Annotated in this window: 164 protein-coding genes, 24 pseudogenes and 1 riboswitch (2 of these 189 cut by a window edge); of the genes and pseudogenes, 119 read left to right on the top strand and 69 right to left on the bottom strand. The window is 33.7% G+C overall.

What is annotated here, in order from left to right; translation table 11 throughout:
• The 5 genes from MKO96_RS16185 to MKO96_RS16165 all read left to right on the top strand — a co-directional run.
• Positions 1 to 273 carry the 3' portion of a hypothetical protein gene (locus MKO96_RS16185; protein WP_240588075.1) on the top strand. Its footprint begins 126 nt before the window's first position, so the window shows 273 of its 399 coding nt (coding positions 127-399); the start codon falls outside the window, past its left edge; the stop codon is at positions 271 to 273.
• 158 nt (positions 274 to 431) lie between these two features.
• Complete coding sequence (locus tag MKO96_RS16180) at positions 432 to 680, top strand: DUF1294 domain-containing protein (RefSeq protein WP_240588074.1); 249 nt, start codon at positions 432 to 434, stop codon at positions 678 to 680.
• Between the two features lie 91 nt (positions 681 to 771).
• Positions 772 to 1,713 carry an EamA family transporter RarD gene (rarD, locus tag MKO96_RS16175; RefSeq protein ID WP_087981461.1) on the top strand — a complete coding sequence of 314 codons (942 nt, stop codon included), beginning with the start codon at positions 772 to 774 and terminating at the stop codon, positions 1,711 to 1,713.
• Between the two features lie 78 nt (positions 1,714 to 1,791).
• On the top strand, positions 1,792 to 2,217 hold the full coding sequence (locus MKO96_RS16170; protein ID WP_000447816.1) for a divergent PAP2 family protein: 426 nt from the start codon (positions 1,792 to 1,794) through the stop codon (positions 2,215 to 2,217).
• Positions 2,218 to 2,316: 99 nt separating this feature from the next.
• Positions 2,317 to 4,170, top strand: coding sequence for a terpene cyclase/mutase family protein (locus MKO96_RS16165; RefSeq protein ID WP_240588073.1), 1,854 nt, complete (start codon positions 2,317 to 2,319; stop codon positions 4,168 to 4,170).
• Positions 4,171 to 4,243: 73 nt separating this feature from the next.
• Here the strand turns inward: MKO96_RS16165 and MKO96_RS16160 are convergent, their stop codons facing one another.
• Entirely contained in the window at positions 4,244 to 4,393 is a 150-nt protein-coding gene (locus MKO96_RS16160; RefSeq protein ID WP_001035808.1) for a YfhD family protein, read from the bottom strand.
• Positions 4,394 to 4,526: 133 nt separating this feature from the next.
• Here MKO96_RS16160 and fabG point away from each other — a divergent pair, with 133 nt between their 5' ends.
• Positions 4,527 to 5,267 (top strand): 3-oxoacyl-ACP reductase FabG, encoded by a 741-nt coding sequence (fabG, locus tag MKO96_RS16155; protein WP_000395031.1) that lies wholly within the window; start codon positions 4,527 to 4,529, stop codon positions 5,265 to 5,267.
• 51 nt (positions 5,268 to 5,318) lie between these two features.
• On the opposite strand, the gene dhaS is transcribed toward fabG, so the two are convergent.
• Positions 5,319 to 6,803 (bottom strand): aldehyde dehydrogenase DhaS, encoded by a 1,485-nt coding sequence (dhaS, locus tag MKO96_RS16150; protein ID WP_000080300.1) that lies wholly within the window; start codon positions 6,801 to 6,803, stop codon positions 5,319 to 5,321.
• Between the two features lie 273 nt (positions 6,804 to 7,076).
• On the opposite strand from dhaS, the gene MKO96_RS16145 reads away from it, so the two are divergent.
• From MKO96_RS16145 to MKO96_RS16120, 6 genes are all read left to right on the top strand, one after another.
• The gene (locus tag MKO96_RS16145; RefSeq protein WP_000656242.1) at positions 7,077 to 7,355 is read left to right on the top strand and encodes a YhdT family protein; all 279 of its coding nucleotides are present in this window, start codon (positions 7,077 to 7,079) and stop codon (positions 7,353 to 7,355) included.
• A gap of 3 nt (positions 7,356 to 7,358) precedes the next feature.
• Positions 7,359 to 8,798 (top strand): sodium/pantothenate symporter, encoded by a 1,440-nt coding sequence (gene panF, locus MKO96_RS16140; protein ID WP_087981458.1) that lies wholly within the window; start codon positions 7,359 to 7,361, stop codon positions 8,796 to 8,798.
• A 119-nt stretch (positions 8,799 to 8,917) separates the two neighbouring features.
• Entirely contained in the window at positions 8,918 to 9,850 is a 933-nt protein-coding gene (locus MKO96_RS16135) for a nucleoside hydrolase (RefSeq protein WP_076539323.1), read from the top strand.
• A gap of 117 nt (positions 9,851 to 9,967) precedes the next feature.
• Complete coding sequence (locus tag MKO96_RS16130) at positions 9,968 to 11,077, top strand: serine hydrolase (protein WP_000751362.1); 1,110 nt, start codon at positions 9,968 to 9,970, stop codon at positions 11,075 to 11,077.
• 83 nt (positions 11,078 to 11,160) lie between these two features.
• Positions 11,161 to 12,687 carry an argininosuccinate lyase gene (gene argH, locus MKO96_RS16125; protein WP_369294520.1) on the top strand — a complete coding sequence of 509 codons (1,527 nt, stop codon included), beginning with the start codon at positions 11,161 to 11,163 and terminating at the stop codon, positions 12,685 to 12,687.
• 66 nt (positions 12,688 to 12,753) lie between these two features.
• The gene (locus tag MKO96_RS16120; protein ID WP_240588071.1) at positions 12,754 to 13,587 is read left to right on the top strand and encodes a GNAT family N-acetyltransferase; all 834 of its coding nucleotides are present in this window, start codon (positions 12,754 to 12,756) and stop codon (positions 13,585 to 13,587) included.
• A 35-nt stretch (positions 13,588 to 13,622) separates the two neighbouring features.
• Here MKO96_RS16120 and MKO96_RS16115 read toward each other — a convergent pair whose 3' ends face one another.
• Positions 13,623 to 14,372 carry a (S)-benzoin forming benzil reductase gene (locus MKO96_RS16115; RefSeq protein ID WP_240588070.1) on the bottom strand — a complete coding sequence of 250 codons (750 nt, stop codon included), beginning with the start codon at positions 14,370 to 14,372 and terminating at the stop codon, positions 13,623 to 13,625.
• A gap of 116 nt (positions 14,373 to 14,488) precedes the next feature.
• Between MKO96_RS16115 and MKO96_RS16110 the strand changes: the two genes are divergently transcribed.
• Positions 14,489 to 21,961 (top strand): DUF7507 domain-containing protein, encoded by a 7,473-nt coding sequence (locus MKO96_RS16110; protein ID WP_240588069.1) that lies wholly within the window; start codon positions 14,489 to 14,491, stop codon positions 21,959 to 21,961.
• A 47-nt stretch (positions 21,962 to 22,008) separates the two neighbouring features.
• Here MKO96_RS16110 and MKO96_RS16105 read toward each other — a convergent pair whose 3' ends face one another.
• A complete protein-coding gene (locus tag MKO96_RS16105; RefSeq protein WP_240588068.1) occupies positions 22,009 to 22,566 on the bottom strand; it encodes a CatB-related O-acetyltransferase in 558 nt (185 codons plus the stop codon).
• Positions 22,567 to 22,706: 140 nt separating this feature from the next.
• Between MKO96_RS16105 and MKO96_RS16100 the strand changes: the two genes are divergently transcribed.
• The 9 genes from MKO96_RS16100 to MKO96_RS16060 all read left to right on the top strand — a co-directional run bounded on the left by MKO96_RS16100 (position 22,707) and on the right by MKO96_RS16060 (position 27,833).
• A complete protein-coding gene (locus MKO96_RS16100) occupies positions 22,707 to 23,048 on the top strand; it encodes an ASCH domain-containing protein (protein ID WP_240588067.1) in 342 nt (113 codons plus the stop codon).
• Positions 23,045 to 23,440 (top strand): NUDIX hydrolase, encoded by a 396-nt coding sequence (locus MKO96_RS16095; protein ID WP_240588066.1) that lies wholly within the window; start codon positions 23,045 to 23,047, stop codon positions 23,438 to 23,440. The genes MKO96_RS16100 and MKO96_RS16095 overlap by 4 nt, the downstream gene beginning before the upstream one ends.
• Before the next feature lie 86 nt (positions 23,441 to 23,526).
• A complete protein-coding gene (locus tag MKO96_RS16090) occupies positions 23,527 to 24,147 on the top strand; it encodes an acetate uptake transporter (protein ID WP_000070936.1) in 621 nt (206 codons plus the stop codon).
• A gap of 139 nt (positions 24,148 to 24,286) precedes the next feature.
• Positions 24,287 to 24,730, top strand: coding sequence for a flavodoxin (locus MKO96_RS16085; protein ID WP_001062763.1), 444 nt, complete (start codon positions 24,287 to 24,289; stop codon positions 24,728 to 24,730).
• 16 nt (positions 24,731 to 24,746) lie between these two features.
• Positions 24,747 to 25,646 (top strand): WD40/YVTN/BNR-like repeat-containing protein, encoded by a 900-nt coding sequence (locus tag MKO96_RS16080; RefSeq protein ID WP_240588065.1) that lies wholly within the window; start codon positions 24,747 to 24,749, stop codon positions 25,644 to 25,646.
• A gap of 216 nt (positions 25,647 to 25,862) precedes the next feature.
• Positions 25,863 to 26,063 carry a cold shock-like protein CspB gene (cspB, locus tag MKO96_RS16075; protein WP_001179147.1) on the top strand — a complete coding sequence of 67 codons (201 nt, stop codon included), beginning with the start codon at positions 25,863 to 25,865 and terminating at the stop codon, positions 26,061 to 26,063.
• 192 nt (positions 26,064 to 26,255) lie between these two features.
• The gene (locus MKO96_RS16070; RefSeq protein WP_240588064.1) at positions 26,256 to 27,101 is read left to right on the top strand and encodes an exonuclease; all 846 of its coding nucleotides are present in this window, start codon (positions 26,256 to 26,258) and stop codon (positions 27,099 to 27,101) included.
• A gap of 192 nt (positions 27,102 to 27,293) precedes the next feature.
• The gene (locus MKO96_RS16065; RefSeq protein WP_000387289.1) at positions 27,294 to 27,455 is read left to right on the top strand and encodes a hypothetical protein; all 162 of its coding nucleotides are present in this window, start codon (positions 27,294 to 27,296) and stop codon (positions 27,453 to 27,455) included.
• Positions 27,456 to 27,485: 30 nt separating this feature from the next.
• The gene (locus MKO96_RS16060) at positions 27,486 to 27,833 is read left to right on the top strand and encodes a hypothetical protein (protein ID WP_140386849.1); all 348 of its coding nucleotides are present in this window, start codon (positions 27,486 to 27,488) and stop codon (positions 27,831 to 27,833) included.
• Positions 27,834 to 28,072: 239 nt separating this feature from the next.
• Here MKO96_RS16060 and MKO96_RS16055 read toward each other — a convergent pair whose 3' ends face one another.
• Both MKO96_RS16055 and MKO96_RS16050 read right to left on the bottom strand, forming a co-directional pair.
• Positions 28,073 to 29,164, bottom strand: a complete 1,092-nt coding sequence (locus MKO96_RS16055; protein WP_000345047.1) for a DUF3900 domain-containing protein — start codon at positions 29,162 to 29,164, stop codon at positions 28,073 to 28,075.
• A gap of 117 nt (positions 29,165 to 29,281) precedes the next feature.
• Positions 29,282 to 29,623, bottom strand: coding sequence for a hypothetical protein (locus MKO96_RS16050; RefSeq protein WP_098761138.1), 342 nt, complete (start codon positions 29,621 to 29,623; stop codon positions 29,282 to 29,284).
• A gap of 362 nt (positions 29,624 to 29,985) precedes the next feature.
• Here MKO96_RS16050 and MKO96_RS16045 point away from each other — a divergent pair, with 362 nt between their 5' ends.
• The 5 genes from MKO96_RS16045 (at position 29,986) to MKO96_RS16025 (ending at position 34,536) form a co-directional block, all read left to right on the top strand.
• On the top strand, positions 29,986 to 30,897 hold the full coding sequence (locus tag MKO96_RS16045; protein ID WP_240588063.1) for a VanW family protein: 912 nt from the start codon (positions 29,986 to 29,988) through the stop codon (positions 30,895 to 30,897).
• 227 nt (positions 30,898 to 31,124) lie between these two features.
• Positions 31,125 to 31,231: riboswitch (SAM riboswitch) on the top strand.
• 69 nt (positions 31,232 to 31,300) lie between these two features.
• Positions 31,301 to 31,969 carry an amino acid ABC transporter permease gene (locus MKO96_RS16040; protein WP_000667175.1) on the top strand — a complete coding sequence of 223 codons (669 nt, stop codon included), beginning with the start codon at positions 31,301 to 31,303 and terminating at the stop codon, positions 31,967 to 31,969.
• Between the two features lie 19 nt (positions 31,970 to 31,988).
• Positions 31,989 to 32,750, top strand: a complete 762-nt coding sequence (locus MKO96_RS16035) for an amino acid ABC transporter ATP-binding protein (protein ID WP_240588062.1) — start codon at positions 31,989 to 31,991, stop codon at positions 32,748 to 32,750.
• An 11-nt stretch (positions 32,751 to 32,761) separates the two neighbouring features.
• Positions 32,762 to 33,553, top strand: coding sequence for an amino acid ABC transporter substrate-binding protein (locus MKO96_RS16030; protein WP_240588061.1), 792 nt, complete (start codon positions 32,762 to 32,764; stop codon positions 33,551 to 33,553).
• Positions 33,554 to 33,627: 74 nt separating this feature from the next.
• Positions 33,628 to 34,536: a VOC family protein gene (locus MKO96_RS16025; protein WP_240588060.1), complete on the top strand. Its 909-nt coding sequence runs from the start codon at positions 33,628 to 33,630 to the stop codon at positions 34,534 to 34,536.
• A gap of 51 nt (positions 34,537 to 34,587) precedes the next feature.
• On the opposite strand, the gene MKO96_RS16020 is transcribed toward MKO96_RS16025, so the two are convergent.
• Complete coding sequence (locus MKO96_RS16020; RefSeq protein ID WP_240588059.1) at positions 34,588 to 35,106, bottom strand: GNAT family N-acetyltransferase; 519 nt, start codon at positions 35,104 to 35,106, stop codon at positions 34,588 to 34,590.
• A gap of 290 nt (positions 35,107 to 35,396) precedes the next feature.
• On the opposite strand from MKO96_RS16020, the gene MKO96_RS16015 reads away from it, so the two are divergent.
• Positions 35,397 to 36,074 (top strand): MgtC/SapB family protein, encoded by a 678-nt coding sequence (locus MKO96_RS16015; protein ID WP_240588058.1) that lies wholly within the window; start codon positions 35,397 to 35,399, stop codon positions 36,072 to 36,074.
• Between the two features lie 203 nt (positions 36,075 to 36,277).
• The gene (colA, locus tag MKO96_RS16010; RefSeq protein ID WP_240588057.1) at positions 36,278 to 39,193 is read left to right on the top strand and encodes a collagenase ColA; all 2,916 of its coding nucleotides are present in this window, start codon (positions 36,278 to 36,280) and stop codon (positions 39,191 to 39,193) included.
• Between the two features lie 458 nt (positions 39,194 to 39,651).
• Here colA and MKO96_RS16005 read toward each other — a convergent pair whose 3' ends face one another.
• Complete coding sequence (locus MKO96_RS16005; RefSeq protein WP_240588056.1) at positions 39,652 to 40,905, bottom strand: ATP-binding protein; 1,254 nt, start codon at positions 40,903 to 40,905, stop codon at positions 39,652 to 39,654.
• Positions 40,906 to 41,544: 639 nt separating this feature from the next.
• Between MKO96_RS16005 and MKO96_RS16000 the strand changes: the two genes are divergently transcribed.
• Positions 41,545 to 41,985 (top strand): hypothetical protein, encoded by a 441-nt coding sequence (locus tag MKO96_RS16000; RefSeq protein ID WP_087984033.1) that lies wholly within the window; start codon positions 41,545 to 41,547, stop codon positions 41,983 to 41,985.
• A gap of 379 nt (positions 41,986 to 42,364) precedes the next feature.
• On the opposite strand, the gene MKO96_RS15995 is transcribed toward MKO96_RS16000, so the two are convergent.
• Positions 42,365 to 42,718, bottom strand: coding sequence for a hypothetical protein (locus MKO96_RS15995; RefSeq protein ID WP_240588055.1), 354 nt, complete (start codon positions 42,716 to 42,718; stop codon positions 42,365 to 42,367).
• 713 nt (positions 42,719 to 43,431) lie between these two features.
• Between MKO96_RS15995 and MKO96_RS15990 the strand changes: the two genes are divergently transcribed.
• The 4 genes from MKO96_RS15990 (at position 43,432) to hlyIIR (ending at position 48,022) form a co-directional block, all read left to right on the top strand.
• On the top strand, positions 43,432 to 43,725 hold the full coding sequence (locus tag MKO96_RS15990; protein WP_087981433.1) for an ArsR/SmtB family transcription factor: 294 nt from the start codon (positions 43,432 to 43,434) through the stop codon (positions 43,723 to 43,725).
• Positions 43,726 to 44,177: 452 nt separating this feature from the next.
• Positions 44,178 to 45,413 (top strand): N-acetylmuramoyl-L-alanine amidase, encoded by a 1,236-nt coding sequence (locus tag MKO96_RS15985; protein ID WP_087981432.1) that lies wholly within the window; start codon positions 44,178 to 44,180, stop codon positions 45,411 to 45,413.
• A gap of 302 nt (positions 45,414 to 45,715) precedes the next feature.
• Positions 45,716 to 46,954: a hemolysin II HlyII gene (hlyII, locus tag MKO96_RS15980; RefSeq protein WP_240588054.1), complete on the top strand. Its 1,239-nt coding sequence runs from the start codon at positions 45,716 to 45,718 to the stop codon at positions 46,952 to 46,954.
• 462 nt (positions 46,955 to 47,416) lie between these two features.
• Positions 47,417 to 48,022, top strand: a complete 606-nt coding sequence (hlyIIR, locus tag MKO96_RS15975; RefSeq protein WP_240588053.1) for a hemolysin II regulator HlyIIR — start codon at positions 47,417 to 47,419, stop codon at positions 48,020 to 48,022.
• Positions 48,023 to 48,164: 142 nt separating this feature from the next.
• Here the strand turns inward: hlyIIR and MKO96_RS15970 are convergent, their stop codons facing one another.
• The gene (locus tag MKO96_RS15970) at positions 48,165 to 49,643 is read right to left on the bottom strand and encodes an Lsa family ABC-F type ribosomal protection protein (RefSeq protein WP_237982000.1); all 1,479 of its coding nucleotides are present in this window, start codon (positions 49,641 to 49,643) and stop codon (positions 48,165 to 48,167) included.
• A 1,010-nt stretch (positions 49,644 to 50,653) separates the two neighbouring features.
• Between MKO96_RS15970 and MKO96_RS15965 the strand changes: the two genes are divergently transcribed.
• From MKO96_RS15965 to MKO96_RS15930, 8 genes and pseudogenes are all read left to right on the top strand, one after another.
• Positions 50,654 to 53,383 (top strand): sensor domain-containing protein, encoded by a 2,730-nt coding sequence (locus MKO96_RS15965; protein ID WP_240588052.1) that lies wholly within the window; start codon positions 50,654 to 50,656, stop codon positions 53,381 to 53,383.
• A 1,052-nt stretch (positions 53,384 to 54,435) separates the two neighbouring features.
• Positions 54,436 to 55,099: pseudogene (locus MKO96_RS15960) on the top strand (transposase).
• Positions 55,100 to 55,426: 327 nt separating this feature from the next.
• Positions 55,427 to 56,056: a hypothetical protein gene (locus tag MKO96_RS15955; RefSeq protein WP_240588051.1), complete on the top strand. Its 630-nt coding sequence runs from the start codon at positions 55,427 to 55,429 to the stop codon at positions 56,054 to 56,056.
• Positions 56,056 to 56,691 (top strand): hypothetical protein, encoded by a 636-nt coding sequence (locus MKO96_RS15950; protein ID WP_240588050.1) that lies wholly within the window; start codon positions 56,056 to 56,058, stop codon positions 56,689 to 56,691. The genes MKO96_RS15955 and MKO96_RS15950 overlap by 1 nt, the downstream gene beginning before the upstream one ends.
• Positions 56,692 to 56,804: 113 nt before the next feature.
• Positions 56,805 to 56,978 carry a hypothetical protein gene (locus tag MKO96_RS15945; RefSeq protein WP_016135885.1) on the top strand — a complete coding sequence of 58 codons (174 nt, stop codon included), beginning with the start codon at positions 56,805 to 56,807 and terminating at the stop codon, positions 56,976 to 56,978.
• Positions 56,979 to 57,028: 50 nt separating this feature from the next.
• On the top strand, positions 57,029 to 57,412 hold the full coding sequence (locus MKO96_RS15940; RefSeq protein ID WP_016135886.1) for a hypothetical protein: 384 nt from the start codon (positions 57,029 to 57,031) through the stop codon (positions 57,410 to 57,412).
• A gap of 16 nt (positions 57,413 to 57,428) precedes the next feature.
• The gene (locus tag MKO96_RS15935) at positions 57,429 to 58,067 is read left to right on the top strand and encodes a nuclease-related domain-containing protein (RefSeq protein ID WP_240588049.1); all 639 of its coding nucleotides are present in this window, start codon (positions 57,429 to 57,431) and stop codon (positions 58,065 to 58,067) included.
• Positions 58,068 to 58,360: 293 nt separating this feature from the next.
• Positions 58,361 to 59,101, top strand: coding sequence for an epoxyqueuosine reductase QueH (locus tag MKO96_RS15930; RefSeq protein WP_483298328.1), 741 nt, complete (start codon positions 58,361 to 58,363; stop codon positions 59,099 to 59,101).
• 151 nt (positions 59,102 to 59,252) lie between these two features.
• Here the strand turns inward: MKO96_RS15930 and MKO96_RS15925 are convergent, their stop codons facing one another.
• Positions 59,253 to 59,411, bottom strand: coding sequence for a hypothetical protein (locus MKO96_RS15925; protein ID WP_176553824.1), 159 nt, complete (start codon positions 59,409 to 59,411; stop codon positions 59,253 to 59,255).
• Between the two features lie 201 nt (positions 59,412 to 59,612).
• On the opposite strand from MKO96_RS15925, the pseudogene MKO96_RS15920 reads away from it, so the two are divergent.
• The 21 genes and pseudogenes from MKO96_RS15920 to MKO96_RS15820 all read left to right on the top strand — a co-directional run.
• A pseudogene (locus MKO96_RS15920) lies at positions 59,613 to 59,756 on the top strand (helix-turn-helix domain-containing protein); the annotation flags it as partial.
• 63 nt (positions 59,757 to 59,819) lie between these two features.
• Positions 59,820 to 60,254 carry a MarR family winged helix-turn-helix transcriptional regulator gene (locus MKO96_RS15915; RefSeq protein ID WP_000061083.1) on the top strand — a complete coding sequence of 145 codons (435 nt, stop codon included), beginning with the start codon at positions 59,820 to 59,822 and terminating at the stop codon, positions 60,252 to 60,254.
• A 54-nt stretch (positions 60,255 to 60,308) separates the two neighbouring features.
• Positions 60,309 to 61,505 carry a serine hydrolase domain-containing protein gene (locus tag MKO96_RS15910; RefSeq protein ID WP_240588048.1) on the top strand — a complete coding sequence of 399 codons (1,197 nt, stop codon included), beginning with the start codon at positions 60,309 to 60,311 and terminating at the stop codon, positions 61,503 to 61,505.
• Positions 61,506 to 61,925: 420 nt separating this feature from the next.
• Positions 61,926 to 62,360, top strand: a complete 435-nt coding sequence (locus MKO96_RS15905) for a MarR family winged helix-turn-helix transcriptional regulator (protein ID WP_240588047.1) — start codon at positions 61,926 to 61,928, stop codon at positions 62,358 to 62,360.
• A gap of 736 nt (positions 62,361 to 63,096) precedes the next feature.
• Positions 63,097 to 63,522 (top strand): annotated as a pseudogene (locus MKO96_RS15900) (RNA-guided endonuclease TnpB family protein); the annotation flags it as partial.
• A 991-nt stretch (positions 63,523 to 64,513) separates the two neighbouring features.
• Positions 64,514 to 65,695, top strand: coding sequence for an aldehyde dehydrogenase family protein (locus MKO96_RS15895; protein WP_240588046.1), 1,182 nt, complete (start codon positions 64,514 to 64,516; stop codon positions 65,693 to 65,695).
• A gap of 19 nt (positions 65,696 to 65,714) precedes the next feature.
• The gene (locus MKO96_RS15890; protein WP_240588045.1) at positions 65,715 to 67,367 is read left to right on the top strand and encodes a thiamine pyrophosphate-binding protein; all 1,653 of its coding nucleotides are present in this window, start codon (positions 65,715 to 65,717) and stop codon (positions 67,365 to 67,367) included.
• Between the two features lie 3 nt (positions 67,368 to 67,370).
• Entirely contained in the window at positions 67,371 to 68,738 is a 1,368-nt protein-coding gene (locus MKO96_RS15885) for a class I adenylate-forming enzyme family protein (RefSeq protein WP_240588044.1), read from the top strand.
• The gene (locus MKO96_RS15880; protein WP_088083721.1) at positions 68,735 to 69,439 is read left to right on the top strand and encodes a hypothetical protein; all 705 of its coding nucleotides are present in this window, start codon (positions 68,735 to 68,737) and stop codon (positions 69,437 to 69,439) included. The genes MKO96_RS15885 and MKO96_RS15880 overlap by 4 nt, the downstream gene beginning before the upstream one ends.
• Positions 69,440 to 69,462: 23 nt before the next feature.
• A complete protein-coding gene (locus tag MKO96_RS15875) occupies positions 69,463 to 70,617 on the top strand; it encodes a beta-ketoacyl-[acyl-carrier-protein] synthase family protein (RefSeq protein ID WP_088083722.1) in 1,155 nt (384 codons plus the stop codon).
• Positions 70,618 to 70,938: 321 nt separating this feature from the next.
• Positions 70,939 to 72,876, top strand: coding sequence for a cyclic peptide export ABC transporter (locus tag MKO96_RS15870; RefSeq protein WP_240588043.1), 1,938 nt, complete (start codon positions 70,939 to 70,941; stop codon positions 72,874 to 72,876).
• A 14-nt stretch (positions 72,877 to 72,890) separates the two neighbouring features.
• On the top strand, positions 72,891 to 80,507 hold the full coding sequence (locus MKO96_RS15865; RefSeq protein WP_240588042.1) for a non-ribosomal peptide synthetase: 7,617 nt from the start codon (positions 72,891 to 72,893) through the stop codon (positions 80,505 to 80,507).
• Between the two features lie 45 nt (positions 80,508 to 80,552).
• A complete protein-coding gene (locus MKO96_RS15860) occupies positions 80,553 to 91,007 on the top strand; it encodes a non-ribosomal peptide synthetase (protein WP_240588041.1) in 10,455 nt (3,484 codons plus the stop codon).
• A gap of 67 nt (positions 91,008 to 91,074) precedes the next feature.
• A complete protein-coding gene (gene abc-f, locus MKO96_RS15855; protein ID WP_176553826.1) occupies positions 91,075 to 92,928 on the top strand; it encodes a ribosomal protection-like ABC-F family protein in 1,854 nt (617 codons plus the stop codon).
• Positions 92,929 to 93,025: 97 nt separating this feature from the next.
• Positions 93,026 to 93,754, top strand: a complete 729-nt coding sequence (locus tag MKO96_RS15850; RefSeq protein ID WP_240588040.1) for a thioesterase II family protein — start codon at positions 93,026 to 93,028, stop codon at positions 93,752 to 93,754.
• Between the two features lie 216 nt (positions 93,755 to 93,970).
• Positions 93,971 to 95,092: pseudogene (gene tnpB / locus MKO96_RS15845) on the top strand (IS200/IS605 family element RNA-guided endonuclease TnpB).
• 219 nt (positions 95,093 to 95,311) lie between these two features.
• Complete coding sequence (locus MKO96_RS15840) at positions 95,312 to 96,019, top strand: 4'-phosphopantetheinyl transferase family protein (protein WP_240588039.1); 708 nt, start codon at positions 95,312 to 95,314, stop codon at positions 96,017 to 96,019.
• A 971-nt stretch (positions 96,020 to 96,990) separates the two neighbouring features.
• Positions 96,991 to 97,191: a hypothetical protein gene (locus MKO96_RS15835; protein WP_088083729.1), complete on the top strand. Its 201-nt coding sequence runs from the start codon at positions 96,991 to 96,993 to the stop codon at positions 97,189 to 97,191.
• Between the two features lie 75 nt (positions 97,192 to 97,266).
• Entirely contained in the window at positions 97,267 to 97,554 is a 288-nt protein-coding gene (locus MKO96_RS15830; RefSeq protein ID WP_240588038.1) for a hypothetical protein, read from the top strand.
• 44 nt (positions 97,555 to 97,598) lie between these two features.
• Positions 97,599 to 98,030: a disulfide bond formation protein B gene (locus MKO96_RS15825; RefSeq protein WP_240588037.1), complete on the top strand. Its 432-nt coding sequence runs from the start codon at positions 97,599 to 97,601 to the stop codon at positions 98,028 to 98,030.
• A gap of 88 nt (positions 98,031 to 98,118) precedes the next feature.
• Positions 98,119 to 98,412 (top strand): ArsR/SmtB family transcription factor, encoded by a 294-nt coding sequence (locus tag MKO96_RS15820; RefSeq protein ID WP_240588036.1) that lies wholly within the window; start codon positions 98,119 to 98,121, stop codon positions 98,410 to 98,412.
• Positions 98,413 to 98,896: 484 nt separating this feature from the next.
• On the opposite strand, the gene hfq is transcribed toward MKO96_RS15820, so the two are convergent.
• On the bottom strand, positions 98,897 to 99,082 hold the full coding sequence (gene hfq / locus MKO96_RS15815) for an RNA chaperone Hfq (protein ID WP_240588035.1): 186 nt from the start codon (positions 99,080 to 99,082) through the stop codon (positions 98,897 to 98,899).
• Between the two features lie 271 nt (positions 99,083 to 99,353).
• Here hfq and MKO96_RS15810 point away from each other — a divergent pair.
• The 8 genes and pseudogenes from MKO96_RS15810 to MKO96_RS15775 all read left to right on the top strand — a co-directional run.
• Positions 99,354 to 99,564, top strand: a pseudogene (locus MKO96_RS15810) (ABC transporter ATP-binding protein); the annotation flags it as partial.
• A gap of 260 nt (positions 99,565 to 99,824) precedes the next feature.
• Positions 99,825 to 100,331, top strand: coding sequence for a GNAT family N-acetyltransferase (locus MKO96_RS15805; RefSeq protein WP_046955297.1), 507 nt, complete (start codon positions 99,825 to 99,827; stop codon positions 100,329 to 100,331).
• Positions 100,332 to 100,966: 635 nt separating this feature from the next.
• On the top strand, positions 100,967 to 101,320 hold the full coding sequence (locus MKO96_RS15800; protein WP_016135900.1) for an ArsR/SmtB family transcription factor: 354 nt from the start codon (positions 100,967 to 100,969) through the stop codon (positions 101,318 to 101,320).
• A gap of 1 nt (position 101,321) precedes the next feature.
• Positions 101,322 to 101,762: pseudogene (locus tag MKO96_RS15795) on the top strand (DNA mismatch repair protein).
• Between the two features lie 137 nt (positions 101,763 to 101,899).
• Positions 101,900 to 103,663, top strand: coding sequence for a SulP family inorganic anion transporter (locus MKO96_RS15790; protein ID WP_240588034.1), 1,764 nt, complete (start codon positions 101,900 to 101,902; stop codon positions 103,661 to 103,663).
• Between the two features lie 351 nt (positions 103,664 to 104,014).
• Positions 104,015 to 104,254: a D-alanine--poly(phosphoribitol) ligase subunit DltC gene (gene dltC, locus MKO96_RS15785; RefSeq protein WP_046955295.1), complete on the top strand. Its 240-nt coding sequence runs from the start codon at positions 104,015 to 104,017 to the stop codon at positions 104,252 to 104,254.
• Between the two features lie 132 nt (positions 104,255 to 104,386).
• On the top strand, positions 104,387 to 104,728 hold the full coding sequence (locus tag MKO96_RS15780; protein WP_240588033.1) for a zinc ribbon domain-containing protein YjdM: 342 nt from the start codon (positions 104,387 to 104,389) through the stop codon (positions 104,726 to 104,728).
• A gap of 1,361 nt (positions 104,729 to 106,089) precedes the next feature.
• Positions 106,090 to 108,072, top strand: a complete 1,983-nt coding sequence (locus MKO96_RS15775) for a methyl-accepting chemotaxis protein (RefSeq protein ID WP_240588032.1) — start codon at positions 106,090 to 106,092, stop codon at positions 108,070 to 108,072.
• A 289-nt stretch (positions 108,073 to 108,361) separates the two neighbouring features.
• Here the strand turns inward: MKO96_RS15775 and MKO96_RS15770 are convergent, their stop codons facing one another.
• A complete protein-coding gene (locus tag MKO96_RS15770; protein ID WP_064474032.1) occupies positions 108,362 to 108,583 on the bottom strand; it encodes a helix-turn-helix domain-containing protein in 222 nt (73 codons plus the stop codon).
• A 293-nt stretch (positions 108,584 to 108,876) separates the two neighbouring features.
• Between MKO96_RS15770 and MKO96_RS15765 the strand changes: the two genes are divergently transcribed.
• The 5 genes from MKO96_RS15765 (at position 108,877) to MKO96_RS15745 (ending at position 114,035) form a co-directional block, all read left to right on the top strand.
• The gene (locus MKO96_RS15765; protein WP_240588031.1) at positions 108,877 to 109,197 is read left to right on the top strand and encodes a hypothetical protein; all 321 of its coding nucleotides are present in this window, start codon (positions 108,877 to 108,879) and stop codon (positions 109,195 to 109,197) included.
• A gap of 15 nt (positions 109,198 to 109,212) precedes the next feature.
• Complete coding sequence (locus MKO96_RS15760; protein ID WP_240588030.1) at positions 109,213 to 110,379, top strand: FtsK/SpoIIIE domain-containing protein; 1,167 nt, start codon at positions 109,213 to 109,215, stop codon at positions 110,377 to 110,379.
• A 22-nt stretch (positions 110,380 to 110,401) separates the two neighbouring features.
• Positions 110,402 to 110,977, top strand: a complete 576-nt coding sequence (locus MKO96_RS15755; RefSeq protein WP_016090027.1) for a replication-relaxation family protein — start codon at positions 110,402 to 110,404, stop codon at positions 110,975 to 110,977.
• A gap of 524 nt (positions 110,978 to 111,501) precedes the next feature.
• Positions 111,502 to 112,809 (top strand): glutamate-1-semialdehyde 2,1-aminomutase, encoded by a 1,308-nt coding sequence (gene hemL / locus MKO96_RS15750; protein WP_240588029.1) that lies wholly within the window; start codon positions 111,502 to 111,504, stop codon positions 112,807 to 112,809.
• A gap of 2 nt (positions 112,810 to 112,811) precedes the next feature.
• Positions 112,812 to 114,035: a cysteine desulfurase gene (locus MKO96_RS15745; RefSeq protein WP_240588028.1), complete on the top strand. Its 1,224-nt coding sequence runs from the start codon at positions 112,812 to 112,814 to the stop codon at positions 114,033 to 114,035.
• A 214-nt stretch (positions 114,036 to 114,249) separates the two neighbouring features.
• Here the strand turns inward: MKO96_RS15745 and MKO96_RS15740 are convergent, their stop codons facing one another.
• A complete protein-coding gene (locus MKO96_RS15740; protein ID WP_240588027.1) occupies positions 114,250 to 115,146 on the bottom strand; it encodes a LysR family transcriptional regulator in 897 nt (298 codons plus the stop codon).
• A gap of 485 nt (positions 115,147 to 115,631) precedes the next feature.
• Between MKO96_RS15740 and MKO96_RS15735 the strand changes: the two genes are divergently transcribed.
• From MKO96_RS15735 to MKO96_RS15710, 6 genes and pseudogenes are all read left to right on the top strand, one after another.
• Positions 115,632 to 116,282 carry a DUF3841 domain-containing protein gene (locus MKO96_RS15735; protein WP_240588026.1) on the top strand — a complete coding sequence of 217 codons (651 nt, stop codon included), beginning with the start codon at positions 115,632 to 115,634 and terminating at the stop codon, positions 116,280 to 116,282.
• A 580-nt stretch (positions 116,283 to 116,862) separates the two neighbouring features.
• Positions 116,863 to 117,450 carry a type 1 glutamine amidotransferase gene (locus tag MKO96_RS15730; protein ID WP_369294522.1) on the top strand — a complete coding sequence of 196 codons (588 nt, stop codon included), beginning with the start codon at positions 116,863 to 116,865 and terminating at the stop codon, positions 117,448 to 117,450.
• Between the two features lie 136 nt (positions 117,451 to 117,586).
• Complete coding sequence (locus MKO96_RS15725; RefSeq protein WP_240588159.1) at positions 117,587 to 118,747, top strand: aminotransferase A; 1,161 nt, start codon at positions 117,587 to 117,589, stop codon at positions 118,745 to 118,747.
• A 58-nt stretch (positions 118,748 to 118,805) separates the two neighbouring features.
• Positions 118,806 to 119,675, top strand: a complete 870-nt coding sequence (gene pdxK / locus MKO96_RS15720; RefSeq protein ID WP_226545919.1) for a pyridoxine/pyridoxal/pyridoxamine kinase — start codon at positions 118,806 to 118,808, stop codon at positions 119,673 to 119,675.
• On the top strand, positions 119,638 to 120,906 hold the full coding sequence (locus MKO96_RS15715; RefSeq protein ID WP_240588024.1) for a serine hydroxymethyltransferase: 1,269 nt from the start codon (positions 119,638 to 119,640) through the stop codon (positions 120,904 to 120,906). Before pdxK ends, MKO96_RS15715 begins: the two co-directional genes overlap by 38 nt.
• A 39-nt stretch (positions 120,907 to 120,945) precedes the next feature.
• Positions 120,946 to 121,189 (top strand): annotated as a pseudogene (locus tag MKO96_RS15710) (D-alanyl-D-alanine carboxypeptidase family protein); the annotation flags it as partial.
• Between the two features lie 35 nt (positions 121,190 to 121,224).
• Here MKO96_RS15710 and MKO96_RS15705 read toward each other — a convergent pair.
• From MKO96_RS15705 to MKO96_RS15695, 3 genes are read right to left on the bottom strand one after another with little or no spacing between them, the layout of a single operon-like run.
• Positions 121,225 to 121,599 (bottom strand): hypothetical protein, encoded by a 375-nt coding sequence (locus MKO96_RS15705; protein ID WP_240588023.1) that lies wholly within the window; start codon positions 121,597 to 121,599, stop codon positions 121,225 to 121,227.
• A 48-nt stretch (positions 121,600 to 121,647) separates the two neighbouring features.
• Positions 121,648 to 121,989: a YolD-like family protein gene (locus tag MKO96_RS15700; RefSeq protein WP_240588022.1), complete on the bottom strand. Its 342-nt coding sequence runs from the start codon at positions 121,987 to 121,989 to the stop codon at positions 121,648 to 121,650.
• Positions 121,986 to 123,251, bottom strand: coding sequence for a Y-family DNA polymerase (locus MKO96_RS15695; RefSeq protein ID WP_240588021.1), 1,266 nt, complete (start codon positions 123,249 to 123,251; stop codon positions 121,986 to 121,988). The genes MKO96_RS15700 and MKO96_RS15695 overlap by 4 nt, the downstream gene beginning before the upstream one ends.
• Before the next feature lie 342 nt (positions 123,252 to 123,593).
• Here MKO96_RS15695 and MKO96_RS15690 point away from each other — a divergent pair, with 342 nt between their 5' ends.
• From MKO96_RS15690 to MKO96_RS15675, 4 genes and pseudogenes are all read left to right on the top strand, one after another.
• Entirely contained in the window at positions 123,594 to 123,821 is a 228-nt protein-coding gene (locus MKO96_RS15690) for a hypothetical protein (protein ID WP_000438639.1), read from the top strand.
• A gap of 289 nt (positions 123,822 to 124,110) precedes the next feature.
• Positions 124,111 to 125,386, top strand: a pseudogene (locus MKO96_RS15685) (glycoside hydrolase family 5 protein).
• A gap of 564 nt (positions 125,387 to 125,950) precedes the next feature.
• Positions 125,951 to 128,554 (top strand): putative mucin/carbohydrate-binding domain-containing protein, encoded by a 2,604-nt coding sequence (locus MKO96_RS15680; RefSeq protein WP_240588019.1) that lies wholly within the window; start codon positions 125,951 to 125,953, stop codon positions 128,552 to 128,554.
• 255 nt (positions 128,555 to 128,809) lie between these two features.
• On the top strand, positions 128,810 to 129,358 hold the full coding sequence (locus MKO96_RS15675; protein ID WP_240588018.1) for a fascin domain-containing protein: 549 nt from the start codon (positions 128,810 to 128,812) through the stop codon (positions 129,356 to 129,358).
• A 1,110-nt stretch (positions 129,359 to 130,468) separates the two neighbouring features.
• Here the strand turns inward: MKO96_RS15675 and tnpB (MKO96_RS15670) are convergent.
• Complete coding sequence (gene tnpB / locus MKO96_RS15670; protein ID WP_240588017.1) at positions 130,469 to 131,590, bottom strand: IS200/IS605 family element RNA-guided endonuclease TnpB; 1,122 nt, start codon at positions 131,588 to 131,590, stop codon at positions 130,469 to 130,471.
• A 711-nt stretch (positions 131,591 to 132,301) separates the two neighbouring features.
• Between tnpB (MKO96_RS15670) and MKO96_RS15665 the strand changes: the two genes are divergently transcribed.
• Positions 132,302 to 132,637 (top strand): hypothetical protein, encoded by a 336-nt coding sequence (locus tag MKO96_RS15665; RefSeq protein ID WP_240588158.1) that lies wholly within the window; start codon positions 132,302 to 132,304, stop codon positions 132,635 to 132,637.
• 485 nt (positions 132,638 to 133,122) lie between these two features.
• On the opposite strand, the gene MKO96_RS15660 is transcribed toward MKO96_RS15665, so the two are convergent.
• The 3 genes from MKO96_RS15660 to MKO96_RS15650 all read right to left on the bottom strand — a co-directional run bounded on the left by MKO96_RS15660 (position 133,123) and on the right by MKO96_RS15650 (position 135,496).
• Positions 133,123 to 133,497: a hypothetical protein gene (locus tag MKO96_RS15660; protein WP_098344042.1), complete on the bottom strand. Its 375-nt coding sequence runs from the start codon at positions 133,495 to 133,497 to the stop codon at positions 133,123 to 133,125.
• 722 nt (positions 133,498 to 134,219) lie between these two features.
• Positions 134,220 to 134,381: a transcriptional regulator gene (locus MKO96_RS15655; RefSeq protein WP_016090048.1), complete on the bottom strand. Its 162-nt coding sequence runs from the start codon at positions 134,379 to 134,381 to the stop codon at positions 134,220 to 134,222.
• On the bottom strand, positions 134,381 to 135,496 hold the full coding sequence (locus MKO96_RS15650; protein ID WP_088083746.1) for a response regulator aspartate phosphatase: 1,116 nt from the start codon (positions 135,494 to 135,496) through the stop codon (positions 134,381 to 134,383). The genes MKO96_RS15655 and MKO96_RS15650 overlap by 1 nt, the downstream gene beginning before the upstream one ends.
• Positions 135,497 to 135,965: 469 nt before the next feature.
• On the opposite strand from MKO96_RS15650, the gene MKO96_RS15645 reads away from it, so the two are divergent.
• Positions 135,966 to 136,106 (top strand): PrpF domain-containing protein, encoded by a 141-nt coding sequence (locus tag MKO96_RS15645; protein WP_369294519.1) that lies wholly within the window; start codon positions 135,966 to 135,968, stop codon positions 136,104 to 136,106.
• Complete coding sequence (locus tag MKO96_RS15640) at positions 136,057 to 136,194, top strand: PrpF domain-containing protein (RefSeq protein WP_240588016.1); 138 nt, start codon at positions 136,057 to 136,059, stop codon at positions 136,192 to 136,194. Before MKO96_RS15645 ends, MKO96_RS15640 begins: the two co-directional genes overlap by 50 nt.
• Before the next feature lie 196 nt (positions 136,195 to 136,390).
• Here MKO96_RS15640 and MKO96_RS15635 read toward each other — a convergent pair whose 3' ends face one another.
• Both MKO96_RS15635 and MKO96_RS15630 read right to left on the bottom strand, forming a co-directional pair.
• Positions 136,391 to 136,816 carry a hypothetical protein gene (locus tag MKO96_RS15635; protein ID WP_240588015.1) on the bottom strand — a complete coding sequence of 142 codons (426 nt, stop codon included), beginning with the start codon at positions 136,814 to 136,816 and terminating at the stop codon, positions 136,391 to 136,393.
• Positions 136,817 to 137,096: 280 nt separating this feature from the next.
• Positions 137,097 to 138,086 carry a LacI family DNA-binding transcriptional regulator gene (locus MKO96_RS15630; protein WP_016090053.1) on the bottom strand — a complete coding sequence of 330 codons (990 nt, stop codon included), beginning with the start codon at positions 138,084 to 138,086 and terminating at the stop codon, positions 137,097 to 137,099.
• Positions 138,087 to 138,184: 98 nt separating this feature from the next.
• Here MKO96_RS15630 and MKO96_RS15625 point away from each other — a divergent pair, with 98 nt between their 5' ends.
• The 11 genes and pseudogenes from MKO96_RS15625 to MKO96_RS15575 all read left to right on the top strand — a co-directional run bounded on the left by MKO96_RS15625 (position 138,185) and on the right by MKO96_RS15575 (position 151,413).
• A complete protein-coding gene (locus tag MKO96_RS15625; RefSeq protein ID WP_240588014.1) occupies positions 138,185 to 139,510 on the top strand; it encodes a DegT/DnrJ/EryC1/StrS aminotransferase family protein in 1,326 nt (441 codons plus the stop codon).
• Positions 139,497 to 140,357, top strand: coding sequence for an HAD-IIB family hydrolase (locus MKO96_RS15620; RefSeq protein ID WP_240588013.1), 861 nt, complete (start codon positions 139,497 to 139,499; stop codon positions 140,355 to 140,357). The genes MKO96_RS15625 and MKO96_RS15620 overlap by 14 nt, the downstream gene beginning before the upstream one ends.
• A 17-nt stretch (positions 140,358 to 140,374) precedes the next feature.
• A complete protein-coding gene (locus MKO96_RS15615; protein WP_240588012.1) occupies positions 140,375 to 141,424 on the top strand; it encodes a Gfo/Idh/MocA family protein in 1,050 nt (349 codons plus the stop codon).
• 74 nt (positions 141,425 to 141,498) lie between these two features.
• A complete protein-coding gene (locus MKO96_RS15610; protein WP_240588011.1) occupies positions 141,499 to 142,701 on the top strand; it encodes an MFS transporter in 1,203 nt (400 codons plus the stop codon).
• Between the two features lie 303 nt (positions 142,702 to 143,004).
• Positions 143,005 to 143,217 (top strand): DUF2164 family protein, encoded by a 213-nt coding sequence (locus MKO96_RS15605; protein ID WP_197229704.1) that lies wholly within the window; start codon positions 143,005 to 143,007, stop codon positions 143,215 to 143,217.
• 396 nt (positions 143,218 to 143,613) lie between these two features.
• The gene (locus MKO96_RS15600; protein WP_369294521.1) at positions 143,614 to 145,596 is read left to right on the top strand and encodes a serine hydrolase domain-containing protein; all 1,983 of its coding nucleotides are present in this window, start codon (positions 143,614 to 143,616) and stop codon (positions 145,594 to 145,596) included.
• Positions 145,597 to 146,227: 631 nt separating this feature from the next.
• On the top strand, positions 146,228 to 146,815 hold the full coding sequence (locus MKO96_RS15595; RefSeq protein WP_237982270.1) for a TetR/AcrR family transcriptional regulator: 588 nt from the start codon (positions 146,228 to 146,230) through the stop codon (positions 146,813 to 146,815).
• A gap of 17 nt (positions 146,816 to 146,832) precedes the next feature.
• On the top strand, positions 146,833 to 147,468 hold the full coding sequence (locus MKO96_RS15590; RefSeq protein WP_016135574.1) for an HXXEE domain-containing protein: 636 nt from the start codon (positions 146,833 to 146,835) through the stop codon (positions 147,466 to 147,468).
• A 275-nt stretch (positions 147,469 to 147,743) separates the two neighbouring features.
• Positions 147,744 to 148,069 (top strand): annotated as a pseudogene (locus MKO96_RS15585) (GntR family transcriptional regulator).
• Between the two features lie 641 nt (positions 148,070 to 148,710).
• Positions 148,711 to 149,910 (top strand): FAD/NAD(P)-binding oxidoreductase, encoded by a 1,200-nt coding sequence (locus MKO96_RS15580; RefSeq protein ID WP_240588009.1) that lies wholly within the window; start codon positions 148,711 to 148,713, stop codon positions 149,908 to 149,910.
• Positions 149,911 to 149,976: 66 nt separating this feature from the next.
• On the top strand, positions 149,977 to 151,413 hold the full coding sequence (locus MKO96_RS15575) for an MBL fold metallo-hydrolase (protein ID WP_240588008.1): 1,437 nt from the start codon (positions 149,977 to 149,979) through the stop codon (positions 151,411 to 151,413).
• Between the two features lie 639 nt (positions 151,414 to 152,052).
• Here the strand turns inward: MKO96_RS15575 and MKO96_RS15570 are convergent.
• Positions 152,053 to 152,271 (bottom strand): annotated as a pseudogene (locus MKO96_RS15570) (hypothetical protein); the annotation flags it as partial.
• Positions 152,272 to 152,403: 132 nt separating this feature from the next.
• Positions 152,404 to 152,586 (bottom strand): hypothetical protein, encoded by a 183-nt coding sequence (locus MKO96_RS15565; RefSeq protein WP_016090064.1) that lies wholly within the window; start codon positions 152,584 to 152,586, stop codon positions 152,404 to 152,406.
• A 679-nt stretch (positions 152,587 to 153,265) separates the two neighbouring features.
• Between MKO96_RS15565 and MKO96_RS15560 the strand changes: the two genes are divergently transcribed.
• Positions 153,266 to 153,691, top strand: coding sequence for a DUF4879 domain-containing protein (locus tag MKO96_RS15560; protein ID WP_240588007.1), 426 nt, complete (start codon positions 153,266 to 153,268; stop codon positions 153,689 to 153,691).
• Between the two features lie 235 nt (positions 153,692 to 153,926).
• Here MKO96_RS15560 and MKO96_RS29615 read toward each other — a convergent pair.
• Positions 153,927 to 154,163, bottom strand: a pseudogene (locus MKO96_RS29615) (hypothetical protein); the annotation flags it as partial.
• 437 nt (positions 154,164 to 154,600) lie between these two features.
• Positions 154,601 to 154,933 carry a hypothetical protein gene (locus MKO96_RS15555; protein ID WP_016136290.1) on the bottom strand — a complete coding sequence of 111 codons (333 nt, stop codon included), beginning with the start codon at positions 154,931 to 154,933 and terminating at the stop codon, positions 154,601 to 154,603.
• Positions 154,934 to 155,056: 123 nt separating this feature from the next.
• On the opposite strand from MKO96_RS15555, the gene MKO96_RS15550 reads away from it, so the two are divergent.
• Positions 155,057 to 156,109 carry an amidase domain-containing protein gene (locus MKO96_RS15550; protein ID WP_240588006.1) on the top strand — a complete coding sequence of 351 codons (1,053 nt, stop codon included), beginning with the start codon at positions 155,057 to 155,059 and terminating at the stop codon, positions 156,107 to 156,109.
• A 202-nt stretch (positions 156,110 to 156,311) separates the two neighbouring features.
• On the opposite strand, the pseudogene MKO96_RS15545 reads toward MKO96_RS15550, so the two are convergent.
• Positions 156,312 to 157,671 (bottom strand): annotated as a pseudogene (locus MKO96_RS15545) (alpha/beta hydrolase family protein).
• Between the two features lie 486 nt (positions 157,672 to 158,157).
• Between MKO96_RS15545 and MKO96_RS15540 the strand changes: the two are divergent.
• The 8 genes and pseudogenes from MKO96_RS15540 to xerS all read left to right on the top strand — a co-directional run bounded on the left by MKO96_RS15540 (position 158,158) and on the right by xerS (position 163,856).
• Positions 158,158 to 158,532 (top strand): collagen-like protein, encoded by a 375-nt coding sequence (locus MKO96_RS15540; RefSeq protein ID WP_240588005.1) that lies wholly within the window; start codon positions 158,158 to 158,160, stop codon positions 158,530 to 158,532.
• Between the two features lie 53 nt (positions 158,533 to 158,585).
• A complete protein-coding gene (locus MKO96_RS15535) occupies positions 158,586 to 159,080 on the top strand; it encodes a hypothetical protein (protein WP_016090072.1) in 495 nt (164 codons plus the stop codon).
• Between the two features lie 8 nt (positions 159,081 to 159,088).
• A pseudogene (locus MKO96_RS15530) lies at positions 159,089 to 159,316 on the top strand (IS6 family transposase); the annotation flags it as partial.
• A gap of 282 nt (positions 159,317 to 159,598) precedes the next feature.
• A pseudogene (locus MKO96_RS15525) lies at positions 159,599 to 159,976 on the top strand (DnaD domain-containing protein); the annotation flags it as partial.
• A pseudogene (locus MKO96_RS15520) lies at positions 159,960 to 160,576 on the top strand (ATP-binding protein); the annotation flags it as partial. The pseudogenes MKO96_RS15525 and MKO96_RS15520, both read left to right, overlap by 17 nt.
• A gap of 49 nt (positions 160,577 to 160,625) precedes the next feature.
• A pseudogene (locus MKO96_RS15515) lies at positions 160,626 to 160,907 on the top strand (hypothetical protein).
• A 113-nt stretch (positions 160,908 to 161,020) separates the two neighbouring features.
• Positions 161,021 to 161,149 (top strand): annotated as a pseudogene (locus tag MKO96_RS15510) (dUTP diphosphatase); the annotation flags it as partial.
• 1,633 nt (positions 161,150 to 162,782) lie between these two features.
• A complete protein-coding gene (gene xerS / locus MKO96_RS15505; RefSeq protein WP_240588004.1) occupies positions 162,783 to 163,856 on the top strand; it encodes a tyrosine recombinase XerS in 1,074 nt (357 codons plus the stop codon).
• Positions 163,857 to 164,066: 210 nt separating this feature from the next.
• On the opposite strand, the gene MKO96_RS15500 is transcribed toward xerS, so the two are convergent.
• From MKO96_RS15500 to MKO96_RS15450, 11 genes and pseudogenes are all read right to left on the bottom strand, one after another.
• Positions 164,067 to 164,900 (bottom strand): hypothetical protein, encoded by an 834-nt coding sequence (locus MKO96_RS15500; RefSeq protein WP_240588003.1) that lies wholly within the window; start codon positions 164,898 to 164,900, stop codon positions 164,067 to 164,069.
• Positions 164,901 to 165,255: 355 nt separating this feature from the next.
• Positions 165,256 to 166,248 carry a hypothetical protein gene (locus MKO96_RS15495; RefSeq protein WP_240588002.1) on the bottom strand — a complete coding sequence of 331 codons (993 nt, stop codon included), beginning with the start codon at positions 166,246 to 166,248 and terminating at the stop codon, positions 165,256 to 165,258.
• A 328-nt stretch (positions 166,249 to 166,576) separates the two neighbouring features.
• Positions 166,577 to 167,714, bottom strand: a pseudogene (locus MKO96_RS15490) (ribonuclease).
• Positions 167,715 to 168,045: 331 nt separating this feature from the next.
• On the bottom strand, positions 168,046 to 168,255 hold the full coding sequence (locus tag MKO96_RS29510; RefSeq protein WP_240588001.1) for a hypothetical protein: 210 nt from the start codon (positions 168,253 to 168,255) through the stop codon (positions 168,046 to 168,048).
• A 986-nt stretch (positions 168,256 to 169,241) separates the two neighbouring features.
• Entirely contained in the window at positions 169,242 to 169,784 is a 543-nt protein-coding gene (locus MKO96_RS15480) for a hypothetical protein (RefSeq protein ID WP_240588000.1), read from the bottom strand.
• 32 nt (positions 169,785 to 169,816) lie between these two features.
• Positions 169,817 to 170,725 (bottom strand): hypothetical protein, encoded by a 909-nt coding sequence (locus tag MKO96_RS15475; protein ID WP_240587999.1) that lies wholly within the window; start codon positions 170,723 to 170,725, stop codon positions 169,817 to 169,819.
• A 403-nt stretch (positions 170,726 to 171,128) separates the two neighbouring features.
• The gene (locus MKO96_RS15470) at positions 171,129 to 172,562 is read right to left on the bottom strand and encodes a HEPN domain-containing protein (RefSeq protein WP_240587998.1); all 1,434 of its coding nucleotides are present in this window, start codon (positions 172,560 to 172,562) and stop codon (positions 171,129 to 171,131) included.
• A gap of 432 nt (positions 172,563 to 172,994) precedes the next feature.
• A pseudogene (locus tag MKO96_RS15465) lies at positions 172,995 to 173,843 on the bottom strand (AraC family transcriptional regulator).
• Between the two features lie 143 nt (positions 173,844 to 173,986).
• Complete coding sequence (locus MKO96_RS15460; protein ID WP_240587997.1) at positions 173,987 to 174,439, bottom strand: SMI1/KNR4 family protein; 453 nt, start codon at positions 174,437 to 174,439, stop codon at positions 173,987 to 173,989.
• 14 nt (positions 174,440 to 174,453) lie between these two features.
• Positions 174,454 to 175,692 (bottom strand): WXG100 family type VII secretion target, encoded by a 1,239-nt coding sequence (locus tag MKO96_RS15455; protein WP_240587996.1) that lies wholly within the window; start codon positions 175,690 to 175,692, stop codon positions 174,454 to 174,456.
• A gap of 381 nt (positions 175,693 to 176,073) precedes the next feature.
• Positions 176,074 to 178,935 (bottom strand): ATP-dependent DNA helicase, encoded by a 2,862-nt coding sequence (locus MKO96_RS15450; protein ID WP_240587995.1) that lies wholly within the window; start codon positions 178,933 to 178,935, stop codon positions 176,074 to 176,076.
• Positions 178,936 to 179,803: 868 nt separating this feature from the next.
• Here MKO96_RS15450 and MKO96_RS15445 point away from each other — a divergent pair.
• Positions 179,804 to 180,976: a serine hydrolase domain-containing protein gene (locus MKO96_RS15445; protein ID WP_240587994.1), complete on the top strand. Its 1,173-nt coding sequence runs from the start codon at positions 179,804 to 179,806 to the stop codon at positions 180,974 to 180,976.
• 691 nt (positions 180,977 to 181,667) lie between these two features.
• Here the strand turns inward: MKO96_RS15445 and MKO96_RS15440 are convergent.
• The 10 genes from MKO96_RS15440 to MKO96_RS15395 form a co-directional block, all read right to left on the bottom strand.
• Positions 181,668 to 181,868 (bottom strand): helix-turn-helix transcriptional regulator, encoded by a 201-nt coding sequence (locus MKO96_RS15440; RefSeq protein WP_001128818.1) that lies wholly within the window; start codon positions 181,866 to 181,868, stop codon positions 181,668 to 181,670.
• On the bottom strand, positions 181,858 to 182,217 hold the full coding sequence (locus MKO96_RS15435) for a DUF3796 domain-containing protein (protein WP_240587993.1): 360 nt from the start codon (positions 182,215 to 182,217) through the stop codon (positions 181,858 to 181,860). The genes MKO96_RS15440 and MKO96_RS15435 overlap by 11 nt, the downstream gene beginning before the upstream one ends.
• Positions 182,218 to 182,680: 463 nt before the next feature.
• The gene (locus tag MKO96_RS15430) at positions 182,681 to 184,000 is read right to left on the bottom strand and encodes an aromatic amino acid transport family protein (protein WP_240587992.1); all 1,320 of its coding nucleotides are present in this window, start codon (positions 183,998 to 184,000) and stop codon (positions 182,681 to 182,683) included.
• Between the two features lie 307 nt (positions 184,001 to 184,307).
• The gene (sdaAA, locus tag MKO96_RS15425) at positions 184,308 to 185,183 is read right to left on the bottom strand and encodes an L-serine ammonia-lyase, iron-sulfur-dependent, subunit alpha (RefSeq protein ID WP_240587991.1); all 876 of its coding nucleotides are present in this window, start codon (positions 185,181 to 185,183) and stop codon (positions 184,308 to 184,310) included.
• Positions 185,184 to 185,205: 22 nt separating this feature from the next.
• The gene (gene sdaAB, locus MKO96_RS15420; RefSeq protein WP_240587990.1) at positions 185,206 to 185,904 is read right to left on the bottom strand and encodes an L-serine ammonia-lyase, iron-sulfur-dependent subunit beta; all 699 of its coding nucleotides are present in this window, start codon (positions 185,902 to 185,904) and stop codon (positions 185,206 to 185,208) included.
• Between the two features lie 1,153 nt (positions 185,905 to 187,057).
• Positions 187,058 to 188,323 carry a diaminobutyrate--2-oxoglutarate transaminase gene (gene ectB / locus MKO96_RS15415; protein ID WP_237982512.1) on the bottom strand — a complete coding sequence of 422 codons (1,266 nt, stop codon included), beginning with the start codon at positions 188,321 to 188,323 and terminating at the stop codon, positions 187,058 to 187,060.
• A gap of 78 nt (positions 188,324 to 188,401) precedes the next feature.
• Complete coding sequence (hypF, locus tag MKO96_RS15410; RefSeq protein WP_240587989.1) at positions 188,402 to 190,732, bottom strand: carbamoyltransferase HypF; 2,331 nt, start codon at positions 190,730 to 190,732, stop codon at positions 188,402 to 188,404.
• A gap of 10 nt (positions 190,733 to 190,742) precedes the next feature.
• Complete coding sequence (gene hypE / locus MKO96_RS15405) at positions 190,743 to 191,771, bottom strand: hydrogenase expression/formation protein HypE (protein WP_098344001.1); 1,029 nt, start codon at positions 191,769 to 191,771, stop codon at positions 190,743 to 190,745.
• A gap of 82 nt (positions 191,772 to 191,853) precedes the next feature.
• Positions 191,854 to 192,435, bottom strand: a complete 582-nt coding sequence (locus MKO96_RS15400; RefSeq protein ID WP_098344000.1) for a cysteine hydrolase family protein — start codon at positions 192,433 to 192,435, stop codon at positions 191,854 to 191,856.
• 203 nt (positions 192,436 to 192,638) lie between these two features.
• Positions 192,639 to 193,079, bottom strand: coding sequence for an Lrp/AsnC family transcriptional regulator (locus tag MKO96_RS15395; protein WP_240587988.1), 441 nt, complete (start codon positions 193,077 to 193,079; stop codon positions 192,639 to 192,641).
• 150 nt (positions 193,080 to 193,229) lie between these two features.
• On the opposite strand from MKO96_RS15395, the gene MKO96_RS15390 reads away from it, so the two are divergent.
• Positions 193,230 to 194,525, top strand: coding sequence for an APC family permease (locus MKO96_RS15390; RefSeq protein ID WP_240587987.1), 1,296 nt, complete (start codon positions 193,230 to 193,232; stop codon positions 194,523 to 194,525).
• Positions 194,526 to 194,923: 398 nt separating this feature from the next.
• On the opposite strand, the gene MKO96_RS15385 is transcribed toward MKO96_RS15390, so the two are convergent.
• Positions 194,924 to 196,096 carry a tyrosine-type recombinase/integrase gene (locus MKO96_RS15385; RefSeq protein WP_240587986.1) on the bottom strand — a complete coding sequence of 391 codons (1,173 nt, stop codon included), beginning with the start codon at positions 196,094 to 196,096 and terminating at the stop codon, positions 194,924 to 194,926.
• A gap of 403 nt (positions 196,097 to 196,499) precedes the next feature.
• On the opposite strand from MKO96_RS15385, the gene MKO96_RS15380 reads away from it, so the two are divergent.
• Positions 196,500 to 197,501: a helix-turn-helix domain-containing protein gene (locus MKO96_RS15380; RefSeq protein WP_240587985.1), complete on the top strand. Its 1,002-nt coding sequence runs from the start codon at positions 196,500 to 196,502 to the stop codon at positions 197,499 to 197,501.
• Between the two features lie 145 nt (positions 197,502 to 197,646).
• Here MKO96_RS15380 and MKO96_RS29610 read toward each other — a convergent pair.
• The 13 genes and pseudogenes from MKO96_RS29610 to MKO96_RS15325 all read right to left on the bottom strand — a co-directional run.
• Positions 197,647 to 197,782 (bottom strand): annotated as a pseudogene (locus MKO96_RS29610) (hypothetical protein); the annotation flags it as partial.
• Between the two features lie 277 nt (positions 197,783 to 198,059).
• A pseudogene (locus MKO96_RS29505) lies at positions 198,060 to 198,394 on the bottom strand (hypothetical protein).
• 147 nt (positions 198,395 to 198,541) lie between these two features.
• Positions 198,542 to 199,705, bottom strand: a complete 1,164-nt coding sequence (locus MKO96_RS15375; protein ID WP_240587984.1) for a hypothetical protein — start codon at positions 199,703 to 199,705, stop codon at positions 198,542 to 198,544.
• A gap of 202 nt (positions 199,706 to 199,907) precedes the next feature.
• Complete coding sequence (locus MKO96_RS15370) at positions 199,908 to 202,361, bottom strand: transglycosylase domain-containing protein (RefSeq protein ID WP_240587983.1); 2,454 nt, start codon at positions 202,359 to 202,361, stop codon at positions 199,908 to 199,910.
• A 714-nt stretch (positions 202,362 to 203,075) separates the two neighbouring features.
• On the bottom strand, positions 203,076 to 203,819 hold the full coding sequence (locus MKO96_RS15365; RefSeq protein ID WP_240587982.1) for a lipoprotein BA_5634 family protein: 744 nt from the start codon (positions 203,817 to 203,819) through the stop codon (positions 203,076 to 203,078).
• A 32-nt stretch (positions 203,820 to 203,851) separates the two neighbouring features.
• Positions 203,852 to 205,822, bottom strand: a complete 1,971-nt coding sequence (locus MKO96_RS15360) for an FtsX-like permease family protein (protein WP_240587981.1) — start codon at positions 205,820 to 205,822, stop codon at positions 203,852 to 203,854.
• Positions 205,797 to 206,567: an ABC transporter ATP-binding protein gene (locus tag MKO96_RS15355; RefSeq protein ID WP_369294518.1), complete on the bottom strand. Its 771-nt coding sequence runs from the start codon at positions 206,565 to 206,567 to the stop codon at positions 205,797 to 205,799. The genes MKO96_RS15360 and MKO96_RS15355 overlap by 26 nt, the downstream gene beginning before the upstream one ends.
• 142 nt (positions 206,568 to 206,709) lie before the next feature.
• Entirely contained in the window at positions 206,710 to 207,696 is a 987-nt protein-coding gene (locus tag MKO96_RS15350) for a sensor histidine kinase (protein WP_240587979.1), read from the bottom strand.
• On the bottom strand, positions 207,696 to 208,400 hold the full coding sequence (locus tag MKO96_RS15345; protein WP_098343973.1) for a response regulator transcription factor: 705 nt from the start codon (positions 208,398 to 208,400) through the stop codon (positions 207,696 to 207,698). The genes MKO96_RS15350 and MKO96_RS15345 overlap by 1 nt, the downstream gene beginning before the upstream one ends.
• A 402-nt stretch (positions 208,401 to 208,802) precedes the next feature.
• Positions 208,803 to 209,032 (bottom strand): annotated as a pseudogene (locus tag MKO96_RS15340) (response regulator); the annotation flags it as partial.
• A 182-nt stretch (positions 209,033 to 209,214) separates the two neighbouring features.
• The gene (locus MKO96_RS15335; protein ID WP_240588155.1) at positions 209,215 to 209,427 is read right to left on the bottom strand and encodes a DUF2187 domain-containing protein; all 213 of its coding nucleotides are present in this window, start codon (positions 209,425 to 209,427) and stop codon (positions 209,215 to 209,217) included.
• Between the two features lie 269 nt (positions 209,428 to 209,696).
• A complete protein-coding gene (locus MKO96_RS15330; protein WP_240587978.1) occupies positions 209,697 to 211,943 on the bottom strand; it encodes a putative mucin/carbohydrate-binding domain-containing protein in 2,247 nt (748 codons plus the stop codon).
• A gap of 83 nt (positions 211,944 to 212,026) precedes the next feature.
• Positions 212,027 to 214,393 carry a putative mucin/carbohydrate-binding domain-containing protein gene (locus MKO96_RS15325; protein ID WP_240587977.1) on the bottom strand — a complete coding sequence of 789 codons (2,367 nt, stop codon included), beginning with the start codon at positions 214,391 to 214,393 and terminating at the stop codon, positions 212,027 to 212,029.
• Positions 214,394 to 216,250: 1,857 nt separating this feature from the next.
• Here MKO96_RS15325 and MKO96_RS15320 point away from each other — a divergent pair.
• The 3 genes and pseudogenes from MKO96_RS15320 to MKO96_RS29605 all read left to right on the top strand — a co-directional run.
• Complete coding sequence (locus MKO96_RS15320) at positions 216,251 to 216,916, top strand: response regulator transcription factor (protein WP_240587976.1); 666 nt, start codon at positions 216,251 to 216,253, stop codon at positions 216,914 to 216,916.
• A 13-nt stretch (positions 216,917 to 216,929) separates the two neighbouring features.
• Entirely contained in the window at positions 216,930 to 218,363 is a 1,434-nt protein-coding gene (locus tag MKO96_RS15315) for a sensor histidine kinase (protein ID WP_240587975.1), read from the top strand.
• Between the two features lie 201 nt (positions 218,364 to 218,564).
• Positions 218,565 to 218,633, top strand: a pseudogene (locus MKO96_RS29605) (IS6 family transposase); the annotation flags it as partial.
• A gap of 180 nt (positions 218,634 to 218,813) precedes the next feature.
• On the opposite strand, the gene MKO96_RS15310 reads toward MKO96_RS29605, so the two are convergent.
• Positions 218,814 to 220,757, bottom strand: a complete 1,944-nt coding sequence (locus tag MKO96_RS15310; protein ID WP_240587974.1) for an FtsX-like permease family protein — start codon at positions 220,755 to 220,757, stop codon at positions 218,814 to 218,816.
• Positions 220,747 to 221,502, bottom strand: coding sequence for an ABC transporter ATP-binding protein (locus tag MKO96_RS15305; protein WP_226546315.1), 756 nt, complete (start codon positions 221,500 to 221,502; stop codon positions 220,747 to 220,749). The genes MKO96_RS15310 and MKO96_RS15305 overlap by 11 nt, the downstream gene beginning before the upstream one ends.
• A gap of 83 nt (positions 221,503 to 221,585) precedes the next feature.
• Here MKO96_RS15305 and MKO96_RS29600 point away from each other — a divergent pair.
• Positions 221,586 to 221,681: pseudogene (locus MKO96_RS29600) on the top strand (IS6 family transposase); the annotation flags it as partial.
• Positions 221,682 to 221,719: 38 nt separating this feature from the next.
• On the opposite strand, the gene MKO96_RS15300 reads toward MKO96_RS29600, so the two are convergent.
• The 4 genes from MKO96_RS15300 to MKO96_RS15285 all read right to left on the bottom strand — a co-directional run bounded on the left by MKO96_RS15300 (position 221,720) and on the right by MKO96_RS15285 (position 227,562).
• Positions 221,720 to 222,721: a VanZ family protein gene (locus tag MKO96_RS15300; RefSeq protein WP_226546314.1), complete on the bottom strand. Its 1,002-nt coding sequence runs from the start codon at positions 222,719 to 222,721 to the stop codon at positions 221,720 to 221,722.
• 475 nt (positions 222,722 to 223,196) lie between these two features.
• Positions 223,197 to 225,560 carry a putative mucin/carbohydrate-binding domain-containing protein gene (locus tag MKO96_RS15295; RefSeq protein ID WP_240587973.1) on the bottom strand — a complete coding sequence of 788 codons (2,364 nt, stop codon included), beginning with the start codon at positions 225,558 to 225,560 and terminating at the stop codon, positions 223,197 to 223,199.
• Between the two features lie 491 nt (positions 225,561 to 226,051).
• Positions 226,052 to 226,537, bottom strand: coding sequence for a DUF4879 domain-containing protein (locus MKO96_RS15290; RefSeq protein ID WP_002001753.1), 486 nt, complete (start codon positions 226,535 to 226,537; stop codon positions 226,052 to 226,054).
• Positions 226,538 to 226,797: 260 nt separating this feature from the next.
• Positions 226,798 to 227,562 (bottom strand): SDR family oxidoreductase, encoded by a 765-nt coding sequence (locus MKO96_RS15285; RefSeq protein WP_240587972.1) that lies wholly within the window; start codon positions 227,560 to 227,562, stop codon positions 226,798 to 226,800.
• Between the two features lie 332 nt (positions 227,563 to 227,894).
• Between MKO96_RS15285 and MKO96_RS15280 the strand changes: the two genes are divergently transcribed.
• Together MKO96_RS15280 and MKO96_RS15275 are read left to right on the top strand one after the other, a co-directional pair.
• Positions 227,895 to 229,043, top strand: a complete 1,149-nt coding sequence (locus MKO96_RS15280) for a tyrosine-type recombinase/integrase (protein WP_240587971.1) — start codon at positions 227,895 to 227,897, stop codon at positions 229,041 to 229,043.
• Positions 229,030 to 230,686 carry the 5' portion of a tyrosine-type recombinase/integrase gene (locus tag MKO96_RS15275; RefSeq protein ID WP_240587970.1) on the top strand. 458 nt of this gene lie beyond the right edge of the window, so the window shows 1,657 of its 2,115 coding nt (coding positions 1-1,657); it begins with the start codon at positions 229,030 to 229,032; its stop codon lies off the right edge, out of view. Before MKO96_RS15280 ends, MKO96_RS15275 begins: the two co-directional genes overlap by 14 nt.

Here is a 230,686-nt window from a genome sequence, read left to right as displayed (position 1 = left end):
GAGCTATTAAAATATATTTTATCATTATCCGTGCAGCTGAACCTACATTTCGTATTGAAATATTTTGGTGTGTGCCCGGTTGTTGCTGCAGATGAACGTATGCAATTTCAAGAGATATTTAAATGTTTAGCTAAGAAAGATGATAGTGGGGAATGGTTTCTAAATTTCGTTTCTTTATATGTAGGACTAATTGTAGTTCTGCATTTTGATGAAAAAGAGATTGAGAGAAGTTTTTTCGATGATATGGTAGTGGATGAAGGGAATGCAATATAAGATTCTGCTCATAATATCTTTCTATTTAATTGCTTTAACTGCGATTTTAGTTGGTTATTTAAATATAAAGGTAACTAATTAATAAAAAGTGTTCTTCAGTTGTTTCCATCGTTTTTTCATGTTACCATTAAGCGAATTTTTCATAGGGAGAAAAAGCAATGAAATGGATTTATTTTATTATTATTAACGTTATAGCTTTTAGCATTATGGGGCTTGATAAACGAAAAGCGAAGAAGAAACAGTGGAGAACGCCAGAAAGTACTTTGTTTTTATCAGCGGTAGCTGGAGGCGCAGTTGGTGCTTGGATTGGTATGTATATGTTTCACCATAAAACACATAAAAAGAAATTTGTTTTCGGTATACCGTTACTTGTCGTTATAACAGTATGTTTACTTTTTACTGTATGAGAAATGTCGAAAGAATTGCAGATTGATTATTGGTAAAGTGAGCATGCGGGACCGTATAATGGAGAAAAATGAGAAGAGGAGAAAAGGGAAGATGGGGAGTCAATCAGCACAGCAAAAAAAAGGGATTATATATGCGGCTGGTGCTTATACGATGTGGGGAATCCTACCAATCTATTGGAAATGGGTTGAGGAAGTTCCAGCAGATGAAATATTAGCACACCGCATCGTTTGGGCGTTCGTTTTTATGTTACTTGTGTTAGGTGTTACGAAGAGGTTTCGTCAGTTTATTGGGGAGTTCGTGAATCTTTTTAAACGACCTAAATTATTAATGTCATTAACAATAGCTTCAGTCTTGATTAGCGGAAACTGGTTTGTCTACATATGGGCCGTTAATCATAATCATGTCATTGAAGCAAGTCTTGGATATTATATTAATCCGCTTATTAGTATTTTACTTGGTACAGTCGTTTTAAAGGAAAAGTTAAACTTTTGGCAATATGTTGCAGTTGGTTTAGCTGGAATAGGGGTTATCATTTTAACAGTCCGTTTTGGATCTATTCCGTGGGTTTCTTTATCACTTGCCTTTTCATTTGGATTATACGGATTAACAAAAAAATTGTTAAACTATGATGCGACAATTGGTCTTACGATGGAAACGATGTTAGTGACGCCGTTTGCGATTATCTATCTCGTTATGACAGGAGCGCATGGATTCGGTTCATTTGGATCTATTTCCATGTTATCGACGTTACTATTAATAGGAGCAGGCATTGTTACAGCTTTACCACTTTTTTATTTTGCAAAAGGAGCACAACTTATTCCGCTCTATATGGTAGGATTTTTACAATATATTGCACCAACGATTAGTTTAATTTTAGGTGTATTCGTATTTGGTGAACATTTCACATCTACTCATATGATGGCATTTTTCTGTATATGGGTTGCATTATTTGTGTTTTCAATAGCGAAAACAAAGTTTTTAGTGCAGAAACAACCGAAATTTATAAAAAATAAATCAGCAAAAGTATCATAATGCGTAGTATTTTCTACGCATTTTTCTTTATACTGATACTATATAGATTTCCATTATAGTCAGTAGGGAGCTGAGAACGTGGAAACAATTTTACATAATGATCCGCTTATGGCCGCTGTAATTTCATGGTTTCTAGCACAATTAACGAAAGTAGTCTTTAAATTATTCAAAACGGGTGAATTTGATTTTGCAAAGTTTTTCGCTTCAGGTGGGATGCCGAGTTCTCATGCTTCAACTGTTACAGCACTTGCGACAGGTGTTGGCGTTGTGGAAGGTGTGGAAAGTACCTTATTTGCTATTGCTGCTATCTTTGCAATAATTGTGATGTATGATGCTTCAGGAGTAAGACTTGCAGTTAGTAAACAAGCGAAAATATTGAATGAGTTCTTTCACGGTAGACAAACAGAATATAAGAAGTTAAATGAACTTGTCGGGCATACACCGTATGAAGTAGTGGTCGGTGCTTTAGTAGGGATTATTGTCGGAGTAGGATATTGCTTATGAGCAGAACATTTTATATGTTCTGTTTTTCTTTGTTTTCATACATATTTAGCTACCTTTTTGAATATCGTTATACGGATTTCGAAAGGGTGGGTGAGTAACTTGTTATTATATGAAAAAGTGCATGAAGAAATAGCGAGAAGAACAACTGCGCTTCAAACGATGCAACGGCAAGATGGTACGTGGCAGTTTTGTTTTGAAGGAGCACCATTAACAGATTGCCATATGATTTTTTTATTAAAATTATTAGGTAGAGATAAAGAGATAGAACCGTTTGTAAAAAGATTAGCATCACTTCAAACGAATGAAGGAACATGGAAATTGTATGAAGATGAAGTGGGTGGCAATTTATCTGCTACAATTCAATCTTATGCTGCCTTACTAGCTTCAAAAAAATATACAAAAGAAGATGCGAATATGAGGCGAGCCGAAATGTTTATTAAGGAACGTGGAGGCGTGGCCCGTGCTCATTTTATGACGAAGTTTTTATTAGCAATTCATGGAGAATATGAATACCCTTCGCTCTTTCATTTGCCAACACCGATTATGTTTCTGCAAAATGATTCACCCCTCAGTATATTTGAATTGAGTAGCTCAGCACGTATCCATTTAATTCCGATGATGGTTTGTTTAAATAAAAGATTTCGAGTAGGAAAAAAGTTACTGCCAAATTTAAATCATATCGCAGGCGGGGGAGGGGAATGGTTTCGGGAGGAGCGGTCTCCGTTGTTTCAAACGTTATTAAGTGATGTAAAACAAATAATATCGTATCCACTTTCTTTACACCATAAAGGATATGAGGAAGTCGAACGTTTTATGAAAGAGCGTATTGATGAAAATGGAACGTTATATAGTTACGCAACTGCCTCGTTTTATATGATTTATGCTTTACTCGCGTTAGGACATTCTCTTCAATCATCGATGATTCAAAAAGCTATAGCAGGGATAACATCTTATATATGGAAGATGGAAAGAGGGAGTCATTTGCAAAACTCTCCTTCAACTGTATGGGATACGGCTTTACTCTGCTATACGTTACAAGAGGCCCACGCTTCGAAAGATAATAAGATGATTCAACATGCAGCAGCGTATGTATTAAAAAAACAGCATACAAAAAAATCTGATTGGAGCGTACATGCTCCGGCGCTGACTCCAGGCGGTTGGGGTTTTTCGGATGTGAATACGACAATTCCGGATGTCGATGATACAACAGCTGTGCTAAGAGCGTTGGCAAGAAGTAGAGGGACCGAAAATGTAGATAATGCTTGGAAGAAAGGGGTTAATTGGGTTAAAGGATTACAAAATAATGATGGTGGCTGGGGAGCGTTTGAAAAAGGTGTGACGAGCAATTTATTAACAAATTTACCAATCGAAAATGCAAGCGATATGATTACAGATCCCTCTACACCAGATATTACAGGAAGAGTGTTAGAGCTTTTCGGGACATACGCGCAAAATGAATTGCCTGAGAAACAAAAACAAAGTGCGATAAATTGGTTAATGAATGTGCAAGAGGAAAATGGATCATGGTATGGGAAATGGGGGATTTGTTATATATATGGTACGTGGGCTGTTATGACTGGTTTACGGTCACTCGGAATTCCATCTAGCAATCCATCAATGAAACGAGCAGCTTTATGGTTGGAACATATACAGCATGAAGATGGTGGGTGGGGGGAATCGTGCCACAGTAGTGTGGGAAAAAGGTTCGTTACTTTACCATTTAGTACACCATCCCAAACAGCATGGGCGTTAGATGCTCTCATTTCTTACCATGATAAAGAAACACCAACTATTCGAAAAGGTATTTCATATTTGCTTGCGAATCCTTATGTGAATGAAAAATATCCTACTGGAACAGGTTTACCAGGTGGATTTTATATTCGTTATCATAGCTATGCATATATATATCCGCTACTTACTTTGGCACATTATATAAAAAAATATAGAAAATAAACCGAGAGGATATCTCTCGGTTTATTTTGTTGGGTAGTAGGTCCCTGTTGAAAAGAATAAGGCTGTGCGTTCCTTATTTTTCTGTTGACTGGCGTTTTTGACGTGCATCAGCGGCATTTGCACGTGCGTTTGCTTCTAAGTCATTGTGGTCAGCGAGTTCACGAGAGAACTCAACATCAATGCCATCAGTAGCTTTGTTTTGCTTGAAATTTTTTTTGTTCATTCGACACAATCTCCTTGTGTTTTATGCGACGTTGCAAAGTTAGTTTGACACAAATAGACTTTTTTATACAAAGAGGAATTGGGAAGTAAAGAGCCGAAATATACAGTATAAGTAATAGAAATGAGGGATAGGGATGGAGTTTTTAAATGGGAAAACAGCTGTAGTAACAGGAGCTGCACAGGGAATTGGAAAAGAGATTGCAAGGGTTTATGCAAAACTAGGGGCTAAAGTATTAATTAGCGATGTAAATGAAGAGAAGCTACAAAAAACGACACGTGAATTATCAGATGAAGGATATGAAGTGAAGCAGTATCGTTGTGATGTGAGTAATCAAAATGATGCGAAATCCTTAATTGAATACGCTGTCCAAACATTTGGTACACTGCACATTTTAGTAAATAATGCAGGAATTACGCGAGATGCAATGTTACATAAAATGGAGAAACCTGCATGGGAACAAGTACTGCAAGTAAATTTAACAGGTGTTTTTTATTGTATGCAGCCAGCGCTTCTTTACATGAGACAACAAGGGTATGGACGCATTATTAATATATCTTCAATTAGCAGGGAAGGAAACATAGGTCAAGCGAATTATGCTGCTACAAAGGCAGGAGTTGTAGGTTTAACGAAAACAGCGGCGAAAGAAGTTGGAAGCTTTGGTATTACTTGTAATGCTATTTGTCCAGGGTTTATGGATACAGATATGACAAAAACGATACCAGATAAAGTGAAAGAAAAGATGGTTGGCGCGATTCCGGTTGGTAGAATTGGAACGCCAGAAGATATTGCGAACGCAGCGGCCTTTTTAGCGTCAGAATACGCATCCTATATTACAGGAGAAGTATTGAATGTGAGCGGAGGACTACAAGTTTAAAGGAATACATAATGAAGAGAACCTGACCGGATAGGCCAGGTTCTTTTTTCGTTAATTTAAGTTGAGCCAAACGCTCTTCACTTCTGTATAGTTATTTAATGCGTAAGATCCCATTTCACGGCCAAGACCAGATTGTTTAAATCCTCCGAATGGAGATGCTGCATCAAAGACGTTATAACAGTTTACCCATACTGTACCAGCACGTACTTTACTTGCAACATAGTGTGCTGTTTTAACATTTTCTGTCCACACACCAGCCGCTAAGCCGAACTGTGATTTATTTGCACGTTCAATTACTTCATCAATATCGTTAAAAGGTATTGCAGAAATAACTGGACCGAAAATTTCTTCTTTTGCGATCGTCATTTCGTCATTTACGTCAGCGAATACTGTAGGAGAAACGAAGTAGCCTTGATCGAATGGATTGCTTCCTCCGCAAAGTACTTCAGCGCCTTCTTCAATCCCTTTTTCAATGTAGCCCATTACACGTTTTTGTTGTTCTTCAGAAACGAGAGGACCGATTGTTGTTTCAGGGTTAAGACCGACACCTTGATTTAGTTTTTTAGAATAGAGGACGAGATCAGCCATGACATTATCATACATTTTCTTCGGAACAAATAAGCGTGATCCAGCAGAGCATACTTGTCCTTGGTTAAACATAACACCAGAAAGTGCACCAGGAATCGCGCGAGATAAGTCGGCGTCTGGTAAAATAATGTTCGGTGATTTACCGCCAAGCTCTAAAGTAACACGTTTCAATGATTCAGATGCTTGTCGCATAATTTGTTTACCGACTGGAGTAGAACCAGTAAATGCAATTTTATCAACGAGTGGATGATTAACAAGAGCTTGTCCAGCTGATTCACCGAATCCAGGAACGATATTAATAACACCTTTCGGGAATCCAGCTTCTTCAATTAATTCAGCTAAGTATAGAGCGGATAGTGGCGTTTGCTCTGCAGGTTTTAAAACGATTGTACATCCTGTAGCGAGCGCAGCTCCCATTTTCCACATTGCCATAAGAAGTGGGAAGTTCCAAGGAATAATTTGACCGACGACACCAACAGCTTCATGGCGTGTATAGTTAAAGTAATTACCGGAAACAGGAATTGTTTGACCAACGATTTTCGTCGCCCAGCCAGCATAATAGCGCATATGTTCAATTGCAAGTGGTATATCTGCCGCCATTGTTTCACGGATTGGCTTTCCGTTATCTAACGTTTCGAGCTGTGCAAGCTCTTCTTTATGTTCTTCCATTAAATCAGCTAACTTGTACATAAGACGGCTTCGCTCAGCAGTGCTCATGCGAGACCAAGGACCTTCGTCAAAAGCCATGCGAGCTGCAACGACAGCTTTATGAATATCTTCTCGACCAGCCTCAGAAACGACGGCAAGTGTTTCGCCGGTTGCTGGGTTAGGTGTTTTAAATGTTTTACCGGAAGCGCTTTCAACGAAAGATCCATTCACATATAACTTTTTTGTACCTTGAAGAAACTTTTCTACCTTTTCATGAAGATTTACAGCTAGTTGACTCATTGTATAACCCCCTTGAAAGTATAATGTAAACGCAGTACGAGACGGCGTTTATTCCGAAATCAAGGATGTGGGAACTAGATGGAAAGCCTCTAATTTAAATCATAATTAACAAATGCTGAAAATTCAAATTTCATTTGTGTTACAATTGTAAAAAATATGTAATGTAAGAGGGTCTTCTATATGATTATAAAAAATCCTGCTTGTTTTTGCTTTCTAGTAGGAAAAACTAGAAGAACAATGGTACAATAATACATCGTGAGAGGAGGGAGAAAAATGAAGGATTATCATGATGATCCACGCTTTCGAATCGCCCATAGAGAAGCGTTAATTGGTCTTGGACTTGCTATTATTAATTTTATAATATGGTACGGATTTGCTTATGGGCTTGGTAGTAAAAATCCAAGTGAATATACATATGTATTCGGTTTTCCAGCATGGTTTTTTTATAGCTGTATCGTTGGGTTTGTCGTTATGGTTATTTTACTTAGTTTAGTTGTTCGTTTTGTATTTCAAGATATTTCACTCGATGAGGAAGAAAAAAGTGAGGAATAATAGATGAATTGGTATGTAATCATTCCAATGATAATTTCATTTATCGTTGTGTTTTTAATTGGTGTATATGCTTCAAGACGCGTACAAGCGACTGCTAATAATAAATTTTTACAAGAATATTTTCTTGGTGGGCGTGAACTTGGCGGTTTATTATTAGCGATGACAATGATTGCTACGTACGGTAGTGCTAGTAGCTTTATTGGTGGTCCAGGTATTGCGTACAATATGGGCCTCGGATGGGTATTATTATCTGCGATTCAAGTTGTAACAGGGTATATCGTTTTAACGGTTATCGGTAAAAAGTTTGCAATTATCGCTAGGAAGATGGAAGCCATTACTCTTATCGATTATTTAAAGGGAAGATACAATAATAAAGCAGTTGTTATACTTTCAGCGTTATGTATTATTATCTTCTTATTTTCAGCAACAGTAGCTCAATGGGTCGGCGGTGGCCGATTAATTGAATCACTAACGGGTTTATCTTATACAACAGCACTATTTTTATTTACTTTTTCTGTACTTGTGTACGTATTAATTGGTGGATTTCGTGCAGTTGCTTTATCAGATACGTTATTAGGAATTATTATGTTAGTTGGAACGACAATCATTTTAATTGCTACTGTCATTGCTGGTGGTGGAATTGAAAAGATTATGCAGGAGCTTATTCAAATCAATCCAAATTTAATTACACCATTCGGAGCGGATGGTAGTTTAACGAAATCATATGTGACATCATTTTGGATTTTAATTGGAATTGGTGTTGTTGGATTACCGCAAATTAGCGTGCGTGCCATGTCTTATAAAAATTCAAAAGCTATGCACCAAGCGTTAATAATTGGAACGGTTGTTGTAGGTACAATTATGATTGGTATGCATTTAACGGGTGTGTTTGCACGAGTCGTACTTCCAGGTATAACGGTACCAGATAAAGTAATGCCGCTACTCGCGATGGAAGTGTTGCCACCTTGGTTAGCTGGAGTTTTCTTAGCTGCACCAATGGCAGCAATTATGTCTACAGTAAACTCGTTATTGTTACTTGTAAGTTCATCAATTATTAAAGACATATACGTAAATTACATAAATAAAGATGCAGCAGACAGTACGATTAGAAAAGGAAGTTTGTGGATTACTGGTATCGTAGGGCTACTCGTTTATGCAGCAGCAATTAAACCACCAGATTTTTTAATATGGTTAAATTTATTTTCTTTCGGTGGATTAGAAGCAGCATTTATTTGGCCAATCGTATTAGGGTTATATTGGAGAAAAGGGAATGCAACAGGAGCGCTTGCCTCTATTTTTGTTGGGGTAGGCTCATATATGTGTATTCATCTTTTCTATCCAAATCCGTTCGGTATACATACAGTTGTCTTCCCAATTTGTTTTGCGTTTATCGCTTATATTATTGGAAGTATGAGTGCTGTGAAGAAGAACAGTATAGGTTAGAGGAAGAACGTAGTCCTTATAGAGGACTACGTTTTTTTGTGTGAATTTATTCTTTTTTATTCTGTATATGTAAGGTTATTCATAAATTAATAACAATTGAGGGGATGGAGTTGAGGTCGATGAAAAAAGTATTATTTTTGGGAGACCCAGGAATTGATGACTCTTTAGCCATCATGTACGGAATTATGCATCCTGATATTGATATCGTTGGTGTTGTAACCGGATATGGAAATGTAACGCAAGAAAAGGCGACGAGTAATGCAGCATATTTGCTGCAAATGGCGGGGCGGGAAGATATACCTGTTATAAATGGTGCAAAGATCCCTTTATCCGGGGATGTTACAACGTATTATCCAGAAATTCATGGGGCAGATGGATTAGGACCAATTAAACCTCCAAAAGCTTTTTCGCCAAATATAAAACCTTTTTGTGCTTTTTTTGATATTCTTGAAAAGTATAAAGGAGAATTAATCATTGTTGATGCTGGTAGGTCAACGACACTAGCGACAGCGTTTATTTTAGAAAAGCCGATGATGAAGTATGTGAAAGAATATTATATAATGGGCGGTGCTTTTTTAATGCCCGGCAATGTGACACCAGTCGCAGAGGCGAATTTTCATGGTGATCCGATTGCGTCACAATTAGTTATGCAAAATGCCAAGAATGTGACATTAGTGCCACTTAACGTTACATCTGAAGCAATTATTACGCCAGAAATGGTGAAATATATTACGAAACACTCTAAAACGAATTTTAATAAATTAATTGAACCGATATTTACGTATTATTATAAAGCGTATAAAAAGTTAAATCCGAAAATAACAGGTAGCCCAGTACATGACGTTGTTACAATGATGGTAGCGGCGAATCCGTCTATTTTGGATTATGTGTACCGTCGTGTCGATGTAGATACAGTGGGGATTGCAAAGGGAGAAAGTATTGCTGATTTCCGTCCACAACCTGATGCAAAATCCTTAAAGAATTGGGTGCGAATTGGTTGGTCATTACATTATAAAAAATTTCTCGAAGACTTCGTGAAAATTATGACGTAGACATAATAGGAGAATACAAGTTAAAATAATGGAGATGATTACTAAAATAATCGTCTCCATTATTTTGTTTGAAAGAGATAGATAGAGAAGAGTTATACAATAGGAGAGGAATTTTACTTGAAAAAAACTATAGTATGCGCAGTGATTGTGGGTATTTTCGTTTTGCTAATATCGGGTAATTTTTTAGTGAAAAAAGTGTGGAGTTCAAATAATGATGATGCACAGTATATCGCATCCTTTATTGAAGAACATAAAGATGAAAAAAATAGTGCGCTTCTCGTGAAGAGAAATGATAAAGTTGTTTATTCTGTAAATCCAAATGTTGTATTGCCAGTTGCTAGTACGATGAAGTTAATTGTGGCGCTTGAATATACGAAACAAGTTACGGAAGGGAAAATTGATCCGTCTAGTTTCGTTTCCATTAATGATATAAATCGTTATTATGTGCCGAATACAGATGGCGGTGCACAAGATAGATGGCAAAGGTATTTGCAAAAGACAGACAAGATAACAGAAGGGGCAGTTTCTTTAGAAGAAGTGGCAAAAGGAATGGTTAAGTTTAGTTCGAATGCGAATGCTGAATATTTGATGGAAGTGTTAGGATTAGATAATATTAATCGTAATTTACAAAGTTTATCGCTTCCAGCGCATCAGCCGCTATTTCCGATTGTTTCATCTTTATACATCCCGGGATATTTGCATAAAGAATTACATGTTCCGAAATATAAAATAGAGAAAAAATTAAAAGAAATGTCTCAAGAGCAATATCGTGAATATGCGATGATTATTCATGAACGCTTAAAAAAGAAGGGACCATTATTACAGAAGGAAATACCTCTTTATTTAGAGGAACGTTACGATAAAATTTGGTCAGATCGATTACCAGCAGCTTCTGCAAACGATTATATGGTACTGCTTCAAAAGGCAAATCATAAAGGTGGCCTAACAGACGCAGAAGAAAAAGTGTGGGCTAATATTGTTGAAACGGATATGAGTGCTAAGAAATACCGTAAAACATTTAGACATGCAGGGCAAAAGAATGGCTATACGCCATGGACAGTTACAAAAGCAGTTTATGCGATGGATAAACGTGGGAACTGTACAGAAATAGTGTTCTTAGCAAATGATTTAAATGAAGACGACAGTGCAGAAATACGGAAACATTTAGCAAACTTACATTTCCAAGTGTTGCAAAGTGATAAGTATGATGCGACTTTTATTAAGTAAACTCGGTGCAGAGAGCACCGAGTTTATTTTTATGTACAAGCACTTTTTTTCTATCTCTGGGTATGATGGGTAGTAATACTTAGGTGAGAGGGGAAAAGGTGATGAAACAAAGTAAAGAAGATTTTATAAAGAGTGAAGGCGCTGATTTCCCTGGAAAAACATATGTGGATTGCGTATTACAACATGTATTTCATTTTCAGCGAAATTACTTATTGAAAGATATGTTTCAAGTGCATAAAGCGCATATTGTGATGCTAACAGAAGAAAATCTAATGAAAAAGGAAGAAGCTAAAGTTATATTAAACGCTCTTAAAAAGGTAGAGGGAATTCCAAAAGATCAATTGCTATATACAGAGCAGCATGAAGATCTCTTTTTTCTAGTCGAACATTTAATTTCTCAAGAAGCGAAATGCGATTTTGTAAGTAATATGCATATTGGTAGAAGTAGAAATGATATGGGGGTAACGATGTATCGTATGAGTTTAAGGCGATATGTACTACGATTAATGGAGCATCATTTGTTATTGCAAGAAAGTATACTACAACTTGCTGCTGATCATAAGGAAACGATTATGCCAGCTTATACACATACACAACCAGCACAGCCAACAACATTTGGTCATTATACGTTAGCGATTTATGATACGATGCAGAGAGATTTAGAACGAATGAAACGAACGTACAAACTTTTAAATCAGTCTCCAATGGGAGCAGCAGCTCTTTCTACAACAAGTTTCCCAATTAAACGAGAGCGAGTTGCCAATTTACTTGGGTTTACAAATGTAATTGAGAACTCATATGATGCTGTTGCTGGAGCGGATTATTTATTAGAAGTTAGCTCGTTACTTATGGTAATTATGACGAATACGAGCAGATGGATTCATGACTTCTTACTATTAGCGACGAAAGAATATGATGGTATTACTGTTGCGAAGCCATATGTACAAATTAGTAGTATTATGCCGCAAAAGCGAAATCCAGTTTCCATTGAACACGCCCGTGCGATTACGAGTAGCGCTTTAGGAGAAGCATTTACAGTATTTCAAATGATTCATAATACACCATTTGGTGATATTGTCGATACGGAAGATGACCTGCAGCCGTATTTATATAAAGGAATTGAAAAGACCATTCGTGTTTTTTGTATTATGAATGCAGTGATTCGAACGATGAAAGTAGAAGAAGAAACGTTGAAAAGTCGTTCTTATAAACATGCAATTACGATAACTGATTTCGCAGATGTTTTAACAAAAAACTATAGCATTCCATTCCGGCATGCGCATCATGCAGCGAGTGTTATTGCGAATATGTCATTGGAGCAGCAAAAGGAGCTGCATGAATTACATTTAAAAGATGTAAATATATACTTACAAGAAAAATTTAAAATACATTTATTAAAAAAAGAGTGGAATGAAATTATATCGCCAGAAGCATTTATTCAAAAAAGAAATGTATACGGTGGACCGAGTAAAAAAGAAATGGAGCGTATGATTAAAAATCGAAAAGAGTCATTTCAAAAAGAAGAAGAGGTATTTGAAAAAGAAAAGCAGAGAATTTTACAAGCTGAAACTGATTTGAATACGTTAACTTCGAATAATACTGAATCGTAAAAGAGGGATTTAATGGATTAATCGCCAATACTAAATGAAACTATAAATAGAGAGAAGAGATTGTCGATGATTCAATTACATGTATATGAAGAGATTCTTACTTTTAAAGAAGAGGTTACGCCATTTTTAGAAAAGAATGAGCAGGAAAATAATCTCATATTAGGTGTATTACAAATGGTCCAACAACCGATATTTATGGGAGTAGCAAAACAAAGAGAAGAAATTACAGTTGTATTTCTTCAAACAGAAGAGAAGAAACAAATCATTGTTGCTACGTCTGAAATTGCGGAAGAGGATATCGTGGAACTTGCAAAAAAATTCACGAAAGTATATTCAAATGTTCCTGGATTGATTGGTAATAAGAAAATTGTACAGAAATTAGCGGAAGAGATTGCCGTGTTAGAAAATAAGAAAACGAATGTTGCAATGGAACAAGGTGTGTATGCATTACAACAAGTTAAGAAGAAGTGGAACGAGGATGGGGCTTTTCGAGAAATAGGTAGTGATGAGCTACCATTAATAGAACAGTGGATATATCAATTTTGCGAAGATGTAAGGCTTCCTACTACGAAAGAAGAAGCGAAACAAACCGCTCATACATTAATTACGAACCGTCGACTATTTGGTTTAGATGTAGATGGGCAGCTTGTATCTGTAGCTGCAAAAACGAGACCGACTACAAATAATATAACAGTTAATTTCGTATATACACCGAAAGAAGGGCGGAAAAAAGGGTACGCATCTAGTTGTGTTGCTGCACTTAGTCAACGTATGTTAGATGAAGGATATAAGACGACTACGTTATATACTGATCTAGCGAACCCTACGTCTAATAAAATTTATCAAGAAATTGGTTATGAACAAATTGCGGAGTCTGTACTTATATTTTTAGAGAAATAAAATGAAAAGGCACGCTATTATAGCGTGCCTTTTTGTTATTCATCAATTCTAATAACCTCGCCTTGAGGGAAGTCTTCGGTTTCTAGTAAGCTACGAATTGCTTTCGCAACGTATTCAGGTGACAGTAGTTTTCCTTCTTCTTTTAGTGCGATGAAGCGGTCTAAATTTATGAAGTCTTCTTTATTTGTTTCACGAATTTGCGCTTGCATATTTGTATCAACAACACCAGGTGCGAAAGCGACGATTTTTACTGGGTATTCTTTTTCCACCTCTTCAGTCGCTACGCACTGTGTAAACATATTTACACCTGCTTTCGTTGTACAATAAGCACCCCATCCGAAATAAGGATTTTTTCCTGCACCAGATGAAATGTTAATAACGCGTTTATCTACTTTCCATTCTTTCGTATGTTTCATGAAAGTAGATGTAAGAATGATAGGTGCAAGTAAATTAATGTGAACGTTCGTAATGAATTGTTCACTTTCTGCTTTTTCAATTGGCTTCATAGGAGCAACTGTACTCGCATTATTAATTAAATGAATAGAGGATACAGTGTCTTCTTGAATAGATGAAATGATTTCGTTAAAGTTCATTTCTAAATTATGTACATCTTGAAGATCTAAGGAGTGGAAAACACAATTGCTGTTATATTGTTCTGCGAGTTTCGTAAGTTCTTTATTTTCTCTTCTAGAAATAGAGATGATACTCGTGTTTTCTTCTAACAATTGCGTGGCGATTGCCTCACCTAAACCTTGTGAAGTTCCTGTTACGATAACATAACGCATAGTGTAGTAAACTCCTCTCGTATGTGCGGAATTTTGTTGGACAAAGTACATTGCATAGTTTGTCTACATTTTATAGTATAGAGCACTTTTTACTATAATTGAAATGAGATGATTGTGTGCCTTTTATAAATCGTTTTACAACAACAGTACCTGGTGCCGTCACGTTCACTGGGAATACGTTGGGACTTAGTCCTACATCGCCTGCACCAGGAAATATTTTTGGTACACTTGCTGTGTTCACGACAGTAAATACAGCGTTGCAAGTACCAGGGTTCCCCGCAGGGACAACAGATGAATGGCAATTGAATTCTTCAAGTGCAATTTTAAATCTTCCATCGGGAAGCAGTGTGTTATATGCAGAATTAGTTTGGGCTGGTACTTTCCGGACTGATACGGAAGATGTTTTACCATTTTTAAATGATAACATTACATTTACAACGCCAGCAGGGACTTTTTCTGTTACGCCAGATCCTGCTACTGCGCAGCAAGGTTCTGTAGGAAATCAGTTTTATTATGCTCGCTCTGCTAATGTAACGAATCTTGTTAGTGCAGGTGGGGCAGGCGCATATACAACGGGGGCCGTGCCAGCTGCAAGAACTTCAGCCGATCCAACAATTAGCCGTTCAGCTGGATGGACGCTTGAAGTTGTGTATCAAAATGCCAGTTTACCACTTCGAAATTTGTCAGTATATGCAGGTCAAGAAATTATTGATGCTTCATCACCACCAGTTGATGCTACTATTTCAGGATTTGCTACTCCAGCTACAGGAGCTGTAACAGGAAGGGTACTTGTAACTGCCCAAGAAGGTGATTCTAACATTGTTGGAGATCAACTTCGTTTTGGACCGAATGCAAATGCTACAGTTGCATTATTCGGACCGAGAAACCCTGCAAATAATTTCTTCCAGTCTCAAATTTGTAATGACAGCGGAAATTTAGATACGAGCGGTACATTCGGAGATTTAAATCAGCCGTTAGGAGTAGCTTTGGCCGTCCGAAGACAGGGGTGGGATATTACGAATGTAGATGCCTCTTCATCTTTAATAAACAATCAAACGTCAGCAACGGTTCGCTTCGTTACAAATGGAGATGGATACGCTGCAGCTGGTTTTGGTGTTCAAATTGATGCAACAGGCCCAATTATTAATCCTGTTAAATCGGTTAATAGAACAGTCGCAGGGGTAGGGGATACTCTCACTTATACGATTACGGTCCCGAACACAGGAACAGGAAGCGCAGAAAACGTTGTATTACGTGATAGTATTCCGAACGGAACGACATTTTTAGCAGGTAGTGTAACGGTAGGTGGAGTAACACAACCGAGTGCGAATCCCGCGAATGGAATTAATTTAGGTACAATCCCAAATAACACGCAAAGAATTGTTACATTTCAAGTTCGAATAACATCGTTCCCGAACCCAAATCCTATTCCAAATCGTGCAATGGTGTCATATCAATTCCGTCCTTTTGTCAGTAGTCCACCTATTACAAGTACCTCTTCTTCCAATACAGTACAAACGACAGTGAATCAAGCAACTATAAGTATGCAAAAATCTGTAGATCTACAGACGGCAACGCTTAATGATGTATTAACGTACACGGTTAATGTGACGAATAATGGAAACGTTACTGCAAATAATGTTATTTTTGTTGATAGCATTCCTGCAGGAACAACATTTGTCGCAAACAGCGTTACGGTAAATGGAGTAGCACGTCCAGGAGCAAATCCAGCAAGTAGTATTAATCTTGGAAGTATTAATGCTTTGCAAACGACTGTAGTGCGATTTCAAGTTCGCGTAACATCTAATCCTCTTGTCAATCCGATTCCGAATCGTGCAAGTGCAACATTTACCTTTACCCCAGTGCCTGGTCAACAACCAGTTTCAGGGCAAGTGACAAGTAATACTGTAGTTACGACAATTAATATAGCTGATATAAGAACGAGAAAAACAGTGGATAGAGCTTTTGCGACAGTGAATGACGTTCTCACGTACACTGTTACAATTGAAAATACAGGGAATGTACTTGCAACGAATGTTATTTTTCAAGATCCAATCCCAATTGGAACGACTTTCATTCCAAATAGTGTAACTGTAGATGGGGTTTCACAACCTGGAGCAAATCCAGCGACTGGGTTTACAGTAGCAAATATTTCTCCAGGTGGAAGTAGGACGGTTACATTTCAAGTCCGGGTGACATCTACGCCATCAGGAGGTACGATTGCGAATCGCGGAAATGTATCTGCTAATTTCGTCGTTAAACCGAATCAACCACCAGTAACGATTAATAGACAAACGAATACAGTTGTGACACAAGTGAATACAGGTGGTTTAAATGTAATAAAAGAAGTGAATACAACGCAAGCAGCAGTCGGTGACACTTTAACGTACACGATTGCCGTTCAAAATACAGGAAACGTTCCGTTAACAAATGTATTTTTCCAAGACACTATTTCTTCCGCTGTTTCTTTCGTTGCAAATTCTGTAACAATTAATGGAGTACCGCAAAGTGGACTGAATCCGAATACAGGATTTACTCTTCCAAATATTCCTGCGGCTCAAACAGTTGTAGTGACATTTGACGTATTAATTGTACAGGATCCAGAAAATGAAGATATTTTAAATCAAGCAAATGTAACAGCAAGTTTTCAAGTGAATCCGAGCGAACCGCCAGTAACAATCAATGTTCCGAGTAATATTGTGAATACAACTGTACAATCAGGGAACTTTGAAGTTGTGAAAGCAGTGAATACGGATGTTGCAACTGTAGGGGATGTTTTAGTATATACAATCGAAATCATAAATGCAGGTAGTGTACCAGCTACAAATGTATTTTTCCAAGATTCAATTCCACAAGGGACATTATTTATTGAAAATAGTGTAGTTGTTAATGGTGTTTTACTAGAAGGGGCAGATCCAGAACTTGGATTCCAATTAAATAATTTGCCTACTGGCGCGAGTGTAATTGTTACGTTTGAAGTATTAATTGATGAAATTCCCCAAGGAAATAATGTCGTAAATAATGCGAATGTAACTGGTGATTTCCTTGTAAATCCAACAGAGCCACCGATTACTGTAACAGTACCAAGTAATACTGTTATGACAGTCGTGAATTCTTCAGGATTAAATGTAATGAAAAGTGTAAGTGCTACTGAAGCAGGAGTAGGAGATACGTTAACGTATACAGTTCGTATACAGAATAGTGGAACAGTAGCAGCAACAAATGTATCATTCCTTGATCCGATTCCTACTGGAACAACGTTTGTAGCAAATAGTGTAACGATAAATGGAGCGCCACAACCAGGTTTAAACCCAACAACTGGATTTCCACTTGCTAATATTCCAGTAGGAGGGATGGTAACAGTTACTTTTCAAGTGACAATCACGAGTGTACCACCAAATAGAGTTCTTCCGAATAATGCGAATGTAACTGCGGATTTCCAAGTAAGTCCTCTCCAGCCGCCAATTACAATCGTAACGATTAGTAATATTGTTGTGACGCGAGTGAATGTAGGATCACTTAATGTAATGAAGAGTGTAAATACACCACAAGCAGGAGTAGGAGATACGTTAACGTATACGATTCTTATTCAAAATACAGGAACTGTTCCTGCAACGAATATTATTTTTCAAGATCCAATTCCGTCTGGTACTGCGTTTGTAGCAAATAGTGTGACGATAAATGGAGTTGTTCAACAAGGCGCGAATCCTATGGCAGGTTTCCCAGTACCTAATATTCCAGTTGGGCAAACTGCTACAATTACGTTTCAAGTTACAGTGACGAGCGTGCCGAGTGGTGGGAATATAAGAAATCAATCGAATGTAACTGCAAGTTTTCTTATAAATCCGGCTGGTCCTCCTATAACGACTGTTACGAATAGTAACTTTGTAGTGACGCAAGTAAACACAGCTCGGTTAAATATACAAAAATCTTCATCTGTACAACAAGCAGCACTTGGAGAAACTTACACGTATTCTATTGTCATTCGAAATAACGGCACAGTAACAGCAACGAATGTCTCTTTTATTGATCCAATTGCTTTAGAAACAATATTTGTAGTAAATAGTGTAACGATAAATGGAGCGCCACAACCTGGATTTGACCCAAATATTGGTTTCCCGCTTCCTAATATTGCAGCTGGAACATCATTGACAGTAACGTTCCAAGTTACGGTAGTTGCACCGTCTACACGTGGGGCAGTATTAAATACAGCATCTGTTACAGGCACTTTCTTATTAAATCCTTTACAACCACCTGTAACAACAACGAACTCAAGTAATACAACGGTAGTTACAATCCCGTTACCTCCTCCTGGTGAAGTAACAGCAACAAAAACAGTTGATGTTGCAACTGGGGCTGTTGGGGATGTATTAACGTATACTGTGCTAATAACGAATGTAGGGATTATCCCTGTTACAGATGTGTTCTTCCAAGATGTCATTCCAGAAGGAACAACATTTGTAGCAAATAGTGTAACGATAGGTGGAGTGCAGCAACTTGGTTTAAATCCAGAAATAGGATTTACAGTTACTCCATTATTAATTGCTGGTGGAAATATTGAGGTAACGTTCCAAGTGACGATTACAGAAATTCCAGATAATGAAGTCATATTAAATGATGCAGACGTTACGTTTACTTCACAACCAAATCCTCAGGAACCACCGATTACGGAAACGATATTAACGAATTTAGTCGTTACGACAATTAATATAGCTTCGATTTTTCCATTAAAACTAGTAGATAAAGAAGTAGCCACTGTAGGAGAAATATTAACGTATGATGTATTGATTTTTAACTTTGGAACAGTGGCAGCGACGAATGTTGAATTTATCGATACTACTTCCACTGGTGTAGCATTTGTACCAGGAAGTGTGAGCGTAAACGGGGTACCGGCACCAGGATTAGATCCTTTCATAGGTTTTACAATTCCAGATATACCTGTAGATGATTTTGTACTTGTCACATATCAGGAAGCGGTTACAAGCATACCAGAAGGTGGAACGATTGTTAACTTTGTAGACGTTACAGCTACATTTGCTGTAAGTGAAACAGAACCACCTATTACAGAGACGACGACAAGTAACACGACATTAACAGAAATAAATGAACCTGGTCTGAATGTATTAAAATCAGTGAGTCAGCCGGTTGTTGCAGTAGGCGATACAATCACATATACAACAGTAGTTCAAAATACAGGTACAGTGGTAGCGACAAATGTTCAATATAGTGATGTATTACCGTCCTCGATCACATTTGTACCAGATAGTGTAACGATAGATGGTGTGCTACAACCTGGATTCAATCCTAATAATGGATTCCCACTTCCAGATATAAATCCAGGTGAAAGTGTAGAAGTTACATTCCAAGTAACAGTTGTCAGTGTTCCATCAAACGGAACAATTGCTAATACCGCGAACGTTACGGGAAGCTTTATATTAGTACCAGGAGAACCGCCAGTTGTAGTAAACCAACCGAGCAATACAACACTTACAACTGTAAATAGAGGACGATTTAATGTTATTAAACAAGTAAATAGAGCAGCTACTCTCGTTGGAGATGTATTAACGTATACAGTTCAAATAACGAATACGGGAACAGTAACAGCAAATGATGTTCAGTTTATTGATACGATTTCAGTAGGAGCGTCATTTGTCCTAAATAGTGTAACGATAAATGGAATTTCGCAACCGAATTTAAATCCAATTACTGGATTTGGAGTTGGGGATATACTCGTTGGGGAAACGGTTATCGTGACGTTTCAAGCGACAGTTACAAACATCCCGTCATCAGGAACCATTACGAACGCTGCAAATATAACGGGAAACTTTACTTTAGTACCAGGAGAGCCACCAGTTGTAGTAACAGAGCCGAGTAATACGACAATAACAAGGGTAAATAGAGGACGATTTAATGTTATAAAAACCGTAAATAAAGAAGCAACACGATTAGGGGATACGTTAACTTATAGTGTGCAAGTTACAAATACGGGAACGGTAACAGCGATGAATGTTCAGTTTATCGATGTTCCGTCACCTAGTTTAGAATTCGTTCCTGGAAGTGTGCAAATAAATGGAATTCCGCAAGTAGGTTTAGATCCATTTGTAGGCTTTTCATTACCAGATCTTGCAGTAGGGGATAGCTTATTAATTACATTTGAAGTAAATGTAATCGCGGTTCCACCTTCTAGTAGCATTATGAATACCGCGAGAGTAACTGGTGATTTCGAATTGATTCCAGGAGAACCACCGTTTACAATTACGAACTCAAGTAATACGACAGTCACACCAGTAAATAGAGGCAGTTTAGATATGTTGAAAGAAGTAGATCATCCGATTGTTGGAGTAGGAGAAACGGTAACGTATACTGTTCGTATATTAAATACAGGTACTGCTGATGCGATGAATGTTCAATTTATAGACGTGTTATCTCAGGAAGCTGAATTTGTTCCAAATAGTGTAACGATAAATGGAGTTCCGCAGCCAGGGTTAAATCCACAGGCTGGATTTACGATACCAGACATCCCAGTCGGTGAGACGGCACTTGTAACATATGAAGCTACAATTACAAGTTTTCCAGATGGTGGTACAGTAGTGAACGTTGCTGGGGCGTTAGCAGAGTATATTTTAGTACCAGGAGAGCCGCCGGTTACAGTAATGGACACGAGTAATACTGTTATTGTAACAGTAAATACTGCAATTTTATTTGTTGCAAAAGGAGCGGATTTTGAAGTAGCGATGGTAGGAGATGTTGTCACTTACGGAATTGCTGTTATAAATGATAGTACAGTTCCTGTGACGAATATTGTTTTAACGGATATCATTGATCCGAATACGTTATTTATAAATGGAACGGTAACGGTAAATGATGTACCTCTTCCGTTTGCCAATCCGAATACTGGTATTCCGTTAGGGGATTTTCAGCCAAATGATGCGGCAATTATTAATTTCCAAGTTGTAATAACAGGCGGGCAAATAAATAATTTAGTTACAAATACTGCTACAGCGAATGGGCTCGCAACTGTAAATCCGAATGAGCCGCCAGTAGTAGTTGAAGGTGATAGTAATACAGTTGTTATCCCGTTTATTCCTCAAAATGTCTCAACGACAGTCGTAAAAACGGCAGATCTTCAAACGGCAACGATTGGAGATGTCATTACGTTTACGACAGTCATTACAAATACGGGAGATACAGCGATACAAAATATTCGTTTTCAAGATATGTTAGATAGTAGTGTTCAATTTGTTCTTGGAAGTGTAACTGTTGATAATACGCCAGTGCCAAATGTAAACCCAGTATCAGGATTTCTTATAGGAAGTTTAAATCCAGGTGAAGCACGGACAGTTTCGTTCCAAGTAGTAGTTCAGAGCGCACCAAGTGGTTCAGGGAATTATATTAATCAAGCGAGTATTCGTTTCGAACATCAAGTAGGAACAGTATTGCCACCTGTTACACAAATAATAGAAAGTAATATAGTTGTTATTCCGTTTGTTCCAACAATTGAACAAATTTGTGAAACAAACTTTAATTGCTTAGATAAAATTCCATTCCAATGTTCTCCATGTAATCATTTGCACGAACATAAAAAATAAAACAAAAAAGAGCATCCTGAAAGAATAGGATGCTCTTTTTGTATTAATCACATAGATTCATTTTCGGGCGAGGTAAAAAACTCGTTGGTTTTGTTGGAAAGTAGAAATGGAATGGCTCCTTTTATAACAGAAATATCCCAATCCCACCATGCGAGATTCTCTAGGTTGTCAATCGTTTCTTGCGGGAAACGATATCGAATAAATTTTGCAGGATTACCAGCCACAATTGCATATGGAGGTACGTCTTTTGTGACAACACTCTTTGCCCCGATAATGGCTCCGTTACCAATTGTAACACCAGATAGAATGCAGGATTGATAACCAATCCATACATCGTTGCCAACTAAGATATCACCTTTTGAAGAAGGGTGACCAGTAATATGTGCTCCTTCATTAAAAAATGCATTAAATGGGTAAGTCGTTATCCAGTCTGCGCGATGTTCACCGCCAAGGATGAAAACGACTTCTTCTCCTAATGAACAAAACTTACCTATTTTTAATTTTGTTTCATCATTCCAAGAAAAAATGGTTGGACCTACTTTACTATAAGTATAATCACCAATATCATATTTATTATATTCAGGTTTTTGATTTAAAAATAACATAACAAATTTAGCATCCTCTCTAAAGCAAGTAATGGATATGGAACATTATATGCAATTTGGAATAAGGCGAACTGTGTTGTATGAAATGGTCATGCACAAATATATTAATAGGTGCAACGAATAAAAAGGGAGTGGAATGAATGATATACGAAATGGGGTTATATAATAAACCTTTTCAGTCAATTCAATTAGGAAAAAAAGTATATGAAGTACGTTTATACGATACAAAACGTCAATTTATAAAACAAGGCGATAATATTGTATTTACGAACCTTACGACAGCAGCAACGATGACTGTAAAAGTAACGGAAATAAGGCGATACGCAAGCTTTAAAGCAATGTACGAACAAATTAATCACAAATTATTGGATTGCGAAAATGATAGTTTAGAGGAAATGCTAGAAAGTACATACAAAATATATACGAAAGAACAAGAAAAAAAGTGGGGAACAGTTGCGATTCGTATTGAGGTAATAAAATGATAAGAAATCGCGGCGGGGCCATCATTGTGCAGGAAGGGAAAATTGCCCTTATAAAACGTATTCGAGAAGGGGAAACATATTATGTTTTTCCAGGCGGAGGAATTGAAGAAGGAGAAACAGCTGAAGAAGCAACAAAGCGAGAAATTTATGAAGAATTAGGGGTACATATAAAAGTGGAGCATCTGATTGCAAAGGTGGAGTATAAAGGTACGGAGTATTATTTTAATGCCCATATTATAGATGGAGTTTTCGGAAGTGGTAAAGCTGAAGAATTCAAACTGAAAGATAGAGGGAGTTATATTCCGTTGTGGTTGCCGATACACGAGTTGGAAAAAGTGAATATAAAACCGAATGAAGTGGTCGGAAGTATATTCAATCATTATAAAAAGTAAGGTCTGACAACATACAAAAAAAACCATTGACATAGTCTTCTGATTTAAGTATTGTATTCGAGTATGTTTATAATCAGGAGGTTTATATGAGCAATCAAACTACTACACATCATGTGAAAATGACAACAGCAGATCCATCTGGAATTGGTCTATTTGGATTAGCGATGGTAACACTTGTAGCATCATCTCAAAAGTTAGGCTTAACAGATGGCGTTTCACTTGTATTACCGTGGGCAATCTTTTTAGGAGGATTTGCACAAATCTTTGCGTGCATTCACGATGCAAAGCATAACAATACGTTCGGTACAACAGCATTCGGTGCATACGGCCTATTTTGGTTAGGTGTTGGAATGACTTGGTTAATTCAACTTGGAGTATTTGGCGAAAAATTAGCACAAGCTGCAGATTCAAAACAGCTGGGTGTAGCCTTTATTGGATATTTGATTTTCACAATCTTTATGACAATTGGTGCAATGGAAACACATAAAGTATTATTTATGATTTTCGTCCTTATTGATTTCTTATTTATTGGTCTTTCATTAAGTACTTTAGGTGTTATGCCGCATGCAATGCATAATTTAGCAGCGTATTCTGAACTATGTATTTCATTATTATCTTTCTATGGTTCAGCAGCAGCAGTGTTAAATACACACTTCGGTAAAGTTGTATTACCGGTTGGAAAGCCGTTTGGTATTTTTAAAAAGTAATAAAGAAGCACAGGTGATTGTATAGTCATCTGTGCTTTTTTGTATGGAATAAATAAAAATAAAAAATATAATTGAAATTGATTCTCATTATTAATATAATGAGAATGAGAATCATTTATTGTAAGAGGGGGATGCCGAAGTGGCAAAAATTTTAATAGCTTATGCAAGTATGTCAGGAAATACAGAGAGTATTGCTGATTTAATAAAAGTTAGTTTAGATGCTTTTGATCATGAAGTAGTATTGCAAGAAATGGAAGGCATGGATGCTGAAGAATTATTAGCCTATGATGGAATCATTTTAGGATCTTATACGTGGGGCGATGGTGAATTACCGTTTGAGGCGGAAGATTTCCATGAGGACTTAGAAAATATAGATTTATCAGGGAAGAAAGTAGCGGTATTCGGATCAGGTGATACGGCGTATGAACTATTTTGTGAAGCGGTAACGATATTTGAAGAAAGACTTGTAGAACGCGGTGCAGAGCTTGTACAAGAAGGATTGAAAATCGAACTAGCTCCAGAAGATGAAGAGGATGTTGAAAAATGCAGTAATTTTGCAATTGCATTTGCGGAGAAGTTCTAAGAATGGGAGTGTCAGCGTGGAGACGATGTTAAGTGCGACCGCTATTACAAAGTTAAGAGATGGAAAACTTATGTTAGCTACTACATATAATGGCTTATTTATTGAACGAGACGGAGAATGGAAACAAATATTAAATGGTTTTCAAAAACGAATTAGGGATTTACATAGCGAAGATAATGTAGTGTATGGTGTAGGTGACGAAGGGATTTTTATTCGTAGTATGAATGGTGGAGAGAATTGGACGGTTCAGCGTTTTCCAACAAAAGCAACGAGTTGGAATGTGTGTAGTAATGTACAAGGAACAGTCATTGCTCATGGAGATAAAACGTTGTATCATTCTAATGATTTTGGTTCGACATGGGAAACCATTCATCCATTTCTTGAGTATGGTGGCGGGGCACCATCTATTCGATCGTTATTTTTATATAAACATTACTTATTTATCGGTACGAAAATACATGCTAAATGTGGTGGTGTTTGGCTCTTTAATTTGGAGACACGTAAATTAAAGAGGATTAAAATCGTGATGAATCAGATGATCTCAGCGTTGACTGTACACAATTATTATATAGTAGCAGCGAGTGGATCGTGCAAGGGGATTAGCGGGAATATTTCTTTTTGTAAAATAGATGAAAGTATTGAGAGTGAAAAAACATATTGGCACACATGTCAAAGTGAGCAGAAAGCAAGTAGCTATTTAGCCTTGAGTGTAGATCAACATGTGCTATATACAACGTCAACGCAAAATAAGGCGGGGATTAGTACGGTTTGTCGTGTACTTCTAGAAGAAGGACTTGTTACAGTATGTGACTCAGTTAAAGGGCATGGCTGGCGCATCGTTAACCAAAAAGAGGGTTATGTTGTAGCTGGATCAGGTGAATCAAAAGCGATGCAATGGAAGAAAAAAATTATATAGCAAAAAAAACTTTACTTTTATTATATTGATATGATATAGTTACTTTAAACCATTTTACTTTTAATAATATAGAGATTTAAATGAGCTGTAACTTCCGAGGAGGATAGCAATGTTAAATCTCCTCTGGGGTTGCAGTTTTTTAATTTTTGAAGTATTATTGTAAAGTGGTTGAAAATGAATATGTACATATAGGTACATTGTAGGAGGATTTTTTAAATGCAAAACGGTAAAGTAAAATGGTTTAACGCAGAAAAAGGTTTCGGTTTCATCGAAGTTGAAGGCGGAGAAGACGTATTCGTTCATTTCTCAGCTATCCAAGGCGACGGCTTCAAATCATTAGAAGAAGGTCAAGAAGTTACTTTCGAAGTAGAACAAGGTAACCGTGGACCTCAAGCTACAAACGTTAACAAGAAGTAATTATGGAAAAAAGAAGGGCTTGCCCTTCTTTTTTTTGCATTTTTATTGAATAACCTCCTATGTACATATAATAATGAGATTAAATTTTCGTTTATTAGACGAAGTATTTCATGCATAAAGTGCATGAATGAATAAATAAATACTGAAAATAGAGTATGTGTGTGAAAAGGAATTTAGAAAGAGGTAAATAAATTGGAAAACGCTACACATTTTATTGTGTTCGATATAGAGAGAAATTTTAGGCCGTATAAATCAGAAGATCCGTCAGAGATAGTTGATATCGGAGCTGTAAAAATAGAAGCAAGTACAATGAAGGTAATTGGAGAATTTTCGGAGTTAGTAAAGCCGAGTGCACAACTCACTCGTCATACGACAAAATTAACGGGAATTACAAAGAAAGATTTAATTGGTGTGGAGAAATTCCCGCAAATTATAGAGAAATTTATTCAATTTATCGGAGAAGACTCTGTATTTGTTTCATGGGGAAGAGAAGATTATCGTTTTCTATCTCATGATTGTACGTTATACGGTGTAGAATGCCCATGTATGGAAAAAGAGAGCAAATTTGATTTGCAGAAGTTTGTTTTCCAAGCTTATGAAGAGTTATTTGAGCATACACCAAGTTTACAATTTGCAGTAGAACAGCTCGGTTTAACGTGGGAAGGGAAGCAGCACCGAGCTTTAGCGGATGCTGAGAATACAGCGAATATACTTCTTAAAGTATATAGCGAGAGAGACATTCATAAACGGTACAAAAGACATGGCGAGCTTGAACTTGTAGAGAACGGAAAACTAACAGAAAAAGCGAAAAAAAAGATGCGAAAATGGGTATTTAAAGAAATGAGAAAAAATACAGAGCGTCCTTTCGCTTGGAGTACATTTGAAAGTAGTGACACGTGGGAAAGTATAACAGAAAGATATTATATAAGTGAAGCTACAGTAGAACTTTTGAAAAAGCATTTTCGTACGGCGGTTAGAAAAGCGGAAAGACAGATTAGGTATTTGGCTGAGATGGAGGAGAATGTAGAGGTTAAATGACATTCTCCTCTATTTCTAGCTACATAAATTTAACGTCATTGTATTGATGGATGAATAAAGTATTCATATTAAATAGGAATTGATTTGTTGTGATTGGGCCATTATAATTGCTTTGAAAATTAAGGTGTGGTAAGAATTTTTAAATACATTCATAAAACTAGAGCCCATAGAAATGAAAGAGGGTAGAGTTAAATGGAAGCAATCTTTAACATTGTAACAGTTTTAGTTTTTGGGATAATATTTACCACGCTATTAGCAGTAATTACACTTCCTTTCATAGCAAAGAAGAAGAATTGGAAAAAGCTTAATATATCTTTAAAGCGTGGTGTATTAAAGATTAAAATCGAAGAGTAAATATGAGTTTTATACAAGGGAGGTGTGATAGTGATAGACTTGGATATTAAAGACGTCACCGTACAGATGGAATTAAACGGTGTCTTTTGGAATGAGGATGGGCTTGCTGAAATGACGGTGACTACAAAAGCTGAGCATTCTCTTATTCTTCGTCTAGTAGTTGACTTAGAAAGTAAAACTATTAGGGCGACGAGTGCCGAAATAGTGAATGGATTCTGCCCTCTGTGCAAACAGAAAAGGGAAGAATGTAGTGAACTGAATGACTTGCAAAACAAAATGGATATTTTAGAAGAAGCCTATGATTGGGTAAGAGAGCATCCAGAATATCGTTTTCAATTATCTTTTTACGAGTACAATAAATTTGAGGTAGTGAAGTGAAATTTTCATTTTAATAACATACATAGTGATTACTCTAATGGAAATACGCTTATACAATAAGGAAGGAATCTACTTGATTCCGCAACAAATATCATCTTGAGTTAAAAAATAAGCATATTTTGTTATAAAACAGAGCAACCGATTCTTAGTAGAATCGGTTTTTTTATAAATATCAACTATGCCCCAAATAAAAGAGCGCTTGTTAACAGCGCTCAGTAAAAATAGTTATATGGAAGCATTTATTCAATCCCGTTCGGATCATAAGAATACTGCTGCTTATTCTCAATCCGCTCAATCACATCTTGCAATTCATCTGGCTTCAGAAACTCAATAGGAGAGAAGCCTTTCTCAAACGTAAGTGTATCAGCCTCAATCATTAATACGTATCGGTCATTTACCTTTGCGATATGTATTTGATCCCCGAAATCAGCAAGCAGGGCCTTCACAGAGATATGATCTGCTTTTAGCTTTAATTCCACTTCAGGAGCATGCTCGACGATTTGAGCGGTAGCTTCCATTACTTCTTCGGTTGAAAATTGTTCCATAATTTCACGTTTCGGACTGGCAGCCCATACTTCCATTGCTTGGTCGAATTGTTCACGTTCTTCCGTACCTTCTTCAAATACATCTTCAATTTGGTCATATACCATGTCCATTACTTGTGTTTTCATAATTTCAGGCATAGAGCGTTCGTACTCGACGAATTTTAAGAAGTCTTCAAAGTAGCGGGCGTGAGATGCTTGGTGAATTTTTAGCTCACCCACTTCGACCATACCTTCTTCAGGCATGTACGGATATTGGATAGATTTCATGTTTTTTGTTGTGATGGCCATTTCAACGTTACGAATTAGTGTAGATTCATCTGAAATTGAAGCGACTTTCGGTTCGAAGTCACATTTCATAACGAAAACGAATGGATCATCAAAGTATTTGCGTAGTTTTGCTTGCGCAATTAAAAATACACCACCGCGTACAGCGCTTGTGTCCAGATATGTATAAACGAGAGGTTCACTCATATCTTTGAAGTTTTCCTTTGTTTCCGCAAAGCGAATGCGATTAAAGAGGTTGTAATGAGGGTTTGAATCAAGTTCGTGCCCTTCTTCTACAATGAAACGACCAATCTTTGTCGGAGCTTGTTCTGTTTTCGCATGGCGTTCTACTTTTCGCTTTGAAATTTTTAATAATTCACCATTCAAAAATTCTTTTAAGGAGCTATCTTCGTACTCTTCAGCGTCTAATGTTTGAAAATGTTTGTAGCGTTTATCAACAGCTTCGCCTTTTCCTTCTACCTGTACAACATAAAAGGAAAGATAATTTATTTCAAAATCCATATTTATCACCTTGTTTCATTTCATTAACTCTTATCAGTATAGAGATGGAAAAAACTTTCGTCAATTTATATAAGGAAGGGGGAGTCCCCTTCCTTCACATATTTTTTATTTTCGAAATTAAAATCCGTCTTCTAATGCTGAAAATGGAATGTTCAGTCTGTTTTCTACTGTACGTAAACGTTGGTTTAAGCGGTTTAATCTACGTGTATGACGCTCAACTGTGTTTTCTAATTGACGTACTCTTTGCTCAAGTTCATTTACTCGTCTTTCTAGTTGACGGTTTCCAGTACCAGGAAAAGAGATTGGAAGTTGGAATTGTCGATTTTGATCATATGGATTAACTTGTTCTGCTGGATCTATATATTGTTGGTATTGTGCTTGTAAATCATATTGAGGTTGATAACCATTTTGGTTATATGGATCGTATGGATTGTAGGGGTACATAAAAACATCCTCCATTTCTTTAAAATAGGTTAATTCACCATAATGTATGTGTAAAAGCGGAGTGTGGCACGGCAAATACCTATTTATGTTCACAGGATGTTCCTTTATAAATAAGAATATGGAGTTTTACATTTGTATTTCTTTCGTTTTATGGTATATACTGGATAAAAAGATGAGGTTACATAAAAGTTACAATTCTATCGAACTCCAACTTTTATGTAAATATGTATAGACATTTAGAAAAGAAAAGAGTAATTTATATAGAGTAAAAAATAACTTGTAACATTTTATAAATATATTGTAAAATGATTGTAACAAAACATACATAAAAATGAAATAATACATAAAAGTAATATTGGGAAAAAGGGGAGAGTATATTGTTCCGTAAAGTAAAGGGTATATTAGTTGGGGTGTTATGTGTAGCTATAGTGAGTGGGTGTGGTGCAAAAGTAAGTGATGTTGCATTAGTAAGTGATATCGGTGGCCACACGGTAGAGGCTAAAGCAGAGGTACAGGATTCTATTAGTTTAGTAGATGGTCGTACTGGTACGGAAGTGAAAAAGCTAGATTTATCGAGTCTAGGCTATTTTGAAGACGAAGCAAAATTTAAAAAATCAGTAACGAAGGTTGCTAGCGAGGTTGGGAAAAGCGTTGACAAAAAGATGGTCCCTTCACGTGTAGCACCTGATGGAAGTTGGCAAGAAGGAAAACCTTCTTATGAATTAATGGAAAAAGAATTAGTAGATAAATTATTAAACGTTGGTATGTGGGACTCTTCATATCAATTACCTATTGTTGAGAAAAAGCCTATCGCAACATTAAGTGATGCGCAAGGAAGTGGTACGGTAATTGGTAGATATGAAACGAATTTAGGTGGCTCAGCAGGTGGCCGTATTGAGAATATTCGCTTGTCAGCAGCGAGCATAAATGGAGTTGTATTAGCAAAAGGAGACAGTTTCTCTTTCAATGCATTAATTGGTGATACAACGCCAGATAAAGGATATCAACTAGGAAAAGAAATTGTAGATGGTAAATTAGTAGATGGATACGGCGGTGGTGTTTGTCAAACATCATCAACATTATACAATGCAGCAGATCAAGCTGGTTTGAAAATGGTAGAGAGAACGACACATTCTAAAACGGTAGGTTATGTTCCACAAGGAAGAGATGCTACAATTGCATATCCATACTTAGACTTAGTATTTGAAAATACAAATGATGCACCTGTGAAAGTTTATATGGGCATTCAGGGTGGAAAGTTAGTTGCTGAAGTACATAAAATGCGATAAGTATAATAATCTATAAAAAAGCCATTATTTCTATTCTTAATAGAAATAATGGCTTTTTCTGTGCAATTTATCCAGTGTAAATTATACACCTTAAGACTGGGTGAATGTGAGGGATAAGCTATTCGAAAAAAGTATTGAATTTAATTCGTAGTTTTCCTATTGACATTATACATAATTAACTGTATTCTTCATATTAACAACTAAATAAATGGAAATATTTATTAGTTTTCTTATCAAGAGAGATGGAGGGACTGGCCCGATGAAATCTCAGCAACAGGCTACAAAAGTACTGTGCTAATTCCAGCAAACGTATGAAGCGTTTGGAAGATGAGGGGAAATGGACTAACATTCAACTCTTCTTATATGTGTAAGAAGAGTTTTTTGTTTAGAGAGGGGGGATAAAGTGAAGTTTGATGTAACGTATTTTTTAGAAAGTTTTCCGCAATTATTTAAGTATGTATACATAACTTTAGGGATTACTGTAGTTTCAATGATTATTTCTTTTGTTATAGGGATTGGCTTGGCGATCATAACGAAAAACAAAACGAAATTTTTATATTCTATTGCAAGAGTATATATATCTTTCTTTAGAGGAACACCTTTATTAGTTCAATTGTTTGTGTTGTATTTCGGGTTGCCGCAAATATTTCCAACCTTTACAGTACTTACAGCGATGCAAGCGACTTTAATCGGTCTCAGTTTAAATAATGCAGCGTATTTGTCAGAGATTATTCGGGGCTCATTAAATGCTGTGGAATCAGGACAAATGGATGCTTGTTTATCAGTTGGAATGACAAAGGCGCAAGCGATGCGACAGATTATCTTTCCACAAGCTATTCGTGTCGCAGTACCGTCACTTGGAAATAATTTTGTCGGATTGTTAAAAGAATCTTCGTTATCTTTTGCACTTGGGGTGGCTGAAATTTTAGCACAGGCGAAGATGCTAGCGGCACAATCGTATCGTTATATGGAAAGTTACTTAGCGGTAGCGATTGTATATTGGATTATTACAATTGTAATTAGTTGGGGACAGAAAAAGTTAGAAAAGAAACTTGATGCACCGTATTTGTAACAGAAATGAGGTGATATGTGTGATTGAGATAAGTGATTTGTATAAATCTTACAAAAGTAATGAAGTATTAAAAGGAATCTCATTTACTGTAAATAAAGGAGAAGTGGTAGTCATTATTGGACCTTCTGGTTCAGGTAAATCGACATTATTAAGATGTTTAAATTTATTAGAACAACCAGAGGATGGAAGTATTAGAATTGAAGATTTAGAGATTCATGCAAAGAAGCTTTATAAAAAAGAAATAATACAATTACGTCAAAAAACAGCTATGGTTTTTCAAAACTATAATTTATTTAAAAATAAAACAGCATTACAAAATATTACAACACCATTAACAGTTGTACAGAAAAAAAGTGAAGAAGAAGCAAAAAGAATAGCAAGAGAAATATTAAAACAAGTAGATTTAGTTGAAAAAGAAGATTTCTACCCAACGATGTTATCAGGTGGGCAACAACAAAGGATTGGAATTGCTAGAGCAATGGCATTAAATCCAGCTATATTATTGTTTGATGAACCGACTTCAGCACTTGATCCAGAATTAGTGAATGAAGTATTACAAGTAATTAAAGATTTGGCAAGACAGCATATAATGATGGTTATTGTTACACATGAAATGAATTTCGCAAAAGAGGTAGCGGACCGCATTATATTTATGGCTGATGGCATTATTGTAGAGCAGGGAACGCCGGAGGAGATTTTTAGGAGCCCACAAAATGAACGTACGCAAAAGTTTTTACGCCAATTGAATGCTTCAGAAGAAGGCAATCATTTCGTTATTTAGGAGGAATAATTATGAAGAAATCATCATTATTACTAACATTGGCATTAACAGTATCGGTTGGGCTTTTATCTGCTTGTAGTTCAGATACAGCGAGCAAAAAGACAGATGAAAAAGTAGTGAAAGTTGGGACGTCTGCAGGTCGTAGTCCATTTGTTTTTAAAGAGGGCGAGAAAGTAAAAGGATTTGATGCTGAAATTATTGAAGCGGCTGCTAAAAAGGCTGGATATAAAGTTGAATGGAACGTTTCTGATTTTGAAGGATTGTTTGGTTTATTAGACACAGGTCGTATTGATACGATTGCAAATGAATTATCGGTTTCTCCGGAAAGAAAAAAGAAATATGACTTTTCAATTCCATATGTATATTCAGGATCTGTTTTCGCAGTGAAGAAAGATAATAATACGATTAAATCATTAGAAGATCTAAAAGGAAAGACTGTAGGGGTTGGGCTTGGTACAGCCGGGGAACAAGAATTAAAAGCTTTAAATAAAAATAATGCTTTTACAATTAAAACGTTCTCAGAGGATCCAACAGCGGAATTGAATGAAGTAGGACTTGGTCGTGTAGATGCTTACTATAATGATAAAGTGCAAGTAGAGACAACAATTAAAAAAGCGGACTTAGATAATGTGAAAGTAGGATTTGGTCCACTTAAATGGGGAGAGATTGCATTCCCATTTGCAAAAAAGAGCGAAAAGTTAGAAGATATAAATAAAGCGTTAAAAGAATTAGAACAAGATGGGACATTAAGCGAAATATCAAAAAAATGGCTGAAAGTTGATGCTACGAAAAAACAAAATTAAGGTATGTTCGTTGAATGTGGCTATTGTCCATCAACTTATATAAAAATAAAAGAAAACCGGAGAGGAAGTTATTCATGGTACAAATTCATCCGAAAACACGTATTGGTCATGTTGAATTTAAAGTGCAAGATTTAGAGCGCCAAATTGCTTTTTATGAGAATGTAGTAGGCTTAGAAGTAATTCAGAGTGAGGAGAATAAAGCATATTTATCAGGAAAAGGTGGAAAGAACACGTTACTTGTTCTTGAAAAATTAGAGGACGGGGTACTGCAAGAACCGCGTACGACTGGTATATATCATGTAGCCTTTTTAGTTCCAACTCGTGAGGCTTTTGCTTCGGCATTATTTGGTGTGATTCGTAATAAGAATGTAATTGATAGTCCGGCTGAGCAAGAAGGACGTTATACATATTCAAATGAAATTTTACCGATCTCAAGGTTTAATAGTGCAAGTGATCATACGTATAGCGAAGCGTTTTATTTACAAGATTTAGAGGGGAATGGTATAGAAATTTATGCAGACCGCCCGCGTGATCAATGGGGAGAAGGACCAGGAGGAAGTACGCCGCTAGATTTAAAAGAACTGGCAACGCTCGTTGATTATGAGGTTGATGGATTGCCTGCTAATACTGTCGTTGGGCACGTACATTTACGAATAGCGGATGTAGAGAAGTCACACGAGTTTTATGTAGAGACAGTAGGATTTGAAGTGCAACAGCGTGAAGATGACTGCTTATTCATTTCTGCAGGAGGATATCATCACCATATAGGTGCAAATACGTGGAACGGAGTAAATAATCCACATCCACCAGCGTATGCAACTGGACTTAGGGTATATACAATTGTATTACCGCATAAAGAAGCGTTAGATGAAGTGAAAGAAAGATTAATAGAAAAACAACATGAAATAAATGAAATTTCAAATGGATTTACTGTAGTAGACCCAAGTGGTATTACAGTAAAGTTTGAAATAGAAACAGCATAAAAGAAGCCGGAAAGTGTATAATTACTTTCCGGCTTCTTTTTGATGACTTCTTCATAGCTCAATCCAAAACCTTCTTACTACATTCCCATCTTCCTCAGTAAAATCATCATCGCGAAGCCCACCGTTATGTAAAATTGTTTTTTCAGAAGCTGTATTCACTTCGTCACAAACGACAAGTACTTTCTTGATGTTTAATTCCTTCGTTTTTTCTAGCGATAATTCTAATAACTTCGTAGCATAACCTTTTCTTCTTTCAGAAGGACGAATACCATAACCGATATGACCTCCAGCGTTAAATAAATGCTCGGTTAAACTATGACGTATATTAACAGCTCCTACAATTTTATTTTCATCTGTAACGAGCCAATACGTAGAGTCTGGGACCCAGGATTCAGGGAGGTTTATTCCGTTATGCGCATCGTGAAGTTCTTGAATCATTGCCGTGAAATTAGAGGGGTCTTTTGAGATAATCCATGGAATCATTGTTTCACCGCTATCTTTCCATTCTTTATAAAAATCTAAGTATTCTTCTTGTAAATCGGTAGTAGGTGTAAGTAAAGAGACGTTCATTGTTAGTAAGCTCCTTTATTTATGTAGTATTTATAAAAAATTACGATACAAAATGAAAGCGTTTTCTTAACTTTCTCAACCTCATTTCATGTAATCCACCTTTGTTTTTAAAGAAAATTAGTGGAGTTTTAAAATTATAAGTTATTTGTTTTATGTTAATATTTAAAATATTAACATAAAACAGTCAGAGTATTAAGTGTGTTTTAGTGAAATTCCTTCATATCGATAAATGGATGTGTGTGATAATTTTTGTTTTATCTATCTATAATGAATGAAAGGGGGAAGGGCTCGTGAGTGTAAATTTTGATTTGATTATACGAATCGGTGTTGCGGGTTTGTTAGGAGCAATAATTGGTATTGAAAGGGAAATTCGATCAAAAGAGGCGGGATTAAAAACACATTTCCTAGTAGCGGTAGGAAGTGCTTTAATAATGGTCGTTTCAAAATATGCCTTTTCAGATATTATGAATGAAGAACATATGGCACTTGATCCAAGCCGTATTGCAGCGCAAGTTGTTAGTGGAGTAGGTTTTTTAGGTGCGGGTACAATTATTATTCAAAAGCAGGCGGTGAAAGGATTAACGACAGCAGCTGGTTTATGGGCCACAGCAGGAATTGGATTAGCAATTGGTGCTGGTATGTATGTAGTAGGAATTGGAGCGACGATTCTCGTTTTAATTGGTTTAGAGATTGTAAGTCGTATTTTTAAAGTGCAATTTTTATTTCCACAAAATATAACGGTGCAAATGTGTATAAATAAACATGAGGCGGTACAGAAAATATTAGAAATGCTTCAAGTGAAAGGCATTCCAATACTGTCATATGAAGTGGAAACTTCACAGCAAGGCGCAGAAATAGTTTATAAGGTAGGGATGCGGCTGAAAAATATATCGTCAGAAGAAAAGAATGAATTTATTCAGCATATGCAAACATTACCGGAAGTTACGTTTATAAAGTTAAAATCATAACGTTGAAAACGAGGATAGATGTAGCAGGAATTTCGCTATTATCTATCTTTTTTTGATATAAAATTCAAATAAAGTCAAGTGTTAATTTTGCTAGGCATGGATACATGTGTGAACGTTCCCTTATTTTTTCTCAATACAGAATAAAAAGTAAGAATAGTAAAATAATGGTGCGGGACACTAAAAAATGTAAGGTAGGGGAGAGCATGAAAGGCTATTCAAAAAAAGTGTTAGTAGGGGTAAGTTTTGCTAGTTTAATGTTAGGGAGTTTTCAAGGGAGCACATTGGCAGAAAGTAAAAAGGGAGAGCAAGTTTCTTATCGGAATGTGCTCAAAATGGAGCCAGTTGGTGTACAACTGCCAGTGCAAGAATTAGCTCATTCATCAAAAGTGCTTGAAAATAAGTCTTTTGAGAAAAGGCTACAATTTGCTGATTTGTCGCAAAGACCACCTGAAGTAAAAAAAGAAAGTAAGCAATTAGCTGCAGCGAAAACTTATACAATTGCTGAACTAAATCAATTAAGCAATCAGCAGTTAGTAGATTTACTCGTAACAATTGATTGGGAGCAAATTACGGGTCTATTTCAATTTAATAAGGATAGCCTTGCATTCTATCAAAATGATAGTAGGATGCAGGCAATTATTGATAAATTGAAGCAGCAAGGGCAAGTTTATACGAAAGATGATTCCAAAGGGATTGAGACTTTAGTAGAGGTATTACGTTCAGGGTTTTATTTAGGATTTTATCATACAGAATTAAGTAAACTAAATGAGCGGAGCTATCATGATAAATGCTTACCTGCATTAAAAGCGATTGCGAATAACCCGAATTTCAAAATCGGTACGTTAGAACAAAATAGAGTTGTATCATCATACGGAAAATTAATAGGAAATGCTTCGAGTGATGTGGAAACGATAACATCAGCCGCAAAGATTTTCAAACAATATAACGATAATTTTTCTATATTGGTAGATAATCTTTCAGCTGGAAATGCGATTTACGATATTATGCAAGGTGTTGATTACGACATTCAATCGTATTTGTACGATACGAGAAAAGCACCGAAAGATACAGTATGGTACCAAAAAATTGATAGCTATATTAATGAATTAAGTTGTTTTGCTTTAATTGGAACGGTGACAGAGAAGAATGGTTGGTTAATTAATAATGGTATTTATTATACAGGCAGACTTGGTACGTTCCATAGTACAGGAACGAAAGGATTGCAAGTTGTAACAGACGCGATGAAAATGTATCCGTATTTAGGAGAGCAATATTTCGTAGCGGCTGAGCAAATTACGACGAATTATGGCGGGAAAGATGCAAATGGAAATGGTGTTAATTTAGATCAAATACGAGAAGACGGGAAGAAAAAGTATTTGCCGAAAACGTATACGTTTGATGATGGGGCAATTGTTTTAAAGGCCGGAGATAAAGTGACAGAAGAAAAAGTAAAACGTCTATATTGGGCGGCAAAAGAAGTAAAGGCACAATTCCATCGTACAGTTGAAAGTGATCAACCTTTAGAAAAAGGGAATGCTGATGATGTATTAACGATGGTTATTTATAATAGTCCAGCTGAATATCAATTTAATCGTCAATTGTACGGATATGAAACGAATAACGGTGGCCTTTATATAGAAGGGACAGGTACGTTCTTTACTTATGAACGTACGCCAGAAGAAAGTATTTATAGTTTAGAAGAATTGTTCCGACATGAGTTTACTCATTACTTACAAGGTAGATATGAAGTACCAGGGCTTTGGGGACAAGGTAAGATGTATGAGAATGAGAGATTATCTTGGTTTGAAGAAGGGAATGCGGAGTTTTTTGCAGGGGCAACGAGAACAGATAATGTTGTACCGAGAAAGAGCATTATAGGAGGAATATCTTCAAATCCAGCAGAACGTTATACGGCAGAGCGAACGTTAAATGCAAAGTATGGAACGTGGGATTTCTATAATTATTCCTTCGCTTTACAATCGTATATGTACAATAAGAGATATGATATGTTTGATAAAGTTCATGATCTTATTAGAAAAAATGATGTAACAGCATATGATGCATACCGTTCTGCTTTAAGTAAAGATGCGAATTTAAATAAAGAGTATCAAGATTATATGCAAATGTTAGTCGATAACCGTGAGAAATTTAATGTTCCATTAGTATCAGATGATTATTTAGCAACTCACGCACCAAAACCAGTTTCAGATATTGCGGCAGAAATTACAGCAGAAGCAAAATTAAGCAATGTATCAGTTAAGAAAAATAAATCACAGTTCTTTAATACATTTACACTGCAAGGAACGTATACAGGTACTACTGCAAAAGGGGAATATGAAGATTGGAAAACAATTACACAAAACGTAAATGATACGTTAAAACGTTTAAGTGCAAAAGAATGGACAGGCTATAAAACAGTAACAGCTTACTTTGTTAATTATCGTGTGAATGCATCAGGGCAATTTGAATATGATATTGTGTTCCATGGTATGAATACAGAAGAAGGTGCTGTGAATAAAGCACCAGTGGCGGTTATAAATGGTCCATATAGCGGAAATGTAAATGCAGCAATATCGTTTAAAAGCGATGGATCAAAAGATGAAGATGGAAAAATTGTTGCTTATAAATGGGAGTTTGGTGATGGTACTGTAAGCAATGAACAAAATCCAACTCACGTGTATACAAAAGAAGGGACGTACACGGCAAAATTAACAGTAACAGACGACAAAGGGTTAACGAATACTGTTACAACGAATGTAACGGTTCAAAAGAAAGAAGATAACAGTGTAGAAAAAGAGCCAAATAATTCATTCCAGACAGCAAATAAACTGCAATTAAATCAAGTTTTACGTGCTAGTTTAGGAAATGGTGATACGAGTGATTACTTTGAAATAAATGTGGAAACTGCGAAAAACCTACAAATTAATGTAACGAAGGAAAATAATATCGGAGTAAACTGGGTTCTTTATTCAGAAGCGGATTTAAATAATTATGTTACGTATGCCCAGCAAGAAGGAAATAAATTAGTAGGAAGTTACTACACATATCCAGGAAAATATTATTTACATGTGTATCAGTATGGCGGAGGAACAGGGAATTATACGGTAGAAGTGAAATAGCAAAAGAGAAATTGTCTTTCAATGAATGGAAATCAATTTAAGTCTATATCAAGTAATACAGGTTACAATATCAGTTATGAAAATAAAAATTGGTATCTTTATGAATGTTAAAAATTTAATATTTAAAATAAAAAAATAACTATAGGTAATGTATCTAATAATATTAAGAGATCAAGTATCAAGAGACCTTATCTTGAAGTTAAGTAGACCTAATCAGTAAATGAGATACAATCGATGAATTATGATTTCATAGAGATGTGAGCAAAGTAATAAAATTTAAGTATGTTTGATTTAATTAAAGGACTAGAGTTTATCCGTAAAAACAGATATACTCTGGTCCTTATTACGTTTAATTTATTCACGAGATCAAGATGATTAATGAGTTAAGTAGCGGCATTTTTGAAATTCATTTAATAAGTTAAATATAAAAAAATTATTATTCAAATAATTCCGTCATATTAGCAGGGGATACTAATGGAAAATCGTGTACCTTGGCCTAATTTACTCTCTATTTCTATATCACCGTTTAATTCTTTAATAATACTATAAGCAATCATAGTACCAAGCCCAGTTCCTTTTTCTGTTGTTGAATAGAATGGTAAAGCAATCCGCTTTATTTGTTGAGAGGACATTCCAACCCCTGAATCAATAATATCGATTATAATATTACCTTTAATTTTCTGTATATTTATTTGTAATACTCCACCATTTATCATGGCCTCAATTCCGTTTTGTATGATGTTGTTTAGACAGATCCTGAATTTTTCGGGGTCTCCATTTATATAAAAGGAATTTGTACTATTTTGTATTATTTCAACTTTGTATGATAGAGCGAGTGGTGAAATAGTGTCTTTCACTTGATTTAAAATATGATTAATATCTATTTTCTCTTTTAGGGTGTTCTGTGGTTTTGTTAAAGATAAATAGTTATTAATAGTAGATTGTATATGTTGCATTTCAATTAACATGATTTCTAAGTACTGATCCTGAGGTAGCTTAGAGGCATGTTTTTCATTTAACAATTGAGTGAATCCATGTACTGTGGTTAGTGGATTGTGGATTTCATGTGCAATGGACGCGGCTAGTTCTCTAGCTATATAAAATTTTTCAGCCCGTTGCAGCTTTTCTTTCATTTTATATTTCTCAATCATTCCCTCTATTAAATAAACTGATAATAATACTGTGAAAATATTAATGATTATATAATTTAATAAAAATTCTATGAGAGTAGAGTCTATTTTACCACCTGTATTTATTTGAGTTACAAAACCGCAGATAGAAAGTGAAGTTGTACATACTAAAATAAGAAGCAAGCTTAATAATAACTTTTTTTCTTTAACATACATAGGTAATACGTAACGAAAGAACATTGTTATAACAGAAATAATAGTAAAGATAATAAATGATGGAAGAACGCCATTTCCGCCTAAGTAAAATCGATAAGAAAGATATAAAATTCCTATAAAAACAATGTTTTTTGTATTTCCGTATAGAAAAACTAATATGATAGGAATAAAACGTAAATCGTAAATAAATCCAGCATGTAAATGAAAAGGAAAAGTCATGCAAAAAATAATAGCAACGGAGGAAAGGATAGAAATCAATATATTATTACATGTTATTTTTTCTTTAAATTCTAGCCAAAATACGTGGTAGCTAAGGATACAAATTATTATTATAAAGGTATTTAATAAAAGAGTAGATATTCCCATAGTTTTGCATCTCCGATAGTTTGTATATTGGATTATGTATGAGCTAAACTTAGATGTTTAGTATTAGTAGACTTTCTAACTAAAAAAAGGAAGCGCACTTGAAAAAGTACTATTATATTACTCGTATTAGAATTGATAAGGAAGTTAGAGAAAATAATAGATAAAAAAATCTACTTAGATATTTATACATATGAAACTAGAAATTGATTTTTGTATAGGTGAAATTTGAATTGAGTTACTGATAAAATAATGATTTTTTAAGTGTGAATATTCTGTGAAGATAATATATGTGGTGACTTTTGTTTTATAGCCTTCGTTATATTAACATGGAATATATCAAATTACAAAGTGAAAATTTCAAAATTTTTTATTAGTATATCTTATCTGAAATGGGAACGCTATTTATTGGAGTGTCTGGGTACTTAATTGTATGAATTCTTGTTAGAAAAAGATTTTGAAATTTACATGTTCTTTTTTATGAAGCATAATACTGTAGCCTTATCTATATCAGATTCTCACTAACTGTTAAGGTGTAAAGTTAAAATATATAGGTTTAAAGATATGAATTATTACATAAAAACGCACTTGAAAAAGAAGGTATGATGGTAATAGATTACAAACATCAAGGGGGAACTTAAAATGAAGTTAAATAAACTAGTGCTTAGTTGTGGAGTAATTTCAGCATTAACACTTGGTGTGTTAGGAAATAATACTTATGCTGAAGAAATACACAAAACGAATGATACAATTCATATAGTCGAACATGTTCCTGTAGACTTATTATTAACTCAAACAATGGATTATAGTGGAGAGGCTGTAACTTCTTTTGTATATAATGGGAGTGAAAATTTAAGCTTCTTTATGAAAAATAATGGTCAAAATACAATGGGGTATAGTGTGAAAGGTCCAAATATGGAGCTAATTGTTGGTGGTTATATAAAACCTGGAGAACAAAAAATTAATGTTACAAATGTACGGAATGCTTTATCTCCATTACCAATTGGAACGTATAAAATTTACGTTTCAAATGATGATGGTTCTAAGGGACAATTCCAAGTTGCAGTAAGATCTATAAATTAAATTTAAAAAGCCTTGTTTATAAGTTAATTTAGTTTTTACTTACTAGAAAGTAACTATATTAAATCGAGAATTACACATAAAAATAAAAACGAGCACCTTATGTAATTACGAGAGGGTGCTCGCTTTTTACTATTAAACAGAAGAGAATTGTTTTCAACAATTTATAAATACATTTTGATATTTTTATAGCTAATTTACTAGTTTGTGTAAAAAAAGAGGATGTCGGTTGTAAATAATCTTAAAATAAAGATAACTCAATATTCAGCTGAATTACATAGGAAGCTAGAAAAAAACCTTTATATAAGTGGTTTTTTCTAGTTTTAGGCTATACATTTAAAATTAGGCTAAGTTAAAGTAATGGGCATTTTATTTATTTAGATTATTTTGGTTCTGGATAATGATTGTAGTACGAAATTCTAATAAATTCTTGGTATACATTTGTTAATTTAGCATCTCTAAGGGCATCATTGAATTTTTGCATACGGACACTACCTTGAGCGTAGCCTCCACCAGGAACATAAGGATTTCTAGCTTCAAAGTCATCCATAAAGGCTTTGAATTTTTTATAGTCCTGAGATTGATAAAAAGCAGCTGCTTCTTCGGGAGTGACATCAAAGTAAGAAGCTGATGTTGAGTTATAAGAAGCTGCTTGAGCAGTAGGTGTTTCTAGCATAGTTGCAGCCCCACCCAACATAGTAAGCGCCATAGAAGATACAATGATTTTTTTTAACATAATAAAACCTCCACGTGGAATATTTGGATTAATAGTAATCCTGTAATCATTATAGTTACAATGAAAATGATTATCAAATGCAATGTTGCATAACTTATTATCTGAACGAGAAGTCTCCTTTATCTCTACATGGAGAAGTTTAGTAGGGGATTAATAGATTAAAAGGGGGTTATATATCATTGAGGTTAAAAAGAAAATGAAATAAAAAGGATATTTTAATTGAGGAAAGTTAAAAGGATCTGTTATTAAAGACAGTGATCTTTTAAAAAGGAATGACAGTTACCAGCTAGAGATACCATTATAGGGGATTTAGCTACGTTTATTGGTGTTGAGAAATACATAATATATGCTGTATAAGATAAAATGAAGAAACATTTCTTTTGGACTTTACAATATGTGTAAGGAAAATCGGGATTTTAATTTGTACTTAAACAAAGGAGAAAAGTATTACTTTTTATGTAACAAAGAATGTTAAGTCTCATTCAAAGTCATATAATAGACTATAAAATAATCCTTTTAAAACAAAATATAGTTTGGCTAAAAATTAGAGGGCATCAATTCATTGTAACAGTAAAAGCTGTTTATTGGACTGGTGTCTTTTTTTGTTTAAGAACGAGAATACATTTTCTCAACAGGACAAATGGTAAATATCTATAAGTACTACTTATAAGGATAATTGGAAAATAGAAATTAATAATAAAGGGGAATGCGAAATGACAACATTAATATCTAATAGAGATCTAGCTAAAATCCGAGAGGAAGATGTAGATGTATTAAAGGTAATGGCACATCCCGTTCGATTAAAAATTGTAAATGAATTAATGCACCATAAACTGTGTAATGTTACACAGTTGACAGAAATATTAGGACTCCCACAATCCACTGTTTCACAGCATCTATCAAAATTAAGGGGAACTGTACTCCGTGTAGAAAGACGGGGATTAGAGATGCATTATTATATTGATAATGTTAAGGCTCGCCAGATTGTAGGAATTCTAGGTTTGTAGCTTCATAATTTAAAAAAAGAGCACTTTTCAAAAGTGCTCTTTTTAAGATGGGCATTAGGAATTGAAAGAGGCATCAATGATAATTTAGAAGGAGTGTGCTTTAAATCAATCTTTTCTTAAAATAAAAGATAATTATTTACATTGTTTAATAATTACTTGATATATTATTAATTTGGTTACCTTACAAAAATGTAAGATTGTTTTAATTGACACTCATATATATAAGTAACTATACTAGTTACACAACGTTGGTGAATATATGTAATAGTCTCAATCTATAAGTGTATGTCGAAGGGTTCTTTTCGGAATGATAATTCTATACTAGATTCTTTATCTTATAATAGTGATGACGCCAACTTAATCTATACTTTATTCGAATTCATATTATTTAAAGATTAACTATATTTTACATAATTTACCGACTTGTAATAATTTTTTAGAGGTGCTAAATTTTGAAGAACAAATTAATTGCTACAGGAATTCTTGCTGGAAGTTTACTATCTTATTCTACTAGTATTTTTGCAGATACTCACAAATTTCCAGATGTTCCTGCATGGGCTGACAAATCCGTTAATTATTTAGTTGATAAACAAGTATTGAGTGGTTATCCAGATGGAACCTTTGGTTCAAGTGATACACTAGATAGAGCTTCTGCAGCAACCATTATGACAAGGGCTCTTGGTATACACATTGATTTAAATGCAAAACCATCTTTTAAAGATTCACAAAACCACTGGGGAACCCCCTATATCGCCGCAGCTGAAAAGGCAGGAATAATTAAAGGTGAAGGAAATGGAATATTTAATCCTTCTGGAAAAGTTACTCGTGCTGCTATGGCTACTATGCTAGTGAATGCATATAAACTACAAAATAAAAACACTAGCAATGGACAAAGTAAATTTGAAGATTTAAAGGGACATTGGGGTGAAAAGTTCGCAAATACTTTAATTGATTTAAAAATTTCAGTTGGTACAGATAATGGTTGGCAACCAAATAGGTTCATAACACGCGCTGAAGCTGCACAACTAACCGCAAAAACAGATATGCTTCAATATAGTCAAAGTAATCCTTTAGAAAATAAGACAATAATTATTGATCCCGGACATGGTGGCGCAGATCCTGGAAAAGACACAAAGGGATTACCTGAAAGTAAGATTGTACTTGACACTTCTTTACGTCTACAACAATTGCTTGAAAAACATACACCATTTACAGTTTTACTAACTCGTGAATCTGATACTAGACCTGGACATGATCAAAAAAGCTCTTTACAGGAACGTGTTAAATTTGCTAAACAAAATCAGGGGGATATCTTTATAAGTGTTCATGCAAATGCTTATAATGGTAATGCAAAAGGAACAGAAACATACTACTATAAATCTTCTAAATCTGAAAAAACAAATCCTCATGTGGAAGAAAGTCGTGTTTTAGCTGAAAAAATTCAAACTCGATTAGTAGACGCTCTTCAAACACGTGATAGAGGCGTTAAACATGGAGATCTTCATGTTATAAGAGAAAATGAAATGCCAGCTGTGTTAACGGAACTTGCTTTTATAGATAATGGTATTGATTACAGTAAGTTATCTACAGAAAACGGAAGGCAGGTTGCAGCAGAAGCCATTTATGAGGGGATTTTAGATTATTATGAATGGAAAGGGAATAATGTATCTGAATATAGGTTGCAATAAGTAAATGAAAATATAGTAATTCTCGAAATAAAGAATTCTATAATTTTTTTGCACTTTTTTAAACAACAATTTTAAATGTGTATTTAAAATTGTTGTTTAAATCGTTAATATGTGTTTTAATAATATTGATAATAGTTATCAGTAAAAAAAGAGATGGAAATTAGAAAAACAAGTGTTGATAGTTATTGTTATAAAGATTAATAAATTTCTATATTGTAAAGTTATGAACCTATCTCTAGTATTGAGAGCTAAAAATAATATGTTTATACCTTTTAAATGTTTAAGAAGGAGTGGATGTCTGTATGAAAAAAGCAAAAGGAATAGCTAAAAGTGTTGCGGTAGCGTCCGTTATTATGTCTGGATCACTTGGTGTACAAGCAACATCTGCATTTGCAGATTCTAAAGGAACTGTAGAAAATCTTCAAAATGGTGGAAAAGTCTATAATAGTTTTAAAACTACTTATGACATGAAGCAGAATATCAAAAATTCAATAAAGGTTTCTTTTATTGAGGATCCTTATGCAGATAAAAAAATCGCAATTGTTACAACAGATGGTAGTAATATAGATGCTAAATATACAATTAATGGCGGATTCTATAACGCAGGTTTAAAATGGCCATCAGCATATCATACTGAAGCAGAAATAACAAGTGGTGATAGCGCTCAATTTCATAAAGCTGCCCCAGTTAATACAATGACTTCAGCAAAGGTTACTTCTGAAGTAGGGTATACACTTGGTGGAAGTGTTAAAGTTGGGGTAAATGATAAAGGGCCAAATGCCGATGCAAGTATTACAGGTAGCTTCGCTTGGAAAGAAAGTGTATCTTATGATCAAGTAGACTATAAAACGGTATTAGAGACTCACACAGATAAAAAATTAAATTGGAAAGTAGGATTCCAATCGTTTAATTTCCCAGAGTGGGGAATTTATAATCGTGATACATTCAATACTTTCTATGGTAATCAACTATTTATGAAATCACGTAGTTATAATGAGGGAACGAATAATTTTGTTTCAAAAGATACAGTACCAGCTTTAACAGGATACGGTTTTTCTCCTAATGTAGTAGCAGTTATTACTGCTGATAAAACAGAATCTACATCTGATTTAAAAATAACAAATCGTAGAATTTCAGATCAGTACAATATCGAATGGGTAAGTTCAAAATGGTGGGGAACAAATAATAAAGATACATATAATGAGTTCTTTACAAACAACTATAAATTAGACTGGAAAAACCATCAAGTCACTCTTGATAACCATAAAGCCCTTGAAGAACAAATGAGTAGTATCAACAATGTGAATAACCAACTTAACAAAGGAAAAGGGAAATTATCTTTTTCCATGAATGGAAATCAACTCAAAGCGACATCTAGCAATGCTGGTTATGGTATCAGTTACGAAGATGAAAATTGGGTTATCTTTGTAAATGGTGAAAAGGTCTACACGTTTAATGAAAAAACAACTGTAGGTAATATCTCAAATGACATTAACAAATTAAACATCAAAGGACCTTATATTGAGATTAAACAAATCTAATCAGTAAATGAGGTACAATTGATGGAGAATTATTTCATCAAGATATGAGTATAAAGGTTTTTTGAAATTTGTGTAATGTAATGAAAGGACCAGAGTTTATCTGTAAAAACAGATAAACTCTGGTCCTTATTATTTTTTTTCATTCTTATACTCAATTAGAAATGAGCGTGAAGTATTTGAAAGCTATTCATGCTAAACAGGGGGATATTGTTTTAGGTGTGGTGTTTATTTTTATTTCATTTTTAAATGAATGCTTTGTATGATGACATAGGGTAGGAGAGATTCAGGAGATGTTTCTTTTTGAGGCGTACGTTGTGTGGCAAATAGTTTAAAGTAATCAAGACTTCATCGGTTGTTAAGTTACTACTTTAAATATATAATTAAATTTCATTAAAAAGATACTCTATTCAAAGTCCTTATTGGATTTTTGAAGTGAAATATATATTATTTGAGGTGTGTGAAATGGGGAAATCTCGAGAGCAGACGATGGGAAATATTTTGAAGGCTGCTAAGAAAAAATTTGGAGAACGTGGCTACGAAGGTACGAGCATACAAGAAATTGCAAAAGAAGCGAAAGTAAATGTCGCTATGGCTTCATACTATTTTAATGGGAAAGAAAACCTGTATTATGAGGTATTTAAGAAATATGGCCTTGCTAATGAGTTACCTAATTTTCTTGAGAAGAATCAATTTAATCCTATTAATGCTCTAAGAGAATATTTAACAGTCTTTACTACACATATAAAAGAAAATCCTGAAATTGGCACATTGGCATATGAGGAGATTATAAAGGAAAGTGCAAGATTAGAAAAGATTAAACCGTATTTTATAGGTAGTTTTGAACAGTTAAAAGAAATATTGCAGGAAGGGGAAAAAAAAGGAGTATTTCATTTCTTTTCTATAAATCATACGATACATTGGATCACTTCTATTGTTTTATTTCCAAAGTTTAAAAAGTTCATTGATTCTTTAGGACCAAATGAAACGAATGATACAAATTATGAATGGATGCCAGAAGATTTGGTGAGCAGGATTATTTCTGCTTTAACAGATAAGCCTAATATATGAATTGCTCAGTGTTTATGAATCCTAATTTTCCTATTAAAAAGCCTAATTTCTCTATGTATTGTAGAGAAATTAGGCTTTTTTCGACATTTCATTCAAATACTTTATAAACTAATGGCTTGATTTATTAATGATTCGAGTGAAGTTACATAGATATAGTTTTAGTTGCAACTGTTTGTTGAAATGCCTTATCATGCTCAACAATAACCATTGTAGGATTAAATTGTTGAATCAGCTCTTCAATTTGCATACGTGAGTAAATATCTATAAAGTTTAACGGTTCGTCCCAAATATATAAATGAGCTTTTTCACATAAACTTTTAGCGATAAGCAGTTTTTTCTTTTGTCCACCAGAATAATGAGATATATCTTTTTCAAATTGAATTCGGTCAAAGTCCATCTTTCGTAAGATGGATTTAAATAACGTCTCATCAATTTTTTGCTCTTCAATATAGTCTGATAGTGATCCCTTCAAATGAGAGGTATCTTGTTGGACATAGGAAATGGTGAGTCCTGTACCTAAAGTAACTAAGCCTGTATACTGTATCGATTGCCCTAGAATTAGTTTTAGGATACTACTTTTCCCGCTCCCATTCTTGCCATCAAGTACAATTCGGTCACCTTGTTCAACTATGAAGCTAATCGGCTCATTCACAACTTGGTCATCGTACTTAACAGACACGTCAGCCAAAATAACCAATTCATTTGACTTAAACTTCAATGCTTCTAATTTTAATGACTCAGTTTTCTCTACATTTTTTAGCAATTTTGACTTTTCTTCAATAGCTTTTTGTTGCCTTGATTCGAGGTTTTTTGCTTTTTTCATCATTTTGGCTGCTTTATGTCCTACAAATCCCTTATCCAACTTAGAACCTGAATTCCTTGTTCCATTTTTTGAAGCTTCTACATCATGAGACCAACTTGCTGAACGTTTGGAAGACTGTTTTAATCTTCCTATGTCTTTTTGTAGACGATCATTTGTAGCCTGTTCGTGCTCTTGCTGTCTATCAAAATTTAATTTCCAAGAAGAATAGTTTCCGCTTTGAACTTCAATATTTGCCCTATTTATAGATAAGATATGGTCAACGCATCCATCTAAAAAGATTCTGTCATGTGAAATTAAAATAAACCCTTTTTTCTTCTTTAGATAATCAGAGACTATTTTTCGTGCATCAGTGTCTAGGTGGTTTGTTGGTTCATCAATTAATAGAAATTGACCTTCATTTAAAAACAGTGCAGCAAGTAACACCTTTGTTTGTTCTCCATTTGATAAAGTTTTAAACGGTCTGTACATGACCTCGGCATCAACATTTAAATAGGATATTTCACGTAGAAATTCCCAATCTTCTGCTTGGGGGCAAATTTCTTCAAGGATTTCATGAGTAAATTTGTTCTTATCTGCAACAGGGTAGGGGAAGTAATTGAATTCTACCGAAGCAAGGATTTTTCCACTATACTCATAATTCCCTAATAATAAATTTAGGAATGTCGTTTTACCTCGTCCGTTTCTACCGATAAATCCTAGTTTCCAATCCGTATCTATTTGAAAGTTTACATCTTCAAAAATATTATCAAAGCTACCTGGGTATGAAAAAGTTAAGTCTTGAACTTTTATCATTGACATAATAATTCCTCCTTTATATATCGAAACGTTTCATATAAAGTCGGAACATCCATCCATTTTTTAATTGCTCTATATAAGTTTGATGGATATTAACGACTTATATAGAGCATTACATGTGTAACAATAGTGTCTGAATTAGCCATTTTTCTCGCTCCTTTATTTGTTAGGTAAATTTAGCGATTAATAAATTTCAACTTACATAAAAGGGAATAAAAAAATCCCCCAATTTTTAATCGGAAGGATTAGTCTGTCTCTTATACTTAATAAGTACTTATTAATCATTTGAATCATGACAAATAAAGTATGAAATGAATTATAAAAATGGATAGACTAACCCTATATTTTGTAGTTTGAAGTTATAAAATTCAAATTAAAATATAAATTAGCTAATCATTATTCATCCATCATTCCTTTCATATTTCTATTTTTAGGGTAACATTCTTTTTGTGGAGATGCAATATCATCTTCACTTAATGTTAGATCATTTATAATTGTTTGGCTAATTAGATTTAACAACACATCTTTTTTATAAACATCGTATTTTGTTCAAAATGTCGCGTCTTTTGTCCATTAAAAGGTGAGCTATTTGAAATTGACATCACCCCCCGTTGTAACTATAATGGTTACAGTAGGTTTGGTAATTTCATTCGAATTTCTAAGTTAATGATAGTATATTTGCCTTCTTTCTAAGTGTGACAATAAGAGACTAACTATGTTGCAATTGAAGCTTAGATTCTATCTCATATTCAAAGAATAGTTAATTTGTATCATTCAAATTAACGATGAGCGAATACTTAAAAAACACATTTTACATCTTATTCTTTTGGGAATCCTTAGTTGAAAAATGGAGAATATCTGCGGGAAGCAAATAAGACTGTAGTATGTAGAAAGAAAACTTTTAAAAAGGTAATAATAAGGAATGATAGGTAACACTTAGTTTAATGAATACGAGTTGTGCCGTATCAAGTCATTTTTAAAAAAGTCTAGAAAAAATCAAGAAGGTGATTCCATTGCGTAAACATTCACATGTGCAATTTTATGTATTGATATTGGCTTTAGTAGCTTATTTAAGCTTTTGCTTTATATTTTTATTTGTTTTTCCGAATGAGTATTTTGTATCAGATTTTAATATACGACTATCATCCTTAGTTGTTGAAATTACTGTATTCATCTCATTACTTTACTCGATAGCATCAAGAAAAATTAAACTAGGAGTCTTTTGGGTTTGTATTACTATTGCAATAGGGTGTTTCTTGATAGGGAATTTTATATCAGCTTTTCAAGTACTTAATGTAGAATTACCAATTCAAAATTTTAATATCTCTGATGTGTTTTTGTTGTTTTTCTTATTCTTCTTTCTCTTTGCGTTCTTTTATAAAATCATGATGGAATGTAACAAGTGGGAAAAAGCGTATTTAATTTGTGATTTATGTATTGTTGTTACTGCTATTTTTACCTTAGAGTGGTACCTATTTAATAAACCTTCTGCAAATATCTTATTCTTATCAATTGGAGATGTTTTTCTTTCATTTATTTTCCCAATTATAGATTTATTGCTTCTTTTACTAGGAGTTAGCCTGATCTTTCGACCAGCAATTTTTAATGCGAAAAGCAAATTATTTATTTTTATCTTAGTATTAACTGGATTGTCCATTACGGATTACTTATATTTCTATTTACAAGATGATTTATCACAACGTTCACTTATATTGTTAAGGTGTTTGTATAGAGTTTTTCTATTATGTATTGCCATTGCTGCGACTATCCCAAGGAGTGTATCTTCTAAAAGAAATTATTTTATTATTAATCCGACATTTGGAAAGAAACTTCTTGTCATATTCCCATATCTTGCAGTTGCAATATTAATTGGTTTTACTTTGAAAGAGCAAACTTCTTCATCTACACTGATTACGGGAAATTGTATTGCATTTGTATTTGTATTGATTCGTCATATAATTGTACGAATGCAAAACAAAGATTTAACCGAAACGTTAAAAGTGTTTAATAATCAATTAGAGCAAAAAGTATCTCAAAGAACGGAAGATTTAATAAAAAAATCTAATGATTTGGTGAAAAATCAAGAGAGGTTTAAGTCCTTATATGAGTATCATCCAGACCCTATATTAACTATTGATTCCAATGGTACCGTTTTAAATATAAACCAGTCTGGAAGTATATTATTAGGGAAGGACAGTGCTGCATTAATAGGAAAAGAGTGTTTCTCTATTTTTATAGATGAAGATAAACCTGAATTGGAAGCAGCTCTAAAGATGGGAAAACGATGTAGTTCGTCTTCGTTACAGTTACGTGTGAAAAATAATAATGAGAAGGATATACATTTTTGGTATGTCACTATTGTTCCTATTATGATAGAAGGACAAACTTTTGGGAGTTATGTAATGGTAAAAGACATAACGAGGATGAAGCAACAACAGGATGAGATAAACTATCTAGCATTTCATGATACGGTGACGGAGATTGGAAATCGAATATTCTTCCAACAAGAATTAGACAGATCCATTGAGCGTGTACAAATAACACAGGATAAGTTTGGACTCCTATATATTGATTTAAACCGCTTTAAGACCATTAATGATACACTAGGTCATGCAATTGGTGACAGGGTTTTAAAAGAAGTTGCCAAACGTTTTAGGACATGTCTGTCACCAACTATTCCTTTAGCAAGAATAGGGGGAGATGAGTTTGCAATCATTGTCCATAATAAAACAGAGCAACAGCTTTTAGATTTGTGCGAAATACTATTTCGTATAACTGAAGAACCATTTGTAATAAATCAACACAGCTTTTATTTATCTCTTAGTATAGGAATAGCGTTGTATCCATTTGGAGGAACCAATGCCACAACACTTTTACAACATGCTGATATCGCCATGTATAGCGCGAAGGAAAAAGGTAACAATGCTGTTTGTATGTACGATGAAACATTATCTCAAAAAATAACAAGACGCTTACAATTAGAACAGGATTTACCAAATGCAATAGAAAATAATGAATTGTTTTTATTGTATCAACCACAAGTTGATAGTAAGGCAGGAAAGGTTATTGGTGCAGAGGCTTTAATACGCTGGCAACATCCAGAGTTCGGGTTAATTTCACCTTTTGAGTTTATACCTATCGCGGAAGAAACGTCGCAGATTATTTCAATTGGGAAATGGACGTTACAGGAAGCGTGTCGGCAACTAAAAGAATGGCATTCTGCGGGCTATTCAAATTTAAAGATGGGGATAAACTTATCAGCTATAGAGTTTGAACAGAAAGATTTTGTTCAAACGATTATTTCTACCATAGAAGAAATAGGAGTACCAGCTAACTTAATTGATTTGGAATTAACAGAGCGAATTGCCATGGTAGATGAAAAAGAAACTTTATCGAAGTTAAAAGCATTAAAATCATATGGTGTACATTTATCAATTGATGATTTTGGTACAGGATATTCTTCATTAGCGTATCTACCTTTGTATCCAATCGATACTTTGAAAATTCCAAGAGAATTTGTGAATAGGATTGGAACTTCAAATGATGGAGATGAAATTATACAAACGATTATTTCGCTAGCCCATACTTTAAATATGAAAGTAATAGCAGAAGGGGTAGAAACGAAGGAACAATTAATAGTGTTACAAAGTAATTCATGTTATCTAATTCAAGGTTATTACTACAGTAAACCTATAAATGAAGATGAATTTATCAATTTTTTAAATACGCCACAAAATAAATAAGTGCCCAAAGATATATTATGAAGTAAAGTGAGAAGACGTTCTATCCATTTGGTATAGAACGTTTTTCTTATATTTATTTTCAAAAAATATGCAGTTAGGTTTCTGTTTTTGAGAGTAAATTTAGTATTCATATTCCCAGGAGTGGACTACCCGCCACTTAGCAAAGTCTGAAGTGGAAGCTTCTCAGTTCCGCGACGGAAAGTAAGCTTTCGATTCCCTGAGCGTTACTTCGGGGTGTGCCACTCCTTAGATGTCCTTCGCACGTTTGAGGAAGGAGAATTCATTCGGGGAATACGTTGAAACTTAGAAAATATATTGATTCTATTATCATAATTGTGTAATATATGGTTATATTGTTAGTTTATTTAATTCCGTTTATTCCCACATCTTCTTGTGTTGTGGTTGAGTTGTAGAAGCAAGTTATGTCTTGTTTCAATTGTGAAAGGGCTTCTTTGAGCCGATTAGTGTATATATAGCTTATTTTGCTATGCACATTATTAATCGACTTGAAGAAGCCTTTTTTGTATTGTTTTCAAGTTCGCAGGCTGGGTTATAAATCTTAACAAATTATAAGAAAGAGGAGATATGAGAATGAAAAAAGATAATATTTGGACAGTATTAAATGATGCAAAAGAGCAGGAAACAAGACAGTAATCCAAAGGGCCGGATGATAGATATGTTGGTATGAATGAGCTATCGGAAATTACAGATGAAAAACTGCCATTTTAATAACGTCGAGGTAGTTTATAGAGGAGAAAAGGAAGAACTAAGTGATGTATATATTTGGATCTTCTTTTTTTTATTGCAAAAAAGGACTTGGAGGCAATTATTATGCGTATAAGAAGTGATTTAGTGGTGATATTTTATTCACCTCACTAACAAAAGGGAAACATTGAATACGGATAAGCTTATGCTAGTACAAAAACAAGAGTTTACATTCTGGGATAATTTGATTCTTGAAGTAGATATTTCTCAAAAGAAAGGGAAACGAAAAAGCAAAGTAATGGGTAATTTGAATTCGATATATTTGCATAATCGAGAGGGGGAATATCATGTTTACAAAAATTTTTATCGGTCTATTTTGTTATATGTTTTTGGTAGTTTGTAATTCAAAGGAAAAATTTCTAATAGAAGCAGCCAAGAAAAAAGAAAGGGAAAATAAACCGGTGGAACGACCCATTTATTGGTGCCCAAGAGAAAATAGACCTGTCGGAAGGGAACAAGAACGTATTACTGCTCCAACAAAAGAAATCTACTTAGAAAAGGATGTAGAAAGTGTATATAATCTAGTTGCTACATCGGTTCATAAGAATCTGGATAAAGAAGAGGGTAACAAGTTAAAACATGAAGATATAGAAGAAGTGGTTTATGATATTCCATTTCCAGGTGATGAGGATATACCAGAGGGATTACTATAATATGAGTATTTTATCCAGAACTAGAACATGTTTCAATTCCATTAGATATAGAACACATAGAACGCATTTTTCCAGTTCAACAAGGAGTATTCAATGTAGAAGGTATAGTTTTTGTGAAGTAGACTGCAAACGTAATAGGACGAGAACAAGACTGACACGTGTCATGAAAATGTCTGATAACAAGCGCTATTGGATTCATACAGAGGGAGAAATATTACCAGAAAATCAACTGTTGTATATAGAATTATAAATTGATTCATCGTATCCCTATACATTAGTTAGATGGAGTAGTAGATAGCTAGGAAATATATGAATGTATCTCCTAGTTATTTTTTCTTAGATAGCATGAAAACAGCATTTTCTCACTCATTTGTACAAGGATGAAATTTTTTTATTTTTGTACAAATGAGTGGGATAGAATGATTCACCATATAAGAATATTCAACTATAATGAAAAATTGTACGTCATTGTAATATTAAAATGTTTTGAGATTCAGGTGATTAACAGTCTTAGAACAGGAGAATTGAGAACTCTTCGTAATTTTACAATGCTTTAAATAGATAGTACCAAATCATGAGTATTGTATGAAAAAAATTTTATTAAAGTAAATAGGAGTGATAATATATGGCAATCGATCATATAAGCAACAACGTAGTAGAAAAATTAGAACAAGCGGTGCGCTATGAAAAGAAACAAGTTCAGTTATTACGTGTAAGTAAAAGTAGTTCTAATATACACGCGTATATGATTTTTCCGGAATTCTCAGAGGTTAAAATTTCAAATATTGAACTGGATGAATATATAGAAAATCTAACAATAAGCTTGAAATACGTCATTGATCGCAAGTTGAGTCAACAAGAAATAGAAAAACAAAATCATTCGTTCATTATGACATGTGCAGTTGAAGAGGATGGATTAATAGATGATGAAACTATTCATTTTCATACGACTTATGTCAAACCACCAACAATTGCAAATAAAGTATTTAAGTTAGTGTGTGGATTAGGCAATCGTTTAGATAGCTTAAAAGAGTTACATCTTACAGTATTAAATAATAATATTAATCGAATTGAAATTGGATTTTACAATGAAAATGAAACACATATGGCAGTAGAGAAGGAAGAAATCGCGAATGCAATTATGGGGGCATATACAAAAGCAAATATCTATTATGCAGCAGATCTCTATTATGTTGCAGAAGGAAATCAAATCAAATTAAAGAGCGTTAAACCAAAATTAGCGGGTGATGTGTGATGAAACAAGAAAAAAGGATGATAGGAGTCTTATGTACGCTTGTTTTGATGGTGTTACTATTTGTTCCCTTACAAGAAGTTCAGGCCTCTGTAAAAGTAGATTTTAATGAATTGAAGGGGAACGATGTTTCGTCATCCTTTAAAGAGGGATTAAACAATCGAACGAAAACAAAAGAAAAAGATGATTCATTTGGCTCATCAATCATACAAAAGATTGAAGGTCTGTATGCTCCGGCTTTTAAGGTAGGAGTAAATATCTTTTCTATTTCATTCGTATTAGGCATTATTGTCATGGTTATGGCGCTAATTACAAAGAATGGTCAATGGATGAAGTGGGCAACGGGAAGTATGATTTTCTCATTTATTAGTATGATGTCCCTGAGACTAAGTGTGTACTTCTTGTTCAGTTCGGATGTATTTTCGTTTATGAACATCTTTACGGATTTTTTAGACCTGTTTAAAGCAACTGCACTTATTTTCACACCGTTTATGTTAATTGCAGGTATTCGTTTAAGAAAGATTCATGAAAGTACGAAACAGCCTGAGTATTATCGTTGGTCTAACCGTGTCATAACAGGATCTTGTTTGCTGTGTATGTTAGCCGTACTCGCTCCATGGCTATTTGCTAATATGTGAAAAACTATATATGGAGATTAAAAAGGTGCTGAATCTACATTCAGTACCTTTTTCTAGCTATTTGGTTTCTTCTTTCATATTCTTCAAGTATTTCCAGCGATATAGGAGATAATATGCCACTTAGAAATACAGTTGTATTTTTGCAGGTGAAAAGTTTTGAAAAAGCTGAATCTGTTTCTTGTTCTGTTACCGTATTATCTACTATAAGCTTTAACATATCTATTACAATTCTCTTTAGGCTGGTTCGTAAATTAATAGAGGTGTATCATGTCATGCTTATAATTTAAATATTTCTCAATTGAAAATAACCTGATTTATTTTGAAAGGACTGTTTGTTTTGAAAAGAAATCGAGAGTATTTTGTTTTACGAAATTCCATTTTAATCGGTTGGCTGCTCACAATTATTGTTATGGGCCTATCTGTCTATTTTTCTTCCATCGCGTATTTATTAATCGGCTGTTTCATTCTGTCCCTAAAATACGGATTAATGGGCACAATAAAGAATGTAGAAAAACGGCTACCTACATGGGCTAACTTTGGTGTCATTGAAAAGCCAGTAAATAGAAGGGTAACTAGACCCTTTCAGTTTCGGGGTGGACTCCTTGTATCTTTAGCGTTGGGATTCGTGGAAATGGTGATAAAAGGCTTATGTATCTCATATTTTATTTTAGGTTTAGAAACGTATGTATATCGTTTGATGCGCAGAAATGCAAGAGTTTGAAAAGGAGGCTTCTATTATGAAAGTATTGATATTCGAATTGATTCTCATTGTATTTCTGATTCCTTTGAACATCGTTTTAAAAAAACATGTACCGAAATGGAAAGGGAAAGCCAGGGAAAAACTAGTGAAACGTATATTGGGCAAATTGGATCCCACAAGTTATTATGTGTTACATGATGTGATGGTTCATACGGAGTATGGTGATACAACGCAAATTGACCATATTGTTATTGCGGAAACAGGTGTATTTGTTATAGAGACAAAGAACTACGAGGGCTGGATTTATGGAAGTGAGAAATCAGCCAGGTGGACACAGGGTATTTTTAGAAAGAAATCCTCTTTTCAAAACCCATTTCGACAAAACTATAAACATATAAAGGCAATGGAATGGGTGATGGAACAACAGCTGCCATGCATCTCTATTGTCGCATTTCATCCAAAATGCAGTCTAAAAAGGGTAAATGTTCATTCTAAAGATAAACATGTCCTATATTATAACGAACTAAAAAAATGTATTGAATCATATATTGAACCGCAACAAACAATCGATGAAGTCCAACATATCTATCAAAGTATATTACAAGCAAACATTATGGATAAGGATATTGAGAAGAAACATGTGAAGTATTTACAGAATAGGTTTGCTAAACAATAAGAAACGGAGAAAGGAAAAATGTTATATATGATAGGATTTTTGGTAATCATCGTAGTAGTTATTCGTCTTAACGTGAAGTATTACCAGTTAAAAGGTAACCCAAAAGATTTTGTGATGAAAAAGAATGATTAAAGATAAATTGTAGAAATAAAGGAAATAGACTACGTACATTATTAGGCCGTCATTAACAGTTCAATAGAACCATTTTAAGGCTTGTAAATAGATGTATATAACTATATTTTTATTTGTGGATTCAAGTGATAAAATAAATAGGAGGTTTAATTGTGAAAGAAGTGTTAGATGTTGAAACGTATCTTAAAAAAATGAAGAACCAGAAAATTAATTATGACAAAGTATTAAGAAAAATGATTAAAGATTGGGAAGTAAAGAACGAAAGACCAAAAGTGTTACTTCATTCATGTTGCGCTCCTTGTAGTACTGCTTCATTGGAATTTCTTGCAGAACATGCAGATGTCACAATCTTCTTCTCAAATTCAAATATCCACCCGAAAAGTGAATACATGCGACGGTCTAATGAACAAAAGATTTTTGTAGACAAGTTTAATGAGCGTACAGGGCACACAGTAGGATTTATTGAGGATAAATATCGTTCAAATGTATTTTTTAAAATGGTAAAAGAAGAAGGTTTGGCAGAAGAACCAGAAGGTGGGCTTCGTTGTTCAGCTTGTTTTGATATGAGATTGGATCGTTCAGCTGAGGTAGCACAGGAAAGAGAATTTGATTACTTCGGCAGTGCAATTACTCTTTCTAAAAATAAAAATAGTCAATTAATAAATGAACTTGGAATTGGTGTGCAACAAAATTATGATTCACGTTATTTACCAAGTGATTTTAAAAAAAGTAATGGATATCAACGCTCAATTGAAATGTGTAATGAATATGATGTTTTCCGTCAATGTTATTGTGGTTGTTCATTTGCAGCGGAAAAACAAGGTATAGATTTACGAGCGGTGAACAAAGATGCAATAAATTATCTGAAAGAAAATAATCTTAGTTTGAAAAAAGAGATTTAATCGTGAAAAATTTGATGTGAAATTAACCTATGATCTACAAAAGAGATGCAGTATGTTTTTAAATGATAAATATAAAAAGCTAAAATAGTTCTGCAATAACTCCTTACTGGTTAAATTTCTAGAAAAGAAAAAACCAATAAGGAGTGTTTTCTTAATCTCGCATTGCCCCTGCTTCTCGGGAAGTCATTGCTCCTTGTCCCGCTCTTACATCGTTCTGAATTTCTTGTTTCACTTTTTGTGCATCAGTTTCAGCAAAATCTGCTTTCATAACAGAACCCGTGCTTTTTATAGCTTTTTTATGACCTTGCATACAAATCCTCCTCGATTTAACGTTTAACAACATTATTATTTACAAAAATATACTCGATATTCTCGATGAATTGAACATGTTTCATGTAAAGTACAATATAGGAAGGCATCTTAATTGTTCGACACATATAAATTGTAAATCCAATATATAAAGAATATACGTTATGTATAATAGTCATATACCGAAAGAGATGTGAATGAAATGATGATTAATAAAGCCTATAAGTTTCATATCTATCCAAATCAAGCACAAGCAATTCTAATCAACAAAACAATCTTTGTATTCAATCATTTCCTTTCCCTATGGGATCACGCATACAAAGAAACAGGGAAAGGTTTGACATATGATTGACGTTTAACAAATCACTTGATAATATATTAGATATCTAACATGTTAGTGGGTGATTTTTTGTCTTTATATGAACAAGTTAAACGCATTAATGAAGCTGAATATACTATAAACCGCTTGATATATAAACATTACAAGCAATATTTAAATAGTGGTATTACAACACAACAAGCTGTTGTATTAGATATTGTATATTTAGCGAAACGTATTACGGTCGGCGAAATTGCGATTGAAATGAATATAAGCTCTAGCGCGGTTAGCCAATTAATAGCGAAATTGGAAAAGAATAAATATATCAAACGAGAAATTAATCTTCAAAATCGACGTGAAATATATATAACGTTAGATGAAAATGGATTGGAGTATTTTTCGAAGCAAGATTATGTAGAACAGCAAATTGCAGATAAAATTTACAGCAAACTTTCATCAGAAGAGCTAGATGAATTTGAAAGAATTGTTGATAAATTAAGGGGGATTGTGATGAAGGAATTATAAAAATCCCTTCACGTCTAATATGTTAGGTATCTAATTTGTTTAGGGGGCTAAAATATGAGAGGTTTACTTGAAAATATCGCTTTTAACGGTGCAGTTTATTATGAAAAAAACGGTCAAATCAAGCAGTATTTTCATGGTTATCAAGAACTCGAAAAGAAGCGCCTTATTAACAAAAATACACAATTTAATCTAGCATCATTAAGTAAAATGATTACAGCGGTAATGACGTTTCAGCTAATCGAAAAAGGACAGCTACAGTTAGAAGATAAAATTACATGTTGGTTTAACATACCATATTTTACAGAAGTAACAGTTGCAGAATTACTTACACACACATCTGGTATTCCAGAGTATATCACGGAAGATTTAACAATAAGTGTTGAAACATTTATCGAAGGAGTGCTACCACAATATACATCAAATGACCATTGGTCTTATAGTAATACGAATTATGTTTTACTTGCCAAAATAATTGAAAAAGTGAGTGGTTTATCGTATGAAACGTATTTGCAACAATATATTGCAGAACCATTAAATCTTACTCATATGACCACGGAACCCATAAAGCAATTTGTAGCGCAAGGTCAAACGTTTAATTATGAGGAGCAACAATATAAAAAGGTGCTTGATGACCCATATTTACAAGAAATCGAAAAATATAATAATCAATATGGTGACGGTGGTATTTATGCAACAGTCGCAGAGGTAGCGAAGTTTTTAAAAGCATTTTGGCAAGGTCAGTACATTAGCAAAGAGATTGTTCAATTTATGTTAACACCGACAGAAGTCAATAATAATTATAGTTATGGTTTTATCATTCAAAATGAGTGGGTTGGCCATACAGGTGGATGGCTTGGTTGCTCTGCACAAGCCTTTATGAATATACCTACAGGGGAAGTGATTGTGTTAGCGACGAATCAAGAAGTGTTTCCTCAATATGAACAAGAAATTATGCATTACTTAATGGGAGTACAATATGCTGTAGAAGCACCAAAATATGTGATAACTTTACCGCTCACAATTAAAGATGATATTACGGGTTGCTATGAATTAGCAGATGGACTTGGCACAAGATTTACAATTAAAAAGGATGTACAATTTATGATTTCATTTGAACACCAGTTGTCTGTGCCACTTTTTAAAATAGATGAGTCATATTATTGGATACGTAATACGATGAGTTATGTAGATGATGCTAAGCATTTATTTATCGATGAAGGTGTTGAAATACCATATCAAAAAGTCAATTGATATGGTCAGGAAGGATCTGTTTTAAAATATCACATGTATAATTCTCCTTATGCTTTTTCTAGAGTGTTGCCTCAGTTAGACAACTTTTCAACAGAATTTTCAAAGTTATCCATATGATCAAAAAAGAATAGATGAATTTGCAGGATTAGTCTATCCAAAAGCGGGAGGTGTTCAGTCATTAAAAGTTGGAACTTACAGTATAGGTTTCGATACCATTAGGAATCTACTAGCATTTGTAATCTTTTTCATGTATTTGCACCAAAATTCATTATTATAAGTGAATATGGTATAAAAATGACAAAACTCTTTTAAGGACAATAATAAAGATTGACGGTTTATAAGTCACCTGCTAACATATTAGATATCTAACATATTAGTTACTTAATATATTAGTTATCTAACGTATTAGCGGGTGATTTTTTGTCTTTATATGAACAAGTTAAGCGTATTAATGAAGCTACATATACAATAGACCGTCTGATATTTAAACATTATAAACAATATTTAAATATTGCTATTACAACACAACAGGCGGTTGTATTAGATATTGTGTACGTGGCAAAGAGCAGTACGGTCGGCGAAATTGCGATGGAAATGAATATAAGCTCTAGCGCAGTTAGCCAACTAATTGCAAAACTAGAAAAGAATCAATATATCAAACGAGAAATTAATCTACAAAATCGACGTGAAATATTTATAACGTTAGATGAGAAAGGGGTGGAGTATTTTTCGAAGCAAGATTATGTAAAACAGCAAATCTCAGATAAAATTTACAGCAAACTTACATCAAAAGATGTAGATGAATTAGAGCGTATTGTTGACAAATTAAAGGAGATCGCGATGAAGGAATTATAATGATCTGTTTATGTTTAATTTGTTAGGTATCTAATTGTTTTAGGTTATTAACAAGTGAAGGTTTACTTGAAAATATTGCGTTTACTGGTGCTGTGTATCATGAAAGAAATAGACAAATCATGTTATTAAGAAATTACAAAACAGCATCTTATTAAGGAGAATACACGATTTAATCTAGCATCACTAAATAAATATCTACAGTGGGGCATTCTAGCTAATCGAAAAAGGGCAGCTACGATTAAAGATAAAATTATAAGTTGGTTTAATGTACAGCATTGTACAGAGGTGACAGTAGCAGAATTACTTATACATCCGGTATTTTAGAGTATATTGCGAAGGATTTGATAATAAGTGTTAAATAATTTAATACTCTTGTAGTTTTCTATTATAAATGGGATATACGATTGCTAACATTATTTAAATTACATTATAAAAAGTTGTATAGTGTCATAAATCTAGCTTTGAAATAATGTCATTATGTATATAGACAAATGTGATGTTTAGAAAAAGTTTCTCAATCTTCACTTCCAATTAATTCGTTTACAAAATTACCTACATATGCTAATTTAATGGAGCTGAAGTAATAATATGGAAAAATAGTGATCTAGTAACTCTGAATTGAAAAATGAAGTAAATTATTTGGGAACTATGTTAGAAACTATCGTTGGTGTCATGAATGGTGTATCTGTATAATCAAACGATACATTGAATAATACTCCATATAAAAATGTATGGAGTCAAGGTAGCTAGAATTCATGAATACATATCAAATGCTAGAAAAGATTACTTGGACAAAATCTCAACCGAAATCATCAAAAACCACGATGTTATCGGTATAGAGGATTTACAAGTATCGAATATGTTAAAGAATCATAAGTTAGCAAAAGCAATCAGTGAGGTATCATGGTCACAATTTCGAACTATGTTGGAATATAAAGCAAAATGGTATGGCAAACAAGTCATTGTCGTATCGAAAACATTTCCTTCCAGCCAATTATGTTCTTGTTGTGGATATCAAAATAAAGACGTTAAAAATCTAAACCTGCGTAAATGGGACTGTTCTTCTTGTCGTACACACCATGATAGGGATATTAACGCAAGTATCAATTTAAAGAATGAGGCGATAAGGCTTCTAACCGCAAGGACTGCGGGGGTAGCCTAATCAATTAGAGTTCGATAGAACTCTTTACTTAGGAATCTCTCACTTCTAAACGAAGTGAAAGAGGGGGTAGTTCAAGAAGGGAAATTCTATATCACGAAAAATTGACTATACATTTTTTCATATTCACTTGGTTTGTGATAGCCAAATGCTGAGTTGATTCTCCTTGAATTATAGAAGAATACAATATACTCAAAAAGTGATTTTTTACTTTACTCATTGTTTTATACTTCGTTTGATAAACAAGTTCTTGATTAAGAATGCGGTGAAGGTATTTGATACAAGCATTAGTTGTAATAGTTTCTTTTGTGGTTCAAGTTGCCTATCAATTTATATTGTTTTAATAGTTTTGATACTCACTGGAAGCATACTGAATACTATACTCACTTGTTATTTTTTCAATTTTTATACTTCTATATATTTGGTTGAATTCTTCGGGGGCTTGAAAGGTTTTGCGCATAAGTTTTGGATCGGTATAGCCATTTGGAATAAATACATTTAGAAATTCTCAGACTTTGCAGATTTTCTTCACTCAATATTGGGAGCGATGATGGTGAATAAACTCTAACTTAATCGAGTACTATGCGAGAATTAGTGCATCGCCTTTTTTAGAATTCTATTTTCCTCTTCGAGATTACTTAATTACTTTTGTCATGCTCTTAGTTCAGCACCTGAGGTAGAAATTTACTTCAAGTTGTTCGCTATTCTTTTTAATTCAACTATATAAGGGATTCACAATTAATCCAGTTTCTCGAATTAATTGTGCCACGGGTTTATTGTTCTTTAGAATATACTTTACTGTTTCTTTTTTATGTTGCATTATGACATTTTCCATTTGCTTTTTCCATATAAACACCACATTATTGTTATATTTTTTAGTAAAACAATATAGGGCTGCCTTTTAGTCTAGTATCAAGCCTAAAAGCATGAATTTATTACTATTTAATGTCTGTATATTCTTATAAAATCTAACGAAGGGCAGGTATAAATACTTATGGATCATGTGTTTTTTGAAGAGCTGAGCTTTATTATATGTAACATGAAAAAGCATAAAAATGAATTAAGATCAATCCTTATGGAAGTCAGCACGATTGAAAGTGCTGAGTATGAAATTAGTTCTAGCATTAATGTTCTGGAGCAAGCAACAAAGGAACTGAAATATATGAAAAGAGATATAGTTGAAAAAGTAGCAATCTTCTATCCAACTAACTCTATTCTATATTCTTATATTTTATATGCAATTATTCCAAGCTATTACTGTAAAAATATTTTCTTAAGACCGTCCACATTATCTCATTCTACTACGTTGAAAATTCATAATTTTTTTAATGAATATTCTAATTTGAATGTAAAAATTGAACCTATTGGATATGCAGAATTTAAAAAGAAAACATCTGATGCAGAAGTGGTGGTATTTACAGGTAATTATCATAATAGCCTATCTGTTCAAAAGGACTATCCTGGCGCGCTCTTTCTATTTTTTGGTTCCGGCTTAAATCCTTTTTTCATAGGCGCTGAAGCTGATATCGAATATGCTGCTGGAAAAGCTGTAGAGGCTCGAGTGTTCAATTCTGGTCAGGATTGCATGTGTCCGGATTTATTTTTTATCCACAGGAGTCAAAAAAAAAGGTTCGTCAAATGCTTGTTGCAGCAGTTAAATGAGATAAAAATGTCTGGACGAATGAGTGACAAGGTCAAAAACAGTAATTATAAAGAGCTAGTGCTGCAGGCTGAGATATTTCTTACTGATTATCAAGAAAAAATTGTATATGGGGGCCAAGTGGAGATAGATAAGAGTTGGATTGAACCTACTGTTTTGGTTTCCGATATGGATGATATGCCGCGAAATGAGGAGCACTTTACCCCAATTTTTAATGTTGTTTCCTATCATGATGCGTCTGAGGTACTCAATTGGCTTATGGATGCAAAACGCTTGGAATCGTCATTTGGTGTATCTGTTTTTGGGAATACAGATCTAATCGAGCCATTAAAAAAACATTATACAGTTGCCCTTAACAAAACACTTTTTGATATGGAATGTGGCCATCTGCCTTTTGGTGGTTATGGTCCAAAGGCAAGTTATGTGAAATACAAAGACTGCATGGAAAGCAGGCCAATTTTAATTTCTAAAGAAGTCAACCGAGTATTTAATCAATATATAATGCAGGTTAATTAAAAATTAGGGGGAGTTGTTTTTGTTCACTTCTATATGGGATTTTTATGCATATTTATTAAAAAATTCAAATATTAGAAAGGTCTTTGCTATGGTGGGAGAAGGCGAAGGTCTTCTAGAATCTGCACACTTAGCCAATATGGATGTGTATACATCGCAAGACCAAAGAATTGCAGCAAGTATGGCTATGGGATATTCTCAAGCCTCAGGTGAACCAGTCGTTTACGCGACAAGCCCCGGTCCAGGACTTGTGAATGGATTAACGGCAGTGTTGGAGTCTTTTTCTGCGTGTGTTCCTCTGATTATCATTTCTGCAGGGACATCTAGAACATCCATTGGAACAGGAGCTTTTCAAGAACTCAACAGTATCGAATTGATGAAAGCTATCACAAAATGGCAGTATAGGGTTGAACACGAAGATCAAGCAGAGTGGGCGCTAAAAAGAGCAGTACATATGGCTATAAATGGAAGGCCTGGACCAGTTTATTTAGAAATACCAAATGACCTAGAGCAACAGCGGTATGAGCAGCCCTCTTCATTGATTCCAAAAGAGCCAATTGTCATGTGCCCACATCCAAGGCAGATAAGCTTGACAGCAGAGATTTTAGGGAGGTCAAAACGACCGGTGTTTATCGTAGGAGGCGGTTGTCAAAATAATTCCTTGCTAGGTCAATCTCTTTTGACCTTGGCTGAAAAATTTCAGGCCGCCGTGTTTACCACTGCTTCTGGTAGGGGGGTTGTGAATGAGCAGCATCCACATGTATTTGGCAATATAGGTCTTTATGCTTTGCCAGAAGCAAAGGAACTGCTGAGGGAAGGGGATGTCTTTCTGGCTTTTGGCACGCAACTTGAAGAAACAGCTTTAATGGGGTGGAAAGATATTGCAGATGAAAATTTGTTTATACATATCGATTGTGATTACGAAAGTTTGAGAAAGTCCGTTGATGAAGATGTGAGCATCTTAGGTGATGTTTCCCTAACTGTGCAGCAGCTGCTGGAACATGAGGAGAATGAAGGATCGAAGCGACACCCATGGCTAGAGAGACAGAGACGGGTCAAATATCAGCTCACTAGCGAGTGGACTAAATCTGATTTTTTAAAACACCCTATCAGAGCTGCTTATCATATATTGTCACAACACATGGAAGGAAATAATATTTTGGTTCAGGATAACGGGCTTCATGATATATGGGGCTATTCCTATCCTATTTTTATTAATCAATTGGGAAGAACCCTTGTACCTGGCGAACAAACTGCCCTTGGTGTGCCAATGGGGGCAAGCATCGGAGCTAAATTAGCTCAGCCTGAATCCACCATTGTTACGTTTATTGGAGATGGCTCATTTGAAATGGGAAAAGGGGCATTAGATACTGCATACGAGCTGGGATTGGGTATGATTTATATCGTTATTAATAATGGGGGCTATTCGTGGCCACGATTTAATCAACAAAAAAAGAATATTTCCATTGGATGTGATTTTAGAGAGCATCAATGGGCTCATGCGATTCAATCTCTTCAAGGAGCTTTTTACTCTCCAACTAATGAAGAAGAATTCAAAAATGCTATTTGTGAAGCAAAAGAGCAATGTAAACGGGGGAAACTGTCCTTAATTGAAATATGCATAGACTGGAAAACGGATATTCCATATACAGTACAACAAGAGTATGGGGTGTAGGGCATGATAGGATTAAAAAACAAAGTGAGTGTCGGCCATCAAGATCAAACAGATAAAATTCAATATTTAACAAATAAATTTATTCTCTTAATGAAGGCTAACCATATACAGTCGAAAGAGGCTGTCGCTCTTTCCATAAGAGATCCGCTGCTATTTTACGCAGCCTATAAAGGGTGTAGTGAACTGGGAATTATTCCAGTCGTGACAGGTGCAATGAAAAATCCTCAAAAAGAGCTTGCGCGGATCCAAGTGCCGCTTTTCTGCTACGAGGCGGATTATGGTTTTTGTGTTGAACGCTATGATGATATTGAAAAGGCACTTCTTCCAGAAGGAGTCGGGGCTATTATCAGGACGACAGGATCGGTTACTGGTATGCCTAAATTTGTCATCTGGTCTAAAAAGGGAATCAAATATCAAAGTGAACAAACAATCACAAGAATGGGCTTTACCGAAAGCGATATTATGTTTGCGGCTGTTCCTTTGTGGGGAGCCTATGGCTTGACTCTGATTAATATCATTGAAACATGCAAAATGAACCTGGTTATTCCAGAACATTTGCGGCCTCGGTATGTTTTGCAATTAATGAAAGAAAGCAGAGCTACTTTGTTTGAGGGAACACCTTCATTTTACAAAATCATGCTTGAGCATTTCAGTAAGGAAGTGGATGAACGAAAGGCAGTGTCCAACATGCGGAGCTGGGGATGTGGAGGAGAAATCTTGCCTGAAACTGTCGCGGAAAAATGGTTTGAACTAATAAAACGTCCTATCCTTGACGGATATGGGCTTTCAGAAGCTGGACCCAATGTGGCGTTGAATGCATGGAATGATTTTTGCATAGGAACGGTGGGAAGGCCACTAAAAGGGACGGAATTAAAACTGAACGAAAAGGGAGAGCTACTTGTTAGGAGCCCTAGCAATATGATGGGCTATTTTGGTCCAAATTCACAGGAAAATCCACTCGATTCTGAAGGATGGCTTAATACTGGAGATTTAGCAGAGATCAATGAGGAAGGTTATTTAAAAATTATAGGCCGGACGAAAAATATCATTGTGATTAAAGAAAAAAATATTAGTCCTGAATATATTGAGAATAAGCTGCGCCACTTTCAAGAAATTCAAGACGTTGTCGTTATTGGTGTTCATCATGAAAACAACGGTATGCGTCTTGCTGCCATATATATTAGCAAAAACAAAAGTGAAATCAACTCAAAAAATGTAAAGTGCTATGCACAAAAGCATTTAGAAAAAGAACAAGTTCCTTTTTATTACAAACAACTGGATGAATTTCCGATGCTGGCAACTGGAAAAATTGACCGGAATGCTTTAAGGGAAATGTGTTTTACAAAACAAGCAAAGGGTGTGATTGAGTGAAGAATGAACCTTCAGTTGTTCTTATTGGCATTGAAGTAAACGTTATAAACGGGGTTCCGAGCTATCAATGGATCACAAAAAATGAGATACCAATTGAAAGAGAACCCTTTCCATATCAAAAAAGTAAATTTAACGATGAGACTGTAGAACCGTTATGTGAAGGACTGTATAAAATTATTACTGAATTATCACATCAAGGATTTGTCCATTCTAATGATGATATTGGCCTGTTTGTCAATGTTTCAAATGCGATTTGGCCTGATATTGAACGATACGTAGAAGCTTTGGAAAAAGGGAAAAAGGCTGTTAGGCCTCACATGACGATATCTTTTGAAAATAGTCTTCCAACTGCTCAAGCAGCCATACAACTTGGTCTCAACGGACCATCTACAACGTTTGCAGATTACTGTGGCAAAATGTATGGAATAGGATTAGCACATAACGCTTTAGTAGACCGACTGGCCGGTCTAATGTTAGTGGCAGAAATTTATCGAGCACCTGAAACTGACTATGAAAATTTTACCGGTCGGATTACAATCGCCGCTTTAACAAATGCATGTCGTCTTCAAAACTATCAACCTCTGTTTGAAATACGGAACTGGGAATGGGAAAACGAACATGATGAACACTTAAGTTTTAGTGAATGGATTCACCATTGCGTCGAGGGTAATAAAGGACAAGGTGTAAGTCGTTTAACATAAAGGCAGTGGAAGGAGCTGTAAATATGAATAGGATTGGCATTAGTGGAATGGGGCTTGTTTCTCCATTTGGGCTTGGAATGAATTCATTTGAAGAAGGGTTATATTCAGGGGAATGTGCTATGTCGCCTATTACCCGTTTTGATGCAAGTGGTTTTAGAAGTCAAATAGCTGGCCAGATAAAGGGGAATGTTCTTCATTCTAAGGAAAGTATCGCTAAACAATTTTTATCATTTGCCATGAAAGAGGCTGTAGAAATCGCTGGTTTAAGTGAAAAAAAGATAGAACATCACAGGACGGGATGGATTCTTCCGGTTGTAACAGGGCCGGGCAATGACACAGTGGAAAATGAAGCTAATGAATGGATCATGGATCCTGAACATGATCTTCCAACTTCTTTATTTCAGACAAGAAATATCATTAGACCGACGTCAGCTTGTGCGTCAATTGGTACAGCACTTTCAATTGGCTACAGCATGATTCGACATGGCCAGTTGGATATGGTCTTTATCGCACGTGCAGAAGTATTTAATAAGTATGACTTTGCTTCACTTGATATTGTCAGAGCCATTACAAAAACTGAAGCGAAGCCCTTTGATCTTAAGAGAAATGGCATTACGATCGGTGAGGGGGCAGGAGTCATTATATTAGAGTCGGCGGATAGTTTGAAAGAACGTAAACATAAGCCTTTGGCATGGCTTGACGGTGCCAGTTGTGTATTAGGTGGAGAAAAGCAAAATATGATTGAGCTAGATAAGGGAAAGGTAGTCAAATCTATTCAAACAGCGCTCCAACTGGCAGGGGTCAATAAGCCAGATTATATACATGCTCATGCAACTGGAACGCCGCAAGGAGATGTGATCGAATCAGAAGCATTGGTGGAAACCATTGAAGCTGGAAGCAGTATACCGGTTAGTTCTCATAAAGGAGCATGTGGGCATTTGTTGCGTTGTTCAGGTTTTTTGGGTACAGCAGCTGCTTTACTGGCCTTGAAGCTGCAATGTATTCCACCGACAACAGGTTTAGATCAGCTTGATCCGAAAATTAACGCAAATATTATAAAAGGAAAGGCATTTGCGAACATATCTAGCGTGCTTGTCAATAACTTTGGGTTTTGTGGGAATTATGCGTCCTATTTGATTCAACACCCTACGACTGAATGGAAAGGGAATATCAAGTGAACTATGAAAAATTGTTTATTTAATTACTATAGATAGAGAAAAATAATCTTGGAGTTTACTCGTTGTAGAGGATTTTGTATAGTTAAGCCATTTTTGAAATGAAAATTGCAAAAACGATCAGAATCCACTTGTTTTTTGCTTGTTACAATATATACAATTTGTCAAATTATCTAAGCAGGTAATCATGTCATTTTGAATGGTGGAAGTGGTGAGAAAGCAACACGTGTTTGCATTAATAAAAGGAACCTCCATTGTATATGTAGAGAGAAATGAAGAGGAAATAAAAAACAAAGAGTTAGAGTTTTTGAAGGGGGAATAACGTTGAATTTTAGCAGTGAGCAATCACTAGCAGATATTGGACGTGCCTTGACAGGGGCTTCGTTTGTCATAGGTGTGTTTATTTGCATCAATTTATTTATGTTATACAGAGTCATTGTACAGGCTCTGAGAAAAGAGCGTTCACTTGTTGTATCGGCAAAGAATAGATTGCTTTTGGGTGTGGCAGTTGTTATATATGGAGCCTTAATTTACGTTCTTCATGAATCTTATAAGTGGCTAAAATCTGAGTTTGTTGATTTACAAGCAGTTAGTATACAAATGTCGATTGTATATTGGCTAACGATTTTATTGATAGGTCTGTATATTCTCTACTATGTGTTTACTTTATTTTATAAAAAAGAAGGGCAGGAACAGTTTCTGCTAATGATTATCAGCGGGGCTGTAAGTGGGCTGAGCAATACGTTTGTCATATACATCATTAATCAATCGTTAAATACGAAAGACAACTTTGCGAATGGTTTATTCTATGCCTTTTTAATTGGGTTGGTTGTTCATATCATTGCAGAACGGTACATTCGTACAAGGATTGCTGTAATTACCAATCGAGTGGTTTATGAAAAAAGGGTCAAGCTGATTGATAAAACGTTGCAAATTCCATTTGAACGAATGGAGCGTTTTGAGAAAGGAAAAATCAGTGCTTGTTTAAATAATGATACAGAAAAAATTAGTGAAGGCATGCATTTAGCCGTTACTGGTGCGACCAATTTAATTACTTTGTTTTTCTGTCTAATTTATTTGGGTATGTTGAGCTTTTGGGGCCTTGTTTTATCTTTGGGCGTTGTTGTAGTCACTATTCTAATCAATCTATTTGTTGCTGGGGAAGCAACTAGACTGTATGAAGAGACAAGGGACATTCAAAATAAGTTTTTTGGTTTTATTAATGACATGTTGGCAGGATTCAAAGAGTTGAAGCTAAATAGAGCAAGAAAACTGGCATTCCAACAAAATTTTGAAGAAGCATGCAGCGACTATCGTAAAAAGGGAACAAAGGTTGATCTGAAGTTCGCTAATGCCTTTATTATGGAAGACATGATTCTATTGTCGGTTGTTGGATTTGTGGCGTTTCTCTTTCCACTGATTTTCAAAATGCAAGGTGAATTGCTGTACAATTATGTGTTTATTTTCCTTTATATGATTGGCCCTGTCACCTATCTACTGCATTCTTTTCCGCAAATTATGCAGATTCAAGTAAGCTGGAAACGTATTAATAGTTTAATGGAAGAGGTGGCTGAATTAGAAAAAGAAGACCGAGTTTCTGTAGAAGCGTCGCCTGAAAAGAAAGTGATTCTCACTTTAAAGGGAGTCCAGTTCCAATATAAAGGTACAAGCGGTGAAGATTTTTCAGTTGGACCAATTGATTATGAATTTAAAGCTGGAGAAATTACCTTTATTACTGGAGGGAATGGAAGTGGGAAATCAACTTTTGCTAAGCTCGTTACCGGCCTTTATCCGGCTGATCGAGGAGAATCTCTCATTAACGGCGTTTCAAAAACACCAGAACAAATCCAAGAATACTATTCTGCAATTTTTAGCGACTTTTATCTTTTTGACCGTCTCTACGGTATAGATATTGATGGAAGAGAGCAGGAAATTCAAAGCTTACTTGAGCTACTTAGAATTCAGGATAAGGTCACAATCAAAGATGGTGAATTCAGCACGACTAAACTGTCGACAGGTCAAAAGAAGCGTTTGGCTTTGCTAGTTTCATATTTAGAGGATCGACCTATTTGTTTATTTGATGAATGGGCGGCAGATCAAGATCCAGAATATCGCAAATTCTTCTACTACAATTTGCTTCCTATGTTAAGAGATGAAGGGAAGTGTGTCATTGCGATTACACATGACGATCAATACTTCCATAAGGCTGATCATCTTATCAAAATGGAGCAAGGTCAGTTTGTAGAAAATAAGGATATATGAGGAGGTACATGTAGATGAGTCGTTATTTGCCATTAAGTAATGGACAGCTGGGCATTTGGTATGTTGAAAAAATGTATCCTAATACAAGTATTTCAAACAACGGGGCTCTTATACAATTGGCTACAGAGCAGCCCCTTCGTTATAATCTAATTTCTATTGCTATAAATGAGTATATAAAACGAACAGACAATATCCGTTTACGTATGATTTCTAGAAAAGAAGGCGAACCAGTTCAGTATGTAGCTGAATATATAGAAAAGGAAATAGAAATTATCGAGTTAAAAGATGCAGGCACTGAAAGTGTAAAAGAGGCTGCACTTGCCCACTTTCAGCAACCTTTACCACTAGAGAACGAGGATCTTTTTGATTTTAAAGTGTTTAAAGAAAGCAGGCATCAGTGCTTTCTTTATGTGAATATTCATCATATTATTTCGGATGCTGTGTCTGTCATGAGTTGCATAGAGACCATTATTTCCATTTACACTGATTTAGCAAGTGGTGCGGTCATCGATATGGTGAAAAGTCCATCGTTTATCGAGCAAATTGAAGCGGAGCAGACATACGAGAAAAGCCCGCGTTATGAAAAGGATCGTCTTTATTGGGAACAGATTTTCCAAAGTAGGCCAGAATTAACATCTCTTAAGCCTAGTAACGATTATTGCAGTAGTGCGAAAGCAATACGGCTGTCTAAAGCAGTTCCGAAATCTCTTGCGGAAAAGTTGAAAGAATATTCGACTAAGAATCATATTAGTTTATTTAATTTGTTCTTGTCAGGCGTTTTCTTGTATATATCCAAAAAGAGTCAGAAAAAGGATATTGTAATCGGTACAATGTTTTCCAACCGGACAACGCTTCGTGAAAAGGAACTGTTTGGCATGCTTGTTAGCACTGTTCCTTTTCGCGTAGAGGTTGATCCAACTCTCACTTTTTCTTCATTCGCAAGAAATTTAAATCAGCAGCAGATTAGAACAATGAGGCATCAAAAATATCCATATAATCGTATTTTAAATGATTGGCGAAAAAAGCACAGCACGCATGATTATTTGTATACAACTTCCTTGCAATATTTGGAGGTTGATTTCCCTAAGACAGATGGAATTAGATATAATGTTGATTTTTTATATAACGGTTATGAAATCAACGATCTTGCCTTTCATATTGTAAAAAATGAGGAAGACATTGCATTTGAAATCGACTATAGAGTTGATTTATTTGAAGAGACAGAGATCCGCGACATGTTTAATAGAATAATGCTTTTGCTTTCTAAAGCATTATCGGCTCCGCAGCAGCAAATTGGAGATTTAGATTTATTAACAGTTACTGATCAATCCTTATATTTTAGGAAGCAAATGGAAATAGTCTGTCATGAACCGGAGGAATACTTCCAACAAATTTTTCAAAGAATTGCAAAAAAAACACCTGAAAAGATAGCGGTTGTTTGTGAGGAACGCACACTGACATATAAGGAACTGGATGAGCGGTCAAATCAGCTTGCACGACTCCTTCGGCAAAAGGGCATAACACGAGAAAAAACAGTTGCTATTCTTACTGATCGTACAGAAGATATGATCGTTGGATCGATAGCGGTGATGAAAGCAGGTGGAGCTTATGTCCCAATCGATGCCGAATTTCCAGAGCAAAGAATCCAATTCATTCTAAAAGACAGTAGTTCTATGATTTTGCTGACGGATCAAGTAAATAGAGTAGAACAAGATGCTTCTATTGAATGCATCCACTTTCAAGATGAAGCAATTCAGCAACAGCCGACATCTTCTATTGAAAACCTGACGAAGCCTGAAGATTTATGCTATATCATATATACGTCTGGAACAACAGGCACGCCAAAGGGTGTTATGATTGAACATCGGAATTATCTAAATATGTGGAAAGCCTATAACGAAGCATACGGCTTTCAAGAAATGAAGCCTTGTATCTTACAGATGGCCAGTTTTTCGTTTGATGTCTTTGCTGGGGATATGGCAAGAGCTTTATTGAATCAAGGAACCCTTGTCATTTGTTCGTCAGAAGCAAAGCGTGATTTAGTACGTATTCAAAATTTGATTGAGACACATCAGATTACAATGCTGGAATCAACACCAGCTCTAATTGTTCCTCTTTTAGATGACATGTATGAAAAAGGGATTAAGCATACTTCTCTTGAATTGGTTGTGCTGGGTGCTGATTCTTGTTTGAAAGAAGACTATCAACGTCTCTTAGAACGTTATGGTGAGAGTATACGAATTTTTAACACGTATGGTGTCACTGAAGCGACAATTGAATCGAGCATTTATTGTTCTGAGCAGGCATTTGCAGATTATGAGGGTATTACGCCAATCGGTAAACCGTTATCAAATATGTCAATGTACATTTTTAGTGAAAACATGGAGCTTCTTCCACCTCATTATATAGGGGAGTTGTACATTGGTGGAAAAGGCGTCGCCAGAGGCTATTTGAACAATGCAGAGCTGACAGAGGAAAAATTCATCTTAAACCCTTATGATCCCTCTGAAAGACTGTATAAGACAGGAGATCAAGCGAAAATGCTGCCTGATGGAAATATTCAGTTTCTTGGGCGCAATGACTTTCAAGTCAAAATTAGAGGGCATCGAATTGAAATTGGAGAGATTGAGGCAAAAATGATTCAGCACTCTTTGGTGAGGAGAGCGGTTGTAAAGACTGTTAAACCTAACTCCCATCAAACCGTATTGGCTGCTTACTTTGAATCAGATGAATTAGATATTACAAATCAAATAAAAGCCTTTTTATTTAGAGAGCTGCCGGACTATATGGTCCCGACATATTTTATTCAATTAGAGCGATTGCCTTTAACTGAAAACCACAAAGTCAATCGGAGAGAGCTGCCAGAGCCTGAAGTCTTTTTCAAGGAAAAGGAAGAGACAGGTTTGTTTCATAAAGCAGTTGAGGCGAAATTAGCCGAAGTTTGGAAGGAAACGCTAAAGGTAGACGATTTACATGCAACTTCTGATTTTATCCAGCTAGGTTTTCATTCATTGCAAGCATTAAAACTTTTGAATGAGATTGAGAATGAGTTCGGGATTCGACTGACGCTAGGGGATATTTTTTCTAATACACTTTTGTTTGCAATGGCAGATGTCATTGAAGAAAAAATGAAGATAGGCAATTTTGAACAGCTGCTACCTGCTAAGAAGAGTGATTCTTATCCTGTGACAGCTGCACAAGAAGGGGTATACACAAGATCATTAATTACAGACGCTAATCTGTTTAACATACCTTGTGTATTCCAAATAGATGGGCCACTTGACGCGGGTGCGTTGATAGATGCAATGCAAAAATTAGTCAATCGACATGAATCGCTTAGAACTTCTTTTATAAAAGAAGATGGCGTCATTAAGCAGAAAGTTCATACAAACGTTTCCTTGCATGTGGATTATGATGTATACAATGAATCTGAAATAGAGGAGATTATTTGTGCTTCGCCTCAGTCGTTTTCATTGGACAAGCCTCCCTTGATGCAGGCACGGTTGATTAAAATACAATCTCTTCAAAAACATGTTTTATTATTGGACTTTCATCACATTATTTTCGATGGTATGTCTCTCCAATTATTTATGGAAGAATTGGCATTGATATATCAGGGGAAAACTTTGCCACAATTGGATTTTGGGTACAAAGATTACGCTGTATGGGAGAAGCGCCAATTAGAAGCAAATCGGTTTTCTGCACACCGAGATTTTTGGAGGGACATTCTTGTTGACCATACAGAACAGCTCAATTTGCCTGCTGATTTCCCAAGGCCAGATGTGCAATCTTTTGATGGAAAAACATTTGAATTTGAATTGAATATAAATCTATTAAACAAACTAAAAGATTATTCTATGAAGCACGGCTTGACGCTTTATATGAGTCTCTTATCAGTATATTTTGTCTTGTTGTCAAAATACACGGGTCAAGATGACTTGATCGTTGGTACGCCTATATCAGGACGTATTCATTCAAATATAGAAAGGATTACAGGATTATTTGTCAACACTCTTCCTATTAGGAAGGTAGTTGGCAGAACAGTTAGTTTTTCTCAATTTTGCCAAGAAGTCAAACGCGATATGCTTGGTATGCTGAATCATCAGCAATACCCTATTGATGAACTAGCCAAGCAACTGAAACTCAATCGTGATCCAAGCAGAAATCCTATTTATCAGACTGTATTTGCTCTACAAGATGTCAAAGAGAGTTATGAGCTGTCTGAAGGTGTCAAAATGTCTATTGTCGATACAGACTATAACACTTCTAAAGTTGATTTAACATTGGAGGCTGCAGTTCTTAATGATTGCCTTGGGTGCCGGTTTGAATATAGTACAAGTTTATTCAGAAAAGAAACTATCGAACAGTTGGCAAAACATTTTGAACATCTTATCGAGACGATGGTGGCTAATCCACATCAAATAATCAGTGAAATAGGATTGCTTTCTCAGGAGGAACAAGAGCTATTGGCTGGTATGAATGATACTTTTGTACCGATGCCTTCCTACCAATCTATCTCGGCTCAATTTGAAAAGCAGGCTGAGGTGCGTCCTGAGGAAACAGCGGCTGTTTTTAGAGGAAGATCCCTCTCCTACGGAGAATTGAACAGCCGTGCTAATCAGCTAGCACATGCCCTCATACAACAAGGTGTTGGAACGGATACGTTGGTAGGCATCATGGTTCGCCCATCATTTGAGCTACTCATCGGGATGCTGGGAATTTTAAAGGCGGGAGGAGCCTACGTACCAATTGACCCTCAATATCCAGATAGCCGTATTGAATATATGCTGAAAGACAGCGCTGTCCCTCTTTTGCTTACACAGTCGGTGCTGAAAGAAAGAACAGACTCATACTCAGGCAAAGTGATTTATTTGGATGAGGGGATGGAAGGAGAGCGTACAACGAATCCACCTTCAGTGGCAGAAGGGCATCATCTAGCCTATATGATTTATACTTCTGGATCAACTGGGGAGCCAAAAGGCGTCTTGATTGAACAGCACAGTGTACTGAATTTATGGCAATGGTTTGAAAGGACGTATCATGTGGCTTCTGGAGATGCTATTCTTCATATGACCAATTCGGCCTTTGATGTTAGTGTGGAGGAAACGTTGATTCCACTCATGTCGGGAGCTGTTGTCGTTATTGCGGAAAAACAAGTGGTGTTCCAAAAGGAAATGCTAATTGACTTCTTGAATGAGCACAAAGTCCGCATTGCACAATTCGTTCCGGCAACCTTACGTGCACTTTTAGCTGGACAAACGAAAAAAGCTAAGAATTTAGAAGTAGTCATCTGTGGTGGAGAAAAGTTGGATCCTCATTTGGCTAACCAAATTACATCGCAAGGGTACCGTTTATATAATCATTATGGTCCAACCGAAGCGACGGTCGATACACTCGTATGGTCCTGTCCACCGGACAGAGGGATAATTAAATTGGGAGCGCCCATTGACAATACAAAAGTCTATGTGCTTGATGAAGAAGGAAATCCTGTACCATCAGGCATTCCTGGTGAACTGTATATTGGTGGTGCAGGTATTGCAAGGGGCTATTTGAACCGTCCAGATCAGTCGGATCGCGCTTTTGTACCCGATCCATTCGAACAAAACGGGCGCCTCTATAAAACAGGTGACCTTGTCAAATGGCATAGAGATCAGACAATCGAATATCTTGGCAGACTGGACAAACAGATCAAAATCCGAGGTATGAGGATTGAGCCGGGTGAAATTACAGCGAAGCTGGTGGAGTTGGATGAGATCGAGAATGGCTATGTGATGGCTCATCATGATGAGGAAGGACAAGTAAATCTATGTGCGTATATCGTGTGGAAGAAAGAGAGTGAGCCGCAGAAAATAAGAAGAAAGCTGGCGCAAACTCTACCAGAATATATGATTCCTGTGCATTTCATGACAATAGATGAGTTGCCTTTAACACCAAACGGAAAAGTGAATGAACAGCTGCTTCCAATACCTGAAAAAGAAACAGAAGAAGCATATGTGCCGCCTTGTACAGAGATTGAAAAGTTGCTCACTGACATTTGGCAGGAGGTGCTTGGTATAGAACGTGTCAGCGTAAAAGGGAGCTTTTTTGACTATGGAGGAGATTCGATCAAAGCCATTCAAATTTCTTCTCAATTAAGAAAGTATCGATTGAAACTTGAAACAAAGTATTTATTTACACATGCAACAATTCAAGAAGTGGCTATCTATATCGAGCCTTTAAAGAAACAAATTGATCAACGGCAAATATCTGGGGAAATTCTACTTTCTCCTATACAAAATTGGTTTTTTTCAAAAAACTTTGTTAATCCGCACCACTATAATCAGGCTGAGACACTCTACAAAGCAGAAGGATTTGATCCTGAAGCGGTTGAATTGGCGTTGGACAAACTCATTGAGCACCATGATGTACTAAGAGCTGTTTTTGTACAGGATTCGAAACAGATGGTTCAAATCAACCGAAAATCGTATACAGCTGATTTTTATACATTGGAAGTGATGAACCTTAGAAATAAAAATAACTGGCGAGAGCTTGCAGAAAACCATATTGATAGTATTCAAGGTGAGCTCGATATAGAGAATGGACCTCTTATCAAAGCAAGTATCTTTCAAACCAGTAAAGGGGACCACCTTGTTATAGTTATACATCATCTCATCATAGACGGTGTTTCTTGGGGGATCTTGCTTGAGGATCTAGAAACAGCTTACGAACAAGCTGTTTCTGGAGAAAAAATAAAATTACCTGAGAAAACGACTTCTTATAAAGAATGGACAACAGAATTGTGGGATTACGCCAAAGAGGAAGTAGTAAATGAAAAAGCTTATTGGGAAGATGTTGAAAACAGGCTGGTAGTACCTTCTTCTTTAGCCGTACGTCAATCGATCAATCAAAAGAGATGGTACAGTAAACAGCTTGTTCGGCAACTTAACAAAGAAAAAACGGATTTGCTTTTAAAACAGGCGCATCGTGCATATAACACAGAAATAAATGAAATTCTGTTGGCGGCTTTTGCGTTGGCTATGAAGGAACAATTTGGAATAGAAGAACTACCACTTGATTTAGAAGGGCATGGAAGAGAGACATTTTCGGAAGATGTCGACGTTTCGAGAACGATTGGGTGGTTTACGTCTGTATTTCCAGTTGTACTAGAGGCGGGAAGAGAAGAAAAACTAGGAGCCGCAATAAAATCGGTTAAAGACCTGCTTCGCCGTATTCCTCAAAAGGGAATGGGATATGGATTGCTTTATTGTAAGGAACTGCAAACTATTGAAGAAAGACCGTCTCCTCCAGTGAGTTTTAACTATTTGGGTCAGTTTGAGTTGCATGAAAATGAGGGCCGATCTTTGCACTTAGGTAATTCAAGCAGCTTGGAAAATGAAAGAACGCACATGCTTGATTTGAATCTTGCAGTCATAAATGGCGTGTTAGAAATCAATTTGGAATATCATGAGTGTGAGTTTGATAGAAATGAAATCGAACAACTTTTGAATGCTTACACGGAAACACTTGAAAAAATGGTCGATCATTGTATAGAGAAGGAAGATGACGGAGAAAAAACGTTAAGTGATTTTGATGATCAACGATTGACAGACGAAGAACTGGATCATATTTATGAGCTGCTTGAAGACATGTAGAGAGAGGGCATCCTCTCTCTCTATGATTGAAAAAGGAGTGGAAAAATGAAAAATAAACAAAATTTCCAAAACATTTACCCGCTATCGCCTATGCAAGAAGGTATGTTGTTTCATCATTTAAGCGATAAAGATCAAGATTTTCAAGCGTACTGTGTCCAATCGGCTCTGAAAATTTCCGGTACGTTTAATTTTGACATTGCAGAAAATAGCCTAAATATTCTTGTAAGGCGTCATGATTTGTTACGAACAGTTTTTATTCATTCTAAGCTAAGCCGTCCTCGACAAGTTGTATTCAAAAATAGAGAGATGTTCATCCAAATGCATGACTATACTCATTTACAAGGGATTCATAAAGAGAAAGCTATCGAACAGTTCTTGGCGTCTGATTTAAAGGAAGGGTTTGATTTGGTAACTGGCCCTCTATTTCGGGTACAGGTACTGAGATTAAGCGAGCTTGAGCATATACTTGTTTTTACGAATCATCATATTATTTTGGATGGCTGGTGCTCTAGAGCGGTTTTAGAGGAATTCTTTGAGATATATGCTACGTTATTGCACCAGGAGCCGGTGAGAGAGAAGAAATCATTTTCTTTTAGTAAATATATTCAATGGATTGAAAATCAGGACAAAGATAAGGCTCATGCCTACTGGAGGGAAAATTTAAAAGGACTTGAGACAAATACAGAAATGCCGAGATTCTACAAGAAGGCAACAAAAAAAGGCTTTCAAAAAGGGGAGTTTTATCAAAAAATAAATGATGACTTGCTTCAAGGTCTTGAGCGGCTATCAAAGCAATATAAAATCACTGTCCATACTATATGTCAGACAGCTTGGGCTTTTTTGCTCAGTCATTACAACCAATCGAAAGATGTTGTATTTGGATCAGTTGTATCTGGAAGACCACCTGAATTAGAAGGCATTGAGCATGCTGTGGGATTATTTATCAATACCATTCCAGTCAGAATAAAGATGGAGCCTGAAATGTCTTTTGCACAGCTCCTGCAGAATGTACAAGAATCAAACTTGGAGTCTGAGCGCTATTCCTATTGCTCTCTGGCTGAACTTCAGAAAATGACAGAATTTAAGACAGACCTGTTCAGTCATTTGCTTGTTTTTCAGAATTATCCGTCTAATAATGCTTCAACAGAAGAGGAAGAAGAACTTTTTGGTTTTCGCATAGAAGAATTCCATGATACTGAGCAAACAAATTATGATTTTCATTTAACTATTGCTCCGAAGGAACAATACATCATTTTTCATTTTAATCGAAACGTATATGAAAATGATGAAATCCGTAATATAAGCAGACGATTTAGCCGTATATTAGAACAGGTTATTGAGGCACCCGATATGAGGATGTGTGAAATAGAGCTAATTGATGAAAAAGAAAAAAGACTTATAACTGAAACATTTCAAACGTCTAATTACAATAGGGGTGAAGACAATCTCACACTTCATGAACGCTTTGAACAGCAGGCAGCTTGGTTTCCTAATAAAACAGCTGTTTCATTCAATGGAGAATCGCTTACATATGAAACACTAAACAGTCGCGCTAACGAGCTTGCTAAAAAGCTTCGAGGACTTGGAGTACAAGCAAATGACTTAGTAGGTGTTATGCTGGAACGCTCTCACTCATTTATCATAGGCATTCTTGGTATTTTAAAAGCAGGAGCAGCATATGTCCCAATTGATCCAAATTATCCGCTGGAACGAATAGATTATATGATTCAAGATTCGAGAATATCCATTCTTATCACGGATCAAAAAAAGCATGCGGATATATTTCCTTCTATTATATATACAGGAAAAGTACTGATTATAGATGACATGTATAACGGTGACTATTGTGAAAATCTTCCTTCTATATCCTCTGTACAAGACCTTGCCTATGTCATTTATACATCAGGATCGACAGGAAAGCCAAAAGGAATTCTCACCAAACATGAAAATGTAATGAGAGTGGCTGTAAATACGAATTATGTAGATGTGACAAATGAGGATCGTATTCTACAATTATCTAACCCATCTTTTGATGGCTCGGTATTTGACATTTTCGCAGCATTATTGAACGGAGCAGAATTAATCCTTATTGACCCAAACATCATTCTGTCGCCAAGAGAACTTTCTACATTCTTAGTAGAACAAAAGATTACGACCATGTTTTTAACTACTGCTTTATTCAATGCAATCATTGCTGAAAATCCAGCCGCTTTTAATGGACTTCATACCGTTTTGTTCGGCGGTGAAAAGGTAACGGTTTCTTTTGTCGAGCAAGCCTTAAAGGAATCTGGATCTAACAAATTCATTCATGTGTATGGGCCGACGGAAAGCACTGTTTTTGCCGCTTTTTATCAGATTCAATCTATTGATAAAAGATTAGGGACTATTCCAATTGGAAAGCCGCTGAATGATACAGAGCTCATAATTTTAAACGAATATGGGCAACTTCAAGCAATCGGCCTGCCTGGTGAACTATGCATAGCTGGAAAAGCTCTTGCCAAAGGATATCTGAATCGGCCTGATTTAACCGACGAGAAGTTTGTCACACATCCGTTTAAAGAACAGGAGAGAATGTATAAAACTGGTGATTTGGTAAGGTGGCTTCCTGATGGAGCTATTGAATTTATGGGGCGAATTGATCGTCAGGTGAAAATCCGAGGTTTCCGTATTGAACCAGAAGAAGTAGCGGCCGAATTATTACTCGTCCCCAACATAAAAAAATCGTATGTTATGGAAAGAAAAAGCGAGCGAGATGAAACATATTTATGTGCTTATTATGTGTCTGATACCAAGAAAGAATCAAAGGAGATAAGGGACGCTTTGGCTAAACAGCTACCTGATTACATGCTGCCTTCCTTTTTCATTCCATTAAACGACCTTCCAATCACGCCGAACGGAAAAACTAATGAAAAAGAACTGCCAGCTCCTGAACTTATGTTAGATCAAGAGGAGGAATATATTGCACCTAGAACAACCGTAGAAAAAAAACTAGCAGAATTGTGGGAGCAGATTCTAGGGGTAACTCCTGTTAGTATTAGTACCCATTTCTTTGAAGTGGGAGGTCATTCACTCAAAGCGGTTTCTCTGATATCGGCCATTGAGAGAGAGTTATCGGTTAAATTGTCGATTAAAAAGATTTTTGAACATCCTTATTTAGAGGAAATGGCAATAATGATTGAACAGGAAAAAAATAGAGAAGTGCTTGGTATTCTCCCAGCTCCACCTCAGGACCATTATCCAGCTTCTGCCAATCAACAACGGATATATGCAGTCAGTCACTTACCGGGCGGGGAGCAGAGCTATAATATGCCATTCCTTTTAAAGGCTCCTCATACTTTACACATTGAGCGTGTTCAGAACACACTTAATATGCTTGTTGAGCGCCACGAAAGTCTAAGAACTTCCTTTGATATGGTTGGGGATGAGCTGGTACAGCGAATCCACTCTTCTGCCAATGTAGAAGTGATGAGAGAAAAAGTATGTGAAGGCGGGCTAGACAAACTTATGTCTAAATTGGTAAAACCATTCGACCTTCATCAGGCTCCACTGTTAAGAGCGGGAGTTTTTGAGTATCAAGGAGATTATCTGCTGTTTATTGATATGCATCACATCATATCAGATGGTCAATCAATTGAGATTTTTATACGGGAATTTATTGAATTGTATAAACACAATCAGCCACTGCCTCCTCTTGCGCTCCAATATAAGGATTATGCTGTTTGGGAAAAGCAGCATGAGATGGATGCGGATGTTTCCTATTGGGAGCAGCAGTTTAAGGATGATATTCCAGTTTTGACATTGCCTTTTGATGAGAAGCAGGCGAGTGGAACACAGCCAGAGGGTGGCTTTTATATCAGAACGCTTAATCAGGAAATAACAAATCAATTGAAAAAGTATGCTCTGCAACAGAATCAAACTCTCTTTTCACTATTATTGGGAATGTATCAGCTTTTGCTCTCTAAATATACAGGGCAGAAAGATTTAGTAGTCGGTACTCCTTCTGCTGGGAGAAATCATGCGATTTTTGATAAAACTGTTGGAATGTTTGTCAAAACATTACCTATTAGGACTCATTTACAGTCTGCACAGCCAGTAAATGAATTTTTCTCGAAAGTACAGGAGCATTGTTTTGCAGCCTTCGAATGTGATATGGATCCTGTAGAATGGATTATGAATCGAACTAGTATGACACGGAAGACAAATGGTACTCCTCTTATTCAAACCATGTTTTCGTTTCATCATGAGCAGGAAGAAATTGCTGCACAATGGGAGATACAAAACGTTTTCAATCCCAATGTACAATTTGATCTATCATTGGATGTGTTTGAACACAGTTCCCATTTAGACATCTATTTTGAATATAGTACAAGTTTATTCAGAAAAGAGACTATTGAACAGATGGCCCAAAATTTTGAATATCTTATCCAGACGGTGTTGGCCGATCCACATCAATTGATTGGCGAAATCGGGTTGCTTTCCCAGGAGGAACAAGCGCTATTGGCCAGCATGAATGATACTTTTGTACCGATGCCTTCCTACCAATCTATCTCGGCTCAATTTGAAAAGCAGGCTGAGGTGCGTCCTGAGGAAACAGCGGCTGTTTTTAGAGGAAGATCCCTCTCCTACGGAGAATTGAACAGCCGTGCCAATCAGCTAGCACATGCCCTCATACAACAAGGTGTTGGAACGGATATGTTGGTAGGCATCATGGTTCGCCCATCATTTGATCTACTCATCGGGATGCTGGGAATTTTAAAGGCGGGGGGAGCTTATGTGCCAATTGACCCTCAATATCCAGATAGCCGTATTGAGTACATGCTGAAAGACAGCGCTGTCTCTCTTTTGCTTACACAGTCGGTGCTGAAAGAAAGAACAGATTCATACTCAGGCAAAGTGATTTATTTGGATGAGGGGATGGAAGGAGAGCGTACAACGAATCCACCTTCAGTGGCAGAAGGGCATCATCTAGCCTATATGATTTATACCTCTGGATCAACTGGGGAGCCAAAAGGCGTCTTAATTGAACAGCACAGTGTACTGAATTTATGGCAATGGTTTGAAAGGACGTATCATGTGGCCCCTGGAGATGCCATTCTCCATATGACCAATTCTGCCTTTGATGTTAGTGTGGAGGAAACGTTGATTCCGCTCATGTCGGGAGCTGTTATCGTTATTGCGGAAGAACAAGTAGTGTTCCAAAAGGAAACGCTAATCGATTTCTTGAATGAGCACAAAGTCCGCATTGCACAATTCGTTCCGGCAACCTTACGTGCACTTTTAGCTGGACAAACGAAAAAAGCTAAGAATTTAGAAGTGGTCATCTGTGGTGGAGAAAAGTTGGATCCTCAATTGGCTAACCAAATTACATCGCAAGGGTACCATTTATACAATCATTATGGTCCAACCGAAGCTACGGTAGATACACTTGTATGGTCCTGTCCACCGGACAGAGGGATAATTAAATTGGGAGCGCCCATTGACAATACAAAAGTCTATGTTCTTGATGAAGATGGAAATCCCGTACCATCAGGCATTCCTGGTGAACTGTATATTGGTGGTGCAGGTATTGCAAGGGGCTATTTGAACCGGCCAGATCAGACGGATCGTGCTTTTGTACCCGATCCGTTCGAACAAAACGAGCGCCTCTATAAAACAGGTGACCTTGTCAAATGGCACTGCGATCAGACAATCGAATATCTTGGCAGACTGGACAAACAGGTCAAAATCCGGGGTATGAGGATTGAGCCGGGTGAAATTACAGCGAAGTTGGTGGAGTTGGATGAGATCGAGAATGGCTATGTGATGGCTCATCATGATGAGGAAGGACAAGTAAATCTATGTGCGTATATCGTGTGGAAGAAAGAGAGTGAACCGGAGAAAATAAGACGAAAGCTGGCCCAAACTCTACCAGAATATATGATTCCTATGCATTTCATGACATTAGATGAGTTGCCTTTAACGCCAAACGGAAAAGTAAATGAACAGCTGCTTCCAATACCTGAAAAAGAAACAGAGGAAGCATATGTATCGCCTTGCACAGAGACTGAAAAGACGCTCGTTTCCATTTGGCAGGAGGTACTGGATACAAGTCTAATTGGGAGAAATAGCCACTTCATTAAAGCTGGTGGACATTCCTTAAAAGCTATAGATTTGATGAACAAAATCAGAAAGCAACTATTTACAACAATTTCTTTACAGGATATTTTTGAATATCCCCTCTTAAAAGAGCTTGCTAATAAAATTGACAAAACGGGCCAAGCAAAAAGAGAAATCATATCAGTGGCTAAAGAGGCCGAAGAGTACCCGATGACCTCTGCACAAAAACGCATTTATGCAGTTAGTCATTTAATAGGTGCTGAAACAACCTATAATATGCCTATTGTTCTAACAGTGCCATTTAAGCTGGAAAAACAAAAGACAGAAAAAGTGATTAAAAGAATAATAGAACGTCATGAAAGTTTACGAACCTCTTTCCAGGTGAAAAATGGCGAAGCAGTACAGGTAGTTCATGCTAACTCTGATTTAGATATAGAAGAAGAAGTACTGAAAGCAGATGAGGTGCCTTCACGGATTTCTGCGTGGACTAAGCCTTTTAATTTGAAAAAAGCACCTCTCATGAGAGTAAAAATAGCGAAGGTAGACAATGGAGAGCATTTGCTGTTTTTAGATATGCATCACATAATTTGCGATGGTGTATCAATAGATATATTACTAAATGAATTCTCCTCACTGTATGCTGATGAAAAAGCTGAACTTCCTGTTGTACAGGTGCAGTATAAGGACTATGCAGTATGGAAGCAAAAACAAGATTACAGCCATTCGAATAATTATTGGGAATCTATTCTGGATGGTCAGCTACCTGTGTTGAATCTACCGACTGATTTTAGCAGGCCAAAGGTTCAACAGTTTGAAGGAGATTATATATCGATTTCAGTTGATCGAGAAGTGGGACGTGGTCTTCTAGAGAAGCTGCAAGAGCAGGAAATGACACCTTATGTTTTGTTCCTGGGATTGTATCAGATACTTCTTCATCGATATTCAGGTCAGAATGACATTCTAACAGGAACCCCGGTTTCAGGGAGAGGTCAAATGGGCCTAGAAAATACAATAGGTCTATTAATGAATACACTGCCCATTAGAACAGTTACAACACCACAGATGTCGATAGCTAGCTTTTTGGAGCAGGTGAAAAATCAGGTATATAGCATGATGAAATATGCTGATTATCCGCTCGATGAATTCATTGAACGTAAACAGATTAAAAGAAATCTAAATCGGAATTTATTATTTGACACAGTCTTTTCGTTTCATACAGAAGAGGAAGTTTCTTTATGGACACCACTTCAAACAGATCAAAAGACAGCGAAATTTGATTTGACATTTGAGGTCACTCAGTTAAACGACGAATTTCAAATCAGTATTGAATACAGTACAAACCTATTCCGTGTAGAGAATATTGATAGGATGGCTAGACACTACGTGGAGCTCGTTAAGCAATATCTGACGGGAACGGAGCAGTACTTATATGAAATTGATTTTCGTTTAGATGAAGAAAAACAATTAATTGAGCGTGTAAATGATACTGCTTATCCATTGTCGGTTGATCAGACGGTGTGCACCATGATGAAATTATGGACTGAACATCACCCTGATAGCGTAGCAGCGGTGCATCAAGATAAAATTTTAACCTATAAGGAATTAAACGAAAAGGCTAATGCAATTGCTGATTGGCTTGTGCAGCAAGGGATCAAAAAAGGTGAGATGATTGGAATTATGACAAATCCATCATTCAATATGCTTGCAGGAATTTTCGGTATTTTACAGGCTGGAGCAGTTTATGTACCTATAGACCCAGCATATCCTAAAAAACGGATTGACTATATCTTGAAAGACAGTGAAGTCACCTTCTTGCTGACTGAATCTGAGTATAAGAGGTTGCTAACAGGGTTTGAACAGGAAGTGGTCTTTTTGGATGTCCATCATTTTGAGAAAAATGGATTGTCCAATTCTATAACAGTACAAGGGCATGATGTAGCTTATATGATTTACACTTCCGGCTCTACAGGAAATCCAAAAGGTGTCATGATTGAGCATCGTTCATTAATGAATTTGGTTCAGTGGCATCAAAGGAGATTCCAATTAACAGAGGCCGATCGTTGTTTGAAATTTGCTGGTTTTGGATTTGATGCCTCTGTATGGGAGATATTCCCTAGTTTGTCTTATGGGGCATCTCTATACATCGTCGATGCTCATGTACGGCAGGACATATATCAGCTAAATGATTTTATTGAACGTCACCAAGTTACGATTGCATTTATGCCTACGGCCTATTACGAACAATTTTCTCATTTGACAAACAGCTCACTTCGCATCCTCTTAACTGGCGGTGAAGCGTTGAAAACCTGTAAATCCCATTCTTATAAACTTGTCAATAATTATGGACCAACAGAAAATACAGTCGTTTCCACAAGTAGTGTAATTGAAAGCGATTCTAACATAACTATTGGACTGCCAATTGATAATTGCCGGGTATACATTGTCAATGATCAATTTCAAGAGCAACCAATAGGAGTAACGGGAGAAATTTGCCTTGCAGGAGCTGGCCTAGCAAGAGGATACTGGAAACGTCTTGAAGAGACGAAAGAACGTTTTATACATCATCCGGTTTCAAAAGAACGTTTATATAGAACAGGAGATTATGGGCGATGGACATCAAATGGAACAATTGAATACATTGGAAGAGCGGATGAGCAAATCAACATACGCGGATATCGAGTCGAATTGCAGGAAATTATCCATGCTATAAAAATGTTGCCCGACATAAAGGACGTCTATCTTTTACAAAATAATATGGGTACTACAGCTGCAAGATTAATTGCTTACATTATATGTGATCAGCCATTTTTCGTTGACGAAATAAAAAGCCAGCTTTCAGAAAGGCTTCCAGATTATATGGTTCCTTCACAATTTATAAAGCTTGATCACTTCCCTTTAACTGAAAACGGAAAGATAGATAAAATAGCACTGCCAAAACCGATACAAGCAAAAAATGATGTAGAGCAGCAAATAGAGCCTAGAACGAAACTTGAAACCGAAATGAGAGAAATCTGGGGGGAAGTCCTAAATATACCTTCTACTTCTATAGGGATTCATGATGATTTCTTTGAACTTGGCGGAAATTCTATCAATATTTTAAAGATTCTTGCCTTAACGATGGATAAGGACTGGGATATATCGATTCAAGACTTTTTTGACGGAAAAACGATAGCTGCTATCTGTGATCAAACGGAAAGAGAAGAAAACCAAATCGATGATAGTGTATATGTCCGTCCAGCAGAGCTTTGTTTGATTGATGATAAAAGGTTGCATAGCAAAAGTGGCGTATTTTTGACCGGGGCAACAGGATTTTTAGGCATTCATTTGCTGGAAAGGTTACTACGTACAACACAGGGTCATATTTTCTGCTTAGTAAGGGGAAACAAGAAATATACAGCAGAAGAGTGGCTCAAACAAGTATTTTTACAATATTTTCCGAATGGTGTTGACTTAATAGAACAAGCATCAGACAGATTAAGTATTGTTGCCGGAGATTTAACAAAAGAACGATTCGGCTTAACCTATGATATATACGAAGATATTAAAAAACGGACAGAGCATATTTTTCATGCCGCGGCTAAAACGGACCACTTTGGACAGTTTAACGAATTCAAAGAGTTCAATATAAATGGCACAAAAAGAATATTGGAATTTGCAGGCGACAATAAAAAACTTCATTATATTTCGACTATGAGTGTAGCAGGTCATGTCGCAAAAGGTGAAGAGGAAAGAGTTTTTACTGAAGAAGACTTTTTCATTAAGCAGGAGATAGATGACAATGTTTATGTGAAAAGTAAATTTTTAGCTGAACATGAAGTCATACAGGCCGTTGCTCGTAAAGAGGTGAATGCAACTATTTATCGCATAGGGTTGATTACAGGGCGACATGTGGATGGATGCGTACAATTGAACTTGAGGAAGAATGCATTCGCAAATACACTTGAAACTATCTATCATCTAGGCGCTGTTTCAGAGGAAATTGTTGGTCAGTCATTAGATGTTTCACCAGTGGATTTATGTAGTGAAGCGATTTTAAAACTTGCCTCCTCCTATAGCAATAAACCTGTTTTTCACATTTATAATCCGTATAAAATTAATATACAGAAAATGTTTGATTTAGGAGGCATTGAAATAAATCAGGTGCCAGATCATGAGTATGAATTGCTAGTAGAATCCTATGCTAATGAAAAAAACTATCAAAAGATTTTAGGCTTTACTTATTATATTGTGAAGGAGAATGAGGCGTATCGTGCCGTAGTAAAAAGCAAATGTGATGTAACAGTTCACTATTTAAAACAATGCGGTTTTGAATGGCCAGAGCCTTCAGTTGGTTATATAAAGAAACTATTTTCAATGATGAGAGAAAAAGGATATTTTTTAGAAATGCATATAAAAAACATTTAATAGAATAGGTATTACCCTCACTTTTCTTATGAAAGGTGGGGGGATTGTTTTAAGGGGGAACGATAAAATGCTTATGTTAAAAGCAGAAGGGTGTAAAGCTACTAGAAATGAAAAAGTGATTTTTGAAAACGTTCATTTAGATATAGAAGAAAAGCAGAGAGTAGCCATTATTGGCAGTAATGGTGTTGGTAAAACGACATTGCTTAAAGCACTATTTGGTAAGGTGCAATTAGAAAAGGGAAAAATTATGAGAAGGTATCCTGCAGACGCTTGGGGATGGGTTGAACAGATGGAGGAACTAGCGGATGTGACTCTTTATGAATATGTTAGTTTGGTTCGTCCTGAGCTGGCAACTTATCAAAAGAAGATTGATGAGCTTCAAAAAAAGATGTCAATTGTAACAAAAGAAGAGCTGGAAGGCTTGATGGAGGAATATAATACATTTTATGAGCGTTTTATGGCAATGGATGGTTTTCAATTTCAAACGGAAATTGAAAAGCACCTTAGTCAATTACAGTTGCCTCCAGCAAGCTGGTACATGCCTTATAGTCAATTAAGTGGTGGAGAAAAAACTAGGGCGCAATTAGCTAGGACGATGCTCAAAAATCCAAAATTTTTAATTTTAGATGAACCAACCAATCATTTGGACAAAGATGCAATTGAATGGCTTACGAATTGGATTAAAGCCAGTGATACAACCGTATTGTTCGTTTCTCATGACAGACATTTTATTGATCAGGTGGCTGATGTAACGTATGAGTTGACAGCAGAAGGAACAAAAAAGTATAAAGGCGGTTATTCAGCATATAAAAAACAGAAGGATCACGAAATATTAACTCATCAGAAACTTTACGCCAAACAGGAACAAAAAAAGAAAGAGTTATTAGAGTCAATTAGCCGTTATAAGCAATGGTTCCAGCAAGCCCAAAAATCATCTGGAAAAGATGATTCTGCTGCGCAAAAAAACAATTTCTCATCGAGGGCAACGAAAAGCGCCTCACGATTTAAGGCGCTTGAAAAAGCATTAGATCGCCTTGAGAAAAATAAAATAGAAAAGTACAAAGAAGCAGATCGAGTGAAGCTTGATTTTCATGAAACAGCTTTTGGAGCCTCACGTCTTTTGCAAATACGTCAAATGACATTTGGATATGATGGTATTACTCTTTTTAAGGATTTTAACTTAGATGTGAAACGCTCCGAGAGATTGGCTGTAATTGGGCCAAATGGTTCCGGGAAAACTACTCTACTTCAGCTTATTTTAGGACGGAAGCAGCCGGAAGAAGGAATGGTACAGCTTCATCCTAGATGTAAGGTTGGTTATTTTTCACAAGAGCTTAGTGATCTGGACGGAAGTGATACAATATTGGATCATATTATGAAAATCCCTAATTTAACTCAGACAGAGGCAAGGACTATTCTCGGCTGTTTTCTTTTTAAAAGAGATAATGTGCTCAAAAAAATATCTCATTTAAGCATGGGTGAAAAATGTAGGGTCGCCTTTGTAAAATTATATTTCTCCGGCGCCGACTTACTCATTCTCGATGAACCGAATAATTATTTAGATATTGAGACGAGAGAGACGATTGAAGAGGCGCTTCAAGAATTTCCAGGTACGATAATTGCTGTTTCACATGACAAATATTTTTTGAGAAAAATTGCAGATAGAATACTAGATTTAGGAAGCACAAACAAAAGAGTATTTGAAGGCTCTTATTCTGATTATGAGCAGGAGAAAAAAAATAGAGAATTAAAATTAACAGTAGAAATGCAGAATGAACTTTTCTATTTGGAAATCAAGAGGCAGAATTACTTGGCAGATAGTCCTGTAAATGAAGAAGAGCAAGAGGAGCTTTTAGCAAAAATTTATGAAATTAACCAAAAAATCGATAAAATTAAAAAGCGGGCTTATAAGCAATTTTAAGTTATGTACATGCCTATTTCAGGTATAAAATTTTCAAATGAATTAATGTTGATAAATCTAATATATTTAAAGATAAATGATAATAGGAGAATGACATATGGTTTCAAAAATTAAGCTTTTTTGTTTTCATCATGCAGGTGGATCTTCGTCAGCTTACTACAATTGGAAGAATTATTTAAACAAGGGTATCGAGATTATCCCTATTGAATTAGCTGGAAGAGGGAAACGTTTAAAGGAGCCCGTATATACAAGTATGGAAGAAGTAGTATTAGATATTTACGATTTGATGAAACCTAATTTAGATGGTTCTCCATTTGCGATGTTTGGCCATAGTTTGGGAGCTTTATTAGTATATGAAATGATTCAGAAAATCCATGATGTCAAAGGAATAAGTCCAATACATGCATTTTTCTCAGGGCGACTACCTGTTCATACTATAGATCAGCAAAAGCGTTACACTTTACCAGATCAAGAACTAAAGAAATACATAGTAGACTTAGGGGGAATTCCATTAGAATTACAATCATATGATGAAATATTTGATATGTTTCTCCCAATCATTAGAGCAGACTTTAAACTAGTTGAAACTTATGAGCTTAAAGGAAAAATAAGTCCTTTTACATTTAATATTTCTATTCTATACGGTTACGATGATAAGCTAGTAGATAATCAAAGATTGATAGAGTGGGCTGATTATACTAGTAAACAATGCCACTTTTATGGATATCAGGGAGGGCACTTTTTTATTAATGATTTTACAGAAGAAGTTGTTAAAATAATAAATAAAACATTAAGTTCATCCGATTTTCAAAGTAAAATATTATAAATGAGACTTTAATATTTCTATGTTTTTTAACATTTTAGCCAAGAAGACTCCTTCTTCAAGGAGCGTGAAGGGTCAGTAGGTAGGAGAGAATTGGCTTCAAACAAGGGATGGCAGGAAGCCATCTTAATTGTTCGACATACAGAAAATGTTACTTCATTATATATCGAATGTACGTTTGGTGTATAATAGTTATATGCCGAAATGGAGGTGAATGAAATGATAATTAATAAAGCCTTTAAGTTTCGTATTTATCCAAATCAAACACAAGCAATTCTAATTAATAAAACGATAGGTTGTTCTCGCTTTGTATTCAATCATTTCCTATCCCTATGGGATCACACATATCAAGAAACTGGAAAAGGTTTAACATATGGTACATGCTCTGCCAAACTTCCTGCCATGAAGAAAGAGTTTGTTTGGCTCAAAGAAGTGGATAGTATTGCGATTCAGTCGACTGTTCGCAACCTTGCGGATGCGTATACACGATTTTTCAAAAAACAAAATAGTGCCCCGCGTTTCAAATCCAAGAAGAATAACGTACAATCTTATATCACAAAACAAACAAATGAAAACATTGCCGTTGTAGGAAACAAAATAAAATTGCCAAAACTAGGTCTTGTTCGATTTGCCAAAAGTCGTGAAATAACGGGACGTATTATAAATGCTACAGTTAGACGGAACCCTTCTGGTAGATATTTTGTGTCACTATTAGTTGAAACAGAAGTACAAGAACTTCCGAAAACACATTCTTACATTGGGGTAGATGTAGGGCTAAAAGATTTCGCCATTTTGTCAGATGAAACATCCTATGAAAATCTGAATTTTTTCTAATCATTAGAAGATAAGTTGGCGAAAGCACAGCGTGTCCTTTCTAGAAGAATGAAAGGATCTTCTCGTTGGAATAAACAACGAGTCAAAGTAGCTAGAATTCATGAATACATATCAAATGCTAGAAAAGATTACTTGGACAAAATCTCAACTGAAATCATCAAAAACCACGATGTTATCGGTATAGAGGATTTGCAAGTATCGAATATGTTAAAAAATCGTAAGTTAGCAAAAGCAATTAGTGAAGTATCTTGGTCACAGTTTCGAACCATGTTGGAATATAAAGCAAAATGGTATGGCAAACAAGTCATTGTCGTATCGAAAACATTTGCTTCCAGCCAATTATGTTCTTGTTGTGGATATCAAAACAAAGACGTTAAAAATCTAAACCTACGTAAATGGGACTGTCCTTCTTGTCGTACACACCATGATAGGGATATTAACGCAAGTATCAATATAAAGAATGAAGCAATAAAGCTTCTAACCGCAAGGACTGCGGGGTTAGCCTAATCAATTAGAGTTCGATAGAACTCTTTACTTAGGAATCCCCCTACTTTCACTTCTAAACGAAGTGAAAGTAGGGGGAGTTCAAAGGGGAATTATCAGAAAAACACCAAAAAGGGAATGACTTCTCTTGTTTCTTCTCCAATTTTTTTCGTAGTTTTACACGTTGGTACCCGCACATCTATTAAAGAAACTTAAAAGGTTTATAAAGGTGGTGGAATTTAAATGATAGAAGTATATATTGTAAGAATTCCTAATAAAATAGAAACTAGATTATTTAAACAATTACTAGGTTATGTTTCTAATGAAAAGCGAAAAAAGATTGAAAACTTTCACAGGAAAGAAGATAGTTATAGGGGGCTTATCGCGGACCTTCTTGTTAGAAGTTTGATTATACGAAAATATAGTATTTCAAATGAAGAAATTGAATTCAAAAATAATCTTTACGGAAAGCCGTATTTACATAATTTTTCTAATTTCGAATTTAATGTTTCTCATTCGGGTGATTGGGTTGTTTGTGCTGTAGATAAATTTTCAATTGGTATAGATGTTGAATTGATAAAGCCAATTGAATTCGATATAGCAAAAAGCTTCTTTGCAGAAGTAGAATATAATGATTTGCTTTCTATAGATCCACTAAGACAACTAGATTATTTTTATGATCTTTGGACTATAAAGGAAAGTTATGTAAAAGCTTTAGGAGAAGGATTAACAATTTCTCTGAATTCCTTTTTAGTTAAAAAACAGGATTTTAAACAAATTGAAATAATAAAATATAATAAAAAAACCCCATATTTTGTTAAACAATATGATATTGATGATCGGTATAAGTTATCAGTATGCGCTATGCATAATAGCTTTTCTGCTAATCCTCAACATGTTAATTTTTTTAGCATAGTGAAAGAAATACTGGGTAAAAAGGTATTATTTTAGTAGCAGGTGATCAATTGGATTATATGAATGTAAGTATCAAACCATACTCACCTACAACTGTTTTATAATTATTAATTTTGTATATAAAATTAATAAGATTTATGATATGATGAAAGTATCAAAATACTTCTAAATCTATCTTGCAAAAGGACACACCTACGCATACATATGCCATCGGTGTGTCCTTTTTTGTTTTCTATAAGTTTCTGAAAAAAGAGCGGGAACGGGAATTGTTTATAAGTAACATATCAACAATCAATGTATCTTTTGGGAATGTGGAGAAGCAGAATAAGGGATGTGAGATACCAACATGCGCCAAATGTAAAAAGCAATCATTTAGGGTTACGTTTAAAGAACATCTAAAAAAGTGGGTTCCATTTTGTCTATGGTGTGCTTATAAGGAAATGAATCCAGCAAATATCCCTATAAAGATAAGCTTTTAAAGGAGTAATTAATGAAAACATCAACAACTTATATTATTTATAATTTATTTAGCTGTATTTTTCGAAACAGGTTCGTAGTTCTTTATCCCTATATTTATCTATTGGCTTTATGGCGCATTTCATCATGGGGAAAATCACTTCACGCTAAAGTGCAATTATGTGTTTTTCTGGGTCTATCATTCTTACATTTTGCCTTATGGTTATTATGGTATTTAGGGTGATAGTGTGCTTTACAAGCTAGAATTAGTAGGATAATACATTAAGAAGTCTTGGAATAAGGTTATCTGGATTACACCTTACTTTTTGACATGACTGTATGCAGCAGTTCGACACAAATAAATGATTCAAAGTCGGACGGAATCCTACACAAAGGAATACAAAAGCACGCAGAAGGGAAAGGTATTGTTGACATTTCAGAAACTTAAAGGGTATGTGGATGAAGAGAAACATCATTATAACCGTAATGATACGGCCTAGCACCCTAATCTATTGCAATATAAATATTCGTACAAAATGGAGGTTTTTTGAATGAATGAAAACAAAAGAAACATGCTCTTATCCTTTATCATTTCAATTTTATTTATTTTCGCGAGTTTATTACCTTTTAGTAGTAATGAATGTGTGTATGTTATCTTCAAAATTGGTGCTGCAGCTGGTGTAATAAATATTGTAATGATGAGCGTCTTCTTTTATTTTCAAATCAAAAAAACGGGACATTTATTAAATTAGTAAAGTGAGATTTAATAGTTTCCATACCTTTTTCTTTTTAATAAGGGCATGGAAAACCGAAAAGGAGCGCAAAAGGTGAGTCAAGTACCTGGATTTTTGAAGTTTGTTTTAGTGAAAGAAAGACGGTATGTATATTTAGCGGTAGCAAAAAAGAAAAACAAAAGAGTACATACACATATTGTATATAGATTTGGTCCGTTAGAAAAAGCACTAGAAACCATGTATGTAATGCGTGATGATTTTGAGAATCTTTTCCCTTTAGAATTAAAAGAGAAGGGTTATGATTGGGAAGATATCAACGATTGGATACTTTCTATTGAAACAGGGTACTCCAAATACGGAAATAAACTAGTCATATATTAACAAACGTTTTACATTCTAAATAAGACAGGTGAGGGGAATATAGGATGTCAATCATTCGAAAGTATCAAATTGAAATTGCTTGGATGATAGCTACTAGTGCAACGGTCATAAGTTTGGTTTTTAGTGAATGGATGAAGCTGCCTCCATGTGATTTGTGCTGGTATCAAAGGATGGCCATGTATCCATTAGTATTAATATTAGGTATAGGTATCTATAGAAAAGATCCATACGTAAGTACATATGCATTTCCATTTGCATGTATTGGCCTATTAGTAGCCGTTTATCAAATCACGATTCAGGCTTTTCCTACAAGTGAATTGAAGATGTGTTCAGTAGGCGTTTCTTGTACGGAAGATTACTTGAATTTGTTTGGCTTCATCTCGATCCCTATGCTATCTTTTGTTGGATTTTTAGCCATCATAATACTTCTTTATACAAAAAACCACAAAGATAAAGAAGAGCAAATGGCTCAGTGATTATGAACTATATTTACTTGTACAATTTTAAAACGCTCATAAATTGATATTAAAAATAATAAAGAAGGTAGAAAAGGAGAAATAAAATATGACAGAAATGCAAATAAGTAAAGAAATGCACAAAATTCCAGAGGCGGATGTAGAATTATTGAAGATTATGGCTCATCCAGTTAGATTACAAATTGTGAAAGAATTAGAATATCGTAAAGTTTGTAATGTGACACAGTTAACGGAGCTATTAGGAGTGCCTCAATCGACTGTATCTCAGCATTTATCTAAGATGCGTGGGAAGATTATTCGTTCGGAAAGAAGAGGGTTAGAGATGTACTATCATATTGTAAATTCCAAAGCATGCCAGATTGTTAGTGTGCTTGGTTTATAAATAACTTAAGTTAAATAGTAGGTTACGAGAATAAAAATAAAACAAGGGCAGCTATGCCAGGCTGCCCTTGTTTTAATTGTGATTTTGCATATATTTCTGCGCATTTAGTATAGCAAACATTATTTTTTTCTATCAAATAAAAAGAGCCTGTATGTACAGGCCAAAATTATGTATGAAAAAGAAATCATGATACTCGATCTCTTTTTCATACAAGGGTTAGAGATAAGTTGCTATTCGACTCATACTCATTTTATGTTTAATACTTAGAATGTTCAATCTAATTATTTGTTTCTCAATATGTTTTGTTTGTTTTTATATTATAATATACTTAATTCTTTTTATTTATGTATCTCTATATATATATCTTCCTGGGGTGAATCCTTTTAATAAGGATTCCTTTTTTATTGTTTCATACAATAATATAATTCAAATTTAATTTTAAAGTGGAGTATATTAATGATGAAACATCAATACTTACGGTAGTTTATACGGCAACTGTTGAAATCGCTTGCTTATATAGGAATTGTTGTTTTCCCTTGCTAGAGATTAGCACTGAAAATTTATCCACACCAATAATGATTCCAGGTATTCTAACTCCGTTGATTAGGATAATATTTACTATTCTTTGTTCCTCAATTAATTTCTTATAAAAATCGTCTTGTGTATACATTAATAGTTTCCTCCTCTCTTTAAATATTCTAATCTTTTTAAATTCTTCTTATCAATATAAAAGGAATGGAGTAATTATAACATTTCTAGGATGGATTTTTATAAAAAATAAAAGCCCTTACAATGAAGTAATGAACTGTACCCCAAATCATGGATAATTAAAAAAGTCCCACGATTTGGGTTTTTTTGTATTTTTACCAAAAACCCTCGTTAAAGAAGAGAATTTTTAGAATAAAAGTAAACATATTCTTTATATTCAGTAATGGTCATTGAATTTAATGCAAGTAAGTGGCGAACACCAACAAGGTGTAGCAATTGTTAGGGCGCTATCTTGCTATGTTGTTTTATTTATTGCTGATGAACCACAGCAAATAAAATTATTGAGTGTTCCAGGAACTCGCGCATAAAGAAGTTAATTGTGTAATCGTTGTTACGAATTCTCAAGAAGTTTTAAAAAATCAACTGAGTAGTTTGTTTAAGTGAATAGAAGTTAGAATAGTTAAGGAAAAGGATACTTTCGTTCTTAATTAACATAATTTTCAAAAATAAAATCTACGGATGTTATATATTATAGTTGTCAAAGTACTACCCCTGTAGTTTCTATGATGAATCGGTAAGATAGTTTGTTTGTCCCATATATTCACCTGATACAAAAAACTTGTAGAGATTCCTGCAAGTTCTTTTTTTAAGGATTAAATGTGGATTTGAAATAAAGTAACGATTTTTTGAGGGGAGAAAAGTAAATGTTTATAGAAGCAGAAAGATTACTAATACGAAAATTTGAATCCAAGGATTGGGAAGCTGTTCATGAGTATACATCAGATAGCAATGTTATGAAATACATACCTGAAGGGGTTTTTACTGAAGAAGATACAAGGAACTTTGTAAATAAAAATATGGGTGAAAATGCTAAGAACTTTCCTGTGATACTAATAGATGAAAATATCCTGATTGGTCATATTGTTTTTCATAAATATTTTGGTGAGCATACTTATGAGATTGGTTGGGTATTCAATCCTAAATATTTCAATAAAGGATATGCTTCTGAAGCAGCACAAGCTACATTGAAATATGGGTTTAAAGAAATGAAATTACATAGAATTATAGCTACATGTCAGCCAGAAAATACTCCATCATATCGGGTGATGGAGAAAATTGGAATGATGAGAGAAGGCTATTTCAGGAAGTGTATACCCCATGGAAATGAATGGTGGGATGAATATTATTACGCTATTTTAGAAGAAGAGTAGTGTTTCAGATTGCATTATTTAAATCAAAATCACAATTTAAAGTGTGATTTTGATTTTTGAGAATTGCTTGATATATAAAATTATTAAAATGTGGGCGGTGCGTCTGAAAAGTTTAATTTATCCAATTAGGGGAGTTTTTATTTGAATAATCATTGGTTAGATACACATTATTTTATTCCATATGCTGATTGTATTGATAATTAAATTTAATGTACTGGCGCGCTGCAATTGATCTTGTAGTTCTCAACTTCGAAAATCCAAGTATATTCCAAAAAATTACGTGTGCTAAGGCATTCGTAGCTTTTCATATATTCAATCTTCGTAGAATCCGTCAGCGTAAGGTTTCGCAAAAAATATAATCTAGGATAAACAGTGTTTTCCAATACGTTCCTTTGTGCTGTTATAAGACTGTTTTGCCGGGAGTAAGAGTCCGTTTTGCTCATGACAATGGAAGCTGATGCTGTTTCTTTGCGAATAGAGTATACCAAATGTTTTCTGTGCTTTTTGGTTCTTGTTTAATATTTTAAGATTTGTATTGAAAATTTAAAGTCTTGGAAGTATCATATACATATTCAAAGATTTGAAGATGTATATGATACTTCTGTGTTTTTAATCAAAAATAAGTAGGTGTTTTTATGGGAAATGAAATGCAACAATTTAAAGCAGATTTTTTTAAAGCCTTATCACATCCATTACGAATAGGTATTCTAGAACTATTGTCAGAGGGTGAAAGAAGTGTAAATGAAATTCAAACTATCCTTAACAAGGAAGGTTCAGCCGTTTCTCAACAATTAAGTGTGCTACGTTCAAAAAACATTGTTGTTGGTACTAAAGATGGAAAACGAGTTTTATATTCTCTACGAGACCCTATGATTGTGGATTTACTGTTAGTTGCACGTAAAATTTTTAACAACCATTTAATCGATACAATTTCAATGTTAGAAGAGCTAGATGAAGCAGAATGTGAAACCATGATAAAGGAGGGATAGGTTGAGCATTGACGTTAATAAAGAAGATATCATTCAACATGGGATTGAAGTATTTCGCTCAATAGGAGCTCATCATGTTTGTAATGTTTGTATTAAAAGTGGGCATTCTTGTTGTTTTTCATGCTAGCATCTACAGGATGGAGTTGGATGTCAAAAGAGAAATACAGCTTGTACAGCTTGGTTATGCGGGATTCAAAGTTTTTTATTTGATCAAATAGGGTTACTGGACGAATGGAATCATTTCTGGAGTGGAATTCCAGGGCAAATGTTCCGTAGAGATCGTACCCCAGATAACGTAAAAATTAAATCTTTTATAGATATGAAAAATCTAGATAGTCGAGGTGGTTTACTTTTAGTAGAAAGGTTAAATTCCTATATACAAGAAGGTGGAGATATAGGTAAATTAGAACGTCATTTAAGTAAAACATATAACCAATATTAGGATAACTCTCTCGTGTAAAGAGATAAAAAGCGTCTGTATGAGAGTATGAGAAATGCATTTGTAATTCAAATTTATCAAAAGAAAATATTCTTTCAGCATAAGTAAGATTTATTAAAAATAGAAAAGAAGGGTTTGTAATGAGAGGGTTATTTACGGGAAGGTTTGAAGGATACTCATTGGGACATTTTCAAAAGGATCTTCTTTCTGGAATGATTGTTGGAGTTGTCGCGATTCCACTTGCTATGTCCTTTGCTATAGCTTCTGGCGTTAAGCCGGAGTATGGGATTTATACAACATGTATTGCTGGGATACTCATTTCACTATTTGGTGGTTCGAAGTATCAAATTGGAGGGCCTACAGGTGCTTTTGTTCCGATTCTTTTAGGGATTGTAATTACCTATGGGTATGAAAATTTACTGCTTGCTGGTTTATTAGCCGGAATCATCTTATGCCTTATGGGGATTTTTAAACTAGGATCTTTGATTAAGTTTATCCCACGTCCTGTAACAATTGGCTTTACGTCAGGTATTGCTGTTATTATCTTTACGGGACAAATTGCTAGTTTCTTAGGTCTAACAGGTATAAAAAAGCATGAGGAATTTTCAGCGAATCTAAAGGAAATCTTTACGCATATCAATACTACCAATTTTTATTGTGTTATAACTGCTTTGATTTGCTTTTTTGTTATACTCATCACACCAAAGATTTTGCCAAAAGTACCAGGTTCATTAGTGGGTGTTGTTATTTCAACTGTAATTGCAACTGTATTTTTCTCAGGTCAGGTACCTACTATTGGTACAGCATATGGTACGATTCCAAATACACTTCCTCAGTTTGATATACCAGAAATCACATTAGAACGTATAAAACAGTTAATTGGTCCTGCATTTGTTATTGCGATGCTCGGTGGAATTGAATCTCTTTTATCCGCTGTCGTGGCAGATGGGATGACTAATAGTAAACATAACAGCAACAAAGAGCTTATCGGTCAGGGAGTTGCTAATATTGTAACCCCGTTATTTGGTGGAATTCCTGCAACTGGAGCAATTGCCCGTACAGCAACTAATATTAAGAGTGGGGCTGTATCTCCGCTGTCGGGTGTTATTCATGGGGGATTTGTGTTATTTACACTTTTACTGTTAGCTCCATATGCTTCACATATTCCTCTTGCTAGTATGGCTCCCATTTTAATGGTGGTAGCTTGGAATATGAGCGAACAAAAACATTTTTATCACATACTTAAAATGAAGACAGGAGACTCTCTTGTATTACTGATAACATTTTTACTTACTGTATTTACTAGTTTAACGACAGCTGTGGAAATTGGTCTTATTTTAGCTATTATTTTGTTTACAAAACGTATGAGTAATATGCTTGTCATAACAAAAGTGCTTCCTGATCATACAAAAAGGAATGAAAAATTGTTACCACATGTGGTAAATAAAGCTCATGACTGCCCACAAATTAGTATTTACACAATAGAAGGGCCATTATTCTTTGGGGCTGCTCAAACATTTGAACATAATATTTTAACGACTATTAATTATAAACCAAAAGTTCTAATTTTGCGTATGGGAAAAGTTCCTTTTATTGATATCACAGGAGAGTCTTACTTTAGGAATATCGTTCAGCATTTTAAACAACAAGGTGGCATACTTCTTATTTCAGGAATTCAATCAGAACTAAAAGTAACACTAGATAAGAGTGGATTGTATGCTGAGATTGGGAAAGAAAACTTTTTTGATCATACTGGGGAAGCAATTAATTGTGCTTTAGGACATTTGAATACAAAAAAATGTATAGGATGTAAGCATTTCGCATTTCATGAGTGTACCGGGCTTTCTCAGCAATCCCAGGAAGTGAATACAATAAAGAATAAGACAAATGCATTAGATTTTTAAAAAATTCACTTCACATACAAATTTTGTTTGGTTCACCCTTCTAATCCTTTTATAAAAATAGAGAAGGAGAAAGTTTACTTTGGCGAATGCGGAGAATATTTTCCTTACGTTTAAACGCAAAATGAATTAAATAAACGGTATCAATCATATATATTCCCTTTCCATAATAAATACCAGATTTGTAATTACATATGTTTCGGGGAACAACTATCTGTTATGCCTTAATAACTATTATACAAAGACCAGGCATAATTTTGTAATGATGATGGGATAGATTTTTAAAAAATTGTTAAAAAATAGAAGTCTATGAAGAAGTTTAATATAAATTATAGTTATAGAGGAGAAAAAATAATGTCTGAATTTAAAGATCAAGTGTTAAATGTGTTAGAAGAAGTATGTGAAAATGATATCGTAAAAGAGAACCCAGATGTGCAATTATTTGAAGAAGGAATTCTAGATTCTTTTGCTACAGTATCTTTATTAGTAGAATTTCAAGACCGTTTAAACATCGAAGTTTCTATTTCTGACTTTGACCGTGACGAATGGGCGACACCGAACATGATTATTAAGAAATTGAAAGCTATGGGATGAAAATAGATGTTTGAGATACAGATAAGAACCACTTTTCAAAATTAAAGTTCATAATTGCTATTCTTATGAAGTTGTAAACAGATATTTTAAAAAATACTTATTAGAATGATAAAGTGTGGAGGAAATAAAAATATGTCTAATGTACCAAATTGCCCAAAATGTAATTCAGAATACACTTATGTAGATGGAAATCTTTTTGTTTGCCCAGAATGTGCTCATGAGTGGACTTTAGAATCAGAAACTGAAAATAATGAAGATACAAAGGTTATTAAAGATGCTAATGGAAATGTCTTAAACGATGGTGATTCTGTAACAGTAATCAAAGATCTTAAAGTAAAAGGAACTTCATCGGTTGTGAAAATCGGTACAAAAGTAAAAAGTATACGTTTAGTAGATGGCGACCATGATATTGACTGTAAAATTGATGGTTTTGGAGCTATGAAATTAAAATCTAAATTTGTTAAAAAGATTTAAATGAAATAGAACTAGTTGGACTTAATTATTTAAAATCAATTCACATATACCATTTTCAAGGTGGTAATTAAATATCTTTTATAAAAGAAAGATTTCATTCATGATAAGTATTCTTGAATGAAGTCTTTCTATTTTTTTGAACACATTTCAACTGTATTTTAAAAAAAATGATGCGTGAATATGCTAGAAACATAAGAAGGGAAATTCCTTAACGTGTGAAAATCGACTTTTAAATCTGAACTGTCTCTTAGTGTGTAATATCCAAATTTTGGTGGTGTGGCTCTATGTAGCCACATATTGAGATGGCCCTCAGGCTCCCACTCAATAGTATAGAGTAAGTCTTTTTATTTACTTCTGACTCGTATATTACATGATTAATAATAAAAATCCTAGGGTCTTAATATTGAGAGATGAAGAAAAGTGTTCTAATGTACGTTTCAGTTTACAGAAAAGTAAGCATCTATAATGTATACATATAGGAAAAACGTAGTTATATATTTATTAAAAAAAGAGTAAGAAAATATTAAAAGAGAATCTGTCAAAAATTAACAGATTAGGTAATAGAATAACTTTCTTTACTGACTAAGTGTCCTGTTTTATTAAAAGGGATAGAGTAATGATATATCTATAGAATATACAAATAAATTAGTGGTAGGTTAAATAAAGAACATCATCATTAAAATACATATTGATTGTTGCTGTTATTCATTCTAATTATCTGTAATAACCTGATAGCCGCTAGCCCAAAAAAGTTCTCAATCTATTATTAGTAATTCATGAAGATAAGATAATGAAAAAAATTTTTTCATTTTAATATTTAAAACTTATGTATACGTGTTACAATGAAGTCCTCCAATTTATTTTATTCTCCTATTTAGAATTTATGGTTTAGTTTCCAATAATACAAAAGTGGCTGTAGTAAATAGATAAATGAACGAAGTGAAGCGGTTAGAGTGTGGTTAAAAGGCTGTTAAGCATAATTATCCAAAAAATAAATTCACTTAGTTAAGTTTTAGGGGTTTATTATGGTAAGGATTTCATCAAACTTGAATAGTTCTAGATTAAACTTTTGATCCAATTAAAGTCAAAAATAATCTTTTAAATGAAGTCTATGTTTCATCCAGGTAATTTAGAATAATTCGTAGCCTTAACATTGCTTAATATAGCAAAATAAGATATTCGAAAGGTGGATAGATAAAACTCCGCTTGTAAAAACTAAATTGTTATATAAGAAAATATATGTAAAAGGATATAACGGTAAATTCATTTCGAATGATACCATAAATGAATGTAGAAAAAATAAAGGAGCAAACGATTAAATAAACTTTATAATTTGTAAGAATGAAAGGAAGAATTTGATAGTGTTTAAAGTAAAAGAAAGATTGGAACAAATGAAGCTTAAAACGAAGTTGTCTATGGCATTTATTGCAATATTAATTATACCTAGTCTTATCGTAGGAGTATCATCTTATGATAAAGCAAAAACAGATCTTAATGAAACAATTCTACAAACTGCGAAAGATAATGTAAGTATTTTAAATAAGATAGTTGACGATGAGTTAGAAAATAAACATGTAGATGTAACTCATTTTGCAAAGATACTTACACAAGGTGATTATAATGCTGACCAATTGCAAAATGTGCAAAGTAAATTTGATCAATATATACAGTTACATCCAGAGATAGAGACAATTTATACTACATCCAGTAATAATCAATTTATTCATGCACCTGTTGGAAAAATACCAGACGGATTTAATCCGTTAGAAAGTAGTTGGTATAAGGATGCAGTAAAAGCTAATGGAGAGATTATTGTTTCATCTCCCTATAAATCAAAGGCTACAGGAAATATGGTAATAGCAATTGCAAAGCAAAATGCTGATAAAAGTGGTGTCATTGGTATGGATTTGAATATTGATGATATCGTAAAAACTTCTAAAATGATAAAAATAGGAAAACAAGGATTTGTATCTATAGTAAGTCAAGATAAGACTATCGTTGTTCATCCTACACTTAAGCCAGGTGAGAAATTAGAGAAATCATTAGCAGATGAACTATACAAGAAAGAAGATGGAGTAATTACTTATAGCCTTAATGGTGAGGATCGAAACATAAGCTTTAAAACAAACAAAAAAACAGGTTGGAAAATAGCTGGTGTAATGCCTATTAAAGAAATTGAAGAAGCTGCCAATCCTATTTTTTATAAAACGCTCACTATAATAGGGGCTTCACTGTTGTTAGGTGGAATTGTAATTTTCTTCATTCTTAAATCTATTATTAATCCACTAAGACAATTAGTTATTTCAGCCCAAAGAATTAGTCAGGGAGATTTAACTGAGAAAATAGATATTCGTTCAAAGGATGAACTTGGTCAATTAGGTGGTAGTTTCAATACAATGGCAGAGTCGTTATGTAATATAATTTCTCAAATTAACACATCTGCAGGACATGTGGCTGCTTCGTCTGAAGAACTAACTGCTAGCGTAGAGCAAGCAAGTGTTGCGACAGAACAAATCACAAAAGAAATGGAAGAAATATCGAATAGTGCAGAAGTTCAAAATAATGAAGTTGCGTCTGGAGCTAAATTAATTGGTGAGGTAACACGAAACATTCAATGCGTAGCTGATAATGCTTCCGAAGTATCGACTTCATCCTTATATACAAAGCAAAGAGCTAACGAGGGCGAACAATTAGTAGAACAAACTGTAATGCAAATGCAGTCTATACATCATTCTGTTTCTCAATCCGATAATGTAATTAAATTATTAGATAAGAAATCGCAGCAAATCGGAAGTATATTAGAAGTAATTCAAAATATTGCTGCACAAACAAATTTATTAGCATTGAATGCAGCGATTGAAGCGGCAAGGGCAGGAGAACAGGGGCGTGGCTTTGCAATTGTTGCTGATGAAGTCAGGAAGTTAGCAGAGCAATCATCCGAATCTTCGATGGAAATTGGAAGTTTAATTAATGAAATACAAGCAGATGTACATGAGACTGTAAAAGCTATGAATGAAGTAGGAGTTGAAGTGCAGTCGGGGATTCAGGTTGCGAATGATACAAAACAAAGTTTTTATGAGATTTCAAAATCTGCAAATGATATTGTGTCAAAAGTACATGGTATGGTGGAATTATCAAATAAAATGACAAGTGATGTAATGGAAGTCGATACATCAATTAATCAAATATCTATGGCTGTGAAAGAGAATTCTTCAAGTATGCAAACGATAGCCGGTTCATCTGAGGAGCAACATGCTTCTATGGAAGAGATAAATTCTTCAGCAATACAATTAGCACAAATGGCCGAAGAGCTTCAAGAATTAATTGGTGGATTTAAGATATAAGTTAAGATTCTAAGATAGAATTCTAGATAGTATATGTAAGGGTAGAAGTTAAAAATCTTATAATGTAGTAAATAAATATAATATGTATTTTTTATTATAAAGAATGAAGAAATAAGGCTTTTAACCGCAAGAATTACGGGGGTAGCCTAATCAATTAGAGTTCAAAGAGTTTACACATGCAGATCAACTACTTTAAATGGTAGTTGATCTTTTTTATGAGATATTCATTTTTGAATATCTCCTTCATTCAAGTGTAGTGTTGATACAGAAGTATATATTGAACGATTTATCACATCCAAAAATCTTCAAAGTCTACGCCGAATCCTTTTCTTTTTAAGGCCCTGATTATTTTTTGACCATTCCCTAATGAAGGCTTGAATTGATTCGAACGGGAGATACGGCTAATTGTATTTTGGTTTACCCCACTCCATTCCTTTAATTCCGTTTGAGTAATATCATTCTTTCTTAAAAATTTACCAAACTTAGATAACGGTTTTCCTAAGCCAAACACTGCGAACACTCCTATTCGTAGATACTCTATTAATCACATTTTGACCAAAGCCTGATTTTTTTAAACAAAAGTGTTAATAATGTACAAGCTGTTCGCAATATGATGTATCAAGGTCGCTATCAAAGTTGCTAGCAAACGTATTATCAAGATAGATATCAAATCAATTAGCTTCTGTATTGGCAAAGTACATATCAAATTAACTATCAAAGTAATGTTAACAAGGTAATAAATGAATCAACCCTATGTTTTATAAGTTTTCTTATTCTGTTTATAAAGAGAACGGAGGCATTTAAATGCGAGTAAGGAAAGAAAGGATTTTTTTTCGTAAGTTTATAGATCGGCCAAACAAAGATAAAGAAAATACAATTCGTAAATATAAGTCATTAAGTCCTTTTGCATTCTTTCATATGTCCGATCAAGTGTTAAATACTTATATTGCATTAGGAATAATGGGGACGGTTTTAATTGGGGCAGTCTTGTTAGAAAAGTATTTGGTACAAAATGAACATATATTTGCAGCAAAGTTTGTGAGTGGAAGTATTTATTATGGTATGCGAATTGGTGGGGTTTGCTTGATTGGATACGCATTTGTTCGCATCGTAAGTATGTTTTAGGGAGGAATGGAGTAAATGAGGATTATAAAGGAGTGGCTTCATACACAAAAGTTAAGGAATCGACTTAAAGAGGTTTTTGCAAAAGCAGGACTATATACGGAACATCAAACACGTGGAGGGAAAGTGCCTATTTATCCAAAGGTACATAATGTTTCTTCTTCAACAGAAAGTGTAAGGTATGTATTTACGATACCAAACGGATTAGATCCACAAAAAATTGAAAAGAAGTGGTTTTGTTTTCAACAAATATTAGGACGGAATATTACGATTGAAGGGGATGTGAAAAAATTTGTACTACATGTATTCCATTCAGATTCTGGACTAAAACCTTATAAGTACTGTTATAAAGAGTGGCATTCATTATTAAAGGAGTATCGTCTTCCTGTTGTGGTTGGCCGGGATCAATTTGGGAAAATGATTACATACGATATGCTTGATTCCAATACACCACACTTATTAATTGCGGGGGAAACGGGAAGCGGGAAAAGTAGTATGGTGCGTGTTGTACTATCCACTTTCATTCAATATATGTCACCTGATAAGCTGCATTTGTATCTTGGGGATCTAAAAAACTCTGAATTTCATTTTTTGCGGAGAGTGAAGCATGTAAAAGAAGTTTGTATGGAAGAAATCGAAATGAAAATTATGCTTCAAAAGGTGTGGAAGGAAATCAGAGAACGAAGAAAACTCATGGAACAATTTGAGGTTGATCATATTGATGCGTACAACAAATTGAATCCTGATAATCAAAAACCATATATTTTACTTGCTATTGATGAAGTGGCGATGCTTAAAGATGAAAAAGAATGTATGACTACAATCGAAAAAATTTCAGCAGTCGGCCGATCACTTGGGGTCTTTCTTATGCTTAGTATGCAGAGGCCGGATGCAAAGGTGTTGGATGGCAAGTTAAAACTCAATATGACCGTAAGAATTGGTTTTAAATGCGATAGTGCGATTAATAGTAATATCATGGGTACTCCTGGTTCAGAGCATTTAGAGCAATCGGGCCAAATGATATTAAAACGAAATGGATTAAAGAAAGTGCAAGCACCTTATTTGGAATTAAATAATGCGAAACAAATTGTTGAACCCTATCGCATGTCTAAAGAAGAAAAAATGCTCCAAATTCCTCTAAAAAAAGAAATTCCTTTGTTTGGGGTGTTAGATGATGAGGAGTAGAGATAAAGGAATTTTAAATGATTTGAAGCGATTTAGATGCATGTCCCGTGATGATATTATTGACTTGCATTTTCAGGGTTTAAAGAATGCAGTAACTTGTTGTAATACGGTTATGAAACGATTAAGGAGAGATGGTTATGTTGATGCAAACGTATTACAGCACCCATACATTTATTTTCCACAACCAAGTTCTATCAAAAAAACGAGTCAAAAAATTCCTCATTTCCTTGGTATTGTGGACGTATACAAACAACTTGTCTACTACGAAAATCCTAAATTATTCAAAGTGGAACCTAAGTATGGGAAAGAGTATATGGAGCCAGATGCCTTTACGATATGGCGTAGATCCCCGTTTTTTATTGAAGTTCAAAAGTCAGTATACAGTAAAAAAATAATGCAAGATAAGATAAATAGATACGAGTTATACTTCCATAGTCAAGAATGGCACAATGAATCTTGGCAACCGAAAGCTTCTAAATTTTTCCCTTCAATCCTAATCATTACTGACAAACATTACGACGTTCAATCTTCTTATTTCCGTATATTCCAGGCGAATTCTATAGGGGATTTTATGAATAACCTAATAATTAAATCATAAAGAAAGCCTGCAAAGTGCAGAGCTTTTTTCTTTTCAATAATCTATTAAGCAATGTATGATGCTCTATTACAGCAAAGCAGATATAGTCGCCCTTCAAATTGATAACGATAATTCCTGTTTGGATATGAATCACAAATTTAGGAAAGTAAATCTCCATTTTAATTTTATTATAATAGGTAATTCCTATTGAAACTATATTTATTATTATATTGAACTATGAATCGCTGCATTTTAAACTAAGTTGGAATACAAAATACTATCGGAAAGGAATTGGGATTCATTATGAACGATAAAGGCACACCATTGTATACAAATCTAGTAGAACATGCAAAGCGAAAAAAGGTTTTTTCCATTTAGTGGAAGGTGGGTGGATTGCTGATTTATATAAAAATGGTTATAAATAAGCTTTCGGATAAGAGGATGAATGAAAGATAGAGTAGCAGGGGATTTGTAGAGTATAATCTCATGTTTTTTTATGTATGGCGACGTATTAGTCGTTGAAAAGGAGGAGATAAAAATTGCACATGATAAGGAAAGACACAAATTCTGAAATAGCGTTCAATAAAGCTAAAAGAATTATGCCTGGCGGAGTTAATAGTCCGGTTCGCGCATTTTCATGCGTAAATCTAGCACCTATCTTTGCTAAAAATGGGCAAGGTGCACACGTATTTGATATCGATGGGAATGAATTTATTGATTATATTGGTTCATGGGGTCCACTCATATTAGGGCATGCTCACCCGGAAGTTGTTAAAACTATACAGGAGGCAGCAAGTCAGGGAACAAGTTTTGGCTTACCAACAGAAGCTGAAACAAAAATGGCGGAGTTAATATGTAGAAGTATTCCATCTATTGAAATGATACGTATGGTCAATTCTGGTACAGAAGCTACCATGAGTGCCATACGTTTAGCAAGAGGATATACGAAGCGGCAAAAAATCGTGAAATTTCAAGGAGGCTATCACGGACATGCGGATCCCTTTTTAATCAAATCCGGATCTGGTGTGGCAACATTGGGTTTACCTGACAGTCCAGGAGTCCCGAAAAGTGTTGCTTCCAATACCATTACAGTACCTTATAACAGTATAGATAGTATTCGTTTTGTATTTGAAAAATTTGGTGAGCAGATTGCTGCTGTTATTGTTGAGCCGATAGCAGGAAATATGGGGGTCATACCACCATTGCCCGGATTTCTTCATGGGTTGCGTGAGATTACTGAACGCTACGGAAGTCTGCTCATTTTTGATGAAGTGGTAACTGGTTTCCGTGTAGGCTATTATGGAGCGCAAGGTTTATACGGAATTAAGCCAGATCTTACATGTCTAGGAAAAGTAATTGGAGGAGGGCTCCCAGTAGGCGCTTATGGCGGAAAGCGAGAAATTATGGAACAAATGGCCCCTTCTGGATCGATTTATCAAGCTGGAACATTATCTGGAAATCCGGTCGCCATGGCAGCCGGGTATGCAACTTTGCAATTATTGTCTCAGCATGGAATCTATGAAAAACTAGAAAGAAAAGGTGCTAGATTAGCTGAAGGCTTTATACAAAATGCCAAACTGACTGGTATTCCATTGAAAGTAAATAGAGTGGGTTCAATGCTTTGCTTTTATTTTACAGAACATGAGGTAGTGAATTATGAAACTGTTCAACTTTCAAATATGCGTTTATTTAAAAAATATTATGCGGCTATGTTGAATCATGGTGTTTTGATAGCTCCTACGCCCTATGAAGCCATGTTTATATCGAATGCTCATTCGGATGAGGTAATTGAAACAACAATTGAGGCTCATTATCGAGTATTAAGTATGATAAGTAAAGGATTGGGGGAGTAATTATGAATTTTTCAGAAATACGTAAACTTTTTCCGATTCTAAATCAGCAAATTAATGGACATCACCTAGTATATTTAGATAATGCTGCTTCAGCACAAAAGCCAATTCAGGTAATTGAGGCACTAAAACACTACTATGAGTGGGATAATGCAAATGTCCATCGTGGGGTTCATTCACTGAGTTCACGAGCAACGGATGCTTATGAAGGAGCACGGTTTAAGGTAGCTCGTTTTCTTCACGCAAAATCAGAAAAAGAAATAATATTCACTCGAGGTGCCACAGCAGCAATTAATCTAGTAGCAAGCAGTTATGCACGATCGGTATGTAAAAACGGGGACGAAATTGTTATTTCTGCAATGGAGCATCACAGTAATATAATTCCCTGGCAGCAAGTAGCAAAATGCACCGGAGCTGTATTGAAATATATTCCACTGCAACCAGACGGGACGTTTACAATAGAAGATGTGGAGAATACAATCACAAAACGGACAAAGATAGTTGCCGTATCACACATATCCAATGTACTAGGCATTACTAACCCGGTGAAGAAAATGGCATCCATCGCACATAAGCATGGAGCTGTCATTTTAGTGGATGGAGCACAAAGTGTTCCTCATATAAAGGTGAATGTTCAAGAATTGGACTGTGATTTCTATGCGTTTTCAGGACATAAAATGTGTGGGCCTACGGGGATTGGTGCCCTATATGGAAAAGAATCCTTACTTAAGAAGATGGAGCCAATCGAATTTGGGGGGGAAATGATTGATAGTGTTAGCTTATATGCTTCGTCATGGAAGGAATTACCTTGGAAATTCGAAGGGGGTACGCCGATTATTGCTGGGGCTATCGGTTTAGGAGTGGCGATAGACTTTCTTGAACAAGTCGGAATAGAAAATATTGCAAGGCATGACAAGCTTTTAACTGGCTATGCAGTAGAGCAAATGAAGCAGATTGAAGATTTAACAATAGTTGGTCCAGAAAAAGAGCGTTTGGGACTGGTGACGTTTCAAGTGGAGAATATTCACCCGCATGATATTGCTACTGTTTTGGATACATATGGAGTAGCCATACGTGCTGGACAGCATTGTTGTCAGCCGCTCATGGAACATCTGGGTACCAGCTCTACGGCACGTGCGAGTTTTTATTTGTATAACACAGAAGAGGAGATCAATCGATTCATATTCGCACTTCATAAAGCAAGAGAATTCTTCAAGGTGAGGGGTTAATAGCTTTTGCTATCTCCATTTTCTATGCATTTCATATGTGGTTCAATAGATTTAGTTCAAGTATGCTTCTCTTTTTGTAGAATAAGAAAATAAAAATCCTGTATTAAAAATACAGGATTTTTAATCAACTTTTATCGGATGCACATTATAGTTTTACAGTAGGTCAAAAGAATTTTTAAACTTCAGACTCATTTTAACGTGCATAAAGTACAATCTATTGAAAGGTTTCACTTTTTATAGTGGAAATCAACTGCTCCATGAATACTCGACTTGCTGCACACAAATATTTGTTTTTACGGTAAGCGATACCAATTTGCGTAATAAGCATAGGGTTTTCAATAGGAATCGTCCGTATAAGTTTATTGTCTATATAGTCAAGGTAACCTTTTGGTAGAATGGTGACACCAACTCCTTTGCTGACCATATGAATGATTGATTCCATAGTCGTCATTTCCATAACCGGTTTAGCTGCGAATCCAAGTTCATTACATTGTTCGTTAATCAGCTGCCGCAAAAAATATGTGTCAGGCAATAAAATTGAGGGTGTTTCTTTTAAAACGTCAAGTGTAACAGATTCCTCTTCAGCTACGGAATGATTGATTGGAACTGCTAAAGCAAGATGTTGTTTAAAGAGTGGAATGGTTTCTAACTCATCATGTTCCATAGGCAAAAATACTACGCCCAAATCGAGTTCATTTTCCAAAAGACCGTTATAAATATCCCCAGTTCGCATACCTGAAACAGCCAATTCAATATTGGGATACCTTTGGTGAAATTCGATTACAGTTTGAGGAATCAAGTAATTTGTAACTGTCAGGAGCGCTCCTATCTTTAATGACCCTCTTTTTAGACCTTGTATTTCACTAATTGCGGCACGAGCTTGTGATAGCTCATGGAATACATTATAGCTATGATGAAGCAGTGTTTTGCCCGCTTCGGTAATAATGGTTCGTTTTCCAACACGATCAAACAATGGCGTACCGATTTCATGTTCCAGCAATCGGATCTGCTGGCTTAATGAGGGTTGGGCGATTCCTAACTTTTCGGCTGCACGAGTAAAATGTAGTTCCTGACATAAGGTCATGAAGTATTCCAATTGCTTTAAATCCAATAGTTCTTCCTCCAAAAGTTATTATTTTTTTATAGGAAATAATAATCATTATAGGGTAAATTATAGTAAATATCTATTGTTTGTGTTCGTACATACAGTGATTTTTTCCCAGTGAAAAGGTTTTGTTCATATGACAGTAATCAGCTTGTTTCATACAATCTTTAGGTGCACTTTTTTGTCACTTGTACGTATGTATGCTGGAATCTGTGGGTTAATAGATTAATTGTGGATTGAAAGTTTTTTTCAAATATCCGTGTTAAAGGCAGATTTTCATGTATGTTATGAGTGTAATTATTAAGATGAATTCATACGGTAGTGGTTGTTGTGTCGGCAAAAGCATGATACAGTCATTTTTTTAGGTTGTAGAACAAAACCTAATGCTTATTTGTGAAAAATAGATATCTTGTTGAAATGGTTTAGATTAAAGGTTAATTGTGAATACAAAATTATTATATTTAATGAGAAATATAGATAGGAGTAACAAAATGATTGTCTATACTGTACAGCACGAAGCAGCATGGAAAGCTTGGAATAAACAAGGGTATATAACTAGTGACAATAAGTGGGTGGATTCCTACTTGAAGGTGCCCTACCGATGGATGAGACATCGCATGAAGCAAGCAATTCCGTCATATCAAGGTGAGCAACTAATATGGTTATGGCATACGGATAATTATCCTAATCGAAATGAGAAATGCTGGGGAAAGACTGGAGAAAGGTTTGTCATCCTTACGTTAGAGGTGCCTGATTGTGATATTCTCTGGAGTGATTATCAGGTTTGGTGTGGCTTACTAAACGAGAGCATTTCGTATCAGGAAAGAATCGATGAACAAACTGCGGAGCCTTTTGAATTGTGGGAAAAAGAGATGGAAATGGAATATGGTATTATGTTTGATTTTAATGCCTTACATGATCATCCAGATTGGTATCTAGACATACCAAATGAAATTGAAAAACAGGGCGTTGTTGGTATGCTGCCAATTTCAGCGATAAAAAAGGTTCAACGTTTCCGAGAAAAGGCGCTGCCTAAAAAGTATAGTAAACGTGTAGATTCAAGAACAAAACGTGTGAATAAAAAGAGAAGAAAAGCAAAAGAGAGAAAGTTACGTCTACAGGAAAGGTTGCGTAAAATCTAAATTCTGTGCGAGTAGATATCTACTTAAAGAAGAAGTCTATAGAAGCACTTAAAATAAAATTCAAATGGAGCATTTATAAGTAGATAGAAGACTCCAGATTGGTGAGTAATAATTATATAAACAATTGCTAAATCATTGTATTTATTAACTTTAAGAAACTCTTGTATATCAAGAGTTTCTTTTTCTTTTAGTATCAATATAAAAAATTAGCATAGTTAAAATGAAAAGTGTCAAAGTTTTTTTCGTTAAATAAGGTCGTCATAAAACGAATAATACTTATTGTCTAACTATTTTTTGAAAGATATAGTTATTAGTCGTCAATTAGATTGAATAATAGGTAAAACCTATGGTTTCTATAATAATGATTGGATTGTTTAATGATAATCTCAAGATTATACTTAAAATCTAAATAATTTAACTACAGCTTAAGGAGGAAAAGAATTTGAGAATTCATTATTTGCAGCATGTCTCTTTTGAATCACCCGAACACATTTTAACTTGGGCGGAGGCAAAAGGGCATGAAGTCACAGGGACATTATTATATGAAAGCAGTTGTCTACCCTCTTATTCGGAATTTGACATGCTCGTCATACTAGGTGGGCCGATGGGGGTTTATGACGAGAAAATATATCCATGGCTTGAATTGGAGAAACAGTTAATAAAGAAAGCTATTCAGCATCGAAAACTAGTACTTGGGGTATGTCTTGGGGCTCAGTTAATTGCAGAAGCCCTTGGAGGAAAAGTATATAAAAATCATCATAAGGAGATTGGTTGGTTTCCTGTTAAATTGTCGGAGGAGGCCAAGCAAATCGATTTCTTTAGCGGATTTCCGGAGGTGTTTGTTCCTTTCCATTGGCATGCAGACACATTCCAGCTTCCTCCGCAAGCAAAGAAAATTGCGTATAGCAAAGGATGTGTTAATCAGGCATACGTATATGAAGACCATGTCGTTGGATTACAATTTCATTTAGAGTCAAGTGCTGCCAGTATTGAGAGATTAATAGTACATTGTGCTGATGAAATTGAGCAAGGGATGTATGTACAACGGCCACATGAGATGCTTGAAGAGACACACTCGTTGGTTCTATCAAAATTGATACTATTCACTTTGCTCGATGCAATGGAGATGAAATATCAGGTATTTGCTAACGTAGAAAATTGTTCATAAATTTCTAATGCTACAATTAATCACTTTATTTTAATGTGAAAAATCAAAGATTCATATACTATTTAACTTTCTGGTCACCATCTTTGGCAGCGAGAGGTGGCTTTTGCTACCCCTCTCTAAAAGGAGCTATGTAAACATGAAACACTTATTAAACAATAGAGTAACACGATTGCAGTCCTCAAAAATGGACCCCTTTTTTGATATGGCTTCGCAATATGAGGATGTCATCCATTTAACCATTGGTCAACCTGACTTTCCTACTCCAGCGCATATAAAGATAGCTGGACAATTGGCAATTGAAAATAACCATACAACGTATCCACCTTCTTCGGGTTATACAGAACTTCTTAAAGTTTCCTCAAACTACATGCATGTAAAATATGGACTTACTTATGATCCTAACCACGAAATACTAGTAACTAACGGATCAACCGGAGGGATTTATCTTGCTCTTAGAACTATACTTAGCGAAGGTTCCGAAGTTATTCTACCAACTCCTATTTATCCTGGATACGAACCGGTTATTCGTTTATGTGGCGCAACACCTATTTATCTAGACACAAGGGATACAGGATTTAAGGTTACAGTAGAGGCTCTTCAAAAAATGATGACCGATAAAACACGGTGTGTCATTATCCCATCACCGATGAATCCTTCTGGAGTTACACTGAATCAAAAAGAAATAAAAGCAATTAGGGATTTGCTGGTTGATAAAGATGTAATGGTTGTTTCAGATGAATTATATAGCGAATTGGTTTTTGAAGAGGAGCATGTATCAATTGCGAAAATGGAGGGAATGAAAGAGAAAACAATTGTCATTAATGGGCTATCAAAATCCCATGTGATGACAGGATGGAGAGTAGGATTTGCTTTTGCACCAGGATATCTGATTGAAGAAATGAAGAAGCTACAGCAATACACGACGGCTGCTGTCTCATCGATTAGTCAAGTTGCTGCTATCGAGGCATTGACAGTAGGAATTAATGATGCTCACATCATGCGTGACGAATATCGTATACGTCGTGATTATGTGTATAAGAGGTTGCAAGATATGGGACTCACAGTAGTCAAACCAGCCGGTTCATTTTATTTTTTTCCGTCTATCTCAAAGTTTGGGAAAACCTCATCAGAATTTGTTGCTGATGTATTAAAAAAAGCTAAGGTTGCACTCATTCCAGGAGATTCATTCACGGAATATGGAGAAGGGTATGTGAGGATTTCTTATGTACAGCCAATGAAGGTGCTAGAGGAAGCTCTAAATCGTCTTGAAAAGTATCTAGGTGAATTACAATCCTAGATACGTGCTTTGACGAATTACGTTTATCACTATCAGCAGTTAAAAAGGAGGGTTTCTTATGGTGAAAAACAAGGTCTTGTCTATAGCCGGTTCGGATAGCAGTGGAGGTGCTGGAATCCAAGCAGATATGAAAACATTTCAGGAGTTAAATGTCTACGGGATGACTGCATTAACGACTATTGTTACGATGGATCCTAAAAATTATTGGGAGCATCATACATTTCCACAAGAAATTAAAACAGTAAAGGAGCAATTAAGAACTATTATTGAAGGAATCGGTATTGATGCAGTAAAAACAGGAATGCTTGGATCGGTCCAACTAATCGATTTGGTTTCCAAGGTAATTGATCAACATCAACTCGAAAATATTGTTATTGATCCGGTTTTAGTTTGCAAAGGTGTAACAGAAGTAATGCATCCTGAAACAGTAGATAGTTTACGAGATTTGCTCATACCAAAAGCTACAATTGTCACACCTAATCTACTGGAAGCGGCACATTTAAGTAAAGTGGCTCCGATTAAATCCATTAAGGGCATGAAAGAAGCAGCAAAAATCATTCACGATTTAGGTCCAAAATATGTTTTAGTGAAAGGAGGGAGCCGCCTAGCACATGAGACAGCATTAGATTTACTATATGATGGAAAGAATTTTAAATATATACAATCAGAACGATTTCAAACCGACCATATACATGGTGCTGGATGTACTTACTCTGCAGCGATTGCTGCTGAACTAGCGAAAGGGAAGTCTGTTATAGAGGCAGTAAGCATTGCAAAGTTATTTATTACAGAAGCAATACGCAGTTCATTCGCTCTCAATCAATATGTTGGCTCAACGAATCATAGTGCATACAAAAAAACTACTAATTCATTAGAAGGGATAGTTAATAATGAAGAAATTAAGGGAAAAAGATTATCAAGTAGCTGAGGCAATTGATTATGAATTACAACGCCAGCAAAAACATATTGAACTAATTGCTTCTGAAAACTTTGTAAGTCTAGCCGTTTTAGAGGCAATGGGCACAGTGCTGACTAATAAGTATGCTGAAGGATATCCAGGAAAGAGATACTATGGTGGATGTGAATATGTAGATATTGTAGAGAGTTTAGCTATAGAGCGAGCAAAACAATTATTTGGAGCGGACCATGCGAATGTGCAGCCTCACTCCGGGGCACAAGCAAATATGGCTGTTTACTCTGCTTGTTTGAAGCCTGGAGATACAGTATTAGGAATGGATTTATCCCACGGTGGTCACCTTACACACGGGAGCCCTGTTAATTCCTCGGGTGTATTATACAATTTTATATCTTATGGAGTAAATAAGCGACATTTCAATATTGACTATGATGAAGTTAGAACTTTAGCGCTGAAACATCAACCTAAAATGATGGTAATTGGTGCAAGTGCATATTCAAGGATTATTGATTTTGAGAGATTATCGAGCATCGCAAAAGAAGTGAATGCATTTTTTATGGCAGATATAGCCCATATTGCTGGGCTTGTAGCTACTGGAATGCATCCGAGCCCAGTTCCATATGCTGATTTTGTTACTACTACTACCCATAAAACCCTGCGTGGTCCTCGAGGGGGAATTATACTCTGCCGAAGAGATTGGGCTGCTACAATAGATAAGAGTGTATTCCCTGGTATACAAGGAGGGCCAGCTATGCACATGATTGCGGCCAAGGCAGTCGCTTTTAATGAAGCGTTGAAGCCCGAATTTAAAAAATATGTTTCAAATACAATAAAGAATGCTAAGGTGCTAGCAAAAGAACTAAGAGAGTTAGGCTTTAATGTGTTGACAGGTGGAACGGACAATCATTTGCTACTTATAGATCTTTGTAATATGAACCTAACAGGAAAAGAAGCTCAAATATTATTAGAGGAAGTAGGGATAACGGTTAATAAGAACTCCATTCCTTTTGATAAAAAGGGTCCTTTTATTACGAGTGGAATTCGTTTGGGGACACCAGCAGTTACAACACAAGGAATGGGTGAACTAGAAATGATTAAAATTGCTGAAATCATTTGTTTAGTATTAAAGAATCCCCAGAATGTAAGAGTTAAAGAAAAAGCATGCTCTATCGTAAAAGAATTAACTAAGAAATTTCCAATATACAAGGATATGACTTTAATGAAAGAGATAATAAGGAATTAACCCGGGTCGCTTTTTTGCACATTGTATTTAATTCTTAGCAAAATGAATGGATTGCCCGAAGAATAGAAACCAGAGGATTTAGTTGTACCAAATGTACTGTTCTCATTTAGTGGAACGTTAGAATAGAGTCACCTTCGTAAAGAAGCAGTAGAAGCACTAGAAAAGTTATTTGATTTGCAAAGCAAGAAGGAATCCAGTTAAATGTTATTTCAGGGTTTCGCTCCTATAATTATCAAAAAAACTGTATGCAAACAATGTAAAAAGAAAAGATCAAGAGCATACATAACGATAAAAGGAGCAAATTAATTTGCTCCTTTTTCACTTGAATTCTACATGAAATTTAGTATCAATGATTCCAAATGCAACTTTACATGGGAACGGGTTTCTCCCTGTTGAAGCAGCAGACATACATGAAAGTACCCAATATTCTAATTCTAAAGGTAAGCGGAATGCTTGGATACTACCATCATTGTTTTTTACTGTTACAATCGGTGTATTTACCCTAGTAGTAGCGAAACCATCTGTCGTTATCATCGCTACTACATCATTATTATGAAAACCAGCGCTTAAAACCTCGTAAGTTAGTCCATCTTTCTCATTGATAATCATAGGTATATTTAAATAGGGATAGTTATTTATATCATTATGAGTAATTGTTCTCGCTGTATTCTTTCTTATATGATTCTCTTGCATTCTATATACTCCTTTATAATACTCCAAAGATAATCACCTAAATCTATTCTATTTTACGTCTATTATATTCGTAAATTGTATTGTCAACTTATTATAGAAAGCATCAGTACATATGATAGAGCTATGTAATGGAACTATATCGATAACGGTCATATAATTGGTGAGTAAATAACCATCTTCATAATATGTAATTAATATCTCTTCTTCAGATAGCAATGAACATAGTAACATGTTCTCAATCCGTTCTTTCTCTTCAGAAGTTAAAATGGGGCGTGCAACTTTATTTTTCTCTTTGATCATTTCACGTATTCCGACGAATTGTTCTGGCATTGCTGCAAACGGTGTCCATTTTACCATTCCTCTGCCTTTTGGCATATTAGCGTTGTTCATGATTTGTGTCCCCCTAACAGTGTGTTTCTGTATCTAGCTGTTGCATTATTTGTATAGGAAATTCCTCTTAATATGCTATTTTTTCCAAACTTTGTGCGTATTTCATCCATTACTTTCGTTAGCTTTATTTCTTTTTCTCGTTGTATGATGTTATCAAAAAGAGAAATTTGTTCTTCTCCTTCACCAATTAGTTTTGTTAGAGAAATAGTAATACTTCTAATTGGTTCTCCAGTATATTGTTGATGTAGAAAATATAGACAAACTTGATAAATGTCCATGGTTAAGTTGGTCGGACGGCTTAAGGTATGTGTTTTGCTAAAGCCACCCGAATAACTTTTACTATATCCAATTGAAAATTGAACGGTTTGAGCAAGTTTGTTTTGTTGTCTTAATCGATAGCAAACTTCTTCGGTATGTTCCAGTAGGATAATCGGAAATTCTTCTATTGTATAATCACGCATTAAAATTTGGCTTTTTCCTATAGAAGTTGTGGCAGGAACATATTTTTCTGAAATGCGACTAAAGTCAATCCCATTACTATGTAAGTGTAATTCTTCGCCAATCACGCCGAAGCTTTGTTTTAAATATTTAAGAGGATAATTAGCTAAATCTCCAATTGAATGTATTCCTTTTTGATTTAATTTTGTTTCTGTTTTATGCGAAATCCCCCAAAACTTATTAAGCGGTCGTATGCTCCATAATTTTGTAGGTATATCTTCGTATTTCCAATAAGCGACTCCGTCTTTATTTTTCTTTGCTTCAATATCTAAAGCTACCTTACTCATCAATAGGTTAGGTGCAATCCCGATTGTGCATTCAATTCGTGTGTGTTCATATATTTCACGTTTAAACTGTAATGCAAATTCATTTGGATTCCGGGCAAATAGATGGATGCTATCGGTAATATCCATAAAAAATTCATCGATGCTGTATTGATGAAAGTCTTCAATAGGAACATATTGTAGAGCTAACGTCGTTATGTAATTGGAGCACTTAATATAGGTTCCCATAATTGGATTCACAATAAGGATATCTTTTTGTCGAGGAATCTCGTATAGCCTTGCCATCTTCTTTACACCCATTGCTTTTAAAGGTGGAGTTGCAGCTAAAACAATGGACCCATTCCTATTCACATCACCGACTACAGCTAATTTTGTATGAAGTGGGTCTAATCCCATTTTGATGCAACTAACAGAAGCATAAAAGCTGCGAAGATCGACACATAAAATGATTCTATTCGGTAAAATTGAATAGTCATACACTATAACTCCTCCTAACAATAACGAGAACATTTGTTCTTGTTATTGTTCTTATTATACACGAACTTACGTTCTTTTATGAAGTGATTTTTGAAAAAATATTTAATTATATGTAGTAGAAATAAGTAGAACGACAGAGAGAAATAACGGCCAAATGTTATTGAAGTTTCTAGGATATAAGCTGTATCATTTATATTGGTTAGTACAGGAAGAAAATGATGGGAGGATGTAAGGTATATTATCCTTTCAAAAGGTGATAGTAATTTATCGTAAAAAGAGGTTTCTATTACGAGATTATGTGAAAATATAATTTCACATAATAGATTGAAGGAGGATTTTTCATAAATGGAGCAGGTTATACAAGAGTTTTTTTCTCCAAGTAAAAACTATAAGGTTCAAATCATTAAAAGAAAAGATGGGCTATACACAACAGAAGCTTATAGATGGATGGAGGATTGTGGATATGAATTTTGGAGTTATATATCACAAGGATTGACTTTGATAGATAGTGAGGAACATGCGCGTAAAATTGCTATGGAACAACTAAAGGAATGTTCAAGAGATGAGTTTTAATAATACGCTATTTTATTTGTAAAATTATAAGGGAATATGATGTTTTTTGAAAATATAGAAATAAAATTTATTTAATCTTATTTATTTTATAAGAATTGTAAGGTATACTAAAAGTAGGTGCAAAAATGCGCTATTTGAAAAAGAGTGCAAGTCAAAAAGGAATCCGTAAAGGATTCCTTTTTTGTTTTTTAGTAAATGAAGCAACTTCCTATTATCTCTGTCTTTTTCATAAACATAACAGGTATTTTTGGAAAATTGCCACATTCCTGTAACAAAACAAAGGTATGTTATGTGTGTAAAAGAGAAAGAGAAAGAGAAAGAAGGAGAAAGTTGTGAAAAAAATTTTACCAATTGTTGCGTTGTTAGGCATGATGAATTTTGGAGTACAGGAAATGAATGTAAGAGCTGATACCTATCACAAGAGTGATTCAAAAATTAGTTTTTGGGATTCGAAAAGGAAAGGTACTAATTTCATGAATAGTACATCATTACCTGAAAACTATAAAAGTGCAAAAGAAGCTAATATTGAATATGTTCGTTTAGCACCTGATAAATGGGCAAAGGATAAAGATTTTTTATTTGAGGATAAACCAGATACCTCTGGGAAGGATTTTCTGATAGGAAATGCAGATAACTATCAGGGATTAGTAAAGGAGGATCTAGAAAAATTAAAAGCGGATTTAGATGCCGCACAATCGCAGGGAATGAAAGTTGTTCTTACAATGTTATCCTTGCCTGGTGATCGATGGCGCCAATTTAATAATAACAAGAATGACGACAGAATATGGGAAGAAGAGAAATATCAAGAACAAGCAAGTCAATTTTGGAAAGACCTTGCTTTGGAACTAAAAGATCACCCTGCAGTGGTCGGTTATAATATTATAAATGAACCGCATCCAGAAACAGCTAAAAATAATAGATATAATGATTTTTGGACGGAAGATTACGAGAAATGGTATGCAAAAGTGAAAGGAACGACAGCAGATTTAAACGAATTTTATGAAAAGGTGATTCATTCTATCCGTGAAGTGGACCAAGAAACACCGATTATTTTAGATTCAGGTTTATATGCTACTCCATGGGCCTTTAAATATTTAAGCCCAGTAGAGGATAAAAAGACACTTTACGCATTTCATATGTATGAACCATATGAATTAACGAGTCAAGGTGAAAAACAAAACAAGGAATATCAATATCCAGGATTAGTAAAAGTAGGGGATTTAGAGAAACCTGTAATGTGGAATAAACAGGGATTAGAGAAATTTTTAAAGCCGATTCAACAATGGTCTAAGAAAAATCATGTACCATCTAATCGAATTATTGCAGAGGAGTTTGGAATTAACCGTACCGTTCCAGGAGCTACCCAATATATGCAAGATCTTATTTCTATCTTCAACCAAAAAGGGTGGCATAAATCATTCTATGCATTCCGTGAAGACACATGGACGGGAATGAATTATGAATTGGGAACAGGAAAAATAAAATGGGACGAAGAGGGTAAACCGATACGTCAAGATAATCCACTATGGGATGTAATAAAAAAAGATTTACAGGGGCATAAGTAGTTTAGAATGCTTGGTTTAAGAACTAAATGTAAGCATCTAATTCAAATAGAATTAGATGCTTTTTATATCAAAAAAGGCGGAGTCATATTAAAGATTCCGCCTTTCTTTTACATATAGAGTAGCAGCCTGGTTTATTTACAATAAACAATAAGATTCTTAGAAAATAGATTAGAAAAAAGTTAAGGAAGTTTAAATAAATGTGGGTGAAATTATGTAAACCTTTAAAGTTATGAAACTTTTATGAATTTTTTGTTAGGTTGTAAGCTTTAAATATTGAAATTTATTTACTTATTTCGCTAAATGAATATATTTATACAATTAGATGGAAGTTAATGGGGGTGAATCAAAACATAATAGTTTGTTATTGTTGAGTTTATCGTAAAGTTGTTATTTAATGTGTCATCAAATAGTATTTGTATACAATAATAACTAAAGAAAAGGAGATTATTATGAAAAAAAATAGATTAAAAGATACAACATAGATAGCATGAATGGTTTTGGGAAAAAACATGAAAGCGAAACAATCAATCCTTAAGCATATTAAGGAAAAATGAGGGAGAAAATATGGGGAATAATTCAAAACATAAAACGAGAAAAATACTTGCAGCCACCGCTACAGTAACTATGCTTGCAACTGGAATGATTTCTACAACAGATATCATTGCAGAGGAAACGCAGCAGCAAAATAAAATATCGACATCACTTCAAGAGGAAAAGTCAGTTAAATCAGAAAACAGAACGTATACAGTCCCAGGAAAAGGGGATGTTGAGGTATTGAAACAACAGGAAAGAAAAAGTATGGCATTTAGTCCATATGAACCGACTGGTTTATATGCAAAGCCAAATGAACAAATAACGATTAATGTAGAAGGAAATGAAAATATTCAAGCATACATTGGAACGTATTCGTATGATGCTTCTTGGAGAGAAGATTCTAAAATAAAATCATTTACATTAAAACCAGGTATAAACACAATCCAATCTCCAAATGGAGGAATGATTTATTTTTACAATAAACAACAAGGTGGTACCATTCGAACAACAGTCACAACTGGTGGAACGACTACTCCTTTCTTTGAACTAGGCAAGCATACAAAACAAGATTTAATAGACATGCTGAACCAAAATCCAAATGCACATGCAGTGGAGCTAAAAGGAGAACGTGTATTAATTACGGCCAGCCCTGCACGTGTTAAGAAATATTTGCTGGGTTCTAATACAGATCCTGTACAACTCTTAAAAAAGATGGATGAAGCTACCCGAATTCAAGACAAAGTAGCTGGATTATCCGAAGAACAAGCTGACAAGCATTATATTCATTACGTAGAAGAAAATCATTCACCAGATTATTATATGTATGCGACTTCTTATCGAACTGCATATGTAGGAGATGCAATTCAATACGTGTTAGATATAAATAAATTTATTAAAGATGGTTGGGGTCCTTGGCATGAGGCAGGGCATTTGAGACAGCAAGCACCTTGGAAGTTTTATAATATGACAGAAGTACAAAATAATATTTACAGCCTTTCTGTAGAAAAGGCGTTTAATCAACCATCCAATTTAGAGAAAAGTGGTATTTACCCGAAAGCGTTTCAATATCTAGAACAAGCGAATAAAAATTATGACGAAATAAGTGATGTTTTTGTCAAGCTTGTTATGCTCTGGCAACTACAATTAGCATATGGAGAAGACTTCTATCCTAAGCTGCATCAATTGTATAGAGATATGCCTTCTAATGAACTTCCACAAACTGATGAAAATAAAAAACAATTATTTATGATCTCAGCATCAAAAGTAGCCAAACAAAATTTGATGCCTTTCTTTGAGAAGTGGGGATTACGTCCAAATAATGATACCATTCAAAAAGTGGCTGCATTAGGCTATCCGATTTTAACAGCAGAAATTTGGAAGGGGACGGATTCTAATCCGATTAAACCAGATGTACCTAATGCAAATAATATTTTAGAAGGAAGCCAGTTTGCATGGTCAATGAAAGGGATTAGTGATTTTGAGTTTGCTAAAATAAATTTCAATAAGTCGGCTGAAGAAATGCAAGTGGACTTAAAAGCAGGCGTACCGCATCATTATTTTAATGAAACATATGCGAGTATTAAAGTACAAAATGCATCAGGCAAAGTAGTATACAATAAAGACATTTATGGAAATAAACAACAAAATGCTGAATCGCAAAAAGTTCCAGTTAAAGTAGGAGATTATATTGAGTTAACACATCTAGAAGGTGTGCATAGAGCTACTTTAACAAATGTAGATTATAGTAAACAAGAAAGCTTTGGAAAAAAAGCAATGTACGAAGTTACAAAAGAAGGCTTGAAAAAAGTAGAAAAAATGCCAGAAGTAACAATTTTAGATGGAAATCAATTTGCATGGTCAATGAAAGGGATTAGTGATTTTGAGTTTGCTAAAATAAATTTCAATAAGTCGGCTGAAGAAATGCAAGTGGACTTAAAAGCAGGCGTACCGCATCATTATTTTAATGAAACATATGCGAGTATTAAAGTACAAAATGCATCAGGCAAAGTAGTATACAATAAAGACATTTATGGAAATAAACAACAAAATGCTGAATCGCAAAAAGTTCCAGTTAAAGTAGGAGATTATATTGAGTTAACACATCTAGAAGGTGTGCATAGAGCTACTTTAACAAATGTAGATAATAGCAAACAAGAAAGCTTTGGAAAAAAAGCAATGTACGAAGTTACAAAAGAAGGTCTGAAGAAAGTAGAAAAAATGCCAGAAACAACGGTTTTAGACGGAAATCAATTTAGTTGGTCTTTAAAAGGATATAGTGATAGAGAAATTGCAAAAGTAAATTATAATAGGGTAACAGAGAAAATGCAGGTGAATTTAGAAACTGGCGTACCACATTCTTATTTTAATAATACGTATGCGAGTATCAAAGTACAGAATTCATCCGGTAGTGTTGTATACAATAAAGAATTAGTGGGAAATAGACAGCAAACTGCTGAAAGCCAAACTGTGCCGGTCAAAGTGGGAGATTATATCGAGTTTACCCATATAGAAGGGGAAGCAGTAAATGAAAAGACACGGGCTAAACTTACTAACCTTGAGAATAATAAACAAGAATATATAGGAAAAAAAAGAATCTATCAAGTTACTTCAACGGGATTAAACAAAATAGATTAACATGAAAAACATTCAAATTTTTAGTTAGATGCTTAATAGTCGTTCATTATGAACGGCTATTTGGCTTTTATTTAATATAAAGTGAAATTAATTTTAAAAATATGTTTGAGGACTGAGTGATGTTTAGGTGCTGTAGATTTGAGAAAAAAGAAACAGAATAATAAGGTATTTGTTGATAAAGACTCTCTGGTATTACAATATTTTACATATTTGGTATGATGTATATGAGTGCTATATATTAAGGGAGGAATGAGAATGAAGAGGTTCATAGCTCATGCAAATGGTAATAAGATCTTTAAAAAGTTAGTTTTAATGGTGTTACCAATGGTTCTAATGTTAATGATGATAACCCCATCGAATGATGCATTGGCAGCCGACCAATCAAATGCAAGTTCACTAAAAGGTGTGAATCTATTTAATGGAAGCTGGACTGTTGCTATACAAGCTGCAAATTTACAATATGTGTCTGCTGAACCATCGGGAAATGTAGTAGCAAATCGTAGTGCAATTAATGAATGGGAGAAATTTGAATTAATTCCGACTGGGGAATTATATACGTTTGCTTTAAAAGCGAAAAGTAATGGAAAGTACGTTTCGTTTGAGCCAAATGGTAGAGTAGTAGCAGATCGTACATCAATTGGGACATGGGAAAAATTTATCTTATATAATGGTGGAGACAATAGGATATATGTATTACAAGCGCTAAGTAATGGTAGATTTATATCAGCAAATGGCGGTAGAGAATTAACTGCTAATAGTTATGTAGCTGGAAGCTGGGAAAGATTTGTTATTGTGTACTTCTAAATTTGGAAGTGTTATGTATCTAGATGATAATGACATGTGTAGTTCATATGCATGCCAAATACAATAAAGAGTTAAGTACTTAATATAAGTGTATATTTAGGTACAAAAAGGACTGCAAGTAACTGTCAGTCCTTTTTGTATGTTAATTAAGTATCTGCTGTGGATGTAATAAGAAGAAAAAGAACCCTATAGGGTTCTTTTTCAAGGCATATTAACCGTAAGGAGAATCATGAAATGCTACTTCAAATCTTTATTAGGGGAAAGATTTTGAAAAGCTTAACATACATCTATTTTTACATAAATGTAAGATATAGTAAATTGATAATCTTTATACTTACTATTACTAATATTCAATTAAGATGGTTAACACTATGTTTATGGTGTTAACTGATGTTTAGTGTAGTATACATTTAGAAATCTAGTATTAGATTACAAGTGTTAAAAAGCTAATAGGTTTATCATTTCAAATTCTAACTAACATTTAAACGATTATAATTGAAATGGGGTGTGTATTAACTCTTATAAGCTAATGAAAGTAAATAAATAAAGACCCTGTAAAAAAATACAGGGTCGGATACAGGGTTAAGGGAACGCATAGTTTCTTAAAAACATAATAGCATATATATTTTGTGTAGCTATATGAAGATTTTGACAAAATTAAGAACAAGACAGAAAATCTTTGAGAAATCAAATATAGTGGTGGAAATATGATTAGGAAGTGAACTATTTACATGTTAATATAGATGAAACCTTTTGAGAACCGTGATCAAAAGGGCATTGAATTAGAGGCTTAAGTTAGTGAGATAATTAATCTTCCTGAAAAAGAAAAATGTTTTTTAGATTAAAAGAAGAAAAGACACCTTTTGGGTGTCTTTTCTTTTTGTATACAGCTCACATATTGTTGAATTAGATACGAAACCATAATTCGACTATGAAATAAACAACATAAGAAATTTTAACATAATCTGGACTGAAAAAAATATGTAATAGTGCATCTTTAGTTTTCAATTGTTGTATTGGATATAGAACAACAATTTGAACTACCCCCACTTTCACTTCGTTTAGAAGTGAGGGATTCCTAAGTAAAGGGTTCTATCGAACTCTAATTGATTAGGCTAACCCCGCAGTCCCTGCGGTTAGAAGTCTTATTGCTTCATTCTTTATATTGATACTTGCGTTAATATCCCTATCATGGTGTGTACGACAAGAAGGACAGTCCCATTTACGTAGGTTTAGATTTTTAACGTCTTTGTTTTGATATCCACAACAAGAACATAATTGGCTGGAAGCAAATGTTTTCGATACGACAATGACTTGTTTGCCATACCATTTTGCTTTATATTCCAACATGGTTCGAAACTGTGACCAAGATACTTCACTAATTGCTTTTGCTAACTTACGATTTTTTAACATATTTGATACTTGCAAATCTTCTATACCGATAACATCGTGGTTTTTGATGATTTCAGTTGAGATTTTGTTTAAGTAATCTTTTCTAGCATTTGATATGTATTCATGAATTCTAGCTATTTTTACTCGTTGTTTATTCCAACGAGATGATCCTTTCATTCTTCTAGAAAGAACACGCTGTGCTTTCGCCAACTTATCTTCTAATAATCGGAAAAACCTCGGATTTTCATAGGGTTTTCCATCTGACAAAATAGCGAAATCTTTTAGTCCTATATCTATCCCAATGTAAGAATGAGTTTTCGGAAGTTCTTGTACTTTTGTTTCAACTAATAGTGACACAAAATATCTATCAGAAGGGTTTCGTCTAACTGTAGCATTTACAATACGTCCCGTTATTTCACGACTTTTGGCAAATCGAACAAGACCTAGTTTTGGCAATTTTATTTTGTTTCCTACAACGGCAATGTTTTCATTTGTTTGTTTTGTGATATAAGATTGTACGTTATTCTTCTTGGATTTGAAACGCGGGGCACTATTTTGTTTTTTGAAAAATCGTGTATACGCATCCGCAAGGTTGCGAACAGTCGACTGAATCGCAATACTATCCACTTCTTTGAGCCAAACAAACTCTTTCTTCATGGCAGGAAGTTTGGCAGAGCATGTACCATATGTTAAACCTTTTCCAGTTTCTTGATATGTGTGATCCCATAGGGATAGGAAATGATTGAATACAAAGCGAGAACAACCTATCGTTTTATTAATTAGAATTGCTTGTGCATGATTTGGATAGATACGAAACTTAAAGGCTTTATTAATTATCATTTGATTCACCTCCATTTCGGTATATGAATATTATACACCAAACGTACATTCGATGGATAGTGAAGTAACACTTTATGTATGTCGAACAATTAAGATGGCTTCCTGCCATCTCTTGTTCAAAGCCAATTCATCTCCCACCTACTCACTTCGCGTTCCTTGAGGAAGGAGTCTTCTTGGCTAAAATGATAAAATAAATAAAAAGGGCATGCAGTCGTATCTGCCGCCCCTTTTAGGAGGAATTCAAGACACCAATAGAACACGTATTGGTAAAAAGGCTCAAAAATAGTATATGTAAAAAGAAAAAGTCCTATACAGAAGGTGGACTGAGCCGTACCTTTATTACTTATTTAAAAATTAAATTTCATTCTTTTCAAAATCAGTACGGTAAACATATGGTTTGGAATGAATTTAGAAAAAGTATACATGAAAATGGCAGACAACAATTTTGTCGTCTGCCAGTGCCAATTGACTGAATGAGTTAGTCAATTACTATATAATGGCTACCTCATTACCAGAAGAGTGAAGCCGCTAGTTCAAACGGCTTAAACCTAGTTTGTCTAATAAAGAAAAAATTATGAGTAGAAATTTTATTTGCTCTATATGAAAAGAAAATTAGATATTCATCAGACAAGGATAATACAGCATATCTTGAATAGGGTGTAGGAACGAATTAAGGAAAAGAATGTGATTAGGGAAGGGACTGAATCAGGAGTGGGACTTTCGGACAGGATTTGGGGAGCCATGGTTGCCTTGGGCATTGCGACTAATATCGTTGCTTGTATAATGGCAGTATACATTCCAAAATATGAGCTGATGATAAACTGCCTTATAAATATTTTATTTTTAATACTTATAGCTAAAACGTTTATTAAGATGAAAATTAACAAATGGATGGCATTAGGATTTACGTGGGTTGTAATAGAAAAAGGTATTAAGGCAGGTTATGACTTCTACACACATGATTACTATGGTGTCGGTTGGAGTTTAGCTATCATTGTCTATTGTATATACGAGATGGAAAATTATTATGTTGAAACAAATAATTAGCCGCATAAATAAGGATTAGTAGGCGGAATTCTTGTTAAAGTATACAATTTTTTTGAACAATGATATTACAATCCTGTTTTTTACTTCAAGAGAATAAAAAAAGACGCCATAAGGCGCTCCCAAATTGGGTAAACGAGGTTTTAGTTTTCCAATCTAAAGAAATTATGTATCAGCTCACAATGAGAGTATATCATAATATACAATCAAGGAAATATGCATTATTACATATATGAGTTTAACAAAAGTAAGATGGGAGTAAATCAAAATACTATAAAAAAGACACTACAGGAGTGTCTTTTTTGAGAAAATACTCTATAATTAACTTTGGGGAAGGTAATGTTAGAGTATATATTTAGCATTATCTTTATATTTGATAAACCATGAAATCAAAAGATTTTGTGGTTTATTTTTTGAACAATAGATATTCCATTATTGGCAGTGAGCTATTGATCATTATAAGCATTTAAAGAGGTAGGATTAAAAACCTAACATCGAATAACGGTTCCAGAATATAGCGTTACGAAATGATTTCCCATATCCAAAACGGTACTTGCCTGTATATAGCCCTTAAAACCTTCTGAAGAATAATAAATTTCTTTTGGTATACTTTCTTTAGATTGGAAATGTGTTTTAGAGTATTTTACATAATGGTTTTTAATAACTTTTGATTCTGGAACAATAGTGTTTTTTTGTTCCAATGTTTGCCTAGCACTAGAAGGTGGTATGAATCTTACAGTGTCTTGGTAATTATGATCTAAGGTGTCCGCTTGTACACTGTGTGACGACACAAAGACGCTTAAACTACTTCCCACAATTAATGTTGCAAATGCTAACTTTGAGAATTTTGTTAATCTAATCATTTTATAATCTCCTTTTCATTATTTTGTAAGGTACCTCCTTACACCTCACAGTCTATATCCACTACATAAGGGTGTACATACATATTGATAGACAAAATTCTACAAAATACCTCTTGTTTTTTGGTTTGTGTATAATAATTCAATGTTTGATAATTTATCAGAAGTAAAAATGTAGGACTTATATAAATGAAAATGAATAATTTATGCAGAGTTTGTATATGAAATTATTGTTCAAATATTCCAAAATGAGTTGATAAAGATGATGTGGTATTATTAGACAATAATTGATTCGATAGGTTGATTTTGAAAAGTGAATTCTCTTTTTGAGTTTTTATTATTTAAGATAACTAAAGAATTAAGTACAAGCCTACAATTTAAATAAAAAAAGTGAGAAAAATGATAAACATTCTTCTCACTTTCATCAATTAGGGTGGCATATACATAAATATGCGTTTAAGAGGATTTTTGGATGAAAAATCCACATACATAGTATAACAAAATATTTAAGGCACTTTGCATGCAATATTGCATATGAAGAGTTTGTAGATATAATAGTTAGTCGATTTCTATTATTTAACGGATTTTTCGGAGAGTGCTCCTGTCTTAAGAGAGTGCAGGTGGATAGGGGAGAGATGAATTTTGGTTTGGTGTAGCCAAAAAGAACTATTCATATTTTGATATGTAAAGACCCTCCAAATGGAGGGTCTTTACATACACTTACATTAAGTTTGTTGTGGTGCACCACCATGATCGCCAACACTATATGTAGGAGCAGGGTAATGTCCATGAGTAGCAAACTGATCCGCTTTAAAAAATGGAGAAATTCCCACCGTTAGAATCCCAATAAAAGCAATACCCGATAATAATAGGCTGATTTTTTTCATTATTTTAACACTCCTTTTTCGATTGATTTTCGTCTTGCTTGGTAACAAATTTGGAAATAATCACTTACCTTTTGATGGTTCTCTAATTGTCTACATTTTGTGGCAAATAATTCAGCGTATTCGACAACATATTCCCATAATTCTTCTTCCTCAAAGTATAAGATTCCTTCTTGGATGATTTTTTCTAATTCTTCCAATGGAATATTTTCGTTTAATCTTTTTAAAATAGAGAAGTGGTGTGTGTATTCTTCGTTTTGAATTCCTCTGCAAATCTGTAATCCCTTATCAATGAGTTTGCTAGCTGCTGATTGTTGTCCTAATTTATAATGCTCCTTAGCTTGTAGGAAGATAGCCTTGAAGTGTGTAGGGATTTTCTCTGTTACTTCTGAAAGATGACGAATAGCTAACGTAGACATACTTTGATCAGAATACAGCCATCCTAAAGTACTTTTTACGAATAACAAGGAATCTTCTTCCTCATTCTTTTGTAGTAATTCAATTGCATAATGCAGATATTCTTCTGCTTGTTCGTACTGCTTTAAATAGATACAGCAACCTCCTAGCAAACTATTACAAAAGGCTGTTTTTACTTCATAACCTTCATACTTCGAAAAGATTTCTCTCGATTTATTTGCATATTCGATAGAAGCTAGCATGTTATAGGTATGGTGATAAAAAGTAGCAATTCTATAGTAGAATTCAGCGTGTTCAATTTCATCTGGAATTTTTACTAATATCTTTTCTGCCAGTTTATAATGTTCCTCTGCTTCAGAAAAACTTGATATAAAAGTGGAATGAATGGATTTAAAAAAGTGATAATAGAAGCGCAGAAAATGGTCTGTAGGCATATCATAATCACTAATAGCGTCAAAACTATCATGTTGAATACCGAGGCTATCTGTTAAGACCGTGTAACGGAATTCAAGTAGTGAGTAATACAGTAACAAATTTTGATCCTGATGTTTTTGATTCGACTCAATGCTTAACTTATTAATTTTTTCATCAATTTTCTTTTTCAGATTAGTAGCTTTTATAACTTGTTGAGATAGCATAGATCGATACCAGTCGTTCAATAGAGAGGTTAATTCTTCATTTCTCTTTAATGAAACACTCATTATATACTCCCCCATCCTATAGAAATATCCTAATCCAATTTAATTGTAACTATCATAGCAAAATAGAAGGGAAAATGAAGTGATTTTACATTTTTTTCAATAATATTCAGAAAACAATCAATTGTTGTCGAATGTGCTTATAATTTAAGTTATTTGTTTGGTAAATGTGATCAATTTAATATGATTAACATTCAGAATAATCAATCTTTTATTTATGCACAGTATTCGATTAATTATTTTTTACTTTATTGTTAGAATAGATACCAAATGATAGGGGTTTATTAACATAATTTAAAATTAAACCTTTTCAAGGATTTTATTTACAAATAAGGGAGGGAAAAAAGATTGCAAACTAATATATTTTTCTTTGATTAGATTAGTTGACAAAATAATAAAACATATATTTTTTATTTTGTATATAAAGAATAAAATTTTTATATTGTGAAGTATAGAAGGGAGATGCTTATAAATGAAAATACCTTGTTTTATCATGCGTGGAGGAACGTCAAAAGGCTTCTTTTTTTTAGATAAAGATTTGCCTTCCAATCAATCTATTAGAGATGAGATTATTTTTAAAAGCATTAGGGGCAGGGAATGCAAGAGGTGTTGATGGAATGGGTACATTAGATCCTTTATCAAATAAAATTGCGATTATTCGGGCGTCTACTACACCAGGGATAGATATCGATTATACTTAGGAATCCCTCACTTCTAAACGAAGTGAAAGTGGGGGTAGTTCAAAATAATGAGAAAGAATCAAAGTTATGATGTATTGAAAGAAAAGAGAAAAGAGCGCATTAATTTTCCGAACCAGGGTTAAATGTCAAAGGTTCGAAATAATCTTCTAAACCTTGAAATAACAGGTAAAAATAATAAGCACTCACGTAGAAGTGCTTATTCAAATTCGATTTCTGTTTTACCATCTGATGTGAAGTATCTTATGGTTGTTTTGTCGTATTCTTGCAAGCCACTTTGCGCAACGGCGTCTTTTAACTTTGTTCTCGTTCTGTAGCCGAAATTTTTTCGTAAGCCTTCGTCAGCATTTGACAATGCTGTTTTGTCAACGAAAACATATAAGACATACAAGTTATTTTCTTTATTTAATTCAACCGCTGTTACAGTACCACCGAAATATTCTATAATCTCTTTGGTTCTACGTTCAATACTTTTCGTCATTCTTGTCTGCTCATCTTTTGGTTGTTCTGTTTTCACCGTTGTTTGTTGTGTTTTTGGCTGCTCCTTTTGAACCATTTCTTTTTCGCCGCAAGCTGCTAACATTACAACTGCTAAACCAACTACTAATACTGATTTCTTCATCATCTAAATCCTCCTAATGCTAATATGTAAACATTATCATATAATGAAATTTCTTGCTGAATATGGAGTGACATGTGATGCTTGTCGTGGGTATGAATTATGTGATGTCACCTATTGTAACAGTTAAAATGTTAGTGCTTATCTTTCTTAATAACATTATATATATGGCTTCGTGAAAAGCATTTTAATGGATTGTTTTAGCTTAATATAAAAAGAGGACGCATTATTATTTACGTCCTCTTTTTATATATTAGATAAATTTAAGCAAAAACTTTTATTTTAATTATGTAGATTCACGAATAATTAAGTTAGTAGGATATTCAATAATTTTACGTTTAATAGATTCATCTGTATTTATATATAGTAGTATCTCGTTAACAGTTCGTTTACTCAGTTTAACAATTGGAATATCAATAGTACTAATTGTTGGGGATGTAACTGTACAAATTAATTGATTGTCATAACCACAAACAGCTAAGTCAGTTGGAATAGAATACCCTTTAATAGTAGCTCCTTTAATGACTCCAGCAGCAACTTGATCATTTCCTGTAAATAGTGCAGTAGGTTTATCTTTTAATTTATCTAGCTTCTCAAAAATTCTAAACCCATCATTAATAGTAATTGCATCTCCAAATAGCCATTTTTTATTGAATGGTAATTGTTTCTCTTTTAAGGCATGCAGATAACCTTGTTGGCGTTTTAATTGTGCTTGACTATTAAGAGAATCAAAACAAAAGCCAATTTTTTTATGACCTTTGCTTATTAAATGTTTAACAGCTTTGTATCCAGCTTCAAATTCATCGTAACAAATTATCGGAATAGGTGCATTTTCCTCATACTCATTACAAAGTATTATGGGCCCATATGCTAAATAATGCTCTATATTTTCCCAACTATTTTCTAGGGATGCGAGAATTACACCATCTACAGCCTTATTCTTTAGTAAGGAAAGTAATTCAAGTTCAATTTTTTTCTCATAAAAAGTCTGATAAATTAGCAATTTGTAATTATGCTTTAATAATTCTTTAGAAATTTCTCTAGCTAATTTTCCGAAAAAGGGATGATCTATATTTGGAATTGATAGTGCAATGGTTTGTGTCTTATTTATCCTAAGATTCCTTGCAATAGAACTAGGAGTATAGTTGAATTCTTGCATTACTTTTATTATTTTTTCACGTTTTTCTGAATTTACATAAGGATGATTATTTAGAACTCTTGAAACCGTAGCATTTGATACATTACATAATTTAGCTATTTCATTAATTGTTACCATAGAGAAACCCTCCGTAAAAAATATGTTGACATGTAATCGATAACATAAAATATAGTCTACTCATGATTTTCAAAATAATTTCTTAGAGGTGATTTAACGTGAAAACTCTTACTACAATTTCTGGACATAGTAAAGACAATTTAGCTTTATTAAAGTGCCTACAGGGGGAAACAAAAGAAAAAGAATTTGAAATTAGTAATATATTACCGAATCACAAGATGAAAGAGAAATTATTTAGGGAAAACAAATTGAAAATAGATATTGATATAGAAAAAGATATTTTCAATTATAGCAGAAAAAATATACAGAAAATAGAATTTATGCCAGTTAATCGGTTGATTTCTCAAGATGAGGTTGAAAAAATTATAGGGGTTTTAAAAGATGTTTTACCGACAGGTCAATTCACAAGTGGACCATTTTCAAAAAAACTAGAAGAAGTAATCGGAAGTTATTTAAATAAAAAGTTTGTAATTGCGACAAGTAGTGGTACAGATGCCCTTACGGTGTCATTATTATCTATTGGTATCCAGCCGGGGGATGAAGTAATTATGCCAGCTAATAGTTTTGCTGCTACTGAAAATGCTGTGTTAGCAGTCGGAGCAAAACCTATATTTGTAGATATAGATCAGAAGAGTTATTGTATTGATCCTTCTAAAATCGAAGAAGCTATCACCCAAAAAACTAAATGCATTTTGCCTGTACATTTGTATGGTAAACAATGTGAAATGAAAAAAATTCGTGAAATTGCGGATATATATCAATTAAGAGTTATTGAAGATGCATGTCAAGCTATTGGTTCTTCAAATCTTGGAGAATATGGAGATATTATTGTTCTTAGTTTTAACCCATATAAGAATTTTGGTGTATGTGGTAAGGCAGGTGCAATAGTTACCGATAATGAAACTCTTGCAATACGTTGCAATCAATTTAGTTATCATGGATTTGAAATTGATAAAAAAAATAAAAAGGTATTAGACTTTGGATTCAATTCTAAAATTGATAATTTGCAAGCAGCTATTGGTTTGGAAAGAATTAAGTACTTATCATACAACAATTTAAAAAGAGCGTATTTAGCTCAACGATATATACGTGATTTAAAAGAATTAGAGGATAGAGAATTAATTAAGCTACCTAAGATGACAGAAGATAATGTCTGGCACCTTTTTCCGATTAGAGTTGAAAATGGAAGAAGAGACGAGTTGAAAAATAAATTGTACCAATTGTATAACATTGAAACAGATATTTATTATCCGGTATTATCTCATAAACAAAGTACTAAGTGGGTAAAGGAAAATGATTTGCAAAAAAATATATTTAATACAGAGCAAGTTCATAAAGAAATATTACATTTACCTTTACATCCAAACATGATGTTAGAAGAGCAAAATTTCGTTTTGGAGGGATTATTCAATGTCAATAAATAATGAAGTTTTAAAGTCTTTAAATTTTGAAAGATTACCACAGGTTAAAAAGCCTAAATATGTAGTTTTCTGTGATTTTGATGAAACTTATTATCCTCATAACATGGATGATTCTAAAAGAAGCAATATGAAATTGTTAGAAAAGTATTTGTATGAACACGGAAGTAAAGGGGATTTAGTAATTGGTTGGGTAACGGGAAGTAGTTTAGAATCAATTGTTGAAAAAATGAAAAAGGGTGGTATTCAGTATTTCCCTCATTTTGTGGCGAGTGGATTAGGTACAGAAATAACGTACTTTGATAGTAATGGGACTACTATAGATGATCAAATTTGGGAAGACAGAATTATAGAGGGTGGATTTGATTCTTCGAAGATTGAAAGAATTATCAAATTGCTAGAAATAAAATATGAAATTTTTTTAAGACCTCAGACACAATTAGGCAGTTCTAAGTACAAATTTAATTTTTATTATGAAGAGCAAAATGAATTTATTGATGCAAAGAATTTAGAAAAGATAGAAGAAATCGGAGAGATATTCGAAGTTGGGGTTAATATTAACAAATGTAATCCATTAGCTGGTGATCCAGAAAATTGCTTTGATGTAGATTTTATTCCACTTGGAACAGGTAAAGATGAGATAGTGAAATTTATTTTAGACAAGTACGAACTAGATAAAACAAATGCAATTGCTTTTGGAGATAGTGGGAATGATTTAAGGATGCTACAAGCTGTAAGGCATGGTTATTTAGTAGAAAATGCAACAGAAGAGGCTAAAAAAACACAGTCAATGTTAGCTCAAGGGGAATACTCGATTGGGATTTTAAATACTCTAAAGCACATTATTAATTAAAAGGGGATGTTCATATAATGAATATTGGGATTATAGGTGCAGGAAGTATTGCAAGAGCTCATTCTAGAGCATTATCAACTGTTGATAATTGTAAATTAGTTGGAGTGTATGATGTTAATTGTGAGAATGCCGATAAATTGGTAGGGGATTTTGGTGGGAAAGTTTTTAATAGCTATGAAGAGTTACTAGAAGTAGTTGATGGGGTAATAATATCTTCCCCGAATTTTTGTCATAGATCTCAAGCTGTTCAAGCGTTATTAAAAAACAAACATGTGTTATGTGAAAAGCCAATGGCAATCTCTTGTGAAGAAGCAAAATATATGATGGCAATAGCAAAAAATACTAATTTAGTCGCTTCAATGGGGTTTAACTATCGCTACTTATCTTATGTTAAGGCTTTAAAACAATTAATTCAAAATGAAGAATTAGGGGAAATAGTAGTGATAAGATTGCATTTTAAAAAAAATAGCGCTTTTAGGAGAACTTCGTTTACTTGGCGAGATGATTTTCAAAGTAATAAAACTAGTGGGGCCTTGGGAGATTTGGGGATCCATCTAATAGACTTACTATGGTTTTTGTTCGAGAGTGATTTTAGAGAGGATACCGTTCGTACTAAAATTAAAACAAATGTTAAGGAAAAAGAAAGTAAACCAGTATTTGTTGATGACTATGCTGAGGTGTATGGCCAATTGAAAAATAAGGTTTTTGTTAATATTACAACATCTAAAAGTTCGTTTCTTGACGATTGTGGTTTTAGTATAGAGGTAATAGGTACGAAGAAAGAATATAAGTATTCTTCTAAAGAGCCAAATAAATATGTACTCTTTGATGGATTGGAAAAACATGAAATCCCATTACCATTACCTTTACTAGTCGATCCAGAAAATGAGATTTTTGAATGGTCTGATTCTTTTAGAAGCGAAATTATAGAATGGGCAAAGGCTGCGGAAGGTGGCCCTAAAAAATCTGTAGCAACATTTGAAGATGGATTTCGTTCACAAGTTATATTGGATATGTTGTTTGATAAAAGCAGTAGTAATAAAGAGCGAACTGTAGCAACTATTTAGTTTTATGGTAAAAACAGGGGTTTAGAACTTTTACTTAAATCCCTGTTTTTATTTTGGATTGGAGTTGAGAAAAGATGCGGTTAATATTTTATTATGGTTGCTTGTTTTATTTTATTGTAGGAATCATGCATGTTTGCATAGGTAGTTTAATTCCTTCATTAATACAATATTATGGAAGAACCCCTGATCAATTAGGTGTTTTAATATTTTTTCAATTTATGGGTTTTTTATTTGGTGTTCTAAGTTCACCCATACTAGTAAGAAAGTATCATTATTTTAAAACAATAACATTAGGTGTTTTAGTAATGTCCATCGTTCTAGGAGGTTTTATATATATTAAAGAATGGGCATATTTAGCCGTTATTTGCTTTGTATTAGGCTATGGAGCAGGTTTGTTAGAAACTACGGTGGGTTCCTTTATTATTTCAGCAGAAAGGAATAGTGCTGCTAAATTTAGCATTCTCGAAGTATGGTTTGGGGTTGGGGCGCTAGGGTTTCCGTTACTAGTTAATTATATTATAAAATATTATGAATGGTATTTTATTCTTTATGGGATATTACTATTCTTTATTTTTACACTATTTGTTTGGTACATGTTTGGACGTACAAAATTTCTGAATTTTTCTCCTCAAAATAATGAAAAGGGAGGAGCATCCCTTTCCTCATTTACTCTGAAATTTAAAAGTGAAAAGATTACAGTAATATTATTTATTTCACTTTTTGCATTCTTATATGCAGGCATAGAAACTAATCTTGCAAATTTTTTATCTACAATAATGATTCTTACCAATAATGAATTAATCAGTTCATTGAGTATATCTTGTTTTTGGCTAGCAATAGTTATAGGAAGAATACTTGTAGGTAAGCTAGCCCATAAAATTAATTATTGGACATACATTACATCTAGTTGCTTTACATTAGTGATTCTTTTATCTCTATTTCCCTTTGTTAGAGGTACAGGTATGTATTTGTTTATCATCTTTATTATTGGTTTAGTCATAGCGGGTGTTTTTCCAATAACATTAATCCTAGCTTCCCGTATTATGGAAAATAATATTGATCAAGTGACTAGTCTATTTATTGCATCGGCCAGTTTAGGGGGGGCACTAGTATCTTTCCTAATTAGCTGGAGTCTATCATTAAATTCTATCACTGTTACTTTTGCGATATTTTCTCTTTTTGCATTGAGCCTAGGTTGTATTATTTTAAAAATGAGGAAAATTGCAACTTACGGTAACGAAAGTGCCAAAAAGGTAGAAAGTATGAAAAATTTATAGAAAAAATTTTTCATACTGTGAAAAAGGTAATATTATGTGGAATCTCTAAAAAAATTGATAAAGTTAAAAATTCCGTATTTGGGCTTTGTTTTATATATTGTAATGTGTAATATAGAAATCAGAGTTACTTCAAAAATAAAAATGATATGCAACAGTGAACAGTTTTCAGGTGATTGAATGTCATGATATGAAAAGAATGCCTTGTTGTATATACAATAAGGTGGTAAAGAACATATTTTCATAAGTAATAAAAAGTTATTTTAATTAGCTTTTAAGATTAATCTAAGAGGGGTTTGTTATCGAATGGAGATAAAGATTAGTAAAAAGGATAAGATTGATATCTCTAAAAAATTAAAGTCTTTTTTAGCTGAACAGTATTCACTGGAATTGGGTGAATACATAAGCTATGAGTTACTTGAATTCATAATAAAGGAATTAAATCCACATTTTAATCAAGTTACTAAGGATAGGTTGGAAATGTTGTTAAAGAATATAGAGAAAGATATATACAGTTAATAGACTTTAAATGACAATTGAAAAACTAAGATATCATTTTAGATATCTTAATACCCAGTAAGAATAGAATAAGTATTGCTTTATAAAACACTCATCCAATTTTATTGATTATAAAGGATGGGTGTTTTCTTCATATAGGATGTTATGAAAAAACTGTCGATGAAAGTCTACATTAAAGACTATCCCGCATTTTTGTATGCTATATCATTTTCTTTAACTAAAACCTAATGATATATAGACTAATTCCATATGGGAATAGTTGATAAATGACAGAATTGAAACAAAATTAGAAAAAATACCTATATAATGGTAGAATGTGGTTGGTTAACCTATAGATGAATAATCAATAAATCTATTATTAAAGGGGGAATTAATTTGGGGAATAGGAACAAAAGAATGAAAAATTATTTTCAAAGGTTAATAGCTGTAAGTGTTTGTATTTTGTTAGTTTTTCTGGGGAGCAATTATTCAAAAGCCGAAACTGTTGCACCAATAACATTAAATCCTAAAGATGTAGAAGCGTTCACCAATAAAGTAATCCCAGAGAAAATGAAAAAAGAAAACGCGGCTGGTGTAGCTCTTGTCGTTGTAAAGGATAATCAAATTTTATTTCAAAAGGGATTCGGATTTTCCGATAAAGAAAAGAATACTCCCATCGATCCTAAAAAAACAGTTTTTCGATTAGCATCAATATCAAAAGTTTTTACTGCTAGTGCTGTCATGCAGTTAGTTGAACAAGGAAAAATTGATTTAAATAAAGATATAGTAAATTATATGGGGGGATTAAAGTACCAAAATAACATGGGTGAACCAGTTACAATGGAGCATTTACTTACCCATACAACAGGGTTTGATTACGTAGATCCTAGACCAGAGGACATCCATTATCAAGATAATGATTATACAATGCTTAAAGATTATGTAGAAGATAATATGCCCACAGTAGTGAGAAAGCCAGGAGATACATATACATATGATAATTTTGCTTCTATGCTTCAAGGGTATATTGTTCAAAATCTGACAAACACACCTTTTTACAAATATATGGCCAAAAATATTTTTTATCCTTTAGAAATGCATAATAGCAGTTTTGTTATGACTAATTTTATTAAAGAGAAGCTTGCAACAGGATATGATGCTAATGGTGATGCCATTCCATTTTATCAAACAAGACCAACAGATATGCCACAAGGGAGTATGTTTTCTACAGGGAGTGATGTAGCCAATTTCATGATTGCTCAATTGAATGATGGTAAATTTAAAAATAACCATATACTACAAAAAGAAACTGTGGAAGATATGCAAAAAACAAAATTTGCTTTACATCCTAAATACCCTAATATGACATACGGATTTGAGTTCTTTTCACCGCAAAGTCATAACGGGCAATATGTGTTTGGGAAAGGTGGAAATATACCAGGTTTTTCATCTTTAATGTGGTTAATTCCCGAGCATAAAATTGGAGTTTTTGTTGTTACAAATAAAGATAGTTCAGCACTACCTGTTGAAGTATTTGATGATTTTATGAATGAATATTTCCCAGATAAGACAAAGCCTGAATATTTAAAACCTAATGAAGAAGAATTAAAGAAATTTGAAGGGGTTTACCGTGATTTGAGATTAAAAAATCTAATGTCACATGTGAACATCAGTGATGGAAAGTTATATGTAAGTGATAAGGTTTATGGTAAACAGGAGCTAAAACAAATAGACCCTTTACTATTTGAGGATGAAAAAGGGAATTATATGGCATTTAAACTTCACAAAGATGGTACTGTGAAAGAAATGATACATTGGAACTCTGGCAGCTCAGCGGTGAAGTTAAGTGAGCCTGAGAGATTTAAAGACGTAGATGAAAATCATCCATATGCTAAGTTTATAAATCCTTTACATCAATACGAGGTATTACAAGCAAATAAGGAGGGGAATTTCACTCCAGAATCTTCTCTTACACGAGCAGAATTTGCATATTGGTTATCTCAAATTGCTTACTTTACGCCACCTTCAAAAAAAGAACCAGTGTTTTCTGATGTGAAAAATCATCCGTATGCACCACATATTCAAAAGTTATATGAAATTGGTATTTTATATGAAAAAGAAGGGGAACAATTCCATCCAGACCGTGCAATTACTAGACAAGAAGCAGCATGGATTACCTGGCAGTATTTAAAAATGTTAGGAGCACCATCTGCAGATGCAACATTAAAGGGAGAAACTGATGATTGGGCAATAGAATCCGTGAAAAATATTGTAGGTCATCGTTTAGTAGGGCCTGAGGTTATATATAATGAAGATGGATCAGCAGATTATCTATCAAAACAAAGTATGAAGCGACAAGAGGCAGCAGCATTGTTAATTTACGTTTTGTTATCTAGTTAATTTGTTTTGAGGTAAATTTCACAAAAAGAAAAAATCTAAAGAGTTTGAAATAATATACAGAAAAAGAATAGTCTTCGACCAATGATTTATCGTAACAAACAGGGGTGGATGAGTTATAACCATACTCTAAATCAAAAGTAGAGCTGTTATTAGCAGAATTTCTTAAGTGTTTTGTATTGTAAGGAGCTCCTTTCAGGGGAGCTTTTTTTATTTAATTATTAATAATTTCATGTACCGTAATTAATAATAATAAAATAAAAATCTATAACAAGGGGATTCAATTCCAGTTAAATAAAACTAGGACACAGTAATACATTAGTTACCAACAAATAGGATGCATAAAAAATTGTGTTCATCTTTTTTCCTAGAAAAGAAAAAAAGTTAATTTATAAAATTTTTACACAACCGCTCAATTATTAAAATTACCGACCGCTCACATTATTGAGTGACTGGAAAACAACAAAGACGTTCTTAAATGTATGTAAAAACTTTAATAACAAAGATAAAAAAAGAATAGGTAATCGGAAATGTCGAAAAGATTAAATTGATATTAAAAATTGAAGGTGATACCATAAAATTAAACGATGTTTAAAACGTTGTTTAATTGATAAATTTTAGAGGAGGAGATAAGTTGAGGGGAAATGAAAACATATCAACGAAAGAAAAGATTTTAAATACAACATTGGAGTTAATTAAAGACGAAGGATTCGAAAGTGTAACAATAAGAAAAATTGCAGCATTGTCAGATACAAATATCGCGCTTGTAAATTACCATTTTGGCTCAAAGGAGAAGTTGATTAGCGAAACAATTAAAGTCCTATTAATTAGCTTTCAAGGCACTTTTTCTATTTTAGATGATATTAAAGTGCCAGCGAAAGAAAGATTAAAAATATTTTTACTTGATTATGTACTAGTAATTCGGCAATACCCTGAGTTAGTTAGGAAAATTATTGCAATGGGAACTACGGTATTTACATCTCAATACGAATATGGAGATTTTTTGAAGAGTCTTGGTTTTAGTAAAGTGAAGAATACTTTGAGTGAAATAACAAATGAAACGGATCAGGAAATTTTAATGATGATGACAGTGCAAATATTCGGATCCGTTTTTCTTCCAGCATTAATGATGCCAATTCTTGAATCAGGAGCAGATATAAAAATACTGCCTGTAGAAAAACAAATTGATTTCCTATTTGAACGCTATTTTTATAAAAATTGAGATAGTGGGTGGTAGAGATGATTAGTTTTTTTAGAAAACACTGGTGTGATGTAGGCTTAGTAATGGCTATTGCTGTCGTAGGTTGTTTAGTCGCAAATTTTGGAGAAATGAGTGAAATAAAAGTACTGTTAGCGTTAAGTTTTGTAGCCATTTTAGTGCATCAATTTGAAGAGTATCGTTGGCCAGGTTATTTCGCTGGTCTGTTTAATGTAGTTATATTTAAAAGTGATATACCAGATCGTTATCCATTAAATACGCAATCTGCTATGGTAATAAATATTTTGATTGCGTATGTTTTTTATTTACTTCCGGTTTTCTTGCCAAATATTATATGGCTTGGATTGGCACCTATTTTAATGGGATTTTTTCAATTCATATGGCATGGTATTTTTGCGAATATAAAAGCAAAAACAATATACAACCCAGGATTAGGTGCGGTTGTATTACTACATGTTCCGATTGGTTATGCATATATGAGATATGTTCTTTTACACAATTTAGCTACAAATTTGGATTGGATATTAGGTTTAATCTATTTTCTAGTAGCTACCTATTTTTTAATTATAAAAGGAAATATGTTACTGAAAAGTAAGGAGACAATTCATTACTTTTCAAAAAAGCAATTAGGTCCGTACAATGATGCATTTAAGTGATTCAGAAGGGATTTTGGGTGCTGAAGAGAGTACAAGTGATTAAAAAAAGAAAGGTACGTAGGCGCCTTTCTTTTTTTGAAGGAGATTTTAACTAGACAAAATACCCCCTAAAATAAAAAAGATGTTATTTTTTCTGAGAAATCATAGGAAAGGATAACGTTTTTTTCTTAATATGATGGTATTCTATATGAAAAATTAACATTGTTCAAAATGTATATATTGTGCATAGTGTGTATTATGTGTTCATAAGCATATAAGACGCAAGGAGTTGAATCATGAGAATCTTACTATCTAATAAGTCTAAGTCTCCTATTTATCAACAAATCATTGACCAAATTATATTACAAGTATCAAATGGGACATTGAAAGAAGATGATGCATTACCTTCCATGCGTTCATTAGCTAGAGACTTGAAGGTATGTGTTATTACTTCAAAAAGAGCATACGAAGAACTTGAAAAAGCAGGTTACATCTACTCTATAGTGGGGAAAGGCTCCTTTGTTGCCAAAAAACAAAAAAGCAACAAGTAGATGAACCAAGTGATCCAATACGTGAAAAGTTCAGTACAATCGTTCGAGAGAGTAAGGCTAATTATTTATAAACGCACTGATTTTCAGGGGTCTTGTTTAGCAGAAATATAGAATACCTAATGAGTAACTGTTATACAGATGTGCTCTTAAACGCTGTGGTGCTACTCAATCGCTATCAAACTAATAAAACAAAGTTCTCCCTAAAAATGAAAAAATGCGCTCAAACAAATATAACACATTAGCATTACATTCTGAATAGGGGACAGCCACATGCCCATCAACTTAAGAAATCCATTGTTCCTCAAAAAGAAAAAAATGACCTGAATTCTCATAAATAATGGTTGTAGATATATATAATTTTTGTTTTAGGGATACCTCAAAGTATTAGCTTAATAAGAATAATCCTTAGCCTCCTTTAGATAAAAAAGGGGCTTTTTTACATATAAAATCACATGGGTTTTTAAGGATAGCTTTGAGCGTAGAGAGAAACTGTAATAAAAACCAGATGGGGTAAAGACTAGTATTGAAAAATATAAAAGATGGAAGTAGCAAAGGGGATTTACGCATAAAGTAATATTGATGGTAAAATTAACGAAATTTTCATTTTAATCAAATAAATACATGGTGTTTTTAACTTATAATAATGTTACTACGATGAAAATATGGCTACTAATTAGTTATTTTAAAATCAATTTTAGATAGGAAGAGGATAATGAAGACCAGAGAAAGTTATAAAATTGTTGTAATTGGTGCTGGGACTGCTGGAATATCTTCTACAGCACATTTGTTACGAAATGTACCCCTATTGAAAGACAGTATTGCAATTATTGATCCATCAAAAAAACATTATTTCCAACCAATATGGAGTTTAGTGGGGGGAGGAATTGTTTCAAAGGAAAGTACGATGCGTGATCAAGAATTACTTATTCCAAAAGGAGCAACGTGGATACCTAAAAGTGTTGTTAAGTTGTTTCCGGATGAAAATAAGCTACTTTTAGATGATGGACTGCTGCTTGAGTATGAAATTCTTATTGTAGCAGCTGGTATACAAATAAATTGGGACGGTATTAAAGGCTTAAAGGAGTCTATTGGGACTAATGGGGTTTGTAGCAATTACTCTTATAAATATGTTGATTCTACTTGGAAAGAAATTGAAAAATTTAAAGGAGGAAATGCGGTGTTTACCCACCCCAATACTCCTATTAAATGCGGTGGTGCTCCACAAAAGATTATGTATTTAGCAGAAGAGTATTTTTCTAATAGCGGTGTAAGAAACAAAAGTGAAGTAATGTTTTATACCGCGAACGCTAACATATTTCAGGTTCCGCGATATGCTAATACATTAGAACAAGTACTTGGAAGAAAGCAAATTATAACAAATTATCATAAAAACTTAGTAGAAATTATCGCTGAGAAGAAAGAGGCAATTTTTGAAGATACGCAAACACTGAAAAGAGAAACAGTACCGTATAGTATGATCCATGTTGTTCCACCAATGGGGCCACCTAGTTTTATTAAAGAGAGTGAGATAAGTGATTCTCAGGGATGGGTAGATATAAGCCCTTATACTTTGCAGCATGTACAATATAAGAATATTTTCGGACTTGGAGATTGTACCAATTTACCAACCTCTAAAACTGGAGCGGCAATTCGAAAACAAATACCCGTCTTAAAACAAAATATTATGGACGTACTAAACGGAAGAGACTTGCACGCTAAATATGATGGATATACATCCTGTCCAATTGTTACAGGGTATAAAAGTCTAATACTCGCTGAATTTAACTATGATCATGAACCTCAAGAAACGTTTCCGTTTAATCAAGCGAAAGAACGGTATAGTATGTTTTTACTTAAAAGATATATGTTGCCGTATATGTATTGGAATTTTATGTTGAAAGGGCTCCTATAAGGGAAGATAGAATGCGGTTATAAAAATTGAAAAGTAATTTGAAATAACTATTTGGAGGGAATAGCTATGCTTTTAAAATATTTTTATGATGAAAAATTAGCACATGCTTCTTATTTAGTTGGTTGTCAGAAGGAAGGCGTAGCAATTGTAATCGATCCGAGTCGCTATATAGAACAATATATAGAATTTGCTAAGAAAGAGGGGATGGAAGTAATAGCTGCGGCTGAAACACACATTCATGCAGATTTTCTTTCTGGGTCTAGAGAACTTTCTACTCTTTATCATGCCAATTTATATGTATCTGATGAAGGAGATTGTGATTGGAAATATCAATATCTTAACGAAGGCCGATACAAATTAGTTAGAGAGGGCTCAGAGTTTAAAGTAGGTCATATAAAATTTAATGTAATGCACACGCCAGGGCATACGCCTGAAAGTATTTCTTTTTTAGTAACTGATACAAGTCAAAATAATTATACGAATGATAAGCCGATAGGAGTATTCACAGGTGATTTTATTTTTGTAGGAGATATAGGAAGGCCGGACTTATTAGAAACCGCTGTAGGTATGAAAGATACTGCAAAAATAGGAGCGAAACAATTATTTAATTCTATACAAAAAATAAAAATACTTCCTGACTATTTGCAGATATGGCCATCACATGGTGCAGGAAGCGCATGTGGAAAAGCATTAGGAGCAATTCCCACTTCTACATTAGGTTATGAAAAGATGTTTAATTGGGCATTTCAGTGTAATGAAGAAAGTGATTTTGTATCGACTTTATTGACGGGACAGCCAGAGCCTCCAAAGTATTTTTCATTAATGAAGAATTTAAATAAGTACGGTCCTCCAATTCGTAATAAGAGAGAAGTTTTTACTATTAATACAGTAGAAGAACTTCAAGAAGTTATAAGGAGCGTTCAGCAAATAGTTGATATAAGGGATGTAGAAAGTTTTGCTTCTGGTCACATGGAGAAATCAATTAACATACCGTATAACAATTCATTCACAACTTGGTGTGGATGGTTACTAGATTATAAAACAGAAACTTTAATCATTCTAGATGAGAAAAAGTTTAAAGTGGAGGAGGTTATTAGAGACTTTGAATCTATTGGGCTAGATAATATTCTTGCTTTTGCACCCTTACAAGTAATACAAAGACTTGATAGATTTGAAAGTTATAAAGAAAAAACATCGATTGAATTACATCCGCATATAAAGGATGGTAGTGTTAAGGTTATCGATGTACGTAGTAAAAAAGAGTGGGAGGAAGGACATCTTCATGATGCAATACATATCCCCCTAGGAAATCTATTTAAGCAGCTAGATTGCATACCAAAAGATTGCCCATTAGTTTTACAATGTCGAACCGGATTGCGTTCCGCTATAGCAGCTAGTATTTTACAAAGAGCTGGTATAAAAGAAGTAGTGAATTTAAAGGGAGGATTTCTGGCTTGGAAAAAAGAAAAGCTTCCTTACGCAACTTCTAATCTCAATGTGTAGGGAATAGACTCATATTAATTTAAAAGGGTTATAATACACTTTATGCCCAAGGCGAAGAAAATCTTGTCCATTTTATTACACAAAAGCTGAAGATACTACATCAGAAGCAAAGTGGGTTAGTGTGAACTAAGAAGAGACGGTAAAACGATTGATAGTATGCTATATAATGGAGCGCCAGACATTAATATTATTAAAGCTATGATAAAAGCTCCCGGATTAACATGGCCAGATAAACTAGGCAAGATGGTTGAGGGAAAAGAATCAAATAAAATAAATTCTAATAAAATATAGAATTTGTTCACTTTTATGATACATTTATGAAACATTCATATGTTACGTTATAAAAGTCCTTTTTTGTATCATTTTCATTCTGTCAAAAAGTCCTAGTCCCCCTAGGGCTTTTTGAGTTTAAATAAAGAGATGTACCGTATTTCTCAATGCACAACATTACTTAACGTGGTAAAATAATATTTGGATGGGAGTCCAATACATATTGTTAAAATTAAAGTGGTTCAAGTCGGAGGAAGGCACCTTAGGGTGTCTTTTCTTTTTTCTCAATATAAGAAGTTTAAGAATATGCTATTATGTTAATACAAAGTCCCTTTTGTGCAATGAGATAGTAGTACCCTAATGACCCACCTATTCCCGTTGGTGGGTCTCTTCAAATTCTTCAGCGTCATGAAAACCTAAATCAAACGAATACAACGTTTCTGATGCTACAGGATATTTTAAGTGTTCCAATGTGTCTGTAGATCCATGAATACGTAAACAAGGTCTAATATAAATCTTATTTTTAAGCCGTTTCTCTCTCATAATTCCTACATCGTGTCTCATTAAGACATAAGTTTTAACGAATACACAATAGGCCACCCATCATCATATGGACGGATTATTTACATAAAATTCGTTATAGGAAGCTAATTTTTAATAGTAGAGCAAACTCCTCTCCCTTCGGAGAGAAGTTTGTTTTTTTCAACAATGCAAAAACAATCAAAATGCTTGTTTCTTATACTCACTAATGTATCTGAACAATAAGGTTGTCCCTGCTATATTAGATACAATGCTGACTCCTAACATTACAGCCCATGCAGTATTCTGAACTTTCATTGTCAAAGTTAACATGAGAAAGCATATGCCAGCCGCAACAAACAAGAAACCTAAAAGTTTATTCATGATTTTACACCTCCTCTTTTTATATTTTAACATCAAAATGAAACGATATGTTATGTGATTTTTGGGTAGCACCACATTGAGCTCAAGCTAAGAAATACAAATACCCCCAAAACGAGGGAATTGTACATTTTCACATGAAGATGTCAATTTCCTCGTTTTAGGGTGTTATAAAATTCTTAAGTTGATGGATGTGTAACGGTACCCCAAGTATAAAAAAACCTTATAGCAAATAAGGTTTTTTTTATACCTCTTAAAATGACTTAAGATGCGTTTACTTGAGTTCACTAGGTAGTTAGAGGTTTAAAGACTATCTTTAACGAAAAATGTTAAGCAGTTCTATTTAATTGTACATCAATATATCTAAATAAAAAATGCAATCTTGCATCATCAATCCTTTTCTGATCCAATACATCCAAAAAATTTTTTCTCTCGTTTCTTTCTTCATCCTGTGGTATGCCTCTAGTGATAATGGTCATACTAAGGCATGGACGGATGAATCAAAACAAAAACCAACTAGGTTCATAGGTTAGAAGTGTATCTGAATAGATCATATAACTGCAGAAACATAAGATAGAATATTCCCACTAATATTTCTATAGTTTCAAACTATATACTTATAGAAGTAATAGAATTATATTGGCAATGAAAGAGAAAAGAATAGATGGAAGGGGATGTTTTTATGTTTAAAAAAGCAGCACTTGGTATTTCATCGTTAGCTGTAACTGCGTTTGTCGGATTTGGAATGGCAACAGAAGCTTCTGCTGGACCTGCAGCACCACTTACTTCACTAAATGTCGTACAAGTAGAGTCTGAGCAGGGCGGAGTAGAAATGATTAATCCAAACAGTTTTAGCACAACACGTGATCACGGGGGAAAATATTTATATATTACTACGAAGGAAATGGGATATGGCCAAAACCCATTTGCGAAAATGAATGGTTCTAATGTGAAAAGTATTGGCTCTACTATAATTGGTGGAAAACCAATTGTTGGCTGGTATTATAAGTGGGATGCTTCTGGGCATCAGCAAGGAACATTTGAATATCAAAAAACATCTATTAACGCTCCATTTAATACGATGCGAACTTCAATCTATATCAAATAAGTACTTTGAATAGTAATAGGGATTTAACATACAAAATTCAGTTAATAAAATTGAATTCAGTTATAAAAAATATAGGAGTCGTCCTGAATTGGGAGGACTCCTAAGTTCGCCATAAATGCTTACTTGTGCAATATATTTGTCTAAATCGTATTCTGATTTTCTTGTATTAATAGTTTTACAAGTTAGAAGAATAATAATTTGAGTAAATGAACTTGTATTTACATACTTAACATACTTCATTTGCAATAGAATGGGAAGATCTAGAATTATAACGAATTATTTTTTTTATTATTAAACCATATGTCATAGAAAATAATATGAGTAGAAGTAACAGCCCCAAAAATTGCAGCCTATTATAATCTATAGACGTTGCAGTAATAATAGCAGGTTTTATAGCTATGAAATAAGTTGTTAAATATATAAAAAGACTTAGAATACAATATAATGAAAAATTCAACAAGTTTCTGTACAAATAAATTCCACCTCTTTCCTTTTCACTCTATAATTTAGTATCTATATTTCCATCTCTTATAGAAGTATCCTGATCCTATTTAATTATATATGTATATAAATTATCCATCAGTCATCTCTTCATTTTATGGTGTTTTTTGAGGATTTACAAGTCAGTTTCTAGGTAAACTTTCTTTAATTTATCAAGTTCAGGTAGAATGTTTTAAACGAAAGGGGGGAGTTCAATTAGCTGTGATTTATTGATTCTAATCAATATGTATATTATTTATTCTTATGTAGAAAATAATTTAGTCAAATAAATACAAAACGTAGACATACAAAAAATCCATTCTTTCTATGATTTTTAAGAAAGAACGGCTTTTTATTTATTTTATAGGATATTACATTGGATAAACTGATAGTAACTGAACAAAAATTACGTATATTCAGAAACCTATCCTATTGAGTTTTTCCTTCTTCGTAAATATAAATGGCATTTCCGCCTAGTACTAAAACTACAACTCTATCATCCTTTTTATATGTAATCATTGCGCCGTCTGCTTTCTGTGTTTTCCATCCGGCAAACCATATTCCTAACTGATAATCAAAAGGTAAACCGTTTGAAAAGCATGTTCCATTGTATTCATAATCCTTATGCTCTTCTTGATACACATATTCTGCACGAGCAGGTACAGGAAATCCCTGTATTTTTGATTCAACAGTCCGATTATAATAAATGATAATTCCAATAATAACTACGACTAGTATTGTCAAAGGTACCTTCCATTTCACTAAGCTTCATCTCCTTTTATTTCCTGTTTTATAAAATTTTAGGAAAATAACTCTTTACTTCCACCTGGAATCATTATATCATAAATGGGAGTTATATAAATATTCAGAAAGTAGGGAAATTTTATGGAATTAAGAAAGAATTTAGTTGGTGCTACATTATCACTTGGTTTGTTATGCAGCCAAATGTCTGTTGCAAGCGCAGAAGAGAAAAAAGTAGAAGATTATACGTTAGGTGAAATTGAAAGCGTTTTATTCGAATATTTAAAAGTGCACAATCTTACGTTTAAAGTGAACAGTGAAGAGTTTTATGCTTATCTATTTAATCAATTAATGTATCAAGAGGATAAAGAATTGGAGAAACATCCTCAATATAAGCAAATTTTAGGATATGCAGCAGAATATATACATGAAAAATCCTTAAATGCGCCGACTACTACAGATACGTCAAAAACGAATTCTTTACAGGCTAAGTCTAGTCCGAAAGAATTTAGCATGAAACCTGTGGCGCAGAAAACAATTGGACAAATTAAAGAAGAAGTACAAGCAAAAGAAGCATCTGCAAAAATCGAACAAATGCAACGAGCACCAAAAATGGCTGCAGCAAGTTCAGGATATAGTGGAAGTGCAGCTGCTAGTTATGCAGTAAAATGGGCAAAGGGACGGAATCCTAGCTTTGGCGATTATAGCCTTGGAATTACGGGTGGCGGTGGAGATTGTACGAATTTCGTTTCACAAGCTGTTAATGCGGGTGGTAAAGGTATGAATAAGGCAAGTAACATTTCATTCACATCTCCTGATTTATTACCAGGTAATACATATTGGTACAGTGTATTTATGCCGAATGCGAATGGAAATCGTGTAGTACATAAAGCTTCACATACTTGGACTGTAGTTGAAAACTTTTATACTTACTGGTCTTCTAGAGTACCAACCTATGAGACTTATAGCCCAAAAGCATTAGAAGGGAATGCGAATGTTGGGGACGTTATTCAATATCGAAGTGATGTGACTGGCCGTAAATGGCATAGTTTAATGGTTACAAAAAAATCACCAGGCAGTTTCCAAATTAGTCAGCATACTTCCGACCGAAAAAATGATGAAATTGGATATATTTTAGACTCTGATCCTAAAGTGAAAGAGTCTAAGCTGTTAATTCTTCAATTTACTCGTTCATAATGTGTGAACAATAGTTATTACAATCAATAATTTAATCTCATATTAAAAAAAGATGCTATTTCTCTCAAAAGAGGTGGCATCTTATTTGCTCTTTTGAAACAATAAAGAGAGTAATAGATATGTCAGTATCACGTGTATGGAATCATTTATATTAAAAAAGCCATCACGCAATGATGATTGCATGATGGCTTTTGTTGTTTTCTTATTTCTTTGTCTCATTGACCCATGTAGCGATGTCCTTGATGATATACGCAGGAACATTGGAAGGGACTTCGTGTTCACTAGGGTGACTTAATTCCCCGTCGCCCTCCGTGAAGAAGTGATTCAATTTCGGATATTCTTTGAAATGAACATTACTGCGGCTTGAAAGCCCTTCTTGCCATTTCGTAAACTCGTCTTTTACTGTTACTTGATAATCACGTGCGCCTTGCAGAATCAGTAATGGCTCTTTTCGTGATTTCGCTTCCTCAACTGGACGCCAACGAGTTACATCATACATGAAATGTGGAGAAAGATAATTATAACCAGCTGGTGGGTGATTTGGATCAAAAGTAGGGGCCTCAATGTAAGCGAATTGTTTTTTTATTTCATCAATATATTCCTTAGGTGCTCCGAGGTACTGATACTGATCAAGGAGCATGTCAGTAAACGGACGTGCAGGTGGTGCCATTAAAATACTTCCTTTTACAAGTGATGAAGGTGCTTTGCTTAGTATGCGAGGCATGGTGCCGGCACCTTGGCTATGTCCGAGAATCTGGGTCAATGCCTTCCTGCTGCGCTGCTGATTTTGCTGCATATATGGCATCATCTGTAGTATCTCGGTCTAACGTTACAGGTTCTGTACTCATTTTAAAACCGTGTTCTAAGGAACGTAACACTGCGATACCGATGGATGAAAGACCAGCTGCAAGGTCTTTAAAGATTTTAGCTCCCATAAATGTACTGTCACGACCTTGCGGACCAGAACCGTGAACAAGAACAACAACAGGTACTTTTTCGCCAGGTTTATGTTTTGGAACCGTTAATGTGGCTGGTAACGGGTATGTAGCATTTCCAATGACGATTTCTCGTTCTTGGTAGGAATCAGGTTGGTCATAGCTAGGATGCGGGATGGTATAAGATTTCTCTGGAGCCTTCCTTACGCCAATCTCATCAACTTTGCCGGCAGGCGTGAATTTAAGGAGTAGTAGAATAGTAGTTCCTTCGATAGCTCCTGGAATTTCAACCGTTTGATGGACTAAGTTTCGTTCTTTTATAACAAGTGTTCCCATGCTTGTAATTCTGCTCCCGCCACTTTGTGTCCACCAGCTTTGTAATATCTTTGCCGTAAATTTGGATTGAAAAGCTGCAGACGTCAACTGGAGTGCCTCTGCATATTTACCTTGTTGGAGATATGCAAAAAATAAAGACGTACGCTCCGTTAATGAGACTTGTTTCTTTTCTGCAGTTTGTGCCCCTTGTGTATCCCCATGAATAGCTGTTGTAAGCGGAAAAGAAGAAACACCTAAAGAAAAGAGTAGGGTAAAAGAAAGTGCTGATTTTTGTAACTTCTTTTTTTTCATCCTGTTTAACTCCCAAAATGTAATGGTATGAAATGGGTATGGTAATTAGTGGAATGTTTCCCTATTGGGATTTCGTTACATGTAAGGGGGAATCCTGCATACATATCATAAAAAGCCCGTTTGAAAGAGTGGAGGAGTTAAGCAATGGATTTATACATAAATCGTTGCTAAATCATAGAAATCGATCGTTTTTCCAACAATGATTCCAATCCCCTTATAATGTAGAGGAAGAAAAACAAGAAGAGAGGGGGCATACGATGAAGAAATTTTTATGGTTCATTTCTACATTGTGTATGTTTGATTGGTAACAGTGTGTAGTAGCAAAGATGACACTAGAATTTCCATTACCCATACCGAAAAAAAAGGGTATAGGTATACTTTCCTGTTTAAAATATTGTTCGTATAGGAAGCGAATAAGCTTCCTATACGAACAATATTACATATTAATAATTTAGAAGGTTTTAAAAATAAAGAGGTGGTTTTTAAATGTATAATGATTCAATATATTTTCCTTATATAAATTATGATCAATACTTCGATCGTCAATTCTCTGGTCCTCAGATTCCAGGTTTTCCAGGTGTACCAAGTTTTCCAGGACAGCAAAGTTCACAAGCTCCAACATCTCCTCCCCCATCATTTATTCCTCAACAATCAACTGCTTCACCATTTGCTGTTGATCCCGGAGCAATTTCATTATGTTTATTTCGAAATACTTATATATGGCTTAGTAATGGTGAACAATTTTGGTATTTCCCAATTTTTGTAGGACCAAGGTCTGTTGCTGGTTTTAGATGGAACGGTAGGTTTTGGGCTATTTTTGGAATTGATACGAGAAGGATTATTTCATTTACATGTTTTTAAAAATTATAGAGTAACGATAGGGGTTTAATTATATAAACAAAAGAGGTATTTGAATGAAAAAATTCCAATTATTTGATGGTACAATAACTATGATTAACGATTTTGTAACAGGGTCAAACGAAGATATAGGATGTAATAAATTAATGTCCGTAGATAATGGTTATGGGAATCTAATAAATTTTGTAGTGAAACCAAATACGTATTTTATCGACTATGCAACGGTAGTAGTAGGAGATAAAGTAACTGGGTTTTACGATGCCAACGCTCCTGCTCCTCTTATTTTCCCACCACAATTTCAAGCGATTGTTATGGCAAAATATACACCGCATCAAAATGTAAAAGTAGACTATTTTAATGAACAGTTGGAGAGTAGCGATGGAAAATTAAAATTAAATATTTCTCCTTCTACTCAAATTTTATTAACAAATGGTCAATTCTTTACAGGTAATCTTGTAAATCGAAATTTAATAGCTATTTATAGTTTTACAACAATGAGTATACCAGCTCAAACTACACCATATAAAATCATTGTTTTGTGTCAAAAGTGATTTCTATTCTAAAGGGTCTCTCGGTTTATCAAACTACAATCCATTGTAGAATCAAAAATTTCAGCTATCTTATTGACCAGGATCATAGGCATGTCAAGAGACGTTTTGCTAAATCTGCAGGATTTCAAAATTCACGTACGATAAAAGGTACCGAGACCATTCATGCCCTATATAAACAACGGCGAAGTCTTCAAAGAGACTCCGCCTTTTCAACGTACAATAGTATTCCTTTCTAAATATGAAGATAAAAGTATCAAAAATATATTAATATCATGAAGATACAGGAACCTAATATGTAATATTGCATATTAATGAATTTATATGAGTATATATAACATGGAAATTTAACTGAAAAGGTTAGTTGTGGAAGGAAGAAAATTGTTTAATGCATCAAGTCATTAGAAGAAAAAGGATACATTCAGAAAGTTAACAGGAAAGACGAACAAGGAAATAACTTATCAAATATCTATTACGTACTACCTACCCCTAGTGTCTCACGGGAACCAGTAGTGTCTGAGGGAAACACTAACAATACTAATCTTAACAATACTAATTTAACAAAAAATAGTAGTAGTAAGAATCCCTTCTCATTCTACAAAAGTAACATCGGAATATTAAATCCATTCATGGCAGATAGCATAGAACAGTGGATTAAAGATACAAGCGAAGAACTTGTTATAGCATCTATGGAACGTGCATTAAAGAAACAAGCGAAATGGAATTACGCTGAAGGCATCTTAAAACAGTGGGCTAACAAAAACGTGAAGACTTTAAATGATATGGAAGCATTAGAAGCTGAATACCAACGAAATAAAGGAGCGAAGAACAATGCAGAGAGCGGCAGCAGCACTACCAACCGATATAGCCAAAAAGGTGAATATGACTATGGATTCTGATGTGTGTGATACACATGGCATGAATAAGATGAAGTTCCGTGGACAAGTTGTATGCCCTCGATGCTTCCTTGAAAACGAAAGTAAGAAGCTTCAACAACAAGAACAAGAGAAATACGATGCGGATAAAGCGAACGAGAAGAAGTTCTTATTCCACTAGCAAAGTATGATTGCCGATAGCAATATTAAAAAAGCTAACTCTGATAATTACCAACCTATTAGCGAGGAAGGAGAAAAGAAACTTGAACTTGCAAAGGTTATCGCAACAGATTATCTCAATGAGAAGGTATTTAACACGATTATGGCCGGGAATTGCGGTGCAGGGAAAACACACCTTGCTTATGCTATTGCAGATCAACTTGCAGGAGCAGGGAAGTCAGTTGTCTTTGTTATAGTCGGTGAATTACTACGGAAGATTAAAAGTACATTCAGTAAAGATTCCACATCACATTAACTGAGGATGTAATTATTCGGAGCCTAGTAAGAGCGGAGATATTAATAGTAGATGATTTAGGAGCAGAATTAGGTGCATTAGATGCCAATACAAAAGCAACAAACTTCATTAATAGGGTGCTATTCGATGTTTTTGATGGTAGGCAAGGTTAATGGAAATTCATCGTATGCAGCAGGAAGAGAAATCAGGAATCGTAGCATGAAAAGCGGACAACTTTCATTTGAGGATGTGATAGGAAGTTTTGACTATACAGCAACTAGTACTTCCGAAAAATTTCTATGTAGTAATTGTCATAACGCTATAACGCCTACGTTCGAAGTTCATTTCTTTGATTAGGATGAGAAACAGAAAATAGATTGGTTTGAGGCGGAAAGTGAAGATGATGCAAAGAGCGATGCAATAGCAAAGCATGGAAGAATCCAAATTATAAAAACGGTGGTAAGTACAAGGACGTTAGCGGAGATTATGGATCTGGATTAAGAAAGGGGAATGGCAATGAACTTCTTTATCTTGGACGAGCATTATAAAAGGCTCAATCAAACGGTATTAGTAGAATAAGACTTCAGGAACGAGTATACCGCTATGACCGGGATATCGAAAGAGGCACTCGAATAGCACAAGGCGTTATAGCGCCAGTAGAAACAGCTTTTTTTGTCGAGGTGGGTGAGCTATCGATTAGTGAGTGTGGCGTTGGTGGTTTAGGATCGACAGGCACGAAATAAAAAAAGGCTAGGATTTCTCCTAGCAAAGAGTTATGTCGTACAGAAAGGTACAAACCTGATGTTTGCGATTTCATTATATAACGTTTCTAGGGTGGAAGGATTGAATCGTAGCAATCTTTACGTAACTTTTACATGTAATTGAAATATTGGATTAAAACAAAATTTGAATTTTGTACAAATATGAAGAGGGGATGGGGATAATCATATAAATAAAAACTCAACTCTCAAAAGGGTGAGAGTTGAGTCTGTGGATGAAATTACTGAGTTCTTGGGATGGTGAACACCAGCACATAAATAATAGCATGAGTATTCAGAAAAAACATTGAGTAAATGTTTCCGATTCTTCAAATTATAGTTAATTGGTTTTTATTAAACTAAAGCGTTATTTGAACGTAAAAAACCCTAGAGGGGACTAGGTTTTTTTACATAATAAATCTTTCTGTTTTTAAAAGGACTTACTGAAGATAACACATGAATGTTTCATAAATGTATCGAAAAAGTGAACAAAATTGCTATTGCAGAAGAAGAAGAAATGAATGGATAACGGAACAATAACTAATAGTGTGGTGGGGGCTGTATTGTAGTCATCGTTCCCTTATTCAACAATGAGATGGTAAAATTTCACGTACCTTGAAAAAAGGAGTAAAATCCGTCTCAAAATGAAAAGAATTCTTATCTTATTGAGACGGAAGGGGAAATTGCGAAGTTATATTTTAAAATTTGTATTAGAATTAAAAATCACTGTATGTTCACATAAACAAAGTACAATAAAGAATACTTTTTACAGGATTATAAGAAACATTCTCTTTCAATATAAAAACAATTAAGTTTTGGGTAAAGCACAACCTATTTAGTCTTAAGTGGTTAAAGTTACCCGTATTGCATTGAAATTTTTTTAACATGTATTTATATGCTAGCTATACCCAATAAGCAACCATGTAATCAAAATTAAAATGTATAGGTGAAAGAATCTGCAACTAAAAGATATTCATACTGATGAAAGGTGCAGGATGCATTTTGTTGGATGAACATAAAAGAATTATAAAAAAGGGGAAAAACAAACACTTCACAACTTCGCACGAAATACCAATTTTACGAACAATAAGGAGTTTAAATGAAACTATAATAACAGTATCTAGAGATTTCGAGCTTAGTTGCATGTATCTTAGTCTTTTTGTGTGTACCTATATAATTCATACTTTATATAGAAATTATTAAATTTTGAGTAACTCATAACTAATTTTTATAGTAAATTACATTTTACTTTATAAGATTTTTCTCACGTTGATCTAATTAAATCCTCATAATTATGATTATATAAACCAATTTATATTTTTATAAAGAATTTTTAAACTATATTCATGTATTGATCTTTTGTATAAATTTATATATCAAATTTGTTTTATTTTACATACGTTTATATGTAGTTTTGCACTAATATTTATGGTCAAATACAAATTTCTCGCTTAATTATCTATAACTTTTATTTGCGTAAATACATTATTCCATTCACTATTGAGTATTATTAGCATCTCATAATTTAATTATGTAAATAAGTTTGTGTAAAAATTGAATTTAATGCGAACTTGTGTTCGAGTATCTTTTCTGTTATAGTATATATGAGGTGATTTTTATGGATTACAGTAAACAACGTCAAAAATCCGTACATCGTAAGAAATTATACGAGAATTTAAATGAAATGCCCTTTTACATAGAAGAATTTGTGGAGTACAAAGAATTGCATGATGCCTCTCCCTCCACCCTACTGAATTATGTATATGATTTTAGAGTCTTCTTTAATTGGCTATTATCTGAACAAATTATTGAATTTAAACCTATTAAGGACATATCCTTCTCTGATTTGGAGAATTTAAAGAAAAAAGATGTTGAGAACTTTATGAGATTTCTAAAACTACAGCAAAACATGCAGAATTCCTCTGTTAACAGAAAAATTTCGGCCTTAAAGTCTTTATTTAAGTACCTCACCTCCCTATCAGAGAATGAAGATGGAGAATGCTATTTTTATAGAAATGTAATGGCTAAAATTGAAATACATAAAGATAAAGAAACATTAAATGCTCGTGCAAAACGTATGAGATCAAAAATATTCCATAATGATGACGATCAAGAGTTTTTGAATTACATTAAGTTCGAACATGAAAAATCTTTAACAAAACATCAGTTGTTCTATTTCCTAAGGGATAAAGATCGGGATGTAGCTATCCTCTCACTTTTTCTTGGTAGCGGTATTCGTGTAAGTGAATTGGCCGATCTTCGTATGGAAGATATAAACTTAAAAGAAAGGCTAATTGATGTAATTCGAAAAGGAAACAAAGAAGACTCTGTATGGATTACTCCAATTGCATTAAATGATCTTGAAAAATTCATGGAAATTAGAGATAACAAATACGCTCCAGGGAAAGAATTAAAAAATGTGTTTTTATCGAAGTATAAACATACCGCACAGCCTCTTTCGGTTAGGGCAATCCAAGATATAGTAGAAAAATATACTAAAGCTTATGGAAAAAGAATGTCTCCTCATAAATTAAGACATACATTAGCAAATAAATTATATATGGAAGAGAAAGACTCGTTACAAGTGATGCAGCAACTTGGACATACCAGTCAAGATACCGCTTTGTTATACACTCAACTTGGGGAAACAACTATTAAAGATAGTTTAGGCAGAATAGGAAAGAATAAATAATAAAAGTTCAGCAATGCAAAATTGCTGAACTTTTATTATTTATTCTTGATAAGAGGAGAGGATTTAAAAACTGTGACAAATTTACTTAATTTCGAAATTTATTATGTAAAAAATATAGAGTTTAAATTCCTAAAATTATTGTTTACGTTAAATACACTTTTAACGAACAGTTTGATATCTTGTGAACGGATTGAATAATACTGAATTATATTACCTTAATTCCCAATTTGATGTCTCTAATAGGGGATGTATATTTTCGATAATAAATTCAGTATCCTTCATTATCTTTTCAAAATTATCCTCTAAAAAATTGAACTTCCATTTATAAAGAGAGTTATATATTTTGGGATTTGGTTGCATACGAACTCTATTTCCTTGAATCGTGGGGACATTAGAAACTATTGAAATAATGTTCGTTTTTAATTGCTGTAATTCTTGACCTGAAAGATATTCTTCTATTGGTAATTTAACTTTTAAGATAAGCTCTTCATAATTAAATTCCCAATAGAATGTTATTTTTTTATCAGAAATGGTTTTATCTAGCCATCCTGGTTCCCAATTCATAATCGGATTATTATTACCACTGTAAATATTCCAGTCAATTTCGTTTTTTGAATTGGATTTTAGATGATTGTAAAGGTAATAAAATGCCGTAAAATGAGTTCGATATCCATTTTCTCGCCAGTAATCCTTGTTTTTAATATGAGTTGAAGTAGGTAATACATCCTTAATAGCTTGACTTCTTTTTAGCTCTTTTTGCAAAGATTCTATCCAATCCGTGTAAATATAGTGATTACAATTAAAATTGTTAAATACAGATACGATGTCATTTAAAAGGAAAGTATTAAAGTGCCTATGTTTAGGGATCTGACATATTTGAGAAGAGCCAAATAGAAAAAGAACAAATATAGCGTTTTCTCTCCCGTGAAAACCATTATAGGTTGCTTCAAGTTGGTCTTTATTCGCTATAGTATCAACCTTCATTTCAATTACTATATATTTTTCGTCTCCACTTTTAAGTAATATTTCAACGACAAAATCCACTCGTTTTCCTTTGCCGATAGAAACTTCTGTTTTACACTGTATGGACTTAATATCTGAACTTTTGAAAGGGATGAAGATATTGCACATAATATATATTGCGAAGCACATTAAATTTTTCGTTGTGCTCAATCAAAGTATTATTAGAATCTAACAACCATTTTATAGCAGCTGTATGAACTTTTTCAAATTGATACCCAACAATATCTACAAAATTAGAATTCATAGTAATTAGCATCCTTTCATGCTTGAAAATTTGATTATATATGAAGAATAGAAAAATACTTTCTTCTATTCTTCACGTTAAATACATTTTTAACGAATAGTAATAGTCGATATATATATTTTGTTATCTAATTCAACTAGATGTATGTGTGTTAGCAGCCTGTTTTAAGAAATATAGGGTCTTAAAATGGCTTATCGATGCTAGAAGTAGCATGGACGTTTTTTCATAATTATTTTCACTATTAACTGTTGCTCCAAAGTGAATTGCATTTCTAGATTCTCTTACTATATCAGTCCAAACTTTAATAGACCTTAGTGAAGGAGGTTGGATATTGGTTTCTATTCGTATTTGGTTAAACCAATCTCTATAGTGACTCGTATAAAGATCAATTACTTTTTCTACTTTAAAAGCAAAACTATCAGGTCCCATTAATTTTTCTTTCAATTGTGAATTTCTGTCTACATCTTTTTGAATAGAAATTGCATAATCAATTAGAGAAATACCAAGTTCAATCCAGGCACCTTCTACAGCTTTTCCTAGCATAGTAAGAGAGGGGCGATATAATTCCCTTTTAAAACAATTGATAGTGTCATGAAGAGCTTCTACAACATCATTATGTGCATTTCCTATATCCAAGTTAGATATGAATAAATCCGTATCAAAAAGGGTAAATACCTGTTCTTCTTGAGGAATAAGTGTCTTTCTAATTCTGATTGGTATCGGAATCATATAATCATTAAAGGACCATGCACTTGTCATACCTCCGCCCGAGTTTGTAGTAACTGTTGTATATGTAATTCGAAGAGAATTATCAATAGGGTAAGTTTGTTGACTTATTGGGATTAAACAACAAGAATTTATTAATTCTAAAGCAGCTGTTGAGAAAGCCATATACCACGATAAGTAACCGCTGGCTTGTTTTATTTGGTCTTCAATGGAGATACTCTCATGAATAACTACTTGACTTGGCACTGGATATCCCTGAGATTTTGTAAATGTGTCAAGTAAAGCCACAGTATCAATAACTCCTTCTTGACTCATAATATATTGCTTGGCGATAATAATTCTTTGACGGTTAATGGTGATATCTTGTTCAATATCTCTTTTTATAATATGTACATTCATTTAAGTAGCTCCTTTATTATGAGATAGTCGTAAAAGTATTGGGATTTCAAATTTAAAAATCATTATATATTATAACATATATAAATATTATCACCTTCCAAGTGTTCGTTAAATGTGAATTTAACGAACACTTGACAAGATGCAGGTTATATCCCCCCTATTGTTGTTATACAGGGACATGAAAATGGATACTTTTTAGGCATGAAAGTAGATACTTCATAAATGCCTTTTGTTACTTATGTAGAATTAAATTAAATTTTAGTTGAACTTCACAGTTAATTAGGTTTTACTGTAAAGTAAAAAAGAAAGCATAGCTCTCTTTTTTATACTATTTACTAGTTAACTTTGTTTCAAATTCAGTTAAATTAGTTGAAGCGTTACTAAACTTTTGTTCAGAAAGTTGACGGGATTTTCGTGCTTCTTTCATTCTGTCTTCCATTGGAGCTACACCTCGTATTCCTTGCAATATAGCATTTGCTGCATTTTCTCTATAATTTGCCGCAGCACCAAATTCTTCTCTAAATTTATTTATTTTGTCTTTTAGAACAGGATCATTTATTTTATCAGAGGCATTAAAGTTAATATTCTCTTTTGACAATTCTCTGTATTTAGCTGATACAAGCTCCATTTGTTTTTGTAAAGTATTTTGATCTACTGTTGCTGGAGTTTCATCCTCTTTATTGAAAACTGATTTTACTTCTTGATTCCATATATCATTAAACTCTTTTATCATGGAATCAATTTTAGGTTTAATTTCATTTTTGTATGTAACAGCATCCGCATTTGAAGAAGATTGAGGCTGTTCTTGTTTAGTTGTAGTCCCTGTATAATGCTGATCTATATTGAATCGAATTTTATATTTTCGAGTTTTTACAATTGTTAGTTCTGGACTTTGTTTCTGGATTTCAAAAGTAAAATCAATCCAGTTTATTGATTCTAAATCTTGGGTGCCGTAGTTTTTAAATACAACTTTATTATCCATTGTATCGTCAATTTTTAAAGTAGGGTGTAAACGAGCTGGTTTGGCAGCATTAAATGTATTAGTTAGTTCGCCCTGATCAGTAGTACCATGTACGTCATTAAAGTTAAGAGTAAAAGTAGAACTTGAGGTGTTCTCAATTGTAAAGGCTATACGAATAGAACCAATATCATTTCCGTCCAAAACTTTTTCTTTATTTGTTAAAGATAGTTGGTTTATAGATACTTTAAGTCCATCAAAATCATCTTCGAATTTTGCATTATCATAAATTAGGAAATGCTCATTATTTAAACCATTAGGACTATATTTATAGGACCCAGCATTAATAGTTGTATTTATTTCTTTTACCGATACCTCTTCTTTTGTAGCTTTTTTCTGTGTATTGCTTTGACTTTTCCGCTGTGCTAGCAGTATCATTAGATTCACACGCTGTCATCCCCATAAATAAAGTACTACATGTTAGAGCTGCTAATAATTTCTTGTTCAAAATTCAATTCCTCCAAATATTCAAATGTAATATTTATCAATTATAACAAATTTAGTTGCCTGTTTTGCTATCTCTAAAAAGTATCCACTTTGGTGTCTTAATTTAAAAAAGTACCCATTTTCTTGTCTTGATATGTGGACAAGAAAATAGGTACTAAATGAACTGTATCCGTTAATAGTTCAGCATTTTACACTATGAAACTAGGAACTATTTAGACAAGAAAGTATAAACTTTCATTATTGGAACTTGATTGGACAAGAAAATATAAACCAAAATTTTATAGATATACAGAACTGTTATTAATAAAGAAATGACATCCTAAGATATATTTCTACTCTGTAACAAATTTAAATACATAGTACATAAAAAATAGACAAGATAGATATGCTAGTCTGCCAGCAATCGATTCTCTCGTAAATTTCATAAGTATAACTTTGATAAGCAATGCTAAGAATAACGGTATAAACAGTACCATAGCAAGTTTGATCGCTATGTCATTTATTGTTGGATTAAATGGTTCGAAATTAATTATAATATTCACTTACCTTTCTAAAACTATTTATTTATATAATATAATTATATAAATAAATTTGCTAAAGTGATACCATAAAGTTCCTTTCTCCAACTGAACAACCTATATTTTAACCGGTTCTGGTGCAAATATGGGTCATATTTCAATGAGCAATCAGGACTCCTACGGGAATTGTTCTTTTTTATCATATGCATGGCTTCTACTCCTATATGATATTACCTTATATAACCAAAAAGCACCGCTATGGATGCTTTAGCCTACATATTCTTCAATTTTATTAAAGATTCCATCAATAGCAGGTACTACGCATGCACACGCTACAATTTCAGAAATAAGTTTAACAAAAAACATGCTTACAGTCATATTAACACCCCCTGCTTTAATAATAAGCAGAAAACATTACATTAATTTTAAAATCATATTATATTAATATTAATTTTGTTACGAAGATAAATCCGTTCATTAAAAAGCTTGTTTTGATACAGCAACTAATTCATTTATACTTTTTATTTCTTTAATAAATTCTTCATGTCTTGAAAATAGCCAAGATGTGTTCTTATCTTCTTCTGAAATAAATTCTTTAAGCTCGCGTTCTTATCTTTCGTACTTTGGAAAAAAAGCCCTCGAACATTACTGGTTAAGTAGTTTAGAGTTTTTTGTCCTATGTTCAAAAAGTTTAGACTTTCATGTCTTTTTACAACAAGGACATGAAGTTCCAAACGATTAAGACAAGAAAGTCTAAACTTTTTTAGGTATTGATTGGAACAAGAAAATCTTAACCAAAAAAATTATAGATTTACAGAATTATTCACTATAAACATGCAACAGGTTTGCGGTTTACTTTCCCTAATTAAAATACTTTTAATGAGAACATAACAGTGACAAGTCTCTTCTATATTCAAATATCTTGTCACTGATTTTTTCTCTTATGTCTTCTTGGTGCATATTAAAAGGGCCATAATTCCCAATGGCTGGAATTATGGCTTTTTTGCTTATCATCGTGATATGAGACCTTCTTTAACTAATTCATCTATGAATTCTATTAAAACCTTTTGCATATTCTCGCTTGTTTGTGAGATTTCTTTAACTACTCCCCTATCATGCTTTTCATGATCATTTATAAATGAATAATCAAACCACTTGCTCTCATTCTGTCTATTATTCGTTAGCAATTGAAGTAAATCTTCTTGTTGAAATATCATTCTTTCTAATTCATACAACCTCATCAATTTGACATTAGAACATAGATATTTATATTCCTCGCTGCCATGAATAATTTTCAGCTCTTCCGCAGCCCTATTCATTATGCGGTCTCTTAGAACATAACTATCCTCGTTAAAAATAACAGCTCCAAAGATGTTTTCTTTCAAGTAATCTATCTTAACATCGAATGGGTAATACTCGTTTGGAAAACGCTCAGTGATATGCTCGTAAACTTGAATGACAGCATCAACCATCCGATTAACTGTATGTTCTACGTCCTTATCATTTAGATTCCTTAAAGAAACACGTGGACTCATGCTTTTACTATCTAACATTAAACATTTATCGCCTTTTCGAATCATTATATCTAGTGTACGCTTATTATTTTTTTATGTTTATATGAATATTCAGGTATGACCTCATCAAACGCTTCGGATAAACCACATAAGTGTAAAATATAGCTTTCAAGAACCTCTTTTCCAAACAGCTCGCGAAGTTTATTCTTCCCTTCTGTTAATCTAAACAAAAGGGAAGATGTAACAGAATGCATAATAAGGTGAGGCAATGGCAGAAAAATCTCCTGTTTGTAAGAAATGAAAGGAAATTGATAAAAGTATTTAAAGCCATAAGTATATTGAGTGGTGTCATGTATTATCTTTTCTTGAAGAGCTACATAATCTGCTCGATCAATAAGAAGATGTTTAATTATATAACTGTGCTTTCTAAATACGTAATCATAGATATCTGGCGTTAGATATTTATTAATTTCTCTTGAGAAAAGACTATGAATAATAAAACCAAATTTTTTAAATTCATCGAAACTACATCCGAATTTTTCAATGAATTGTTTCTTCATATTCACATTTTCATTCTCGAAACTGAAGATATATGAATATCTATAAATTTTAATACCTATATCTTCTTGGACTTGAAATTGATTTAACCCTGTGACAATTATAAAATTATCTAAAAACTTGTTGTTATCTTGAGAAATTTCTAATTTTGGAGGGAGATAATTCTTGATTGCATTAATTATTTTTGCGAACTGTTTGCTTTCTTTTCGGTCATCAAATCTACGATCAGAATATTCACCAATTGTCATAACAGAAAACAAAGCAAATGTCTCTAAATCCCACGGGGATGCTTTGCCAGGCCATTCACTAATAGGAATCAAACCATTAATAGACATGAGCTCCTTTGAATTGTCTTGGCAAACTTTCATTTTTGCCTTAAAATCATATCGTTTTAACACTACTGGTATTCTCTCAAAATCCAAATGGTTCCCTCCTAAATGGTTTCTAATATATCCGTATAATAGCATAGATTCGAAATAATAGAATCACTTTAGACTTGGTATATTAGGAATCTTATATATAATATAACTTTCAAAATGAAAAATTAAAAACTATTAATGGGTGAGTAGCGCTTACTAAAGTAAATTCTACATAAAGTGAAACTTTAATCAGTGTTGTAGCTTTAGAATAAAGTTTGATTAAAAGTCACTCTAAACTCTTAATTTCACTGCATATAAAAAGCTATCGTTTTGAATAAAGATTGATCAAAACGATAGCTTTCTTTTATTTTTAAGAACTGTTTTTATAAAAATGTTTGATTAATTTAATACTTTTTATGTCACTAATGCACCTGTTTGTTTAAATATTATTTAAACAGTTCTTTATTTATAGTGCTATATTCCGATTAAATAAATCATTAATAACATGTTTTATGTTGTCTTCTGGTATGCCTAAATCGTTCAATACCATAGTGTAATTAAGCCACTCTAAAGCTAACAAATCAAGAATCACCAATGAATTCAGTTCTTTATCAATATTACCATGCGCATAGTTGTTCCTTTGTTTTGCAATTCTTTCAGCCATATCTTCATAGGTAGGTATTTCTAGGTTATTTATACTGTATAAGCTTTTGATAAATAATTCCAGAACATTATCGAATTTATTAAAAGCCCAATTGATTTTTTCCTCTAGAGTCATATCACTATTTAATACAAATTTTTTATAGTTTTTAAAGAACTTTTTCTGTTTCCCAGTGTTTATTTCTACCTTTTCATCTAAGAAGGTTAAAAGCTCTTCTTTTTGAACCCTGTATTTATCTTCACTATTTTTACTTTCATCTTTAAAGGATAATTTAAATTGCCATTCAAACCCTGCTGTGATCATTATAAAACGTGACGCCGTAATTCTCCTTCTATCAATTGAGTTTTCAGGTATATGGGTGAGATAGATTTTATTTTGTACAAGCATGTTAAATAAATTTCCGATATTCTCTTCTATTAGTGGAAATTGAATGATTCTATTACGGATGATTTTTTTTGATTCTTCAAAAATTCCATCTTTATTTATAAAGACTTGTCCTATCTTACCGTATAGACCTGTTTCGTCAGCTCTTTTTTTAAGATAAATTGAATCAACAGATATATTTCTTCTATACGAGATAAAAGCTAGGAAATCATTTAAAATACTTATTAAATGATATAATTTTTCGTAATCATCGGTCTCTTCAAACTCCAAGTTTAAAGAAGTAAACAAGTGAATAGGTGACGTATCCATATCTTTAATATTGCGTGTAATGTTTAAATTTCCATTTACTGTTGTACTGTTAAATGTAAAGCTGAACTTTTTTTCTAATGATTCAAACGGTTTAATATCGACAGTCGTTTGACCTGTTTTTTGATTATAGTTGTAGTCATATGCATTTCGAACATTATAAAACCAATTCAGTTCTTCTGCGTTTATTTGAAGTGCATCGAATGGTGATTCATCTTTATTAAAAATAATATACCAAAAAACCTTGCACCCATAGGATTTCAATGCTCTTTTTCTCACGTTACTTACATGGAAGATTATTTCCTTGCCATTAAAATCTTTTCCACGTAAAACATTGGTTTCATCCTTTTTAGGATTAATATCAAATAATTCTTTAAAATCTTCCTCAAACAATTTATCTCGATTTTCAATTTCCTCGATTTCAAGTGTAAAATCTTTCAGTTTAAATAAACATTTTTTATTATTATGATTCATAAATCCTGATATCATTTGTTTCAACACCCCTTTTATTATTAAGCCTACCAAAATAATTTCCGTTAAAGCAATCATATCGCAACATTATTCAAAACATCGCGACTTTATTTCAAATCAACAAGTGGGGGGGTTGTTCATCCCTCACTGATTATTAGTTGAACCAATCGGACGTTTACTGCCCGTTAAAGTGGGATAAAAGGTTATATCTATTATGTAGTTCGACAACAAAAATAAAAGCCCTCCTGCAATTAGGAAGGCTTTTATTTTGCATATAAGTGAATCCGATTTTATAATTTTGAAAATAAATGTCGTCTGTTATACCCCTATAACGTAGACTAATCAGAGCATGCTCTGACTTTATTATTATACTAGTGTATGCAATTGAAATCAATATTATAGTAATAGGTTAGTTATAGGCCGTTTTATCTATTATAATGACTCCTAGAATTATATAACTTGTATAAATTATACTATCCAATGATAGTATAAAATGAAATGCTATTATTTCTATTTTTGAACAACTGGAACCCATAGTTCACTACATGGCTTTCGATCAGGTGCTAAATAATTCTCGATACAAGGAAGATCTGCTAGCTCATATTCAGGTGCTGGCAGCCATTCTGTATAGAGACGTTTCCATTATTTGGTAACATCTAGGAATACAACCCATGTACTTTTGGGTATTATAATTTTCTCCATATCAGATGTATATTCTCCTTGAAAACGGCATCCCATCATATAGTGAAAGGCTTCATCGGCAATAGCAGCTTGTTTCCCGCATACTCCTAAAAGTCCTTCTAATTTACATTGTGGATCTTGCCAAGACATATCTATAAGTTTATCTAAGAGTCCACTCTTTGTCGCTTCTTCCCATAATAGCGGAATTGTACGAAATGCATCTTCCGTCATTACTTTTTGTTTTACCCCTATAATTTCAATTTCCTCATCTAATACTTCTATTCGATATTCCATTTCCACATCTCCCTTAATCGTAATTTGAAAGGAGATTTTCGGAAACATTTTTAACTCTATTCCATTACATCTTGCTGATGTAGGAGGTACACCATGTAGATTTTTAAAAGCTCGGCTAAATGCATCTGGTGAATCATACCCAAACTTAAGTGCAAGATCAATAATACGTATAGTCTTATCATTTTGAAGCTCACATGCAGCTTGTGATAAACGTCTTCGTCTAATATATTCCGACAAAGTAAATCCTGTAATTGACGAAAACACTCTCGGAAAATGATATTCTGAACAACAAGCTAATTTTGCTACTTCTTTAGCATCTATTTTGTTTGATAAATTCTGTTCAATGTAATTCATTGCTCGATTCATTCTCTCCAGCCAGTCCAGATGTAATCCCTCCCTTCAAAAATATTATGTATGAAATAAGGGAATCTTTCCCGATTTTTGCTGTTCGAAAGATGTCGGGTGCTTTTTATTAAAACCAATAAATGATAAAAATATAAAGGATAAGTTATGGTATAACTCATCCTTTATTCTTCATCATCAAATTCATATAGACTATCAAGCAATTCTGTAAATGTTGAGCAAACTGGATATATTGCTTGCTCTATGTCTTCTTCCTCATGATCCCAGAATGCGATTGATGGTGAATCACTGGTATTTCGATAATCGAAGCATAAAAGATTACCGAATGGATCTCTAGCAAAAGGATAAATTTTATCAGGTAATCTATCTTTCGTATTATTATATGTTTCTAGAATAGAGTATTTTTTATTAGAATCTAAGGTTAAAAGATTATTGAGTGAATTTTCATCTTGATTTGGAATATTAAAAGTATCTGGCGTAGGATATCCACCATCATATTTTTGTACACACTCTATAAAATCATTAGGAAATTTAATATTAAAGTATTGTTCTAATTGTTTAATTTGGTCATTTGTAATTTTGTTCTCATTTGCATTGATCCATGTAATGTGACTCATGACTAAGTACCTCCCTATTTATCGCTATCTTTTCCCCAAATTTTATATCCACCTGTATGGCCGGTATCATGATGAGTCTGATAATCTACAAGTTGCATTCTCCCAGCATCTTGATGATGATGCCATGTATAATGCTCTGGCGTTTTCCCCATTTTAAATAATTGAATTTCTTCCTCTGTGAATTTTAAAGCTAATTCAGGATTTTCCATTATTTGCTCATATAATGCCTTACTACACTTTCTAGACTGTGTTGTTCTAGACTTTTTGAAATCTGCCTCTTTTAATAGTACCTCACCTTTTGATTCAAAAATAGGAAATCCGTCAGCATCGTATGGAATTCCTGTAACTGGGTGCTTGTCTCCTGCCAAGTCACCTTTTCGCAAACGAATTGTTTTTGGACCATTCGCGCCTTCGTAAGTATACGTAGCTGCTTTCTGTAAATATTGTTGTGTACTACCGACACCTGCATATGAGAGATGATTACCACCCTTAAATTCATAATTTTTTAATATATGTAATGCATTTCTGTATGCCGGGGAATTAGTTACAAGAGATTTCCCTTTAGTAAGCCCTGTAATAGCAGTTACCTTACCTGCTTGGCCTACTTTATCTAGACCTTTGCTATCAACAAAGCCTGTGAGTAGCGTAGTGACTGCGTAAGCTGCATAATGTTCTCTGCTTTCTAGATCTCCATTCCAAAAATTATTCATAAATGTATCTGATACAGTGTTCCATGCAGCAGGAATAGTTTCTTCATAGTTTACAATTGCATCTCTCATGTTTAACCAGGTCTCTTTGTCTCCTAAAGCGATAAACCCGTCCCATGCGTCTACTATCCCATCTACAAATCCAGTAGAGATTCCATTCCACGCATCACTTAAATCCTTTTTATTTCTATCCCAAAATGTCTCTTCTAATTTTGGAGGAAGTTTCCCACACATGGCACCCTCTTGAATATCAGAATCAACTAAATTCCCGCCATATAATTCATCTGCTTCTCGGAATTTAACAGCAGCGCGTTCTAACTCTACTGCAATTTTATCCAATTCTTGCAGAACATTGAACATCATTGGTTTTGTTTCATTGAACATTTGATAAAAACGATTACTTGTTGCTCCGCTCCATTGAGAGGCTATATACTCTGTTTGATTGTATAAGTCTTTATGTATATGTCCTAATGATGATCTCACATCTCTTACGGTTTTAGCAGTTAGTTCTAATTGTTCCGGTGTTACCTTGATTTGTGTTTCCATTCCATCCCTTCTTTTCTTGTATATTAAGAAAATTATAACATATCCAGTGTTGTTGCTATAATTTAAAAATTAGTACTTGAAATATGATAACAACGGTCGCTGCATAGGACTTTGATAAAGACAATAATTAATTATTGGTTCTTCAATCTGCTGAAATAGATAATGAACATGACATTTATAATATAAATCGTAATATTTTATATAATCTTTTAATGATTTATTTTAAAATTAATATGTCTGTTATTTGTTTTAATTCATTTGAAAAGGCAATTCCTTTATAAAAGGAATTGCCTTACTTTTTTTATAAGCTATAAAAAGATTGATCATCTATAACAAAAATAGTTAACTGCCCCAAATTTATAATTGGAGGAGTGATTTAATTTATTGAAAGCTTTTTGGACGAAAGTCTTCTTTTTCTAGAATAATTGATGGTGATATATTAATACGCTTAGAATTTGTGAACTCGACAGTTGTTGCCCCGTATTTATTAATGAAATGCGTTTCTATTCGCTCGTGTTCTTCTTTACTACATTTACCACTGCATCCCCAATCTGTACATAAAGGTAATTCTATTTTTTTTGTTCCTTCATGAAAACTGTACAATTCGTTATATTGTTCTTCATCTTTATAGGGAAATTTAGTTTTTAAGTTGTTAGTATCCTTCCATCGTTGAACTAACTCCCGATAAAGCCTCTTAAACGATTCTGTGACATCTGGTTTATATATATAAGGAACTTCTTCACTTTCCGCTATTTTTCTTAAAAAAGCCCTTTGTTGTTTGATTATTATTTTATTCTCTTTGTTAGAGTCAGTACTAGTTTTAATTAAAAGGTATTTCTTAAATGAGCTTTTCTCTTTACTATCCCTATATGGGAATTTTTTCAATAATTTTTCTGGCGATTGACCCAATACAAATAGCTCATGACTCAGTCTTGAAAATATCCCTTCTACAGAATTATCAGTATTTATTTCTATATTGTAGTTTGCACATATGAATTTTAGATATAATCTTTGTTCCTGCTCGATCTTATCAGTGGATCTAATCATTGGTTTTAGAGTTATTCGTTCAATTGTAGAAGTGTTATTTGTATTGTTTTTAATAATATTAGGTGTCTTTAATCTTTCCGCCTTTTTCTTGTTTGTTTTTCTTTTTGAAGTATTAATATTTGTATCCTGGGAGACAAGTTCTTTCTTTTTGGTGTTTGAACGATTTTTCTTTTTATTAGTAGCCTTAATTATTTTATTATTGTTGCGTGTTATCCTTGGTCCAATGCTTAGTAAACTTCTGTCATAGTCTACATATTCTGCAGCAGCTCCATTTAATAACTTTGTAGTATAAAAGGATTGGACATCCTCCCATTCTCTAGTCAATCTATATCCTTGATTACGCAACATATTTTGAACGTATCGACCAAAGTTATCATAGTACTTTGGTCGAAATATTCTACAGTCTAGTATAGTGATAATTCCATAATCATTGATACTTCTAATTAATCTACCTATTGCTTGATTTAACTTGTTTGCCATCATAGGGTTTAAAATTAAATTCCTTCTATCTTCGTGAGATAGCCCCTGGCTCATTAAATCTATTATTGGGTCATCTTGGACTGTAAACGGTAATTTATTAAGGATAACTGAGGTTAGTGCTGTACCAGATACTGAAAATCCAGAAAAGTAGCTACCGGTGCCAACTAAAACGCTCGTTTCGTTCTCTTTAAAAAGTTGTGTTAAGACTTCAGTACTATTCTCCCCTTGGTTATATACAGAAATTCCTTTCTCCTGTAGTTCATTACGTATTGCTCTATAAAATTCCTCTTTGTGCTTATTTGAGGTATTTAAGAGAAGTGCTCGGCCACCAGTTAAATTAAGTAGCTCTTTAATAGGCTTAGATGCTGTTTGGGTAAATGATTTTGCTAATGGATGATCTAAACCTTTCGGAATATATATCATGGCCTGATTTGTATAATCAAATGGGCTTTTGAAGCATTTATTAATAGCTTCATTAGGTTTAAGCCCCCATTTATGCTCTATAAATGAGAAATCTGAATCTATGGTCAAAGTTCCAGACATAAATATAATTTTATTTTTTGATTGCATGTACTTTAAAAGTCGTCTAAATTCATTTTTATAATGATTTGTTATGACATAAAACCCTTCATCTTCTAAATTAAACCAAGCTGTATATCGTTTTTTCTTTACAAACAAATCTATAATGCGTAATAGGTCCTCTAGTTCTTGTCCTCTGTTATCTTTAAACACAAGTAAATTTTCATGAAGTATATCTTTTAGTTGATTAAATATTGCTATAACACTTGTATCAAGTTTGAAATTTCCGTTATCAACTTCGGGATTTTTTCTTTTCAACGAATGTATCCAATGTAATAGCTTTTGAACTGAGCTTTTCCATTCCTCATTTTTTCGTTTAATCGTGTTAGTTATAGATTTTAATTGAGTAATTTCAATTTTCTTTTCGATTATTTTCATAAATGCTTCTTGAAATTCATGGGCTTCATCAATGATTATAACCCCCATATCGGTCTTCAAAGTTGACTCATGGGCTGTATCGGAATCTAAGTCATTTAATAGGGATTGAATGAGTTGTCCATGATTAGTTATTACTAATTGGTTATCCGGGGATTTAAAATTATTCCGATGCTTTCTTGTTGAACAGTTATATGCGAACTTGCAATTTCTACAAAGTGAACTTGACTCCATATTAATTTTTTTCCAGATATCGTTATCAATTTTAAAATCAAATTTACTACTTAGCTCACTTCTTTGTCCGGTTTTACTACTATTGAAAAAATGCTGTAAAATCTTTTTAAATTTGCTAGCTTTAACAGTATTTATGCCGTTTATATTTGCCTGATTAGCCCTACTATGACAATAATATTGTGCCATTCCCTTAGCGGTTATAGTTTTTTGCGAGAACCCTAATTTTCTTAATAGTGGAATTTCATCATTTTCTAACTGTCCTTGCAGATTAATGGTAGCTGTGGCATACAATATATTCCTACTATGAAACAAATTGTATTTCTGATCTACTAAGGTCGGTACTAACGCAGCCAAGGATTTTCCAGTTCCTACGGGTGCTTGGATAATCATCATTTTTTTATTTGTATCTAGAAATTCCGCTATATCTAAAGCCATTTGAACTTGTGATTGTCTGACTTTGTTCGTCTTATATATTTCAGTTAATTTATCTTCAAATATGGTAAGGATTATGTCAGCCTTGGATTTCATGCAATTCCCCCTGTTGTAAAAATAGTAAATATTTTCTAATGTAATTTTAACAACGAACAAATATTCTTACAACATATATGGAAAAATACATATTATTAATGTTTATATATTAGGAATCAGTTATCTCTATCAAAAAAACAATTTGACTATTATTGACCAAACGATAAAATAAGAAGCTGTTATAAAAATATCGTGAATGTAATTTTTATAACGGCTTCTTATTTGGGGTAGCACCACATCGCTATCAAGCTAAGGTTTTAATATATCCCTCTAAATAAACATTTACTTTTTCTACAGGTAGTTCCTTTGAAAAGTCAGCTTGGTTTTTCATTTTGAGGGCGTTTATTTTTCTTAAGTTGATGGATGTGAAGTACCTCCCTAGGTTAAATAGATTTCGGTTTAGAAACAAGTAATTTTAACAATGTTCGGAGTAAATCGAATCTTCAACAATTAAAATATGAAAAAAGAAACATAGAAGTGGAAAACTTCTGTGTTTCTTTTTAGTTAATACATTTATTGGAAAATAATTTATATTTTCGGAAACAGATGCTCCTTCTATCCTATTATAGAAGCTATTTTGAACGTAAGAAATTTGTAAGGAATGGATAAGAAAAAAGAAATTTTTATTGTGTAGGATAAAAATATAAAGAAGAGTGAAAGGGGGATTAGGTTTGGTAAGATATATTTAGTAAAAAAAGAGGGATTCACCGTTTGTTAGGACAGAATGACGTTTGTAAAAATAATCATTATGAAGATAATTACGGATACCATGTTGCCCTTTTGTCATTGGTAGAGATGATAGCTGTGTGGTTAGCATGAAATAGCAAGCAGCTACCTATACAATATGAATAGAGGAGAGGAATTCCTTATGAAAACACGTAGTCAAATTACATTTGCAAGTCTTGCCCTTTTAATAGCTGGAAGTTCCCTGTTATACACAACTCCAGCCTCAATTGTAAAAGCAGAGTCCACTGAAAATGTATCTAGTTCGTCACACACAAGCACTCAACGAGATCGTAATTCCGTCATGCAAGCAATGCGAGATACATTGCATCTTGGATTCCCGGGGATACTTGTTAAAACCTATGAGGGTGGAAAAACGTGGGGTTATGCCGCTGGGGTAGCGGATCTGAGCACCAAGAAACCAATGAAAACAGATTTTCGCTTTCGTATTGCCAGCGTAACGAAGACGTTCACCGCAACGGTTGTACTTCAATTAGCTGGAGAGAATCGCCTGAATCTAGACGATTCCATCGAAAAATGGTTGCCTGGTGTTATTCAAGGAAACGGATATGATGCTAAACAGATTACTATCCGGCAGATATTAAACCATACAAGTGGTATCGCTGAATACTCAAGGACAAAAGATGCTGATTTTTTTAAGCATAGAAATAAATCGTTTACTGCTGAAGATCTAGTGAAGTTGGGACTTTCGCTGCCCCCAGACTTTGCCCCAGGAAAGGGCTGGTCTTATTCAAACACAGGATACGTATTACTGGGTATCCTTATCGAAAAAGTAACTGGAAACAGCTATGCGGAAGAGATTGAAAATCGGATTATTGAACCACTTGAATTGTCAAATACATTTCTACCTGGCAATTCAAGCGTTATTCCAGGCACCAACCATGCCCGTGGATATTTCCAACCAGACGGAGCAAGTGAGCTAAAAGACATTACGTATTATAATCCAAGTATAGGTAGCTCGGCTGGAGATATGATTTCTACTGCTGACGACTTAAACAAATTCTTCTCTTACTTACTCAGTGGTAAATTACTGAAGGAACAGCAACTAAAACAAATGCTTACTACAGTTCCTACAGGAAGTGCTGAAATCGTCGGATATGGTCTTGGAATCTATGAAACTAGGCTTCCAAACGGTGTCTCGATATGGGGGCACTCAGGAGGCATTCCAGGGTTTGGTACTTTTGCTGGAGGTACACTTGGAGGTAAGCATACGTTAGCCGTTAATTTGAACAGTTTAAGAAAAACTGACAATCCTGATCCTTTTAAAAATATTTTACTTGCTGAATTTAGCAAGTAGGCAAAAAGGAAAACCGGATAAATTTTTTTATAGTTTTTATAGTTAAACATATACCTTTCTGGTTCAAAAACGCCCAACTTACTCTAAAAAATACTTTTGGGTGTTTTTGGAATTTAGGTAGCAACCTAATGTTATTAAGTTAATAAAACAAAACCCTACCTAAAATGAAAAAATACGCTATTCTTTCTGTAGAATCATAGGAAAGGATGGCGTGTTTTTTAATTTTATGGAGAACTAATTATTCTTTTTTTATAATAAGAAAGGAAATTTATTATCATATTAATTAAACATATAAAGATAAATGAGTACTTAAAAAGAGTACTTTTATAGTTTCCAAAAAACAAAAATAGTATAGCTAAAAGTGATAGTATGCTAATAATTAAATGATACATATATTGAGACTGTTTCTTCATTAATCATCCCCACTCTTTCTTTTATAATAATATATATAGATTATATATTATTATAAAAGAAATTAAAATAAATAGAATATGCCTAATTGTTGATTTGGAATAAAGTTTAATCAAAAACACTCCACAAACCCATATTATATGGTAAATAAGAAGACTCCATTTTGAAAAAAGATTAATCAAAACGGAGTCTTTTGTTAAAAATCTGAATTTAGTTTTTATAAAAAAGATTGATCAAAACCCATAATCTTATCTATTATAATAATTTACTTATACCTAACCTATTCTTCAAACCAAAACAGAACTTCAATAGGTGCTTTCAAAACCTTCGCAATATCATAAGTAAGTTTGAATGAAGGATTATATTTTCCATTTTCGAGATTGCCAATTGTTTCCCTTCTGACACCAACCTCATTGGCTAAATCTTCTTGAGACATACTTAGCTTTACCCTATATTCTTTCATTCGAGTCTTAAGTGGCATCTTGCATCCCTTTCTTTTCTCTACGCTCAAATATTTCTAAATTAATTATGAATGTACCTAAAGGTATGAAAAACGAAAATATAACAAAGAACCGAATTACATGTAAATTTTCAAAAATAAAAACACTTAAGAGTAGTATACTACCTAATACTAGTGCTATGAAAAAAGCTCTTGTAGCTGCGAGGCGAACATGTAGCATAAAAAGCTCATCTGGTACTACTTTTGCATATACGAAGAAGAAAAAGAAACCGAAAAAATAAGATGCCCATGAAAGATTACCTAAAAATGAGAACGGACCTAAAAAACCCAAAAAACCAAGAAATCCTAAATAAGCTAATTTATTTTTCATATAAGCCTCCTGTGTGATGTATTTCGCTCTTTATGATATAAATATATCACATCGACTTGGAAATAAAAAGTATTGAAAACGGTGTTACTTTTTTATAAGCAGTTGATCTTTTTTCAAAACGGTTAAACTTTATTTCAAACCTACACTAATTGCATATCCAAATAGCGAGATACCTCCACATACCTCATTAACTAAAAAATAAGCTGATTTTTCAAAGAAATTACCTGTAGAAAAAGAAAATTTTTATTTAGGGGGTATATCAAAAACTTAGGTTGATAGCGATGTGGCGGTACCCCTAATAGAAGTTATCCCTCTAATAAAAAAAGGACAAACTATTTAAGGTGAATAGTTTGTCCAAAATCATAATCTCTGTGGTTTAACAATAAATAATTTAGATCCGCTAGGAATCTTTCATTTTCTTTTCATATCTCACTATTTTTACATCTAAACTAACAATAGTAAATTAAAATAATGACTTAATACTTGCTAGAACAGTAAGTATTCCTATAACGATTACAAATACATTGCTCATTTTTCCTCTGTATTTTGCTAGTACTGGTACTTTACGAATCGCATACATCGGTAATAGACATAATATAGCAGCTACTAACGGACCGCTAAGGGCATCAATGATTCCAAGAATACTTGGATTTGTATAAGCAACATACCAGCATGTTAGTACAACAAAAGTAAGAATCATTGTCTTAACTGTTTTTTCTCCTATATCTTTCCCACGTTTTTTACCGGACTTGATAATCATGTCACGCATTACCTCATACGCTCCTATATAATGACCAAGGAAAGATTTTGTAATAGCCACAAACGCAATGATAGGAGCTGCAATAGTGATTACTGGCGAATTAAGTTCATTAGCAAGATATGATAGGATTGACAAGTTCTGTTCTTTTGCCACTTTAAGATCATCTGGAGTCAAACTTAAAGTGCTGCTCCAAACAAAGAACATAACAACAACGAATGTCATGATATAACAAACTTTTTGTATTTGAGCACACTTGGCATCAGTAGCGTCTATTCCATACGTAGCTCTCTGTTTCATAACAAATGACGAAATCATAGGAGAATGATTAAACGAGAATACAATGATTGGTAGTATCATCCAAATCATTCCGAAATATCCCATTCCAGTTGAAGCAGTAGAAACACTTGAAAAACTTAGCATTGAAGTATTCCATTGTGGAATTAAAGATATTGCAATAAAAAGTAGAGAAGCAATGAAAGGATATACTAACATGCTCATTATCTTTACAGTAATATCTTGACCAAAATTCAGTATAGTGATAAGACCGATTACTAATACAAGTGATAAAATGGCCCTTGGAGGCTCTGGCAGATGTAATTGATGCACAATAAAACTACTTGCAGTATTTGTAAGTGCAACCGAATACATCAGCACGATTGTATAAATTGAGACGAAATATACGATGTTAAAAATAACACTTGCTTTATTACCGAAATACTCTCTTATTGTTCCTGTAATCCCCTCGTCGGCAGAATTCGAAGCGTATATCATTTTAGCAAGCGCCCTATGTGAGTAATACATAACAGGATATGCAAGTATGGTAATTATCAGCAATGATAATAAACCACCTGAACCTGCATTAATAGGTAAGAAGAGTACTCCTGCTCCAATTGCTGTTCCAAATAGACTCAATGCCCATGTAGTATCTTGTTTATGCCACTTTTTAGGGTCTAGATATTTCTCATTTTTTCCTGTAATATTATCAGCTTGAAATTCTATGTTTTTTGCAGTATTCCCATTCATATAATAATTCCTCCTTATTTCTTATTTTTACGTCTTTATTTAAGGTATAGGAATATAGACCGTTCTTTAATAATGAATTGTTTATAAAGTGCGCCACATCGTATTTCTTTCTTCTAAGTTGATCAAAATCAAAAAATAACGAAGCATCAACCTGACGAGTTTGTTACCACTTACAAAATTTTTTAATTATTTAGTAGGATATATTATTGATAATTCCCCCAATATCCAGAAATCCTTAAGCGAACAATAGGAAAAAGATTGTTAACTATTTCACAATACAGACGGTAACTGTTCATTAATTTGATTGTTACTCCCCAAAAATTTTATTTTTAATGGCAATCCCTGTAGGGGTAGCCGCAATTCCACCTAAACCTGTCTCTCTTAATTCGCGAGGCATCTGTCTTCCAACTCTATACATCGCTTCAATAACTTCGTCAGCATTGATGATATTCTTTACGCCGGCTAATGCGATGTCCGCTGCTGCTAAAGCATTTGCCGTTCCAATGGCGTTTCTCTTTACACAAGGAATTTCTACCAAACCAGCGACCGGATCACAAACTAAACCGAGTAAATTTTGTAATGCAATCGAAAAAGCTTCAGAAGATTGCTGTGGCGTTCCACCTGCAGCTTCTACCGCAGCTGCAGCCGCCATCGCTGAGGCACTGCCTACTTCAGCTTGACATCCTCCATACGCTCCTGAAATACAAGCGTTGTTTGCTACTATCGTTCCAAATAATGCTGATGTGAATAGAAAATGTATCATATCTTCATGACTTAACTGCAACGTATCTTTAATACTAAATAGTACTCCCGGAATCGTCCCACTCGCACCTGCTGTTGGCGTTGCACAAATAGCTCCTAATGCAGCATTTACTTCATTAACACCGATAGCACTTTGAATCCCTAACACCATCAAGTCTCCAGAAAGAGTTTTCCTATTTTCTCGATAGTTTTTAATTTTAACAGCATCACCTCCGGTTAAACCGGTAGGAGAAAATACACCGTTGCCCTCGATACTTTTACTTATAGCATTTTGCATAGTCGCTAAATTTTGTTCCATTTTACTCCAAACTTCTTCATAAGAAGTTTTAGTTTGTTCAATTTCCTGTTCAATTGCTAATTCATAAATTGTCTTTTGACTTTTATTAGCTGCATCCACAATTTCTTTTATGGCCATATACATATTTTTTCACTCCTTAATGTAACTAAAGAATAATAAGATTAGCTATATTGCTTAAATTCCCTAATTCCTTCTGAGCATTACCAGGCAATAACGAATCCAAAGCGAATGCATATAAATATTTGGTTTTATCTTTCAAACTATGAAAGTTGTTAATTTCAACATCATATTGTTTAAAGATTCTGCGTAAGACAAATTCAAAGTCAGCTCTTTCTGAAATCGCAATAACAACTGGCAATGGCCCCTGCAGTTCTAAACTAAATCCGTCAATTTCAACATGTTTTATTTCAATTAATCCACCGCCAACAGAAATACCCATTGTTCTAATACTTCGACTTCCATCCTCTAAATATATATCTGCCGTATTTGGATGATTAGCAGGACTATCACCTGCTTTTTCAATAAAGGTAATGTCGATTCCTTTAGATTCTGCTATATTAATAGCATCTGGCACTTTGCTGTCATCAGCTGCAAATCCTAATATCCCAGCAATAATCGCAAAATCAGTTCCATGTCCTTTATGGGTTTCAGCAAATGATTCATAATACCTAACCACGACTTTTTTTGGAAGACCTTGAAATAATTTATTTGCAACTGTACCAATTGCCAAAGCCCCTGCAGTATGTGAACTCGAAGGACCTATCATTACTGGACCAATCACGTCAAAACAACTTTTATATTTAACAACCTTTTTTTCTTTAATAGATGCTACATTTATGTTCATATAAGGCACCCCCATAATTTATGATTTTTAATTGCAGTTGAATCTTAGTTATTAGAATAATTAATTCAAAATATGACAGTGTTGATAGCGCTTTCTTTTATGTTGTATAAATTTCTTTTCTGATTACACATTATTTATAGAGTAATCGTATCAGTATGTTCAATTTAAGAAAATTACTTGTAAGGCTTTTAGAATTTTTGTACCAATACTAGAATTGATATTTTATCTAGAGGTAATAAACTATCTGTCGACGCCCTCATTATAACTTGTATATTTATGAGTTCAATGTTTTTTTATTTTTAGAAAGATTGAATAAACAGAATATTGAATGGGTAATAAATTACACTCAGCATGTTGCAATTATGTCCTTTGTTTGAAGCTGTATTAGTTAATAGAAAAGCAAAAATAACACAGCGTTCCTTTCATTAACACTTTGATTATATTGGAAAATCCTTATAAAGATATTTATATAGTCCTTTGTTGGAACATCTTATTTTGGACGTGAAAGCTGTTGCATTAAATGATCCACGTAGTTAGAAAGGAATACATGAATGAAATATAAAACAATTTACGTATAATAATTATGAATTATGTATTAATAATTATTATCAGAAAAGAGGAACTTCTTTTGTGGATCTAAACATAAAGTAATACTTTAGCAGTATTCATTACTTTAAATCTAATTTATTTCTCTTTTGAACTACCCCCACTTTCACTTCTAAACGAAGTGAAAGTGGGGGTAGTTCAACATTTCACAATGCCTATCTACTTAGAATAAGATAATATTCATCTTAAGAACATGTTCTTCTCAAGATGCTCTACACATTTATCGTTAAATATAGATTTTTTTAAAAACATATTTACTCAATGAACTCATATACTCTTATAAGTGTTATAAGCGTTAAGGAGCGCTCTGGTCAAGCACTCCTTAACGCTTAATAAGTAACGATTTTGCATATAATGGAACTTCTAAATATAAAAAATATGACTCCTACTCATAAACATTTACGTATAGCCAAATGCTAGATGGTAAGTAAAAATGCTTATTTATATTTTATTTCTTCACTTTGAAATAATCTAATCCTTTGGAATATCACAATATCCCGAAGCACTCTTCTTACCTCATTTGGTGATATTATTATTCATTACCCAGTTACTCTTTTATAATATTAGAAATACTTTCTTCTAATAATTCAAATCCATTACTTAAGCCTTCTATATCAATTGTTAAAGAAGGTAACAACTTAATTACTTCATCTTTAGGCCCAGACGTTTCAATAATCAAACCATTTTCAAATGCAACTGAGCAAATCTTTTTAGCTATTCCAAAAGTATTACACGCTATTCCCTGCATAAAGCCTCTCCCTCGCACTGCCCCTTGAAGTTGTGGGTAGTTTATACTAATTTTATTAAGAAAACTAGTGATTTTTTCACTTTTCCATTTTAAATCATTAATAAACTCTATATCTTGCCAATAACTCAAAGCTTCTGTAGCTGCTAAAAATGCTAGATTATTCCCTCGAAACGTTCCATTATGTTCTCCTGGTTCCCACTTATCATATTCTGGTTTAATTAGTGTAATAGCCATCGGAAGGCCAATGCCACTTATAGATTTTGACAAACAAATTATGTCTGGTTTAATGTTCGCAGGTTCAAAACTAAAAAATGTACCCGTACGTCCGCACCCTGCTTGAATATCATCAACAATCAATAATATATTATATTTTTTACACAGTCTGTCAATTCCCTTTAACCATTGGGAGCTAGCTGTATTTAAACCACCCTCACCTTGAACTGTTTCTAGAATAATTGCAGCAGGTAAATCCACTCCACTTCCACTATCACCTAATACTTTTTCTAAATATGATAAAGAATTAAGAGAATCTAAATAATTTTCATACGGCATGATAATACTATTATTTAGTGGTACTCCAGCACCCTTTCTCTTAAAATGATTACTCGTTATCGAAAGTGATCCTAAACTCATTCCATGAAAAGCATTAGAAAAACTTATGATATTTGTTCTTCCAGTAACTTTTCGAGCAATTTTCAGTGCACTTTCAACAGAATTTGTACCTGTTGGACCAGGAAACATAATTTTATAGTCTAAATCACGTGGTTCCAAAATAATTTTGTTAAATTGCTTTAAAAAATTCGCTTTAGCACTTGTTCCCATATCAAGACTATGAATGATACCATCTTCTATAAGATAATCTATTAATACCTGTTTCATTTTTTCATCATTATGTCCATAATTAAGAGCCCCAGCACCTGAGAAAAAGTCAATATACTCTTTTCCATCTACATCCCATAATTTATATCCTTTAGACTTAGTAAAGATTGTTGGAAAGCTTCTACTATAACTTCGTACTTGGGATTCCAGTTCATTAAATATATCCATTTTTGAACTAACTACCATATAAGAGCTCCTCCTAATTTTTCGTTTTTACTATACTCACAAAGAATAACGAAAAGTTATATAATCACTATTATAAATTTATACTGAATGCGTATCTTTATAACGATGAGCTGCTATCGCTGCTTGACCAAGAGAGATTCCGCCATCATTAGTAGGTACTTGTTTATGCATGTAAACCTCGAATTTACAAGCCTTAAGTGACTTATAGGCTTCTACAAGTAAAAACTTATTTAAAAATACTCCCCCACTAAGAACTAGTTTATTAATCCCTGTTTCTTGACGAATTTGTTTACAGGTTTCTGTAATCATTTGAACTATTGTATAATGAAAACGATAGCTCAATTCACCCTTGGTATACTTATCTTTAATTATCAAAGATACCAACTCTTTAAACATAGGTTTTATATCGATTTTTCTAATTCCATTCGAAGCAACTATTTCATATGATAATAAAGGATTGGAAGAATCATTGATATCAATCGCTTGCTCCAACTCAATAGCAGCCTGTCCTTCATATTGGATTGTTTCACGGACACCCAATAGTGCTGAAACAGCATCAAAAAGCCTTCCCATACTTGAAGTAAGAGGAGAATTAATTCCTTTTTGAATCACTTTTATAAGTACATCTAGTTCAAAACTATTTCGCTCTGAAATGAGCTTTATTGGTAATTCTTTGACTTGTTCACCATATATTTGCGTCAATATTCCTAAAGCGATTCTATACGGTTCTTTAACGGCTTTATCACCGCCTGGTAGCTGAAAGTAATCGATATATGCCGCTCTTTGATAATTAAGAAAATCACCGATTAAAAACTCTCCACCCCAAATGTTCCCATCATCACCATAACCCGTGCCATCTAAAATAACTCCTAAAACAGGACCATTTAATTGATTATCAACCATACAAGAAGCCATATGGGCATGATGATGCTGAACCTGTACAACTGGTAAAGCATTTTGATCAAATGCATATTTTGTACTATAAAAATCAGGATGAAGATCACTTGCTATTACGGAAGGACTGATTTCAAAGATTTTTTGTAAATGAGCTATAGTATTTTTAAATGATTCATAAATTTTATAGTTTTTTAAATCGCCAATATGATGACTAATAAAAGCTTTTTCACCTTTAGTTAAGCAAATCGTATTCTTTAATTCTGCTCCTAAAGCAAGTACATTAGTTGACCCTTCTTTAAAATCAATTGGGTTTGGTACATAACCTCTAGCGCGACGAATTATTTGTAGTTTTGTTATTTCTTCATCTAAATCAATACCCCTAACAATAGAGTCATCTACTCTAGTGAATATCTCCCTATTGTGTACTAAATAATAATCTGCAATTCCTTTTAGCTGCTCAATTGCATCTACATCTTTATATACAATAGGTTCATCAGAAACATTGGCGCTCGTAGCTATTAATGCAATAAAATTCCCTCTTAAAATGAGATGATGAAGTGGTGTATAGGCTAACATTACCCCATAGGTATTATTATTAGGTGCAATATCTGAAGAAATATACTCATTTTTCTTTTTGTTCAATAGCACAATTGGCCGTTCTTTAGATACTAATAAAGCTTCTTCATTTTTTGTTATTTCAGCAAAATTTTTCACATCATCTAATTCAGATGACATTAAAGCAAAAGGTTTTTCATCCCGTTTTTTTCTTTTTCTTAATTCTTTTACAGCTTCATGATTCATTGGATCTACAACTAAGTGATATCCACCTAACCCTTTAATAGCTAGGATTTTCCCCTTTTTCAACAAATCAATTGTTTTTTCTATGGGATTATCAGTGGGGACATTTGTACCATCTGATGTTTTCAATTGAACTTGTGGTCCACATTTCCAGCAAGCATTTGGTTGGGCATGAAATCTCCGGTCCAATATGTCTTTGTATTCTTTATCACACTCTTTGCACATAGGAAATTTGGCCATTGTAGTATATGGTCTATCATAAGGAATATCTTTTATTATTGAATATCTAGGTCCACAATTTGTACAATTAATAAATGGATAACGAAACCTTCTATTCTTTGGATCAAATAATTCTTCTAAACATTCATTACATACATAAGTATCAGGAGATATTAAAGTTTGCCTACTACTATGTTTTTGGCTACTCAAAATATTAAAAGAGCTATAACGATTGTCAGATTCTTGTTCCTCTATCAATTTAACCTCTTGCACATAAGCCAATTCTGGGGAATTAAATTCTATATCATGAATAAAATGAGTAATATTATCTTGTTCCCCTTCTACTTCTATTAACACTCCATTTGAATCATTTAACACCCATCCGTTTAGTTGATACTTTTTTGCTATTCTATATACGAAAGGTCTAAAACCAACACCTTGCACAATGCCTTTAACTTGATACTTTTTTATAAACATATTTATTACTTTTTTCATAAATTGTCTCCTAACATAATCGAGGTAATTCTGCCCCATATAATAACTCAATGAGTTTCAATTCACCTGATTTTGCTTCCATTAGCACTTGTCTTTCTTGTGTTTGAGTAACTTTACCAATTACCGCAGCTTCTTTACCATATTTAGTATTTTTTAATACCCTCACTACTTCCTCACTTACCTCTGGAGACACAAACATACAAACATTCCCCTCATTAGCTAGATACATTGGATTAACACCTAACATGTCGGCAGCCATAATAGTTTCTGCTAACATAGGAATATCTTTTTCTTGTATTTTTATTCCAGTATTAATTGTATCTGAAACTTCATTTAAAACTGTACCTAACCCGCCTCTTGTAATATCTCGCATACAATGTATAGAATTACCAAAATGGTTTTTTAACTCTGTAATCATATGATTTAATGGTGCACAATCACTATTTATTCTCTGTTCAAACCCTAATCCTTCTCTTATAGAAAGGATATGTATGCTATGGTTTCCTAGTTGTCCTGTTATAATAATATCGTCACCTTCTTGAATAGAATTTACCGAAAATGGTGATACATCTCCTTCAAAAACTCCTATTCCAGTTGTATTAATAAAAATTTTGTCTACTTCACCTTTTTTGACAACTTTTGTATCTCCAGCAACAATATACACTCCAGCTTCTTTCGCTGTCTCTCTTATAGAATCTAATATTTCTTCCAAATCTCTAATTGGAAAACCCTCTTCTAGTACTAACGCCAATGATAGATAAAGTGGTTTTGCACCACTAACCGCTAAATCATTAACCGTTCCACAAACTGCTACTTTACCTATATTTCCCTCACCAAAAAAGATAGGATCAATAACAAAAGAATCTGTTGTCATCGCCAATCTTCTACTACTTACCTCAAGAATGGCACTATCCTCCATTTTTCCAAGATGAACTTCTTCTAGTTTTGCAGTAATAATTGAACTAATTAAATCGTGACTCAATAGTCCACCTGTTCCATGATCTAAAATTATATTTTCTAAATCTTTAGTTAATTTCATTTATTAAAACTCCTTTTCATTTTTATTTTTGAAAAATAATATCACTTGCTACATAGAACAAGTGATATTACAACGTATTTACTTACGGAATTGCAACTCCATCAAAAGAAATATCTTCATTTTTAGAAATCGAATTGCAGATTTCCTCGATACTCATAATCTTTGCACAATATGAACCTAACCATTTTAAAGCTCGTTCTTTATCTTCAGCCTGCGCTGAAACAACTCCATCCTCTGGTACGATTACATTATAACCACGGAAAAATCCATCTGCTGCAGTTGTTTGTACACAAATTTGAGTTTGCATACCCGTAATAATAATTGTATCTACTCCTAATTTTTTTAAGGTTTCATCAAGATTTGTCTCAAAAAAACCACTATCCTTATTTTTCTCCATAATAATATCTTTTTCATGAAGAAACTCAGGTAAGATTTCTGCACCTTTAGATCCCTTTGTGACTGGTAAAAAATCACCATATCGTTCAGCTTTCGGATCATCTTCTAAGTTAATTAACTGTAGGTGAATAATAGAAACATCATTTTCTCTCATAGTATCTAAGAAAGAAACCATTTTAGGCGTAAAAGCCTCTACAGCTGCAATTCTATCCTCATTTTTATTAACCAAATCGTACTGTAAGTCATTTGTAAGCACTGCATATTTCATAATAATCCTACCTCCAATTAACTAAGAATTTAATTTTTCTAAAATACAATGTTCATTATTCCACCGAAAGTAAGAATATGTCAAATATTATTTTTTATCTAAATTTTCTAAATAATTTTCTGAAAATTAATACCTAATAGGACCCTATTTCCCATTAGGTATTAATTTTACGCTTTTTATTTAGAATAATCGCTCATATGTAATTAAAGTTTTTCACTCTCTGTAAAAAATGATTTATGTTCTACTGGAGAAGAAAGCACTATTAAGGTTGTAGGCTTTCCATACTCTAAGCACAAATTGATATAGTCTTCGAGTGTATGTACAGATTCCGTCACTACCTTTGTTAGATAACTATACATACCGGCAATACGGTGACATTCAACCACATCTGAATGTTCCATTGCAAACTTTTTATATTTGTTGCAATCCCTTGGTTCCATCAAAACAAACGCAGTAATATGTTTTTTTAATCCTTTCGGATTAACAATCGTGCGATAACTTATAATTACCTCTTGTTCTTCTAGTCTTCTAACTCGCTCTGTGACAGAAGGGGAACTCAGACCTACCAGTTTTCCTATTTCAACCATACTTAAACGTGCATTTTCCTGAAGATGAGAAAGAATCTTTAAATCTGTATCATCCATTGCTGGGCCTCCCCTTGATTAATTAAGAAAACATTTAATAATTCTTAAATTCTTTAAGAAAATTATAATTAATACATAAATTATAGCATGTTATCCTTTTTTAAAACTTTATATAATTAATATCAATTAATGAAAGAGAGGCTGAGTATCTTGACACAACAATCATTGAAACGCTCAATTACTTGGGTACAGGGAACCGCATTAACCATAGGAGCTGTGTTAGGTTGTGGAATCCTTATTTTACCTTCAATTACTGCAAATAGCGCTGGACCAGCTTCAATTTTATCTTGGGTTATCATGTCTATATTAGCTTTTCCTATTGTAGCGACTCTAGCGCGTCTTGCTAAAATGATTCCTAGTGCTGGAGGAATTACAGCTTATGTTCAAATGGCATTTAATGCAAATACAAGTGCCATCCTAGGCTGGATTATGTTAGGTTCTATTCCTATTGGAGTGCCGATTATTGCTTTAACAGGTGCCCATTATATTGGATATGTTTTTCCAATAAGCAATCTTAGTGTTATAGGAATTGCAGCATTAATTTTAATTACCTCTTTACTCTTACATATAAAAGGTATCGAGCTATCATCAAAAGTTAGTGTGTTTGTAATTTGTATTATTTCACTTTTAATAGTTGTCGCTGTTATCGTTTCTATACCATATGTAAAATTAAGTTCTTTTACACCATTTGTACCAAACGGGTGGTCTTCCGTTGGCGCTTCTTCTGTAATTATCTTTTTCTCATTTGTAGGGTGGGAAATGATCACCCCATTAGCTGAAGAATTTAAAAGGCCCGCTAAGGATATTTCGATTAGTTTATTTTTAGGAGCAATTTGTATCTCCATTATGTACATTGCAATATCTTTTGTAACAATAGGGACCCACTCATATGGTGATAAGGATCAGATAGCTTCCCTTAGTATTCTAATATCAAAAGGATTAGGACCAATAGGTACATATATAACAACTATTTTAGCAATTTTTATTTCGTTTAGTGCTGTACATGCTAACATTGCAGGTTTTTCAAGAATGATTTACGCTCAAGCTAGAGAAGGACATTTCCCTTCCTTCTTTGCTAAGTTACACTCTCAATTTCAAACTCCAACTAGGGTATTACTAGTTTTAGGAGGCATTTTTAGTTGTATTTTGATCTTTTATGGTATGGTACGACCAAATTTAGAAATGCTTCTTAAAGGTCCTAGTGTAATATTTATTACCTCATATATTTTTACAATGCTAGCTGCTCTTAAATTATTAAAAGTGCGTGATATAGGTTGGTGGATGGCCTTCCTATCTCTAATTATATGTATTTTTGTATACTCATTTAGTGGTTGGGCTATTTTCTATCCAGTTATCTTATCAGTTATTGGTTGGATTTATATAGTTATGAATAAGAAGTATAGCACTATAGCCACCCATCAAATAAATACTTCCAACGAAAAATAGTTTCATATATCCTAAAAATTCACCACTAAAAATATAAACTAATATTAATCCTGAAATAAGGACATTTTCTACTGACTTATAATTTGCACAAGATAACCTACTAATTATGTTCATTCAAAAAACCAGGATAACTTTTTAAAATCATCCTGGTTTTTCTATATTTAATCAAATCTATCATTTACTATTCATAGAGATTATATTTAACAGTTCTACTTGACTCTATGTACTTTTATGTGTTTTTTCACTATGGATAACTTTGTATATAATAGAAGTAATTTTTTATCTTTAATTAATTAAGTTTGATGAACGCTCATATTAATTAAAATTAATTGAAAATAAACTGTATTTAATTGTGTAAAAAATACACAATTAAATACAGTTGATACTTACTATAAAACTCATATCAACATATCAGCGAAAGTAGATCCAACGTTATTTTTACGCTTCATATGTTTTTCTAAATATATTTTTGTGGTTTGAATATTTTCGTGACCAAGTGTTTGCATTAAATGATATAAATCTGCATTACCTTGTTCTACTGCCATAATTGCAAAAGCATGGCGGAATGTATGCGCCGTTACTGGATTTTCACGATACAGTAGAAACTCTAAGTTTGTCTTCTTTATCATATCTGTTACTTGATTCGATAATGTTTTAGAGTTATATGTATTTCCTCTTTGATTTATAAATAACGGACTCTCATCCCCTTTATCTAATACCGTTTGGCATCCTCTTCTCAGTCTCATTTCACAAATACACTGATATAAATGTTCCGAAATAAAAAGTTCCCGCACTTTATCCCCTTTTCCAGTGACTTTTAACCAGTACTTTCCGTCATAATGTAAATCTTTCACTCTTGCGGTACACAATTCTTGAATTCTTGCACCAGTACTTGCTAGCGCTAGTAAAATTGTATAGTTTACTAAATGTCCTCTTTCTTTATAAAATCCTAAAATTTTCATAACCTCATCATAGGATAGGTCCCGATTTGGCCGATCCTGCTCATTTACATTTGCGCGCTGTAGTTCTTCATGAAGAGGCTTTTCAATATAAGAAAACACATGAAGATGTTTTAGAAAAGAACGAATGAGCACTGTTTTCTTTGCAAGTGTTGCGACTGCATATGTGTCACCATTCCTACCGTTCTCTACCCGTTTCAACCAAGAATTGTATTTACGAATATGCCAAGGTTGCAATATTTTCAATAAAGAGTCCTTTTTCTGTATCTCTTCCCCATTCAATTCAAATTCTTCTGCATGCTGCACCATGCACTGACAAAATGATAAGATTTCTGAGATATAACTCTTTTTCGTATCCTCTTTTCTATTCTTCTTCTCATCCATATCTTTTTGTAAATGTACGAAATGATAAATGACTTCTATGTCACTTAAATACGTATATTTACTCTTTCCCTCTTTTTCTGCAACCTCCATCTTATCTTCCACTATATCTACATAACCATTGTTATGTAGATATGGAACGATATCTTTTATATTCTCTACATAAGTATCGATATACTCACTTTGATTGTTTATAATTGATAAATTTTCTTCTACATATTTATTATTCATATTTCTAATTCACCTCTCCTATTGAAGATTATGAATATACTTCTCTTTATTACCTATAATTATTATTTTATTTTACTTCGGTTAATTATACAAATGATAATTCATTTTCTTTCTGTAAGAACGCTACATTCTTCTTTATTTACTTATATTTATATTTTTTTATAATTTATTAGCAGATAGATATTCTTTAACAGATAATCATTTAAAATTCATAGTGATTATATAATAAAAATAACTATAAACATTCATTAACATATAAAGTGAATGAAAAATATTTTCAAACCATAACTATGAATATTAACTTTAATAAATTCTATTTCTTATTTTAAATATAAATCAAATTCTGATATGATATATACATACCTAAAATATTAGTAAACGACAGTTATGGAGGTGTCCTTTCATGACACAAGATTTATTGTTCATTACAAAACCTACTGTAACGACAAAAGAGGCAGCCGACTTATTAGGAGTAACGGTACAAACAATTTTAAAAAAAGAAAAAGATGGATTAATAGAATGTGTATATAAAGATAACTGGAAGCAATTCGGTAGTAAGATTTTCTATTTAGAGGATATTGAACGTTTAAAAAATAAAAATGAGGTTAAAGGCCTTAGCACGAAAGAAGTAGCTGAAATTCTTAATGTTGCACCATCTACTATCTTTACATACATTAAATCTGGAAAATTACCCGCAACAATGGTAGAAAAACGAGGAAAACAAGTATATATTATCGATGAGGAAGAGCTAGAGATTTTTATGCTTGATTATGAAAAAACTAAAACAAAAGAGCGAAAAACATTTATTACTAAGATTCAAGATGAAGATATATATTTATATCAATTATTAAAACATTTACATACTGGAAAAACCGCTAGGGTAATAGAGATTAATGGAGGGGACGGCAAGATTCTTACAGAGGATGAAGAAATTTTCCCTCTATCCACTTATAAGGAACATGATTACTCCTTTGAACCTTTCAATAAAAAAGCGGTAATTACAAAAAGAGGGTATTTATCTTTTTCATTTAAAAAACCTCAACTCTTTAATTCTATCACTTATAATCTAATAAATTTATTTTATAAAGAGCTAGGTGTTACAAATATGCGATTAAGTAATTCATCAGATACTATCAGATTAGAAATTAAACCTTTTGTATTACAAGTAGATCCATTGCAGTTTCAAGAGGAAATTAAATACTTACATTCTCATATGAAATCCGGCACGATTCTTCCACATGTAGAAGGAATTTACTTTAAAAGTAATGTAGAGCCATTAACTTTTCATGTGGATCATCAATTCAAGCAAAAAGTAGTTCAGATGGCAGCCGATGCTGGTATGGGACAGGAAGAATTCTTATTGCAAGCTGTAAAATCTTTTATAAGAAATTTAGAAAAACATTAGATTTCTTATCAATTAGAAGAAGCGTAGAAAGATTTAATTTCTACGCTTCTTAAATTATTCAATTTAATCATTCTATTCTGTGGGAGCGTCATGGCCCGCGACATTCTTGTATCCTCATTTTGGTTCTTATTATCCAAATTGCCCACGCATTTTTATTCCCTATGGGTGCACCTGTCTTCTTTTCTGTGTACACGATTTCTGTCCCATTGGTATCTGTTCTTCTATAATTTTATAGTATTAACACTTACATCATATTTCTCAGCTACATCCTTATACTTCATACCTTACATTTTATCTTCGTGAGCTAATTCGTGTCTCTGTTTTAATTCATATCACCCAACATCTTCTTTATAATAGGAAGAAACTTGTTATAAATGCTCTTTATAGTAAGTCCCTTTGCAAAGTTTATTATATAAATTCACAATAAAACAGAAAATTACAACATTTAATATTGAAGTGGAAATTTTAAGCACAAAGTATATGTTTATATCCCGGAAATAGACAATTCATATCAAATAAAAACCGATTAATATTAGCTGGATTCTTCTTTATTTGTTTTTACTTGCTAGTCCATTTGGATACAATTGATAATGAAACTCTTTTCCCTGTAATACATATATAATTCCTTTAAAAGGCCCAAAAACTAATAAAATAACTATGATTATATAAAATGGTGCTGTCCACAATATCATTGACAAACTACTCTCATTCAAATCGAAATGGAACATAGAAAACATTAATATCCTTATTATAAAAACATTCCAGATCAATACAATAATCCAAGTGAATAGCTGATAAACACCTGTTTAAATAGCTATTATACGAAGTTCTTTAGATTTAAATATAAAATAAAAAATGAATGGTACAAAGAAAATTGTACATTTAGACAACATTGGGACATATATTAATTTGTTACTTGTACGTTAGGTTCAAAATTAATTATTAAAACCGAGTTTTTAGTAGTGTATATAGTCTATTATTAAAAAGGATCCCCTTCAATTAGCCCTTTTAAAGGAGATTTTTTTCACTTTTTTTCTTTACTAGTTACTTATTTTCTCCAATTTTTCTCCTTGTTCTAAAAGTGTGTCATAGTCATTGTTTTCTTTAATTTCTTTAATCTTATTTTCAATTGTAGACGTATTATTTATATTAAAGTACGTATCTAATACTTCATAGGGTGTCTTCCCTTGTTTGGTTGTACTATCTTCAATAGCTTCTTTCCATGGAATATTTGCTCTGTCCATGCTTAATTCCAGAGCTGAACCAGTCTCATATCTCATATTCCGCTCTAAAAATCTTGGAGATTCTGCCTGTCCATTAGCAATGAAGTTAAACGCCTCCATAAAAGTAACATGATATGGCTTCTCTTTCTTTGCAAGTACCATAAGTTTCCCACCAGTTAACTTACTATAACGATACTCTAAGTATCGTGCTGAACCTTCTATTGCTTCAGTTTTTGTTTCTCCAATCAATTGTGGCCATTTTTTATAGCGATAATTACGTACAATTGTCCAGTCATATAATGCTTGATTAATATTTTCTGGGTTCGTATCAACCATTGCTTTATCTAATAACTTAAATTCTAATCCCATTAATGCATAATTTTCTTTATTTATCGGATATTCGTGAATATACTCTCCACCATTTGAATCATATGTCCAATCTTTTTGTTTATAAGCATGAAAAGCCTCATGTAATAAGAAAGACGAAAAATCAAAATATAAATCTGGATTAACAAACATTTTAGGATAATATTTAAAATAAAATACATTCATATCGTTAATACTTATTGTCCCAAAGTTCCAAGGCATCCAGGTAGAAACAGTTCTAAAATCAAAACGAGTTAAGCGATAGACTTTAGGTAGATGCAAAGAATTTGGGACTTTTATTTCTTTAGCAAAAATACTATTTTCTACTCCTTTTACATTAACTGCATAAGCTTCTTGTCTAAAGAATCCCCCATCTTTATTACTACGTATCAATAATAATGGCTTTTTTTCGAAATGATAATCTTTATTCCAAAGTTTTTCATTCGATTCTTCGAAACTCTTATAAATAGTAGATAGTTCTTTTAACATGTTTTGATCCGTTTCATTTAAAGACTTATACTCTGTATGATATGTTTTATTTACAATTATGCATCCCAACATAATTCCTATAAATATCACCAATAAGATTAGAATTACTCTTAAAAACTTTTTCATCAGACACTCCTTTTCTATAATAATCCTTATTTTAAATAAGGATTACAAATTTGGAATCACTATACAAAGAGGCTCTGCCTTTTCAACATACAATGAACTTCAGCAATTACCAGCTACTTCCTGAACATTATTCTTCATTAACCACCTATATATGCTTTTTTAAAAATTTGCAACAGAACTAAAAATTTCTTCCTATTACTTATTATCCATTATTAGCTGGAGCCTCTTCTGTATTCCTATCATTACTTGGTGGCGTTAGCGTTCCATGGCCATCCCCATTGGTTGGTGGCGTTGTATTTCCTTGGTCACTCCCATTAGTTGATGGCGTTGTATTTCCACGGTCACTTCCGTTGGTTGGTGGCGCTGTATTTCCACGGTCACTTCCGTTGGTTGGTGGCACTGTATTTCCACGGTCACTTCCATTGGTTGGTGGCACTATATTTCCACGGTCACTTCCATTGGTTGGTGGTACTGTATTTCCACGGTCACTTCCATTAGTTGATGGCGTTGTATTTCCACGATCACTTCCATTAGTTAGATCACTTTGCTTTTGCTCTTCTGGTTTCTTTAATTCTTCAGGTTTCTTTTGCTTTTCTTTTTGCTTATTTTCACTCGGCGGTTCAGTCGTATTTGCTATTTTTGTATTTGGAGAAGAATCACGCTTCTCACCTTTAATACGTAATTCGCTACCTTCTTGAACTACACTGTTCGGCATTTTAAATCGCGACTTATCTGTAGCAAACTTACTCATCATTTCTTTAAAAATCAATTGAGCTATTTTCGTATTTTTACTACTAATATAATCCTCTTTACTATCCTTTGTATATCCGGTCCATACTGCCATCGTATATTGTGGTGTATAACCAGCAAACCAACTATCACGAGTTGCGCTTTCTGGTAGATTATATTGTGCTATTTGTTCTAAAGAATAGTTTGTTGTACCTGTTTTACCCGCTATATCTAAATAACCTATATTGGCTGTTGTACCCAAACCAGATGAAACAAAAGTACGAAGCATATCAGTAATCATATATGCAGTAAAATCCTTCATAACTCGTTTTGTTTTTTGCTCAAAGTTTTTTGATTTTCCATCTGGATAAACGACTTTCTTGACAAAATACGGCTTCGTATACTTACCACCATTCCCAAATGCCGCATAAGCACCTGCAATTTCAGTTGGAGACGCTTCATTTGTACCAATCGCTGTTGATTCGGTCGGTGCTACATTAAAAGTAATACCTAGCTTTTCAGAGAAACCTTTTGATTTATTAATTCCTACTTCTTTTGCAGTTTTTATTGCCGGGATATTTCGAGACGTCTTCAATGCATCACGCATTGTAATTGGTCCTAAATGCTTTCTATCTGCATTTCTAACTTCTTGTCCTGTTGAATACTTAAATGGAGAGTCATCAATTTGATGGTAAGTTGCCCATTTTAAATATTCAATTGCAGGAGCGTAATCAAAAATTGGTTTCATCGTTGAACCTGCTGAGCGATTTAATTCAATCGCAATATTATGTCCTTTAAATACAGCTTTATTTTCACCACGGCCGCTACCAATTGCACGAACTTCTCCTGTTTTCGTATCCATAAATGTGAAAGCCCCTTGGAATTTCTCATTTGGATAATTAATAATATCTTCATTTAAGAGCTTGTCAGCAAAATCCTGAGCCTTTTGGTCTAAAGTTGTATAAATTTCTAAACCATCAGATCCAATACTAGCTTCTGGCAACTCTTTTTCAATTTCTTTCACAACAGCATCCATAAACGCAGGATATGGCATTTCTTTTTGTTCAGTTGCTCCCTTAAGTCCTTCTGTTACTGGAACTTTTGATGCTTCATCCATTTCTTTTTTTGTAATATAACCATGTCGATTCATTAATTCAAGAACAACATCTCTTCTTTCTGTTGCCTTTTGAATATTTTGTTCTTTCGTTGGATCATAGTTATTAGGCGCTTTCATTAAACCGGCAAGCATCGCAACTTCTGGTAGTGTTAAATCTTTTATTTCCTTACCATAATAGTTTTGTACTGCTGTTGCGATTCCGTATGAACGGTTGCCTAAGTAAACCTTGTTTAAATACATCTCTAAAATTTCATGTTTTGAATACTGTTGTTCCAGCTTATACGCTAAATATATTTCTTGCGCCTTTCTCTTTGACGTTTTTTCCATCGATAAGAAGTAATTTTTAATAACTTGTTGCGTAATCGTACTTCCACCTTGAGAGCCGTAATCACCTTTTAGACTGACTAAAACTGCACGTGCAGTACCTTTAAAGTCTACGCCACTGTGCTCGTAAAAACGTGCATCTTCTGTCGCTAAAAACGCATTTTCTACTAATTTAGGAATTTGATCATACATAATATTCGTTCGTTTTTCTTTCCCATATTCATATATCAATTTCCCATCTTTATCATAAATTTTTGAGGATAACGGATTAATAAGTTTTGCTTTCTCAAGTTTTGGTGCGTCCTTGATCATAACGAAAAAAGTAGCAACCCCTGCGACTAACCCCACAATACCTAGTAATAAACAACTAATTAAAAATTTACGAAAAAACGGAGTTTTCCCCTTTGGTTTTTGTTTTTTAGAAGCTGGCTGTTTTTTCTTTTTAACTTGTCGTCGCTCCTCTCTAGAACGATGATTTTCTAACATGCTATATTCTCCTGCCTTTCAATTCTCCTGTTGATTTACTTAAAATTAGAGGGGGCACCTTCAGAAATATACTTATATTTAAAAAGTATGCTAATCAGAAACAGTGAATTTTTTCCTAATATATAGATTATAAAACTTAGATTAATTCTTAATCTGAATATTCCCTCTCTATTCTTTCTAATAATGTTGCTCCTTAAAGTAAGAATATTGTTTGCTGTTCTTCATCTTTTTGTTATATAACCAAAATTTTAAATATTACATTATTTAAAAACCAATCTAAAACAATGGTTCATGTTAACATAATCAGCATGAAAAGAATCGACTACTAATTTTATCCTATAGTTTGTATGGATACAGGGAATCAGAAAGCAAAGGTAAAATCAATGCCCTCACTTGAGGGCATCTTAGGTTTACATTGAATAGACAATTTAAGTAATAAATTTGTTCCACTTTAAGATGAGAAAGAAATTTGAGTTTGTATAGTAACGGAGCAGAAACGTTACTATGGGTACAGCAACGAAAATGGAATTTCATAGAAAATCCAATCTTAGCGTGACGGGTATGGGTTACCGTCAACATTCTGGAACATTACCCCACTAAGCAAAAAATCTCACTTTTCATCTTTTTCAGATAAGAAGTGAGATTTTTCATTTTTGTGTATTTCTTTTGCTTAACTTGATTGTGACAGAGTTCTACCCAAATAGACGTAATTATTTATTTTTCTTTAACATTCAAAAAATTGACAGATTTCTCGCCCTCAGTACCTAAAGCCGTTTTTACTTTATCTAATTCCTTAAGTAATTCTGGTGCTTTCCCTTGATTGACTAAATTAAGATTCCCAAAAGATTTATTAAAAGATAGAATCTGTCTAGTCTTTTCTTTCCCATTTATTTCTTTAAATAATGTATCATCTACTATTAATAGGATTACTTTGGATCCACCACGATATGGCGCTAGCCATACATCACCTGCGTATTGTGTACTCATTTTTTTCGCATCATATGTTATTTCTTTTAAATCCTTATATTCTTTATTTGCAAATAAGATAGTTTCACCTTTTTTTGATTTTGGTAATGAATCCACAGGATCTGAAGATATGTCCCCCTGATTATTATCTCTTTCAAGTATAAGCCCCTTTTTGACCATTTTTTCAGCAGTTGTTCTACTAATAAATAGTAAATTACTAGGAGTATCCGCCCCAGCATCCCCAAACTGTGTTGGGAGCTTTATGTTTAGTTTGTTATTATCAATGCTACCCTCTTTTATTTTGAATTCGTCTTGTGATATGGTTATATCTTTGTATAGGTCTATAATAGAATTTCTTGTTTGTTCATTTAACTGCTCTACCTCTATTGAAAGCCCATTTGCTGGGGAATTTTTTGTACCAAATAATGAACATGCTCCTAACATGGCAATCGAAATACCAGATACTATTAATAATCCAAGTCTTTTTTTCAACCTATATTCTCCTTCGTTTAATTATATTTGAATTAAAAAATTGTTTTATACATTTTTTTCAAGTATTGAGCACGAACAACGTAAAAGTATATAATTTGCAAAACTAAGAAACAAATTAATACCATAATTGAACTACCCAAGACTGAAAAATCGGCTAATTCTTGTAAGGCCGTAAAAGCTACTGCACTATGTGTAATTGCTATTACAATGGGTAAAAAGAATAGTAATGCAAGTTGACGTGACACAATTTTCTTTAATTCAGGTTTACTTAAACCAACTTTTGCTATCATTTTATATTGCTGCTGATTTCGTTCTAAGTCTGTGTATAATCGGAAATATAAAAAGCTTGCAGCAAACGTAAAGAAAACAATCCCTATTAATACACTCATGATGGATGCAAGTCCAAAACCTTGCTTCATCACTATCCATTTAGAAATTAAAGAAAAGAATGTATATTGTTCGTTGTATACTATAGGCTCTTTTATACCTTCATTATCTTTCTGAATTGCAGATATAATTTTTTCTGCAACATTTTGCGTTTTCTCCCAATCCTTCACAATAAAACCATTAATAGTGGATTCACTATGGTGATCCTCTGGGTCCACTATCATTTTATTATATACAGCATCTGGTATAATAACTGTCGTTATACTTGTATCTTGTAGTTCTTTTGGCGTTAGTGTTTTATTTACATGCATATCTATTTTTATATTTCTATGCGACAATCGATAGTTATTTTGATTAGATTTTGTTTTAGTTACTTTTCTTGAAGGAATGACAAAACTATCATTTTCTTCTTTTAAACTTTCTTTTTCAAAACCAAATGCCTCAGCTAACTTATTATAATCACTTAGTTTTATAACGCTTAATAATATATTACTGTTATAAATGGTATCTGGAATTTGTTTTATTGAATAAGTTACTTGTTTGAAATTAAACCCACTATTATTGAGTTCGTTTTTTATTTTTTTTAGATGCTCTTTTTCTAAAGAATTTTTATTATAAGACTGATAAGTAAATGCAAAGGGACTATCCGATTCCGCCATGGATGAATTCCCTAACCCCATACAAGTCCCCACTGCAGTAAAGGCAACAGCTGATATAATTGTCACCATAAAAAACATTTTTGCATTATCTTTTAATTGATACACTAAATCTGAGATGGTGAGTATATTTGTTTTCTTAAAGAAAATATTATCTCTTTTCTTTAATGTACGTAGCACATACACACTGAGCTGTGTAAATAAAAGATAAGTCCCAAGTACAACAAAGCTCACCCCTGTTGCCATCATGATTAATAAATAATTTATATCCTTGTAATGTATTGCTTTAACACTATGGAAAACAGCCGCATATCCTAGTCCAATACAAATGAGGGCTAATAAGGATAACCATAAGGATGCTCTAGGTTCTGGCTTTGGCTTATCCTCTGCTTTTATTAATTCAACTAGTTGTTCTACATTTACTAGTCGAGAAGTGAATAGAGAAATAAATAAAAAGAGCAACAAGAAAGCTCCAAAAGTTATTCCAATTGCTTGAAAGGGTACGTAAAATGGGAGTCCTTTATCAATCATTAATAGATTGTTGCTCATAATTAAGATAAACTTAGAGAACGCCAATCCAATTGTAATTCCTGTTAAAATAGAAACGATGCCAATTATTATATTTTCAATAAATACTAATGTATTCAGTTGTGAACGTGACATCCCATGCAGCATTAGAATCCCAAAATCTTTTTTTCTTGTTTTTAAAAATGCACTTACAGAATATAGGATAAAGAAGAATGAGAAGAAAAATATTAATCCCTGCGATATCTGTAATCCTGATTTTGCAAATGTATTTATTGTTACACTGGTAGCAAGATCCCCTTGTAAATTAGGATGAAATGCAAGTAGTGCATAAGTAAAGAAAATCATAATAGCAAATGTACTACTTAAAAAATGAGCCATATATGTTCGTTTACTTCGAATGATGTTGTTAAGCGCGAACTGCCGAAAAGTCATGTGCATTTCCTCCTAATAATGCTAAAACCTCTAGAATTTTTTGATAGAATACTTTACGATTATCTCCACAGTAAATCTCGTTGTATAACTGTCCATCTTTGATAAACACAATTCGATCACAATAACTGGCAGCCATTGCATCATGAGTGACTAACATCATCGTTGTACTATTTTCTTTATTAAGCTTTGTCAATAATTCCATCACATCACAAGCAGATTTTGAATCCAGATTTCCTGTAGGCTCATCCGCAAGTAATAATTTTGGATTATGAATAGTAGCACGCGCGATTGCTGTTCTTTGTGCCTGCCCACCTGAAATTTCATACGTACGTTTATCTAATATTTCAGTTATCCCTAGTTTTTTAGCAATAGCTTCTACTTTCCCTTCCATTTCTCTAGGACTGACACCATCAAGCGTAAGTGGAAGAACAATATTTTCTTTCACTGTCAATGTATTAAGGAGATTAAATGATTGAAAAACAAACCCTAATTCTCGTCTTCGAAATAAAGACAGCTGATTTGGAGATAACAGATATGGATTTTCTCCATGAATTAATACTTTTCCTGATGTTGGAGCATCTATAGTAGACACCATATTTAATAGCGTTGTTTTACCACTCCCAGATGGTCCCATAATTCCTACAAATTCACCTTTGTTTATTCTTAAATCAATATGGGATAATGCTGTATAAGAAATTTTCCCAGGATAAACCTTCCCTAAATCTGAAACATGTAGTATCTCCACAAGTATTTCACCTTCCATTTCTCTTTTCGATACATGAAGTGTAACCTATATATAGTATGCCTCATATCGATTTCCCTAACATTTATCTAACAAGTTTGTAAGATTCAAAAGAAAAACCGATGAAAAGTATACCTTTCATCGGTTAACGAGATGCGTACGGGAATATGATTCTAACTTTTGTTCCCTTACCCACCTCAGATTCTAGCTCAATCTCATGATTTAATTTTTCACATACTTCTTTAACAAGATATAATCCCATTCCCGTAGACTCTTTAAATTTCCTTCCATTTTCTCCAGTATAAAATGGATTGAAAACACGTGGTAAATCAGCAGTAGGAATACCAACCCCATAATCTTTTACTTCCAAAATAATTGCTCGCCCTTTTGAACACGCCGATACTATTACTTTTTCTTTCTTACTGGATGAATATTTAATTGCATTTGACAGTACTTGATTGAGTATAAATCGAAACCATTTCTTATCTGTTTCTACAATAAGATTCGGATCTACTTTTACCTCTGGATACACATAACTACGTATAAATAGACGTTTATTTTCATGAATAGCAGAATCAATCATTCCTAATAACTGCAATCTGTCCACATGAAAATCCTGTTCAAATGTTTCTAAACGAGCAACATATAAGACCATTTCTAATCCTTTTTTAATTCTTTCCGTTTCTTCATTAATACTGTCAAATCGAGAGTCATCTGCATCTTGTGTAATTAACTCAATAACAGAAAGAGGTGTTTTCATTTGATGAACCCATTGATTCATAAAAGTCAATTGTTCTTGTTGTTTTCGTTCCCATTTTTTTAATTTGTTTTGATAATATTGATATTGAGTTTGTAGTAATGTTTCTAAGGCCATTGATAAGGGAGTCAAATCACTATCTTTTATTGATTCATTTAAAGCTTCCATTGGTGTTGATAGACGCTTGTAAAATGAACGATGACTATAATAACGATATATTAAATAACCCATTAATAAAAAAATACCCAAAAATACAGAATATAATGCTGTCAAAATATGTGGATAACCATCGAACCAATATATAAAAAGAATGATAAGCAATTGGGCAAATGTATAGCAAATGAGTGGAATATGTTCTTGTAAAAATAATTTCATTATTCCTTCCCTTCCTTCTCCCAAGTAGCATGCAATCGATATCCAGCACCACGAACTGTCTCCAGTGCGTTTTCAATACCTAAATCCTGCAATTTCCTTCTAATTCTACCTATATTTACACTCAATGTATTCTCGTCTATGTATGAACTATCCCATAGTTGTTCTAAAATCACTTCACGTTTTACAAGGAGCGGTGACTTTGTTATCAATATTTCCAATAAAGTTGTTTCTTTTCTAGTAAGTAAAATTGTCTTATTATCTAGTTGAAGTTCCATTCTTTCTGGAAACAGGTGTAGTCCTGATTGCTCAACTATTCGTTCTTTTACTTTGGGAGCATATTCACCGTATGCTCTTCTGAGTTGACTACGGATTTTAGACATTACAACTTCATAATAAAAAGGTTTCGTAATGTAGTCATCACCGCCATTTTCTAAAGCCATAACTTGATCCATTTCTCCACTCCTTGCAGATAGAAATACAATTGGACATGTAGAAATAGCTCGTATTTGGCGACACCAATAATAACCGTCAAAATTAGGTAAATTTACATCTAATAGCACTAAATCTGGTTTTATCTCTTGAAATATTTCTAAGATATTTTCAAAATCCTCTATAATAACACTTTGGTATCCATATTTTTTTATATGAGTTCCCAGTAATTCAGCGATTTTCATATCATCTTCTACAATCATGATTGTATTCATTTCGTAATCTCCTTTAATTTAGGTGTAATTTTTAAAGTTCGTTTAGTGTTTTATATTTTACTTATTTAAAAAAGATGATATCTTATATCCTCCCTAAAACGCAATAAGTATCCATTAAAGTGTATATTTATTGTTTCTAAATTAATAAACGTAATAGAGATGGTATCCATCTTTTTTTCTTTACTTAAAATAGTATGTTGATTCTCCAATTGGAGGAATAGGATAGGATATAATTGAAAAAGCACCCTGTTTACAGGGCGCTTCATTAAATATAATATCCATTTTACATATTAACTAAAAAACTTATAAATTTTATACCCATTAGGGCTATCTAAAAGGGGTAAGACCATGATTCCTTTTTTTGAGCCACTGACAACTGATTAAGCCAAGAAGATCAAAATGAATGTTTTTATTATGTTCTATTGACGTATTGTATTTTTTAAATCTTCTTAATTGGGACTTCACTCTAGCGATTAATTCCAATGGGTTAAACGGTTTTGATAAGTAATCGTCGGCACCGGAGGCTAAACCCTAAATTTTGTCTATATCCTCTGATATAGCATAATGATAAGCATATTGCGGTCTTCCCTGATCTTCATACACGCCTCAATACCATCCATATTCGGCATCATATTTTGTATCTTTTGTAAAACTTGTTCTCAATTTGTAAATATTAAGCATACTCGAAAAAAAGGCTCTATTTAGATTTTTTTGCTAAATGAATATATTACTATTTAACAGCTGGTATTCATCATCTCCAAAAATCCAGTAACTTCATCATAAAAAGTGCTCTTAGATATATCTACGAGCACTTTTATGAAACATTATTTTTTATTTGCTGATCCACTTTATGATAGTAACCGTGTTTTACTACTTGCCTAACATCATCTACTTCAATTCCCATTATCTCTTTAATATCTACAACAATTGTATTCTGAAGAACACTCACTACATATCCGGTTAATTGTAAATTAGGCTGTTTATGATATAAAAATAGAACGTAATCCCCAATTGTTACCTTAATTATTCGTTAGGTTTCCCTTTTTTTACTTCTTCATACTGTTTAGCAAGTCTATAAAATAAAGAACACTTAATATCATATTTCTTCATGGCTTCTATATTTAAAAATTTCTACTCTAAATACAATAAGAAAAACAAAAAGAACTTGTAGAAATCACTACAAGTTCTTTTTCAAATAATGTATAAAAGGTGAATCAAACTATCTCATTACTTAAAACGAAGAACCTCCATAATTACCATAAACATTTGAGCATAGTTTCAATATATATCAGTCTCCTATGTAAGTGGCTTCCATAATGCTAAAGCGAATATCCAATTCGAGTCACCATTTCCTTGATGGTTTTGAACAGCTTCATACACTTTCCCTTGATGTTCTACTTTATCTCCCTTTTTATATGCCTTCTTCGAATCCCATTTTTCATAAGATTCATTTTGATTTTTTGTTTTTATTGGGAGAATATTACTTTGAATTGATGTATTTCCAGCTGCATCTACAGCCTTCACTGCAAATTTATATTCCTTATTAACTGTTAGATTTTGATCAGTAAACGTCGTTCCTTGTACCGTTTGAATCAATTGTCCATCGCGTAATACCTGATATTCTTTTACACCTACATTATCTGAAGAAGGATTCCATTTTAGCTCTACACTGTTAGGAGTAACGTTGCTTGCATATAATCCTTGTGGCTGTGTGGGAGCCTCTGTATCTGGTTTCGAATTAACAATTTGATTTACTTTTTTCAAGCCATCCTTTGTAACTTCATACATCGCTTTTTTATCAAAGCTTTCACGTTTATTATTATCTAAATTTATTAATGTTGCCCTCTCTCTGCCTTCTTGATGTGTAAGTTCAATAAAATCGCCGATCTTTACTGGAACTTTTTGTGTTTCAGCATTTTGCTGTTTATTCCCATAAACCTCTTTGTTATAGACCACTTTACCTGATGTGTTTTGCACTTTAATACTTGCATATGTACTATCAAAATAGTTATGTGGTACACCTGCTTTTAGATCAATTTGCATTTCTTCTGTTGATTTATTTAGATTTACTTTCGCAAATTCAAAATCACCAATCCCTTTCAGTGACCATGCAAATTGGTCTCCTTCTAAGATACCATCTGTATTTGGTACATGGCCTTTTATTTGAGTAATAAGATCCATCATCGGTCGCGGTTCATTCGCAAAAACAGAAATGATACTGTTATTTAATTCTTTCCAATCAGCATCTGTTACATTTGGATTTTGTAACATAAGAGAAACGTAATCTCTCCATACTAAAAAATTGATTGGTAAAATATTGGTGGATATTTTATAAATTGCAATTTTATTATCTGTTGAGGTCATCGCTTTCGCTAACCAGCGTAATCGCTCTGATTGATCTAGTTTTACTGGGTCACGTTCAGCATTTTCAAATAGTAACATATACTGCACTTGATTTGTCGGGCTATTATCTGACCAAGGAATAACAGTTGCATCATGACGGCTCGACTGACTCCATCCAGATATATCATTTCCTAAATTCCAAGAAGATGGCTTGTTATTCCATATAAGTGCACAATGTCCAGGTTGTCCAACAGGCATAGCTGCTACTCCAAATGCTTGGCTTACTTGCGTACCAAACTTCGAAATATTACCGCATACCCCACCAAATTTGTAAATGGAAGAAAGATTCCAACCTAAACCGTAGAATGCATCATTTCCGGCATGAATGCTAACTCCATCTTTGTTATGGGTTACATAATTAATTAAATATGCACTTTCTCCTACCTTATCTTGATTTTTAAGTTCCGGATGTTCCGTATTAATCATATTTCTTGCCCAAGTTAAATCTTCTTCTGGTGACCAAGTATTCACTACTAATCTTAAATGCCAAACATCATATGTTCTAAAGCAAGGAAGTAACTCATTATTTTGATCTGCTAATTTATAATGTTGGTACCTTGTTAATGGATTAATAGATTTATTGTTTGTCCAATATTTTATAGGTTCAGCATGAGCTAACGATGTAGCTATCGCTAATCTCAAAAACAACCCTTCGTGAGAATCTGCATCCGCATTCCAGATTGCATTCCATATCTCAAGTGCATTTACAGGATTTTTTCCAGTTGGACTACCACCCTCAAGATAGGTATTCATCACATTTGTATTTTTCATAGCCCAGCTAAGAAATTTCTTATGATCAGCATCTTTTTTTGCAAATACATTCATTGTTGCAGCACCTGTTTGTGATATAAATTGCCACTGGGCCAAAGCTGCTGAAAATACTGGGTCTGCAAGCTTCTTTTTCAAGTCCTCTTCAGTTATATCCCCAACATTTCCATTCAAATATGCTGTGAGATTATTCAAATGAGCTCCAAAATTACCATTTGCAATAGCTTGATCTGTCTGTTGATTCAATGTTTCTAAAGTGAAAGTTTCTTGATTGAATGACATTGTTTCAGCTGAAACCTTTGTATGCGGAATCGTAGCAATACTTCCTAAAATAATCGGCATAGTTAATAATAAAGATGAAATCTTTTTCAAAATAATTTCCTCCCTTTTTTGTTTTTGACCTTTGACTGCTCCATGATTCTCCTTTATATAAAATAATTCCCATGCCCTTCAATTTAAAAATTCAAAGAAAGTGGTTTCCATAACGATAGAGCAAATATCCAATTCGGGTCACCATTTCCTTGATGATTTTGAATCGCCTCATATACTTTCCCTTGATGTTCTACTTTATCGCCCTTTGTATATGCCTTCTTTGGATCCCATTTTTCATAAGATACATTTTGATCTTTTGTTTTAATTGGAAGAATATCACTTTGAATCGATGTATTTCCAGCTGCATCTAAAGCCTTCACAGTATATTTGTATTCTATGTTAGCAGTCAGTTTACTATCAGTAAATGTAGTTCCCTGTACGGTTTGAATGAATTTCCCGTCACGTATTACTTGATATTCTTTCACACCTACGTTATCTGTTGATGAATTCCATTTTAACTCTACGCTATTTGCAGTAATGTTGGTTGCTTGTAATCCTTCAGGCCGTGTAGGAGCTTCCGTATCTGGGTTAGGATTAATAATTTGATCAACTTTCTTAAGACCATTAATTGTAACTTGATACACTATCTTCTTACCAAAACTCTCCTGTATATTTTTATCCACATTTATAAGAGTTGCTCGGTTTCCACCCTCTAAATGTGTAAACTCAATATAGTCTCCGACTCTCACCGGAATTTTTTGTATTTCAGCATTTTGTTGCCTGTTTCCATAAATATCTTTATTATATACCACTTTTCCAGATGAATTTTGGACTTTCACACTCGCATATGTACTATCAAAGTAATGATGTGGTACAACTGCTTTTAATTGAATTTGTATTTCTTCTTTTGTCTTATTAAAATCTAATTTTGCAAACTCAAAATCTCCTATTCCTTTCATTGACCATACAAATTGGTTTCCCTCTAAAACATTATTTGATATATCTGGGCTATATCCCAAATTTGACAAGATTGACTTTAAATCTGGCAAAACACCAATTTTACCTGTTAACGGATTTTGAGATTTTGTACCTGTATTTGGATTACTTAGTATATTTCTTAATTCAGCTGGTTTATATGGACGATCTAAATGTTCTTTAGCTACACCTTGTATTGAAGTCGCTGCTCCAGCAATAATTGGAGAAGCACTAGATGTACCACTAAAGCCAGTTGTATAGAGATTTTTAGTAATCCTATTAGGTTCAGCACGAGTTGTATCTACGTTTTCCCCCCAACCATAAACATCAATTCTACTACCATAATTTGAAAACCATAAACGTTTATGAGGAACAGTTGACGATGCGGCTCCAATCATTATAGCTCCTGAATCTTTAAAGTCCGGACTATTGCGATTTAATACCTGTTTTCCATTCCTATCTCTAAATTGATCAAGGTCATTAGAACCATTTGCCCCGGCTTCTATCACAATAATTCCTTTATCTGTTCCAGCTCGTATTGCATCAAAGATATCTGGCTGTACTTCAACAGGTAAATATTTATCTCCATATCCATCATAAGAAGCTTGTGCCTCTAATAATAAAATATCCCCAGCTTGTAAATTATGTACAGCATTTACTATCGCATCAGCCGTATTATACGACCCATCACCTCTTATTTGGGATACTACTTTTACCTTAGCCTTTGGTGCAATTCCTATATTACCAACCTTATTATCTTCAGCAGAAACAATCCCAAGTACAGAAGTTCCATGGCCAACGTGTTGATCTATATTTCTACCAGATATAAGCTCAACTTTTTGATTTACTAAATCTTCATGGTCTAATAACCACCCATACTCCATATCTACAAAAGTAGTTCCTTTTCCATCTCCACCTTTTATGCTCCATGCATAAGATGCATTAATCCCATATGGCGCTTCCTTAAGATATCCCTGGTTTAAAAATCTTGGATCGTCGTAAGGGTTAAGCGATACAGTAGGTAATTGGACTTCTGGTAAAAGAGTTGGTTTTTCTTGCATATATACTTGTTCAACAAGATGAGATTTCTTAAACTTGTCCATCAATGTTTCAGCTGTTACTTTATTAGGCACTTCTACAATATAATAATCTAGTAAATCAGAAGATGAATTATTTTCAGTTTCCCTCGTATGTTTATCGATGTTTTCAATCTCTTTCGGATTTACAGATGTAAATAAACGCTTTAATGTTAGTTGCGGAAATTCAGAGAAGATTTTTACTAATTCCGAATCGCTATCTTCATCTTTTATTTGATTTTCGAGTCTATCCTTATACGGGAAATTCACTTCACTTTTAAACTTTAAAATAATTTTATTTCCTTCTTTAATATCTCCCTGGAATTGACTTATATTTTGTGAAGAATCTTTCGAATCTGCATACACTACATTGGGATCTTCATTAATTTTAATTAACTCTAATCCTGTAAAAGATGTAAGTGCAATCGTAGAAACGAATATTCCTTTTATTAATTTCATAATGAACATTAACACCCCTTTATTTATATATAATAATTTATAGATTATTTGTGGTTATACTTTGAATAAATAACTCAACAACACTTGTGTGTATACATGAAATATTTTAAAAAATCATTTATTATACACTCAACTGTTTATATTTTATATACAAATGACCTGTTAACACCTATGCCCTTCTCTTTAAACAACACAACAAATGTCCTCTTTATATAAAAATAAATGAAATTCATTTGAAAAACGTCAAAAACATTAAAAATCAACTTATAAACAGCCGAATAATTTTATTACTATTTTATTTTTTTATAAATAATTCTTCATATTTCTTATATTTTCATAGTAGATAGCGACACATTTTTCTGACCCTATTAATCTTATTGGAAAAAAAGTGATGAAGGTGATGTTAAAACTTAGGCAAGTTACCTATAATGGTATTTGTGCAGTTTGTAAGATAGAAAAATGTAATTTGTATACTGCAATTTGACATAATTCTAATAGTATGGGATGTGTATTTTTCCATAAAAGTAACTTTTTTCATATCTTTTAAACAATTTATTATATTATTTTCACTTAATTAGGCACAGAAACGATTTGCAAAATCTTACTACTTTTTAGGAAAACGTTTTTAGGGTACATTTTAAAATAGCTCTTTTTCTTTGAAATGTTTCTGTGCTTAATATTTAAAATATCTTATGTCAAAATTTCCCGCAACAAATATGTTAAATGATTTATAATTATATATAATATGGAATATTATAGTTAAATTTCCCATATTATACTCTATTAAATATAGCATATTTAATTTATTATTAATTAATTTATTAGTCTAAGTATGAATTATAAAGTATGTTCGTTTAAAATTGTCACAATATAATTTTATATTAGACGTTTTTAATTACTCGTGAAACATTTGTAAATGTTTTAACCGTTATTTATAAGATAAATACCCCCTCTAAATATAAGATTTACTTAATTTAGATTCTTTCTCTCATAGTAGTGATGTCGAAAAAAGTCGAATTTTTATATTTTTTCTTTACTTTCTGGTTGTAAACGTTTTATTTTCATGTTACCATCTTAATCAAACATTAGATGGTAATATAACTTAAACTATTTCTTTCCCTTAGAGACATATAAATGTTCGGTAATACCATGAAAATAAGGCCAAAGAAATATGAGTTACCTGATAAAAGATTTAATAGGATTTTTACCACCTTAATTTTCTGTTAATTCGGAATGTATAACTTTAACATTTTGTCCCTAAACAAAATTTAAATTTAAGTGTGGTAAACTCAAAAAGCTAAATCACCCACCCAAATTAATAAATGATATATCTTATTATATCTAGCAATCAGTCATGAGAAATAGATTTCTTCCTAAGAAAACTTAGCCCATTAATAAAAAGTGTCTAGATTTCTATCTTTATTACCATCTATTGTTGATAACATATTTACCAACTATAAAAAAGAACCTATTGAAGGTTCTTTTTTAATATAATCATTAGCACTTCAATTATTGATAATCATTGGTGTTGAATCTTTATTCCCTCAACTTATACAGTTTTCTTAACACTTGAAGCCTTATTGAGGTATGGTTCTGATTTTAATTTTTATTTTTAAGCGTCTATTATTCGAATGAGGGGCCATCCACAGTTGTATATCTAATAAAGAAAGAATGATGTTTGCTTCCAGGGACATCTTAATTACCTCCCTCTGCCTTGTTATGTATATAACCCATCTCATGCATCTAGAGTTGATTTGAAATACATGTAGTTTTCTTGTGAAGTTTTTATATTATTTCTAATACATCTCCATATCAAATCCAGATTGGAAGGTTATAATGGCTACAAGAGGTGATATTATGAAGAACTATCACATTCTGGTGGTAGAAGATGATCAAGAAATACAAGAATTAATCAAACAATTTTTAATGACACAACAGTATAAAGTTATAGTTGCATCAGATGGATTAGAGGGCATGAAACAATTTAATAAGCAATCCTTCGATTTAATTCTTCTAGATGCGATGATGCCAAACCTGAATGGATTTGAAGTTGCCAAAATGATTCGAAGTCAGTCAAATATACCAATTATTATGCTAACTGCGCTAGAAGAGGAACAAGATCAAATGAAAGGGTTTGATCTTGGAATCGATGATTATATTACTAAACCTTTTTCTTTTCATGTTTTGATGAGACGAGTCGAAGCAGTACTGAGAAGAAGTAATAATCAAAGTACGGATAATCATTTTGTATTTAGAGAACTGCATGTTGATGGCGATGCATATAAAGTATATGTAAATAAAACTGAAGTTCCCTTAACGACAAAAGAATTTGAAATTTTGCAACTACTACTTCAAAATGAAAAAAAGGTACTAACAAGAGAAAATATCGTAGAAAAAGTTTGGGGATATGAGTATGCCGGAGACACACGAATGATTGATACGCATATGAAAAACATACGAAAAAAATTAGATATACCCTATATTAAAACTGTAAAGGGCATTGGTTATAAAATTGATGAATAGGATTGTAAAAATCATGAAGATGAAGAAAATTACCTATAAACTCTTTATGACTACATCCCTCATTTTGTTAGCCTTTGCAACACTAATTTACTTAACGTTATACTTCTTTCTCCCTACATTTTATGAGCAGTATAAAACAAATCAGCTTCAAACAGGAATAGAAGAAATAATTTCCAAATCTAAAGATCTTACGATTCAAAATGCCAAACCACTTATTGATGAATACGCACAAAAAAATAACGCAATGATCTACCTACAAAATAATAAAGGAACAATTATTTATTCTCCTTTTCTTCAAAGTACTGTCCAAGGAGGTACTATTCAAGAAGGTTACGCTAAAGCAGTACCAATAAAGCGTTTGGAATATTCTCGTAATTCATATGAGGTTACCAAGCCAATACAATTCCAAGATGTTAATTTAACGCTTGTGGTGTTCGCAACATTTCAACCAATCGATGAAGCTTCACAGGTCTTGGTACGTTTTCTACCCTATATTAGTATCATTGTACTGGTTATTGGTTTAGGAAGTGCTTATCTCTATTCAAGGTTTATTACTAAACCACTTATTTATATTAATAAAGGTGCACAAAAGATGGCAAATTTGGATTTCTCCGAAAAAATTGAGATTCGTTCTATGGATGAATTAGGGGAATTGTCCAATAGCTTGAATGATATGTCCATAAATTTACAACAGGCAATTTTTGATTTACAAAAAGCGAATCAGCAATTAAAAAGTGATATTGAAAAAGAAAGAGAAATAGAAACAAAGCGAAGGGAATTCTTTGCTATTGTAGCACATGAATTAAAAACTCCTCTTACTGTTATGAAAGGATACTTAGAAGGGATGATATATAATATCGGCCCTTATCAAAATCGTGACCAGTATTTAAAGAAAAATTATCAAATAATTGAAAGTCTGGAACAACTGGTTCGCGAAATTTTAAGCATGTCAAAATTGGAACAGCATACCTTTAAACTTCAAGTGGAAGAAGTAAATCTTTCGAAATCAATAGATACAATCACAAAAAATCTCGAATTTTTCGCTTCTCAAAAAGGCATTCAAATAATAAAAGAAATCAATTCTGACATTTTTATTTATACAGATTGTGTTCTTTTAGAAAAAGCTTGTAAAAACATCATTCATAATGCAATTATGTATTCACCGCATAACGAAAAAGTCTATATAAAGTTAACAAAGGAGTCTAAACAAAACAACATTCAAATGCAAGTTGTCAATACAGGTATCAAAATAAAAGAAGAAGATATACAACATATTTTCAAACCATTTTATCGAATAGAAAAGTCAAGAAATCGAAATACGGGAGGGAGTGGCTTAGGGTTATATATTGTAAAACAAATTTTCGAATCCCTTTTTATCACGTATTCTATGAGTAATACAAAACAAGGCGTACAGTTTTGGGTTACCATTCCATTATCCATCAAATAAATAGCAAAGGAGTCTCCATCTCATCCTATAGAAATGAAATGGAGATTTTCATTTTTTTATAAGCATCAAATTATAAATTCTTTTTTCATTTCTATTGTCATTAAAGACAATCTGTATTCAAAAGTTTACTTTAAAAGGTTCTGTTGTAAAGTTTTAAAGACTAAGCTAAATTTTTGCAAAATAGAGTTAGGAAAATCATACATGAGATATTTTAAAGGAGAGCAATTTAAACAATATATTATTTTGGTAGCCATTGGCTATTACTGTCGTTTGTTTTAGGGGTACAGCATCGATTTTTTTGGAGCCACTCACAAATGATTAAATCAAGAAGGTCAAGGGAAATTGGGACAAACATAGATTAATCTTGGTATATTTTTCAACATACTAAAAGTGCATATCCTACCAAATTTAGTGATAGAGTATACACCTTGAATTTTTTGTTTATCTTTTTTATAAATACATTTTTGTACATATGCGTTTTAAATAATGATGTCTAATAATAAGGAAATAAATCACTTGCATGCAAATAAAGCTTACTAATACAACAATTGAGCTTTGAATAACAGACATTTCCTTACTCACTGTTTGTCCTAATTGATGAAAAGTTAAAAATGCAAAACTGCTATGAATCATAGCCACTACAATTGGTAAAAAAAATAGTAACATCATCTGTCTTGTCACGATTTGCTTTAACTCACTTTGGCTTAAACCTAATTTTGAAATCATTTGGTATTGCTCTTGATCACGTTCTAAATCAGTAAATAGACGGAAATATAAAAAGCTAAGTGTAAATACGAAAAATACAATCCCCACCATTACACTTGAAATAGAAAGTAATCCGTTTTGTTGTTTCAATTCAATCCATTTTAAATACAAAGATGAAAAGGCATAATAATCCTCTTGACTCGTACCAATGAACTTTATAAGCTTTGTAGAAATCGCACTTGTTTCAGACCAATTTTTAACGATAAATCCGTAAATCGTGTAATCTCTGAGTGGGCCTTCTTGTTGATTATTTAACATCTTATTGTAAACAGCATCGGAGATAATATAAGGTTTTTCAAATGCATTTGCTAATTCTGGGATAAGGATTGCTTTTTGAACAAAAAATGATTCTTCTAGTTCACTATATTTTAATTCAAAAGGCTTTAAATATACTACAGTATTTTGGTTTTTCTTTGATATTATTCTGATACTTTCATTCTCATTTGTTAATTTCTCTATTTTATATCCTAATGTTTTAGCGTATTCATTATACGTAGAAAGGTTAATGAACGGCACTCCGTTTATCCTTTTAAATTCTGTTGCTACAAGTTTATAAGAAAGTCCAGATTCTTTTAACTGTTTTTTTATCTCTTCAATATGCTTTTTTTCTTGTGTGTTCCCCTTATCGGATTTATAGGTAAATGCATATGGAGTCTCATGTTTTGCCAATTCAGGATTTGCGATAGCCGTACAAACTCCAATTGCTGTAAAAGAAACTGCAGAAATAATTGTGACGATAAAGAACGTTCTCGCATTATCTTTGATTCGATACGTTAATTCTGAAATAACAAGAAGGTTGGTTTTTTTAAAGAATGTTGTTTCTCTATTTTTTAAAGCGGATAACACATACACACACAATTGAGTAAAGAAAAGATAGGTTCCAAATACAACTAATACGACACCTACTCCTACGAGTAGGAATAATGAATTTAAACTCATATAATCGGCCGCGGAGATACTGTGGTGAACGCAGGAGTAACCCGCTACAAATAAAATAATGACCAACACGGAGATCCAAACAGACGCTATTGGCTCAGGTTTTGGTTTTTCCTCTGATTTTATGAGTTCTACAAGCTCATTCATTTTCACCATTTTTGATGTGAATAACGAAATGAGTAGAAATAAAATAAAAAAAGACATTGCTGTTACTACCATTGCCTTTAATGGAAAGTAAAATGCTAACGTTTTCTCTACTCCTAATAAAGACCCACTAACTAGTAAAAATAATTTAGAAAAAACCATCCCAAGTCCGATGCCTACTACTATAGAAGGGATTCCAATCAACATATTTTCGAAAAAAATTAATCGATGAAGCTGTTGATGAGACATTCCATGTAACATTAATAATCCAAACTCTTTTTTTCTATTTTTTAAAAATGCACTAACAGAATAGAAAATAAATAAGAAAGAAAAGACAAAGATTAAGTAATACGATAAATGAAATCCTATTTTTCCAAATGTACTCATGATGGTACTTACATGAGTCAGTTCGCCTTGTAGGTTCGGATGAAAGACAAGTAATCCATAAGTGAAAAAAATCAATACCGCAAATGTACTACTAAAAAAATGGCCAAGATATATTCGTTGATTCCATAAAACATTATTGATTGCAAGCTGCCTAAAAGTCATGTTTATTCCCCCCTAACTTAGAAAGATTATCCATAATGTTTTTATAAAATAATGGACGATCATCATTGTAGCAAACTTCATTGTATAGCTGTCCATCTTTAATAAAAATAATGCGGTCACAGTAACTTGCAGCAACTGGATCGTGCGTTACTAACATCATTGTAGCCTTTTCTTCTTTATTTAATAGTGTTAATAGCTCCATAACGTCTTGAGAGGCTTTAGAATCTAAGTTTCCTGTTGGCTCATCCGCCAGAACCAATTTAGGAGAGTGAATGAGTGCACGGGCAATCGCTGTTCGTTGTGCTTGGCCTCCTGATATTTCATAAGTTCGTTTGTTTAAGATTTCGTTGATTGCTAACTTCTCCGATATTGATTCTATTCGTTTATTTATTCTCTTCACATCCATGCCATCTAATACGAGTGGAATAACCATATTTTCTTTTACTGTTAAAGTATGCAACAGATTAAAGGATTGAAAGACGAATCCTAATTCCTGTCTGCGAAATAAGGCCAAATCATTGGGTGAGAGTTGATACGGATTTTTATTATGAATGAATACACTGCCTGATGTTGGCGAGTCAATAGTAGAAATCATATTCAATAATGTTGTTTTCCCACTACCCGATGGGCCCATAATCCCAACAAACTCCCCCTCTGTAATTGTTAAATTAATATTTGAAAGTGCCGTATGTGAAACCTTCCCTTTGTATTCTTTACTAAGATCTTTTACTTTTACTAATTTCATATGAGAAATTCCCTCCAAATGTACACACTAAGAGTGAGATTTGATAAAAGATGCCCCTTATCTCCTAAATCATTTCCATACCCTTGCACGCACTTTACAAATAAAGACGAAGTCTTCAAACAGACTCCGCCTTTTCGATTTATCATGAATTACAGCCAGTACTAGTAGCCTCTTCATAATATTTCTAAAAAAACTTTGCAACAGAACCAAATTTACGTTATTTTCTTGCAGAAATAGGCTGAGACCAAATCTCTTCGTCATTATCATTTAAATGTACTTTAAAAACATATATAGGTTGAGAGAAACCTTTTGTATCAGTGTAGTAATCCATATTATATTTTGTAATGAATAATGTATCACCTGCTTTGAAAGATCCTATAGGATCAAATTCTCCTTGTTTCAGTTTTTGAAATGCTTCCTTTGGAGAAAGAATTTCAACATCTCGAACATGTGATTTTTTTGTACCGTAATATTTGTAAACAGGCACTTTTTCCCCTTCGTCTTTTAACTCTATTGATGTTTTTATAGTAACTTGAGACATATCAGTTTTTGTAATGGGATCAATAGGCATATTTCCAAATTCCTTCATTTGATACGAAATCATTATTCCGAGTGCGACGAAACTTACTGTAATGGGAAGGTATAAATATTTGATTATTTTTGTATCTGTTTCATTTTTTTTCAAAAATATAAGAACTATGTTTAACACAGAATATCCTAGCATCATGCCTAAAGTATTATGAAGTAAATCGGCTAGCTCCATACTTCCTCGTTGCAGTGTAAATTCAAGAATTTCAATCAATAAACTTGCTATAATTGAGATGATTAACATCCATTTTGTTTTTTGAAAAACCTTACTAAATAAAGGTAATAAAATTCCTAACGGAAAAAGCATACCTATATTCACAATGATATGGAAAAAGGAAGAAAATGAAAATATATTCCATGCTTTTTTATAAACACTAAGTACATCAAAGTCAATTGTTCTTGCAAAGGCCATATCATCTGAACGACCAAATGAAGTAGCTGATAATGCAAGGGAATAGTATCCTGTTATTAAAACAAACAATATAATTTGTTGTACAGTTAGTTTTTTTTCTCTTTTACATATCTTTTTGTATACTACAAAATAACTAAAAACAAATAAAAGTAGTAACAATAATGTGAGTAGTATCGTAGGAATCGCATAACTAGCGATTAGACTGAAGATAATGTTCATTTTACACCTCTGTTTTTATGAATATAATTTTATACATATGCATTTTATATAGTGATTACTAATACAACAATCGAGCTTTGAATCACAGACATTTTCCTATTTATTCTTTGCCCTAATTCGTGCAAAGTTAGAAATGCAAAATTGCTGTGGATCATACTACTACAATCCGTAAGAAAAATAGAATAATCATTTATCTTGTCACATTTGATGGTCTAGTTTTGAATTTCCTTATTTATACTTGGTCAAATGTTTCAAGCACTAAAATAACTTGATATCACACCACAGATTTTTTCATGAATGTATCTGTTATTCATTGTAGTAGTAAGATTATTTTTCTCATATTGAATTACCTTACACTTTTCTTACACGCTCGTAATGTTTCTGAAAATACAGTTTATAAACCTCGCAGCTTGGAAGGAGTCTTCTTGGCTAAAATGACAAAAAAGTTGAGGATTCCCCCAACTTTTGTATACATTTATTGTCTTATTAATCCTGTAGATGTAACCTGATATGTTCTTTTCTTTCCTATATATTCCTGTTTTTCATTCTCAAGGTTAGTTAAAGTCGCTCTTGTTTTTTCCTTTGCTGCTTCCCCTTCTATATGAGTAAATTCTATATAATCTCCCACTTTTATAGGTACTGTTTGGGTTTCAGCATTTTGTTGTCTATTTCCCATGATTTCCTTATTGTACATAACGCTACCAGACGAGTTCTGGACTTTAATACTTGCATATGTACTATTGAAGTAAGAATGCGGTACGCCTGCTTCTAATTTGATTTTCAGCTCTTCTGCTGTTTGATTATAATCTACTTTTGCAATTTCTCGATCACTATATCCTTTTAATGACCATGCAAATTGTTTTCCATCTAGAATTGTTGTCTCTGGCATTTTTTCTACTTTCTTTAAGCCCTCTTTTGTAACCTGGTATCTTGCTGTCTTTCCAATAGTTTCATTTTTGTTATTTTCAAGATTCATTAATGTTGCGCGTGTTTTTTCCTTTACAGCGTCTCCTTCTATATGAGTTAATTCAATGTAATCTCCCATTTTTACAGGCACTGTTTGGGTTTCAGCATTTTGTTGTCTATTTCCTATGATTTCCTTATTGTACATAACGCTACCAGACAAGTTCTGGACTTTAATACTTGCATATGTGCTATTGAAGTAAGAATGCGGTACACCAGCTTCTAATTTGATTTTCAGCTCTTCAGCCGCTTTATTATAATCCATCTTTGCAATTTCTCGATCACTATATCCTTTTAGGGACCATGTAAATTGATTTCCATCTAAAATTGTTGCTTCTGGCATTTTTTCTACTTTCTTCAAGCCTTCTTGTGTGACTTCATACATTGCTTTTTTTCCAAAGCTTTCTTGTTTACTGTTGTCTAAATTTGTGAAATTCGCTCTATGTACACCTTCAAGATGTGTTAATTCAATATAATCTCCTACTTTGACTGGAACTTTTTGCGATTCAGCATTTTGTTGTTTGTTGCCATAAATATCTTTATTATATACTACTTTTCCTGATGCATTTTGTACTTTAATACTCGCATACGTTTCATTAAAATAATGATGCGGTACGCCTGCTTTTAAGTCAATTTGCATTTCTTCTGTCGACTTATTGAAATTGATTTTTGCAAACTCAAAATCACTAATTCCTTTTAGGGACCATGCAAATCGATTCCCTACTAAAATATCAGAATTTCCATTTGTAATTCCTACTTTTTTCTCTACAGTTCGATCAAATATATCTGTTAATGTAATTTTAGCAAAAGCTGTTTGAGGCAATTGCATAGTTTGACTTACCTCAGTTTGGTAGGACTTAATATTATCAATTACTTTTAAAGGTTGTCCCATTAACTTTTCATTGTCATAGATTTCAATTTTCCCTTTAAACTGTGGAGTACTTTGTTCTTTCAATTTCCATGAAACATTTAATTTTCCAGCTTCAAAGCGAGTATTTTGGATATCAAAATCTAAATTTCCCATTTCTGGTTGACTAGGCTGATTTATATTAAAAGTTTTTCCAGTACCAATAGTTGATTGAGTATTTCCTCCTGCCCTAACCCATAGATATTCTGAAGTTGCTCCTCCATCGTATTGATAAGATGTATCCTGTTGTCCACTGATACGCTGATTATTCCAAGAATTCCATTGTTTATCTGAAACTTTTCTACTGTATCCATTTTTTAAGCGTGCTTCTCTTACATCTTGTCCATTACCAGCCCAGTCCTCTTGGAACATCGATAGACCATAATTAAATGCAACATTTGCAACTGGATGATCCATAATAGCAACTAACTTCCATTGATTTAATTTATTATCTTTTATCCACTGGCCAAATTTTGTATGGCCATCTTCTTGCCAAGAACGTAGAGTCATTCGATACCATTCACTATCTTTCCAATTATAAGTTGTTTGTACCTTCAGACCTGTTCCTTCTCCACCAAATCTATTGGCTTCTGAAGTCGGCGATAAATATTCAGCTTTTATTGCTTGGTTTGATGCTATTGGATCCCAAAGCGCAAAGTGAAGGGTACGTTTACCAGTTTGATCAAAACCACTTTGTTGTTGGAAGCCAGCATAACCACCACCCTCTCCCCCCTGATTCCAATTATGCACAGCCCAATACGTATAAGGAGCTGTTTGGACTGGTGACCAGTCTATGCTAATAATATCTGAAGCAGCAGTATTTTGTGGTGTTACATAAACTGATGGGGCATGAGATCGGATTGCTGCCTCTGTACTAGAAATTGGTGCCCCATACATTGACATCATGGTGCAAGCCGCAGTAAACATAACAATCTTTTTTATTCTTCCATTTGTTTTAGCTTTAAACATAACTTCCAATCTCCTTTTAAATTATATTAGTTACATTGAATAATAACGATTTACATACTATTAAACAAATTATGTAAAAAAATAACATTAGCTACGCTACCTAGTTATGTTTAATGTTTTTTTCACTACTTTTACTAATCAAATTATAGTATTTTGAAATAAAATCGTATGATTTGTGATTAAATGTTTGCTAAAAATATTATAAAAATTCATAAATAGTTTTAGATTATTATGCTGAAAGACTTCTTTGACATTTCATGATATTTCAATAGATTTATTTCCTTAATTACTCACACTATTAACCCTAAATTTGTTTACGGAAATAACATTATGTAAACAAACATCGTGATAATTAGATAAAATAGCTTATCAATTTGCACGTGTCTTTTCAATAGATTAAAAGAGTCCACAAAAAACGTAGACTCCTTTAGTTACCTAAACATTAAATATTGCAACCGACCAAAAAATTAACATAAGATTCTTCTGTTAGCTTATTTAATATTTAATGACGTAGATAATGTATTCCAAGGTGCATTTGTAGATGTGTTTTGATATTTGAATTGTCCATTTTGCTGTCCCGAAGCATCCCATTTATACTCCCATCCATCAACTGTTCTATCACCATTAATATCAATCATCTTAGAATCTACTTTTTTTAGTTTTTGACCACTCATTTGAGCAATCGGATTTCTACCATATCCCATTTCATTTGTATAAATGTATAAATAACTTCCTCCATGATCTTTAACTGTACTTAAATTGTTTGGACCTATAAATTCAACTCCGCCTAATTGAGATTCAACTTTTACTACATTTAATGATGTTAATGGTGGTGCAGGTGCTGCAGATACATCTGTCGCTAAACCAACTGTTGCTCCCACTACTAATGATGAAACTCCTAAAATCATTCTTTTTAGCATACACTCATCCCCTTTATATTTAATACAAATTGATTCTATCATACTAATTTCATACATTTCGTCCCATGTGAAAGAGTTAACAAAAAGTACCTATTTATATATGAAATTGTGCATATTCATTGCATTTTTACTATTCGCACTTACCATTAACCCTACTACAGCTTAATTGCTTCTCTACCTTGATTGATTTACTACATTTGGACTCATTTCAAGCTGGCTTTTGTAAGTGCTAATCAGTGGTGCCTAGTTCGGTTATTTAACAAATAAAGACTAGAGTTGCTAATTCAACTCATATTAAGTCGGCTTTTCCTCTAGCATTATAAGCAAGATCCACCACTAGCATCGATTAACTCACCAGTTATCCAACGACTGTCTGATGAAGAAAGAAAACCTACAATATCAGCTATATCTTTAGGTTCTCCCCACCTCTTAAAAGTCGATAAACCTGCAGCATATTTTTGGCCATCTTTATTCCCCAATGTCTCAGCGTTCATTTCTGTATTAATTATACCCGGGAGAATTGCATTTACTGTAATACCACGAGCACCAAGTTGTTTTGCTAAAGTATGAGTAAGTGTATTAATTGCCCCCTTAGATATACTGTAGGCAAAAACACTTGGGGAGGCTACTCGTGTAACAAATGATGAAATATTGATAATCCGTCCTCCATCTTTTAAACGTGGCAAAGCCTTTTGAATAATGAAAAATGGAGCCTTCACATTAATATTCATAACCTCATCAAAAGACTCCTCTGTAGATTCCTCTAACGTTAAAATCTGCCCAATTCCAGCATTGTTTACAAGAATATCAAATGTAGTATTACCTATATGTTTTTGAAGAGATTGATCCATCATTAAATACAAGTTATTAATGCCTTTAAAAGTACTTAAATCTGCACTGATTGCAAATGCGGCACCGCCATCTTGTTTAATTTTATCCACTACATTTTCTGCTTCTTCTTTTCTTTTACTATAGTGAACTACAACTAACGCACCAGCCTGTGCCAAATGTAAGGCAATACTTCGTCCTATTCCCCTACTAGCCCCTGTTACTACTGCAACTTTCCCCTTCAAGTTATTCATCTCATCATCCCCTTGTTTAAAATTCTACTTAGTTATATCACAGGATACTCTTTGAAATGTTGCTATCTAATTTGATATCCATAAAACCAAAAGGCCGACTCATAAGTATTTAAATAGACTAAACTAATAAGAGGATATTATGTTCAATATATGAGCATATATCCTCTTTTCTTATCTATATTAGATTTGTTAATTAGAGATTAGAATTATAGTTTAATATGTATAAAATAAAAGGAACGTATGTTTATTTTGAGTGGAGGGCATAGCCCACAGCGAGAGGCGTAGTGAGGTCTTCAGACCTAGCATTAATATGATTTTAGGGGGTGAGTGGTATGAGGGTACAAGAGGTTCTCATAGAGAATAACAACAAGAGATACATATTGCTGGATCAAGAGGGATTCCCTGTTATGCCAGTTATGAAATATTTAAAGTATTTAGATAAGACAGGAAAAAGCCCTAATACTCAAAAAACATATTGTTATTCCTTAAAACATTTTTTTACCTACTTAGAAGAAACAAACAAAGATTATAAACATATTAGGTTAGAAGACTTGGTAGAGTTTGTAGGATGGTTAAGAAGTCCTTATGAGAGTTCAAAAGTCACTCCCCTTCAACAAAAGAAAGCAAAGCGAACGGAAAAAACAATTAACCTTACGATTACAGTTATAGCAAACTTCTATGACCACCTCTACCGAAATGAGGAAGTACAAAATGACATGATGGAAAAGTTAATGAAACAAGTGTTTACAGGGGGGCACTCACGTTATAAAAGTTTCTTACATCATGTAAACAAAGACAAGCCATCAATCAGAAATATACTTAAATTAAAGGAACCACGCAAAAGAGTAGATACACTCACAAAAGAACAGGTACAACAAGTATTACAAGCAACTACCAATATACGAGATACGTTCTTGATTCAATTATTATTTGAAACGGGATTGCGTATCGGTGAGGCTCTCGCTCTTTTTATGGAGGATTTTATATTTGATCATCAAAAGGGGCATCGGATTCGTTTAGTAGATCGAGGGGAATTAGAAAACGGTGCTATGTTAAAAACAGGAGAACGAGAAATTTATGTATCGCAGTCTTTAATGGATTTATATGATGATTACTTGTATGAAGTGCTTGATGAATTTGAATTCGATTCAAACTTTGTTTTTGTAAAGCTGCGAGGAAAAGATGTGGGGAAACCAATGGAATATTGGAACGTAGAATCCTTATTTAAGCGTTTGAAAAAGAAAACAGGGATATACCTACACCCTCACCTATTTCGCCATACACACGCTACAATCTACTATCAGAAAACAAAGGATATTAAACAAGTGCAAGAACGATTAGGACACTCTCAAATTCAAACAACAATGAACCTGTACCTACATCCTTCGGATGAAGATATTCGAGAAGATTGGAATAAAGCACAATCCGAATTTAACCTAAAGAAAAATAACGGAAAGGAATTATTATATGAAGAAAATTAAGAATATTCAGATGAATAAAAAAGGCTTTCACGAAGGCTTACAAAAAGAACTTTCAACTTATCTCGAAAAAACAGTACGCGAAGATGGTACTGTTTCAATTGAACAAGTCAACAATCCCTATTTCTTAGTCAAAGACAAATGGAATATCAAAATTGTAGGTGAAATTAAACAGTTCGAAGAAATGTTAGCGAACTTTAACTATTCAAATAAAAATATTCATTTCCGGTTTAATAACCCTTCGCTTAATTTAGAAGTGAAATATGTCTATTATCAGCAATTGTTTAATGATTTATGGAAAATCAGTAGTGTTTTTATCGCTTATCAACCCCCATTAAAGCAAATGACCGAGTTCTTAAACATAAAATATCCTGAACTATCATCCTTGTTGGATTTGGATATTGATAAAGTAGAACGAGAGTATTTGTTTTGGTTGAATGAAAATGGAGTCACTACTCAGCAGCTTAGACAAAGGATAATTCAAAAAGATTGGGTTGAAAAAACAATAGTAGCACGTTTTTTAAGACAAATTAATAATTTGTTATTTCAATACACGGATAACCGAGAAGAGTTTGAAAAAGACAAATGGGATGTTCGTATTCTTCATGATAAGTATGGAGTGAAATACAACAAAAGTAAAAGTCAATATTACCTTAATTTTTCAAAGTTTGATAAAGGTATTCGTGAGCAAATAAAAAAATATATAAAACAACGATTGCTTAGTAGAAACAGATTTTCATGGAGTACAGCACAAAATTATATAAATGTTCTCCCAATGTTTTTCACATTTATATTTTCTTTAGAGCCAACGTGGAAGGATTTGAAGGCCTTAAATCGTACACATATCGTAAAATATCTTGAATATTTATACGAATATGCTAAAAATAATTTGAAACGGCGTAATTCACATTCCGAAAGTTATGTAAAGCAAACGCTTATAACAATACAAAAGTTCCTTGAAGAAATTCAACGGTACGAATATGAGATGGCTCCCGAAATACCTATACAACGATTGATTTTTCCCAATGATAAACCGAAAATACAGAAAAAATTCACTGACCAAATTGACTATATTCCCGACTATGTATTAGAGCAATTATTTACTTACATCAATGATTTGCATAAAGAAGTTATTCCTATTGTTTGGGTAGCGTTTAAAACAGGTCTAAGAATATCAGATGTATTGGGGTTAACTATGGATTGCTTAGTCAAACTCAATGGTCAATATTCTATTGAAACCGATATTGAAAAAACATACGTTAAAGGGCATCGGATTCCCATTGACGATGAGTTAGCAGATATACTTGCCGTTCTGATTGATATATCCAAAAAATTGAGCAATCAAGACAACAACCCCAAAGGGTATATTTCCGTTCGCTATCGTGGTCAACGTAAAGGAAAACCATTTAGTCAAGGTTTTTTTCAAGATCAACTAAATATATTAGCAAAGCAAAAGAACATCACCGATGAAAATGGAAACTTATTTCATTTTAAACCTCACCAATTCCGACATACCTACGGGGTCAAGATGTTAAACGGTGGTGCAGATATTTTAACAGTACAAGAGTTGCTGGCTCATGCATCGCCCGAAATGACACTAAGATATGCGAAGTTATTAGATAATACGAAAAGACAAGCGTTTGAAT

This window comes from Bacillus sp. ES1-5, from assembly GCF_022487605.1.
Classification (GTDB): domain Bacteria; phylum Bacillota; class Bacilli; order Bacillales; family Bacillaceae_G; genus Bacillus_A; species Bacillus_A wiedmannii.
This window is presented reverse-complemented; position numbering and strand designations above follow the sequence as displayed.

What these genes read in the sequence shown, in the direction of transcription:
- MKO96_RS16180 (WP_240588074.1), top strand. Translation starts at nt 432, where the DNA reads ATGAAATGGATTTATTTTATTATTATTAACGTTATAGCTTTTAGCATT.
- rarD (WP_087981461.1), top strand. Translation starts at nt 772, where the DNA reads ATGGGGAGTCAATCAGCACAGCAAAAAAAAGGGATTATATATGCGGCT.
- MKO96_RS16160 (WP_001035808.1), bottom strand. Translation starts at nt 4,393, where the DNA reads ATGAACAAAAAAAATTTCAAGCAAAACAAAGCTACTGATGGCATTGAT.
- fabG (WP_000395031.1), top strand. Translation starts at nt 4,527, where the DNA reads ATGGAGTTTTTAAATGGGAAAACAGCTGTAGTAACAGGAGCTGCACAG.
- dhaS (WP_000080300.1), bottom strand. Translation starts at nt 6,803, where the DNA reads ATGAGTCAACTAGCTGTAAATCTTCATGAAAAGGTAGAAAAGTTTCTT.
- MKO96_RS16145 (WP_000656242.1), top strand. Translation starts at nt 7,077, where the DNA reads ATGAAGGATTATCATGATGATCCACGCTTTCGAATCGCCCATAGAGAA.
- panF (WP_087981458.1), top strand. Translation starts at nt 7,359, where the DNA reads ATGAATTGGTATGTAATCATTCCAATGATAATTTCATTTATCGTTGTG.
- MKO96_RS16135 (WP_076539323.1), top strand. Translation starts at nt 8,918, where the DNA reads ATGAAAAAAGTATTATTTTTGGGAGACCCAGGAATTGATGACTCTTTA.
- MKO96_RS16120 (WP_240588071.1), top strand. Translation starts at nt 12,754, where the DNA reads ATGATTCAATTACATGTATATGAAGAGATTCTTACTTTTAAAGAAGAG.
- MKO96_RS16115 (WP_240588070.1), bottom strand. Translation starts at nt 14,372, where the DNA reads ATGCGTTATGTTATCGTAACAGGAACTTCACAAGGTTTAGGTGAGGCA.
- MKO96_RS16105 (WP_240588068.1), bottom strand. Translation starts at nt 22,566, where the DNA reads ATGTTATTTTTAAATCAAAAACCTGAATATAATAAATATGATATTGGT.
- MKO96_RS16100 (WP_240588067.1), top strand. Translation starts at nt 22,707, where the DNA reads ATGATATACGAAATGGGGTTATATAATAAACCTTTTCAGTCAATTCAA.
- MKO96_RS16095 (WP_240588066.1), top strand. Translation starts at nt 23,045, where the DNA reads ATGATAAGAAATCGCGGCGGGGCCATCATTGTGCAGGAAGGGAAAATT.
- MKO96_RS16090 (WP_000070936.1), top strand. Translation starts at nt 23,527, where the DNA reads ATGAGCAATCAAACTACTACACATCATGTGAAAATGACAACAGCAGAT.
- cspB (WP_001179147.1), top strand. Translation starts at nt 25,863, where the DNA reads ATGCAAAACGGTAAAGTAAAATGGTTTAACGCAGAAAAAGGTTTCGGT.
- MKO96_RS16065 (WP_000387289.1), top strand. Translation starts at nt 27,294, where the DNA reads ATGGAAGCAATCTTTAACATTGTAACAGTTTTAGTTTTTGGGATAATA.
- MKO96_RS16055 (WP_000345047.1), bottom strand. Translation starts at nt 29,164, where the DNA reads ATGGATTTTGAAATAAATTATCTTTCCTTTTATGTTGTACAGGTAGAA.
- MKO96_RS16050 (WP_098761138.1), bottom strand. Translation starts at nt 29,623, where the DNA reads ATGGAGGATGTTTTTATGTACCCCTACAATCCATACGATCCATATAAC.
- MKO96_RS16030 (WP_240588061.1), top strand. Translation starts at nt 32,762, where the DNA reads ATGAAGAAATCATCATTATTACTAACATTGGCATTAACAGTATCGGTT.
- MKO96_RS16025 (WP_240588060.1), top strand. Translation starts at nt 33,628, where the DNA reads ATGGTACAAATTCATCCGAAAACACGTATTGGTCATGTTGAATTTAAA.
- MKO96_RS16020 (WP_240588059.1), bottom strand. Translation starts at nt 35,106, where the DNA reads ATGAACGTCTCTTTACTTACACCTACTACCGATTTACAAGAAGAATAC.
- colA (WP_240588057.1), top strand. Translation starts at nt 36,278, where the DNA reads ATGAAAGGCTATTCAAAAAAAGTGTTAGTAGGGGTAAGTTTTGCTAGT.
- MKO96_RS16005 (WP_240588056.1), bottom strand. Translation starts at nt 40,905, where the DNA reads ATGGGAATATCTACTCTTTTATTAAATACCTTTATAATAATAATTTGT.
- MKO96_RS16000 (WP_087984033.1), top strand. Translation starts at nt 41,545, where the DNA reads ATGAAGTTAAATAAACTAGTGCTTAGTTGTGGAGTAATTTCAGCATTA.
- MKO96_RS15995 (WP_240588055.1), bottom strand. Translation starts at nt 42,718, where the DNA reads ATGTTAAAAAAAATCATTGTATCTTCTATGGCGCTTACTATGTTGGGT.
- MKO96_RS15990 (WP_087981433.1), top strand. Translation starts at nt 43,432, where the DNA reads ATGACAACATTAATATCTAATAGAGATCTAGCTAAAATCCGAGAGGAA.
- hlyII (WP_240588054.1), top strand. Translation starts at nt 45,716, where the DNA reads ATGAAAAAAGCAAAAGGAATAGCTAAAAGTGTTGCGGTAGCGTCCGTT.
- hlyIIR (WP_240588053.1), top strand. Translation starts at nt 47,417, where the DNA reads ATGGGGAAATCTCGAGAGCAGACGATGGGAAATATTTTGAAGGCTGCT.
- MKO96_RS15970 (WP_237982000.1), bottom strand. Translation starts at nt 49,643, where the DNA reads ATGTCAATGATAAAAGTTCAAGACTTAACTTTTTCATACCCAGGTAGC.
- MKO96_RS15955 (WP_240588051.1), top strand. Translation starts at nt 55,427, where the DNA reads ATGGCAATCGATCATATAAGCAACAACGTAGTAGAAAAATTAGAACAA.
- MKO96_RS15950 (WP_240588050.1), top strand. Translation starts at nt 56,056, where the DNA reads ATGAAACAAGAAAAAAGGATGATAGGAGTCTTATGTACGCTTGTTTTG.
- MKO96_RS15945 (WP_016135885.1), top strand. Translation starts at nt 56,805, where the DNA reads ATGCCACTTAGAAATACAGTTGTATTTTTGCAGGTGAAAAGTTTTGAA.
- MKO96_RS15935 (WP_240588049.1), top strand. Translation starts at nt 57,429, where the DNA reads ATGAAAGTATTGATATTCGAATTGATTCTCATTGTATTTCTGATTCCT.
- MKO96_RS15925 (WP_176553824.1), bottom strand. Translation starts at nt 59,411, where the DNA reads ATGCAAGGTCATAAAAAAGCTATAAAAAGCACGGGTTCTGTTATGAAA.
- MKO96_RS15910 (WP_240588048.1), top strand. Translation starts at nt 60,309, where the DNA reads ATGAGAGGTTTACTTGAAAATATCGCTTTTAACGGTGCAGTTTATTAT.
- MKO96_RS15895 (WP_240588046.1), top strand. Translation starts at nt 64,514, where the DNA reads ATGGATCATGTGTTTTTTGAAGAGCTGAGCTTTATTATATGTAACATG.
- MKO96_RS15885 (WP_240588044.1), top strand. Translation starts at nt 67,371, where the DNA reads ATGATAGGATTAAAAAACAAAGTGAGTGTCGGCCATCAAGATCAAACA.
- MKO96_RS15875 (WP_088083722.1), top strand. Translation starts at nt 69,463, where the DNA reads ATGAATAGGATTGGCATTAGTGGAATGGGGCTTGTTTCTCCATTTGGG.
- MKO96_RS15865 (WP_240588042.1), top strand. Translation starts at nt 72,891, where the DNA reads ATGAGTCGTTATTTGCCATTAAGTAATGGACAGCTGGGCATTTGGTAT.
- MKO96_RS15860 (WP_240588041.1), top strand. Translation starts at nt 80,553, where the DNA reads ATGAAAAATAAACAAAATTTCCAAAACATTTACCCGCTATCGCCTATG.
- abc-f (WP_176553826.1), top strand. Translation starts at nt 91,075, where the DNA reads ATGCTTATGTTAAAAGCAGAAGGGTGTAAAGCTACTAGAAATGAAAAA.
- MKO96_RS15850 (WP_240588040.1), top strand. Translation starts at nt 93,026, where the DNA reads ATGGTTTCAAAAATTAAGCTTTTTTGTTTTCATCATGCAGGTGGATCT.
- MKO96_RS15840 (WP_240588039.1), top strand. Translation starts at nt 95,312, where the DNA reads ATGATAGAAGTATATATTGTAAGAATTCCTAATAAAATAGAAACTAGA.
- MKO96_RS15835 (WP_088083729.1), top strand. Translation starts at nt 96,991, where the DNA reads ATGAATGAAAACAAAAGAAACATGCTCTTATCCTTTATCATTTCAATT.
- MKO96_RS15825 (WP_240588037.1), top strand. Translation starts at nt 97,599, where the DNA reads ATGTCAATCATTCGAAAGTATCAAATTGAAATTGCTTGGATGATAGCT.
- MKO96_RS15820 (WP_240588036.1), top strand. Translation starts at nt 98,119, where the DNA reads ATGACAGAAATGCAAATAAGTAAAGAAATGCACAAAATTCCAGAGGCG.
- hfq (WP_240588035.1), bottom strand. Translation starts at nt 99,082, where the DNA reads ATGTATACACAAGACGATTTTTATAAGAAATTAATTGAGGAACAAAGA.
- MKO96_RS15805 (WP_046955297.1), top strand. Translation starts at nt 99,825, where the DNA reads ATGTTTATAGAAGCAGAAAGATTACTAATACGAAAATTTGAATCCAAG.
- MKO96_RS15800 (WP_016135900.1), top strand. Translation starts at nt 100,967, where the DNA reads ATGGGAAATGAAATGCAACAATTTAAAGCAGATTTTTTTAAAGCCTTA.
- MKO96_RS15790 (WP_240588034.1), top strand. Translation starts at nt 101,900, where the DNA reads ATGAGAGGGTTATTTACGGGAAGGTTTGAAGGATACTCATTGGGACAT.
- dltC (WP_046955295.1), top strand. Translation starts at nt 104,015, where the DNA reads ATGTCTGAATTTAAAGATCAAGTGTTAAATGTGTTAGAAGAAGTATGT.
- MKO96_RS15780 (WP_240588033.1), top strand. Translation starts at nt 104,387, where the DNA reads ATGTCTAATGTACCAAATTGCCCAAAATGTAATTCAGAATACACTTAT.
- MKO96_RS15765 (WP_240588031.1), top strand. Translation starts at nt 108,877, where the DNA reads ATGCGAGTAAGGAAAGAAAGGATTTTTTTTCGTAAGTTTATAGATCGG.
- MKO96_RS15760 (WP_240588030.1), top strand. Translation starts at nt 109,213, where the DNA reads ATGAGGATTATAAAGGAGTGGCTTCATACACAAAAGTTAAGGAATCGA.
- hemL (WP_240588029.1), top strand. Translation starts at nt 111,502, where the DNA reads ATGATAAGGAAAGACACAAATTCTGAAATAGCGTTCAATAAAGCTAAA.
- MKO96_RS15745 (WP_240588028.1), top strand. Translation starts at nt 112,812, where the DNA reads ATGAATTTTTCAGAAATACGTAAACTTTTTCCGATTCTAAATCAGCAA.
- MKO96_RS15735 (WP_240588026.1), top strand. Translation starts at nt 115,632, where the DNA reads ATGATTGTCTATACTGTACAGCACGAAGCAGCATGGAAAGCTTGGAAT.
- MKO96_RS15730 (WP_369294522.1), top strand. Translation starts at nt 116,863, where the DNA reads ATGCTCGTCATACTAGGTGGGCCGATGGGGGTTTATGACGAGAAAATA.
- MKO96_RS15725 (WP_240588159.1), top strand. Translation starts at nt 117,587, where the DNA reads ATGAAACACTTATTAAACAATAGAGTAACACGATTGCAGTCCTCAAAA.
- pdxK (WP_226545919.1), top strand. Translation starts at nt 118,806, where the DNA reads ATGGTGAAAAACAAGGTCTTGTCTATAGCCGGTTCGGATAGCAGTGGA.
- MKO96_RS15715 (WP_240588024.1), top strand. Translation starts at nt 119,638, where the DNA reads ATGAAGAAATTAAGGGAAAAAGATTATCAAGTAGCTGAGGCAATTGAT.
- MKO96_RS15705 (WP_240588023.1), bottom strand. Translation starts at nt 121,599, where the DNA reads ATGCAAGAGAATCATATAAGAAAGAATACAGCGAGAACAATTACTCAT.
- MKO96_RS15700 (WP_240588022.1), bottom strand. Translation starts at nt 121,989, where the DNA reads ATGAACAACGCTAATATGCCAAAAGGCAGAGGAATGGTAAAATGGACA.
- MKO96_RS15690 (WP_000438639.1), top strand. Translation starts at nt 123,594, where the DNA reads ATGGAGCAGGTTATACAAGAGTTTTTTTCTCCAAGTAAAAACTATAAG.
- MKO96_RS15680 (WP_240588019.1), top strand. Translation starts at nt 125,951, where the DNA reads ATGGGGAATAATTCAAAACATAAAACGAGAAAAATACTTGCAGCCACC.
- MKO96_RS15675 (WP_240588018.1), top strand. Translation starts at nt 128,810, where the DNA reads ATGAAGAGGTTCATAGCTCATGCAAATGGTAATAAGATCTTTAAAAAG.
- tnpB (WP_240588017.1), bottom strand. Translation starts at nt 131,590, where the DNA reads ATGATAATTAATAAAGCCTTTAAGTTTCGTATCTATCCAAATCATGCA.
- MKO96_RS15660 (WP_098344042.1), bottom strand. Translation starts at nt 133,497, where the DNA reads ATGATTAGATTAACAAAATTCTCAAAGTTAGCATTTGCAACATTAATT.
- MKO96_RS15655 (WP_016090048.1), bottom strand. Translation starts at nt 134,381, where the DNA reads ATGAAAAAAATCAGCCTATTATTATCGGGTATTGCTTTTATTGGGATT.
- MKO96_RS15650 (WP_088083746.1), bottom strand. Translation starts at nt 135,496, where the DNA reads ATGAGTGTTTCATTAAAGAGAAATGAAGAATTAACCTCTCTATTGAAC.
- MKO96_RS15645 (WP_369294519.1), top strand. Translation starts at nt 135,966, where the DNA reads ATGAAAATACCTTGTTTTATCATGCGTGGAGGAACGTCAAAAGGCTTC.
- MKO96_RS15640 (WP_240588016.1), top strand. Translation starts at nt 136,057, where the DNA reads ATGAGATTATTTTTAAAAGCATTAGGGGCAGGGAATGCAAGAGGTGTT.
- MKO96_RS15635 (WP_240588015.1), bottom strand. Translation starts at nt 136,816, where the DNA reads ATGATGAAGAAATCAGTATTAGTAGTTGGTTTAGCAGTTGTAATGTTA.
- MKO96_RS15630 (WP_016090053.1), bottom strand. Translation starts at nt 138,086, where the DNA reads ATGGTAACAATTAATGAAATAGCTAAATTATGTAATGTATCAAATGCT.
- MKO96_RS15620 (WP_240588013.1), top strand. Translation starts at nt 139,497, where the DNA reads ATGTCAATAAATAATGAAGTTTTAAAGTCTTTAAATTTTGAAAGATTA.
- MKO96_RS15615 (WP_240588012.1), top strand. Translation starts at nt 140,375, where the DNA reads ATGAATATTGGGATTATAGGTGCAGGAAGTATTGCAAGAGCTCATTCT.
- MKO96_RS15610 (WP_240588011.1), top strand. Translation starts at nt 141,499, where the DNA reads ATGCGGTTAATATTTTATTATGGTTGCTTGTTTTATTTTATTGTAGGA.
- MKO96_RS15605 (WP_197229704.1), top strand. Translation starts at nt 143,005, where the DNA reads ATGGAGATAAAGATTAGTAAAAAGGATAAGATTGATATCTCTAAAAAA.
- MKO96_RS15600 (WP_369294521.1), top strand. Translation starts at nt 143,614, where the DNA reads ATGAAAAATTATTTTCAAAGGTTAATAGCTGTAAGTGTTTGTATTTTG.
- MKO96_RS15590 (WP_016135574.1), top strand. Translation starts at nt 146,833, where the DNA reads ATGATTAGTTTTTTTAGAAAACACTGGTGTGATGTAGGCTTAGTAATG.
- MKO96_RS15580 (WP_240588009.1), top strand. Translation starts at nt 148,711, where the DNA reads ATGAAGACCAGAGAAAGTTATAAAATTGTTGTAATTGGTGCTGGGACT.
- MKO96_RS15575 (WP_240588008.1), top strand. Translation starts at nt 149,977, where the DNA reads ATGCTTTTAAAATATTTTTATGATGAAAAATTAGCACATGCTTCTTAT.
- MKO96_RS15565 (WP_016090064.1), bottom strand. Translation starts at nt 152,586, where the DNA reads ATGAATAAACTTTTAGGTTTCTTGTTTGTTGCGGCTGGCATATGCTTT.
- MKO96_RS15560 (WP_240588007.1), top strand. Translation starts at nt 153,266, where the DNA reads ATGTTTAAAAAAGCAGCACTTGGTATTTCATCGTTAGCTGTAACTGCG.
- MKO96_RS15550 (WP_240588006.1), top strand. Translation starts at nt 155,057, where the DNA reads ATGGAATTAAGAAAGAATTTAGTTGGTGCTACATTATCACTTGGTTTG.
- MKO96_RS15540 (WP_240588005.1), top strand. Translation starts at nt 158,158, where the DNA reads ATGTATAATGATTCAATATATTTTCCTTATATAAATTATGATCAATAC.
- MKO96_RS15535 (WP_016090072.1), top strand. Translation starts at nt 158,586, where the DNA reads ATGAAAAAATTCCAATTATTTGATGGTACAATAACTATGATTAACGAT.
- xerS (WP_240588004.1), top strand. Translation starts at nt 162,783, where the DNA reads ATGGATTACAGTAAACAACGTCAAAAATCCGTACATCGTAAGAAATTA.
- MKO96_RS15495 (WP_240588002.1), bottom strand. Translation starts at nt 166,248, where the DNA reads ATGAATGTACATATTATAAAAAGAGATATTGAACAAGATATCACCATT.
- MKO96_RS15480 (WP_240588000.1), bottom strand. Translation starts at nt 169,784, where the DNA reads ATGTTAGATAGTAAAAGCATGAGTCCACGTGTTTCTTTAAGGAATCTA.
- MKO96_RS15470 (WP_240587998.1), bottom strand. Translation starts at nt 172,562, where the DNA reads ATGATTGCTTTAACGGAAATTATTTTGGTAGGCTTAATAATAAAAGGG.
- MKO96_RS15460 (WP_240587997.1), bottom strand. Translation starts at nt 174,439, where the DNA reads ATGAGTCACATTACATGGATCAATGCAAATGAGAACAAAATTACAAAT.
- MKO96_RS15455 (WP_240587996.1), bottom strand. Translation starts at nt 175,692, where the DNA reads ATGGAAACACAAATCAAGGTAACACCGGAACAATTAGAACTAACTGCT.
- MKO96_RS15450 (WP_240587995.1), bottom strand. Translation starts at nt 178,935, where the DNA reads ATGAAATCCAAGGCTGACATAATCCTTACCATATTTGAAGATAAATTA.
- MKO96_RS15445 (WP_240587994.1), top strand. Translation starts at nt 179,804, where the DNA reads ATGAAAACACGTAGTCAAATTACATTTGCAAGTCTTGCCCTTTTAATA.
- MKO96_RS15440 (WP_001128818.1), bottom strand. Translation starts at nt 181,868, where the DNA reads ATGCCACTTAAGACTCGAATGAAAGAATATAGGGTAAAGCTAAGTATG.
- MKO96_RS15435 (WP_240587993.1), bottom strand. Translation starts at nt 182,217, where the DNA reads ATGAAAAATAAATTAGCTTATTTAGGATTTCTTGGTTTTTTGGGTTTT.
- MKO96_RS15430 (WP_240587992.1), bottom strand. Translation starts at nt 184,000, where the DNA reads ATGAATGGGAATACTGCAAAAAACATAGAATTTCAAGCTGATAATATT.
- sdaAA (WP_240587991.1), bottom strand. Translation starts at nt 185,183, where the DNA reads ATGTATATGGCCATAAAAGAAATTGTGGATGCAGCTAATAAAAGTCAA.
- sdaAB (WP_240587990.1), bottom strand. Translation starts at nt 185,904, where the DNA reads ATGAACATAAATGTAGCATCTATTAAAGAAAAAAAGGTTGTTAAATAT.
- ectB (WP_237982512.1), bottom strand. Translation starts at nt 188,323, where the DNA reads ATGGTAGTTAGTTCAAAAATGGATATATTTAATGAACTGGAATCCCAA.
- hypF (WP_240587989.1), bottom strand. Translation starts at nt 190,732, where the DNA reads ATGAAAAAAGTAATAAATATGTTTATAAAAAAGTATCAAGTTAAAGGC.
- hypE (WP_098344001.1), bottom strand. Translation starts at nt 191,771, where the DNA reads ATGAAATTAACTAAAGATTTAGAAAATATAATTTTAGATCATGGAACA.
- MKO96_RS15400 (WP_098344000.1), bottom strand. Translation starts at nt 192,435, where the DNA reads ATGAAATATGCAGTGCTTACAAATGACTTACAGTACGATTTGGTTAAT.
- MKO96_RS15395 (WP_240587988.1), bottom strand. Translation starts at nt 193,079, where the DNA reads ATGGATGATACAGATTTAAAGATTCTTTCTCATCTTCAGGAAAATGCA.
- MKO96_RS15385 (WP_240587986.1), bottom strand. Translation starts at nt 196,096, where the DNA reads ATGAATAATAAATATGTAGAAGAAAATTTATCAATTATAAACAATCAA.
- MKO96_RS15380 (WP_240587985.1), top strand. Translation starts at nt 196,500, where the DNA reads ATGACACAAGATTTATTGTTCATTACAAAACCTACTGTAACGACAAAA.
- MKO96_RS15375 (WP_240587984.1), bottom strand. Translation starts at nt 199,705, where the DNA reads ATGAAAAAGTTTTTAAGAGTAATTCTAATCTTATTGGTGATATTTATA.
- MKO96_RS15370 (WP_240587983.1), bottom strand. Translation starts at nt 202,361, where the DNA reads ATGTTAGAAAATCATCGTTCTAGAGAGGAGCGACGACAAGTTAAAAAG.
- MKO96_RS15360 (WP_240587981.1), bottom strand. Translation starts at nt 205,822, where the DNA reads ATGACTTTTCGGCAGTTCGCGCTTAACAACATCATTCGAAGTAAACGA.
- MKO96_RS15350 (WP_240587979.1), bottom strand. Translation starts at nt 207,696, where the DNA reads ATGAAATTATTTTTACAAGAACATATTCCACTCATTTGCTATACATTT.
- MKO96_RS15345 (WP_098343973.1), bottom strand. Translation starts at nt 208,400, where the DNA reads ATGAATACAATCATGATTGTAGAAGATGATATGAAAATCGCTGAATTA.
- MKO96_RS15325 (WP_240587977.1), bottom strand. Translation starts at nt 214,393, where the DNA reads ATGAAATTAATAAAAGGAATATTCGTTTCTACGATTGCACTTACATCT.
- MKO96_RS15320 (WP_240587976.1), top strand. Translation starts at nt 216,251, where the DNA reads ATGAAGAACTATCACATTCTGGTGGTAGAAGATGATCAAGAAATACAA.
- MKO96_RS15315 (WP_240587975.1), top strand. Translation starts at nt 216,930, where the DNA reads ATGAAGATGAAGAAAATTACCTATAAACTCTTTATGACTACATCCCTC.
- MKO96_RS15310 (WP_240587974.1), bottom strand. Translation starts at nt 220,757, where the DNA reads ATGACTTTTAGGCAGCTTGCAATCAATAATGTTTTATGGAATCAACGA.
- MKO96_RS15305 (WP_226546315.1), bottom strand. Translation starts at nt 221,502, where the DNA reads ATGAAATTAGTAAAAGTAAAAGATCTTAGTAAAGAATACAAAGGGAAG.
- MKO96_RS15300 (WP_226546314.1), bottom strand. Translation starts at nt 222,721, where the DNA reads ATGAACATTATCTTCAGTCTAATCGCTAGTTATGCGATTCCTACGATA.
- MKO96_RS15295 (WP_240587973.1), bottom strand. Translation starts at nt 225,560, where the DNA reads ATGTTTAAAGCTAAAACAAATGGAAGAATAAAAAAGATTGTTATGTTT.
- MKO96_RS15290 (WP_002001753.1), bottom strand. Translation starts at nt 226,537, where the DNA reads ATGTATGAAATTAGTATGATAGAATCAATTTGTATTAAATATAAAGGG.
- MKO96_RS15285 (WP_240587972.1), bottom strand. Translation starts at nt 227,562, where the DNA reads ATGAATAACTTGAAGGGGAAAGTTGCAGTAGTAACAGGGGCTAGTAGG.
- MKO96_RS15280 (WP_240587971.1), top strand. Translation starts at nt 227,895, where the DNA reads ATGAGGGTACAAGAGGTTCTCATAGAGAATAACAACAAGAGATACATA.